Raw genomic sequence first — 230,111 nt, 5'->3', positions numbered from 1 at the left:
GCTCACGCGGGCCACCCGGATGCAGGATTCCGTCCCCCCGACGGCCGGTTCAGCCGACGGGCAGGGTGGGCCGGATCCGCCGCAGGAACGTGGCGTTGTCGGGGGTGGAGCGCAGCCGCTCAAGGAGGGTCTCCAGACCGGACGGGCCACCCTCGCGGGGACGCAGCACACGGCGCAGACCCTGCACGGCCGTCAGTTCGGCCGCGGTGAGCAGCAGTTCCTCGCGGCGGGTGCCGCTGGCGTCGAGGTCCACGGCCGGGAACAGGCGCCGGGCGGCGGCTTCCCGGTCCAGCCGCAGCTCCATGTTGCCGGTGCTCTTCAGCTCCTCGAAGTAGTAGCCGTCGGCGCGGGAGCCGGTGTCCACCAGGACGGTGGCGAGGATGGTCAGCGAGCCGCCCTCCTCCGCCTGGCGGGCGGCGCCGAAGAACCGCTTGGGGCCGACAAGCGCACCCGCGTCGACACCGCCGCTCAGGGTGCGCCCGCCGGCGGCGGAGGCGTTGTTGTGCGCCCGGCACAGCCGGGTCAGCGAGTCGAGCAGGATCACGACGTCCTCGCCGGCCTCCACCAGCCGCTTGGCCCGCTCGACGACCAGCTCGGCCAGGGCGATGTGCTCCTTGGGCGTCCGGTCGAAGGTGGAGGCGTACACCTCGCCGCGCACCGAACGGCGCATCTCGGTGACTTCCTCGGGGCGCTCGTCCAGCAGCAGCACCATCAGCCGGCAGTCGGGGTGGTTGCCGGCCACGGCCGCGGCGAACTGCTGCAGCAGGACCGTCTTGCCGCTCTTCGGCGGGGCCACGACGAGCCCGCGCTGGCCCTTGCCCACCGGTGCGAACAGGTCGGTGACGCGCCCGGCCGGTCCGGAGCCGTGGTGTTCCAGACGGATGCGCTCGTGTGGGTGGACCGGGGTGAGATCGCGGAAGTGACGCCGGGATCGCAAGGAAGCCGGGTCGCGTCCGTCGACGCGGGTGACCTCGGTCAGGGCGCGCCGTTCACCCTGGACGCCTTCGAGGAGGTCGCCCCTGCGCAGCCCGTGGCGCCGGATCAGGGCCGGCGGGACCTGCGGGTCGACGGGGGAGGACAGCAGGCGCGCGGCGCGCAGATGCCCCTTGCCCTGCGCGTCGATGTCGAGGACACCGGTGACGAGCCGGGCGGCCGCGGCCTGCTGTTGCGCGGGAGGGTGTTCGAGTGTGGTGGTCATCGAGGGAGGTCCTTTCGGTGGACGGGACAAGCGAAGGGGGAAGGGGGAGAGGCCGCGAGCGGGAGGCCTTGACGGCTGCCTCCGGGCGGCGGGAACGGCACCTCGGGTACGGCGGAGACGCCCTGGTCACGAGGTGGTGCATCAGAAGAGGCCCGAACCGGCCAAAAACCCCGGCCGACGGCCGAGGGAGACGAGCGGCGCCGGTGTCCGTACGACGGGACACGCACACGCGCTGATCGCACTATACCCGTGCGTCCGCTTCGGTCAACATGATGCCGTCCGTGTCCATTCCCGCCCCGCCCCGTACCTTCTCTTCCCGTCCGACCGTCAGGAGAAGCATCCGTGGAGACCTCCGCCGTCCGGCCCCCGCACCGTCTCGACCCCTCCGGCGGGTGCCCGCACTCCGTCAACGCACGGCTGCTGGCCGACGGCGCCGTGGCCCGGGTGGAACTGCCCGGCGGCATCGAGGGGATGGCCGTACTCGGGCACGAGGCACTGAAGGAGTTCCTCCAGCACCCCGAAGTCGCCAAGAACGCATGCCACTTCACCGATCTGAGGAAGGGCCGGATTCCCGCCGGCTGGCCACTGCTCACCTTCGCCACCGTGCGAGGCATGACGACCGCCGACGGGGAGGACCACCGGCGGCTGCGGTCCCTGGCCGGCCGCGCCTTCACCCCACGCCGCGTGGAACGACTGCGGCCGTGGATCGAGGAGCTGACCGACACACTGCTGGACGACCTGGCCCGCGCCGCTGCTGCCGCGGACGGGGTGGCCGATCTGCGGCGGCACTTCGCCCTGCCCCTCCCGATGGGGGTCATCTGCGAACTCCTGGGCGTGGCAGCCGAGTTCCGCGACCGGCTGCATCACCTCAGCAGCCGAGTCGTGGCCACCGACACCGAGCCCGCCGAGGCCGTCGCCGCCAACCGGGAACTCGTCGCCGTCCTGGGCGGGATTGCGGCGGCGAAGGCGGCGGCGCCCGCCGACGACCTCACCAGCGCCCTGGTCGCCGCCCGTGACGAGGGCGGCGACCGGCTCGGCGACCAGGAGCTGATCGGCACCCTCCTCCTGATGATCGTCGCCGGGCACGAGACCACGCTGAACCTGATCACCAACGCCGTCCGCGCGCTGTGCGCCCACCGTGACCAGCTCGCCCTGGTGCGCGCCGGCCGGGCCGGCTGGGCCGACGTGGTGGAGGAGACCCTGCGCTGGGACGCGCCGGTCAGCTTTTTCCCGTTCCGCTACCCGGTGCGCGACCTGTCCGTCGACGGCACGCTCATACCGGCCGGCACCCCCGTGCTCGCCGGCTACTCCGCCGCAGGCCGCGACCCGGCCGCACACGGCCCGGACGCCGACCGCTTCGACGTCACCCGTCCCGCCCGGCCCGACGCCGTACGCCATCTCTCGCTCGGCCACGGCGCGCACTACTGCCTCGGCGCGCCGCTCGCCCGGATGGAGGCCGGTATCGCGCTGGAACGACTGTTCTCCCGGTTCCCGGCCCTCGAACTTGCCGTCCCGGACGCCGCGTTGGTACCCAACGCCGGATTCGTCGGCAACAGCGTGCGCACGCTGCCGGTGCGGCTCGACGCCGACGGCACGTCCGCGGCCTGAGCGGCCGTCATGCCAGGGCACCGCCCAGACGTCCCCGGACCGCGACGATTCCGGACGTCCGGGGACTTGCCCTCCGCCATGGACCGTCTTCTCCGTCCTGGTGGACGAGTGGCCGGGCCCGCGCTGCAGAAACTCTCGTCCAGCACCACGTTCCGAGAGAGGTCCTGGTGGGCGGTACCCTGCCCGGCCCCGCAGTCTCCGCCCCGCGCTCTCCACGCCCGGCCCCAGGCCACGAGGCCCGTCTCGTCAGCCGGGACAGGGCGTACCTCTCGACCAGGACACGAACCCGCCCGCGCCGAGCGACGTGGACGACCGGCTGTAGAAGGACGCCGGGGCCACGCCGGGGCGGCTCGGGGGCCGAGCCTCGGGCCCGGGGCGGCCGTGACGTCCGCGGAGCGGGGCGCGCTCACGCGGGCCGCGCCTGCGCCTCCTTCGCGATCTCCTCGAACCGTGCCCCCATGGCCTCGGCCAGGGCGTGCGCGCCGGACAGCGGGCGGACCATGACCATGAGCTGGTCGATCAGCCCTTCCTCGTTCACGTGCAGGAAGTCGCAGCCGGTCAGCTCGCGGTCGCCCACCCGGGCCGTGAAGACCAGCGCGTGGTCGGGGGCGGCCGGATCGCCGATCTCCCGGACGTACCGGAAGTCCTCGAAGACCCGGGAGACCGCGCGCAGGATCGCCGCCGTGATTGCCTTGCCCGGATACGGCTTGAAGACGACCGGGCTGGTGAAGACGACGTCCTCCGCCAGCAGCGCCTCGACGGCGTCGATGTCCCCGGCCTCGACCGCGGCACGGAACGCGTGCACAGGCCGCCCCCTTAGTCAACTAATTGAATAGGTGCGGATGAGATTAATCAACGGCTGCTAGTCTGTCCACATGTCGCTTAAGTACGCCGTGCTGGCCGCCCTGCTGGAGGGCGAGGCCTCGGGCTACGAGCTGTCGAAGTCCTTCGACGTCTCGCTCGCGAACTTCTGGCCCGCCACCCCGCAGCAGCTCTACCGGGAGCTGGAGCGCCTGGCCCGGGACGGGCTCGTGCGGGCCCGCACCGTGCAGCAGGAGCGGCGGCCGAACAAGCGGATGTTCACGCTCACCGAGGCGGGGCGGGCCGAACTGGAGGCGTTCGCCGTCGAGCCCCCGAAGCGGCCCACCGCGATCCGCGACGAACTCCTCGTCAAGATCCAGGCGATGGACGGCGGCGACCCCGATGCCACGCGGGCGCTGATCGAGGAGCGCATGGGCTGGGCGCGCGGCAAGCTCGACCGCTACCGGCGGGTCCGCGACCGTCTCCTCGACGGTCGTACCGAGGACGAGTACCTGCGCGACGCCGACCGCGTCGGTCCGTACCTCACCCTCATGGCCGGGATCGCGTTCGAGGAGGAGAACCTGCGCTGGTGCGAGCGGGTTCTCGCGGTCCTCGCGCAGCGGGTGGCCTCAGGGCCTGTCTGACGGTTCCCGTCTGCCGCGCGACGCCCTGCACGCTCCCCACTCCTCAGGTGCGTGGAAGGTGCCCCCACTCGCCGCACCGGCCCAGGCCCAAGTACGTCCGGTACGAGGGCTGGGCCGGCACGCCGAGAGCACGCACGTGACGCCGCGCGGCCGCCCTTCGGGCAACGACGCGTATGGTCGGACAAGCCCTGGGGCGTGTTTCGAAAGTCCCGTCCGGTCCGCGACGCCTGGCACGGCACCTCGCCGCGTTGTCGGGATCGTCCACGTACGCCCGGTACGAGGACGACCCTCCGCCTTGCGATGCACCGCACCAGACGCCGCGGACCCCGCCCTCCGGGCGGACGACGCCACTTTCGAAACACGCCCTAGGGTGAGGGGATGTTCGGTCCCGAAGGTCCCTCCCTGCGTGAACTCGCGGTGCAGGCGCTGTCGTCTGTCGAGCGCGGCTACGACCTGCTCGCCCCGAAGTTCGACCACACGCCCTTCCGGCGTCCGACGACGTCCTGGAGTCCGTGGCCGAGGCGCTCACCCCGCTCGGCCCGTTCCAGGACGGGCTCGACCTGTGCTGCGGCACGGGCGCGGGCGCCGAGGTGCTCACCGGGTTGTGCCGCCGCAGTGTCACCGGCGTCGACTTCAGTGCCGGCATGCTCGACGTGGCCCGGCACCGGGTACGGCCCGCGGGCGGGCCCGGGGTGGCCTGGGTGCGCGGTGACGCCCGGGCCCTGCCGTTCACGGCCGCGTTCGATCTCGTCGTCTCCTTCGGGGCGTTCGGGCACTTCCTGCCGCGGGAACTGCCGGGGCTGTTCGCCCGGGTCCACTCCGTCCTGCGGCCGGCCGGCCGCTTCGCCTTCCCCGTGCTCGCCCCGCCGAAGCCGACGCGGACCGGCTTCTGGATGCTGCTCGGCTTCGACGCGGTGATGCGGGTGCGCAACGCGCTGTGGCGACCGCCGTTCGTGATGTACTACCGGGCCTTCCGTCTCGGCCGTGTACTGGAGGAGTTGGAGCGCGCCGGGTTCGCCGTCGACCTGTACGACCTGCCCGCGTTCGGGCGGCGCGGGGACGGCAGCCCGCGGGCCCGGCTGGTGGTGGCGCGGCGGGCTCAGCCGGCGGCGGGCAGCGTGAACTCGTAGACCAGGGCCTCCTGTTCGGAGTTCACCACCAGATCGGTGATCTCCAGCGGCCGGGCGTACTGGTCGTGCACCCGCCGGGTCACCCGTACCGAACGGGCGCCGTCGGCCTGGGTGATGGCATCGTGGTGGTGCAGTGACAGGCCGGCCTTGCGCATCCAGTCGTAGGCCCGCCGCAGCTGCGCGGGCGTGATGCCGTCGGCCCGGTCCCGGTAGCGGGCCAGCTCCGCCACCTCGGCCAGTGCCACCGCCGAGAACGACGTCACCGCCGTGCGCAGCGACCGGCCGTCCGGCGTGGCCGACCGGTAGCGGTGCACGAGCGTCGGCCGGCGCGGGGCAAGTCCCAGCGCTCGTGCGTGCTCCTCCGGCGGCGCCTCCCAGGTCACCGTGGCCCGGTCGACCGAGGCCGGGTCCGCCGAGCGGGCGCCCAGCGGGAAGGCCGGCGTGCCCGGTGCCCCGACCGGCCGGGCGGGCAGCGTGGCATGGCTGCCCCGCCGGTCGGTGGCGACCAGGCCGTCGCGCCGCAGCACCTCCAGGGCCTGCCTGATCGTCTCCCGGCTGACCTGGAAGTGCGCGGCCAAGTGCCGTTCGCCCGGCAGCCGTTCGCCCGGCGGGACGGTGCCGGCGCGCAGCTCGTCGAGCAGCAGCGCCGCGATCCGCCCGTACAGGGGCCGGCCGTCGCTCTGCGTGGGATCGTGCGGGGTGGTGCGGGCCATGCCGCGCCCTCCTGTGGTGACAAGACGTAGTCGTGCGGGCTCGTTGCGCGACCACACTTAGCATTGGTCTAAACCACAAGGGAAGAGCGGTCTGCCGGTTCGGCCGAAACCCGCCCGCGCGACCGCTGGGTCACAAGGCGCTGTACAGCGCCTCGATCAGCGCCGCCTTCCGCGGGTCGTCGGCGATGTGCGGCCCCATCCGGTTCATGACGTACCCCATCGACACGCCCGCCTCCGGATCGGCGAGCCCGCACGAACCGCCGAACCCGTCATGACCGAAAGCCCGCGGGTTCGGGCCGTACGACCTCTGGGGGCCGCTCAGCCACAGACCGAGCCCGACCTCCGTCTCGCCCTCGAAGCCCGCGCCCAGCACGAGATCGCGGCAACTCCCCTGCCCCTCGCGCACCCGCTCGGCCGCCTCCGGCGACAGGACGCGCCGACCGCCGTGCGAGCCGCGCCCGGCGAAGACACCGTACAGCGCCGCGACCGCGCGCGCCGTGCCGTGCCCGTTGGCCGCGGGGATCTCCGCGGCCCGCCACTCGGGCGAGTTCGCCTCGGCCGCGCCGACCAGCGGATTGGCCAGCGCTGCCAGCGCCGCGGGCGCCAACCGGCCGAAGACCGCTGCCTGTTCGCCGCTCGACGCGGCCGGCGGACGCACCAGCTCGGCCACCCGGCCCGCCTCCCTCGCCGGCAGCCCGACCGTGAAATCGATCCCGAGCGGGCCGGTCACCTCCCGCTCCAGGAAGGCCCCCGGCCGCGAACCGGAGATCCGCCGCACGACCTCGCCGACCAGGAAGCCGTACGTCAGCGCGTGATATCCGGACCGGGTGCCCGGCTCCCACCACGGCTCGGTCGCCGCCAGCCGGGCGGTGGTCAGCTCCCAGTCGTACAGATCGTCCAGGGAGTGCGGCTCCCGCAGTCCGGACAGCCCGGCGCGGTGCGACAGCAGATGCCGGACGAGCACCTTCTCCTTGCCGGCGGCGGCGAACTCGGGCCAGTACGCGGCCACGGGCGCGTCGAAGTCGAGCAGCCCCCGGTCGGCGAGCAGATGCGCGCACAGCGCCACCGGGCCCTTGGTGGTCGACCACACGTTGACCAGCGTGTCCCGCTCCCACGGACGGGTTCCGGCCGCGTCCGCCCAGCCGCCCCACAGATCCACCACCGTGACCCCGTCGACGGTCACCGCCACGGCGGAGCCCAGCTCGTCCCGCTCCCGGAAGTTCTCCTCGAACGCCTCCCGCACCGCCGTGAAACGCGCGTCGCAGTGGCCGTGGACCTGGGTCTCGTGCGCGGACATGGGACCTCCGTCGTCGCCGGGAACCCGGGCCGCGACGCCGCGACCCGGGTTCCCCGAACGTACCGACTGGTCGGACTGGAGGGAAGTCCCCACACGTCCGACCGCGACTCAGGCGTACGACCGCAGCCAGCGCATCTTCTCCGCCTCGTGGAAGGGGCCGCCGCCCTCGTGGTCGTTGAAGTCGTAGACCTCGATCGCCTTGTCCTCGTGCGCCCAGGCGTTGAAAGCCGCGAACACGGTCGACGGCGGGCAGGTCTGGTCCTCCAGCGCCGCCGAGAACAGCGCGGGCGCCCGGCCACGGGCCGCGAAGTGCACCCCGTCGAAATAGGACAGCGTGCGCAGCGCCTCCGCCGTGCGGCCGCGGTGCGTCTTCAGGAACAGGCCGATCTCGCGGTACGGGTGCCGGTCCGTCAGCGTGGTCGCGCGCGGGAAGTCGCACAGGAACGGCACGTCCGGTGCCACCGCGACCAGGTCGGGGACCAGACCGCCGACGGCAAGGGTGATGCCGCCGCCCTGGCTGGCGCCGATCACCGCGGTCCGTGCCGTGTCGGTCAGCGGATGCGAGCGGGCCGCCTCGACGGCGCGCACGGCGTCCGTGAACACCCGCCGGTAGTAGTAGTTCTCCGGCGCGTCGATGCCCCGCGTCATGAACCCGGGGTACGCCGGCGCAGCGCCCACCGGGTCCGCGGTGCCTCCCCCGGCACCCCAGGCGCTGCCCTGGCCACGGGTGTCCATCACGAAATGCGCCCGGCCCGTGGACGCCCACAGCAGGTCCTCGTGCGGCAGCCCGCGCCCGCCGCCGTAGCCGATGAACTCCACGACCAGCGGCAGCGGCTCGGTCGCGCCGGCCGGCAGCCGCAGCCAGCCCCGGACCTGGTGGCCGCCGAACCCGGCGAACGTCACGTCGTACACCTGGACCGTCGACAGCCCGGTGTCCACCGGTTCGAAGCGGGCTTCCAGATCGTGCTCACGGGCCTCCTCGAGGGTCTTGTCCCAGAAGGCGTCGAAGTCCTCGGGTTCCGTGGACTCACTGCGGTGCTCGCGAAGTTCGTCGAGGGGAAGGTCGAACAGGGCCATCAACAACCGCCTGGCGTAGGGAGAAAAGCGTCAGCCCACCGTACGTGGGGTGCGGGAGGACTGACCAGTAAGCGTTTGCCCCCCTGGGCGGTCCGGGCCGCCGGGCCGGTCATGCCCGTGGCTGGGTCCACTTCGGTCCCGTCCGGGCCCACTCCCGTTCCCACTCCGCGAGCCGGTGCCGCAGAGCGATCCGGCGCTCGACGGCGTGTCCCAGGAGCACGACGGCCGCCGCACCGCCCGCCGCGAACAGGCCGACGGTCACCGTGTGCTGCCAGACCGCGGCGGCGTTCGGCGGCGGCGCGACACTGCGGCCCCGGGCGTCGAACCACACGGAGACGGTCTCCCCGGTCGTGGTCCCCGCCGGCACCCGGGTCCATGCCGTGCGGGCACCCTTGCCGGGCTCGGTCCAGCGGACCCGGGCCCGGTACGGGTAGGCGCGGTCGGTCTGCCTGCCGGACAGCCGCTGCGGCGGGTCCCCGATCACCCGCGCGCGCACCTGGTGGCGCTCGGCCCGCTGGGCGGCCGCGAGGCCCTGGGCCGCGTCATGGGCCCGCAGGCCCGCGGCCACTCCGACCAGGGGCGTGACGACGAACAACAGGACGGCGGTGATCAGCACCGTCCACGCCTCGACGACGTCGGAGCGGCGCCGCAGCGGATTGCGCCGCCAGCGCCAGCCACGCACTCCGGTACGCATGTCCACCTCCTCGCACCGCCGGAGCCGGAGAGCGGGCGGGCCGGGCCTTCGGGGTCCGCCACCCCCACCGCTCGAGCACACGAGCGTCCACACCCGTCTCGTACCCCGTACGGAGCACCTCGCTCGTGCCGCGAACCGCGAGTTCCAGCCCACCTGGAGCACGGAACGCGCCACGCGCCCACGGTCGCGCGACCGGCGCCGGTCGCGCGACCCGAGGGTGCTGACGAGCGGCTCAGCCGAAGCGCTCGATACGGATCCGGTCGACCGGCTGGCCCGCAGCGACCAGCAGCCGGGAGGCGTGCTCGGCGAACCCGTTGGATCCGCACACATAGGCCTCCCAACCACTGGCAGGCGGCTCGGCCAGGAGCGACGCCACATGTGCGGCAGTCATACGTCCCACCGGCACCCCCTGAGGGGCACTGCGGGTGAAGACGGGCGTCGTCTCCGCTCCCAGCTCCGCGGCGTAGATCAGCTCCTCGGGGCTGCGCGCGGACACCAGCATGCGCAGCGGCACGCCGAGGCCGAGCCTGCGGTGGTGCCGCACCATCGACATCAGCGGAACGATCCCCGAGCCGGCGCCGAGCAGCAGCGCGGGCCGGTCGCCCGGCCAGGCGAAGAAGCCGCTGAGCGGCCCGCGCACCTCGACGCTGTCACCCGGACGGGCGACCGTGTGGAACCAGCCCGACACCTCGCCGTCCGGCACCTGGTCCAGGGTCAGTTCGATGTGCCCGGAGTCGTCCGGTGCCGACGCGACGGAGTAGTGCCGTTGCGCCACATAGCCGTCCGGCGCGGTCAGCCGCAGCATCAGATGCTGGCCGGGCAGATGTCCCGCCCAGCGCGGCACCGCCAGCCGGAACGTCGCCGCGCGCGGCGTCTCACGCCGGATCTCCGTCACCGTGGCGGTCTGCCACACCGCCGCCGCCTGCTCGCTCACCGCGATCCGCTCGGGTACGGCGAAACGGGGGGTGAGGAGGCGGGGGCCGTTGGCGGCGGCCGTGTCCGGGGCCGGGCCGGGGGTGTTCGTGTGCGTCGTCGCCGGGTCAGTCACCGGAGTACCGCTGCTCCTCCCAGGGGTTGCCGCGCTCGTGATAGCCGTTGCGTTCCCAGAAGCCCGGCTCGTCGTGGTCGAGGAGGGTGAGGCCCGCGATCCACTTGGCGCTCTTCCAGAAGTAGAGGTGGGGCACCAGCAGCCGCGCCGGGCCGCCGTGCTCGGCCGGGAGGGGTTCGCCGCCGTACTCCCAGGCGATCCAGGCCCGCCCGCCGGTGAGGTCGGCGAGCGGCAGGTCGGCGGTGTATCCGGTGTGGGAGCGGGCGAGTACATGGGTGGCGGACGCCAGGGGCCGCGCCACCTCGAAGAACGCGTCCAGACAGACACCGCCGAAGCGCACGCCGAACTTCGACCAGCCGGTCACACAGTGGATGTCACCGTCGTACGCCGACGTCGGCAGCGCGTGCGCCGCGTCCCAGTCCCAGGTGTGTGCGCGCTCCACCAGGCCGTCGATGCGGAAGGACCAGTCGGCCGGTGCCAGAGCGGGGGTGACCTCGGCGGACAGGACGGGCCAGTCCTCGCCCGCGTCGTACTGCCCGGGCGGCAGCCCCGGGTTGTGCACGCGCGGGCGGCCCGTGAAGCCTCGCGTAACGTTCATTCTTCAACCGTACGCTGTCGTTCGGGGTGCTCCGTACCTGGTCACCGCCCGGATGACGGCAGCCGTACGAACTCTTTCGGGCCGTGGGAAGAGCCCCGCGGCGCTTCTCCTTTGCGCTCGGTGCCGCCACCGGTACACCGGTGGCGGCACCGAGAGAAGAGAGGGAAGAGCATGCCCAAGGCGTATGTCTACACGCGGCACGGAGGACCGGAGACCGAGGCACTGGTCGACCTGGACCGCCCGCGCCCGGGTCCCGGCGAGATCCTGGTCGCGGTCCGCGCGGCAGGCGTCAATCCGGTCGACTGGAAGCTGCGGGAGGGCTTCCGCCGCCCCGGCGACGGCGAGCCGGTCTTTCCGCGGGTCTTCGGCAGCGAGGCCGCGGGCGTCGTGCAGGAGGCCGGTCCCGGGGTCACCGGGTTCGCGCCCGGCGACGAGGTGTTCGGCGACACCGCCCACGGCGGCTACGCGCAGTACGCCCTGCTGTCCGCCGCCGTGACCGCGCACAAGCCCGCCGGGGTGTCCTTCCGTGACGCCGCCACCCTGCCGGTCGCCGCCGCCACCGCCTACGACGGCGTCCGCCAGCTCGACCTGTCCGGCGGCGCGACCCTGCTGGTGACGGGCGCGGGCGGCGGCGTCGGCAGCGCGGCCGTGCAGATCGCCCGCGCCTTCGGGCTGCACGTCGTGGGTGTGGCGAGCGAGGGCAAGCGGGCCTTCGTGGAGCTGCTCGGCGCCGTGCACGTGGCCTCGGGGCCGGATCTCGCCGACCGGGTGCGGGCCGCCGCACCGGACGGGATCGACGGGGTGTACGACCTGGTGGGCGGCGCGGTACTCGACGAGACCGCCGAGCTCCTGAAGGACCGGAGCAAGCTGGTGGCCGCGGGATCACCGCAGCAGACCGTCGCCGCGCTGGGCGGCTCCCCGGTCCGGCGGGCCCGTACCGTCGCGGTCCTGGAGGCGGTGGCCGATCTCGCCGTGCGCGGCGCCCTGAAGCCGCACGTCACCCGCGTCTTCCCGCTGGAGCAGGCCGGCCAGGCGCTGCGCACGGTCGAGGAGGGGCACGCCGCCGGCAAGATCGTGATCGAGATGGCCGAGTGAGCCTCATACCCGGTCCGGGCGCCCGTCCTCGGCAGCCCCGGTCGCGCACGGCACACGGGAGCGTGGCGGACCAGCGTTAACGACCCCGGTGAGCCGTTCGATCACCGGCGGTACGTCCCAGTCGTCCCTGCGCAGGGCGGCCAGGGTCGTCGCCGGGACCACCACGACGTCGGGCGCGCCCGTCTCCACGGCCCGCACCAGCAACGCCCAGGCCGCGTCCCAGCGGGCCCGCTCCGGGCGCCCCCGGACCGCGGCCACCACCCCGTCCAGCACGGCCTGCCACAGATCCCCGCGCTCGGGCAGTTCGGCACCCGCCGGGTCGGCGAGCAGCGTCTCGGGGTCGGGCAGGTCCATCCGGTCCAGACTCGCCAGCAGTTCGAGCCCGGGACCGTCCCCGACGGTGCCCCGCACCAGCAGCGACAGCACGCTCCGCGAGGACCCGGCGGCGGTCGCGAAGGCGATCAGCCGCAGGGTGGCCTCCCAGCTGCGGGGCGACGGCCACGCGCCGCCCCGGCGGCTCTCCCCGTTCGGCAGCCGGTGGACGAGCCCGGGCCGGGCGACGAGGAACCCGCACACCGCGCGCCGGGCGTAGGCGACGGCCTCGGACAGTCGCTCCGGGTCGAGCCGGGGCAGGGTCGCCCGCGGCACTTCCCGCCGAGCCCCCGTACGACGACGTCGTGGTCGTGGACCCACCGCAGGTGCACGAACCGGTTGGCCAGCGGCGGGCTCAGCTCCCAGCCGTCGGCCGCCGAGGAGCGGGGGTTGGCGGCGGTCACGATCCGCACCCCGGGCGGCAGCCGCAGCGCGCCGATCCGCCGCTCCAGCACGAGCCGGAGCAGCGCCGCCTGCACTGCCGGGGGAGCGGTGGACAGCTCGTCCGTCACCGCGCCACGCGTTTTCCCCGCGCGAAACCCCGGGTGCGCCCTGGGGTATGGTGGCCGTCCGGTCGCGCAGGTGCGCGGCCCGGAGTGCCGAGGAGGTGGGACCCATCACCGCTGTGCCATCGGGGATGCTCCCCCTTCGTGACGGCGCGGTGCACCAGCACCGGTGACCGCGGGAGCGCCCTCAAGTCCCGCGCTCCGAAAGGCTTTCGGCCTCCATGCCTGTTTCTGGTCCCCCCTCCTTCCCTGCCGCTGTCGTCGCCGCGTTGCGCGCAGCGGGGTGCGTCTTCGCCGAGGAGGAGGCGGAGTTGATCCTCGCCACCGCGCGCACCGAGGACGAGGTGTCCTCGATGGTGGACCGGCGTGCCGCCGGGTTCCCGCTCGAACAGGTCCTCGGCTGGGCCCGGTTCCACGGCCTGCGGGTCGTGCTGGAACCGGGGGTGTTCGTCCCCCGCCGCCGTACCGAGTTCCTGGTCGACCAGGCGTTGGCCCAGGCGCCGCACGCGCGGGTGGTCGTGGACCTGTGCTGCGGATCCGGGGCGCTCGGCGCGGCCCTCGCCGCCGCTCTGGGCGAGGCCGAGGTGCACGCCGCCGACATCGACCCGGCCGCCGTACGGTGTGCGCGCCGCAACCTCGCCGCCTTCACCGGCCGGGCCCATCAGGGCGACCTCTACGACGCCCTGCCCGCCGCACTGCGCGGTCGCGTCGGCATCCTCACCGCGAACGTGCCGTACGTCCCGACCGCCGAACTGCCCCTGCTGCCGGCCGAGGCCCGCGACCACGAACCGCGCGCCGCCCTGGACGGCGGCGCGGACGGCCTGGACGTCCTGCGCCGAGTGGCCGCGGGGGCGCCGGAGTGGCTCACGCCGGGCGGCTGCCTGCTGTCCGAGACCGGCGAACACCAGGCACGGGCCGCCCTGCAGGCCTTCAGGGCCGCCGGCCTGACGACCCGCCTGGCGGTGTCGGAGGAACTCTCCGCGCACGTGGTGATCGGCGTACGGCCCCAGGGGCCGCCGGTCGGCGGCCCCTGCCCCGCGGTGGAGAACACGCCCCGCTGAGCCGGACGAAGCCGGCTACGGCAGTTCCTGCGCGCGGGCGATCAGCAGGGCGACGTCGTCGTGGTTGTCGGGGTGGTGCAGGGTGCGCAGGAGGAAGTCGCAGGTCTCCTCCAGGGGCCGGGCCGGGTCGTCGAGCAGGGACAGCATGAACTCCAGGCGTTCGTCGAGGGAGTGGCAGCGGGTCTCCACCAGCCCGTCGGTGTAGAACACCAGCTCGTCGTCGGGGGCGAGGTCCACGGTGACGGTGGAGAACGGGATCCCGCCCACCCCCAGCGGCACCCCGGTGGGCAGATCGAGCAGTTCCGGCGGCCGGCCCGCACGGACCCGGGCCGGCGGCAGATGGCCCGCGTTGGCGATCCGGCACTGCCGCAGATGCGGGTCGTGGACGGCGTACACGCACGTCGCGATCGAGTGGTCCAGGGCCGAGGTCGTCTTGTCCAGGTGTTCCAGCAGCAGCGCCGGGTCGAGGTCCAGCGCGGCCAGCGTGGTGGTCGCCGTACGCAGCTGGCCCATGGTCGCGGCCGCGCTGAGCCCGCTGCCCATCACGTCGCCCACCACGAGCGCGGTCTTGCCGCCCTCCAGCGGGATGACGTCGAACCAGTCGCCGCCGACCTCGGTGGTGGCCCCGGCGGGCTGGTAGCGGGAGGCCACCTCCAGGCCGGTGGTCACCGGCGGACGGCTCGGCAGCAGACTGCGCTGCAGGGTGAGGGCGGTGTTGCGGGCGTTCTGGTACCAGCGCGCGTTGTCGATCTGCACGGCCGCGCGGGCTGCCAGTTCCCGGGCGAGCAGCACGTCGTCCTCGTCGAACGGCGCCGGATTGCGGGTGCGTTTGAGGTCCAGGGCGCCCAGCACCTCGCCGCGCGCGATCAGCGGCACCGCGAGGTAGGAGTGGAGCCCGGCGCGGCCCAGCAGTTCGGCCGCCTCGGGGGAGCGGGCGATGCGCGGCAGGTCCGCGTCCTTCACCTGCGGCACCAGCACCACCTCGCCCGAGCGTACGCACTCGGTGATCAGGCGGTCGGGGGCGTACCGGGCGACCCGGCCGGGCTGGTCCGCCGCCCGTACGGCGTCCGAGCCGTCCTGCGGGCGCACCGCGAGCGCCCGGATCACCGCCGCCTCCGACGGACCGAGCGTGCTGCGCCGGTCCCCCACCACCGAGTCCAACAGGTCCACCGCGGCCACGTCGGCGAGTTCGGGCACGGCCACCTCGGCCAGCTCGCAGGCGGTGCGGTCCAGCTCGAGCGTCGTACCGATGCGGGCGGAGGCGTCGGCGACGACGGCGAGCCGGCGCCGGGCGGTCTCGGCCTCCACCGAGGCCCGGTGCTGCTCGGTGACGTCGACCACCGTGACGGCGACGCCGAGCACGTTGCCCATGGCGTCCTCGAGCCGGTACAGCGAGTGGGCCCAGGTGCGGTCCTCGTCCGGGTTGGCCGGGGTACGGCCGACCGTCGTGTCGTCGATCACGGGTACGCCGGTCTCCAGCACCCGGCGGGCGGCGGCCTCGATGCCGCCGGATTCCAGCATCGGCAGCACCTCGCGCAGCGTCCGTCCGATGTGCTCGGCGGCCGGCAGGCCGTTGATCTTCTCCAGGGCCGGGTTGACCGAGACGAACCGCAGCCGGGTGTCCAGCACGGCGTAGCCGATCGGCGATTGCTTCACCATCCGCTCGGACAGTGCGACGTCCTGCTCCAGCCGCCGTACGGTCGACTGGTCGGCGGCGAGTCCGAGGGCGTACACCGCGCCGTGGTCGTCCAGCAGCCGCATGTTGCGGAACTCCACCACACGGGTGCTGCCGTCCTTGTGCCGGATGGGAAAGCCGCCGGCCCAGCTCTGCCCGGTGCGCATCACATCGGCGAAGAGTTTGCCGACCAGCTCGAAGTGCCGTTCGTGGACCATGAGCCGGGCCGCGTACTCGCCGAGCGCTTCGGCGGCGGTGTAGCCGAACAGCTCCTCGGCCTGCGGGCTCCACAGCACGATGCGCCCGGTGGAGTCCAGCACCACCGACGCCACGCGCAGCACGTCGAGCAGGCCGCCAGGCCGCACCGGTCCGCGCACGGGTTCGCCGCCCTCCGCCGCCGGAGCCTCGGCTGCACTCATGCCATGCACCGCCTTCGCCCGTCTGCACGGCACGACGTCCCCCGTGCCGACTCCCCTTGATCCACTGCGCTCACACCCGACTCTCCGGCGCCTTCGCCGGTTACCTCCACCATCTCTCACCACAGCGGTGCACGTCCGCCGAAGCCGGCACGCCGGGGGCGCCCTCCTGTCCCGGACATCCTGCACGCCTCGCGCGCGGACCGGGAGGGTTCGCGTTCATGTTGCTGCATTGGCCTGTACATGACCACCGCGCCACGCCAGACTGTCCGCCGACCGAGTGTTCCCACCCCCCACCCCGTCCGAGGAGTCGGCCATGCCCGCGTCCGCCCGGCCACGTCGTCACGCAGTACTCGCCGGACTCGTCACCCTCGCCACCGCCGCCGTCATGTCCCTGTCCGTGCCCGGGCCCGCCGCCGCGGCCGACACCTGGACGGAGATCGGCTCCGACCACGCCCGCGCGCTGGACGAGAGCCAGGGACTGACCTCCGTCGAGGTCCCGGCGGACAGCCCCAACCGGTACACCGGTATCGGCACCATTCCCATCAGCGTCTCCGGTCGCGGCTGGAATCACGTCGGGGACCCCGACGCCTCGTACAACGGCTACTACATCGAGCCCTACCAGCGGGACTCCGGCAACTCGAAGATGTACCGCGTGCAGGCGCCCGACGGCACCTGGTCGGAGTACGTTCACACGCTCGGCCCCGGCGAGGCCCTGAACAACTCCTGGGACGCGATCTCGCCCGACGGGCAGTGGATGCTGTCGGGCGAATGGGGCACGATGAACCGCCTGCTGGTCTTCCCGACCCCCGGCGTCAACCCGTCGACCTCGCCCTCCGCGAACCTCCCGCAGGTCTCCACGGTCGACCTCGACCACCCCGTCCGCGACGTCCAGGGCTGTGACTTCTCCGGTCCCACGACCCTGCTGTGCTCCTCGGACGACCCGGACGGGAGCCTTTTCGGCATCACCAAGCCGCTGCTCCAGATCGATCTGTCGGCCCAGCCGAGCGGTTCCTCGGACGTCACCGGCCATGTCACCGCCTTGCGTCAGCTGCCGCTGCGCAGTTCCTGCTCGGGAACCTTCGAGGTGGAGGGCATCGACTACGACCGCCGCACCGGGACCCTGCGCGTGATCGTGATGTCGCCCGGCTTCTGCGTCCTGACCGACAGCAAGACGTACCGGTTCGCCCGCGGCTGAGCCCGCCGGGGGTGTGCCGGCCGGCAGGTGGTGCTTTCCTGAGGATGGAAGCGGTTCGGCGGGGTACCCCGTTCCACCGCGGCGCGCCACGAAAGGAGCGATCAATGGCACACACGGAGCGGTCGCACCCGGAAACCGTCTCGGTGGAGATCAGCGGTTCCAAGGAGGACGCCCGCATCGTCTTCGACGCGCTGAGCCACTGCTTCGCGTCCGACCGGGGCGCGGACGAGATCCCTCAGCAGCTCCACGAGGTTCGGCCGATGGTGTGGCTCGGCACCTACGACGTGACGGACACCCGGGCGCCGTGCCCGCCGGTCCACCTCGACGCGGCTGTCCAGGCGGACGTCCAGGGCGGCTACTGGGCCGTGGACCGGTTCCGGCACACCCTGGACTCGATTTTCAGCGTCGAGGAGACCTGCACGGCCTCCGGCGACCAGGAACGGGATCTCCACCTGCGGCTGCGCAGCCGCTGACCCCGTTTCGGGATCACGTGTGCCGTCCCGGGACGTCGGTGACACGCGGGCTGGGTGCTTGAACAGCTGAGGGCCTTCTGGGTTCGGTGTGGATTGCGAAGTCTGCACCGACGTCCGGAAGGCCCTCGTGTCCCACCGGGAACGCCCCGCTGACTCCGACCGGCAGGCTGCGTCCTGCCCGGTGTGCCGTGGACGACGGCCGGCCCCTGCGGAGGGGCGCGGAACGCTTCCAGGTCGGCCACACCACCGCAGCCCGCTGGGCGAGCCGCTACCGCCAGCTGGGCGAGGCCGGATGGTCGCCGTGCCGTGCGGCGCCGGTGACGCCGTCGTGGCCGGTCGGCACCGGGAAGCGGTGATCGGGCGGGGCGCCCGGCGTCTGCACAAGGGCGTCGTGGACCGCCCGGCCGAGCACGTCGAGCCGGGGCGGGGCCGGTGCCGGGCGTGTCGATCCGGACCAGGGGCAGGGGAGGCGTGCATTCCGGGCGGTCCGTGTCGCGTTCCACGATGTACATACCAGTAAGTACAGAGTGGTAGGTGTCACCCTCCGCAATTCTGCAACTAGTTGCACAAAGGCTCGGGCGTCCTCTACAACAAGAGGCGACGACACCGCGCACGGAGGGCCCGATGAGCCGTTACCCGCATCTGATGACCCCGCTCGACCTGGGCTTCACCACGCTGCCCAACCGCGTGCTGATGGGCTCCATGCACGTCGGCCTGGAGGAGACCGAGGGCGGCTTCGAGCGGATGGCGGCGTTCTACGCGGCCCGCGCCCGCGGCGGCGTGGGCCTCATTGTCACCGGCGGCATCGCGCCCAACGACGAGGGGCGGCCGTACGAGGGCGGCGCCAGGCTCACCACCGAGGCGGAGGCCGAGCAGCACCGGGTCGTCACCGAGGCCGTGCACCGCGAAGGCGGCCGGATCGCGATGCAGGTCCTGCACTTCGGGCGGTACGCCTACCACCAGGACCTGGTCGCGCCCAGCCCGCTGCAGGCGCCGATCAGCCCCTTCGTGCCGCGCGAGCTGACCGACGCGGACGTCGAGCGGACCATCGACGACTACGCCCGCGCCGCCCGGCTCGCCCGGATCGCCGGCTACGACGGCGTGGAGATCATGGGCTCCGAGGGCTACCTCGTCAACGAGTTCATCGCCCGCCGGACCAACCGGCGCACGGACCGCTGGGGCGGTTCCTACGAGAACCGGACGCGGTTCCCCGTCGAGATCGTCAAGCGGGTCCGCGAGGCCGTCGGCGAGGACTTCATCGTCATCTACCGGCTCTCCATGCTGGACCTGGTCCCGGACGGCTCCTCCCTGGACGAGGTGATCACCCTCGCCAAGGCGGTCGAGGCCGCCGGAGCGACGATCATCAACACCGGCATCGGCTGGCACGAGGCCCGCATCCCGACCATCGCCACCTCCGTGCCGCGCGGCGCCTACACCTGGGTCACCAAGAAGCTCATGGGCGAGGTGTCCGTGCCGCTGGTGACCACCAACCGCATCAACACCCCCGACCTGGCAGAGGAGTTGCTGGCCGACGGCTGTGCGGACATGGTCTCCGTGGCCCGTCCGATGCTCGCCGACCCCGACTTCGTCGCCAAGGCCGCCGCCGGTACCCCCGAGGCCATCAACACCTGCATCGGCTGCAACCAGGCCTGCCTCGACCACACCTTCAGCGGGCAGATCACCTCCTGCCTGGTCAACCCTCGTGCCTGCCACGAGACCGAGCTGGTGCTCGCCCCGACCCGGCTGAAGAAGCGCGTCGCCGTCGTCGGCGCCGGCCCGGCCGGCCTCGCCTGCGCGGTCGGCGCCGCCGAACGCGGCCACGACGTCACCCTCTTCGACGCCGCCGGCGAGATCGGCGGCCAGCTCAACGTGGCCCGCAGGGTGCCGGGCAAGCAGGAGTTCGACGAGACCCTGCGCTACTTCCGCCACCAGCTCGACGCGCACGGCGTCGACGTACGCCTCGGCAGCTGGGTCACCGCCGAGACCGTGGAGGACTACGACGAGGTGGTCGTCGCCACCGGCGTCACCCCGCGCGTCCCGGACATCCCCGGCGTCGACCACCCACGTGTCCTCGGCTACCTGGACGTCCTTCGCGACGGCGCCCCCGTCGGCGAGCGGGTCGCCGTCCTCGGCGCCGGAGGCATCGGCTTCGACGTCGCGGAGTTCCTCACCGACGGCGGCGACAAGGCGAGCGAGGACCCCGCGACGTACTTCCGTGCCTGGGGCGTCGACATGGACTACCGGGCGCCGGGCGGCCTCGCCGCGCCGCAGCGTCCCGCCCCGCCCCGCCAGGTCCACCTGCTCCAGCGCAAGACCACCAAGGTCGGCGCCGGCCTCGGCAGGACCACCGGCTGGATCCACCGCACCGAGCTCAAGCACCGCGGCGTCACCATGGTCCCCGGCGTACGCTACGACCGGATCGACGACGCGGGCCTGCACATCACCGTGGGCGAGGAGAGCACGGTCCTGGAGGTCGACACCGTGGTGCTGTGCACCGGCCAGGAGCCGCGCCGAGAGCTGTACGAGGAGCTGGCCGCCGCCGGGCGCAGCGTCCATCTGATCGGCGGCGCCGACGTCGCGGCCGAACTGGACGCCAAGCGGGCCATCAAGCAGGGCACGGAGCTGGCGGCGGCGCTGTAGGACGCCTCCAGGCGATCTCTAGGATGAGGCCATGTCACTCCCGCACGCGATCCTCACCGCACTGCTGGAAAAGCCGTCGTCGGGACTGGAACTGACCCGCCGGTTCGACAAGTCGATCGGCTACTTCTGGTCCGCGACGCACCAGCAGATCTATCGCGAGCTGGGCAGGCTGGAGGCCGACGGCCTCATCCGCGCCCTGCCGGCCGAGGCGCCGGCCCGCGGGCAGAAGAAGAGCTACGAGGTCCTGCCCGCGGGCCGTGCCGAACTCGCCCGCTGGACCGCCGCCGCGCAGGACCCCAAACCGATGCGGGACGCCCTGCTGCTCCGGCTGCGCGCCGCGGCGGTCGTCGGCACGGCCGGCCTGGAGGCGGACCTGTGCCGCCATCTGGAGCTGCACCGGCGGCAGTTGGCCGAGTACCAGGAGATCGAGAAGCGCGACTTCCCGCAGGACCGGGACGCCCCGCAGGACCGGCTGCGCCACCTCGTGCTGCGGGCCGGCATCGAGGTGGAGACCTTCTGGACCCAGTGGCTCACCCACGCGCTGGCGGAGTTGGCCGAACTGCCCGAGAGCGGCTGAGCCCGGTGCGGTGACTCACAGCCGGTACGGCTTGGCGCGCCGGCGCAGGTACCGGACCGTGGCGACGACCCCGGTGCCCACCAGGGCCGCGCCGACGCCCAGCGTCAGCCGGCCGTGGTCCCGCGCGGCTCCGGCCAGACCGCCCAGCATGCCCCGGGAGGGTGTCGGTGAGGGCTTCGGGGAGGCCGTCGGTCGCGAGCCGGACGAGACGGTCACCGGCTGGGCTCCCGCCGCGGCGCCGTTGGAGCAGACCACGACCACGGTGTACGTCCCCGGACCCACCCCCTTCCAGGTCGCGGACTGGCTGCCGGCCGTGCCCGTCAGGGCCGCCTGCCGGCCCTGGGCGAAGTTGGCCTGCTTGCCGGGGAGCAGGGCAGCTCGGCCCCAGCTGCCGTTGATCTCGGAGCATCCGCTGGTGACCACCGAGACGGTGGATCCGGTGGTGCGCACGGAGATGCCCGAGGCCGCGGCGGACGGCCCGGCGAGGGCGACCGGGAGCGCGGCGGCGGCCGCCAGGGCCTGACCGGAGCGGAGAAGGAGTCGCGAGGTGTGCATGGGCTGGCCTTTCGGGGGGCACGGTCGGCGGCACGTCCCATGCGCCGCCGGGGGCCGGGAGACGTCCGTGCTGTCTGGTCAGCAGCCAACGCGGGTCGGGGGGCGGGCGCACCCGGGGCGCGGCCGGGCGGGTGGCCGCGGCGCCTGTTCGTGTGCCGGGATTCTGCGCGTGGGCGGGTGCGGGTCGTCCTTGGCCGGTCGTGCCGTTCCCCGCGCCCGCTCGGGTGGCTGCCCCCAGGGTGTGGGAATGTGCGGCTCTCTCAGGTGCCCCTCGTCGTGCGTTCAGGGGAGCAGCCGCCCCATGTGCCGTCCGGGAGCCTTGCCCGCAGTCGTGCGCGGTGACGCACTTCGGCGGTGCGGCCGGCGTGGAGGCTGCGGCGCGAGCGGCCGCGCCGGGGTGCCCCCCGGACCAGTGAGACCGCCGTGCCGGCACGAGCGGCCACGGAACGCGTCGCGCGGGCCCGTGCCTCCCCCCGGGAAGCCGGCACGAGCCCGTCACGTAAAGGTCCGGACCAATATGGCGGGGCAGGTGCGACACGGGCAGGAGGGCGGCGGGGAGCCCCTCCTGGTTCCTGTGGGGGACACCCGCGGCGCCAGGCAGGTGACCGAGGACGGTCCAGGTGAGTGACCGCGGCGGGGCCCGCGTTGGTGGCCGGCCCCTGCGGTTACGTATGCTGAGACTCCCTACGGCTGAACTCCCGGCAGGAGCAGGGAAGTTCATGCCTGTGGCGCGGACATGCTGTCGTCGCCGATCCCGCGCCGACACGGGCGGCCCGGGGATCCGGACCCGCCTCGGCCCGGATCCCCCCGGCCCCTGTTGTCGCGGTCGCCGCCTTCTCTCGGCGATGTCCCTCACGGGGAGTCAGAAGCGTGCTCCATCCGGCCCCTCGGAGGTGCGGCCGGGGCGGCCGTGGGTGCGGACCCGCACCAAAGTGTGCTCGACGTGCGGGCTCCAGGGGCTCGACGTCCGCCCCGTCCCCGACGAGAGGGTCCCTCACCGTGCTTGTCCCGTTGCTGACGCCGGCCATGATCGGCGCCGCCCTGCTCACCCCGGCCACGCTGCCCGACCCGGCCGTCGCCGTCCCGCCGCGGGCACACCCCGCGGCCCACGGCGAGGGCGCCGTCGCCGCCGGCGACCTGCTGGCCCGGCTGGGCGAGTGCCGCCGGATCTCCCACGGCCGGTACCGCACCGACGCGGGCCGCCCCGCGACCGTGCCCGTCTGCGACACCAGGGACGCCGTCTACTGGCAGGCCGACCTGGACGTCGACTGCGACGGACGGCCCACCACCCGCTGCAACCGCCGCAGCGACCCGCAGTTCGCCCCCACGACCGCCTATCAGCAGTCCGACGGCCGCCAACTGAACGCCGCCGCCCTGCCCTACATCGTCGTCCCGGCCCCGAGCCGCATCTGGAACCCCGGCGAGCACGGCGTGCGGGGCGGTTCCGTCGCCGCCGTGATCTACCGGGACCGGGTGCAGTACGCCGTGGTGGGCGACACCGGTCCGCGCGACATCATCGGCGAGGCGTCCTACGCCACCGCCCGTGGTCTCGGCATCGGGGCAGACCCGCGCGTCGGCGGAACACCCTCCGGTGTCACCTACGTCGTCTTCAAGGACTCCCGGGTGGACCGCATCCAGGACCACGCGGCGGCGGTGGCCGCGGGAACGCGGCTGGCCAGGCTGTTCGTCGCGAACGGATGACAGTCCGGCCCCGCGGCCGCGTCACACCTTGCGGTATCCGTACGCCTCCTTCGCCGCGGCCTCCACCGCGTCCAGACCGGCGCCCGTGGCGGCGGTGACCACCGCCGCCACCGCGCCCTCCACGAACGGGGCGTCCACCAGCCTGGTCCCGTCCGGCAGTTCGTCGCCCTCGGCGATCAACGCCTTCACGGTGAGCACGGCACTGCCGAGATCGGTGAGCACCGCCACCCCGGCACCCCGGTCGACCGAGGCCGCCGCGGCGGAGATCAGCTCCGCGCTGGTGCCGAGCCCGCCGTCCTCGGTGCCGCCGGCCGGGGCCACCGGCACGGAGGGCGCCCCGCCCGCCAGGCCCCTCGCCAGTTCGGCGACCGAGGCGGCCACCTCCGCGCTGTGCGACACCAGCACGATCCCGACCACCTTCCCGTCGCTCACCGGCCCCCCTCCGCCGCCTGTTGCAGCGCGGCGACGAGCAGTGCCGAGGACGTCGCCCCCGGATCCTGGTGGCCGATGCTGCGTTCGCCGAGATAACTCGCCCGGCCCTTGCGGGCCTGCAGCGGAGTGGTGGCCACCGCACCCTCCTCGGCGGCGGCCCGCGCGGCCGCGAAGCCGTCGCCGAGCGCGTCCACGGCCGGTACCAGAGCGTCGATCATGGTCTTGTCGCCCGGGGCGGCGCCGCCGAGCGTCATCACCCCTTCCACGCCCGCGCGCAGCGCCTCGGCCAGCTGCTCCTCGCCGACCTCGGCGGCATCGCCCAGCGCCTTGCCGGTACGGCGCAGCAGAGTGCCGTACAGCGGCCCGGACGCGCCACCGACCGTGGAGATGAGCTGCCGCCCGGCCAGGACCAGGACGGCGCCCGGGGTGTCCGGCGCCTCCTTCTCCAGGGCGGTCCGTACGGCCGTGAAGCCGCGCTGCAGATTGCTGCCGTGGTCGGCGTCGCCGATGGCCGAGTCGAGGGCGGTGAGCCGATCCGCCTCGCGGTTCACGGACGCGGCGGCCGCCGCCATCCAGCGGCGGAAGAAGTCGGCGTCGAGCACTGGATCTCCTTGCGTGGTAGGGGTGTCGACCGGCGTGCTGGGGGTGATGGTCGCCTCGTCCGCCGCATCACATCCCCCACCGCAGCGCGGGAGTCCGCACCGGCGCGTCCCACAGGCGCAGCAGTTCCTCGTCGGCCTGGCAGAGCGTCACCGAGGCGCCCGCCATGTCCAGGGAGGTGACGTAGTTGCCGACGAGCGTGCGGGCCACCGCGATCCCGCGCTCGCGAAGCACCCGCTGCACCTCGGCGTTGAAGCCGTACAGTTCCAGCAGCGGGGTGGCGCCCATGCCGTTGACCAGCACCAGCACGGGGCTGCGCGGCGGCATGTCCTCCAGGATCGCGTTCACCGCGAAGTCGGCGATCTCCCCGGAGGTCATCATGGGGCGCCGCTCGCGGCCCGGCTCGCCGTGGATGCCGATGCCCAACTCCAGCTCACCCTCCGGCAGTTCGAAGGTCGGGGAACCCTTCGCGGGCGTCGTGCAGGCGCTGAGCGCGACACCGAAACTCCGGGAGTTCTCGTTCACCTGACGCCCGATGGACTCGACCCGCTCCAACGGCTGCCCCTCGGCCGCCGCGGCGCCCGCGATCTTCTCCACGAACAGCGTCGCACCGGTACCGCGCCGGCCGGCGGTGTAGAGGCTGTCGGTGACCGCCACGTCGTCGTTGACGAGCACCTTGGCGACCTGGATGCCCTCGTCCTCGGCCAGTTCGGCCGCCATGTCGAAGTTGAGCACGTCGCCGGTGTAGTTCTTCACGACGAACAGCACGCCGGTGCCGCTGTCCACGGCCGCCGCGGCACGCGCCATCTGGTCCGGTACCGGTGAGGTGAACACCTCTCCGGGGCAGGCGGCCGAGAGCATGCCCGGGCCGACGAACCCGCCGTGCAGCGGCTCGTGCCCCGACCCGCCACCGGACACCAGCGCGACCTGCCCGGCCACCGGAGCGTCCCGGCGGACGATCACCCGGTGCTCCACGTCGACGTTCAGGTCCGGATACGCCGCCGCCATCCCGCGCAGCGCGTCCGCCACGACGGTCTCCGGTACGTTGATCAGCATCCTCATGGGTGTCTCCTCGCGAGCTTAGCACTTGGGCTCAGTACCTGCGTCCTCGCAGGTCATCGATGGTGAGGGCGGTCTTTGATCCGGGTGTTCCGTTGCGGTCCGGGGCGGGTCGTGGCGGGTGTGTCGCCGGCTTCATCCTGACTCGGTGACGGGGTGTCAGGTGGTGCGGCCGTCCGAGGGAGGGGCCGCCTGTCCCGTCTATGGGCAGTATCGACCTTGCGGCAGCGAAGGTCACCTGCGACGGTGTGGCTTTACGGTTCGCGGCGGTCTGTCGGCCCGCCTGCGGGGTGCCGCCGCGGGGTGGCGGCGACCCCACCGCGCGGCACCCGGCGAGAGGCCCCGGAACCCTTCTCGGGGATGCTGTTGGTTAATCCGGGGCCTCGCGTGACGTCGGCCTTCAAGACCCGGTTGTGGTCCTGAAGGCCGACGTTGTCGTATGGGGTGGGTGTCGATGTCGTTGCAGCCGAAGGGGTCTGGGGAGATCCCGGCGGAGACGGTGCGGGTGGCGCGGGCCGCGTTCCCGAAGGGGAGCCCGGCGATCCGGGTGAGGGACGAGTTGGGTCCGCTGTTCACCGACGAGGAGTTCGCGGACCTTTCCCCGGTGCGAGGCAAGCCCGCCTGGTCACCGGGTCGTCTCGCGCTGGTACTGGTGTTGCAGTTCCTCGAAGGACTCACCGACCGGCAGGCCGCGGAGGCGGTCCGGGCCCGGATCGACTTCAAGTACGCCCTCGGCCTGTCGCTGGACGATCCGGGGTTCGACTTCTCGGTGCTGTCGGTGCTGTCGGTGCTGTCGGTGCTGTCGGTGCACCCAGCGGGCGTTCGGGTCGTCGGGCAGCTTCGTAGTCGGACGCGGTGCGGTCGACGTACTCCGAGTACCACACGCCGTACGCCCACGGGGCAGGAGCGCGGGAGGCCCTTCCATGGCCGCCGGTGGAAGCCGTCGGGGCCGCCGTGCAGCGCGTGGTCGCGGTCGGTGGCGGTACACGGTGGGTCACTCCGCCGAGGGTGAACTCGCCGTGGGCGATGCGGTTGCCGTGGCGCCCGATGAGCGCGCCTGCGGTGGACCGGCGTGGCCGGCGCCGGTCTGCTGCCCGGCCTCGCGCAGAGCGCGCAGGCCGCTTCCCCACCGGCGCAGGAGACGGCCACCCCGGCATCCTCCGACGGCAACGTCTCGACCATCGACGTGACCTATCCGGCGACGCCTGTGTTCCTCTACCTGGACCCGCAGTACCTCGGCCTGATCCTCGAACCGCTCTTCGACTGCCCGGAGAACGGCGGCCGGCCCGAGAAGTTCGCAGAACACGACCTCGGCTCCAGCTACCCCGACGCGAGCGGGCACAACGACGGCAACGAAGAGGACATGCCGGTCGAGGAGTCCGCCAACATGCTGCTGATGACCGCCGCCCACCTGGCGCGCAGCAGCGCCGCCACGGCCCACTCCTTCGCCGCCGCGTACTACACGATGCTCAAGCAGTGGGCCGACTACCTGGTCGACAACGCCCTCGACCCGGACTACCGGAACCAGACCGACGACTTCACCGGCTTCATCGCGCACAGCGCGAACCTCGCCCTGAAGGGCATCCTGGCCATCGGCGCCATGGGGAAGATCGCGACCGCGGCAGGAAACTCCTCCGACGCCGACCACTGCGCCGGCATCGCCCGCGACTACATCGGCCAGTGGGTGGACAAGGCCCAGGACACCGACAAGGACCACCTCAGGCTGGCCCACGACCGGCCCGGCACCTGGAGCCTGAAGTACAACGGCTACCCCGACGTGCTGCTCGGGCTCAACCTCGTACCGAGCGAGGTGGCCCGGAAGGAGGACGACTGGGAGATGTGGACGGCCGGGTGGCTGCACGACCACCCGGTCAGCGACCTGCTGATCTCCACGCTCTACCGGTTCGCGAACACCTCTCCCTCGCGGGCACCGTTCACCGGCTGGTACGACACCATGACGAACACCCAGAACGGCTTCCAGGCCCGCCCGGTGGTCGGCGGCGCCTTCGCCCTGCTGAGCCTGAGCCACTGACGGCCCCGCACGGAACGGTGCCGGCGGTGGTCCTTCCCTCTGCCGGCACCGGCGCCGCTACCGCGCCTCGGCTCAGGCCGGGAGGCCGGCCGACGCAACCGGAACCGAACCGTTCGGGCGGCGGCAGTGGTTGGGCGCGCCAGGCTCCCCCCATGGCCCAGCAGACAGGCCAGGAAGGTGAGACACCTGTCCTCGCGCTGCGGATCGAATCCCACCGGGCCATGAGTTCCTCGTCGGCGGAGGGCGTCCGCCGTGGTGCCGGATCCTGTGGCAGGCTCGGGCCGTCCGGGCGGGTCCGGTTCCGTATCGGGCGGGCCGCTCGGGGGAACTCGGCTCTGTGCGGGTGCAAGCCGCCGACCGCAAAGGAGGTGCCGTTGCCGTGGACGACTGGGACATGTGGGAGACGCACGACGAGGCACGGCTGTCGCCACGCGAACGGATCGCACTCGTGCAGATCGAGACGGAGCTCCGGCAGGACCGCCGGTTCGCGCGCCGGATGGGCGGCACGCGGCGGGAGGCGTGGCTGCCGGTGGCGGTGCTGCTGCTCGCCATCGCCTCGGCGTTCGTCGCCGTCATGGGCGTACGTACCTCGGACCCCGCACTGCTGTGGTGCTTCGCCCTGCTCTGGCCGCTGACGCTCGTCCAGACCTTCCGACTCCTGTGCCGAACCGTACGGCGCCGTGCCCACTGCGGAGACTCCACGCGGCCCTGGCTCTGACCGGCGGGGACCGTCGGTGTCGGGGCGCGAGTCGGCGCCTGCGCGGTGCTGGTCACCAGCGAGCGGCGTACCCGGGGCTCCTCGAGCGACGAGAGACGAGACCTCCCACGGCTCCCACGAGACCTCCCACGGCTCCATGGCAACGAGGCCTGCCACGGCTCCACGGCCGTGACAGGCGCGTGACCGGGCATCAGTGGGACGTCGCGGCGCCGGGACGAGGCCGGGCGAAGGCTGCACAGGGGCCGATCCCGGCGCGCTCCGCCGACCGGTCGAACCCGGACCGCTCCGCCCCGAACCAGGACCGCCCCGTCCGACACGGGCTTGACCAGGCCGCCCGGACGCTCCGGTGTCCAGCCCCGCACCCCGCCGCCTCGGCTCTCAGCTGTGCTTCCCGCGTCCGGTCAGCGCGTCGCGCATGCGGTCGACCAGGCCGGCTCCGGGCGCCAGCAGCTTGTTGGCCGGGGGAGTGTCCGGTGCCGACGGGTGCGGCCGGGTCGGGGCCGTCTTCTTCGCGCGGCGCACCTTGTCGCCCAGGTCCATCAGCGCCTCGGCGGGGCAGGCGGCCTCCAGCTGAGGGAAGAGGTTCTGCTCCTCGTCCACGATGTGCGACCGAATCTCGCCCATCAGCTGGGCCATGAGGGAGTCGAACTGCGGATCGTCAGCCTCGCAGCTCTCCAGATCCTTCATGATCTGCTCGGCCTTGGCGTGGTCCTCGAGCTCCTTGTCGGCCAGGGCGTCCCCGCCCGTCAGGTGCCGGCGCACCGCCGGGTACAGATAGGCCTCTTCCGCGACCGAGTGCCGTACCAGCTCGATCGTGGCCTCGTCGGCGAGATTCTTGCGGTCCTTGGAACCGGGCGGCAGCGCCTCGACACGCCCGAAGATCTCCTCGACCTCGCGGTGATCGGTGGTCAGCTCCTGGATGACATTTCCGCCGTGACCCATGTCGTACCTCCTGCGAGACATCGCGGCGGCCCCTGGCGGCCTGCCGTCGTCGCCGCGTCGAGTGCCCCGAGCAGGCGGCGGTACACCGCCCGCCGGCGCCGGTCAGCCCATCGAGTGGCGGGCCGCGGCCGTCCCGCCCGGCGCGGACAGCGCCCCCGCCGCCCGGAGCGCCGCACGGCGCCCGGCAGGCGGCCGTGACCTCGCCGTGCACGTGCCTCTCCCGCCCTGCCCAGGCCGCATCTCAGGCCTGCGACCTGCGGGCGAGCGCACGGAGTCGCGCGAGCACCCGGGCTTTCGGAGAATGAGAATCCAACGTGTGAAGCCAACTGGCAGGGGCACTCTGCTGCCAGTGCCGTCCAGCCAGCGGCGGCCGCACAGGGCGGTCCTCCGGACCAGTGGGACCCGAGCCCTGTCCCTGATTCCCGAGTACTTCCTCAACGGGCCGATGACGCCTGGCCCGGCGACGCGGTACGCGCCGAACCTCCAGGCAGGAGCGTTCCCCGGCGCGGCGACGTGGACGAAGGAACAGCCCCATGACTGGTGACACACCGTTTTCCTGGCGGCGCGCCCTCGTGACCGGCGGCGCCGGCTTCCTCGGCTCCCATCTGTGCGAAAGGCTGCTGGATTCGGGGGTCGAAGTCGACTGCGCCGACAACCTCGTCTGCGGGCGGCACGAGAACGTCGCCCACCTCGAGGACCGGCCCGGTTTCCGGTTCGCGCACCTGGACGTCTCCGCGTCCGACTGCGTGGAGCGGCTGCGGGGACCGTACGACCTGGTGCTGCACTTCGCCTGCCCGGCGTCGCCCGCCGACTACCTGCGCCTGCCCCTGGAGACCCTGGACGTCGGCAGTCTCGGCACCCGCAACGCGCTCACGATCGCCGCCCGCGACCAGGCGCGCTTCCTGCTCGCCTCCACCTCCGAGGTCTACGGCGATCCGCAGGTGCACCCGCAGCACGAGGGGTACTGGGGCAACGTGAACCCGGTCGGGCCGCGCAGCGTGTACGACGAGTCCAAACGGTTCGCCGAGGCACTCGTCACCGCGCACGCCGGCACCCGGGGCACCGACGCCGGGATCGTGCGGCTGTTCAACACGTACGGACCGCGGATGCGGGCCTACGACGGCCGCGCGGTGCCCACCTTCATCTGCCAGGCACTCAACGGGGAACCGCTCACGGTGACCGGCGACGGCAGCCAGACCCGCTCGCTGTGCTACGTGGACGACACCGTCGACGGCATCCTCCGGGTGGCCGTGAGCCAGTCCGTGCGGCCGGTGAACATCGGCGGCAGCGACGAGATCACCGTCGCCGACCTGGCCCGCCGGGTGGTCGCCCTCACCGGGTCCCGCTCGCCCATCGCGTTCGTCGACCGGCCCGCGGACGACCCGGGCCGGCGCCGCCCCGACACCGCCCTCGCACGCGAACTGCTCGGCTGGTCGCCGCAGATCCCGTGGGAGGAAGGCCTGAAGCAGACCATCGCGCACTTCGCCGCGCAGTTCCCGCAGCGCGAGCCGGCCCCGGCACCGGCGCAGCAGCCGCCCGCGCGGCCCACGGGAGGCACACCCGCGTCGCAGTCCTGACCCCCGACCGCCCGCCGCCCAGGAGACACCGTATGCACGTCCTCGGTATCAACGCACTGTTCCACGACCCCGCGGCCGCCCTGATCACCGACGGCAAGGTCGTGGCGGCGGCGGAGGAGGAGCGGTTCTCGCGCCGCAAGCACGGCAAACGGCCCGTGCCCTTCTCCGCGTGGGAACTGCCGGAAGAGTCGGCCCGCTGGTGTCTGGAAGAGGCCGGCCTGACCCCCTGCGACCTGGACGCCGTCGCCTACTCCTACGACCCCGCGCTCGCCCGTCCGGCCGACCGGATGGGCCTCGACGACCCCTGGGACCATCTCCGTCAGGAATACGCCCGCCAGGCCCCCGGATTCCTCGCCGAAGCCCTGCCCGGCCTCGACCCGGCCAAGGTGCGGTTCGTTCCCCACCACGTGGCGCACGCCGCCTCCGCCGGTCCCGTCTCGCCGTACCCGGACTGCGCGGTGCTCGTCCTGGACGGCCGAGGCGAATGCGGCTCCCACCTGGCAGGCCGTTACTCCAACCGCGAGCTGACCGTCCTCGGCACCCAGCGCCTGCCCGACTCCCTCGGCCTGTTCTACGAGGACCTCACCCAGCACCTCGGGTTCCTGCGCAGCAGCGACGAGTTCAAGGTGATGGCGCTCGCCTCCTACGGCACCCCGCGCTTCGCCGAGCGGCTGCGGGAGTACGTCCGCCCGGACGACGCGGGCGGTTTCCGGGCCCGGCCCGTACCCTGGGCCGACCTCGTCCCGGCGCGCCCGGCGGGCGGGGAGTGGAGCCAGGACCACGCCGACCTCGCGGCCAGTGCCCAGCTGTGCCTGGAGGAGGCCATGCTGGCCCTGGCCCGGTGGCTGCGCGGGCACACCGGCGACGACGCCCTCACCATGGCCGGGGGCGTCGCGCTGAACTGCGTCGCCAACACCCGGCTGTGGCGGGAGAGCGGCTTCCGGCACGTGTGGGTCCAGCCCGCCGCGGGGGACGCCGGTACGGCCCTGGGCGCGGCCGCACATGTGGCGAGCCAGAAGGACACCGTGGAGCCGATGCCGACCGCCGCGCTCGGCCGGGGCTGGAACGACGCCGAGCTGCGGCAGTGGCTGGAGCGGGCCGCCGTACCGTACGAGGAGCCCGCCGACATCGCCGAGACCGCCGCCGAGGCGCTGGCCGCCGACGGGATCGTGGCCTGGTTCCAGGGCCGCAGCGAGTACGGGCCGCGCGCCCTCGGCCACCGCTCCCTGCTCGCCCACCCCGGCCGGGCGGAGAACCTGGAACGCCTCAATGCCGTCAAGGGACGAGAGGAGTTCCGGCCTGTCGCGCCCATGGTGCTCGCCGAGCGTGCGGCCGAGATCTTCGACGGGCCGCTGCCCAGCCCCCACATGCTGTTCGTGCACGATGTGGCCGCCGACTGGAGGGCCCGCATCCCGGCCGTCGTCCACGTCGACGGCACCGCGCGCATCCAGACCGTCGACCGAGCCCAGGAGCCCCTGGTGGCGCGGATGATCGACGGGTTCGAGCGGCGTGCCGGGCTTCCGGTGGTCGTCAACACCAGCCTGAACACCGCCGGAAGGCCCATGGTCGACGATCCGCGCGACGCCCTGGATTGCTTCGGCTCCGCGCCCGTGGACCTGCTGGTGCTGGGCCCGTTCGCGGTCCGCCGCGGGAAGGCGTTCGCATGACGGGCGCCCCCGCCTACACCGTCGTCGTCCCGACGATCGGCCGTCCCTGCCTCGCCGAGTGCCTGCGCGCGCTCGCCGAGGCCGAAGGGCATCCGCCGCACGAGGTGATCGTCGTCGACGACCGGCCCGAGCCCGGCGGCGAGCTGCCGCTGACGGCGGCCGGACCGCTGCGCGACCGGATACGGACCCTGCACGTCGGCGGCAGGGGACCGGCCGCCGCCCGCAACGCCGGCTGGCGTACCGTCGGGACACCCTGGACGGTCTTCCTCGACGACGACGTCCAGGTGCTCCCGGGCTGGTCCCGGCTGCTCGCCGAGGACCTGCGGGAGGCCGGGGAGGACGTCGGCGGCATCCAGGGGCAGCTGCATGTCCCCCTGCCCCTGGACCGCCGGCCCACCGACTGGGAACGCAACACCAAGGGCCTGGAGAACGCCGCCTGGGCCACCGCCGACATGGCCTACCGCACCGACGCGCTCACCCGGGCCGGCGGCTTCGACGAGCGCTTCCCACGCGCCTTCCGCGAGGACGCCGACCTCGCCCTGCGGATGCAGCGGGCCGGCTGGACGCTGCGGCGCGGCCGTCGCATCACCCGCCACCCGGTCCGCCCGGCCCACTGGTGGGCCTCGCTGCCCGCGCAGCGGGGCAACGCCGACGACGTCCTCATGAACCGCCTGCACGGCCACGACTGGTGGAGCCGCGCCCAGGCGCCCCGCGGCCGGCTGCCCCGCCATGCGGCGGTCACCGGCGCCGCGCTGGCCGCCGCCGGCTGCGCCCTCGCCGGACGTCGCCGCGCCGCGGCCGTCTGCGCGGCCCTGTGGACGCTCGGCACGGTCGAGTTCGCCCTCGCCCGCATCCTGCCCGGCCCCCGTACGGCTCGCGAGATCACCGGAATGGTCGGCACCAGCGTGCTCATCCCGCCCCTCGCCGTCCGGCACTGGCTGCGCGGAGTGGTCCGCCACCGGCACGCCCGGCCCCTGGGAGGTGCCGGATGACCATCCTGAGTGCCGTCCTGTTCGACCGCGACGGCACCCTTGTCGCGGACGTGCCCTACAACAAGGACCCCGACCGCGTCCGGCTTCTGCCCGGTGCCGCCGAGGCCGTCGGCCTCGCCCGGGCCCACGGCCTGGCCACCGGGGTGATCAGCAACCAGTCCGGCATCGGACGCGGACTGCTCACCGCGGACCAGGTGCGCCGGGTCAACGAACGCGCCGACGCCCTGCTGGGCGGCCTGGACACCTGGGTGTTCTGCCCGCACGCCCCGGACGCCGGCTGCGACTGCCGCAAACCCCGCCCCGGGCTGGTGCGCAGGGCCGCCGCGCGCCTCGGCGTCCCGCCCGCCCGGTGCCTGGTGATCGGCGACATCGCCGCCGACGTGCTTGCGGCCCGCGCGGCGGGCGCCCGGGGGGTGCTCGTCCCGAACGAGGCCACGGCACCGGCGGAGGTGGCACGCTTCGCCGAGCACAGCGCCCCCGACCTGCTCACCGCCGTACGCGGGGCGCTCGCGGCGGCGGTCCCGGAGGGGAGGCCGTCACCATGAGGTCCCTCGTCGTCCGGCTCGACAGCTTCGGCGATGTCCTGCTCGCCGGCCCGGCCGTGCGCGCCGTCGCCGCCCACAACACGCACGTCACCCTGCTGTGCGGTCCGCGCGGCGCCGACGCCGCCGAACTGTTGCCGGGTGTGGACGAGTTGGTGGTGTGGGAGGCGCCCTGGGAGGGCTTCGACCCGCCCGACGTAAACCCGGGGGACATCGACGCCCTGCTCGCCCGGCTGCGCGCCGGCGCCTTCGACTCCGCGCTCGTCCTCACCTCCTTCCACCAGAGCCCGCTGCCGACCGCGCTGCTGCTGCGCCTCGCGGGCGTGCGCCGGATCGGCGCCGACAGCGTCGACCACCCCGGGCGGCTGCTCGACGTACGGCACCGAAGGCGGCCGGGCCGGCACGAGGTGGAGGCGGCCCTGGACACCGCGGCCGCCATGGGCTTCAGGCTGCCCGCCGGGGACGGCGGCCGGCTGCGCGTCCTGCCGCCACCCGACACCAGTACCCTGACCGGCTACGGCCCGTACGTCGTCCTGCACCCCGGGGCCAGCGCCCCCGCCCGGGCCTGGAGCCCGCGGCGCTGCGCGGACGCGGTCGCCCTGCTCACCGACGCCGGGCACCGCGTGGTCGTCACCGGCGGCCCGCACGAGCGGGTGCTCACCCGCTGTGCGAGCGGCGACCTGGCCGTCGACCTCGGCGGCCGCACCTCCCCGCGCACTCTGGCCGGGGTGCTGCGTCTGGCCGACGTCGTGATCAGCGCCAACACCGGGCCCGCCCACCTCGCCGCCGCCGTCGGCACCCCGGTCGTGTCCCTGTTCGCGCCGGTGGTTCCGGCCGAACGCTGGGCGCCGTACGGCGTCCCCACCATCCTGCTCGGCGACCAGTCGGCGCCGTGCGCCGGCACCCGGGCGCTGACCTGCCCGGTGCCCGGGCACCCCTGCCTGGACGAGGTCACCGGGCAGGACGTGCTGCGCGCGGTGCACAAGCTCATCCAGGAGCGGCACTCATGAACATCCTCGTCTGGCACGTGCACGGATCGTGGCTCACCGCCTTCGTGCAGGGCTCGCACACCTGTCTGGTCCCGGTCACCGACGACCGCGGACCCGACGGGCTCGGCCGCGCCGAGACCTGGGACTGGCCGAAGACCGTCGAGGAACGCACCCCCGAGGAACTGTGGGACGCCGACATCGACCTGATGGTGCTGCAACGGCCGCACGAACTCGACGTGGCCCTGCGCTGGACCGGCCGCCGGCCCGGAGTCGACGTGCCCGCGGTGTACGTCGAACACAACAGCCCCGACGAGTCACCCGAACGCCAACTCCATCCGCTGGCCGCCCAGTCCGCGATCCCGATCGTGCACGTCACCCACTTCAACCGGCTCATGTGGGACAGTGGCCGGGCCCCGACCGAGGTCGTCGAGCACGGCATCATCGACCCCGGCCACCGCTGGACCGGCACCGAGCGGCGCGCGGCCGTCGTCGTCAACGAACCCGTGCGCAGGGGTCGTACGACCGGCACCGACCTGTTGCCCCGGTTCGCCCGGACGGCGCCCCTGGACGTCTTCGGCATGCGTACCGAAGGGCTCGCCGAACACCTCGGCCTGGAGCCCGGACGCTGCCGCACCCGCGATCTGCCCCAGCACGAGCTGCACCGGGAGATGGCCCGCTGCCGGCTCTATCTGCACCCCGTGCGCTGGACCTCGCTCGGGCTGTCGCTGCTGGAGGCGATGTTCCTGGGCATGCCGGTGGTCGCCCTGGACACCACCGAGGTGCGGGAGGCGATCCCCGACGGCGCCGGAGTGGTCTCGAACCGCCTCGACGTACTGGAGGACGCCGTACGCGCCCTTCTCGCCGACCCCGTGCTCGCCCGCCGAACCGGTGCGGCCGCCCGGGCGGCGGCACAGGCCCGCTACGGAGAGCGGCGCTTTCTCGACGACTGGGAGCGCCTGATCAAGGAGGTCACCCGATGAGCCGTACCCGCCATCCGGCCCGGCGCGTGGCCATGGTGTCCGAGCACGCCGGCCCGCTGGCCGCGCTCGGCGGACCGGACGCCGGCGGCCAGAACGTGTACGTCGCCCAGGTCGCCCGGCAACTCGCCGGAAAGGGACACCGGGTCACGGTGTACACCCGGCGGGACTCGGCGGACCTGCCGGACCTGGTGACCCTCGACGACGGGGTGCAGGTGGTGCACGTGCCCGCCGGGCCGCCCACACCCGTCCCCAAGGACGAACTGCTACCGCACATGGGCGAGTTCGGTGCCTTCCTGGCCCGGCAGTGGTCGCTGGGCCCACCGGACGTGGTGCACGCCAACTTCTGGATGTCCGGCCTGGCCGCCCTGGCCGGTGCCCGGGAGCTCGGCATACCCGTCGTACAGACCTACCACGCGCTGGGCACGGTGAAGAAGCGCTACCAGGGCGCCTCGGACACCAGCCCGCCGCAGCGCCTCGCCATCGAGGAGGCTGTCGGCCACGACTGCGCCCGCATCATCGCCACCTGCAGCGACGAGGTCGCCGAGCTGAAGGCCATGGGCCTGGACGAGGACCGGATCAGCATCGTGCCCTGCGGGGTCGACCCCGACCTGTTCCGGCCCGGCGCCCGGCTCCGGCCCGCCGGGGCCCGCAAACGGCTGCTGTCCGTCGGCCGGCTGGTGCCCCGCAAGGGCTTCGACCGCGCCATCCGCGCCCTGGCCCGCATACCCGACGCCGAACTGGTCGTCGCGGGCGGCCCCGAGGCCGGCCTGCTCGGCACCGACCCCGAGGCCCGCCGCCTGGCCGCGATCGCCGCCGAGTACGGCGTGAGCGACCGCGTCACCCTGCTCGGCGGGGTCGGCCGGGACCGGATGCCCGGCCTGATGGCCGACGCGGACCTCGTGCTGTCACTGCCCCGCTACGAGCCGTTCGGCATCGTCCCGCTGGAGGCCATGGCCTGCGCCACCCCGGTCGTCGCCACCGCCGTCGGCGGCCAGCTCGACACGGTCGTGGACGGCACCACGGGCGTCCTGGTACCGGCCGACGAGGACTACGACCTCGGGCCGGCCGTGCGCGCGCTCCTCGCCGACTCCGACCGTCTCGCCCGGTACGGGAGCGCGGGCCGGCGGCGCGTGCTGAGCCACTACACATGGGACCGGGTGGCCGACGGCGTGGCCGCGGTGTACGGAGCCGCGTCCTCGGTCCCCTCGCTCTCGGGGGTGGTGCGATGAAGACCGCCGACGACACCGGGACCGCCGTGGACACCACGCACTGCGACGACCTCGCGAAGGCCCTGGACGCCTTCCGCCACCACGGCTGCCTCATCGAACGGTGGGGCGGCGAACTCGCCCGCCGCCTGGGTGACGGAGCCCGGCTGCTCGTCGCAGGCAACGGTGGCAGCGCCGCCCAGGCGCAGCACCTGACCGCCGAACTCGTCGGCCGCTACCGCGACGACCGGCCGCCGTTCTCCGCGGTCGCCCTGCACGCCGACACCTCCTCCACGACCGCGATCGCCAACGACTACGGCGTCGAGGAGGTGTTCGCCCGGCAGACCGCCGCCCACGGCCGCCGCGGGGACGTGCTCATGCTGCTGTCCACCAGCGGCGCGAGCGCCAACCTGTTGGCCGCCGCCGATCGCGCCCACCGCCTGGGCATGACGGTGTGGGCGCTGACCGGCCGCGCACCCAACCCGCTCCAGCTCGGCGCCGACGAGGCACTCTGCGTGGACGCGCCGGTGGCCGCCACCGTGCAGGAACTCCACCTGGTCGCCGTGCACATGCTGTGCGAGGCCTTCGACCAGGCCGTCGAACGCGGGGAGGCCGGCCGGGCCGGCTGCGACGGGGTGGACGGCAGGCCGGGCGTCGTCGGTCGGCTCGTCGGCCGGGCCCGTACCGTCGCGCCCGCGGCGTACCGGAAGGGACACGCATGACAAGTCCGCGTACCCCCCTGGTCGTCGTCGGCGACGCGCTGCTCGACCACGACCTGTGCGGCCGGGCCGAGCGCCTGGCCCCGGACGCCCCCGTGCCGGTGGTGCACGGCACCCGGCGCAGCTCCCGCCCCGGCGGCGCGGCCCTCGCCGCCTGTCTCGCCGCCGCGGACGGCCGTCCGGTCACCCTCGTCACCGCGCTCGGCGACGACGCCGCCAGCGACACCCTGCGTGGGCTGCTGGCGGGCCGGGTCGGCCTGGTGGAGGTGCCCCTGGAGGGCACGCTGAGCAGCAAGACCCGCGTTCTGGCCGGGGACCGGCCACTGCTCCGCCTGGACGACGGCGAGGGACGCGCCCGCGCGGCGACGGAGGCCGCCGAGGACGCGATCACAGGTGCCCACGGCGTCCTGGTCGCCGACTACGGACGCGGTACGGCCGACGTTCTGCGGGACGCCCTCGGCCGGACGGCGGCCCCCCTGGTCTGGGACCCCCACGAACGCGGCCTGCCCCCGGTCCCCGGCGTCCGCCTGGCCACCCCCTCCGCGCAGGAGGCCGGCGCCTTCGCCGGACACGTGGACGGCACGGACGGCACGGACGGCACCGGCGGGTCCGGCGGCCGTGACGAGTCCCACGGGTCCAAAGACTCGGGCAGGTACGAGCCCGGAAGGTTCGCCGACGAGGCCGGACTGCGCACCGCCGCCCGGGACGCCCGCACCCTGGTTCGGGCCTGGCGGGCACGGGCCGTCGCCGTCACCCTCGGCGAGCGCGGCGCGCTGCTCTCCCACGGCGAGACCCCGCTGCTGGTCCCGACACCCGCCGCCGTGGCGGGCGACCCGTGCGGCGCAGGCGACCGGTTCGCCGCGGCCGCCGCCGGCCTGCTCGCCGACGGCGCGCTCACCGAGGCAGCCGTACAGGCCGCCGTGCACGCCGCGACCCGCTATGTCGCCGAGGGGGGTGCCCGCGCGCTCGCCACCGCGGCGCGGCCGGACCCGCCCGAGGCCGCGCCGGGCGACGGCGACAGCACCACGGGCGACGCCGTGCGCACGGCCGCCCGGGTGCGGAACGCGGGCGGCACCGTGGTCGCCGCGGGCGGCTGCTTCGACCTGCTGCACGCCGGGCACGTGGCCCTCCTCCAGGCCGCGCGCCGGGCGGGTGACTGCCTGATCGTCTGCGTGAACTCCGACGGCTCCGTGCGCCGCCGCAAGGGGGCCGGCCGGCCCCTGGTGCCCGTCGCCGACCGGATCCGGGTGCTGCGCGCCCTGGAGTGCGTCGACGCGGTCGCCGTGTTCGACGAGGACACGCCCGAGCGCATCCTCGGCGAACTCCGGCCGCACGTCTGGGCCAAGGGCGGCGACTACGCCCGCACCGAACTGCCGGAACAGCCCCTGGTGGAGAGCTGGGGCGGCCAGGTCCTGCTGCTGCCCTACCTCGACGGCCGCTCCACCACGGGCCTGGCCCGCCGCGCCGCCCGGAACCCGGCTCCGACCGCGGGCCGCACCAGGTGACCGCCGCCTGTCCGACCGGAGATTCGCACGTCAGGCGCGGCGTCCGGCCGCCGCCCCGGAGACCGCATCCGGCGGCCGTCCGCCATGGACCAGGCCACACTCCCACCGGGTGCGCGTGGCCGGTCCGCCGCGCGGTACCCGCCGGTGGTGCCGGGGTCGGGCGCCGGCCGGGTGGGGTGGAGGGGGCGACGGTGTGCCGTGGGTACGGTGGGAGTTCCTCCGGGTGTGTGTGCCGTCCGGTGTCCTGGGACGGCCGTGGCAGCGGGGCGCTCCGGTTGACCGTTCGTCGCCGTCCGGGCGCAGTTCCGGCGGGGTGCGCGTGGCCGGTCCGCCGCGCGGTACCCGCCGGTCGTGCCGGGGTCGGGCGCCGGCCGGGGCGCATGCAGCGACAGCGCCCCGCCCGTCCGGCAGGAGGCTCACCGGCGAAGCGTCGTCCGCTCGCCGGGTCGCCCGCCCGTTCGTCCCGTTCCGGCTCCCGCACCCTTCGGAGGACCCACCGGTGACCCGCACCCCGCACCGCCCCCCGACCGTTCTCGTGCTGCGCGCGCTGGGTCTCGGTGACCTGCTCGCCGGTGTGCCCGCGTTGCGCGCCGTGCGCCGGAGTTTTCCCGCGCACCGGCTCGTGCTCGCCCTGCCGCCGGCCCTGACCGAGGCGGCCCTCGCCACCGGGGCGGTCGACGCCGTGTTCCCGGCCGAGGCACCGGGACGGGCGGTGCCGTCCCTCACGCACTGGGCCGGCCCGCCGCCCGAGCTGGCGATCGACCTGCATGGCAACGGCCCCGAGAGCCGCGACGCCCTCGCCGTACTGCGCCCGCACCGTCTGCTCGCCCACGCCGGTCCGGACGGCCCGCCCTGGCAGGCCCACGTCCACGAACGGGACCGCTGGTGCGCCTTCCTGCGCGCCTACGGCATCCCGTCCGACCCCCTGGACCTGCGTCTGCGCCGACCGGGCACGCCGTCCCCGGCGCCGGGCGCGGTGGTCGTCCATCCGGGCGCGGCCTCGGGCTCCCGCCGCTGGCCGGGCGAGCGGTTCGCCGCCGTCGTACGGTGTCTGCGCGCGGCCGGCCACCACGTGGTGCTCACCGGCGGCCCCGGAGAGGAGGCCCTCGTGCGTTCGGTCGCCGAGCACAGCGGACAGCCCGCACGCGACGTGCTCGCCGGCGGCCTGCCGTACGCGGAGCTGTCCGCGCTGGTGGCCGAGGCGTCCCTCGTCCTCAGCGGCGACACCGGCCTGGCGCATCTCGCGGTCGCCCACGGCACCCGCTCGGTCACCCTGTTCGGCCCCGTGTCCCCGCGCCTGTGGGGACCGCCCCCGAGCACCCACCACCTGGCCCTGTGGAAGCCGGGCCCGCCCGGCGACCCGCACGGCCGCACCCCCGACGCCCGGCTGCTGCGCATCCGCTCCGGCGAGGTCGCCGTGGCCTGCCTGACCCTGCTCCGGCCGGTGCGCGGCGGGGAGCCCGAGGGCCGGCCGGAGGTGGCGCATGTCCACTGAGCCCGCTCCCGGCACCACCCGCGGCGGCACCGCCGTGGGCGACCGCGGACGACCGTCGCCGTGATCACCCGCGACCTGCCGCCCGGGGAACGGGCCCGCCGCGCCTCACCCGCCCGGCGGTACGTGGGCTGAACCGGCGAGGGCGCGACACGCCCGAGCCGAATCGTTGCATCACGTGTGGGCCGGAGGCACAGTGAACTCCCGGTCAAGACACGGCCGGCTGATCCTTCCCGCACCTTCCCACCCAGGAAGCCCGACGCCCATGGAAAAAGATCAGCTGTCCCGTTCCCGGGCGCGTCCCGGCGGCCCCGCCCCGCTGCTCCTGCAGACCGCGCACGAGCACCGGCCGGAGACCGGCACGGTCAGCGTCCTGAAGGCGCGGGGCACGGTCGACTCCTCCAACGCCATGGAGTTCTCCGAGGCGCTCGCCGAGCACATCGCCCGGGCCGACCGGGCCGACGAACACGCCGTACTCGACATGACCGAGGTGTACCTCGCCTGCGCCGCCGCCGTGCGGTCCGTGGACCGGGCCACCGGGGCCCTCGCCTTCTCCGGCCGTGCCCTGCCCGTCGTACAGCCCCGGCCGCACGTGCGCGAGGCGCTGCGCGCCGCGGGGCTGCCCGGCGTCCGGGTGCACGCCACCCTGGCGTCGGCGCTGAACTCTCTGGGAGCCAGAAGCCGCCCGGCCCCCGCACCCGGCGGCACCGATTGGTGAGCGCACGGCCGGCCGGCGAGCGCGCGTACGGCCCCGTCCGGCGCGGCGAACGACGCGGCCGGCCGCCGGGCCCCTGTTCTGCCCGGTGGTCAGGAAGAGGCCGCCCCGGTCCGTCGCGACGTCCTGCCCGGGTGATGCCATGAAGCCCTCTTCCGACCCGCCCGCCGCCCCGGCACCGCTGGTCATCGAGTCGTCCGTCGTCGAGGGCCTGCCCGCCGAGGGGGCGCTGCTGCTGCGCATGTCCGGCAGCCTCGACCCGGCGGGCGCCCAGGCCTGGGCGGCGGAGCTGCGCGGCCACCTGGAGCAGGCCGACCGCGCGGGGCTCAGGCCGGTGCTGGACATGGCCCACGTGCAGCTCGGCGGCGCCGCCGTCCTGCACACGCTCAGCGCGACGACCCGGGCGCGCACCGGACGCCCGGACCTGATCATCGTCCGCGCCCGCCCCGGCGTGCGCGAGGCGGTGCACCTGGCCCGCCTGGACGGCGTACGGCTCTACGCCACCCTCGACGAGGCGCTGCGCGAGTTGGCCCGCGCGGCCTCACCGGTGGAGGACCTGCCCGCCTGGCGGTCGCACATGGCGGATCAGCTGCGGCCCAGTTACGAGGACCTGCGCACGGAGGTCCGCGCGCTGCGCGCCCGGGTGCGCACCGCCCCGGTCATCGGCATGGCACAGGGCGTGCTCATGGTCCGCTACGGCCTGCCGGACTCCGGCAGCGCCTTCCGGGCGCTGCGCGAAGCCTCGCAGCGCTTCAACGTGCCGTTGCGCGTCCTCGTCTCCGCCGTCGTCGTGGCCCGTCCCCCGGACGGCGAGGTGTGGTTCCCGGGCCGCTGTTCGCTGCCCGTGCCGCAGTTGCGGACCCTCGCGCGTGACGGCCGTGACCCCCGCTACCGGCGGCAGATGATCGACGCCGTCCTGCACCGGGCGCTGGCCATCGGGCGGGCGCCGGCCGGGTACGTGCGGTTCGTCGACCCGGCCGTGAACGCGCTGGTACCGGAGACGCACCACGGCTGTCCGGACACGTTTCTCGATCATCTCGTGCGCGGCTGGGAGGAGGGTACGGCGGACGCGCTGGCCCGGCTGCGCGGGTGCCGGGTGAGCGTGCCCGACGTGGCCGCCGACGCGCTGCTCTCCGAGGAGTCGCGGCGCGTGCTGCTCAGCACCGGCACCGCCGCCCTGCAGAGCCTCCCCGTGCTGTCCTCGGCCGGCTCCTGCACCGGCGTGATCACCCTGCACTGGCCCGACGCCGGGCACCGGCCGACCGCGGACCAGGCGGAGTCCCTCGGGCTGCTGGCCGGCGACACGGCGGCCTGGCTGGGCTGGTACCACCGCTCGGTGCTGCTCGACGCCCTCGAACACCTCCACCGGGCGCTGGCCGGCGCCGCCCCGTCCGCCGTGGCCGGGACGGGTGACCCGCGCCGGCCCGGGAACCCGGACCTCGCACGCACCACGCACCACCCGGAGGAAGTCCGGCGCATGTCCGATCCGCAGCAGCCCGAACAGCGGCGCAGCGACAAGGGGGGCGCCACCCCGCAGGACAACGGGCAGCTCAAGGCCCGTCAGGAAGCCGGCCGTGGCGAGGGCGCGCGCCCGCACGGCACGGACAAGGGACGCAAGGGCGGCGGCGAGGGGGGCGGCACCCCTCCCGCACAGCGCCCCGACCACCCTGAGTGAGCGCACCCGCGAGCGGCGCGCTCCGCAGCGGCCACGACCCACGGACACGACGACCGTGGGTCGTGCCGTGGGCCGACTACGCTCGCCGCATGCGCATCTCCGTCTCCTCCGACATGGACGAACCCGTGGCCCGCCTCCTCCTCGAGGAGCTGAGGAGACGCGGCCACGGGGTGCGGCCGCACGGCGCGCTGCGGCCCGGGGCCGACGCCCGGTGGGCGGCCTGCTCGGAGGCGGCCGCCCGGGAGGTGGCCGAGGGTACCGCCGACCAGGCGGTGGTGTGCTGCTGGACCGGCACGGGCGCGTCCATCGCGGCCAACAAGGTGCCCGGCGTCCGCGCGGCGCTGTGCACGGACGCCGGCACCGCGGACGGGGCGCGCCGCTGGAACGACGCCAACGTGCTCGCGCTGAGCCTGCGCCTGACCTCCGGACCGCTGCTGACGGAGATCCTCGACGCCTGGTTCGCCGCCGAACCCAGCGACGACCCGGAGGACCGGCAGAACGTGGCCCGCGTCGGCCGCCTGGACGCCGCCCGGGAGCGTTCCTAGGCCTGTCTGACCATTCGCGTCCTTGCCCGAAGAGTGGCCGCGCGGCGTCAGGTCCCGCGTGCCGGCCGAGGCCCTCGTACCGGCCCTCGTGGACGCACTCGGGTCTGGGGCCGTGCGGCGAGTGGGGGCACCTCCCACGCCCTTGAGGCAGTGGGGGAGCGTGCATGACGCCGCGCGGCACACCGGAATTGCCGGACAGGCCCTGCCCGGCTGCTCAGTGGGCGCCGAGTCCGCCCCCGCCGAACGAGCCGCTGGACCCCTTGCTCCACCGCGGGCGCTCCTTCGACGCGCTCGGCCTGGAGTCCATGTTGCTCAGTTCGTACGGAGTGAGCGGACGGCCGCCCTTGGGGACCTGGGGGACCTCCTGGGACTCCCGGTTCTCCCGGAGCTCGCCCACCGGGCCCTCCGGTGGCAGCTTGGGCTGCTCCTCGGGCCGCGGCCGGGGGGACTCACGGTACTTGACGCGGGAGGTCAGCCAGAAGCCCCCGGCGAGCATCACCACCAGGCCCAGGCCGATCACGACGAACAGCACGAGGACTATGAGGCCGCTCGTCGCGGCCAGCTGCATCGACGCAGTACTCATATGACAGGGATACCCCGCCCAGAACCGGACGAACCGGACATCGTCGGTGACGACGGCGGACGCCGCCGGCCCGTTGCGGACGGCGGTGTGCCCAGGAGGGCAGGTGCTTTCGCCCCTGACGGCGGGTTTGCGGCTCCGCGCCCCGGCTACCCGCACGGTGTGACATCGCCGACTTCGCAGCAGCTCTACCGCTTCCTGGAGGACCGCTTCGCGTGCGCCCAGGCGTGTACGGAGTGCGCCCGTGCCTGTGCCGTGCGCGCGAGCCTGGTCGACCCCGACGGTGCCGAGTCCAACGAGCGGGTGCGCAGGCTGGGCATCATGTGCGCCGAGGTGTGCGACGCCACCTGCCACGTCCTGGGCGAGGAGAGCCTGAAGGACGAGGCGGAGATCAGGGTCAGGCTGGAATGGTGCCGCTCGGTCTGCCTGGAGTGCGCCCGCGCCTTCGACTCGCGGCCCGGCGCGGAGTCGACCGCGGCCGCCTGCCGCTCCTGCGCCGACGCGTGCTCCGATTTCCTGCGCAGCCTCAGCTGACCGTCGGCTGCGCGCACGATCGGGTCCGCAACCGCGCGGCGGAATTCCAGGGCGGGTCATTCCCAATTTCTGAAACACGTTCTACGGTGTGCGCCGTCAGGACCGCCCTTGGGGAGCCTGGAGGCGCCGTGCACCTCGACCACACGCCCGAGCAGCAGCGACTGCGCACCGAACTGCGTGCCTACTTCGCCGAGCTGGTGCCGGACAACGTCTACGCCCGGTACGCCGACCCGGCCGCGCAGAAGCGGTTCTACCGCGAAACCATCCGCCGCCTCGGCGCCGACGGGTGGCTCGGCGTCGGCTGGCCCAAGGAGTACGGCGGACGCGGCATGACGGCGATGGAACAGTTCGTCTTCTTCGACGAGGCCGCGCAGGCCGGCGTACCCCTGCCGCTGATGGCGCTGAACACGGTCGGCCCGACACTCATGCGGTACGGCTCCGAGGAGCAGAAGGTGTACTTCCTGCCGCGCATCCTCTCCGGCGAGATCGACTTCGCGATCGGCTACAGCGAGCCCGGCGCGGGCACGGACCTCGCCGCACTGAGGACCAGGGCCGTACGGGAGGGCGACGAGTACGTCGTCAACGGGCAGAAGATCTGGACGACGAACGGCGACACCGCGGACTGGGTGTGGCTGGCCGTGCGCACCGACCCCGCCGCTCCGCCGCACAAGGGCATCACCATGCTGCTGGTGCCGACCACCGATCCCGGCTACTCCTGCACCCTCATCACCACGCTCGCCTCCCACGACACCACCGCGAGCCACTACGAGAACATCCGCGTCCCGGTCTCGCACCGGGTCGGCGAGGAGAACCAGGGCTGGCGGCTGATCACCAACCAGCTCAACCACGAACGTGTCACCCTCGCCGCGCACGGCACCATGGCCGTCCGAGCCCTGCACGACGTACAGCGCTGGGCCATGGGGACCGGGCTCGCCGACGGCCGCAGGGTGGCGGACCTCGCCTGGGTGCGCAGACTGCTCGCCCGCACCCACACCCGGCTCGAGGCGCTGAAGCTGCTCAACTGGCAGATGGTCGGCGCCGTCGAGGACGGCACGCTCACCCCGCAGGACGCGTCCGCCGTCAAGGTCTACGGCTCCGAGGCCCGACGTGACGCCTACGCCTGGCTCATGGAGATCGTCGCGGCCGCGGGACCGCTCAAGGAGGGATCGGCGGGCTCCGTCCTGCACGGCGAGCTGGAGCGCGGTTACCGCTCGGCGGTCATCTTCACCTTCGGCGGCGGCAACAACGAGATCCAGCGCGAGATCATCTCCTGGATCGGACTGGGGATGCCGAGAGTGCGGCGCTAGCCTGCTTGTGACGAGGATTTTTAGTTGGCACAAAAGAGGGATAGTTGGCACCAAGATCACGGGGCTTTCAGAGGTGCCGACGCAACACCTCGATGCGGGTGGCTCGGGCCGCGTTCGATCGGTCCCGGGGGTAGGGGATTCCGAGGTTCATGCCGCTGTCGGTGGTTGCTGACAGGCGAGGCTTCGAGTTCCACGGCGCGGAGGATCCGCTCGGAGCAGGACACTTGCGGTGTGCGGCAGGCCATCGCCTTCGAACCGCTGCCGGTGGTCTGCGTGATGCCTGACGAGCCATTTCGGCGGAGCGCATCCTGCTCCGCACGGTGATGGGGACAGCGGAGCCGGCCCCGCGGCGCGTGGGCGCCTCAACCGTGTCCGCCCAGCACGATCTTCCACACTCGGGTCGCCACCTGGAGGTTGAGCCGGTCCTCGACGTTCGCGAGGTCGTTGCCGCTGATGTCGCGGATGCGCTGGAGCCGGTAGCGCAGCGTGCTGCGGTGGATCGCGAGGGATTCGGCGGTCTCGTCGTAGTTGCCGCCGCAGTCGAAGTACCGGGACAGGGTCTCCACCATGGCCGTGTGGTGCTGAGAGTCGTAATCGATGAGCTGCCCGAGCCACTCGTGGACGAACGTCTCCAGTTCCCGGTAATCGTTGCCAGGTCCCAGGATGCGGTAGAGGCCGAGCTCGTCGAAGAACGTCGTGCCGTAGCGCTCGCGGGAGTGGCGGCGCACTTCCAGAGCGCGCTGCGCCTCCTGGTAGCGGTGGGGGATGTCGTCCAGGGAGTCGCAAGGGGCGCTCACCCCGATCGTCCCGGACCGTGTTCCGGTCTCCCGGGCGAGCGCCTCGTACAGCGCGCGGGCGTGCGGCCTGTCGTCGGCGACCAGGACCACGTGGTCGGAACGTCGGGTCAGCAGCGAGCGCATGCCCACGGCAGAGGCCGCCCGGCCCACGGTCTGCGCGAAGGAGTCGTCCGCAGTCCGGTTCGACCACTGCACCACGACGACGTAGTGGCTGCGGTGCAGGTCGTGTCCGACTGCCTCGGACCGGGCGTAGGCGCTCGCCTCGTCCGTGCCTGCCAGGAGGTCGTCGACCAGCTCGCGGTGCAGCCTCAGCTCCACTTCGGCCAGATTGCGCAGGTGCGTCAGCTCCGGGGCGAGTGACGCGGCAGCGTGCTCCAGCGCGAGCACGGTGTGCTCGTCCGCCTCGTCCCGGGCATCGACCAGGGCCAGCACGCCCAGGATCTCGCCGTGCGGGCGGATCAAGGTGATCAGCCGGTCCCTTATCCGCACCGGCCCGGCCTGACGGGCGACGGCGTGCAGCATTTCGTCCTGGCGCACGGGGTCCGGTTCGGGATAGGGGACGGGGCGGCTGGGGCCGGTCCAGGACCTCAGCCGACCGAAGCGGTCCTCGACCAGCGCGGGAAGTCCAGTGAGCCTGTGCAGTGCGCGGGTGACAGCTTCCTCGCCGTCACCCGAGGCAGCTACACCGGCCATGAACGCGTGCACGGCTCGCTCGTAGCCCAGCTCAGCCACCACAGAGATCAGCTGCCGTTGGAGGGCTGTCCGTTCCTGCCTCAGTCGGTGCAGCTCCAGCGCGTCCTCGCATCGGCGGCGATGTGCGAAAGCGACTGACAGCGCAGCAGCGGTGTGCCGGACGAGCGTGGCGAGCAGAGATCGCTCGGCCTCGGTGGGCCGGGAGCGGGACGTCACCACGAGGTAGCCGTGGAGTCCCTCAAGTCCGCGTAGCCCCAGGGCCCGGCCCCAGGGCCTGCCGGGTACGGTCACAGGGCCGTCCTGCTCGGTCAGCTCCCGCACCCTCCGGTCCATGGCCAAGGCATGGATCCGCCCGTTCCTCGGGCTGGGGATCAGATCGCCGTCCACCTTGAGGTATCCGGCCTCGGCGCTGTACGGCCCTGCGGCGGCTATGTGGTCCATGGCCAGGCGCAGGATCTCGCCTTCGTCCCAGGTGCCGAACAGGGCGCGGGAGAGCGCCATCAGTTCGTGGAGGGCATGGTCAGCCGGGGCTGGAGCGGGTGGGCGACGCTCTTTCCGCGCGGTCCTGGGGTGCCGCCCAGCGCTGCCCTGCGGAAGGCTGCCCTCCCGGTCGGAGCGCCGGCGGTACAGGTTGTGCGCCCGGCTGTCGACCATGGGATCACTCCGTTCTCTCCAACCCTACAGGGAGGCGAGTGGTGTTTCGCGTACCCGCCCACGGGTCGACTTATCCGATATACGCAGATAGTCCCTTTCGTACTCGTGGGGGGACCGGACCCGTGCATTTCTGACTCGCCAGGCGCAGGCGTGGAGCCACTCGGCTCGCCACCCTGGGGAGTGTTCGAAGACCGCCGTGCGCGCCGGCAGGAAGGGCTGAGCGATGACCGAGCAGCATCGCAGGCCGGTTGCCTCGTACAAGACGTACCGGGAAGCCGAACACAGCGTTCACCACCTCTCCGACCAGGGGTTTCCCGTGAAGGCGGTGGCGATCACCGGCCAGGACGTGCGCGTGGCCGAGCAGGTGATCGGCCGGGTGGACTACGGCAGGGCCGCGGACGAGCGGTGCGCTCTCCGGTGTCCCGATCGGCTGGCGGTTCGGCCTTGTGAACTGGCTCGACCTGGTCGTCTCCGCCCGGCTCCTCACCCTGTACGGGCTGATCTTCGGAGTGATCGGCGGTGCGCTGTTCGGCATGCTGCTGCAGGCCCTGCAGGGCGGTCGCCGGGATTTCGCCTCGCTCCGCTCGATGCAGCCGAGCCGGTACGAGGTCGTGGTGGACGAGGCGGTCGCCGACGAGGCTGTACGGCTGATCGGCGGGCTGCAGACCACCGGCGAAGGTTCCCCCCGTACCTGCCGGCGGAGGTTCCAGTCGTACCTGAACGAACGTGATCCGGGGAGTCGGCGCAGGCGCCGGACCGGGAGGAGTTCCTCATGGCGAAGGCAGTGGGCATCGACCTGGGCACCACCAACTCGGTGATCGCCGTGTGGGAGGGCGGCGAGCCGTCCGTCGTGCCCAACAGCGAGGGCAACCGCACGACACCGTCCGTGGTGGCCTTCACCGATACTGGCGAGCGCCTGGTGGGCCAGCTGGCCCGGCGCCAGGCGATCCTCAACCCGAAGGGCACCATCTACTCGGCCAAGCGGTTCATCGGCCGGCACTTCGACGAGATCTCCGACGAGGCCAGGGCGGTGGCGTACGACGTCGTCGAGGGCGACGGCGGGGCGGCCCGCTTCAAGGTGCGCGACAAGCTGTACGCGCCTGAGGAGATCAGCGCCCAGGTGCTGCGGAAACTCGCCGACGACGCTTCCAAGCAGCTGGGGGAGCGGGTCACGGAGGCGGTCATCACGGTGCCCGCCTACTTCAATGACGCTCAGCGCACCGCCACCAAGGACGCCGGACGGATCGCGGGACTGGAGGTGCTGCGGATCATCAACGAGCCGACGGCGGCGGCCCTCGCGTACGGCATGGACAAGAAGCAGCACGAGACCGTCCTCGTCTTCGACCTGGGCGGCGGCACCTTCGACGTGAGCATCCTCGACGTCGGCGACGGCGTGGTGGAGGTGCGCTCCACCGCCGGCGACAGCCACCTGGGCGGCGACGACTTCGACCGGCGTCTCGTGGATTACCTCGCGGACGACTTCCAGAAGGAGAACGGCATCGACCTGCGCAAGGACCCGCAGGCGCTGCAACGCCTCTTCGAGGCGGCGGAGAAGGCCAAGACCGAGCTCAGTTCGGTGACGCAGACGCAGGTGAGCCTGCCGTTCATCACCGCCGACGCGTCGGGCCCCAAGCATCTCACCGACTCGATCATGCGGTCCACGTTCGAGCAGATCACCAGCGACCTGGTGGAGCGGTGCCTGGGACCGGTCCAGCAGGCCATGGCCGACGCCAAGGTCGGCGAGAGCGACATCGACGAGGTCATCCTCGTCGGCGGTTCCACACGTATCCCGGCGGTCCAAGCCCTCGTGCGTCGGCTGACCGGCGGCAAGGAACCCAACATGAGCGTCAACCCCGATGAGGTCGTCGCCCTGGGCGCCGCGATCCAGGCCGGGGTGCTCAAGGGCGAGGTCAAGGACGTCCTGCTGCTGGACGTCACACCCCTGTCGCTGGGTGTCGAGACGCGCGGTGGCGTGATGACGAAGATCATCGAGCGGAACACCACCATCCCCGTGCGCCGCGCCGAGACCTTCTCCACCGCCGAGGACAACCAGCCCGCCGTCGACATCGTCGTCCTCCAGGGCGAGCGCGAACGAGCCGCCGACAACCGGGTGCTCGGCCGGTTCCAGCTCACCGACATCCGCCCGGCGCCGCGGGGCGAACCACAGATCGAGGTCACCTTCGACATCGACGCCAACGGCATCCTCAACGTCAAGGCCCGCGACCGGGACACCGGCAAGGAACAGGGCATCACCATCAGCGAGAGCTCCAACCTCGACCGCAGTGAGGTTGAACGCATGGTCCAGGAGGCCGAGCGCAACCGGGGCCAGGACCAGGCACTCCGTGAGGCCGTCGACGCCCGCAACGAGCTCGACGCCGTCGCCTACCAGGTCGAGAAGCGCCTCTCCGAACTGGGCGACGCAGCGCCCGCGCACGAGAAGGCACGCGCCGAGATGCTCGTGTCCGACGCCCGGGCGGCGGTCAAGGAAGAGGCGGGTGCGGAGCGCGTGCGGCCCCTGACCTCCGAACTCCAGCAGGTGCTCGCCGGGCTGGCGGCCCATCAGGGCGCCGCTGCCACGGGCGGTCCCGGCCAGGACACCACCGGGGGCGGCGCGACCGGTGGCCCGGGCGGCGCTGGCGGTGACGAAGACGTCATCGATGCCGAGTTCGACAAGGACTGAGGCGCGCCATGCCCAGCCGCCCCCAGGAACCCGACCGGGCCGCGTCGGAGCCGGTCGAACCGGTCCCGGAAGGCGCCGTACGCCCTCCGCGCGGGGATTTGCCGCAACCGGGCCCGTCGCCCCGGCCGGAAGCGGCGAACGACGAACCGGGACCCGACGCCGCCCGCCCCACGCCTGCCGAGGACGAGTACACGACCGCGATCCAGGAACTGGAGGACCGCTGGCGGCGCGCGCTCGCCGACCTCGACAACCTTCGCAAGCGCCACGCCAGGGAACTGGAGCGGGAGCGGACGGTCGAGCGTTCCCGCACGGCGGCCGCCTTCCTGCCCGTCCTCGACAACCTCGAGCTCGCCCTGACCCATGCCGGCGCCGATCCGGGTGCGATCGTGGAGGGCGTCCGGGCCGTACGCGACCAGGCGGTGAACGTCCTCGAACTGCTCGGCTACCCGCGGCACGCGGAGACCGGTGTCGCCTTCGACCCGGCCCGGCACGAGGTGGTCGGCGTCGTCCAGGACCCCGACGCCCCGCCGGGCACCGTCGTCGAGGTGCTGCGCCCCGGCTACGGGGACGGCGAGCGGCAGCTCAGGCCCGCCGCGGTGACGGTCGCGAAGCGGGAGTGACCGGTCATGGCACGGGACTTCTACGAGGTGCTGGGCGTGTCGCGGACCGCGAGCCAGGACGAGATCCAGCAGGCATATCGCAAGCTCGCCCGCAAGTACCACCCCGACGTCAACAAGGACCCCGGGGCGGAGGAGCGTTTCAAGGACCTCAACGAGGCATACAGCGTCCTGTCGGACCCGAAGACCCGGGCCCGTTACGACCGCTTCGGCGAGGACTTCCGCAAGATCCCCGAGGACTTCGACGAACGGGTCGCGGCCGGAGCGGGCGGCGGCTTCCGCGCGCGGAGGACCGCGGGCGCGGGCGGCCCCCGTGTCCGGTACACCACCGGCTTCGGCGACGACTTCGGAGCGGAGGGCATCGACATCGAGGACCTGCTCGGCTCCATGTTCGGAGCCGGCGCCGCCCGAGGTGGCGTCCCCGGAGCGGACCAGGAGGCCGAACTGCCGCTCACCGTCGAGGAGGCGTACCGAGGCGGCCGTCGCACCGTCACGCTCGCCGGTCCCACGGGGCAGCCGCGGCGGTACGAGGTCGACGTGCCACCAGGTGTCACCGACGGGCAGCGCATCCGGCTGTCGGGCGAGGGCGGCCGGGGCAGTGGTGACGCCGCCGCGGGCGACCTGTACCTGCGGGTACATATCCAGCCCCACCCCCGGTTCCGGCTGGACGGCCGCGACGTGCACGTACAGGTCCCGGTCGCCCCGTGGGAGGCGGCCCTGGGTGCGACCGTGCCGGTGCCCACCCCCGGCGGCGGCACGGCCAAGGTCACGGTGCCCGCCGGCTCGTCCAGCGGCCGGCGGCTGCGGCTGCGCGGCGAGGGCATGCCGAACCCGCGAGGCGCGAACGGCGACCTGTACGCCGAACTCCGTGTCATGGTGCCTCCCGCCCTCGGCGACCGGGAGCGCGAACTGTTCGAGGAGCTCGCCGCCACCTCCTCGTTCGACCCCAGGAGGACGCGATGAACGACCGACCCGCGGGAGCGGCAGGCATCGGCCGGGCCGGCGTGGGCGACCGTCCGGTACGAACGGGCGCCGACATCACCGCCTCAACGGCGGTCCGGTACGCGCTCGTGCCTGTCCCCAGGCTCTCGCTGGACACCGTGGCCCGTCGCTCGGGCCTCCACCCCGATCTGATCCGCCGGTTCGTCGCCCTCGGCCTGGTCGACGCCGAACGCGACTCCGCGGGGCGACTGGTGTTCGACCCCACGGCCCCGGCGGTCCTCGCCCGTATCCAGCGACTGCGCACCGGACTCTGCCTCAACTACGCATCCATCGGCCTGGTGCTCGACCTGCTCGACCGCATCAGCCTGCTCGAAGCCGCCCTGCGCGGCCGCGGCACGAGGAGTGAAACACCCCCATGGACATGAACCGTCTCACCCAGAAGTCCCAGGAAGCCCTGCAGGAGGCCCAGAGCGCGGCCGTCCGCATGGGGCAGACCGAGGTCGACGGGGAACACCTGCTGCTCGCGCTTCTCGATCAGGAGGACGGTCTGATCCCGCGGTTGCTGCAACAGGCCGGCACCGAGCCGAAGGAGCTGCGCGCTGCCGTGCGCGAGGAACTCTCCCGCCGTCCGAAGGTCACCGGCCCCGGCGCGGCACCCGGCCAGGTCTTCGTCACCCAACGCCTCGCCCGCCTGCTCGATGACGCCGAACGGGAGGCCAAACGCCTCAAGGACGAGTACGTGTCCGTGGAGCACCTACTGCTCGCCCTGGTCGAGGAGGGCTCTTCAACCGCCGCCGGGCGACTGCTCAAAGAGGCCGGCATCACCAGGGACTCGTTCCTGAGCGCGCTCACCCAGGTCCGCGGCAACCAGCGCGTCACCTCCGCCAACCCCGAAGTGGCCTACGAGGCTCTGGAGAAGTACGGCCGCGATCTCGTCGCCGAGGCCAGGGCCGGCAGGCTCGACCCGGTCATCGGGCGGGACGCCGAGATCCGCCGCGTCACCCAGATCCTCAGCCGCAAGACCAAGAACAACCCCGTCCTCATCGGCGACCCCGGCGTCGGCAAGACCGCCATCGTCGAGGGCCTGGCCCAGCGCATCGTTCGCGGCGACGTCCCCGAAGGACTCCGCGACAAGACGGTGTTCGCCCTCGACATGGGCTCCCTGGTCGCCGGCGCCAAGTACCGCGGTGAGTTCGAGGAACGCCTCAAGGCCGTGCTCAGCGAGGTCAAGGCCGCCCAAGGGCGCATCCTGCTCTTCGTCGACGAACTGCACACCGTCGTCGGCGCGGGCGCCGCCGAAGGGGCCATGGACGCGGGCAACATGCTCAAGCCGATGCTCGCCCGCGGCGAACTCCACATGATCGGCGCCACCACCCTCGACGAGTACCGCAAGCACATCGAGAAGGACGCCGCTCTCGAACGCCGCTTCCAGCAGGTCCTGGTCGACGAGCCGAGCGTGGAGGACACCATCTCCATCCTGCGCGGACTGCGCGAACGCCTCGAGGTCTTCCACGGCGTGAAGATCCAGGACACCGCGCTGGTCTCCGCGGCCACCCTCAGCCACCGCTACATCACCGACCGGTTCCTGCCCGACAAGGCCATCGACCTCGTCGACGAGGCGTGCGCCCGGCTGCGCACCGAGATCGACTCGATGCCCGCCGAACTCGACGAGATCACCCGCCGCGTCACCCGCCTGGAGATCGAGGAGGCGGCCCTGTCCAAGGAGACCGACCCCGCCAGCAAAGCCCGACTGGAGGAACTGCGCAGGGAACTGGCCGACCTGCGCGGCGAGGCCGACGCCAAACACGCCCAGTGGGAGGCCGAACGGCAGGCCATCCGCCGCGTGCAGGAACTGCGCCAGGAACTGGAGCAGGTCCGCCACGAAGCCGAGGAGGCCGAACGCGCCTACGACCTCAACCGAGCCGCAGAACTGCGCTACGGCCGCCTTCAGGACCTGGAGCGCCGGCTCACCGCAGAGGAGGAGCAACTGGCCGCCAAACAAGGACAGAACCGGCTGCTGCGGGAGGTCGTCACCGAGGAGGAGATCGCCGAGATCGTCGCCGCCTGGACCGGCATCCCCGTCGCCCGTCTCCAGGAGGGCGAACGCGAGAAACTGCTGCGCCTCGACGAGATCCTGCGCGAGCGGGTCATCGGCCAGGACGAGGCCGTCAAGCTCGTCGCCGACGCCATCATCCGCGCCCGCTCCGGCATCCGCGACCCACGCCGCCCCATCGGCTCGTTCATCTTCCTCGGCCCCACCGGCGTCGGGAAGACCGAGCTGGCCAAGACCCTCGCCCGGGCCCTGTTCGACTCCGAGGAGAACATGGTCCGCCTCGACATGAGCGAGTACCAGGAACGTCACACCGTCAGCCGGCTCATGGGCGCACCGCCCGGATACGTCGGCTACGAGGAAGGCGGCCAGCTCACCGAGGCCGTACGCCGCAAGCCGTACTCGGTCGTGCTGTTCGACGAGATCGAGAAGGCGCACACCGATGTCTTCAACACCCTGCTGCAGATCCTCGACGACGGCCGCATCACCGACGCTCAGGGCCGCACGGTCGACTTCCGCAACACCGTGATCATCATGACGTCCAACATCGGCTCCGAGCACCTCCTCGACGGCGCCACCGCCGAGGGCGAGATCAAGCCCGACGCCCGCGCCCTGGTGATGGGCGAGCTGCGCGGGCACTTCCGCCCGGAGTTCCTCAACCGCGTCGACGACATCGTGCTGTTCAAGCCGCTCGGTGAGCGGCAGATCGAGCGCATCGTGGAACTGCAGTTCGACGAACTGCGCCGCCGCCTCGCCGAACGCCGCATCACGGTCGAACTCACCGATGCTGCCCGGGAAGTGATCGCCCACCAGGGCTACGACCCGGTGTACGGGGCCCGCCCGTTGCGCCGCTATATCTCCCACGAGGTCGAGACGCTGGTCGGGCGGTCCCTGCTACGCGGCGACGTCCAGGACGGCGCGACGGTCCGCGTCGACGCCGAACACGGAGAGCTGGTGGTCACCTACGACCAGCCCGAGGACGTGAAGGGAGCGAGGGCGGCATGAGCACGATGCAGGCGACGACCGTCAGTTGTCCGAACTGCGGGCGGACCAACCGGGTGCCCGTGTCCGCGGAGGGCCGCCCCAAGTGCGGCCACTGCAAGCAGCCCCTACCGTGGATGGTGGACGCGGGCGACGACGACTTCACCGAGGTCGCCGAGCGGGCCGACGTCCCCGTCGTGGTCGACCTGTGGGCCACCTGGTGCGGCCCCTGCCGCATGGTGAGCCCCGCGCTGGAGAAGGTCGCCGCCGATCTCGCGGGAACGATCAAGCTGGTCAAGGTCGACATCGACAAGAACCCGCGCCTGGCGCGGCGGTTCGAGGTCCAGGCGGTACCGACGCTGCTGGTCCTCGACAAAGGACAGGCCATCGCCCGGCAGTCGGGTGCCGCGCCTGCCCCTGCCCTACGGCGGTGGGTGGAGCAGTCGATCGCGGGCCGCGCACCGGCCGGGAAAGGGTGATCGGCCATGACCGTACGAACGGACCCCCACCTCGCCCTCGTACGCCCCGTCGCCCCGCGTGCCCCGGGGTGCGAGGAGTGCCTGGCCATGCGTTCCCCCTGGGTCCACCTCAGGCTCTGCCTGACCTGCGGGCACGTCGGCTGCTGTGATTCCTCGCCGAACCGGCACGCCCGCCGTCACGCCGCCGCCGACGGCCATCCGATCGTGGCGTCGCTGGAGCCCGGCGAGGACTGGCGGTGGTGCTTCGTCCATGAGGCGTTCGTGTGATGCCCGGCGACGAGACGCGGCCCGGCGCAGCGCCTGTGCCGGACGGGGCGGAGGAGAGCGTCCCCTTCGAGACGCCCGACATCTACGGCGCCTATCCCCGCCTGTCGGACGACCAGATGGCCCGCCTGGCGCAGCACGGCTGGCGGCACGTGGTCGACGCCGGTGACGTGCTGATCCGGGAGGGGGAGCGGTGCGAGACGTTTTACGTCGTCCTCAGTGGTTCGGTCGCCATCGTCGAGGGCTACGGCACGCCCGATGAACACCTGCTACGCGTGCACGGTCCCGGCCGCTTCATCGGCGAACTCGGCCTCCTGAACGGACAGGTGGCCTTCTACACCGCCGTGGTCAGGGAGCCCGGCGAGATTCTCGCCCTGTCCATGGACCAGCTGCGTGACCTGGTGACCCGTGACTCCATCCTTGGTGATGTGGTGCTGCGCGCCTGCCTGGGCCGCCGTGCTCTGCTTGTCGGGCAGGGCGCCGGTTTCCGCATCATCGGCTCGCGCTATTCGCCCGACACCCGGCGGCTGCGCGAGTTCGCCGCCCGCAACCGGCTGCCGCACCGCTGGATCGATCTGGAGACGGACGAGGAGGCCGAGGCGCTGCTGCGCCGCTTTGCGGTCGGTCCGGAGCAGACGCCGCTGGTGATCTGGCGGGACACGACCTTGCTGCGCAATCCGAGCAACGCCGAACTGGCCCGGTTCATCGGCCTGCCATCCCTGCCGTCGAGCAACGGCCACGGCGATCTCCTGATCGTCGGCTCCGGTCCGGCCGGTCTCGCCGCCGCGGTGAACGCCGCCTCGGAGGGCCTCGGCACGACCGTGGTCGAGGCGATGGCCACCGGCGGCCAGGCCGGGACGTCCTCCCGCATCGACAACTGCTTCGGTTTCCCCTCCGGCGTCTCCGGCGCCGAACTCACCGAGCGCGCTGTGCTCCAGGCGGGCAAGTTCGGCGCCCGGATCAGCGTCCCGGCGGAGGCGGCCCGGCTAGAACCGCGGGGCGGCCACTACGCCGTCAGGTTCGCCGACGGCAGCGAGATCACCGCCCGTACCGTCGTCCTGGCAACCGGCGCCCGCTACCGCCGCCTCCATGTGCCCGGCATCGAACCGTTGGAGGGCGCGAGCGTCCACTACTCGGCGACCCTCTACGAGGCCCAGCAGTGCCGTACCGACCCGGTGGCGGTGGTCGGCGGCGGCAACTCCGCAGGTCAGGCCGTGCTCTTCCTGGCCGGGTACGCACCGCAGGTCTATCTGCTCGTCCGTGGGCCGAGCCTCGAGGCGCACATGTCCCGCTACCTGATCGATCAGATCGAGCGCCACGCGCGTGTGCGCGTACTGCTGCACACCGAGATGACCGAGGCACTCGGCGGCAAGGCGCTGGAGGCGGTCACCGTGGTCGACCACCGTACGGGAGAGCACCGCCACCTCGCGGTGCGGGCCCTGTTCGTCTTCACCGGCGCAGACCCTCACACCGAGTGGCTGTCCGGCGCGCTCGCCCTCGACGCGCGTGGCTACGTGCTCACCGGCGCGGAGGCGCAGGCGTGCTCCGTTCCCGAACTGTGGCAGAGCCAGGGCCGCGACTGTCTGACGTTGGAGACCAGCCTGCCTGGCGTCTTCGCTGCCGGCGACGTCCGCAGTGGCTCGGTGAAGCGTGTGGCCTCCGCGGTCGGCGAAGGCGCGATGAGCATCCACTTCGTGCACCGCTACCTGGGTCACACGGCCGCGCACGGCGGCACCGACAGCTCCCCGTACACCCGTCCGAAGGAGTCCGCTTGGCTCGCGTGACGCCCAGCGGGCGAGGAGATCACGAGAAGGAGGCGATGGTGATGACCATGCCCGTCCGGCGCCCCCGCGGTGGCGCAGTGCAGGACAGGCCCCTTGGCTGGGCACGCGATCCGCTGACGCAGTTCGACCAACTGCTCGGCGAGATGAGCGGACTGATCGAATCCACGGTGGGAGGCGTGGCGCCCGCAATCGCGTGGACACCCCTGGCGGATGTCACGGAGTCCGACGACGCCTTCCACGTCGAGATCGAACTCCCCGGCGTCAAGAGCAAGGACATCGACGTCGAAGCCAACGGCCAGGAGTTGGTGGTCACCGGAGAGATCAAGGAGAAGGAACGCAAAGGCGTCCTGCGCCGGAGCACCCGCCGCACCGGAGCCTTCGAGTACCGGCTGCGGCTGCCCGGAGAGGTCGACACCGAAAAGATCAATGCGCAGATGTCGGACGGGGTGCTCGCCATCACCGTCCCTAAGGCCGAGGTCGCAAAGCCCCGGCACATCGAGATCAGCGAGACGAGTGAAAGCACCGAGAGCAGCGGCTGAGACGCGAACGCCGCGGTTCCGGGCCCATCCGGCACTGCGGCCGGGTCGGCGGGCCTCGACACCCGGGGCGGCTCATGGATGACGTCCCGCGTCACAACCCCTCACGGCGGCGGAGACTCGGCACGCGGCTCCCCACCGGCTCCCCACCGGCTTCCTTCCGGCGCCGCAGACGCCAGGCGCACAGCAGCCGAAGGGGGAGCCAGTCCCAACGGCGCTCGTCGGCCCATGTCCGCCTGGTCCTCGCGGCCGAATGCCCGTGCCTAACGCTCGGCGGCCCGGGGGTTGCGTCCATGGAGATGGTGTACGGGTTCGACCTGATCCGGGGGTTCGCTCCGGCATCGGGATGAGGCCTGCATAGACGAACGGCCACCGGCTGATCTTCGAAGTGTCGAAGCCAGCATCGGCCGGTCCGCCGAGCACGCCTGCGACGGCGGGCAGCTCAGGAGCTGTCGTTGTCCTTCGGACAGCCGGCCCAGCAGTCCGGCCCCCATGGCTGGCCTCTCCCTGGTTCGTGCCCATCACAGAAGTCAGCTCTCGGGTTCTCCCTCCGCTGCCTGGAACGACTTGGTCCAGGTTCGCGCCGCATTGGCAGTAGGACTGCTCGACCAGCTCATCATCCTCGGGCACCGCCATGCCCCGGCTAAACGACGGAGTGACCGGCCTGATCCGCCAGGCGCCCGACGAACTGCCGGAGGCACTGGAGGCCGTGGGGACTCAACCCTGCGCAATGCCGCGAGAGCGTCGTGGACCGGTTCCAGCCGGACGCCATGGCGGCCGGCTAGGAGGCGGTGTATCTGCGGCTGGCCATCACAGACCCAAAGCCTCCGGCAGTATCCGCCGATGAACAGGGCGCCGCTGCGGCCAAGGACCTGCAGCCCGTGGCCTGAGGCCCCTGCCTGCGCGGGTATGGCGTTGCAGATGTGCGGCGCCATACCCGCCGCTTGTCGGAGACTGAGCTACGCTCGGCATCCACCGACGTCAGCGTCTGGTCCTTGGAGTACCGGTGCCACGGCTGCGCTCTCCGGCTCTTGCGGTCACGGATCAGGGGGCTGCCACTCGAACATCAAGATCGTGGCGTCGTCGCTGAGTTTGTTGTGCCGATGCTCGAGGATGGCGTGGATGAGCAGGCGCAGCGCTTCCGGGGCGCTCTGCCCTGCTGCGGTCGACCGGATGATGTAGTCGGTGAAGCGTTCCAGGCCGAACTCTTCGCCCGCCTCGTCGCGTGACTCTACGACGCCGTCTGAGTAGAGCAGTATTCGGTCACCGGGTTCGAGGCTGACCTCGTGCACCTGACGGACGGTCCCGGCGAGACTGATGGGCAGACCCAAAGGAGGCTCAGGTGGCCGCTCCAAGGCATTGTGGAGCAGGCGGTGGCGACGGATGAGCAACGGAGGCGGGTGGCCGCAGTTGCACCAGCGCAGCACACCGGTGGGCATGCGCAACTGGGTGAAGACACCCGTGCAGAACTGCTCCGGAAGCCACTTGGCCAGCGCCTCGTCCACGGTGCCCGCGAGTTCGTTCAGGTCTGCCCCGCTGCGCCGGGCGTTACGGCAGCCTGCCATGGCGACAGAGGTGGCAAGTCCGGACGCCAGGTCGTGCCCCATGCCGTCAAGGATTGTGGCGTGCAGAACGTCCTCGGTGAACGCATGGTCGAAAGCATCGCCGCCCAGTTCGTACGCAGGCTCCAGAACCGCCGTCGAAACGACCCGCCCGGTGCCGATCGATCGGGGAGGGAGAAAAGCCCTCACCATCTCTGAGGTGAAAACCTTCCGCAGTTGATCGTCAGGCTGCGGGAGGTTCGGCGGTGACCTGGTAGCCGAGGTCGCGGAGTCTGGCCAGGTGGTGGGCGGCCTGGCGGTCGGGGGAATGGCGCCGGGTGAAGTAGTCGGCGCCCAGGTCCTGGTAGGGCTGGCCGCGGTCGAGCATGTGGTAGATCGCGACGATGATGGAGTGCTCCACCGCCTTGAGGGCGCGGGCGTGTCCGCGGCGGGGTTTGATCCGCTGGTACTGGGCGTGCAGATAGCTGCCCTTGGAGCGGATCGCGGCCATGGCGCACTCGTGCAGGGCGGCCCCGAGCCATTTGGGTCCTTTGCGGGAGCGGCCGGTGCGGGACTTGCCGGCCGATTCCCAGTTGCCGGGGCAGACCCCGGCCCAGGAGGCGAGGGCCTTGGCCGAGCCGAAGCGGCTCATGTCCGTGCCGATCTCGCCGGTCAGCATCTGGGCGGTGCGCAGGCCGATGCCGGGGATGGTGACCAGCAGCTGGAGCTGGGCCAGGTGCGGGGCCAGGACGGCTTCGATCTCCTCGCCGAGGCGGGTGATCGCCTCGTCCAGGTACTCCAGTTTGGCCAGGATCTCCGCGACGAGCACCCCGTGGACGTGGCCGAACCGGCCGTCCAGGGCCCTGCGCAGGAGCGGGATCTTGGAGCGGAGCCTGCCTTTGGCCAGGTCGGAAAGGACCTGTGGGTCACGGGTGCCCTCGGTCAGGGCGGCCATCATGGCCCGCCCGGAGACGCCGAGGATGTCGGTGGCGACCGAGGACAGTTTCACCCCGGCGTCCTGCAGGACCTTGTCCAGGCGCTGGGCCTCGCGGCCGCGTTCGTCGATCTGAGCCTTGCGGTAGCGGGTGAACATCCGCGTTTCGCGGATGTCCCTGGGCGGCACGAAACTCGGTTTGACCAGCCCGTGCTGGATGAGCTGGGCGATCCAGGCCGCGTCGGCGACGTCGGTCTTGCGCCCGGGGACGTTGTGCATGTGCCGGGCGTTCAGGAGCCAGCACTCGGCCGCGTCCTCCAGCGCGTAATACACGGGCTTCCAGTAGACGCCGGTCGATTCCATCCCGATCAGGGTGACCTGATAGGCCGTCAGCCAGTCGCGCAGCGCGAGCAGGTCCGGCCAGGTGGTGCCGAACGTCTGGGTGACTCCCTCGGGCGGTTCCTCGGGGACGCGGACGTTGGCCACCACGGTGTCGCGGTGGACATCCAGCCCGGCACAGCGTTCGACGATCTCCTCCATGACTCCTCCCCTGTGGTGCCTCGGACGGCGTCGCCCGCCCCGTGGGAGGCCCCCTTCTCGAAGAGTCTGAGGTTCGTGCTCGCAGCAACCACATCACGTGCCCCGGACCACCCGCGCCACACTGTTGATCGGGCTCCAGGGCACCACAGAGTCCCGGCGTCAGCGGGGCGTGCACCACCCAGTTTTCATCCACCGCAGGAGGCACGACAAGGCCCGGGATCACTGTGGGCAAGTGCATCGGCCTGGTGCGCATGCGCTGTGCGATGGTGTCGCTGTAGGTGCGCTTGGATGTGATGATCAGTGCGAGGAGCAGCGCCGTCGTTCGACACCGCCGTAGCTTGAGCCCGTCCAGGGTGCTCATGTTCAGCTCTACGACACCCAGCCGCTCCGCCCCGTCGGCCAGGGGCAGCCATACCTGCAGACCGCCGGAGGGGCCTTCTTCCACCCGGAGAGAGTCGGTGCGGTAGGCCCATCCGGCCAGCGAGGTGTCGAGCTCCAGTTCCGGCTCGCTTTCGACAAGCGGCACCAGCAATCTTTGCTGGATGTCGACCAGATAGATAACGGCCCTGCCCAGACCCACGGCCTCGGCATACCGGTTCAGGACCACGGGCAGTTCCGCAGGTGATGCCAGCTGGGCTGCTCTGACCAGTTCCTCCAGCAGCCGCTCCCCGGACCCGACGGACATGTTCCTGTCCATGCCTTCGATGATCCCTGCGAGGTCGAGCCGCCACAATCTGAGCTCTGGGACACCCGGGATGCGGACCGATCAGCCTGGGGTGCTGGGGCTTGCCCTTGCGGATCGGTCGGGCTTCGGGACCGACTTACGACACCAGCCGGTAGGGGATCGTGCGGATCCCCGCAAGCCTCACAGCGGTCAGCTCCAGCAGCCGGCGGGTGCCCGCCGCGGTCTCGGCCAGCTCACCGACCAGGACCGCTTTCGGGAGCACCTTGGACGTGGACGAGGGCCTGCGGCGAGCCAGCAGATGGTTGCGGCAGCCGAGGAAGCAGAGCGCGCTGACGCTGTTTGGCCGTGGTCTGCACCGCCTGGTCCGGTCGCCACTCACAACAGGAGGTCGAAGACGGCTCGGGTCTCGTCCCAGTGCTGGGTCTGGGGGTTCTTCAGGTCGGGGTGGAGGATCTTGAAGCACTGAGCAAGGGCCAGGCTGAGTCCGCCGATGATGTCCGGATAGGCCGCCTCGGTCTCCTCGTCGGGCGTGCGGTCCAGAGCAGGGTGGGTGGCGAGCTGTTCCAGGATCGGTTTGAGTTCTACATCCTGGTCGATCTTCCGGAAGTGGTGAATGCTCTCCTGCAGGCCTTTCGTGATCGGTAGGTCACAGGTCCGGATGATGTCGCGCCCGTTGGCCTTGGCAGTGGCCTGGGCGACGGTCAGCAGGTCATAGAGCTTGGCGTCGACGAAGTCGCTGTAGCGCTTCAGATCGTTCTTGTCGACGTCCAGCCCCGCGGCCGCGCGGAAGAACCTTTCGAACCTGGCGATGGACATCACGGTCATGACGGCAACCTCCGGCTGCGGGGCCGGGGTGGCTCCCGGCCCCTGGGCTTCCCATTCAGCCTGGCCGACAGGGCGCGCGAACGCATGCGCATGTCGGGCTCAATTAGCCTCCCTGTATTGCCCTGCCAGGCCCAGGTGTCCGGCTGCCCGGGGTGTCGGACGGGCGTGCGGATCGACAGCACGGCGAACACCGTGTCGCGGAGCGGCCCCACGTAAAGGGTGACCCCAGATGTCACTGCACACGAGGCCGAACGCCGCGGTGGCGAACACGCCAGCGATCGCTCGGGAGCGGCCGGTGAACAGCACAGCCACGGCCGGTTGACGCGGACCATCCCACCTAGCAGCCGCAACCGCCCGTAGACATGCGGTGCCTCGCTGGTGTACTGGATCTCCCGGGTGGCAGGGTGTTGCCGGACTCCGGGAATCGCGCTCCGAACACGCCGAGGGCCGCTCCCCTCAGCCGGTGGGCGGCGCGCATCAGGCCGAGCATGGGCAGCGACAGCAGCGCGATGTGCTCCGGTGGGCCGATCATGGCGATGACGGGGCGGATGCTGTCCAGGTAGGGCCGGGTCCGTGACCCTCTCTTCAGTCGCTTCGCGACCTCCGTTGGCCATCACGGATCGGCCACGAGGACGACGTCGAGCCGCGGCCGCTGGGGCTGACAGCCGGCGCTGGGGGGTGTGGTCATCGATCGCCCTGTACACGAGGGTGCCGGTTTGTGAGTGTAGGTCGGCCCGGGATCGCGCGTCCGCCGAGCGCGGCGCCTCCAGGAGGCGGCGGCGCGGCCGACGCGACCCGGCAGAACGTTCCGGCTAGGCTCACATTCGTGACGTGGCTGCGGGCCTTCGGGGAGGTCGTGCGATCCGGACTCACGATCGAGGAGACGCGGCTGGAACCTCTACTCGCGCTGCGTACGGCCGCTGGGGTGGCCATCGTCATCGGGCCGGCGCTGTGGCTGGTCTCCCCTGCGTATGCCGCATCCGCCGCCCTCGGTGCCTACTCCGCGGGTGGGGCCACCTTCCAGCGCACCTGGCGTCCACGCAAGGTGATCGCGCTCGGCGCGGGCGCGGGTCTGGCGCTCAGCACCTTCGTGGGCTACCTGGCGGCGGGGCGACTCGTGACGTTCTTGCCGCTGCTGGCCGTATGGGCCTTTGCCGCGGGAATGGCGTGGGCCGTCGGATCGACCGCTGGGATCGTCGCAGCGACGACCGTGGGCAGCATGCTGGTGACCATCACCCTGCCCACGAGCGTGGGGCGAGCCCTGGAGCACGCCGGGGTCATCGCGCTCGGGGGCGTGACGCAGGCCGTGCTGATCCTGCTGTTCCCGATCCGCCGTTGGGGGGCGCATCGTGACGCGCTCGCCGACGCCCTGGCCGCCGTGGCGGACTACGCCCGCCGGCTGCGGCACGACCCGACGGCCGCGTTTGACCCGGAGCCGTTGATGACGGCCCGGGACGCGGCCGCCGTGACGCCGTCACAGGCCCGAACCCGTCCCCCCGTCCTGCACGGCCCCCGGGGACTCGCCGAGCGCATTCGGCCGGTCGTCGCCGCGCTCGCCGACCCGGATGTGGGCGCCCCAGCGGAGGGACCCGGGCGGGACCGCGCGCGGGAGTTGCTCGACGCGGCCGCCGACGTCCTGGATGCGGTCGCCCGTTCGATCCGCCGCGGCACTCCCGCCGAGGTGCGGCCCGGGAGCGTGGACGTCCTGCGCGTCGACGAGGAGCACGAGGTGCTGGAGGGCCCCGCGAGGCAGGCCGCCGAGCAGCTCGTGGAACTGCTCGGCGAGGCGTTGGAGGTCGCCGGGAGTGGAGGCGCGCGCGGGAGGGCGCCCACGCTGCCCGGCCCCGCGGGCGCCGAGTTCCTGGTGCGCCCGACGATGTTCCGGCTGGTCCCGGTCGTCGTCCGGGCGGTCCGCCGTGAGCTCCGCCGGGACTCGCCCGTGTTCCGGCACGCCGTCCGCCTGGCGGCGGTGGCCACACTCGGCTATCTGATCGCCGCCCGGCTCCCCCTGGGCCACGGCTACTGGGCGCCCATCGCCTCGGTGATGGTGATGCGGCCGGATTTCCACCGGACGTACGCGCGTGCGGTGGCCCGTCTCGCCGGGACCCTGGCGGGGGTCGCGCTCGCCACCGTGATGGTGCAGGCCCTGGGACCGGATGCCCATGTGTTCGGCGCGCTGGCAGTCGTCTCGGCGGGCCTGTCGTACACGCTGAACCGTACCGGCTACGCCTACTCCCAGTGCTTCACCGCCGCGTACGTCGTCTTCCTGCTCGGCATGGGCGGCCAGGCGTGGGAGCAGACGGTCCCGGAGCGGGTGGTGCTCACCCTGCTCGGCGGGGCCCTGGCAATGCTGGCGTACGTGGTGTTCCCCGCATGGGAGACACCCCGGCTGCCGAGCCGGCTTGCGGACTGGCTCGCCGCCAACGGCCGCTATGCGGCCGCGGTGCTCCGCAACTACGCCGAACCGACCCGGGAGCATCACGCCGACATGCGCAGGGCACTGCTGGCCAGCAGGGAGGCACGTGCCGCCTGGCAAGAGGCATACGACCGGGCAAGGCAGGAACCGGTTCGCCCCAGGGGGCTGACGTCGCGCGAGGCACAGGAGGCGCAGGAGGCGCTCAAGGGGTTCGGCCGCGCGGCGATGCTCATGGAGAGCCACGTCCCGCGGGCCGACAGCCGTGTCGTCCCCGAGGCGGAGCGGTTCGCCGACGCCCTGGAGACGGACACCGCGAAGGCGGCAGTCGCCGTGCGCGAGCACAGGAATCCGGACTGGGGACGCGTGGAGGAGGCGCTCCACGCGTGGGAGGACGCCGCCAGCAATGGGAGCCCGGTCGTGCGGCGCGAGGCGGAACTGCAAAAGCAAGCCTTGGAGGACCTCGCGACGGCCGTGAGCCGCACCCCCCTGGAACGGGACGTCGGCTCTGCTCGCGAGGAGCAGCGAGTGCGGGCGGCCGCGGCGGCGGAGGGCGACGGATCAGGAGCCGCGCACCGGAGTGGGTGACGAAGTCGGCGACGGAGAGCGCCGCGCCTCCTGGAGCGGGAAGTAGTCTCCCGGCCGCGTCGAGCGCCGCCACACGTACACCGCTGTCGCCATCACGATGATCAGCCCCGCCAGGATGAGCAGTTCGATCCCCTCGACGTTCCACCGGAAGGACTTCTCCGCCTCGGCTGTCACGATGAGCACCCTGCGGATGCCGGCGATCAGGCCGACGACTAGGAAAGGCTCCGCGTCGAGGGTCTGGTTCCTGATGGTGAGGCGGACGGTGTGGAGCAGCTCGGCCACGATGAACAGCACCAGGCTGCTGTCCAGGGCGGAGAGAACGACCGTCTCCTCGTGGTACGGCCCCTGGAGCAACCGGATGACGTCATGGACGACCCCGACGGTCAGGATCCCCGCGAGCAGTACGAGGAGCGCCGCGACGACGAGGTGGATGCCGTCCTCGATGAGCTGCAGGAGGCCCTGCACCCGGCCGCCCTCGAGCTTCGGCAGAATGGGTCGCACAGTCAGCATGCTAGGGGTGCCCCGTCCCGCAGGCGCGGCGTGCTGCCGAACGGGTGGACGAGCGGATCCCTCCCTGTGTTGGCAGCCTGGGGGAAGCGGCGAGGCGCGACATCACCGAGGCCTACCAGGCGGCAGGGCAAGGGTTGTGAGGTAGCCCGACGCGGACACGAACGGCAGGAACTTGCGGCCCATCCTGGCGCCGACCCGGGGTCTGCCCTCCGATGCGGCCCGGGACCTTGCCTCCGGCCTGCGGGAGGAACCGCGCCACCGCACCGCCAGGGGCATCCGCTGGCAGACGGACACCGACGGCGCCCCTGGCGGCGAACGAGCAGGTCGGCGTGGCCGACGTGGCCGAAACGTCGGCACCCGCCTGGAGGACGGCGACTGGGCCACCAGCGTCTTCTTCACCGAACTGCCGAGCCGGGCGGAGCACAACCCGGTCCGCACCGAGGCCGACCCTGAGCACAGGGTCGCACTCCGTGGCGGGCGCACCGTGCCGGGGGACGCGAGTGCACTGGAGGTGTGTGATGAGTGCTGACCGCTCCCACGAGAGCCGTGATGGTCACGTACTGGTCCTCGATGCTGGCTCTTCGAGCCTTCACATCGCTCTGTTCGCGGCGGACGGTGAACGGGTGGCGGATCGAGACGCCTCGGAGCCCCCGGGGCCTGCTGTGGCGGCGGAACTGCGGAACTTCCTCAGCGAGGTGCCCGTTCCTGCGGCGGTTGGTCACCGCATCGTCCACAGCGGCCCGCACCTGACTGGACATGCGCTGATCGACGCACGCGTACGGGCTCTGCTGGCGGACGTCGCCGATCTCGCGCCGTTGCACGTGACCCCTGCCTTGCATGTGGTCGATGCCGCACGAGAACTCCTGCCCGACGTTCCTCATATCGCCTGCTTCGACACCGTCTTTCACAAGGATTTGCCGGCACAGGCGCGCACGTACGCCGTGCCGGAGCGATGGCGAGCCGAATACGAGCTGCGCCGGTACGGCTTCCACGGGCTTTCCTACTCGTGGGCACTGCAGAGGACGGCGCAGGCCCTGGGCCGACCCGTCGACAACCTCCAGGTCGTGCTCGTGCACATGGGCGGCGGCTGCTCGGCCTGCGCCGTGCGGAACGGACGCAGCGTGGACACCACCATGGGCCTCACTCCGCTGGAAGGCCTGGTGATGAGTCGGCGCAGCGGCAGTCTCGACCCCGGCGCGCTGCTGTGGCTGCAGCGGCGGCACGGTCTGAGCACGGACGAATTGGATGACACACTCCACCGGCATTCCGGTCTGCTCGGCCTCTCCGGTACCTCGGGAGACACCCGGGACCTGGTGCGCGCCCGCGCGGAGGGTGATGCCGCGGCCGCGTTGGCGCTGGCGACGTTCACACTCAGCTGCCGCAGGGGCATCGGCGCGATGGCCGCCTCGCTGGACCGGCTGGACGCCCTGGTCTTCACCGGGGAGATCGGCGAAGACCAACCTGAGGTACGCGAGGAGATCTGCTCGGCCCTGACTGTTCTCGGTGTTCGAGGCGGGCTGCTCGTCCCCGAACTGGCAGATTTGATGCGGGAAGGCCACCGACGCATCGATCAGGCGGTGAGAGGTGTCCCGGTCCTCGTGGTCGCAACCGGCGAGACGCAGCAGATCGCCGCCGAGACCCGACGAGTGCTCGGCGGCATGTGACTGGCCAATGCAACTGCCAGCACGTCCACACTTACCTGGCCCGCGCCAAGAACCGGCCTCCTGTACCTGGACAGCACAGAGGAGCGGCGACGTCTGGTCCTGCACGCCGCCCCCCGTCAGGGGCACGGGGCTCGAGGGCCACTGGCCCCCATCAGAGCCCCATACCTCCCCTTCGACGCCAATGAGGACATCCTGAGCCGCATGTTCACCGACTGGCTCGCCGCCCTCAGCATCCCGGTGCTGGTCTCACACGAGGCTTCCACTCGTAGCCCTACGTCGACATCGTTCGGGCGCGCACCGCCCGCGATCGGCGCCCCGGAGAAACACCGGAGACTTCGACTGCTCCGGCGACGACATCCAACGCGACTGGGCGCACCAACTGCTGGGCTGACGTCAAGCGGTGGCCCGGGAGGGCCGGAAGGGATCAGGCCGACGCTCGACGATCCGGACCCGTGCCCCGTTGTTCATGGGCCTCCAGCGCCAGGGCGAGGCCGAGAAGTACCCACCGCCGTCGTGAAGGAAGAGCTCCACGAGGGGTGGCTGGCGCACGTCCTCGTCCGGGCCGCGGCCGGTGCGGGGCCGCTCGTCGTGGGCAGCCGCAGGCGCTGTGCCGTGGTCGGCCCGCACACGGGGCCGGTCGGGCACGCTCTGATCCACCACGTGCACTGCCCGGTCGCGCTTGTGCCGTACGACTGAGTGCTGTTCGACATGTTCGTCGTCGACAGTGGGAACAGGAGACGCCCGAGCCACAGAGGCCGCGTGTCAGCAGGTCAGCGTTCCCTCGTTCGCGCAGACAACGGTCCACCGGTGGGTGCGCGTTGTACAGCCACGACCGCGGGCCCATACCGCCCCCATGACGCCCGTTCGGACCGCAGCGACTGCTACTCCAGCGGTAGGTCGATGCCGTCGAGCGTGAGGTGGCCGTGTTTCCTTTGCTCTCCGGGTTAACCCAGGCGCCACATCGACCGCCTGTCTGCTGATACCGACGCATCCGGCAGCAGTTCCCAGTGCAGATCTCCTGAGCTGTGTCGCCGTTCCGATGAGCATGTGGCCAACCGATCCAGCGCAGCGATGAGCTCCGCGGGAACGAGTCCGCAATCGCGCGATCCGCTCCAACTCGGGCACATCCTGGACCAGCGGAGGCAGCTGTGTGTGGCCCGTGAGCCTTCTCCGGCGTCCTCAGTCCGGGATGGCCAAACCGCCTGATGGTGTGCAGCCGAGCCGGGCGCCGACCTACCCCTTCGATGCGAGTCAGGCGCGATTGGAAACCAGCTCCCAGCGCAAGTCTCCCGCTTCCCCAGTCCCCGTCCAAGAGACGAGGACCTCCTCGGCCACCAAGTGCTTGAGAATCACGGGCAGTGCTGTAATACGGCAGCCGCATTCGCGCGCCATCTGCTCCGCTGATACCGCTCCTTGGTTCTCTCCGGCTACGGTGTGCGCTGCCAGTGCGAGAGCGGCCAGCCGTGGAAGCGGCGCGGAATCTGTTTGGATGCTGGAGGCGGAGCGCACTGCCCAGTCGGCGGCCTGAAGCCGGTCGGGGCGAGCCGGGTGCTGTGTGAGCAGGGCTGCGTCGAGCATCTGAGCCGTGATCACGCCGCCGTCGGACATGAATGGCCGCAGCCATCCCGCTTCGCTCAGCTCGCGCCACGCTTCTGAGGCAGATCCCAGGCGGAGGCTTCGGAGCAGCCCTAGGGGCAAGCGGACGCGCGCCACGTTGTTCATGCGCAGCGCGCACTGCAAGGCGATCAACCGGGCGTCGGCCCCCGTGGCGGTCGGCAGGGCGACGGCAAGGTAGTTGAGCATCTCTTGTACCCGGGTTCGGCTGTCGGGTCCTTGGGGGTGGCGTTTTCGGCGCGTGTTCGCCCGTCCTCGCGACGAGACCGCAGCGGCCAGGATCGTTTCGGGCACGACGGCGGCCTGTGACGTGGCGGCCGCACACGCAGTGCATGCATCGGTGAGGCGCCACGCCCGTCCGCCGTGGTCACGGGCCAGGAGAAGGCGGATCGGGCCGTGGCAGCCACGGTGACGGGGATGCCAGCCGCAGCCCCGTTCGTGGCACTGGCACGTCCGCAGATGCGCAGGAAGCAGGTCTCGGCGCGCGTGTGACGCCAGATGCGCCAGGACCTCTGATCGAGCAGCTGGGCCGGTGAGCCGCTGCCCACCCTGCGCACATTGCTGACAGACGAGTACCGGCCCGCCGGGCTGGGGGAGGAGCTCAACCGTCCATGTACGCCGGACATCTGACTGTGGGAAGCAGAGCCTCATGGCGCGCGAGTTCCTCCTGCCGTTTCCGCGCCGGCCTCTGGCGGGCTGGGGTCGGCCGCACACGGTAGTGCAGACCTCTGCCCCTCGGAGCGAACCTGAAAGGCGGAAATAGGGCAGAGGTATGCACTGACAGGGCAGGCGTCTGCACCGTCGGATGGTCGGGTGACGATCTTTCCGCCCGACCCGGACTTCGAGGCCCTGCGCCTGGAACTCGCCCGGCTGCGTGCGGCGCGGGGATGGAGTTACGACGAGCTCGCCTCTCGAAGCGGCCTGGCCAGAAGGACTCTGATCGAGATCGAGCAGGGGCGCACTATCGGCACTCTCAAGACGTGGCACGCTCTGGCCCACGCATTGAGCACTCCCCTCGACGAACTCTTCGGCACTCTCTGCCAGGGGCACGAGCCACCTCGTCAAGCGGGCGGCTGACTGGTCGGCCCGGCCGGCCGGGCAATCACCCGATTGGGTAGGCGGACACGAATGTCTGAGCGATGATCCGAATAGGCGTTGCCATGGATTCGGCCGTTCGACGGACGTCACCAGCCAGGGCAGTGCTTCGACAGCGTGTTGGCTGGCACCTTCTCGCGCATGCACCCCTCATCCGCATCCCGGCACTGGGACGGCAGCCCCGCATCCTCCCAACAGCGACGGTCCCTGCGCGTCCACCCCGACAGCCCAACCCGCCTTCTGCGCTGCGCACAGCGTGCTCGTTGCCGTGAGTGCGGAAACCCGGTCGAGTGGTACCACCGGGGCCGTGACCGGCCCGTGCCACTGCACCCGCAAGAACTGCCCGCAGCCGAGATGCCCGCCGCATACCGCTGGCACGTCAGCTCAGGCCTCGCCCATCCCGCCGGGGACGGCAGCACCTGGTGTCGGCTGACCCACGCCGTCGTCTGCCCCGCTCGCGACGCCCCGTGTGACATCACCCCCGCTCTGACCTGGCTACGCCGGTCGCTGGCTGTGAACACGCGCCGCCTGACTGACGCCGGTGTTTTCGTCCCGCCCACGGACGTCGACCGCCGCTCGCGGTCCAACGGCACGTGCCGACCCGCCAGGCCCGTCGTCCAGATCCTGTATGTCCGCTACCTCGCCGCCCGCCCCCTGGACGAGATCCAGTGCGTCGCGCAGACGCGGCATCGCACCCGATGCTCCACGAAAATGCTCGCCCCGGACAGCCTTCAAGGCATCTGGATCCTGGCCCCCGCAACGGCCGCCAAAGGTCAGCTGGCCCTTCCCACTGAGGTAATGGCTCTCTACGACCTTTCCTCGCTGCTGTACGCGGAACAGCTGCGCTGGCGTACACAGCGATGCCCTCACCATGCCGCCGTCCCGACGTCGGCGGATCTCGCACTGACCGATTGGGAGCCGTTCGACCCGGCGGTCCATCACCCCTACGTGCACCCACGTCTCCCGACTCACGTGCGTCAACCGCGCCGCGGAAACGGTGAGTCGGAGGCGGCCTGGCGATGAAGCACCAGTACGCAGTGGAGATCCTCCTGACGAGATCCGTCATTCTCGCAGAGCTTCGCCGAGCCTGCCGCGCCTTTCCCCTGGCGGCGAACGCCGAACCCACACGGCTCACGACGGTTCGGTGCGCCAAGTCGCCCGGGCGGGCCGTCCGGTCGCTTCCTCATAACCGCGACCGCCTGCTACCCATTGACACGCTGACGACCCACTACCTCGACCCAAGCGGCCAGGTCCTGCTCTATGTCGCCCTCTCCTGGGATGTGTGCTCAACGGTTCGTCGAACCGCGGCAAACTGCGGTCGCAAGCCCGCAGACCTCCTCGGCCGCACCATTGTGGCGGCCTTGGAACAGGACAGAAACCATCGAGCTCGCCAACTCGCAGCACAGATAGAGGGCCTTCCTGCCCATCACGGCCTTGAGGGCGTACTGGCCTGTGCAGCGCGCGCCTTGCTCCGCAGTCGTCCTCCTAGCTTTCGCACCCCATAGCCCACCTCCGCGGAGTTCCCGTTGCACACCCCCACCGACGAACAGGCCCATGCCGTCGACGCCTTCCGTAGCGGCGATCACCTGGTGCTGCAGGCAGGTGCCGGCACAGGCAAGACCAGCACACTCGGCATGCTCGCCACGAGCACAAAGCGCCGAGGCCGCTACCTTGCCTTCAACAAGGACATCGCACGCGATGCCAGTAGCCGTTTTCCGAACTCTGTGCAGTGCAAGACGGCCCACGCCACGGCCTTCGCTGCCCTCGGGCACCGCTTCGTCCTCCGCCTCAACAGCCCGCGACAGCCCGCATGGAGGATCGGAAAGTCGCTCGGCGTCAACTCCTCCGTCCGTATCGGTGATCACGAGATCAGCCACCGGACGCTGTCTCAGGCTGTACTGCGTACCGTGACCCGGTTCTGCCACTCGGCAGACCGGGCGCTGGCGCCTCACCACGTGCCGGTTCTGCGCCGCCTTGAAGCACCGGAAGACCATACGCAACTCTCCGATGCTGTTCTGCCGTTCGCTGCGCGGGCCTGGCACGACCTGCAGAATCCCGAGCGCGGCGTAGTCCGCTTCGAACACGACCACTACCTGAAGATGTGGGCGCTGACCGACCCCAAGATCGAGGCCGACTTCCTCTTCCTCGACGAGGCGCAGGACACCAACCCGGTTCTGGAGCAGGTCTTCACCGCACAACGTGCTCACGCTCAGTTGGTCATGGTCGGGGACTCGGCTCAGGCCATCTACGGCTGGCGCGGCGCCCGCGACGTGATGACCGGCTTCGACGCCAACCATCTCACCTTGACCCGTTCCTTCCGTTTCGGCCCGGCGCTGGCGGAGGAGGCAAACCGATGGCTGTCGTTCGCGAACGCCTCCATCCGGCTGACGGGCACCGAAGAGATCTCGACTGAGGTCGGCGTGGTCACCAGCCCCGATGCCGTGCTGTGCCGGACCAACATCGGCGCGGTGACCGAGGTGATGCGTCTGCTCGCCGCCGGCCAACGAGTCGCTCTGACCCGTGGTGGACAGACACTGACGGCACTGGCTCTTGCCGCGCAGGACCTCAAGGAAGGCCGCTGCACATCCCACCCGGAACTGGCACTCTTCTCCTCCTGGGGCGAGTTGCAGGACTACGCGACCTACGATCTCGCTGGCCGTGACCTTCAGCCTTTCGTGGAAGTCGTGGATGCCCACGGCCCGCAGGCCATCATTGCCGCGGTCGACGCCCTGACCGACGAGACTACGGCCGACGTCACGGTCTCCACCGCCCACAAGGCGAAGGGTCGAGAGTGGTTGCAGGTGAGGATCGCCGATGACTTTCCTCAACCTGCGGAAACGGATCAGAACGACGACTGTGGTCGGCCGCCCCCGCCATCCGTGAGCGAGAAGGACGCCCAACTTGCCTACGTCGCCGTGACGCGCGCGCGTCGTCGACTCGATCTCGGAGGCCTCTCGTGGATCCAGAGCCACCCGGGCGTCTGAAAGTCCTCGCGCAGATCACCTGAGTTCCGCAGTCGGCGGGCACACGAAGGCACGCCAGATAGGCCATGGCCTGCAGTTTCATGGCGACGGCAGCTTTCGGGCATGTGCCCACGCAATCCGTCCGATTTGAATGCTTTCGCCCGGGATAATGCGGGCATCTCACTCAAACAAAGCGACAGCTCGCCGCATCACTCAACCGGCCCGGCCAAGGATCGCGAGATCTCCACGGTACCGCCGCCATCCACCATTCGAGGCAGGTTTCCCGAACTCCCAAACAGCCTCCGACCTGCGCGTACCATCAAAGCTCGAGAGCAAACGCCCCGTCAGGGATCCCCCGGCGAAGGAAAGTTCATCCCGATCGCCCCAGTTGCTCCACATGCCCCGCCTGATATGTCAGGAATGCCGTGGGCACACACTTCACGACCGCACAATCAGTGCCTGACCAGGTCAGATTCATGATCTGACCACGCGCGTGCCTACCAACTGCGGAAGCCAGGGATCAACGTCGTGCGCAATGACGCCTGTGATCGACGGAACCACGCGCCTGCGCGCCGCCTGCGGCTCGCCCGTGCCTGTCCTGCCGCAGCCGTGCTGTGGGCTATGACTGGTGCCGTGAGGTGCCTGATTGCCGTCGGAGCGGCCGCCTCACGAAGGGTGGGTCGCTAGTGCTTCTCCCGCATCGATACGGCTGCCCAGTTCGCGAGCGAATCTCTCCAGACGCAGGCGGAGTGTGAGATGACCTGCGCGCTGATTGGCGGGTGTGAAAACTGAGAGATCTCATCGATCGCGGGTCTGTGGTCGGTGCGAGACCCCCGCAGGTCCTGGAGGAGCGGGCAGAGCAGATGGTTGGCCTGAATGACCTCCGCCCAGACCAGCGGGGCGCCGATAACTGTTCCGTGGCGCTGCGTGGCACTCGTCGCCGGACAGAGTCAGATCGTCGCCCTGGAAGCCTCCGTCGATCGGCTCTTCTACATCATGGCCGACTGGCGGCACGGTATCGAAGCCGGAGACGTCACCATCATGGCTGGTCTGTGCAGCGCTGACATCGCCTGCAGCGCCACGGTCACGACTCCGGCACTGGCCGAGGGGATCGACACCGGCTCCGGTTGCTTGATGGGGCCGCCGCAGCCCAGTCTGACGCGAGATCGTGCGAGGACGTGATCGCCGTTCGCCTCCGGGGCGTTGGCGGATGACCTGGGTCCGAACCTCGGCGTGGGTGCCCCGCTTCTATGTGGACTTGACCCCGCGCCGGTTCGCCGCAAGTGCCCCGATCTCGAGGCTGCCAGTCTGCAGTGAGGCAACGGGCCGGTCGCAGGCAGTGGCGAGGAGGTCGGAGTACGTTTCGAGACGGCGCAGGAGCTCGCGTTTGCCGCCCTTGCGGTTGGTTGGGGTGCGGAGCTGGTTGATCGATGCGACCAGGCGCTGGGTGCTGCAGCCCGATTCCCGCAGGGCGCCTAGCGCGGGGCTGTGAAGGTGATCGCCCTGGGTGACATGAGTCCAGATCAGCACGGTCGCGGTGTCGCGGGTGGGGGAGGTGACACCCTGGCCGAACTGCTTGAGATCGCGGCACAGTTCGGCCCAGTCACCAGCCGGAACTTGCCAGGACGAGAGAAGTTCCCGGCGTCGCCCGTAGTGAACACGATCCGTGCCCCGGTCCAATTGGCTAGCCACACTTTCGACGGAGCGCTCAAATTCCGACCACAGATCCCGTGAATTCAACTCCTGCCGGGTGACTTTGAGGGACTGCTGCGCGGTGTTCCACGGGATGCGGAGAGTCTTCGCGCAATCGGGCCAGGTGCCACCGCCACACATCTCCGCGAGCTTGAGCGCTGAAACGCGCCGCAGGTGCCGCACCTTCCAATCGGTGTGGTGCGCCCAGTGGGACAACAGGTCGTCGAAGTGGGCGGAGAGCCACTCTTGCGGCAGGAGAGCAGGCACATGCTCGATTTGAAAACGGCTCTGGCGTGAGGGAAGGCGCTGCCGCGCGTGCCAGTGGCCACCGGCACGGTAGAACCCCTGGGCCTGGCATAGCAGGGCACGCGCCATCGCTGGGGAGACGTCCATGCGTCGCAAAGCGGCGCCGATGTTGGCCGGATTACGGCTGAAGGCGGACGCAGCGAGGGGCCGGACGTGATCGGTCATCCCGGCGTCATCACGTTCCTCGTGACCGAGGAGGCTGTCAGCGGCAACGAGCACTGCCGCGCACTCGGCTGGGTCCTCGGGGGCATCCCAGGCGATGGGCATGCGGCCGTCGGGCTCAGGGGTGTGGCGGCGAGCGGCAGCGGAGGAAACGTGGCGGTCGATCAGGTTAGCCAGCGATGTTGAGGAAGCGTGTCGCGCACCGTCTGGCCAGCTGAGCCGGATCAGATGTGCGGCGACGATGAGATCGGGAAAGAAGTAGCGATCCGAGGCCGACTGGTCTGCATCAGCAATAGATTTATCATTCGTCAGGTATTGGTCAATGCGGTGCTGCAGGGCAAGCAGAATGGATAGATCGGTTTCGGGCACGTGCGCGGCCCGGCGGTCATGGTCCAGTCGGGCAGCGCAGGGAGCGGCCGGGGCGCCGTGAACATCAGGCACAAGGCGCCGGCATTGGGCCGGGTGTAACCCGCTCGTGGTGCGTTGCGTGATCATTCCTTGGCGCTCTGTATTCGTCGGTCGATTCGCCGTGCCCCCGCAGCGCGGGCACGTATGGGAGAGCAAGGTACGGTGCGTGACGCATGCGTATGAGACGGGAAGATGCCAGCGCAGTTTCCAGGGACCGCCATAGAGAGTTTGGACTCGACTGCCCTCCCCGGAAAGACAGGCGGCACAGTATCGACTGGAAATGCTGGCAGCCCACGACTTCCGCGCGGCCGTGGTGTTGCGGCTGCCGTCGATCCGAACGGATGCCAGGGGCGGGTAGACGGCAGCGAAGGACGATAGAGTCAGTGCGTTGGCCTCCTGCACGCTCAAGCGGGCGGCCGCGGTGAATTGCCCGATCCGTTCGGCGGGCAGGGAGATCAGGTACGCGCCTGGAAGCCGATTTTGACGATGGATCAATCCGCACAGGCGTGCGACTCTGGCGGGAGAGCGCTGCATGCGGTAGGCCAGCCGCAGAAGCAGGCCGGGCAGTGACTCCTCGGGGAGCGGACTGAGGGCGCGGGCCAGCGGGCGGAGGGTCATCGAGCCGTGGCCAACTGGTGCGTGATGCATGGCCCGATATGAGTTTTACACGGGACGGGGATATCGGCATCATGGCCCTCATCACAGTCCCGTGCCATCAAGTCCGCATAGCGCTTTAGCCGTTGGGGCAGTGCCGAGTACGAGGTTCTCCGGCGGCGGGTGACTGGTCCGGCGGTGCAGGTGATCCCGGCAGGCGCCGTGCTGGCGGAGCGGTACACGGTGACGGCCGGGATGCGCTGCCCACGGCTGATGAGCCCGCCCAGTTCAGCGCCCCTGTCCGGTGAGCCGTTCAGACGGAGGAGATAACCGGGGAGCGACTGCTCGGGCAGGGGGGCGGGGCTGCGGGGCAGCGGCTGGGGTGTCACCTCCGTCAGCCCGTCTCGCCAGCCGCGGCGGGGCCGTTGTCGTCGAAGACGGTGTTGCGGCCTCTCCGCTTCTTCTTCTGCGGAGTGGGCTTGTGGGGCGGGATCTTGGGCTGCTCGCCGGATGCCGTGTCCAGGTCGGGCATGTCACCAGGGGTGACGGTGAACTGGTTGAACAGCTCCTTCGTCAGCCGTTCGCTCTGGTCCTCGATGGCCCGGCGGCATCCGTGCTGGATGAGCTTCTCCAGTACGCCGACCACGCCGCCGGTGCGGTTGAACAGGTACTCGGGCATGTCGCCACCGGTCAGCATGCCGGTGGTGTCGTTCAGTAGGCGCAAGTGTCCTTCCAAACGGACGAGATGCGCCATCCAGGCGGATGTGTCTTTCCCGGTGGTGTAGCGGAACGGGTCGAGGTCGACGATCTGGAAGCGGCGTTCGTGCTGGCTTGCGGCGTGGTTGTTGGGGCTGCGGCCGCGGTCCTTGATCGGCTGGTAGATCCACTCCAGGGTCTTGGGGTCGCGGCAGCCCTCACGCAGCAGGCCGGAGGTGGGGATACCGACGCCGACGAGGATGAGCGTGACGGGCATGCTCATCATTTCGCGGATCAGGTCGAGGACGTCCTGGTCGGCTTCCCGGTGGAGCTTGAGACGGGTGATGTCGTCGATCACGAGTGCCCTGGTGGCGTGCTCGACGGTGGCGGTCTTGACTGTGCGGACCAGGTCCTCCAGGCGCATGCCCTTGTAGTCCTCGCCGTAGAAGTCGAGGATGCGCTGGCATGTGGAGATGGGGGTGGCCTTGACGGGGCAGCGTACGTAGGCGACTGGCGCGACCAGGTCGCGGGTACCGGGCACGGCGTCCGGGTTCATGTAGTTGTTCAGGGCCATCCATGTCTCTTCGAAGACAGCCAGGGCCTCGCACACCGTCTCGGTCTTGCCCTGGGCGCCATCACCGTTGACCATGATGCCGCCGCGCGTGCAGGCCTTGTGGCTGAAGGCGCCGTCCTCGACTCGGGCCAGCACGGCGTGTGCGACGCGCTCACTCATCGGTGTCACGTCGATGGGCAGACTGCTGTGGGTGGCGAGCCGGTGCAGGTTGTACAGGTATTTCTGGCGCTTTGTCTTGGGCGCGTACTCCTCGGCCGTCAGTACGGGGGCCGGGACGAACGTCTTGCGGCTCGCGCACCAGCGCCGCCAGCCCTCCCAGGTGGTGCGGTCGATCGGCGGACCGGGGAGGAACGACGGACTGTTGTAGGGGGGATTCACCGGTTGACCTCTTCCTCGGCTGCGTCCGTTGTACCCGCGCCTGTCTCGTCGTCTTCGTCGTCGGGCAGGGCGAGCAGGCTGGTGGCGCGCAGCCGTTCCGACAGATCCTGTGGCAGTGGGGTGGGGCGTTCGGGGACGGCGGCTTCACGGCGCCGTCGGCGTTCATTGGTGACCGAGTCCTGTCCCTGCTGGGCGCGTTCGCGCCAGCGCAGCGGGACAACCTTGCCGTCGTCCGAGCCGGTGCGTGCCGCGGGCACGTCGGCGGGCGGCGGTGGCGGGGTGGATGTCGGCTTGGTTTCGATGGCGTCGGTGGGACGGTCGGCTGCGGCGGCTGCGGCCTGGGCCACTTCGCGTGCGTGCTCGGTGCGCTGCTTCTTCGTCAGCTGTGTCGGCCACTGCTCGACCGGGATCTTCCCGCCGATCACTTCGAGGAGCACCGGCAGGAGTTCCTTGTCCGACTTCGGCGCCAGCCCGCGCTTGCGCAGTTCGCGCATGGCCTCGCGGACGCGGGCGTCGCTGAAAGCGGGGAACTGCCCTTCCTCGGGCAGGCCCACCCAGCGCAGGGTGTGCCAGTCGTGCGTCAGTGGATCCTGGAAGAACACGAAACACGGATCGCGCGGGTCCCGGTGGATGACGTAGCGATTCTTGTCTTTGCCGCCGCGCCGGGAGAGCTCCCCACGGTACGCGTCCAAGGCCTCGCCGTCGTACCACAGGTTCTTGATTTTCACGCCACGTTTGCCGTGGATCATAACCTGGTGGCGGGGCAGCAGCTGGTAGTACAGCTCTGGCGAGGGGATACGCAGGGCGAAGCCGCCTTGCGTCATAGACGCGGCGAACAGGCTGTTAGGGCTGTGGTCGCCGCCCGGGTCCCAGCTCGGTGCGTAGGAGTCGAAGCGGCGGTTCTGCCAGATCCCCACGATCCAGGTGGCGATGATGTGCTCCATCTCCGCCACGGTCAGGCAGGCGTCGGCCTCCGGGTCGACGCCGCGGTCGGCGGTGTCCACGCCCTGGTAGCCGAGCAGGAGAGCGAACAGCAGCGACCGGATGGCACCGAAGGCGCGTTCCACGGCCATCTTGTCCGTGGGGCGCAACACCCGGCTCGGTTTGATGTTCGCGCCAAGGACCCGCTGGACCTCGACCAGGTGGTGGTTGCGGTAGACGGAGCCGTGGTCGGTGGTGACGGTCTCCGGGGCGAAGAACGGCAATCCGGCCACCTCGTACCCGGCGAAGTCGGCCACCACCGTGCCCGGGATGCCGGGATAGGCCCACTGCATGTCCTCACCCCAGTCCGGGCGCATGGGCAGCGGCATCGTCATGTCCCGCAGCACCATCGCCACGTCGATCGAGGAGTCGGAGACCAGGTTGAGCCGGAACGCCACGATCGAATGCGTGTACACGTCGAGTGCCAGCGTGAGATGCACAGAGACGGGATCGCCGAACACGTCTTCCAAGACCTTCACCGGTAGCACGGTGGTGTCCAGGGCCACCACCTGCCCGGGCCAGTGCACCACCACGTGCCGGCCCGTCGCGTACTTCTGCGCCATCGCCGCCGAGCGTGCGTAGCGCTGCCGCCCGCCGCTGGAGCCGAACCAGTCCCGCCACACTTGGCGCAGCACGTCGTAGCTGGGGACCTTGGTCTTCTCTCCGAAGGTCTCCCGTACGTACTGGTGGATGAGGCGCTCGCGGTCGCGCGCTGTCAGCTTCGCTCGCCGCAGGCTCTCATCACGTACGGCGAATAGCGCCTCGCGCACCTCCGGGGTGATCCGGTGCCCGGTCGCCTCCCGCAGCCACCGGTCGTCCGAGAGACCGATCGGCCCGAGCTTGCGCCGTGCCGTGTCCCAGCGCCCCAGCGTCCGCGCGCTCACCTTGTGCAGGGCCAGCGACTTCGCCAGCGCAGGATCCATGGCCTTCGCCTTGCGCAGCTCGGCCTCCTTCGCCTTTCGGCGCTGCGTCAGCGTCGTGGTCTCCGGGTCGTACTGCGGGAGAGGCTCGTGCGGCAGCGCGGCGTCCGAATGGCCGCTGCGGTAGCCGGTCTCGACCTCCCGGATGTGCTCCAACCGCCGCAGCACGTGCTCTTGTTGAATCGGAATGAGGTCAGCCATCGACTTCGGCTGGCGGCCCCGGCTGGCGGCCGGGAGATCCGTGCGGGTCCGAGTCGACGGCCGGCAACCGGGGCGGTGGATCAGCCCGCTCAGCTGCACCTTCCAGGGCGCGCCCTCGTCCCCGATCAGGGTCACGAGGCCCAGATGCGGCAGACACGTCTCGACCCGCCACGCCTCACCGTCAATGATCAGCTCGGTGCCTGGCTCCAGCGCCCATGTAGATGCCGTCTCAGTAGTCATGACCGCTCCCCGCGAGGCTTTACGGGTGCGAGCCGGATCAGGCTCGCGTCCCCATACGGTTCCGAGAGGTCCGCACCCAGCTCCCTGCACCACAGCAAGTGCAGGGCATGGGCTCGGGCCACTGCAGGGATAGAGCACCGCTCGGCCAAGTCCCTGAGCGGCAGCGGTCCTTGGGAGGCAGCTATGCGTAGCTGGCTGTGAATGTCGAGCACATTGGTCAACGGCCGGCGCTCGGCGGAGAACGCGTCCACCGTTTCCCACACGTGCCGACGCCAGCCGGTCACCACGCCGTAGCGCCATCCGGCGGCCAGTGCGGCCTCGAATGTCGCGGCGAACTTCAGCTCGTCCTCGGGGTGAATCCGACCGGCCGGCCTCACGTCGATAACGAGCGGACCGGTATCGGTCAGCAGCAGGTAGTCCGGCGTGTGATCCACCCGCTTACCGCCCGCATAGAAGCGAAGCCGGAACGGCTGCGAGAGCGCCTCACGCAGCCCGGCTGCGAAGTCGGCGACCAGGAGCAGACACTCCTCCTCGAAGCTCTCATAACCGTGATGCCGACGCGTGGACACCATGTACTCGAGCCCGGGCCGGTGGTACTGGTCGGTCCGCCAAGTGAACCGACGCACCGGCACCGAGCGTGGGACGTCCACCTCGTTGAGGTCGCGCACCGAGTACGTGGCGGCAGCGTCCCGCCCGAACTTCCACCTCGTCGTCCAGCGCCGGGCCCATCGTTCGTCGAGGTCCAGCTGGTGCGCGTACTCGGTGAATCCCCGATGCAGGAACGCCAGATCCTCCAGGCGACAGGAGTCGGACCACGTATCCCTCTGTAGTCCTGCCGGCACCCTGCGGACGGAACTCGCCCCGGAATCCTTCATATGCACGTCCACCGCTCCTCAGCAGATCGAACACGGCCGCCAAGATCAACCACGACGCTACGGTGAGCAGCGCCCATGGCCCGACCACATCAGCGACCATCACACGCACGAGTGATTCCGTATCAATGACACCAACGCGGACTGCACGACGGCTGATTGACTACCCCCACGGGGAGGTGGCCGTTGACGGCCAAGATGGAGAGGGAGTAGATGACGGCAAAGCGCCCCTTGTCACGTGTTCTGGATCCGCTCCCCGGAGAGCCCCTGCCGGGATTGCTCCTTCGCGTGGCATTCCGTGTGGGACTGTCTCCCGACCGTATTGCCGAGCTGTGCGGACTTCGTGAGACAGGAGGGGCCATCCCGCACTTCTACCTTCGCTATCTCCCTGGACCGCAAGCCACGGCGCTGAGCTGCTCGGCAGGCTTGACAGCTGCGGAGGCCAACAACCTTTGGACGCGATGCGCAAGGCGAGCGTGTTCTGGATGACCGGGACCGGCTGAGCGAGGGGCCGAGCCGCTCGGCGACGCGCACGCATCGGACCACACAAGTTCCCCTGATGGCGAAGATGCCGAATACGGCTGAAGGTTCCCCTGATTCCCACGGAATACAGCGCGTGCTGCTCCCTCGCGCGTCGACCTGAACCGCTCAGAGCAATACGACGACAGGGATGATCAACCTGACACCGGAGAGCCTTCCTCGCACAGTTCCCTCGTATGAGTGAAGGTCGGTTTGATGGAGAGACACGTTGGAAGCTGGCCCGTTTGACTGCGGCACTAGCAGACCCGTTGTCCAAGCCAGAAGGGAGAGACTAGCAGCGTGGCGCCCCAACAGCTCCCGCGTAGTCTGACGCCCCTGAAAGGGGAGTCGCTGCCCGGATTTTTGCTTCGCACCGCATACCGGCTTGAGCGCTCTCCTGCCCGGGTCGCTGAGTTGGTCGGACTGGCGTCGCGACATCGCCGGATCGCCCACGCTTACCTTCGGGTCATGCCTGAAGGAGTCATGCGGGAGTTCGCCTTAACCGCGCGCCTGACAGAGCGCGAAGCCGATGCTCTGACCTTGAGGAGATTCGCTCAGACGTATCCGCCGCTGAACAGGATCCGGGCGCACGGCAGAGGTATCGGCAACAGTGCCGCAGTCAATTGGGCTGTCGCTGACTCCGGCCGATACTGCCCTGAATGCCTGCGAGGCGACGGCACCGCTGTTGAAGAAGCCTTGGGGGGAGCCTGGCAGTCAGTGTGGCATCTGCCGGTCATCTTCGCCTGCGTACAACATCGGCGTCTGCTGGAACACCTCTGCCCGGCGTGCTGTCAACCGCTTGAGGTTGCGGGCGGCACGCGGAACAGCTTGATTATGAATTCTAGAATGGCCGGATTGCACCCCTTGCAGTGCCGTAACACTCTTCCTCGTAGGAGGGGGGATCTGCTCCACTGCGCCGAGCGGACCCAAAGTGTGCTGTGCGGGACGCGACTTGACCGCGCTAGCCAAAATTCTGAACCCGCTCTGGCAGCCAGTGATCTGGATCATCTCCTTGCCCTGCAGCAGCGCATCTTGGAGTACCTCTCGCCACAAGACCAAGCCCGGAATGCGAGCGCCGCGCCTGACGGGTACTATTTCTCGGATCTGATCGCAACCGCTCAGCTGATCAAGTTGACGTGGCCTCTGGGTGCCGAATTCCTTCCATCCGCCCGTCTGGAAGGCCTCGTGCAAGGGTATGTGGAACCTTTGCTTGCTCAGATCACCGCTAAGCAACAGAACAAGCAGCAAAAAGCGGCTAATAATCGCGGAGCGAAAATCGCCCCTAGTGAATCCGCACTGTGTGGAGCTCTCCTCGCGGCCGCAGATGTGGCGCTGGGAAATCGTGAACTCCTTACGCTACGGCCCCGCGTACAGCCCTTAGCTCGGGAGGCGTACCGCCGGGCAAGGAGCTACGCCGGTGGTATCTGTAGAAGCACCGACATCTCACCGACTCTGGCCCGGGCCACCACGTGGCGCATCCATAGGCTGCCTGTTCGAGCCGATTTGAGAGCCGCCCTCTCGCGTCAACACCACTTCCGAGTCGAAGAGGTCCCGTCGTTCCTGCCTCGGACGTGGTTCGATCAGCACTTTGCCGAATTCATTGAGTGCCTGCCGCGCCTTAGCACCACGATCGAACGGCACCTCCGGCGGGCCGCCTCGCTGCGGCTTGCCGAATTGAAATCAGGCGCCACTTGGGACGACTGCGCACCAGTGGTGGGCATGCAACCGGATCTTGCTCGAAGTACCCTTAAACACCTCGGGCGCCACCTGGAGTCGCTCTGCCTTTGGCCAGCTTTCGAAGAGGCTGTCGGACAGATCGCGAAATACCTGGACACAACTTCTCAACGTATCGACTATGCCAACAGGCGCAGATGCTTGGCTTTCTGGCGTCTGCCGCTGGACGACTGGCTCACCATGAGCGACGGGCTTCCTGGACTGGAGAGACTAAGAGAGCTGGCGAGCCCGACAATGGGATCGGCCCTAGTCTGGGCTGAAGTGACTGAAGGAGAGCGCATGCACAGTCCGGCAGTGCTCGACCTTCGGGAGTCTGGCGAGGATACGCGGGCGCTCTGTGCACTCCTGTACCGGATGGGCAACGGAGCGAGAGGACCAAGCCTGAGGCTGCGTCGGCGACTTCACTTGTATGCCGAACGCCTCGCGACTTCTTGTGACCAGAACCATGAACCGGTGGTCTCAGTGCGTGAGGTCATCCGTGACGAAGAGGCTGTAGCCGCTGGTGACATCCAGGAGGAGGGGGCACAGGCGAATTTCGATTGGACGTCACGTCTTGCAACACTGAACCGTACGGTTTGTGAGTTGGCGGACCCCGTAGGGCAGATGGCGCCGGACCATCTGTGGGAGCTGTTCCAACGCGTGGTCCCGTCGGCATCCGACCAGGCACGCAAGGCGACATCCCGACGCATCGGCAATCGAGAGGCTCTGGCCGCGATTGTGTTCGCTTCGACTTCAGGCTGCGCGTGGTTACTACTCCCATCCGGATTCGGGCTCTCGGGCCTAACCGCTCTCCAGAGGTTCATCGAGTGGTCCGAAGCTCATGTGTGGACGGAACTGCGTCAACTGCTCCGTGACGCGACTGGAAGCCAGGGTGACCTGGACTGGTCGCGACACGCCATCGATGCCGTGAGCGCGCGCGCAGGCAAGAGAGAGCGCAGACGGCGCTGATCTCCGGATTTCCGCCAAACTAATTTGGAAGCCGGCTCTCCATAGACGCTCGAAGCCTGCCACCGCGCTGGACTACCCCTGAGCGCGTCCCCGGAATCCGCCGCCACCTGCCCGGACGTCGACGCGCCCCATCCCATGCCACCCTCACCCGGTTCCTGGCCGCCCTCGACGGCATGCCCTGGACGCCGTGATCGGCGCCTACCTGGCCGAACGCGACCACACCGACGTTGGCACCACCGGCTCGGTGCCGCGGCCGCCGATCGTGGTGGACGGCAAGGCGCTGTCCGGCTCCGCGCACCGAACTCAGCGCCACCGACACCTGCTGTCTGCCGTCACCCACGCCCCCACCATCACACTGGCCCAGCGGGAGGTGGGGGCCAAGACCAACGAGACGGCCGCCTTCCGCCCGCTGCTGAAACCCTCGATCTGGCCGGCGCCGTGGCCACCTTCGACGCCCTGCGTAGTGTCAAGGAGCAGGTGGCTGGTGCAGGAGAAGAAGGCCCACTACTTCGTGGTGATCAAGGGAAATCAGCGGACCGCGTCGGCCCATGTCAAAGCCCTGCCGTGGGAGCAGGCGCCCGTGGCGCACACCGTCTCCGGGACCGGACACGGTCGGAGGGAATCCCGCTCGGTCAAGGCCATGTCCATCGCGGCCAACCTGGGCGGGATCGCCTTCCCGGAAGCACGGCTGGCCTTGCGCACCCACCGGCGCCGCCAGGAGAGCGGCAAGCGGCAGACCCGGGAGACGGTCTATGCCGGCACCAGCCTCGACACCCACCAGGCGAGCCCTGCTGACTTGGGCGGATACGTCCATGGGTACTGGGGAATCGAAAATTCTAGCCATCATGTCAGAGATGTGGTGTTTGCCGGGTATGCCTCCACCGTTCACACCGGCAGCGCGCCGCGGGCGATGGCCGCTTTGCGGAACCTGGCCATCCTGGGAGCAGACAACATCGCCAAGGCCACTGCCCGCACTGATCCTCGCCATGCGTGGACCGATGGAGGTCCTGACGCCACGCGTGGAGACGCGCATCCTTAGCCCTGGCAAACCAACACGAAAACCGAACTCCATGACCCACCCCCTGGGGGGTGTGAGCGCAACATCCACTCGTGAAAGGTTTCATCAATCGTTGCTGGCGTGACACGCTCCTGCCTTCAACAAACCTCGCAGGAACGGCCCCGCAGAAGTTCGGGCCGGATGGCTGTGTGGGACCCAGTGGGACCTCCGGGTAATTGATCAAATATTCGACAAGCCCAGGGGCTTAACTCTGTCGGATGAAGATGTCATAAATGGTGCCGGAGGCATGTGCCTTGGCCCCCTGGGGAGGGGGCGGGCTTCTGGTGGGCGCACTGGCAGAGCGCCCGTCAGGAGTGCAGCAGGGGAGGGTTGTTCATGGGTGGGGCCCAAGAGATCTCCGGCGCGGCGCGGCGGATCGCGGAACTCGTGCGGGACCTACCGTCCGGGATCTTGGAACGAGACCTCGTCACGGAGGCGACCCGTCGGTTTCGGGGGCTGCCTGAGCAGCGGCTGGCCAAGCTGATAGCCGAGGCCGTCGCTGGAGGCTTGCTGCGCGTGGATAGCCGCCGCCTCATTTCGGTCGTCCAGCAGGAGGATTCGCTGGGCGTGCGGCCGTCAACGAGTGGCACGAAGCCTTCGGACGGTGTGCGGCCCCTCAACCGTTCGCAGCCCTCAGACTCCATGGACTGCGGTGATGTACTGCCCCCCAGGACGCCCGTTCTCCGGGCCATCGCGCTGGACATCGAGAGCGTCGTGCGCACTACCGCCACAGCGCCGTACGTGCAACGTCATGTGTACGACGCGGCGGCCGTGAGGTTCGGCGCGGATCGGGACTGGGTCGCGGCCGGTCCCCGCTGGCAGCGATACCTCCGGTTCCCGGGTGACAGCGATGAACTGCGGGACGGCGATGCTCGGGACGCCGTGCTGGACCGGGGCATTTCAGCGCGCCAGGCGTGGACGGAGCTGCGTGCCTTCCTCACAGACGCAGATGTCGTCGTGGCTCACAACGGCACAGCGCTGGACTTCCCGGTCGTCAGCCAGGCGGCAACGGAGGCAGGCGCGGAGGACCCACTCGCCGCCGTACGGTGCGTTGACACGTTGTACCTTGCCCACGCGATGTGGCCGACGGCTTCCTCTCACCGGCTTCAGGACCTGGCCTCGATGCTTGGTCATTCTGAGGCTGGACTGCGGGCACACACCGCAGACGGTGACGCGATTCTGCTCGTCCGTCTCCTTGAGCGGGCCGCCGCCGAGCTCTCGGAAAAGGCACCTGAGCTGCGCGCCCTTGTCGCCGACGTGTGCCCCGAATCCGACGCTTGGCGGCTGTTGCGGGAACTCACCGAAGGAGAGCGGGCCGCCGCACGGGAACCCCTCGTCTGGGAGCAGGCGCACGTGGCCCGCTTGCTCAGCGCGGAGATCGCGCAGCACCCACCGCGCCGAAACCCTGACGGTCGGATGCCGGGCCATGGGGCCGTCGTCGTCCCAGACGTGCTCCGGGGGACCGACGGTAGGGTCGACCCGACCGCTCTGGCTCGTGTCGTGCACGGTCCTCACGTCGAACCGCGGCCTGTCCAACAGCGCATGACGGCGACGCTGCACCAGTGGACCGACGACGGAGTCAGCGGGCTGCTGGAAGCGCCCACCGGCACCGGCAAGAGTTACGCGGTGCTCGCCGCCGCTCTTGACTGGCTCGCTGGTGAGGCAGGCCGTACGGCGGTCATCGCCACCTACACCAAGCAGCTCCAGACCCAGATGGCGAAGGACATCCAGGACCTGGAACGGGCGCTGCCCGGTCTCCTAGAAGTCACCGACCTGGTCAAAGGGCAGTCCAACCGGCTCTCCCTCGCTGCCCTCACCAAGGCCCTTGCGGAGGCCACGCGAGGGCGCGCGCCCCGCGGCCGAGCCCGTCAGACGCGGGATCTCCGCTTCCGCGAGCTCGTTGTCCTCCTCGCCTTGCGCTTGATCGCCTCCAAGGAACCCCCGCGGTCCTGGACGGCGAGGTCCGTCGACCCGGTGGACCTGCCCGCCTTCTGCAGCGACTACATGGGCCGTGCGCTCCCCTTCTGGCTGGAGTCGTTGTCTCAGCGTGACGGCGATTACGGCCCCGCCATGGGCAACCCCCTCACCGCGCACACGAACACAGTTCGGGAGGCCATCGGTAGCCACCGTCTCATCCTTGCCAATCACGCCTTGGTTCTCTCTCACCTGGACGACCTGCGCGCCGCTGGCCCGGGCGTACTCCTCTTCCTCGACGAGGCGCACGAGCTTGAGAACGCTGCCACCACCGCGCTGACCGTCGCGGTTGACTACCAGGACCTCGAAGAGGTGCTGGCTGAGCACCACACATGGGTCACGGAGGCACGTCACGGCCCGGAGCGGGACCAGGCCGTGGCTGCAACCTCGGAACTGGAACGGTTGCTGGACGACGAACGGCTACCCAGGCTTGCGGCCCAGGCCTTCGACGTGCAGGCCAAGGGAGTGGGCGTACGGATCGGCAACCGGGCGACCACGCTCGCCGGGCCCCACACGGGTACCTCCGGCACCCGGGACACCCGGCGGCTGTCACTCCTGCTGGAGCGCATCGCCAAGACGTTGGTGACCTGCCGCATCACCCTGGAGCGGTACGTTGCCCAGCACACCGCCCACCTCGACCCACTGGTCAGCGAGCGACTGAACGCGCTCGCCCTGCACACCGACAGCCTCAGCACGTCCCTCGGCCGGATCACAGCCGACCTTGGCGACTTCCTCGACCCCGTTGGCACGCTGGACGAGGAGCTTCCCTCCCGCGTCGTCCACCTGGAGGAGCTGGCCGAACCGAAGTCGGAGCTGCGCTCCTACCGGTTCCGCATTGCCACCAGCCCCATCGACTTGCCCGCTGACCCGGAGTGGCGGCGCTACCTGGACTCGTTCGATCGCGTCCACTACGTTTCGGCGACCCTCCGCGTCGAGGGGAAGTGGGACTTCGTCCTCAGCAGGCTGGGGTTGTCAGGCGACATGCCGGCCCTCACCCTGCCCTCCCCGTTCGACCTGAGCACCCAGGCCGAAGTGGTGTGCTTCACCGACTTCCCGTCCTGGGCAGAACAGGAGGAGGGCGCACTGCGCACTGTGGCCCATCAGGTGGCCGGATTCGCCGCCGAGATGACCCGGGCACGACCGGACGGCAACGGCTTCGACGGCGGAGGGATGATCCTCACCACGGCCCGTTCGACCGCCGCCGGCATCGGCTGCCATCTCGTGGAGGAAGTGCGCTCCCGTGGCCTGAACATCCCGGTCGTCGAAGCGCTCACCCTAGGCAACGGCCGTGCCTATCAGGCGTTCACCGACCGGCGGGACGGTGGCGGTTTCCTCGTCGGGACCAAGGGGCTATGGCAGGGCGTCGATGTCTCCGACGCTGCACGCCTGAACCTCGTCTGGATCAACAAACTCCCCTTCGCACCGTTCGCCGCACCGATCATCGAAGCTCGCCGCGCGGCCGTGGCCGAACGGGCCGCACAGGCCGGCCACCCCGACCCGGAGGGCGCAGCTACTGAGCACTACTACCTGCCACTCGCCGCTCTTCAGCTCCGGCAGGCGGTCGGCCGACTCATCCGGTCCGACCGACACCGTGGAGTCGTGATCATCAGCGACCGCAAACTCGGAGGACACAGCAGCTTGCGCCGCTCTTACCGGCGCGCCTTCCTCGGCAGCCTCGACGAGGGGCTGCAGCGCCCCGACGTGGATAACGGCGAGATTGGCGGTGGCAACGTCACCACCATGGCCGAAGGTTGGCGCCGAATCTGGGAGTTCATGGCCGCACAGGGGCTCCTGGACCCGGCGCGGGCCGCCGAGCTGTGCACCGAGAAGGCACTCGACCAACACACCCTCCTCCCGTACACCCGCCGCATCCGGGAACTGGAGCTGACTCCCGAAGAGGCCCACCGGCTGCGCGAAAAGGACCTGCTTGCCGAGGAGGTGCTGGAACGCTGCGCGCGGATCGGTGGTTTGCTCGGCTTCTCCGATGAACCAGTGCCCCTCAAGCCCGCCCAGCAGACTGTCATCACCGCGGTGGCCGAGGGCCGCAACGTCCTTGGGCTGCTCCCTACCGGGTTCGGCAAGAGCTTCACGTTCCAGCTCCCCGCCCTGGTCCTTCCTGGTGTCACCGTGATCGTGAGCCCGCTTGTAGCTCTTATGCACGATCAGGCCCTCGAACTCAACCGGACCATCGGCGGAGCAGTCCGTGCGTTGATTTCCCCGTTGCGGGAGTCCAGTAGCAGAGCCGGCAAGACCGAGGTCGCGGACCAGTTCCTCGGCCGCGCCGAGCACGGGATCCGCCTCGTGTACGTCAGCCCGGAACGCCTGTGCCAGCGGCGCTTTCGCGAGATCGTGCGGGCCGCCGCCGCAGCCGGCAGGGTGACCCGGATCGCCGTCGACGAGGCGCACACACTGGCACAGTGGGAGGACTTCCGCCCCAGCATGCGCCGGGTCAGCCGGTTCCTGGACGAGTTGCGCCGGGACCACGGGGTGGCTGTCACGGCGGTGACGGCCACCGCCAACAGGGCTGTTCACGAGGCACTCCGCGAAGGACTGTTCGCCTTGCCTGCGGAGGTTCCCGCACAGAACTCGGCCCAGGCAGCCGCTGAGGCAGATCACCTCGGAGTCGTCGGCGGACTTCTGACCGTACGTGAGAACCCGATTCGGCCCGAACTCGCGGTCTTCCGCCGTTCCCTGGACCGACCGGGACAGGGTGGCGTGGCGGCCCTGGCCGAGCGCGTCATCGACGCCCTGGAAGGCCACGCCATCCTGTACTGCCTCACCGTCAAGGAGGTCAACACCCTCTACACGCACCTGCGCGAGTACGTCGGTGACGCCGGAGTGCGCATCCTGCGGTTCCACGGTCGTCTCACCGAGGCGGAAAAGGCGGCCGTCATGAACGAGTTCCGGGAGGCCCCGCGCGAGGGAGACGAGGGGTTCGTACTCCTGGTCATCGTGGCCACCTCCGCGTTCGGACTCGGGGTCAACAGGCCCGACGTGCGGACTGTGATGTGCGCGTCCCCGCCCACCGACCTGGCAGCTCTGTACCAGCAGATCGGCCGGGCAGGGCGGGACGCCGCACGCCCGGGGACGGCTGCCCCCACCCCGGTCAACAGCGGTCTCGCCCTAGTCACGAGCCGGGGGATACGCATGGTCCGCTTCATGACCGGCCAGGAACTGCCCTCCTCCCTGCTGAGGCGCATGGGCACGCTCGTCCTTGCGCAGCACGGCGGGACATTCGACCCGGTGCGGCTGGCCGAGATTCTCATGGCTGAGGACGCTGTCACCGGCCACCTGAGCGAGTCCGAACTGCAGGACCGGTACACCCAGGACCGGTACCGCAGCGGCGTGATGCGGGCTTTCGGGGCTCTCGCCGACCTCGGAGCCGTCGGGGACCTCGGCGACCACCCGCCGCACTGTGCGATCAAGCCCGGCGACCTGCGCCCTGTGCGACCCGAAGTGCGACCGACCGACGCCCCGGCAGGCCAGCCCGACGGGCGTGAAGCCGAGCCGGTACGGATCGAGCAGGCCGTCGTCGACATCGCCCTGTCGTGGGGCACGCCGCGAAGGGTCGACGTCCAGGCTCTCGATCGGGAACTCGCCGTCCGCTGCCCCGGCTACCGGTCTGTCGTCGACGGACCCGCGGCGACCTGGGAGCTCCTCGCCGACCTCCATGACCGCGGTCTCCTGGACGTTTCGGCAGCACCAAGCCGCCGCTTGGTCACCGGCCTCACGGTGCACAGGCGCACCCTGCCCGACGGCTACCTTCCGCTACTCCACCGGCGCGGCAGCCGAGCCGCAGAGGAACTAACGGAGTTGAGGCGTTTCTTCGACGCGACCACCGTTTGCGCCTCGCGGCTCTTCGCCGACTACTTCGGCGTCAGCGACCTCCCCGAGGGCTGCTGTGCCACTGCCGCCTGCCGATGCTCCGCTTGCTGGGACACGGGCAACCAGCCCGTGGACGAACGGCGCCCCGCCGTGGCAGAGGCCTTCTACAGTCCGGCCCTCCGTGGCGGCGGCCGCACCGACACGGCCCACCGCGACCAGCGCGTCGACATCCAGATCCACCGGTTGCTGCAGCTCCAGCCGCAGGGCATGCACCCCCGACGCCTGTGGCACGCGCTACGCGGTGACGAATCCTCTTACCATCCGAGGAGCCGAAAGATGGTCTCTCTGCCCAAGGCCATACGGGACAGCCGTCACTTCGGAGGCCGCGCGGACCTCCCCTACGCTGCGGTTGACGACAGTCTGGCGCGCCTGGCCGAGGGCGGAGCCGTCACAGGGGGACCGGACGGCCTCTGGCGTGTGATCCGTCCGGCACGACACGCACTGCCCTCTATCGCGCGGAGGGAGGGCGAGGCGTGACCGCGATCATCAGCGGCGGGGTCGGCGTCTGGCGCCCGTACGACGACCACCCCGTGCTCACCCCGGCCATGACCGGCGGGCACCAGACCACACCTCCCGATGAGTTGGCCCGGCTGCGCCGCTACCTGGAGGCGGTCATCGCCGACCGCTGCTGTCCAGTACACACGACGGTCGCCTTCAACGCTGCGTACTTCGGTTACGAACTCGGCGGTGAGGGCTATGGCAACGGCCCCTTCGAGCTCGACGACTTCCCCACCCTGACCCTGGGGAACGAGGTGGCGGCACGCCCCGTCGGAGCCCTCGTCCGCATCGAAACGGGCTCCGACCCGCTGTACGCAGAGATTGTCTACAAGGAGGGCCACCATCCCGTCATCGGGGAAGGCGGTGAGGTGCCGTCCTGGGTATCTGGAGCCCCGGCCGGTGCACAGGGCCCCCAGGAGCAGGAGGCAGAGACAGTCGTCCGTAGAGAACTCCTCGTCCCCGATCTCACGGCCTTCGGACCCGCGCTCCAGCTCGACGACACGAAGCTCAAGAGGTTGCGTGCCCGCGGGAAGTGGCTCGACGAGGACGGCCACGTCCTGGTCGACTCCCGCTACGCCACCCCGTACGATGCAGCACTTGACGACACGGCGGCCTTTGTCGACTACCTCCTCAAACACCAGCTGGAATCGCTCCTGAGCCCACTCGTCCCCGTATCCGTCGCCCACCTGGCGGACGGCAGCGACGAGGAGCGTCTGCGGTCCGCCCTCACGGGATTGATGGACGTGATCGCTCACGCTCTGCACACCACCGACGGTGTGCGTGGTTGGGGCCACTACGCGCTGACTCGCGAACGCATTGGGTCCGGTCTCCGCCAGGACGGACCGCTGGGAGGATCGGATCTGTACGACCTTGTGGGCTCCCTGGAACGTGCGGTCACCCCAAGCACTCGTCGCCGTCGCGGTTTGAGCGGCTCGCGGACCGTGTACACGGCGATCGCCCCCTGGCTGCGCAGGGTGGCAGGCGCCGAACCGCTGCTGACCGGAACGGAGTACGCGGTCTCGGTCTGCCGGGCCAACCTCGCCGTGAAGGACTTTCTCCGCGGCGACACCGACAATGGCCTGCGCGGCGGCAGCGACGTAAGAATCACCCTGGACGACAGCTTCGAGAACGGCGGAATCTGGCGCTCCCACTACCCGGGTTCGGAGGAGATGGACGGGGGCGACCCCCTGGTCCCGGCAGGGCGCGGTTGGCGCGAGGCGGTGAACCCGCCGGTGAACCGGACCGCCAGCCTCCCTCCGCACAGCATCCCGCAAGATGAGCAATCTGCCGACATTCCGCCGGTCGATGCTCCCCTCGCCGACACCCCCCTCACCGATGAGGAGGAGATCGGTCTCCGGAACTTCCTTCGGATCGACGACAGCGAACTCTGCTGGCAGCAGCCGTTGCGCCTTGCCCATCTCATGGAGGACAGGATTCCGCTGAACCGGATGGTCCGGGGCGCACTCGCTTACCTCGGTCCGGACGCCGTCCGCGTACGGCTGGAGATACACCACCCCGGCGGCATGATCGATCCCTTCGAGGAAGTGCAGGAGGTCACTTTGGACCTCGTCGGAGAGGTCGGCATGCTCCGCGACGTTCAGTGGCCCATCGACTTCTTCCCGGGACTCCGCCTACGGCTCCAATGGCCCCGTGGGAGCACAGTCTTCAGGCTTTTCACACTCGAACTGGAGGAGCCTGTCGACATCGACGGACAGCTCGTCACCCACCAGTACGACCCACAGGTGCTAACCCGAGACAGTGCTCCGGGAAGCACCCGGGACGTTGATTCGTCCGCCGGCTTGGACGACAGGCAACTGGTGCTGCGCGCCGTACGCCGCTTCGGCCGGCTCACACCCGACGGACATGCCCTGCTCGACCGCGACGCACTGCCCCGTGGAATCTATGACGCCTCACCCTCACCCCACCAGGTCACCGCGGTGGAGCGGGCCGTGGAGGAACTGCTCGCCGAACGGCACCTGTATGCGGCGGCCGGGAGCCGCGGCGCAGACGGTGAACCCCACCACCCCGCCCGCGACGGCGAGCACCGGATCCCTCTGGTGGGCTATGCGCCCCGACCTGTGGTCGCACCGCGGCCGGGGGGAGGAGGCGGTGGAATTCCTCAGAGCACAGGCGTCGAGTACGTCGTTCACGGCTTCCTGCGAAGACTGCCCGCAGGCCGGGAACCGAGCGACGTCCAGCGCGCTGCCTACCGAGAGCACTGCCGTCACGTCGGAAAGGCCGACGGGTGGGAGCTGCCCCGCGGCTACACCTTCGTCACACCGCACTCCCGACGGCGCTGACGGGCCACACATTGCCGGAGCCGCCCACGCAGCACTGGCCGCGTCATGCTCGCGCCGTTGCCGCACTGGCCTTCACACACCACCCAGTACATTGACGAAGAAGTCGGACACAGAATGAGCCTCAGCTATGCGGTGGTCACAGAAGCCCCGTTGTCGCCCCCAGGCGTACCCATCGATCTCCTCAAAGAGTTGGCCTCGAGCCTCGACAGGCTCGGTCCGGTCGTGGACAAAGCCCTAATGCAACTCACCGTCGAAGAGACGGGCCTCGCGCTCAACTCCCTCGACACAAGGGACCGGCAGGCGATCATGCGAACCCTCGGGTTCCGCAGGGTCGTACCACGTCGTTTCGGTCAGGCGCTGAGTGAACAGGTTCTCAGGCGGATGCAGCGGCGGGAACCGGCCGTGGAGCGGTGCCATGCCGCATCGCACCTCACCAACCGCATTGTGGCCGACATCGTTCGCGAGGCCATGGGACACATCCCAGACCGCCGCAGTGGTAACCCTGTCGATCGGTGGGGTGCCCGGCTGATCCGCCTTGCGCTCTTCTCCCGGACCCAGGCGTCGGTCTTCGACGCACACCTCCTCGTACGGGCCGCTGAACAGGACTGGTATGGGACGGAGGCGGACGACGACGCCCGAGAGGCAGTGCGCGCGGCGGCGCAGCGGATCGTCGATGCGGCTCCGGACTACCATCCCGGCACCGCGTTCGACGAGGACGGCGACGGCGACGACGTGAAGGGGAAGACCGAGGTCGAGCTCGCGGGAGGGAGTCCGGAGACCGCTGTCGCACCGACGCCTCGTCAACCTCACAATGTGGTCGAAGAGGACCAGGCGCAGAACCCGCCCGTGGATCGGATCACGCTCCAGAACCTCGGTTTCCTTAGGGAAGAATTAGTGAGCGCGGTCGGCCAGGCGCAAGACGCCGCCGATCGCGTGCGGCTCTCGCTACAGGACGGACGTCCGCCGGCCGCTCCCGATCTGGAAACCCTTGCCGCGGTCGAGCAGGCTTTCGCCTGCGCCCGAACGAGGCTCGCTGAAACCGGCCTCACTGACGTCCCCGATCGTCTCGATGATGTCCTCGCGGTTGTCGACGCCTTCCACGCGACTGTGGAGCGAAACGAGAAAAAGGACGGGACCCGCAGAGCCCTCGCCACAGTTCTCACCCTCGGCTGCCAGCCGGACAGCGCAGTGGCGGGCGTGATCGCGGATGCCAGGCAGCGTGCCGAAGGCCTCCTTGCCAAGCTGCAATGGGACGAGCAGGACGATGCCTGCGCCGACTTCCTCACCCTGTTGGTGCGCCTCGTCGAAGTGAAGGACGAACAAGCCTCCCAGCAGACGCTCGTCGAGATTCAGCAGCAGTTGTCCCTGGCCCACCCCCCGTACGCCGTGGCTGCCGTGCTGCACGACCAGATCACGATGATGCCCTCCCAGGAGCTGGCAACCACGCAACAGACGGTGGCCGAAGGGCCTACCGATAGCGCGGAGAGGCGGGACCGGCGGGGCACGGTAGTGCCGGAGACGGGTCCAGCGAACGAGTCTGGCACCGCAGACGCCGACCGGCCCGCGGCAGAGAGGGACGGGGGCTTGGCCATCACCTCGCGTGATTCCGGCTCCGCCACGGCCGAGGAGCCCGTACCGTCGGCTTCACGGTCTGAGTGGCACGTGGCCGACCTCATGAAGAAGGCATCCTCCACCGAGACGGTCCTCCGCCCCGACGTCGACTTGCCGCCGGCCGTTGCCGGTGCGGACGCCGCGTCCAGCCCGGAGATTGGTTTGGCCGGTCACCTGGAGGACGTCGAGCTGATCCTTGCTCGCCTCATCACCGAGAGGCGCTTCGGGCTCGCCGCTCAGCTGTCCAGCGCGGCAGGCCGACCGCGGGCAGAATCCGCGGTGCTGCGCCTGTCCGCCGCATCGGCGTTGCTGAACCCGCGCTCCGAAGGGACCGCACGGTTCGTCGAGGACTCGCTGCGCGAATGGGACGCGCAGGAGGGCGTCGCGGCAGGCGGACTGGAACTGCTCCTGCTGCCAGTCATCGTGAAGGCGGCGTTGGTGACCGGGGCACCGGTCATCGGCGCTCAGCTCAGAGCACTCTCCCCGCATCTGCCTGGCACCCTCCAGAAGGTGGCCGCTGAGGTGGCCGAACGCACCCTGAACAGTGCGCTGGTCCTGGCGCCGCTGCACACCGTCGTCGCCGACGTGTCGCAGACCGAGAACCGACTCCAGGACGCGGTCGAGTCATGCCGGAACCTGCTGGTAGCACCTCGGATGCGGTTTCAGCGGGCCTCCCAGATGGTGAAGCAGTGGCTGCTGCCGAGCGGCTTGTTGGGCAGCGTCCTGACGTCCATCGTCAACGGCTCCGCCGACGCTTCGGACCGTGCCGACGCCCTGCTGCAGCGGCTCGAGCGGACAGCGCACCTCGAGGACGAGATCGACCGGATGGACGGCGAGCTACGCGGCACAGGCGGACGCGTCATCCACGGGTCCGGGCGCAACAATGTGCGTCAGTTCCTGGAACGTGTGCGCGCCGCCGTGTGGGAATGGAACATGATCCAGCGGGAGCTGGGGAGCGCGCGATCCGAGGAGACGGCATGGGCCGCGGACTCGGTGGCTGGCCTGAGACTGTCCCTCCTGGGACTGCGCAAGGGCGCCATGAGCGACCTGGCGTCCGCCGGTCAGCGGTCCCGTCCTGTAGCGAGAGCTGCTGCCGCTGCCTCCGAGGAGATGTTCACAGAAGTCTTCGACGAACTCGACTCGGGTATGTCCCCGGCGCTTCACGCGATCGAGACTGACGTCTCGGAGTTGTTGGACGTCGAGCTGTACAAGCTGCCGGACTGGCCTGGCACGGTTCCCACCGTGCCCGCCCTGATCGCGGCCGTGGACCGGACGTGGGAGGAGGCGATCGGCTTTCAGACCGCGCGGGACGGCTTCACTGCCGTACGTACGCTCCTGAATCTCGCGGAGCGGGGGGTCCTGCCCGCGGGCCACGCCCTGGAATCATCCGGTGACCGCCTCGCCCGCCTCGTGCAGACGGAGAAGGAGCGGCACCGCGTGCTCGCTGAAAAGGCACGGGCACTCGGGGCGGAACTTCGCCGAGCCCAGGCGGACGGTGCCCTGACCGACGAGCAGGACGTCAACCTCCAGGAACTTCTTGCCGACTCCGCACCCCAAACGGAGAGCGGTTCACCGCGTGAGCTGTCGGTGATCCGGCGCAACCTGGACCGGCTGGCCGAGCTGATTCCGCACCACCGCAAGGAGGCCGCGGACCGGCTCCGGGCGCGGCTCACTGCCCTGCCGGCAGTCAGCCAAGACGATCGCAGGCGCGTTCTGCACAATCTGGACACAGACAGTCTGGCCACCGCCGCGGAACTGGTCTACTTCCTCGAACTGGGCGAGTCGGTCCCGGAGATCAGGGCCGAGGACTCGCACCTGGAGATGTTCTTCCCCGCCGTGCCCGACGCCCTGCCCGGAGGTGTCACCCCCGACATGATTGAGGCTGTCCGGTCCCGCAGACAACTGTACGAGTCGGCGGTGCTGGACTACTCGGTCCTGTCCGAGGGCGCAGCCGAGCGAGCCGCCGACGCCCTCGAACGCTGGGCGAAACTGGCCTCGACCCGTGACCGAGCCAACATCAATCCGCGGGTGGACTTGATCCCGGCTTTGTCCCTGCTCGGCTTCGAGGCGAGGAAAGCCCTGCCTTTGCGTGAGCTGCGGTACGGCAACGACTATCGCTTCTTCGAGCTCGCCGAGACGGAAGTCACCGGCAGGGCCTGGGCGCCTGCCTTCGGCTCGCAGATCAAGGACCGCGGCAACAAGCTGCGCGCCCTGCTCATCTGGGGACGTCCGGCGGCGAAACTGCTAATCAGCCGCATCTCCCAGGATCCCGACGAAAGCAGCCTACTCGTCGTGCACTTCGGCACCATCGACAGCAGGACGCGCACCGAACTAGCCTGCGCCTCGCAGGGCGGCAAGCCCATTCTCGTGGTCGACGACGCGGCACTGGCCTACCTCACCGCGCACGGCAATAGGCGGGTCGACGCCGCCACCGAGATGCTTCTGCCCTTCTCCGGAGTGAACCCGTACATCAAGGAGAAGCGGGGACAGATCGGCCGTGAGATGTTCTACGGACGTGATCGCGAACGCAAGAGCATTCTCGACCCGGCCGGGACGCAGATCATCTACGGCGGCCGCGGGCTAGGAAAGTCGGCGCTGCTCGCCGACGCGGGCGACCGGTTCGTGGAGCAGCGCCCCGGATCGCACCGCAAGCTCTACTTGAACCTCGACAAGATCGGCATCGGCAAGGGCACCGCTCTTGGCGCCGCGGTCATCTGGAACACGCTGGACCAGGAGCTGACCAAGGAAGGCGTCCTCGAGGAGCCCCGTCGCAGAGGCCCGAAGTCGGAGCCGTGGCAACGGGTCACGGAGGGCATCGCCACTTGGCTGGATCAGGACTCCGATCGGCGGCTGCTCATCCTCCTCGACGAGTGCGACCGGTTCTTTGAGGCCGACGTACCCGAGTGCACGGAGACCCGCCGGCTGCGCGGCCTGGGTGACGACTCACGTGGCCGAGCGAAGGTCGTTTTCGCCGGTTTGCACTCCGTGCAGCGCTTCACCCGCCTTGCCAGGAACGGACCATTCAGCCACCTCGCCCAGACACCGACCGTCGTCGGACCGCTCACGCCGCAGTTCGCCGCCGATCTGATCGTCCACCCGATGCGGGCCCTGGGATTCGAGTTCGAGGACGTCGACCTCGTCAACAGGGTCCTGGGATTCTGCTCGTACCAGCCCTTCTTGCTGCAGATCTTCGGCAGCCGGATGGTGCAGGTCATGCAGGACAAGCGGGCACGGCAGCCGCTGCTTCCCCCGCCCTACACGATCGAGGCGGCCGACGTGGATGCAGTGGAGCAGGATGCATCTCTGCGCTCCGACATCACGGCGGCCTTCAAGGACACTCTGGCCCTCGACGACCGCTACAACGTCGTGGCCAACGTCCTTGCCCAGCACGCTCGCGACAACGGCCTGGAGACCAGGCTCAGCGACCGGGAACTGCGCGACGAGTGCGCCGGTTGGTGGCCGCAGGGCTTCGACAAACTGGACAGCGAGGGTTTCCGGGCCTATCTGCAGGAGATGGTGGGCCTCGGCGTCCTCGCACCGAACCACGATGGACAGGGCTGGCACCTGCGCGGACCGAATGCCCTGCGCATGATCGGCACCGCTCAGGAGATCGAGGCACGCCTCCTGGGTGCCGAGCGGGAGTACCGTCTGGAGGAGGCCGTCGTCTTGGAGAGCCGCCCTGGCCTCGACGACGGGCGCCGGTCCGCACCGCTGACGATCAACCAGGTCGACTACCTGCTCGGTGAGCGGAGGAACCAGGTTCGTGTCGTCCTCGGCACTCGCGCGACGGGCATTGGGGACGTGGAGCGCACTCTGCGGGACGCGACGGGCCGGGTGGCCGGCTGGATCCTGCCACCGATCGGCAATGCCAACACCTATCGCAAGCAACTCGCAGCGGGCCAAGCCAGAGAACGACGCCTGCTCATCAGCGACCTCGCGCTGGGCAGTGACAAGTCTTGTCGGCAGTCGCTCGAACAGGCCAGGACGATACTGCCCACCGTCGCGGAGGCGACCCGATCGGTGGTCCTGGTGTCGAGCCCCGAACAGCTCGGCTTCTGGCGCGACCTGCTCACCGCCCCTGAGACGGCCGGAGGGGACGACGACACCGTGGTGGTGCTGCGTCGCTACGACCGGCGTGGCCTGAGGGACTGGACGCAGCAACACAGCGCCTACGAGACGGAGGAGCGGCTGACCAAGCTAGCTGCGATCACCGGAGGCTGGCCGTTCCTGCTGGACAAGGTCCTGGACCTGCGCGACCAGCACAGGGATCAGGACAACGCCCTGGAAGAGCTGGAGAAGTGGCTGACCCGCAAGGAGAACGCACGAGAGTTCGTCGATGCTGTGGGCCTTGCGCAGGACACCCTGACCGACACGGACGGTGAGGACGACCTGGTCAGGCGTGGCTACGAAGCTGTGGTCGAAGAACTCGGCGCCGGATGGAACCCCGAAGGCGACTGTGTGACCGCGGCTGAGCTCGCCGGTCTCACTGAGGAAGACGCACGGTGGGCCCTCACCTGCCTGGAAACCCTCCAGGCCTTCGACAGGGACGACACCCGCCTGCGCGTCGAGCGGGTGCTCCACGCGGCGCTCGGCACCCTAGGCTCCTAGGAATGATCAAGGCGTGGGGGCCGTGACACGGATCCGGCCCCCATGGCCCTGATGGCCTGCGCTGCTCTCACCGGCCGGCTTTCCGAGTGCGAGGCTCATCGCGACGTCGCCCACTCGGGGGCGGCCACAACCGCCGGATGACAGAGATCCGCGTCAGTCGGCGATGGGCTCCCAGATCACCACGCGTCGTGTATCCAAATGGCCTTATGCCGCTCGATCGAGCCTCGCTCACGGCAGCACGGGACAACCCATGCACCATGGGCCAGGTCGGGGGCTCCGTTGCCGAGATCGCTGCGCGTCTTGGACGACCAACTACGGCGACACCCCTGGTGACCTGCGCTGTACCATTGTGCCAACTATCTCTCTGATGCCGATACTCCAGTGGCAGAATCTAGTTGGCATTACTGCAGGTCAGGATCGTCAGCTAGTGCCAACTAGCAATCCTGGTCACACCTGCGGGCATGGGCGACCCCGGGCTGTTCACGCCGAACTCCGTGACCTGGCAGATGCATGGCGACCCCATGATGTGGGTCGCCGGCATCCGCGCGCTCTACCTGCAGGCCCTGCACCCGCGCGCGGTGCGCGGCGTCATGCAGAACTCGGACTTCCGCAGCGACGCCTGGGGCCGTCTGATGCGCACCGCGAACTTCGTCGGCACGACGACGTACGGCACGACCGAGGCCGCCGAGCGGGCCGGCGCGCGGGTGCGGAAGATCCACAGCATGCTGAAGGCGACCGACCCGGACACCGGTGAGCGCTACGGCGTCGACGAACCCGAGCTGCTGCTGTGGGTGCACTGCGCGGAGATCGACTCCTACCTGCACGTCCTGCGCCGCTCCGGCTTCCCGCTCACCGACGCCCAGGCCGACCGGTACACAGCCGAACACCGGGTCAGCGCGCGCCTGGTGGGCCTCGACCCCAAGGCCGTACCCGCGAGCCGGGCCGAACTCGCCGCGTACTTCGACGCGGTGCGGCCGCACCTGGCGGCGGGACCCGAGGCACGCGCGGTGGACGACTTTCTGCTCCGTCCTCCGACGCATCCCCTCCTCGTCCCCGCGCGCGAGGTGCTGTGGCGGCGCGTGGCGCACCTGGCGTACGCCGCTCTGCCGCCGTACGCCCACGCGTTGTACGGAAGACCGGCCCCCGCACCGGCGGCCGTCACCCGCCGACTGCGGGCCGCGGGCGCCCTCCTGCGGTGCGTTCCCGCACGTGTGCGCTGGCAACTGCCGCCCAAACACATTCTGCGAGCCACGGCGAGGCTGGGACCGCAGGCGCGTCCGGCACCGTACAAAGTCGGGCGATAGGCCGCCATACTGGACGAGCAGGGGGGTGTGGTGCGGATCCGGCCGACGCGGTGCGGCCGGGCGCGGTGCCGCGGTGGCCACCCGGCGGCGGGGCGGACGGCGACGGGGGCGGCGGATCGCTATGGGGGAGAACAGGCTGGTTCAGGGCCGGTACCGGCTGCTCGACCTGATCGGGCGTGGCGGGATGGGCGAGGTGTGGCGGGCCAGCGACGAGTCCCTTGGCCGGCAGGTCGCGGTGAAGTGTCTCAAGCCGCTCGGCCCGTACCACGACCCGTCGCTCGCCCCCGTCCTGCGGGAGCGGTTCCGCCGTGAGGCCCGAGTGGCCGCCGCCCTGTCCCACCGCGGGGTGACGGTCGTCCACGACTTCGGCGAGTTCGACGGGATGCCGTACCTGGTCATGGAGTTGCTGGACGGCCGTGACCTGAGCCGGCTGCTGGCGGACAACAAGGGGCATCCGCTGCCGGTGGACGAGGTGGAGGACATCGCCGACCAGGTCGCCGTCGCCCTCGAATACACCCATCGGCGAGGCGTCGTGCACCGCGACCTGAAGCCGGGCAACATCGTGCGGCTGACGGACGGAACGGTGAAGATCTGCGACTTCGGCATCGCTCGGCTCGGCCACGGCATCGGCTTCACCGCCCGGCTGACCGGCACCGGCGTTGCCCTGGGCACCCCGCACTACATGTCCCCGGAACAGATCGTCGGCGACGGTCTGGACCAGCGCAGCGACCTGTACTCGCTGGGCTGCGTGCTGTACGAGATCGCCACCGGCGCACCACCGTTCGACCTTGAGGACGCCTGGGCGATCCTCATCGGCCACCGCGACACCCCGCCCCGGCCCCCGCGCGCACTGCGTCCGGACCTGCCCCGCCGCCTCGAGGGGATCATCCTCGGCCTCCTCGCCAAGCGACCCGAGGAACGGCCTTGCGATGCAGCAGAGTTGGTCAGTCGGCTCCGGGCCGATCGGCCGAACGGCACCCGGGTCAGGGGCGTTGAGGTCCAGGAGGGCAGAGGCGCAGCCCGCCTGCCGTCCTGGACCTGCGGCCTGACCACCGGCCACAAGGCACTGGGCACGGGACCCGGCGCCCTGCCCCCGGACGCGGGGGCGGCACTGTCGGGCCGATGGAGCGCACCCCGACGGGAGGCGGAGCCGTATCCGGCAGGAGACCTCGGTCACGTGGCCGCGTCCGGCCACCGGGGGTCGGCGGCCGCTCGACGGGCCATGCCGGTACGGCGCGCGGAGCGCCCAGGCGCCGAAGGCCCCAAGGCCCTGGCCGGCCGACACGAGTCCGCCTGCGCGTTGCTCCGCGCCGGCCGCGTCACCGAGGCGCTGGCCGCCTACACGGACCTCGCCGAGACCGGTGCCCGGTTGCTCGGCGCCGACCACCCCGACACCCTCGCCGCCCGGCAGGACACCGCCTATGCGCTGGGTCGGCTGGGCCGGCACTTCGAGGCCCACCAGGTGTACACGGAGGTGCTGGCCGCCCGGGTGCGCGTCCAGGGGACCGACCATCCCGACACCCTGCGCTGCCGGCACAACCTCGCCTGCGCGCTCGGCCGGCTCGGCCGCCTGGACGACGCCTGCCGCACGGCCCGGGAGGTGGCCGCCGTCCGGGCCCGGGTGCTCGGCCCCGACCACCCCGACACCCTGGTCTCGCGCTGCGAACTCGCCTACGTCCGGGGCCAGTCGGGTTGTTGGGAGGAGTCGCTGGACATCTACCGCGAGGTCGCGGGGGCCCGGGCCCGGGTCCTGGGCGCCGACCACCCCGACACCCTCGCCGCCCGCTACGAGACCGCCCTCAGCCTCGGTCGCCTCGGCCGCGGCGCGGACGCCCTGCGCGAGTACCGTGCGCTGATCACGGACCGCACCCGCGTGCAGGGCCCCACCCACCCCGAGACCCTGCGCGCCCGGCACGGCCTCGGGGTCAACCTCGGCCGGCTCGGACGCTGGGAGGACGCCCTCGCCGAGGCGCGGGACGTCTGTCTGCTCCGCGAGCAGACGCTGGGGCCCGCCCACCCCGACACGCTGGTCAGCCGCCGTGAGGTCGCGGTCGCGCTCGGCTGGCTGGGGTGCTGGGCGGAGGCCCTCACCGAGTACCGCCGCCTCGCCGTCACCCGTGAGCAGAACCTCGGCCCGGACCACCCCGACACTCTCGCCGCCCGCGGCGACGAGGCGCACTGCCTGGAACGGCTCGGCCGGAGCACCGAGGCGGGGGAGCTCTACCGCAGGGTCGCGGTGGTCCGCCGCCGGCTCGCACCGGGCGGAGCCTGACCACCCGGGTCGCCGACCGCCCGAGTCGTCCGGCCCGAGGAGGACGCCGGGAGCCGCGCCCGGGTACGTCGCCCGGCACCGGCCGCGGTGTGCGACCTCGGGCCGTCCGGGTGAGGCGTGTGAGGGGCAGGCCCTCTCCGTGGCCGTCCGTTCGGGGCCCAGCGACCCGGTCTCCCCGCCCCCCACCGCCCGGCCCGGCCGCCCCCCACCGCCCGGCCCGGCCGCCCCCCACCGCCCGGCCCGGCCGGCTCAGGCCGCCGGCGCGGTCACCCGGCCGAGACCGCTCCGTCCCCGGGCGGGGCATGCCTCTGGCCGTCGTGGATCATCGCGTGTTACGAAGAACCATGCCTGCCAACGCACACACCCGCACCTACGACGCCGTCATCGTCGGCGGCGGACACAACGGCCTGGTGGCCGCCGCCTACCTGGCCCGCGCCGGCCGTTCGGTCCTGGTGCTGGAACGGCTGGACCACACCGGCGGCGCCGCGATCTCCACCCGCCCCTTCGCCGGCGTCGACGCCCGGCTTTCGCGCTACTCGTACCTGGTCAGCCTGCTGCCGCAGAAGATCGTCCGGGACCTCGGACTCGGCTTCCAGGTGCGCGCCCGCACCATCTCCTCCTACACCCCGGCGGAGCGCGACGGCCGGCCCACCGGACTTCTCGTCGGCGGCGGCGAGCAGCGCACCCGGGAGGCCTTCGCCCGGCTGACCGGCGGCGAAAGCGAGTACGAGGCCTGGCAGCGCTTCTACGGCATGACCGCGCGCGTCGCCGAGCGCGTCTTCCCCACCCTCACCGAGCCCCTGCCCTCCCGTGACGAACTGCGCCACCGCATCGACGACGAGACCGCCTGGCGAAGCCTGTTCGAGGAGCCGATCGGCGTCGCCGTCGAGGAGAACTTCACGGACGACCTGGTGCGCGGCGTGGTCCTCACCGATGCCCTGATCGGCACCTTCGCCGACGCCCATGACCCCTCCCTCACCCAGAACCGCTGCTTCCTCTACCACGTCATCGGCGGTGGCACCGGCGCCTGGGACGTGCCCGTCGGCGGCATGGGCGCCCTCACCGACGCCCTGGCCGCGGCGGCGCGATCCGCGGGCGCGGTCATCGCGACCGGGCACGAGGCGGTCCGGATCGCCACCGACGGAAACCATGCCGAGGTCACCTACCGCACGGCCGACGGCGAGGGCGTCGCCGCCGCCCGGCACGTCCTGGTGAACGCCTCCCCGCAGGAGCTGGCCACCCTGACGGGCGACCCGGCACCCGAGCCCGCCGAGGGCGCCCAGCTCAAGGTCAACATGCTGCTCACCCGGCTGCCGAGGCTGCGCGATGCGGCCGTCGATCCACGCGAGGCGTTCGCCGGCACCTTCCACATCGCCGAGGGATACCAGCAGCTCGCCACCGCACACGCCCAGGCCGCCGCCGGTGAACTCCCCGCCGTCCCGCCCTCGGAGATCTACTGCCACTCCCTGACCGACCCCACCATCCTCGGCCCCGACCTCGCCGAGCGCGGTTACCAGACGCTCACCCTGTTCGGCCTGCACGCCCCGGCCCGGCTCTTCGACCGGGACAACGACGCCGTACGCGAGGAGCTGCTGAAGTCGACCCTGGCCCAGCTCGACGCCCATCTCGCCGAACCTCTCGCCGACTGCCTGGCCACCGACGCCGACGGTCGCCCCTGCATCGAGGCGAAGACCCCGCTGGACCTCGAACGGGACCTCAGGCTGCCCGGCGGCAACATCTTCCACCGCGCCCTGTCCTGGCCCTGCGCCGAGGAGGCTTCGGGCCGTTGGGGAGTGGAGACCCGGCACGCGAACGTCCTGCTGTGCGGCGCGGGCGCCGTGCGCGGGGGAGGAGTGAGCGGCGTACCGGGACACAACGCGGCGATGGCGGTACTGGAGACCACCTCGTGACCCGGGGCCGCCGGCCATAGATCTGACGGATCGTCAGCTATCTCTTCCCTCCTCCGACAGGCTGCGGCATCCTGCGCGCATGCAGACGGAGCTGAGCAGGAAACTGGGAATCGAGCACGCCGTCTTCGGCTTCACACCGTTCCCCGCCGTCGCCGCGGCCATCAGCCGGGCCGGCGGCTTCGGCGTGCTCGGCGCGGTCCGCTACACCGATCCCGACGAGCTCACACGCGATCTCGACTGGCTCGACGCGCACGCCGGCGGCCGGCCCTACGGGCTGGACGTCGTCATGCCCGCGAAGACGGTCGGGGGCGTGACCGAGGCCGACATCGAGGCGATGATCCCCGAGGGGCACCGGCGGTTCGTGCGCGAGACGCTCGCCGAGTACGGCGTTCCCGAGTTGGCCGAGGACGAGGCCTCCGGGTGGCGGATCACCGGCTGGATGGAGCAGGTCGCCCGCACCCAGCTCGACGTCGCCTTCGACCACCCCATCAAGCTGCTCGCCAACGCGCTCGGTTCCCCGCCCGCCGATGTCGTCGCCCGCGCCCAGGACCGCGGCGTGCTCGTCGCCGCCCTCGCGGGCAGCGCCCGGCACGCCCGCAAGCACCAGGAGGCGGGCATCGACGTCGTCGTCGCCCAGGGCTACGAGGCCGGCGGCCACACCGGGGAGATCGCCACCATGGTGCTCACACCCGAGATCGTGGACGCCGTCGACCCGCTGCCCGTCCTGGCGGCCGGCGGCATCGGCAGCGGCCAACAGGTGGCCGCCGCGCTCGCGCTGGGCGCGCAGGGTGTGTGGCTGGGCTCCGTGTGGCTGGCCACCACAGAAGCGGATCTGCACTCACCTGCCCTGACCCGCAAGCTCCTCGCGGCCACCTCCGACGACACCGTCCGCTCCCGCGCCCTCACCGGCAAACCCGCACGTCAGCTCCGTACGGAGTGGACCGACGCCTGGGACGACCCGGCCGGACCCGGCACCCTGCCCATGCCGTTGCAGGGACTGCTGGTGGCCGAGGCGGTGTCCCGGATCCAGAAGTACGAGGTGGAACCGCTGCTCGGCACGCCGGTCGGGCAGATCGTCGGCCGGATGACCGGCGAACGCAGCGTGCAGGCCGTCTTCGACGACCTCACCCGCGGCTTCGAGAGGGCCGTGGACCGCATCAACAGCATCGCCGGAAGGAGCGGCCGATCGTGAGCACACCCCCCGCCGGATTCTGGGCACAAGCCGCACAGCACCCCGACCGCACGGTCCTCATCGCCCCCGACGGCGAGGCATGGACCGCCGGACGCCTGAACGCGGCCGCCAACCGGCTCGTCCACGGCCTGCGCGCGGCCGGCCTGGGACGCGGCGACGCCTTCGCCGTCGTCCTGCCCAACGGCGCGGAGTTCATCGCGGCCTACCTGGCCGCCACCCAGGCCGGGTTCTATCTGGTCCCGGTCAACCACCACCTCGTCGGCCCCGAGATCGCCTGGATCGTCGCCGACTCCGGGGCCAAGGTGGTCATCGCCCACGAGCGGTTCGCCGACCAGGCACGCGCCGCCGCTGACGAGGCGGGACTGCCCGCCACCCGCCGGTACGCGGTCGGCGAGGCAGGCGGCTTCCGGCCGTACGCCCAACTCCTGGACGGACAACCGGAGTCACCACCCGCCGACCGGGAGCTGGGCTGGGTCATGAACTACACCTCCGGTACGACGGGACGGCCGCGCGGCATCCGCCGCCCCCTGCCCGGCACGGCGCCCGAGGAGTCCCATCTGGGCGGCTTCCTCGGGATCTTCGGCATCAAGCCGTTCGACGACAACGTCCACCTGGTCTGTTCGCCGCTGTACCACACGGCCGTCCTGCAGTTCGCGGGCGCCTCCCTGCACATCGGCCACCACCTGGTCCTCATGGACAAGTGGACCCCGAAGGAGATGCTCCGCCTCATCGACACCCACCGGTGCACGCACACCCACATGGTCCCGACCCAGTTCCATCGCCTGCTGGCCCTCCCCGACGCGGTGAAGGCCCGCTACGACGTCTCGTCGATGCGGCACGCCATCCATGGCGCCGCCCCCTGCCCCGACCACGTCAAGCGGGCCATGATCGACTGGTGGGGCCACTGCGTGGAGGAGTACTACGCGGCCAGCGAAGGCGGCGGCGCCTTCGCCACCGCGGAGGACTGGCTGAAGAAACCCGGCACCGTGGGCAAGGCCTGGCCGATCAGCGAACTCGCCGTCTTCGACGACGACGGCAACCGGCTCCCGCCCGGCCGACTGGGCACGGTCTACATGAAGATGAGCACCGGCGGCTTCTCCTACCACAAGGACGAGGCCAAGACCCGCAGGAACCGCATCGGCGACTTCTTCACCGTCGGCGACCTCGGATACGTGGACGAGGACGGCTACCTGTTCCTGCGCGACCGCAAGATCGACATGATCATCTCCGGTGGGGTCAACGTCTACCCGGCCGAGATCGAGGCCGTGCTGCTGTCCCACCCGGCCGTCGCCGACGCCGCCGCCTTCGGTGTCCCGCACGACGACTGGGGCGAGGAGGTCAAGGCGGTCGTCGAACCGGCCCCCGGGCACGAGCCGGGCCCGTCCCTCGCCGCCGCCCTGCTCGATCACTGCACGCAGCGGCTCGCCGGCTACAAACGGCCGAGAAGCGTCGACTTCGTCGCCGAGATGCCCCGCGATCCCAATGGCAAGCTGTACAAACGGCGGTTGCGGGACCCGTACTGGGCGGGACGCAGCAGGCCCGTGTGAGCAGCGGGCGTCACTCGGCCCGGGCCCATCACGGCTTCAGGAGCGAGACGGAGAGCAGCCCTCCAGGCAACCGGCGAGGCCCGAGGAGTCGGTGCCCATTTTGCGGTACACGCTGGACAGCAACTGCCGCACGCCCTGCTCGGTCAGGCGCAGCTCCTTGGCGACCACCGCCGCCGGATGCCCCTGGACGACCAGTTCGGCGGCGCGGCGTTCCTGGGCGGACAGGGTGTCCGCCTGCACGTAGCGCAGCGGAAGCGGGCGCAGACCGGCTGTCGAGAGCTCCGTCCTGGCCCGGGCCGCCAGCGCCTCAGCCCCGCAGTGGACGGCGCCCTCCAGCCCTTGGTAGAGCCGGTCGGCGGCCTCCTGCAACCGTCCGTTGCGGGACAGCGCGGCGCCGTGCCCGATCTGGGCGCGGGCGAGTTCACAGGCGGCGGGCGACTGTTCCAGGTGCTCGACGGCCTGCGCGTACAGATCGAGTGCCGCCGGACCGCCGGTCACCTCGGCCAGGGTGTGCAGGGCCTGGCCGACGGCGGAGGCGGAGCCGAAGCGCCGGGCGCGCCTCACTGCGTCCCGGGCATGGCCGGCCGCCTCCTCCGGCGCGGTGGGGGCGAGCGCGGCCGCGAGCCGCGACTGCCACGGACACCACGCCGGATTGCGCCAGCCCCGCCCGTCCAGCCACTCCCCGACCGAGTACAGCAGCGGTACGGCTTCGGCGTGCCGTCCCTCGGCCAGGAGCAGTTCCGCGTAGACGGTGCGGGGGTCGGGATAGACGACCGCGTTGAGCGTCGTCTCACCGAAGTGGTGTTCGTCCGCGACGGCGCGCGCCTCGGCGACGCGGCCGCGGGCCAGCAGCGTCTGGATCAGGATGCCGAGGGCGAACCACTGGGCGGGGACCGCCCCTTCCACCTCGCCGGCGATGCGCAGACCCTCCCGGACCAGATCGTCGGCCTCGGCCAGGCATCCGCGGCGGTACCGGATGTAGCCGGCGAGTGTCTGGCCGAGGGCCAGGTGGGACCCGCGCCACCCCTTGGCCTCGCACTCCGCGATGCCCTTGCCGAACAGTTCTTCGGCTCGTCGCGGCCGGTCGCCGTACATGAAGACCAGTGCCACCGAAGCGGGTACCTCGAACCCCCGGTTCTCGTCGGTCCAGCTCATGCCGCCGTGCAGGGCCCTCTCGGCATACGCGAGCGCGGTCTGCCGCGGTTCGCCCCGCAGGACGGCGTCCCAGGCCCGCAGTCCCAGGATGGAGCGCTCCTCGAGGCTGCGGCCGGGCAACTGCTCGGCCAGACGTGCGAGGGTCCGCGAACGCGCGGGTGAGTCGCGGTCGTCGGCGCTGAACATGCCCCAGACGAACTGGTCGGCCTGCATACGCAGTTTGACACGCGGGTTCCTGGCCTGTCCGGCTTCCTCGGTGGCCACGCTCACGGCCTCGGCCAGCTGATCGGTGTGGGCCAGAGCCTGCGTCAGCCGGAACACGATGGAGGCGCGTAGCTCGGGGTCGACATCGGGCTCGGCCAGGGCCTGGCGCAGGTGCCTCACCGTGGCCGTGGGTTCGATCAGGAACGTGGCGCACGCGAGTTCGTGCAGGACGGCGGGACGGTCCTCGGGAAGGGGCGGTTCCCGCAGTGCGCGGCTCAGCAGACGCCGGGCGGCCTCGGTCGCTCCGGCGCGCAGATACTCGCGAGCGGCCTCGCGGAAACAGGTGACCGCCTCGCGCCTGCCCTCGCAGGGGACCTCCAGCAGATGGCGGGCGGCTGCGGTGGGGCCGAGTCCCATGGCCAGCACGGTTTCCCCGGCGGCGTTGTGCAGGCCGGCCCGGAAGGCCGGGCGGATGGACTGGTAGATCGTCGTGGCGATCAGGGGGTGGACGAACTCGATCTCGCCGTCGGTGCCGTGGCCGTCGGCCAGGATCCTGGCCGCGCGCAGCCTCCGGATCGTCCCGGCCGTTTGCTCCTCGCCGAGCGCCGCGATGGTGGCGGCGAGCTGCGGGGAGAAGGGTGAGCCCAGTACGGCCGCGATGTGCGCGAAGCGGACCGTCCCGGTGTCGAGCCGCTCCAGCCGCTCGATCAGTCCCGGACCCTTGATCGCCGCGGCGAGCTCGCGCATCGCGGGCAGGTCGTCCTCGGTGCCCCGGAGGTGGCGCTCACCGAGTCCGATGGCGAGCTCCACCGCTTCGAAGGGGCTCCCGCCGGTGGCTGACCAGCATTCCTCGCAGAACCGTTCCTCGGCCGTCGCGCCGAGTTCCTTCCTGACGATCCGGGCCACGCCGTCGGGGGTGAGCAGCGACAGGTCGTGGGGCCGCTCCCCGTGGTGTCCCGCGAGCGTGCGCAGTTCGCCCGCCTCCGGCGGCAGTTCGTCGGACCGGTAGGTGGCCACGATCAGCAGGGGGAGGTCATCCACCCGTGGGGCGAAGGAGGCGAGCCACTTCAGGGACTCGGGGTCCGCCCAGTGCAGGTCGTCCAGGAGCAGGACGACGGGGGCCTTGTTCACCGTCAGGCGTGTCATGACCCAGTCGAGACCTTCGCGGACCCCGGTCGGGTCGGGGGCGGGGACGGGCCCCTTCGCCTCGAGGCCGAGCACGGCGGCCACGATGTCGTACCAGCTTCCCAGGAGGTCACGGAGCTGGGCCGCGTCCATGGTGGCCAGGGAGGGCTGCAGCAACTGGCGCACCACGCGGAACGCAGACCCCTGTTCCGCCTCCCCGCCCCTGCCCGACAGCACCGTGCATCCGTACTTCGCGGCCCGTTCCCGGGCCTGTGCGATCAGTGCCGTCTTGCCCAGTCCGGCCGGCCCGGTGAAGGCGAGCAGTCCCCTGCGCCGCGCCCGCGGCCGGCCGTCCCTGGTGCCTCGCAGCTCGCGGAACGCGGCGTCGAGGGCCTGAAGCTCCCGGGTGCGCTCGATCAGCGTCTGTTGCTCCGGGACCGGTTGGCGCGGCTCCATCGCCATGTGCCGTACCGCCTTCATGGGGTCGTTCGGCCGTGGAACCCGAGGGTACGCCCGATCCAGATCCGGCAGGCCCGACGGGACACCATGGGATGAATCCTGGAGCCGCGAGGTGGGAAAATGCCCGCCCGCTGGGTATGAGACACGGATGCGCTCCGCTCGCCCGGCGCCTTCGCCGAGTGCGCCGGGCCTGTTCACGGCACGGCGGGCACCGACGCCACATCGGCGTAGCGGGGCACCGTGCGGGACCAGTGGTAGCACCCGCCGATCCAGCCGGTCATGCCCTCCACGTAGCCGACGCCCGCGGGGCTCAACTGCGGTTCGACCTCGGCGCGGAGCTCTTGGACCTCCTCGATCGTGCCGTTGATCTGCCGGATGGCCAGAAGGACGGCGGCCTGCAGCGAGCACCGGTGTTCGCGCTGCCGGGCCAGGGCCAAGTTGATCATGTCGCCCGCCCGCTGCTCCTTCACCGCGGAGAACAGGTCCGGAATCCACACCGCCGCGTCGGCCGACAGCCGGCCGATCCGCTGCACGAGGGGGTGGTGGAGTTCGCGCGGGGACAGTTCCCGCGGCTGGGCGGCCTCGCACAGCGGGTAGAACGGCTCGACGCCCGCGGTCAACGACCGTACGGCGGTGCAGACTTCGGTCCGCAGGAGGGCGGGCCTGGTCTGGGCCACCGCTTCGTACAGCAGGCCGTGCACGTATTCGCGGCTCTTCCAGGCCCAGCGCGCGGCCTGCCCGGGCGTGCACCGCTCACGTACCCGTCGGAGGAGATCGGCCAGAGCCGCTCCGAGACGGGTGCTGGGTGGTCGGCCGTCCCGCAGGATCGCGACGCTCTCGCACAGCATCGGCAGGAGCCGGTCCGGAGAGCGCCGACCGAGGTCCTCGGCGCGGTCGTCGAAGACGAACTGATAGGCGATCTGGTCGGCCGTGATCTGCAGGAGCCCGGAATCCACGGCGGGGCTGTTGCAGGACGCGAGTTCGGCGGGGCGGGTCCGGGTGATCATCGCCGTCACGCCTGGTTCGTCACTCAGCCCCCACGTGCTCAGCCATGTGTCGACGCCGGCGGCGGCCTCGGCCTCATGGGGATTGCGCAGGAACGGGAAAGGCATGTGGAGGTGGGTGTCTATCAGGTCCCTGAGAGTGGGAAGCGCAGTCCGGTCCGGCACGCCGGCCGTGGTGTCCTCATGCGTTGCCGACAACGTGGTCACCTGCCGTTCGGGGCTCCGATGCGCGCTGGGCGGCCGCTGCCTGTGCACGGTCCTCGCAGGCCATGACCAAGGAACGCGGCCCCATGGTGATGCCGGGGCGCGGGGGCCGTTCGACGAACCCCGGCAGATGGCGCAACCGTCGGCGGCCCGCGATGGTCGCGAGCGCCGCAGTGGCCTCCACCACGGCGAACTCGTCGCCGAGGCATTTACGGCTGCCCGTGGAGAACGGCATCATCGCGCGGCGCTGTTCGGCGGTGGGCCGTCCCGGCAGCCAGCGGTCCGGGTCGAAGCGCTCGGGGTCGGGGAACGAGGCGGGATCGTGGTGCAGGAGGTAGGGGCTGTACAGAACGGTGGCTCCCTCGGGCAGACGGCACCCGGCCAGTTCCGTCTCCCTGGTGGTGACGCGGGTGAAGAGCCAGCCGGGGGAGGAGTGGCGCAGCGTCTCCCGGACGACGCACCGGGTGTGGACGAGCTGCGGCAGGTCGTCGGCGCCGGGGCGCCGGCCTCCGGCGAGGACGGAGTCGACCTCGGCGTGCAGGCGGCGCTCCGCCTCCGGGTGGCGGGCCAGCAGGCTGAAGGCGGCGGCCAGACACAGCGCCTGGGTCTCGGTGCCGGTGAGCAGCAGTGTGATCAGGTGGTCGTGGACCTCCTGGTCGGTGATCGGTCTCGCCGCGCCGGCGCCGTGCGCGGCCGCGAGCAGGGTGCCCAGCACGTCGTCGCGCTCGGCCCCCCGGTGCCGTTCCTCGATCGCCGCGTCGATGATCGCGTGCAGGCGGGAGAGCGCGCGCCGGTAGCGGCGGTTGGCGGGCGTCGGGAGGCGGAAGAGGGCGTCGATCGGCACGACGGTGCGGACGAACAGGCCACGGACGACGTCGGTGAGACAGTCCCGTACCTCGGCGGCCGTCGCGTCGTCCAGCGAGTCGGAGAGCAGGACCCGGCTGATCACGCGGGTCGTCAGGGCCGTCATCGCCTCGGTGACGGGCACCGTCCGGCCCGGCTGCCAGGCGCGGCACACCGCCTCGGCCTCCTCGGCGACGAGGTCGGTGTAGGCGGTCACGTGGGAGGGCCGGAAGGCGGGTTGCAGCAGCCTGCGCTTGTCCCGGTGCGCCGACTGCCGGCAGGTGACCAGGCCGTCGCCCATCAGCCTGCCGAGCCTGTCGTAGAGCGGGCCCCCCTTGTCGAAGGCGTGCGGGTCCATGAGCACGTCGTGGGTCAGTTCGGGGTGGCACACCATCCACGCGCGCTGCGGGCCCAGCCGTATCTCGACCAGATCGCCGTGCGCGGGCAGGGAATTCAGAAACGCCAGCGGCCGGCGGTAGAAGGCGATACCGTGGCCGAGGAGCGGGAATATGCCGGGAGCAGTACCTGTCGTCCACGTCCGTTTCCGTTCGGGCTCAGCACGGCTCATGCGTACCTCCTGTCCGACGTGACACGCGAAGTGTGTGGCGCCGTTCCGGTCTTGACCTGCCACCTGTCCTGCCCAGGTTCATCGGCGCGCGGTTTCCGGAAACCTTTCTGCACAGGGGCGCACGGGAGCACGCGGAAGCAAAGAGCTGAATCCGGCGCACGCTTGACCTGTCTGCGCCCCGGCTCCAGGATCATGAGCCATGACCCAGGGACACGGCAGCACGGTCGACGGGGTGCTGCGGCGCAGCGCCCGGCGCACCCCGGCCCGCCTCGCGGTGGAGTACGGCGAGCGTCGCTGGACGTACGAGGAACTCGACGACGCCGTCTCCCGGGCGGCCTCGGTGCTGCTCGCGGAAGGTCTCACGCCCGGCGACCGGGTCGGCGCCTACGGCCACAACTCGGACGCCTACCTGATCGGTTTCCTCGCCTGTGCCCGCGCGGGCCTGGTCCACGTGCCGGTGAACCAGAACCTCACCGGTGACGACCTGGCGTACCTCGTCGGCCAGTCCGGCAGCACCCTCGCCCTCGCCGACCCGGACCTCGCCGGCCGGCTCCCGCACGGCGTGCGGGCATTGCCGCTGCGGGACACCGACGGCTCGCTCCTCGCGCGGCTTGCGGACGCGCCGCCGTACGACGGTCCCGGACCCCGCGCGGAGGACCTGGCGCAGCTGCTGTACACCTCCGGTACGACCGCCCTGCCCAAGGGCGCCATGATGACCCACCGGGCCCTGGTGCACGAGTACCTGAGCGCGATCACCGCCCTGGACCTGAGCGCCGGCGACCGACCGGTGCACGCGCTGCCGCTCTACCACTCGGCCCAGATGCACGTGTTCCTGCTGCCCTACCTCGCGGTCGGCGCGACGAACATCATCCTGGACGCGCCCGACGGGGAGCGGCTGTTCGAGCTGATCGAGACGGGGCGTGTGGACAGCCTGTTCGCGCCGCCCACCGTGTGGATCGGCCTGGCCAACCGGCCCGACTTCGCCACCCGTGACCTCGACGGGCTGCGCAAGGCCTACTACGGTGCCTCGATCATGCCCGTGCCGGTGCTGGAGCGGCTGCGCGAGCGGTTGCCGCGGCTTGCCTTCTACAACTGCTTCGGGCAGAGCGAGATCGGCCCGCTGGCCACGGTGCTCGGACCCGACGAGCACGAGGGCCGGCTCGACTCCTGCGGGCGGACCGTGCTGTTCGTGGACGCCCGTGTCGTGGACGACAGGGGCGAGGACGTGCCCGACGGCACACCCGGGGAGATCGTCTACCGCTCACCGCAGTTGTGCGAGGGCTACTGGGACAAGCCCGAGGAGACCGCCGATGCCTTCCGGGACGGCTGGTTCCACTCCGGGGACCTCGCGGTGCGCGACGCCGACGGCTACTTCACGATCGTGGACCGGGTGAAGGACGTCATCAACTCCGGTGGTGTCCTGGTGGCCTCACGCCAGGTCGAGGACGCCCTCTACACGCACGAGGCGGTCGCCGAGGCCGCCGTGATCGGCCTGCCCGACGAGCGGTGGATCGAGGCCGTCACCGCGGTCGTCGTCCCGCGCGGCGAGGTGACGCAGGAGCAGCTGATCGCGCACGTGAAGGAGAAGCTCGCCCCCTTCAAGGCGCCCAAGCGAGTACTGTTCGTCGCTGAGTTGCCGCGCAACGCCAGCGGGAAGATCCTCAAGCGCGCCTTGCGGGACCGCTTCGGTGGTTAGCCGAGTTCCCGGCCGGCCGGTGTCGCGTGGAGGCGAGCAGACACCCGGCGTTCGTGAACGCGTCCCGCCCGAGCGCCTCCGGGATCCAGACCGTCCGTCGGCCCAGGTCCTCCGGTTCCTGGACCGAGTCCCGGATCAGCGCGGCCGCCCGGTGCTCGAAGTCGACGGTGTAGATCCCGAAGGTTCCGAGGTCCATGGGGTGCTCCCGCGCGAGACGGATCGATCGCTGTGCCTGCTCGATTCGAGATGTCGCAGAATCTCGATGTGAGCCGCAAGGGGGCCGGGTGCGACCGGGGGCAGCGGGGGAGTGGACGCGGCCGGGGACGACGGCGGGGGGAAGGACGACGCGAGGTCTGGAGTGTCTGCCCGAGCTCCGCGACCAGGTCGGCGATGCGCTGCTCGTCCCGCTTGTAGTGGGTCCACTTGCCCACGCGGGTGGCACGGACCAGACCCGCGCGCTGGAGTTCGGCCATATAGGCCTGCACGGTCGACTGGGCCAGGCCCGCCCTGGCCTGGATGTGGCTCACGCACACACCCACCTCGGCCGGATCGGCGATCGGGAAGTGCCGCTCGGGCTCGCGCAGCCAGCGCAGCATCTGCAGCCGTATCGGATTGGACAGCGCCCGCAGCGCGTTGACGAGAGCCGGATCCGGGGCGGGGGCGCTGTCCGTCATGGGTTGGGAGTACAGGGCGGCCACGACGTTTCGCGGTACGTCGATATGACCGCCCCGGCACCTGGTGGCCGGTGCGGCTCCGGCCGTCCCGGCCCGGCTCACCCGGTAGCCCGTGACCGCAGGTCCACGATTCGGCGGATCTTGCCGACCGACCGCTCCAGCGACTCCGGCTCCACGATCTCCACGTCGACGGACACCCCGATCCCGTCCTTCACGGCCGCGGCGATCCTTCGGGCCGCCAGGTCCCGGACCTCCGGGCCCGCGTCCGGGCGCGCCTCGGCCCGGACCGTCAGGCGGTCCAGGCGGCTCTCCCGGGTCAGCCGGAGCTGGAAGTGGGGTGCCACACCGGGCGTGCGCAGCACGATCTCCTCGATCTGGGTCGGGAACAGGTTGACCCCGCGCAGGATCACCATGTCGTCGCTGCGCCCGGTGATCTTCTCCATGCGCCGGAACACCCGTGCCGTGCCGGGCAGCAGCCGGGTCAGGTCACGGGTGCGGTACCGGACGATCGGCATGGCCTCCTTGGTCAGGGAGGTGAAGACCAGCTCGCCCCGCTCGCCCTCCGGCAGCACCTCGCCCGTGATCGGGTCGATCACCTCCGGGTAGAAGTGGTCCTCCCAGACGGTCAGCCCGTCCTTCGTCTCCAGGCACTCCTGCGCCACACCCGGGCCGATCACCTCGGAGAGTCCGTAGATGTCGACCGCGTCGATCGCGAACCGCTCCTCGATCTCGCGCCGCATCTGCTCGGTCCAGGGCTCCGCCCCGAAGACACCCACGCGCAGCGAGGTGCCGCGCGGGTCCACGCCCTGCCGCTCGAACTCGTCCAACAGCGTGAGCATGTAGGAGGGGGTGACCATGATGACGGTCGGCCGGAGATCCTGGAGCAGCTGCACCTGCCGGGCCGTCATGCCCCCGGAGGCCGGGACGACCGTACACCCCAGGCGTTCGGCGCCGTAGTGGGCGCCCAGGCCGCCGGTGAAGAGCCCATAGCCGTACGCCACGTGCACGATGTCGCCGGGCCGCCCGCCGGCCGCGCGGATCGACCGTGCCACCATGTCGGCCCACATGGAAAGATCGTTGTCCGTGTATCCGACCACCGTGGGGCGTCCGGTGGTGCCGCTGGAGGCGTGCAGCCGGCGGATCTGCTCGCGCGGCACGGCGAACATGCCGTAGGGGTAGTTCTCCCTGAGGTCGGCCTTGGTGGTGAAGGGGAACTGGGCCAGATCGGCGAGGGAACGGCAGTCCTCGGGGCGGATGCCGGCCTTGTCGAAGGACTCCCGGTAGAACGGCACGTTGTCGTAGGCGTGCCGCAGTGAGGCGCGCAGCCGCTCCAGCTGAAGCTCGCGCAGCTCCTCGTGCCCGAGCCGTTCGCCCGCGTCCAGCAGGTCTGTCGCATCCGCCATCGAGTCGTCTCCTCCCACACTCCCCTTCCGGGCGACCGATCATTCGGTCGAGTCCGTTCGGCGTCAGTAATTCAGGCCGAGCGGCCCCGGGCAAGAGGGCGACGAAGATTTTTTCCGCGCCGGGCGTGACGGGGAACGGGAGCGTGGGGGCACGGCGGGAAGACGCCGTCACCCGGTCCGTCCGGCCCGGCACCGCCAACCGTTGCGCCGGTCCGGTGCGGAGCGTCATGATCACGGCCATGCCGACCTTCACCACGCTCGACGGCACCCGGCTCGCCTATCACCTGCGCGGCGACGGCGACCCCCTCGTCGTCCTGCCCGGCGGGCCCATGCGCGCCTCCGCCTACCTCAATGACCTCGGCGGGCTGACCGCTCACCGTCGCCTGGCCCTGCTGGACCTGCGGGGCACCGGTGACTCCGGGCGGCCGACGGACCCGGCGGCGTACCGCTGCGACCGCATGGTCGCCGACGTGGAGCTGTGGCGTGCGCACATGGGTCTGGAGCACATGGATCTGCTCGCCCACTCGGCGGGCGCGGCCCTCGCCGTGCTCTACGCGGCCCGCCACCCACAGCGGATCCGGCGGCTGCTGCTGGTCACGCCCAACCCCGCCCCCCTGGGCCTGCGGGCGACCCCCGAGGACCGGCTGGCCGCGGCCCGGCTGCGTGGCGACGAGCCGTGGTTCGCGGAGGCGTTCCCCGCCTTCCGGGCCTGGCTGGCGGGCGAGTCCGACTTCGACGACGTGTTCCTGCCGTTCTTCTACGGCCGCTGGGACGACACCGCCGAGGCGCACGCGGCCGCCGACGCGGAGCAGACCAACGAGGAGGCGGGGGAGCGGTACTTCGCCGACGGCGCCTTCGCACCGGACGCGACCCGGGCCGCACTCGCCGGGCTGACGGCGCCGGTGCTCGTCCACGCCGGGGAACTCGACGGCGGACCCCGCCCGGCCCTCGCCCGCCGAGCCGCCGAGGCCTTCCCGAACGCCGAGGTCACCGTCCAGCCCGGAGCCGCCCACTACCCCTGGCTGGACGACCCCGAGTGGTTCGTGAGGCGCGTCCTCGCCTTCCTCGGCCGACCGGTGGGCGCCGCTCTGCCCTCGGCATAGCAGATGGCCCCGGAGAGACCGCCCGGCCAGGGCTCACCAGTCCCGTCCCGCAGGACCAGGTGGCGCAGCTCGCGGGTCTGATCCCGGGTGCCTCGCCGGTGACCGTGGACGCGGGGCACCTGGTGCGCGAACCCGTCCGGAGGAGTTCCTCGCGGTGGTGCGGGAGTTCCTCGACCGCTGAGCGACCGAGGGTTACGGCCGCGGCCCGAACGCCGCCAGGAACCTGTCGCGGAAGCGGTCCATCGCCCAGATGGGTGCGTTCGGCGCGGGCTTCAGGCCCTCCGTCCAGCCCCAACCGGAGATCCGGTCGAGCACCTCGGGATCACGGGCGACGAGGGTGACGGGCACGTCCTTGCGCGGGCTGTTCCCGGTGACGGTCGGCACGGGCTGATGGTCGCCCAGGAAGACCAGCACGGTGTTCCGGTTGCCGTAGCGGTGCAGGAATCCGACCAAGCTGCTGAGCGAGTACTCGATGGACGTGCAGTATGCGCTGCGCACGCTCTCGGTGCTCTTCCAGACCTCCTCCTGGGACGTGCCCTCGCTCCTGATCCGCCGGAACACCGAGCCGTCGCCCAGCGTCGCCCAGTCGACCATGCGGGGCACGGGCGCCCAGGGATAGTGGCTGGAGGTGAGGATGATCTCCGCCATGAGCGGACCCCGGCCCGCCTTCCCGAACTCCCGCCGCTGGAAGGTCTGCAAGGTGAACTGGTCCGGCACCTGCGACCAGCCGAAGCCCGGGCCGCGATAGTCGAGGTGATGGCCGTCGTAGACGTGGTCCAGGCCGAAGAACCGGCCCTCCGGCCACGCCACCAGCACCCCCGGCACGACGCCGACCGTGCGCCAGGCACCGGTTCTGCGGAAGGCGCCCGTGAGGGTGGTCCGGTCGCTGGAGGTCAGGGTGCGGAACCGCTGCTGGTTGCTGATCCACAGGCCGGACAGGAAGGTCGAGTGGGCGAGCCAGCTGCCGCCACCGGTCACCGGCGAGCGCAGCCAGCCGCTGCGCGCCCGGAACCCGGCGGACTTGAGGGCGTCGCCGCTCTCCTTGAGGACCTTCTGGATCCGCGGGCCCGTCGCCGGGTCCTCGATCGCCGAACGGCCGTAGCTCTCGACGAACGTGAACAGCACGTCCTTGCCGCGCAGGGCGGTCAGCAACCGGGCGGGCGGCGTGTGGGCGAACGCGTCGTGGGAGGCCTGACGCCGGAAGAGCCGGGCGTCCGCGAGGGAGACGCGGACCTGTGTGGCGCGCCGGCCGAGGAGCCCGGCGTCGAGCGTCGAGGCGACGGGACCGGCGCCCGTCCGCAGACCGAACACGACGCAGGTGACCCAGGCGGTGCCCAGCAGCAGGACGACGCGGACGGACCGCGCGCGGTGCCGGTCGAGAACCGTGCTCAGCCGGACGGTGGCGGCCACGGTGAGGGCGAGGACGGCGGCCGCGAGACACACGGCACCGACGACGGCGGTCAGCTCGCCCGTGCGGCCCGAGGTGTCCCGCACGTAGTCCGCGGCGTTGCCCAGCAGGCCCCAGTCCAGCACCAGGTCGAAGGGGCGGTACAGCACCGAATAGAAGCCGATGTCCAGGCACTTGACGAGCGTGACCAGCCCGATCGGCACGCCGATGGCCACCGCCCCGGACCGCCTCGCCCGCCGCGGCACCACCAGCAGTACGGCGGCGAGCAGGATGCCCTCGGCCGGCAGCCGCAGGAACGCGGCCGGCCCGAGACGGTCGGGCTGGTCCGGCAGCAGCAGCGCGGCGAGCAGCAGCGCGACGGCGACGACGGCCGACCCCACCGCCACCCCCCGTGCCAAGCGTGCCCGCCGGCCGGGCGGGCGGACCTTGGCAGCCACTTCCCGCACGACACGGGCGGCCCAGCCGACCGAGCCGGACGCGCCGGCCGGCCCCCGCGCGCCGCTCGGCCCGGCGCCGCTCCCCGGTCCCGTCGACCCGGTGTTCGCCCGGTCGTCCGTGTTCCCCCGCAGATGACTAGGCGTGTGGTGAGACACCCGGATTCCTTCCCTGCGTGACCCGGTGCCGGTGCGGAGGGTCGGGACCGGCACCACTCGTCCGACCGACGGTCACCCACCGTAGTCGACTGATGTCGATCGTGCGCAGGGAGTAGTCCTACGGAGTGGTGAGGGCGAGGCGTCCGGGGACTACCGCCGGTCGGCCGCCACCGCCACCTCCCGTGCCCACCGGTAGTCGGCCTTGCCGCTCGGGGAGCGCCGGATGGAGTCGGTGATCACCAGCTGGCGGGGGATCTTGTAGCCGGCCAGCCGGGTGCGGCAGTGGTTCTGGATGTCGGCCAGCGAAGGGTGCGGCGCCCCGGCGCGCACCTGCACCACGGCCGCCACATGACTGCCCCAGGTGGCGTCCGGGACCCCGGCGACCAGGGCGTCGTACACGTCCGGGTGCGCCTTGAGCGCCTGCTCGACCTCCTCGGGATAGACCTTCTCGCCCCCGGTGTTGATGCACTGCGAGCCCCGGCCGAGCACCGTGACCACGCCGTCCTCGTCGACCGTGGCCATGTCGCCGAGCAGGACCCAGCGCTGCCCGTCCTTCTCGAAGAACGTCTCGGCGGTTTTCCGCGGGTCGTTGTAGTAGCCGAGCGGGACGTGCCCGCACTGGGCGAGCCGGCCGGTCCCGCCCGTGGCGACCGGCTCGTGTGTCGCCGGATCCACCACGCGGGTACGGGAGTTGACCCGCAGACGGAAGCCACGCTCCGGTCCCGAGTCCTCGGTCGCCGTGCCGTTGAATCCGGACTCGGAGGACCCGAAGTTGTTCAGCAGCAGAGCGTGCGGGACCAGCTCGCCGAACTGCCGGCGCACCGTCTCGGACATGATCGCGCCGGACGAGGACACGCTGAACAGGGCCGAGCAGTCGGTGCCCTTGAGCGGTCCGCTCAACGCGTCGATCAGCGGCCGGAGCATGGCGTCGCCGACCAGCGAGATGCTGGTGACCCGCTCCTTCTCGACGGTGCGGAGCACCTCTTCCGGCACGAACCTGCGGTGCAGTACGACGCGTTGGCCGAAGTTGAAGCCGATGAACGCGGTGAGCGTCGAGGTGCCGTGCATCAACGGGGGGGTGGGGAAGAAGGTGATGCCGTCGCCACCGGCCGCCACCCGCTCCGCCAGCTCCTGCGGCGTCCTCACCGGCTCCCCGGTCGGCGCTCCGCCGCCCAGCCCCGCGAAGAACAGGTCCTCCTGGCGCCACATCACGCCCTTGGGCATCCCGGTCGTACCGCCGGTGAAGATGATGAACCGGTCGTCTCCGGACCGGGCCGGGAAACCGCGCGCCGGTGAGCCGGAGGCCTCCGCCTCGGGGAAGGGCGCCGCCCCTGGCACCTCTGCCGCCTCGGGCCCCACCCGCAGCAGATGGCGCAGCTTCGGCGCCCTCGGCAGCGCCGCGGCCACCCGGCCGGCGAACTCCGTGTCGAAGACCAGTGCGACCAGATCGGCGTCCCGGTAGAGGTACACCAACTCCTCGGCCACGTACCGGTAATTGACGTTCACCGGGACGATGCGCGCCTTCAGGCAGGCCAGCACCGTCTGCAGGTACTCGACACCGTTGTACAGGTGGAGGCCGAGGTGTTCGCCGGGCCGTATCCCGCTGTCGAGGAGATGGTGGGCGACGCGGTTGGCGGCCGCGTCCAGCTCCGCATAGGTCAGGCGCCGCTCCGCACCGGTGCCGGGGTGGTCGACGTAGACGAGCGCCTCGCGGTCCGGGACCACGTCGACGACCGACTCGAACAGGTCGGCAAGGTTGTACTCCACCGCTCCTCCTGACCCCGGCAGTCCTGGCGAACAACGGCGCACCGGTTCGCTCGCCGGTCATCAGAGCAAAGCCCACCGCAACTGTGAAGGGGCCCCGCCGGACCAATCTGACTGATTGTCAGAAAACCTTGGAAGCTCCCTTGAAGTGCCTTCCCGCCTCCTGCAACCTGTTCTCGTTCTCACCGAGGGGAGATGGCCCATGGGCGGGACGGAACACCTCACCGTGCGGCGCGAGGGTGCCACTGTGGTGCTCACGCTCAACCGGCCCGATGTCAGGAACGCGCTCTCGCTTCCCATGCTCGTCGGCCTGTACGACGGCTGGCTGGAGGCCGACGCCGCCGACGACGTCCGCTCGATCGTGCTCACCGGGGCGGGCGGCTCCTTCTGCGCCGGAATGGACCTCAAGGCGCTGGCCGGCGACGGCATGCAGGGCGAGCAGTACCGCCACCGGCTCACGGCCGACCCCGACCTGCACTGGAAGGCGATGCTGCGCCACCACCGCCCCCGCAAACCGGTCATCGCCGCGGTCGAGGGGTACTGCGTGGCGGGCGGCACCGAGATCCTCCAGGGCACCGACATCCGGGTCGCGGGCCGGTCCGCGACGTTCGGCCTGTTCGAGGTCAGGCGCGGGCTGTTCCCGATCGGCGGCTCCACCGTCCGGCTGCAACGCCAGATCCCGCGCACCCATGCCCTGGAGATGCTGCTCACCGGTCGGCCCTACAGCGCCCGGGAGGCCGCGGACATCGGACTCGTCGGTCATGTCGTCCCCGACGGCACCGCCCTCGGCAAGGCCCTGGAGATCGCCGAGCGGATCAACGGCTGCGGTCCGCTCGCCGTCGAGGCCGTCAAGGCGTCGGTGTACGAGACCGCCGAGATGACCGAGACCGACGGCCTCGCCGCCGAACTCGCCCGCGGACGGCCGCTCTTCGACACCGCCGACGCCAAGGAGGGTGCCCGCGCCTTTGCGGAGAAACGGCCCCCCGTCTACAAGCGAGCCTGAACCGCCGAAGGAGTCCCCAGGATGCCCGAAGTCCTCAAAGCCCCCCTCGTCGTCGAGTTCCCCTTCACCCGCTCCCTCGGCCCCGTCCAGAGCGCCTTCCTCACCGGCCTGCGCGAACGCGTCGTCCTCGGCGTGCGAACCGTCGACGGGCGCACCCTCGTGCCGCCCGTCGAGTACGACCCCGGCACCGCCGAGGAACTCCGCGAACTGGTGGAGGTCGCCCCCACGGGCACGGTCACCACCTGGGCGTGGAACGCCGAGCCGCGCCGCGGTCAGCCGCTCGCCACCCCCTTCGCCTGGGTGCTGGTCCGGCTCGACGGCGCCGACACCGCGCTGCTGCACGTCCTCGACGTCCCCGGACCCGACGCCGTGCACACCGGCATGCGGGTCCGCGTCCGCTGGGCCGCGGAACGCACCGGTGCCGTCACCGACATCGCCTGCTTCGAGCCGTACGACGGAGAACCGGTTGCACCGGGCGGCCACCCGGGAGAGTTCGAGAACCCGCTCACCGGGATCGTCACCCCGGCCCGCCTCGACTACACCTACTCACCCGGCCGCGCCCAGTCCGCCTACATCCACGCCCTCTCCCGGCAGCGGACCGTCGGCGAACGCTGCCCGTCCTGCCGCAAGGTCTACGTCCCGCCGAGGGGCGCGTGCCCCACCTGTGGCGTGGCCACGGCGGAACAGGTCGAAGCAGGCCCGCGCGGCACGGTCACCACCTTCTGCATCGTCAACATCAAGGCGAAGAACCTCGACATCGAGGTGCCCTACGTCTACGCGCACATCGCCCTCGACGGCGCCGACCTCGCCCTGCACGCCCGGATCGGCGGCATCCCCTACGACCAGGTGCGCATGGGCCTGCGTGTGGAGCCGGTGTGGACCGAGGGCGCGCGCTACCCCGACCACTACCGGCCCACCGGCGAACCCGACGCCGACTACGACACCTACAAGGAGCTGCTGTGATGCGGGAGATCGCGGTCGTCGCCTTCGCCCAGACCGACCACCGGCGCTCCACCGAGGAGTCCTCCGAGGTCGAGATGCTCATGCCGGTCCTGCACGAGGTGCTGACGCAGACCGGGCTGAAGACCGCCGACATCGGCTTCACCTGCTCCGGCTCCAGCGACTACCTCGCCGGCCGCGCCTTCTCGTTCACCCTCGCCCTCGACGGCGTCGGCGCCTGGCCGCCGATCTCCGAGTCGCACGTCGAGACCGACGGCGCCTGGGCCCTGTACGAGGCCTGGGCCAAGCTGCTCACCGGCGACGCCGACACCGCGCTCGTGTACTCCTACGGCAAGTGCTCGCCCGGCTCGGTGCGGGACGTGCTCACCCGCCAGCTCGACCCGTACTACGTCGCCCCCCTGTGGCCCGACTCCATCGCCCTCGCCGCCCTCCAGGCCCAGGCCCTCATCGACGCCGGTCACGCCGACGAACCGGCGCTCGCCGCCGTCGGCACCCGCAGCCGGGCCGATGCGGAAGCCAACCCGCACGCCCAGCTCAAGGGGCGGATCCCGCACGGCGACCACGTCGTACGGCCGCTGCGCACCGGCGACTGCCCGCCCGTGTCCGACGGCGCCGCCGCCGTGATCCTCGCGGCGGGCGAGCGGGCCCGTGAGCTGTGCGCACGGCCCGCCTGGATCCGCGGCATCGACCACCGCATCGAGGCGCACGGCCTGGGCGTGCGCGATCTCACCGACTCGCCGTCCGCCCGGCTCGCCGCCGAGAAGGCCGGGGCCTTCGAACGGCCTGTCGACACCGCGGAGTTGCACGCGCCGTTCACCTCGCAGGAGATCATCCTGCGCAGGGCACTCCGCCTCGGTGACGACGTCCGGGTCAACCCGTCCGGCGGGGCGCTGGCCGCCAACCCCGTCATGGCCGCGGGCCTCATCCGCATCGGCGAGGCCGCCGCGCGCATCCACCGGGGGTCGTCCGACCGCGCCCTCGCCCACGCCACATCCGGCCCCTGCCTGCAGCAGAACCTGGTCGCCGTACTCGAAGGGGATCCACGATGAGCAAGGAGCCCGTGGCCGTCACCGGCATCGGCCAGACCGAGCACGCGGCCGCCCGCCGGGACGTCTCGATCGCCGGACTCGTCCGCGAAGCCGCCCTGCGGGCCCTGGAGGACGCCGAGCTGACCTGGGCGGACATCGACGCCGTCGTCATGGGCAAGGCGCCCGACTTCTTCGAGGGCGTCATGATGCCCGAGCTGTACCTGGCCGACGCCCTCGGCGCCGTCGGCAAGCCCATGCTGCGAGTGCACACCGCCGGCTCCGTCGGCGGCTCCACCGCCCTGGTGGCCGCCTGCCTGATCGCCGCCCGCGTCCACGGCACGGTCCTCACCCTCGCCTTCGAGAAGCAGTCCGAGTCGAACGCCATGTGGGGCCTGTCCCTGCCGATCCCCTTCCAGCAGCCGCTCCTCGCCGGGGCCGGCGGCTTCTTCGCCCCGCACGTGCGGGCCTACATGCGGCGCAGCGGAGCCCCCGACACCATCGGAGCGCTCGTCGCGTACAAGGACCGGCGCAACGCCCTGAAGAACCCCTGCGCGCACCTCCACGAGCACGACGTCACCCTGGAGAAGGTGATGGCCTCCCCCATGCTGTGGGACCCCATCCGCTACTCCGAGACCTGCCCCTCCTCCGACGGCGCCTGTGCCATGGTCCTCACCGACCGGGCCGGAGCTGCCCGCGCGCCGCGCCCGCCGGCCTGGATGCTGGGTGGCGCCATGCGCAGCGAGCCCACGCTGTTCGCGGGCAAGGACTTCGTCTCCCCGCGGGCCGGCCGGGACTGCGCCGCCGACGTCTACCGGCAGGCCGGGATCACCGACCCGCGCCGGGACATCGACGCGGCCGAGATCTATGTGCCGTTCTCCTGGTACGAACCCATGTGGCTGGAGAACCTCGGCTTCGCCGACGAGGGCGAGGGCTGGAAGCTCACCGAGTCCGGGGCGACCGGACTCGACGGCGACCTGCCCGTCAACATGTCCGGCGGTGTGCTGTCCACCAACCCCATCGGCGCCTCCGGCATGATCCGCTTCGCCGAGGCCGCTCTCCAGGTGCGCGGCCAGGCAGGAGAACACCAGGTGGACGGCGCCCGGAAGGTCCTCGGGCACGCGTACGGCGGCGGCTCGCAGTTCTTCTCCATGTGGCTCGTGGGGGCGGAGCCGCCGCAGTCCTGAAAGTCCTTCCGACGTGGCCTGTCGGGCATCGTGAGCGGTCGCTAGGCTGGCCCGCGGACGACGAACCGGGAGGAGCACGGACGTGGCCGAGAGCACCATCCAGCAGCACCCGCTCGCGGGCTGGGACAAGCCGGAGCTGGATCTCAGCAAGGCCGAGTGGCAGTCCGGCAGCCGAGGACTGGGCGATGTCCAGATCGCCTTCGTCGAGGGCTTCATCGCGATGCGCAACAGCGGCCGTCCGGAGAGCCCATCCCTGATCTTCACGCCCGCTGAATGGGGAGCCTTCGTCTCCGGAGCCCGGGAGGGGGAGTTCGACCTCACGTGAGCCGCACCGGCGGCTGAGCGGCGTCACCGGCGCCGAACACGAGCCGCGCGGACACCGGTAGCCGGACCGGGGGTGTTCCGCGCGGATTTGCGGACACGCGACCGGCAGGGACCCACTGGGGCAGACGCCTGCGTCAGGCTGACCCCAGCAAGGACAAGTCGTGTTCCGGAAGGTGAGGGACGATGAGCACTGCGCCGGTCATCGCCGCGGTCGACGGTTCGGACGACAGTCTGCGTGCGCTGGAGTGGGCGTTCGACTCCGCCCGCCGCCGCGCCGCACCCCTGCGCGTGGTGCACGTGCGGCAGTACGCCGCCTGGGGCCAGGCCGATGTGCTGGTCGCCGCGCCGCCCGAGGCGGAGGGCGACCCCGTCCTGGACGACGTGCGGGCCCGGCTCGCGAACCGTGGCGCCGGGCCCGCGGTCGAGTACGTCGCCGTGGAGGGCGTACCGGGTGCCGTGCTGCCCGAACTGGGTGCGGACGCCCAGCTGTTGGTCCTCGGCTCCCGGGGCCGCGGCGGCTTCGCCAGCCTGCTGCTCGGCTCCAACGGCTTCGCCGCCGCCCGGGACGCGGAGTGCCCGGTGGTCATCGTTCCCCCGCCGGGCCGCGAGGTACATGGCGAAGGACCTGCCGAGCCCGGCCCCCGGGTGGTCGTCGGTCTGCACGCGGACAGCCCCGACGACGCCACCCTCGCCTTCGCCTTCACCGAGGCCGCCCTGCGCGACGCCCGTCTCCAGGTGATCGCCGCATACCCCTGGCCGGTACAGACCTGGACCGCGCCCGGCCAGGTCATGCCGCCCGTGATCGACCAGGCGGCCGTCGAGGACGAGACCCGCGCCCTCGCCGAGGGCTTCCTCGCCTCGCACCGCAAGCGGCACCCCGACGTCCGGGCCGACGCGGAGGCGCTGCCCGGCGACGCGGCCGGCCGGCTCGTCGCCGCCTCCAAGGACGCCGAACTGGTCGTCGTCGGCCGGCACCGGCGCCGCCTGCTCGCACCGGCCCGCATGATGGGCTCGGTCACCCAGGCCGTCCTGCTGCACGCCGCCTGTCCGGTCGCGGTGGTGCCCCCGCTGCCGGCGGAGGAGTGAGCGGCCGGACACGCCCGCGGTGGCCCGGACACGCCCGCGGTGGCCCGGACCCGCCAGAGCGCACGGTGCGCCGCCATCCGTCCGGTGCCGACCGGCACGAACACGACCGCGGACCCGGGGACCCCGTCCAGCGCATTGGCCCCGGCCACGACGGCGCCACCGAGGCCGGCGCCCCCTTCTGCACCCCGGTCCGTCCGGTGAGGGTGACCCGTTCGACGGCGCGGTGGACGGCCGGGGCCGGGCCGCGCAGAGGTGGCCGGCGTCGCAGGCGGCCGTCGATCAGCCGCGACTCCGACGTCTGCGCCCGCCGTCCACGCGGCCTGCGCGCCTGGAGCACCGGACCAGGGGGGACGCCCTCCCGCCGGCCGGCCCCACGGAACCGTGCCGCCCGACGCGACGTCGGTCACGCACCCGGCCGCCTGCCGCTCGAACCCACCGGCAGCCCCGGCCCGGCCCTTGCGGCGGAGCCGCTCCGCACATCCCGCGCAGCCCACGTACCATGGCCGCATGTCGTTCCTCCGCCGCCGCAGCGCAACCCCTGCCGGACCAGACTTCGACGTGCTGGCCATGGACCCGGGTGACTGGCCGGGCAACCTCGGCGCGGGCCTCCTGCCCGCCCCCGACGGCACCTGCCAGGGGGTCTTCCTGCGCTACGACCTCTTCGGCGGCCGCGGACCTGCCATGATCATCGGCAATCTCCCCGAGGGCTCCCCGGCCCGCGAGGTCGCCGAGGGCGAGATCCCCTTCGAGGTCGGCCAGCTGCTGCTCGCGCTGGAGAACGAGGAGGAGGTCACCGTCGTGGGCGTCGAGGACACCCCGGTCCTGCAGGGCGACAACCTCCTCATCGTGCGGCGGCTGAAGCTGTCCGAGTCCCGGATCTCCTGCGTCCAGTTCGACCGCAGCGACGGCGTCCTCGTCACCATCGCCGCTTGGGACCGCCCCATCACCGACGACCTGTACGCCCTGCTGAAGCCGCTCCCGGCGGAGCTTTTCCAGCAGGGCTGAGGCGCCCGCCGGCTATCCGGCCGAGCCCTCCAGGGTCACGTCCGCCGCCCGGACGAAGGCCACCCGGTGGCCGTACTGGATCTCGTAGTACAGGTCCTTGCCCACCACGACCCGGTGCGAGTCGGTGGTGAAGGTGACCGAGTAGTAGTACTCGCCTGGCACCTCGTCACCGACCACGTACTTCTGTCCGGCCGGGATGGTGTAGGGCAGCGGGACGACCGACTGCGCGGGCACGCCCGCCGGGTACGCCTCCTTCTCCGGGTAGGCCCTTCCGTACACCGGGATGCTCGCCAGGCCGTCCTTCGGCGTGATCACGAGTCCCTCGGCGGGCACCGCCGCCGGAGCAGAGCGCGGGTTCTGGAACCAGGCCTTCTGGCCCAGGTACCAGATCGCCGTCCAGTCGCCCCAGTGGTCCGCCACCGCGTACTGCTGGCCGGTGGAGACCCGGGAGGACAGGTCGTTCACGTCCGTGGTCGGGTCCTTCTTCAGCCCGACGTCCTTGATCAGCGGCGCGTTCACGTCGTGGTCCGAGTACAGCCGCACCTCGCTGGAACCGTGCGCCGTGCACGGCTCGCCCGCCGTCGTGCAGCCCGTGTAAGTGGGCTGGTTCGCGGCGTAGTCCGGCAGGATCGTCACCAGCCCGCCCCACCTGCCCGCGGTGCGCCGGAAGGGGTGGCCCAGCAGTTGGAAGTAGTGCCGCCAGTCCCAGTAGGGGCCCGGGTCCGTGTGCATGCCGGGGATCGTGGACGCGGTCGGGCCGGGCACGTTGTCGTGACCGAGGATGTGCTGCCGGTCCAGCGGGATGCCGTACTTGGCGGCCAGATACCGCACCAGCCGGGCGGAGGAACGGTACATCGCCTCCGTGTACCAGGCGTCCGGGTCGGCGAGGAAACCTTCATGCTCGATGCCGATGGACCGGGCGTTGACGTCCCAGTTGCCGGCGTGCCAGGCCACGTCCTTCGCCTTCACATGCTGGGCGATCAGACCGTCCGTGGAGCGCACGGTGTAGTTCCACGACACATAGGTGGGGTCCTGGATCAGGTTCATCACCCCGTCCCAGGCGCCCTCGGTGTCATGGACGACGATGTACTTGATCGCCTGCGACACCGGACGGTCGCCGAGGTCGTGGTTGCCGTAGTCGCCGTCGCCGAACTCCGCGTACGGCGCCCAGAGCGCCTCGCAGGACACCGATCTCGGGCACTCCACGCCGTCCGTGGGCAGCGTGCCCAGCCCGGCCTTCTGCAACTGGGCGGTGTCGGCGGTCAGCCCCGGCTGTGCGGCCAGCGCGACCAGCTCACCGTCGTCCGTGACGCGCTCCTCGCCGGTGCGCAGGACGTCGTACACGTCGTCGGCGTACGCGGCCGCGGTCGCCCTGTCGTCGGCGCCGGAGAAGCGGGCCACCGCTCCGTACCAGTCGGCCGGGTCGGCGCTCAGCGGCTCGCCCAGCCGCTTCTGCTCGGCGGCGAGCAGGGCGGCGCCGCCGGCCACGTTCGCGCCCGGGTCGGTGCGCAGCTGTTCGTCCGTCAGGCCGGTCAGCTCCGCCGCCTTCGGCAGCGTCTTCAGACGGGCGGGGAGCGCGGACTCGGCGGGCACCTTGATGTCGGGGTGCACAGCGGCGCGTTCGCCGTCGCCGCGGGCGTCCTCGGTGCCCCCGGCGTAGTGCTCGGTGGCGGCGATCGCGGTGCGGGCGTCCGTGAGGTGCATCGGACCGTAGCCGCCGGTCACGCTCGGCGCGCCGGCGTGCCAGTCCCAGCGGGACTGTAGGTAGGAGACGGCGAGCAGGACGCTCTGCGGCACGTGGTACTCGGCCGCCGCCGCGGCGAACGCGTGCTGGAGCCGGTCGGCGGAGGAGTCGCCGGCGCTCTGCGCGGGGGCCGCACCGAGCAGCGGCAGCAGCAGGGCCGCCGAGGCCAGCGGGACGGCGGCTCGCCGGAGGTGTCTGTGGCCGGGCGTGGACGGGGAATCGGTGGCGGAACCTCGCAATGCGGCCTCCTGTGACCGGTGGGCGGGGCGGGGCGTCTGGCGCCGAGCTGGGTCAGTGGTACCCGCTTGCCGACGATCCGTCAATGATGCCTCGGGACAGGTGATTTCCCACGTCACGGAGGGTTTTCGGCGAGTTTCGCGACGGCGGTGCGCGGGCCTGCGCGGCGTCACTGGCATACACCAGTGACCACGGCCGGTCCGGACGTACGAAGGTCCGCGGTGCGCCGCCGCTCCGGCGCACCGCGGACCTTCGTCCCCGTCAGCGAGTGCCGACCGCCGCTCGGACGGCCCTGCGGGCCATCTGGCAGTCGTCGTGCAGCCGCCTGAGGAGCAGCCGCTGTTGCTCGCCGGACGGCGCAGCACCCGGGTGGGCCGTGCCCGGTGCCGCCGGGGTCACCTCGTGCATCGAACGCTGCACCGCCGTCTCGTAGGTGCGGATCTCCCGAGTCAGCAGCAGCATCAGGTTCACCAGGAAGGCGTCCCGGGAAGCGGGGCCCGCCGACTGGGCGATCTGGCTGATCTGCCGCCGGGCCACGGGCGCGTCCCCGAGGATCAGCCACAGCGTCGCCAGGTCGTACCCCGGCAGATACCACCCCGCGTGCTCCCAGTCCACCAGCACTGGACCGGCCGGTGACAGCAGGACGTTCGACAGCAGGGCGTCGCCGTGACAGAACTGGAGCATGCCGTGCCGGCCCACCTCGTGGGCGATGCCGTGCAGCAGCTTCTGAAGGTCGCCGAGGTCCCGGTCGGTGAGCAGGCCCAGCTCGTGGTACCGGGAGATCCGGGCGCCGTAGTCCAGCGGCATGTCGAAGGTGCCCGCCGGGGGCCGCCAGGCGTTCACCCGGCAGATCGCGCCGAGGGCGGCCCGGATGTCCGCGCGGGGCGGCGCCTCCAGGGGGTGGCGCTGCAGCGCCGCAACGCGGCCCGGTGCCCGCTCGATGACCAGAGTGCCGTTGTCCGGGTCCGCCGCGATCAGCCGGGGCACACGGACCGGGGGCCGGTGCCGGACGAACGAGCGGTATGCGGCTATTTCGTGACGGATCCGCTCGGCCCATGCGGGCGAGTGGTCCAGCAGACACTTGGCCACGGCCGTGCCCCGCCCCGCCGTCCCGACCAGGAGGACGGACCGTCCGCTGCGTCGCAGCACCTGCGCCGGAGTGAACTCCGGGCAGATCCGGTGCACCGCGGCGATCGCGGTGCGCAACTGCGCACCCTGGGGACCGGACAGGTCCAGTCGCCCGCTGAGCGGCTGGGTGCCGGGCTGGCCCGGGACCCGCCGGAGCCGGCCGGCGACCGGCACGGGTCCGCCCGGACGCGCCGCCGGGTCCAGGTACGGTCCGCCGCCCGCAGGGCGGGAGCGAAGCGGCCGGGGCGGGGCGGACACGGAGGACGATGCTGCGTACATGGGAGGTACAGATCCCTTCGTGTGCCTGCGGTGCCTGCCTGTGCTGCGTGCTCGGCGCACATGCCCGGGGCGAGGGCTCGAGGGAGCCCGTACTCCGTTCGCAATGCACTGCGAGCATCCGCCGGCCCGGCCCGGTCGCCCGGGTGCACCCTGGGGAATGCACCCGCGGGGCTCGGTGAGGCCGAGCGGCGACCGGGTCGGGACGGCGCGTTCCTACTCGACACCCGATGCCCAGTGGCACACCATCTGGCGGACCCTGGCGAACCCTGGCGAATAGTCGCCCGGCAACCTTCACCGGGCTAGTGTCAACTCAGCCGAGAACCTGGGGGCTTGCGTGAGCGGACAACCCAACACCCGTCTGGCGGACCTGTTCGGCCTGGCCGGCTGGTCCAAGGGTGAACTCGCGAGGCTGGTCAACAAGCAGGCGGCGGCCATGGGCCACCCCCAGCTGTCGACCGACACCTCCCGGGTCCGCCGCTGGATCGACATGGGAGAGATCCCGCGCGATCCCGTGCCACGGGTGCTGGCGGCCCTGTTCACCGAGCGTCTCGGCCGTGTCGTGACCATCGAGGACCTCGGTCTGGTGCGGCACGGGCGTACGGGGAAACGGCAGGGCGACGGGATCGAGGAACATCCCGACGGCGTGCCGTGGGCGCCCGAACGGACCGCCGCGGTCCTCACCGAATTCACGGGAATGGACCTCATGCTCAACCGACGCGGCTTGGTGGGCGCGGGCGCCGCGCTCGCCGCGGGATCCACGCTCAGCAGTGCCATGTACGACTGGTTGCACACCGACCCGGCCCTGAAGGCCGACGCCCCTGTCCAGGACGATCCCCTGCACGCCGACCCCGCTGGGTTCGACCGCTACGAGGCCGCCCCCATCGGGTCGCAGGAGATCGAGGAACTGGAGCGCTCGGTCGAGGTGTTCCGCGCCTGGGACGCGGCCCGTGGCGGCGGGCTTCAGCGCAAGGCGGTCGTGGGCCAGCTCAACGAGGTGGGCGGCATGCTCGCCTACCACCACCCACCCCATCTCCAGCGGCGCCTGTGGGGCGTCGCCGCCAACCTCGCCGTCCTCGCGGGCTGGATGTCGCACGACGTCGGCCTCGAGCCCACGGCACAGAAGTACTTCGTCATCGCCGCCCATGCCGCCCGTGAGGGCGGTGACCGGCCGCGTGCCGGTGAGGCCCTCTCACGGGCGGCCCGGCAGATGGTGCACCTCGGTCGCCCCGGCGACGCGTTGGACCTGATGAAGCTCGCCCGCTCCGGCGCCGGCGACCGGCTGCAGCCGCGGACGAAGGCGATGTTCCACACCATCGAGGCCTGGGCGCAGGCGTCGATGGGCCAGGGCCAGGCGATGCGCCGCACACTCGGGCAGGCGGAGGACATGTTCGTCGCCGACCGGGGCGACGGGGAACCGCTGGCCTGGATGCAGACCTTCAAGGACGAGGATCTGTACGGCATGCAGGCGCTCGCCTACCGCACGCTGGCTGAGTTCGATCCGAGCGCGGCCACGCACGCCCAGTACTACGCCGAGAAGGCGCTCTCGCTGCGGGTCGACGGGCGGGAGCGGTCGAAGATCTTCGACCATCTGTCCATGGCCTCGGCCTGTTTCATCGCCGACGACCCCGAACAGGCCGACCGCTACGCACGGCTGGCCCTGATGTCGATGGGCTCGAACTCCTCCCGTCGCACCTGGGACCGGCTCCGGCAGATGTACCGGCTGACCGCGGAGTACGCCGGCTATCCGAAGATCCACGAACTGCGGGAGGAGATCCGGCTCGCCCTGCCCAAGCCGAGGAAGGGCGGCGACAGCGCACAGGCGTGAGCGTACAGGCATGGGTCATGTCCGCCGGATCACCACAAGGGCCGCGCAGTTTCACTTCATGCGGTGACCTTGGCGACGAGCACACAGGCGTCGTCCTCGCGACCGGTTCCGCCGAACTCCTCGACCACCGTCCGCACGCAGTCCTGTGCGGTGCGCGCCGCGCCGAACCGCGGGGCCAGGCCGAGCAGGCGGTCCACGGCCGCGCCCGGGCTGTGCCCCGGCACCAGACCGTCGGTGTGCAGCAGCAGGAGGTCGCCCGGCCGGAGGGGTTCCTCGGCCTGCCCGTAGACGGCGCCCGCGGTGGCGCCGAGCAGGACACCGGCCGGTGCGTCGAGCACGCGCCCCGTCCCGTCGCGGTACAGCAGCGGGGCGGGGTGTCCTGCCTGCGCCCAGACCAGGGTGCGGGTGTCCGGCCGGTAGCGGCAGCAGATTGCGCTGCCGAGGGCGGGCTGCACGGTGGCGTTCAGTAACTGGTTCAGCACGCCGAGCAGTTCGCCGGGCCGGCTGCCGGCCAGCGCCATGCCGCGTACGGCGCCGAGCACCATCGCCATGCCGGTGGCGACGGCCACCCCGTGCCCGGTGAGGTCGCCGACGCCGAGCAGGGTCTCGCCGTCGGACAGTTCCAGCGCGTCGTACCAGTCGCCGCCGAGCGGTGCGTTCGTCGCCGCGGCGAGGCGGCGGGCGGCGAGGTCGAGCGTGCGCGGCCCCTGGTGCGGGAGCCGCACGGAGCCGCGCCGTGGTGGCAGCACGGCTTCCTGCAACTCGGCCGCGATCCGGTGCTCGGTCTGCTCCTGCCGGCGATGACGCTGCAACGAGTCACGGGTCTCGCGCACGGCCGTCCGGCAGCGGCGCAGTTCGCCGACGTCGCGGAGCACGGCCCACATCGAGGCCGTGCCGCCGTCGGCGCCGAGCACCGGTTCGCCCATCATGTGCACCGCCCGCACCGAGCCGTCGGGCCGTACGACGTGGAACTCGCCGTCGATGGGTTTGCCGTCGACCAGACAGTCCGTCACCATCGCGGTCAGCCGCGGCCGGTCCTCCTCCAGGACCAGGGAGGGCAGTTCGTCCAGGGTGAGGGCGGGAGCGCCGGGGTCCAGGCCGAGGATCCGGTACAGCTCACCGGACCAGGTCGCCTCGTCCGTCAGCAGGTTCCACTCCGCGGTGCCGACGCGGCTGAGCAGCGAGCCGCGCGGGGCGCCGGCGGGTGCGGGCCTGGCGGCGGGCGCCTCGGCCGGGCCGTCCCTCAGCTGGGCCAGGTGGGCGTCCAGGTCGTCGAGGTGGTGCAGCGCGAGGTCGTACAGGGCGCGCTGCCAGCGTTCCTCCGGGTCCGTACCGTCGCTCGGGGTGTCCCGCCGTACGGCGTCCACGTCGCCCTTGAGCCGCCGCGTCTGCGTTATCAACGCCTCGACCGAGCCGCGCCCGGGTGGCTGGGCGGCTGGGCGGTCCGTGGAGACCGGTGACGGCATGACGCACTCCGTTGGGGAACGAGACGGCCGGGGGGACGGGGACCGTTATGACTCTCGCACAGCCCGCGATGCCCCGTAAGGGATTTGGCAACACACGATACGGTGGTGCTTTCGGCATATGCCAGAGTCTTCCGGGAGCGGTTTCCGCGCACGAACGCCGTACGCGCCCCGCAGGTCAAGTCTTAGATGAACTACGGCGGTTGACTTGTCCGGGACCCTTTTTCGCCGACGCTCACGCGTATGTTCGTCGCTCCTGTGTTCCCGTGTACGGGATCCGTCTTGTACCCGTCGAACTCTGACCGGATTTCGCGGCATGCGAGGCGTCCGTGCGGACTCCATTAAGGCATGGATGCCATCACCGTCGCACAACTCGCCCAGGCCCGGCTCATCACCGCCGAGGACCAGGAGATCCCCGTGTCGGCCACGCTGCGCTACACCACCGACGACCCTCTGGCCGTCTTCGTGGACTTCCCCGCCGAGGCCGCCCTGGACGGCGAGGGGGTCACCTGGATCTTCGCGCGGTCCCTGCTCGACCAGGGGCTGCGGGCCCCGGCCGGCCACGGGGACGTGCAGATCTGGCCCTACGGCCGCACCCGGACGGTCGTGGAGTTCCACTCGCCCCACGGCCTGGCCCTGCTGCAGTTCCCCTCGTCGGCGCTGCGCCGTTTCCTGCTGTGCAGCTACGGGGTCGTGGCGGCCGGTCAGGAGGACCTGGCCGGGGTGGTGGAACGGGGGCTGAGCACCCTGTTCGGCGGGGTCTGACAGGACGCCGGGCGGCTTCGGCTCCTGTTCACCTCCGGGGCGCCCCACTGTCCCGCGCGGCCCGCTTCTCCCTCCACCCGAACGCCTGCCCAACCGCTCCTGCGCCGCTTGAAGGGCGACGCCACCCGGGCGGCAAGGCGGCCGAGGTGAGTAGGTGTCACGCGGTCGAGCGGGCACGGGCAAGCCCGCCGTCCGTCAACCTCGTCGCCCATCAGAACGGCTGGTACGACTTCACGGCGACCGTCGGCTCCGACGCGGCCCGGTCGCGCCGGTTCCCCGGGCATCCCGGCGCCGCGAGCGTCAGCGGCCGACCCCGGCGCGAGTGCCGTGCAGGCCCGGGCGCGGGGCGAGGTCGACAGCCACCCGGCCGCCGGTCTCCAGCGCCCGGACCCCCGCCTCGGCGACGACGGAGGCGGCGTAGCCGTCCCAGACGCCCGGGCCGGTGACCTCGCCGCGCCTGGTGGCGTCCACCCAGGCCTGTACCTCGCGGTCGTAGGCGTCGGCGAAGCGGACGAGGTAGTCCTGCGCCACCTCCTCGCGGGCGCTGCCCGCCGTGGTGACCACCAGGGTGTGCTCCTCGCCGATCCGCGCGCTGCCCTTCTCGCACACGGCCTCGCAGCGCACCTGGTACCCGAAGCCGCAGTTGACGAAGACCTCGACGTCGACGAGGGCGCCCCCGTCGGTCTCGAACAGGACGAGTTGCGGATCGAGCAGGCCCTCGGGGGCGCCCGCGGACGGTGTGGGCCGCAGTACCGTCACGGCCGTCAGCTCCTGTCCGAACAGCCAGCGGGCCGCGTCGATCTCGTGCGAGACCGAGCTGTTGATCAGCATGGCGCTGGTGAAGCCGGCGGGGGAGGAGACGTTGCGGTGGGTGCAGTGCAGCATCAGGGGCCGGCCCAGAGTGCCGCCGTCCAGCAGCGCCTTGAGTCGGCGGTACTCGGCGTCGTAGCGGCGCATGAAGCCGATCTGCGCCAGCCGGCGGCCGAGCCGTGCCTCGGCCTCCACCACCCGCAGCGCTCCGGTGGAGTCCGGCACCATGGGCTTCTCGCACAGCACCGGCAGCCCCCGCGCGAACGCGGCGAGCAGCGCCTCCTCGTGGGCGGGGCCGGGGGAGGCGATCAGTACGGCGTCGACACCGGGCGCGTCGAGCGCGGCCACGGGGTCCGGGTGCACGGTGACGCCGTCGAGGCCGGACACGGCCTGCTCGGCGCGCTCGGCGTCGGGGTCGGCCACCGCCGCGACCCTGGCTCCACTGACCACTTGGTCGAGGCGTCGTATGTGGTCGGCCCCCATGTGCCCGGCACCCAGCACCGCCACTCCCAGCAGGTCACCCATGTGTGCGCTCCCTTACGCCGACGATCACGCCGTAGCGTACGCCGGGCAGGGAGCGCCGCCGGGCGGTGCCGGGGAGGGCCGGGGCCGGGCGCGTGCGCCAGGTCCTCAGTACCTCAGGACCCCGGCGATCCCGTTCGCGTCGCCGAGCGTGCCGTCGGGCACGAAGCGCACCTCGGCGCCGGTCTCCAGACACTGCTCGACGATCTCGTCCACGATGTCCTCGCGGGCGTCCAGGTCGCCGGACAGGGCGGGGACCAGGTGGTCGCCCAGGTCGCTGACGGTCGCCCGGTAGTTCTCCTCCACGGCGAGCAGCCGCAACCGGCCCTCCCGGGCGCTCTGCCACAGCTCGTCGAGGCCGGCCGCGTAGGTCCGGTGTCCGCGCGCCGAGGTCAGCTCCTCGACCACGGCTGTGGCGCCCTTGCGGGCCTCCTCCTCCAGCACCGGGCGCAGCGCCTGCCACACCGCCTCGGGACCGGCGTGCGCCAGTCCGCCGCGCGGGACCTGGACGGCGCACTTGGCGACGCTGCCGGCCTCGTCCAGCAGGGACAGCGCCGCCTGTTCGCCGGTGACGTACAGCGGCCGGGGCTGCTCGCGCAGGACGGTGCTCATGACGGTGTCCGCCTCGCGCAGGAATTGCCGGGTGCCTTCGTCGCGGAAGGTGCTGGGCAGGTCGCCGATCCGCATCTGCCGCTCGGCGTCGAAGTTCTCCTGCCGGCGCTCCAGCGGGAAGCCGCCCGCGTGGTCCTCCACCACCCGGTCCACGCCGCCGCTCCACAGGGTGACGCGGTCCGCGGAGACCGACAGCACCCAGAAGGGCCGCTCGGCGACCTGGGCGGCGACCAGGTTGCGGGTGAGGAAGGTGTCCGAGAGCACCACCCGCTCGGGCACGGAACGGGCCAGGGACCACACCTGGTGCTCGCCCGGTGCGGCGAAGATCACCAGGCCGTCCTCGGCGTGCGCCAGATCCACCTCCGTCAGTGCCCGGTCGAGTTGCGCCACCACCTCGTTGCGTCGATCACGGGTGACGGCGGGATCGGACTCCAGGCGCCTGCGGGCCTCGGTGACGACATTGCGCAGCCGGACGGGATCCTGGCCGTTGTCTGGTTCACGGCGGTGCGTGGGGGTCAGCACGGACACCGCCGGATACGGACGGGGCCGACGCAGCTCGGCGAGGGTCGCGGGACTCAGTGCGTGCTCCATGACAGCACGATAGGTCGGATTCGCAGGTACGGCATTCGGGGTAATCCGGACCGGAATCGGCCGCGGACTCCGTGCGCGGACACCGGTGACGCGGCGGCCCGCGCACCGCTAACGTACCGGTCGGTAACCTGATCGTGGCGCCCCCAGGAGGCCTGACATGCCGCAGTTCGACGTCGACGGAGCGACCCTGACGTACGACGACGAGGGCCCTCGGGAGGCGCCCGGGGCGCCCCTGGTCCTCGTGCACGGCTGGACCGCGAACCGGCACCGCTGGGACCACCAGATGGCGCACTTCTCCGAGGGGCGCCGGGTGATCCGGCTGGACCTGCGCGGGCACGGGGAGAGCACCGGCGCCGGGGTGCGCACGATCGCGGAACTGGCGCGGGACGTCCTGGCCCTCCTCGACCATCTGGAGGTCGAGCGGTGCGTGCTGGTCGGCCACTCGATGGGCGGGATGATCGCGCAGACCATCGCGCTGGCCCATCCCGAGCGCGTGGAGCGGATGGCGCTGGTCGGCTCCATCGGCCGGATGACGTACAGCCGTGGCCGGGGCCTGCTCATGGCGGTCTCCACCGTGGTGCCGTACCGGCTGTTCGTGGCCGCCAACATTCAGCGGGCCTTCGCGCCCGGCCACCCCCGCGAGGAGATCCGCGCGCACATCCGCGCCTCCGCCGCCACCCCGCGCGAGGTCGTGATGACGCTGTACGGCGCGATGCGCGCCTTCGACGTCCTGGACCGGGCCGCCGAGATCCGTACGCCCACGCTGATGGTGCACGGCTATCACGACGTCCAGCTGCCGGTGCGGCAGATGCTGCGGATGGCGAAGGCCTACCCGGACGCGGTCGTGCGGATCCTCGACGCCGGTCATGAGCTGCCGCTGGAGAAGCCGGCCGAGCTGACCGCCGTCCTGGACAGGTTTGTGACCGAAAAGGTCTGACGCGGTCGGCGCTTGGGGAAGTTTTTGCCTGTGGCCGGTTCGTGACGGGGCCGGCCCGACGGCCTGGGCGGGGCGAGATTTCGCGCGAGCAAAACCCGTCCGAAATCATGGGGGTGCGGGTGTCGTCCGTGTTGCCCCCGCGTTGACCGCCCCGGGCGGCTGACGGAGGCTGGCAGGCATAGGTGCTGGATACAACTGGTTTGTCGGCCGACCCCGGTTCACCTGGGAAAGCCCAGGTGAGCGCCGGAGCCGGTGGCGAGCCGGAGGCAGGAGGCAGCGCATGTGCGGCATCACCGGATGGGTTTCCTTCGACCGTGACCTGACCGCCGAAGCCACCACGTTGCATGCGATGACCGAGACCATGGCCTGCCGCGGCCCGGACGACCGCGGCACCTGGGCCCACGGCCCGGCCGCCCTCGGCCACCGCCGGCTCGCGATCATCGACCTCCCCGGCGGCCGCCAGCCGATGTCCGTCGACACCCCGGAGGGAGCCGTCGCCCTGGTCTACTCGGGGGAGGCGTACAACTTCACCGAGCTGCGCCGCGAACTGGAACGCCGCGGCCACCGGTTCACCACCGACTCCGACACCGAGGTCGTCCTGCACGGCTACCTCGAATGGGGTGACGTCGTCGCCGAACGCCTCAACGGCATGTACGCGTTCGCCGTGTGGGACGGCCGCCACGACAAGCTCGTGATGATCCGCGACCGCATGGGCATCAAGCCGTTCTACTACCACCCCACTCCCGACGGCGTCCTGTTCGGCTCAGAGCCCAAGGCGATCCTCGCCAACCCGCTGGCCCGCCGTCGGGTGACCCCGGACGGGCTGCGCGAGCTGTTCGTCCTGGTCAAGACGCCCGGACACGCGATCTGGGACGGCATGCGCGAGGTCGAGCCCGGCACGGTCGTCACCGTCGACCACTCCGGCTTGTCCACCCGTGTCTACTGGCGGCTCCAGACCCGTGCGCACACCGACGACCGCGACACCACCATCGCGACCGTGCGCTCGCTCCTCGACGACATCGTGCGTCGCCAGCTGGTCGCCGACGTCCCGCGCTGCACCCTGCTCTCCGGCGGGCTCGACTCCTCCGCCATGACCGCGATCGCCGCCCGGCAACTCGCCGCGCACGGCGAGAAGGTGCGCAGCTTCGCCGTCGACTTCCTCGGCCAGACCGACAACTTCGTCGCCGACGAACTGCGCGGCACCCCCGACACGCCCTTCGTGCACGACGTGGCCGAACTCGCGGGCACCGACCACCAGGACATCGTGCTCGACGCCCAGTCCCTCGCCGACCCCGCCGTACGCGAGCAGGTGATCCGCGCCCGCGATCTGCCGGCCGGGTTCGGCGACATGGACGCCTCGTTGCTGCTGCTCTTCCGCGCCATCCGGGAGAAGTCCACGGTGGCCCTGTCGGGCGAGTCCGCCGACGAGGTCTTCGGCGGCTATCTGCAGTTCTTCGACGAGGAGGCGCGCCGTGCCGACACCTTTCCCTGGCTCACCAGCGTCAACCGGCACTTCGGCGAGGACGCCGACGTGCTGCGCGCCGACGTCACCAAGTCCCTGGACCTGGAGAGCTACATCGCCGACGGCTACCGCACCGCCGTCGCCGGCATCCAACGGCTCGACGGCGAAAGCGACTTCGAGTACCGGATGCGGCAGATGAGCCATCTGCACCTGACCCGGTTCGTGCGCGCCCTGCTCGACCGCAAGGACCGGATGAGCATGGCCGTCGGCCTGGAGGTCCGGGTGCCGTTCTGCGACCACCGGCTGGTCGAGTACGTCTACAACGCCCCCTGGGCGCTGAAGTCCTTCGACGGCCGGGAGAAGAGCCTGCTGCGGGAGGCGGCCGCGGACGTCCTGCCGCGCTCGGTGTACGAGCGGGTCAAGAGCCCGTACCCGTCCACCCAGGACCCGCAGTACGCCCGCGCTCTCCAGGAGCAGGCCAAGGAACTGCTCTCCAGGCCCTCGCACCCGGTCTTCGGCCTCGTCGACCGCGACCGGCTCCGCCGGGCCGCCGAACGCGAGGCGCCGGTCAGCACCCAGGCTGCCCGGCGCGGCCTGGAACGCGCCCTGGACCTGGCGCGGTGGCTGGAGCTGTACCGGCCCGAGGTGATCACCGGCTGACGCCGATGGCCCGGTCCGCCGCCCGCGTGGGCCGGCACCACGTCGTCACCAGCTCCCACACCGGCACCCGCCCGCCGGTGCCGAGTCGCGCCGCGGTGAAGGAGCGGCCCCGGCGGGTGGCCGAGGCGGCCACGGTCACGGCGTCCGCCAGGCGAACCTCGGGGTCCGCCGGGTCTTCAGCCGGGGTTCGTGGTGGCGCTCCAGTCGTTGCCGTCCGGCGGGCAGGAACTGCCACTGGGCGGCAGCGAGCCGTAGAGCAGGAAGTCGTCGATCTTCCGGTGCACGCACAGGGACGAGGAGTAGCCGGTGTGGCCGTCGCCCTTGTTGTCGAGCACCACCGCCGACGGGCCGAGCCGTGCGGCCGTCTCCTCCGTCCACTGGTACGGCGTCGCCGGGTCGCCGCGCGTGCCCACCAGCAGCATCTTCGGCGAGTCGACGTGCTTGACCCGGTCACGGATGAAATCGGTGCCCTTGGGGCGGCCGTAGCACATCAGCAACTGGATCAGCCGGTAACGGCCGAAGACCGGTGAGGCCTGCTCGTACCGGGCCCGCAGGCTCTTGAGCTCCTCGGCGACCTGCGCCGCGCCGGGCCGGTCGGGATCGTCGGCGCAGTCGATCGCCATCAGCGCGGCCTCGAGGTTGTCCGCGGGGACCTCCTGCGGATCGACCAGGCCGCCGTTGCTGTGGCGCCCGGTGCGGGGCAGGCCGGAGCCGCCACCGGCGAAGCTCACGATTTCCCGCGTGTCGCCCTCCTGCACCAACGACGCCAGGGCCCGCTCGAGGGAGGGCCAGAGCTGCTTGCTGTAGAGGCCCTGTCCGATGGCGCCCACCAGGTCCTGTCCGGAGAACGAGCCGCCGAAGTCCGCCGGCACCGGATCCGCGTCCAGCGAGCGCACCAGCCGGACCACCTGGTCCCCGGCCGCACGCCGGTCCCTGCCGAACGGACAGGCGACGTCCGTCGTACACCAGTCCAGGAAATCGTCCAGTGCGGTCTGCTGCCCCTCCGCGCCGGCCACCCCCTGCTCGGAGAGCGGCTCGGTCAGGGTGTCCACGCCGTCGAGGGCGAGCCGGCCGACCCTGTGCGGGAACTGCGCCGCGTACACCGCGCCGAGCCGCGAACCGTAGGAGAATCCCAGGTAGTTGAGCTTCTTGTCGCCGAGAGCCTGACGGATGACGTCCAGGTCGCGTGCGGCGTTCACGGTGCCTATGTGGGGCAGCACCGGGCCGGAGTTGCGGGCGCACTCGCCGGCGGCCTCGCGCAACCTCGCGAGCAGCGCCCGCGGATGGTCGAGATCGGCGTCGCCGCCCGTCGCGGACGAGGCCTCGTCGCTGCCCGCGCCGCAGCTGACGGGGGAGGAGCGGCCGACGCCGCGCGGGTCGAAGGTGACCACGTCGTAGCCGTTGGTGAGGTCCATGAACTGCGCGCCGTCGGTGGCGAGTCCGGCGACGCCCGCACCACCGGGACCGCCGAAGTTGAGCAGCACCGAGCCCAGCTTCTTCCCGGTGGCCCGGTAGCGGGCGAGGGCCACGTCCAGCGTGCCCGACCGGGGGTGGGCGTAGTCGAGGGGGACCGTGACCTTCCCGCACTGCATGTCCCGCGGCATGTCGGGGCCCTTGCAGGCGGCCCAGGTCACCTTCTGCCGGTAGAAGCGGGCCAGATCGGGCTGCGGCCGGTCGGCGGCAGCCGCGGGCAGGCCGGCTCCGAGCAGCGCCAGGGCGAGGACTCCGGTACCCGCGCAGCGCCGCACGGCGGGCCGTGTGGACAGCTTGGCCAGCATCATCGCCTCCCGGGACGCCTGTCGCGGACCGGGCACGGCGCCCTCGGATCACCATAAGCGGGCCCCGGACGGCCCGCCTCCCGGCGAGCGGGACGGCATCCGGTGCCGTACTCTGTGCCCCTTCTCGGTCTATTTTATGATCATTGATCTCCTTTGCATCAAGTTCGACAACACTGTCGCTCGACGGAGTGAAAGACCGATAAGCCATAACCCGTAGGGTTCACCGGCGTTTTACGGGGTGCGGGTGACTGCCCGCGACAAGTGTGGAAGGCAGGGAACCAATGAGACGGGCTACCCGTAACGGTGTGATCGCCGTCGCCGCCGCGTCCGGTGCGATGGTTGTGGCGCTTCCGGTGTCCGCCGCCTTCGCGGCCGACGGCGCCACCGCCGACGGCTTGGCAGCCGGCTCGCCCGGGCTGATCTCCGGCAACGCCATCCAGTTGCCGGTGGACGTACCGGTGAACGTGTGCGGCGACACCCTGAACGTGGTGGGGCTGCTCAACCCGGCCGCAGGCAACGCGTGCACGAACCGTGGCTCCGCAGAGGGAGGATCGTCGACGTCCGGCGGCGCCTCCGCCCGCGGCCAGGCGCAGGACTCGCCCGGTGTGCTCTCGGGCAACGGCGTCCAACTCCCCGTCGACCTGCCGGTGAACGCCACCGGCAACACCGTGAGCGTCGTCGGGGTGGGCAACCCGGCCCAGGGCGACCACTCGGTCAACGGCCCCGGCGACGGCCTCCCTCGCACCCCCCGCACCCCGGCCCCGAGGCCCCCGGCCTCTTCCAAGCCCCGCCCGCACGCTCCGCGTGCCGTCACACCGCCGACGACGTCCACGCTCGCCCACACCGGTACGGACGCCACCGCGCCCGCCGTCGCGGGCAGTGCCACGCTCCTCCTCACGGGCACGGTCCTCTACCGCCGCTTCCGCCCCGGCCGCAGGGGCTGACACGTACGGGCCCACCCCTCCCACGGCCACGGCCGCAGGCGGGGCCCGACCCCGTCCGAAGGCGGCTGAGTCGTCGGGAACCGAGGGGCGGGCAGGCCGGCCGGGTCGTGTTCGGGGTGTTCGTCCCCACTTGGGCGCCTGCGCCCCGGGGCCCGGGGAATCCGGGCGCGCCCGCGCAACGGCCGATCTCCCCGTGGCGCGGCCCCCGTTGATCCGGAAGGATACGGAACGGCAGTCCGGTCCCGACGGAAAATGGAGCGCATCGATGACCTCTTCGGTCCCCCACGACCTCGTCGTCACGCAGGCCACCCTCGACGACTGGCCGGTGATCGCAGAGTGGGCGGCGGCGGAGGGGTGGAATCCCGGGCTGTCCGACGGGCCCGCGTTCTTCGCGCAGGATCCCGACGGGTTCTTCCTCGGCCGCATCGACGGGGAGCCCGTGTCGGCCGTCTCGGTGGTGAACTACGGCCCGTCGTACGCCTTTCTGGGCTGCTATCTGGTTCGGCCCGACCTGCGCGGCCGCGGCCACGGCCTCACCACCTGGAAGACCGCCCTCGCCCACGCCGGCAACCGCACCGTCGGCCTGGACGGGGTCGTCGCGCAGCAGGACAACTACCGGCAGTCCGGATTCGAACTCGCCTACCGCACCGTCCGGTTCACCGGCATCGCACCGGCGGTGCAGCCGCCGACGGGCGTCCGTCCGGCCGGAGCGGAGGACCTCGCCGCCATCACCGCCTACGACAGCGCCTGCTACCCGGCCGACCGTCCGCGCTTCGTCACCGAGTGGCTCGCCGGCCCCGGACACCGGGCGTTCGTCCGCCTCGACGGCACGCGGCTCACCGGGTACGGCGTGCTCCGTCCCGGCCGCGACAGTCTGCGCGTCGGCCCTCTCTTCGCGGACACCGCGGACGACGCCCGCGCCCTGTTCGCCGCCCTCATGGCCGAATCCGCCGGACGCGAGGTCTGCGTCGACGTGCCCGAGCCGAGCACGGCCGGCGCCGCGCTCGCCGAAGAGGCCGGACTCGAGGCCTCGTTCGAGACGGCCCGCATGTACACCGGGCCCGTCCGGGAGCACGCCCGGCACCGCGTGTTCGGTGTCACCACGCTTGAACTCGGCTGACCCGGATCAATTCCGTTGCCCCGGCCGGTCCGGCATGGTCGAGTGCCGGGCATGGATCATTCGGCGGTGCTCGCCCTCTACGACCGGGACATGCGCGAGAACGCGGCTCCCGACGGCCCCGGCGCACGGATCGAGCGGGCCGGTGCGGTGGTGCGCCAGATCGCGGACCCCCAGGCCTGGAACGGTGTGCTCTGGTCCGCTCTGGACGGAGCGGGCGCGGATCGGGCGATCCAGGACCAGATCGCGTACTTCACCGGTCTCGGCCGTGACTTCGAGTGGAAGCTGTACGGCCACGACCGGCCGTACGACCTCGGCGCCCGGCTCCTCGCCGCCGGATTCCGGGCCGAGCCCGAGGAGACTTTGATGATCGGCGAGACCGACCGGCTCGGTCTTGACGCCGAACCGCCCGCGGGCGTCCGGCTCGTGCAGGTCGCCGACCCGGCCGGCGTCGCCCTCGTCGTGGACGTGCACGAGAGGTCTTTCGGCACCGACGGCACCCGCCTGCGGCACCGGCTGCTCGCCCGTCTGGCCGACGACCCGAGTACCGTCGTGGCCGTGGTCGCGCTCGCCGGGGACGAACCCGTCAGCGCCGCCCGCATGGAACTGGTGCCCGGCACCCGGTTCGCCGGGCTGTGGGGCGGCGGCACCGTCGAGGGCTGGCGGGGCCGGGGCGTCTACCGCGCGCTGGTGGCCCACCGCGCCCGCGTCGCCGCCGCCCACGGTTACCGCTACCTCCAGGTCGACGCCTCACCGATGAGCCGGCCCATCCTGAGGCGCCTCGGCTTCCACGCGCTGAGCACCACCACGCCGTATCCGTACGGCGGCTGAGAGCACGTCAGCGGTGCGCGCGGCCCCGGTCCAGCGCCGCGATCCCGACCGCTGCCAGCGCGATCTGGATGAACCACTCGATCCAGTCGGGCCCCTTGGTGTCCGCGACTCCGAACCCGGCGGCGATCGCCGAGCCCAGCAACGCGGCCACGATGCCGACCACGATGGTCCACAGGATGCCGATGTGCTGCCGGCCGGGGACGACCAGGCGCCCCAGCATACCGATGATGAGGCCGATGACGATGGCACTGATGATGCCCGAGATATGCATGTCCACCCCTTTTGATATTGCCTCCCGCTCATCGTCTGCCCGCTGTGGGCAAAGGCAGTCAGCTCCGGTTATTGCCGGGACTTTCTGTTCACCGGTCATTCATGCCATGTACCTTTCAACCGCTCGACGCGTGTAGAACCCTCAAGCAGGCTCTACGCGCGCAGACTTGGCGCCCCCAACGCCTCTCCCCACCCTCATGGAGGTTCGCCGGATGCCTGGATCCTTCAGATCCCGCCGCAGATTCACCACCGCCCTGGCCGGTTTCGGGCTGCTCCTCACCGGAGCCGCCGTCCAGGTCGGCAGCGGCACCGCCGCCCACGCGGCGACGACGCACCGCATCCTGTTCGACAACGCCCACGCCGAGACGGCCGGAAACGCAGACTGGATCATCTCCACCAGCCAGCCCGACCCGCTGGGCCAGAACTCCTCCCCGTCCGCCGAGACCGACTGGACCGGCGCCCTGTCCTCCTGGGGCGTGGCGTTGCAGAAGACCGGCGACTACAGCCTGAAGACGCTGCCGTCCGGCTCCAGTCTCAGCTACGGCGGCACGTCCTCGACGGACCTGTCGAACTTCGACACGCTGGTCCTGCCCGAGCCGAACACGCTGTTCACGAGCGCCGAGAAGACGGCGATCATGAACTTCGTGAAGAACGGCGGCGGTCTGTTCATGATCTCCGACCACAGCGGAGCCGACCGCAACAACGACGGCTACGACGCGGTCCAGATCCTCAACGACCTGATGACGAACAACAGCGTCGATTCCACCGACCCGTTCGGCTTCTCCATCGACTCGCTGAACATCGGCTCGGACCACCCGGCCGCGATCGGCGACAGCACCGATCCCGTGCTGCACGGTTCCTTCGGCACCGTCACCAAGAGTCTGATCGCCAACGGGACCACCGCCACCCTCAAGCCCTCCGACAACTCCTCCGTCAAGGGCCTGCTCTACCGCACCGGCTACTCCGGAAACACCGGCGCCTTCTTCCTCACCAGCACCTTCGGCAGCGGACGCGTCGCCTTCTGGGGTGACAGCTCCCCGATCGACGACGGCACCGGCCAGTCCGGCAACACCCTGTACGACGGTTGGAACGACTCCAGCGCCACCAACGCCGCCCTCGCGCTCAACGCCACCGAATGGCTCTCCGGCGCGAGCGGCACCAGCGGCGGTGGCACGGGTGGCGGTGGGACCGGCACCTGCACCGCCGGCCAGCTGCTCGGCAACCCGGGCTTCGAGTCGGGCAGCAGCCCCTGGAACGCCAGCAGCGGAGTCATCACCGACTCCTCCGGCGAGGCGGCCCATTCGGGCTCGTACTACGCATGGCTCGACGGGTACGGCACCGCCACCACGGACACCCTGTCCCAGTCGGTGACCATCCCGTCCGGCTGCACGTCGGCGACGCTCAGCTTCTATCTGCACATCGACACGGCCGAGACCTCGTCCAGCACCGCCTACGACACCCTCAAGGTCCAGGTGCTCAACAGCTCCGGCACGGTGCTCGGCACCCTGGCGACGTACTCGAACCTCAACGCCGCCTCCGGCTACACCCAGCGCAGCTTCGACCTCAGCGGCTACGCCGGACAGACCGTCACCCTGAAGTTCACCGGCACCGAGGGCTCCCGGTACCAGACGTCGTTCGTGGTGGACGACACCGCGCTCGACGTCGGCTGAATCCGGCCGGGGGTGGGCCGCACCGGCCCACCCCCGTTCCCTCGGGCCGCCGACACCGTCCGCTCCGGGGCCGGGCATCGGCCCTCGCGCCGCCGGCCGGCGAGCCGAGCAGGCCGAGGGCCGGCGCGGTGGCGAGGGACCTGCGGGTGAGGACGGGGCGAGGAGACATGACGGGGGCTCGTGACGGCGTAAAGTTGGGAAACTTTACTGACTCGCCTCAAGTCAGGGGGCCGTCAGGGGCGTGTCAATGGCTGTGCGGCCGGTGTCGCGTGAACGCCCTTGGCACGGTGTCCCGTTCGGGTGGCGGCACGGCCTCCCCGTCGGAGGAGCACGGCACGCCGTCGTGCCGGTCAGGCTCCGGCGCCGGCCCTGCGTTCCAAGACCAGATCCCGGGCCGTGTCCAGTGCCGTGGCCACCGCGCCGAGCAGCACCGCGTCCTCGCCGAGTCGGCTCGGCGCGATCCGCGGACGCAGCGGGGTGAGAGCGCGCACCCGGTCCTGGACCGGGCGCAGCAGCAGGTCGACGCTGTGGCCGACGCCGCCGCCGAGTACCACCAGGTCCGGGTCGAGCACGGCGGCCGCCGCCACGGTGTGCGCGATCCGCTAGCCCTCCAGCTCCACGGCCCGCCGGGCCGCCGGGTTGCCCTGCCGGGCCGCGTCGAAGGCCGCCTTCGCCGTGAGCTGCCCGCTCATCCCGAACTCCCGGGCGGCCTCCACCACCGCCACCCCGGACACCGCGTCCTCCAGTCGCTCCGGCTTCTGCCGGCCCGGCCAGGGCAGGAAGCCGATCCCGCCGGCCAGCCCGTGGGCCCCCGTGAACAGCCGCCCCTCGCTGACCACGCCCATGCCGAGTCCGGTGCCGATCAGGATGTACGCGAACAGTCGGCTGCCCGCGCCGACGCCGTACGTGTACTCGCCGAGGGCGGCCAGGTTTGCGTCGTTGTGCACCTCCAGCGGTACGCCCAGTTCCTCCCGCATCCGGTCGACGAGCCCCGCGCGCCCCCAGCCCGGCAGATGCATCGCGTACCGGACCCGGCGCTGCTTCTCGTCGTACACGCCGGGGGTGCCGACCACCCCGTGGACCACCTCGGCCGGGTCCACGCCCGAACCCGCGAACACCTGGCGGGCGGTGCCCACCACCAGGTCGGCCAGCGCGGCCGAGGAGCGGGCCCGGTTGCGTACGTCGGCGCGGGCGACGAGTGTGCCGTCGAGGTCTGCCACCGCCACCCGCAGCCAGCCCCGGCCAAGTGCCTGGTGGGCGTGGAGCCGGACGTGGCGCCCGCGGGCTGACCGTCCTTTCGTGCCGGCTGTCTGCCGTCGGCCTCCCCGGCCCGGATCCGAGCCCGGGCCGGGGAGGCTTTCGCCGTTCCTTGACATGCAAGTCATTGCCGGAGGCCGGTCCGCATGGGCGGACCGGCCTCCGGTACTGCCGGTTCCTCCTGTGCTTCCTTTCCTCGCGTCCCCGCCTACGGCCTGGGGGCGGGCGTGCTGCGCGCCGCCGTACCGGCACAGAGCAGTCCGAGGACGAGCGCCAGCCCTCCGACGACGACGTTGTTGATGATCACTCCCTGGTCCGGGCCGCGGCCCACGATCCAGGGCGCGATGATCATCCAGATGCCCATGGCGCACATGGCCCAGCTCAGGCCGTACATCCGCTCGGGAGCCCGGGTGAATCCGAGTGCCAGCAGACCTATCGCGATGCCCATGATCAGGTTGTGGGTCATGAGCGCGGGCTGACTCGTCGTGTAGTGCACGATCCACGGAGACGCCGCGCAGTAGAGCCCGAGCAGGAACACCGGGCCGTCCACGAGCGCCACATCACGACCGCCGAGCATGCGGGCGTACCGTGCCCGCATTTCGGAGACATCGGGGTGGGTCGACAAGTCACCCCTGTGCACATTGGCCATGTCTCGTCTCCTTTGACTTCCAGGCCAGACCGCGTCTGGTGCGATGTCCGGGTAGCACCGCATGGCCCAGTTTGCTCTTATTTCATCTTTATGTGTAGGTCTGTGACACTGTCGTGACCTTCGGTGGCGGCACGAGGGCCGGCCGGGCGCCGAGTGGCATGTTCGTACCGATACCGGGCAGGCGGACAAGTACAGGACGTACATTCCGACCGCTGTCGACTGCGGAGGTGACCGGCCGTCATGGAGGCGAAGGTGCTGGAGCGGTTCCCCGCCGGGGCCCCGCGAGGATCCTGGCCCGCGGAGGAGTACGCAGCCGCGCGCCGCGCCGAGGGGGAGCGGGTGACCGTGGTGATGGACCTGAAGTCCGACGCCTTCCTCGTGGTGGCCGAGACCCCGGACGACGACGGCTGAAGCCGGGGGCGCGGTCGTCCCGAGCCGACCGGTCGCCGTCGGTGGACTGTGGGTTCACGACGCCGGAACCGGACGGCGTGGCCGGGCCGGGGACGTGGGGCCTGCCGGCCGCACGGGCCGTGCGCGACGCCGGGGAGGTGGTGACGGTCCCGCGCCGGGTGCGGACGCATACGCCGGAACTGCGCGAGAGGTTCCCCCGGGTGCCGGAGTTCGTGTGGCGGCGGATGGAGCCCATGGACCGCGGGAGTTCGTACGGCGGTCGCCGCGACGGCCACCGGACCGGGGCCGGTGGCCGTCGTCCACCGGCCTGCGCTCGGCGCCTTCGCCCTGCACGGTCTCGTTCACCGGCCCAGGCGGCCGGGATGTCGCCCGGGCCCGGCCGACCACAGGGCCCCGGCCGGCCGGACCCGTGACCCGGCGCGGCGCCTACGGGGCGGCTGCCACAGCCGGCATGCACGAGGTGACTCGGACACCCGGCCAGGGGCACCGGCTCACGGGCATCTTCGGAGCGCACCACGCCGCGCGGGCCTTCGGCCCAGGCACCTCCCGCCGTCATGGCCCCGGACTCAGGAGGCACATCCCAGTGCCCGCAGATGCGCCGCCCGGTTCTCCGACGTCTGCCCCTGGACCAGCAGGAACATCGCCTCCCGAGCGAGGCGCTGGGCGCGGCTGGTCAGGGTCATCGAGCGGCCGCCTCCGGCCACCACCGCCGCCGTGGTGGCCGTACGCAGCATCTCGTGCGCCTCCGCGCGTACCGCCAGCCGGTCCGCGACCCGCTCCAGCGGTGCCGCATCGTCGGCCAGGGCGTACGCGCGTCGCCGGATGTCGGCGAGCCGGGCCGTGAGGGGAGCCGCCGTCCTCGGATCCAGCAGGGACAGGGCGGCCTCCGCGACGCCGAAGACCGCCGGGCTCGCGTTCAGCGTCCTGGCGCGGTCCCGGGGCGCCCATTGCTCGTAGGACATCCGCAGGGCCACGGCCTCCTCCGGCAGCCACAGCCCGGACAGCTCCAGCGACACCGTCCGCGCGGCGGTGAGCGCGGCGAGGCGCATCGGCTCGCCGGCCCGCAGCCCCGGCTGCGCGCGCGCCTCGGCGAACGCGAAGAGCACCTCGCCCGCCTCCGTCACCCCGGCGAGCAGCATCACGTCGTTCAGACCCCACCCGGTGTACCAGGGCACGGTTCCGTCGAACCGTCGGCCGCCGCCCTCCCGGCGCACGCGCACCGGGACGCGCGGATGTGCCCGCAGATGGGCGTACGCCACCCCGGACAGCAGCTCCCCGCGTGCCAGTGGCCCCAACAGCCTTTCGCGCGCGGTGACTTCACCCTGCACCAGGGTCTGCACCGGCGTGTGGTGCTGCGTCTGCACGAACCACGTCGAGCAACACGCCCCTGCCAGGATCTCCGCGGTCCGGCGCAGCACGTCCGGCGGTGCGTCCGAGCCGCCGTACGCGACCGGAGCGGCGGCCCCGAGCAGCCCCGACCGTTTCACCGCCTCGATGTGGCCCGCCGGCACTCCCTCCTGGTCGACCCGCTCGGCCTCGGGCGCGAGCAGGTCCGTGGCGAGCCGGTGGGCGCGGTCGACGAGCGGATGCGGGGTGGTGGCTGTCATACGGAGGATTCTTGCGGAGATCGGGGCCCGGACGGTGTCGGTCGGGACCTGCCGTGTGCGCAGGGGTGACGGAGCGGCCGAGGAACCCGAAGACCCCGAAAACCCTTCGCGTCCCCTCGACTCGGCCGGTACGGTCCCCACGTGTTCGCGCCGCGGGAAGCCCGAGCGATCCGCGCGCGGCCGGTCCGGCAGTTCCCCCATCGAGAGCAGGTTTCGCCCATGGCATGTCGTATCAGTGAACTCGTGCTCGGTTGCCGCGACCCCGAGGCGCTGGCGCGGTTCTGGTGCGAGGTCCTGGACTTCGTGATGCTCGATCGCGAAGGGAACGACTGCATCGAGATCGGGCCGCGCGAAGGGTTCGGCGGTCCGCAGCCGACGATCATCCTCAGCCGCAGGGACGAGCCGGAGTCGGGGAAGTCCCGGCTGCACATCGACGTCAACGCCACCGACCGCGATCAGGACGCCGAACTCGAACGCCTCCTGGAGCTCGGGGCGCGCCCGGCCGACATCGGCCAGACCGGCGAGGAGCAGTGGCACGTGCTCGCCGACCCCGAGGGCAACGAGTTCTGCCTGCTCAAGGCCCGCCTCAACCCGCTCTGACGGGCTCAACGGCGCGGCGCCGGGACCGGTCGGCAGACGATCACCTCGAGGGGCGGATCGTGATCGGGCCACGGGCCGGCACCCACCGAGGCGTTGGGCCACCCCGGGGCGGCCCGGGAGCAGCTCCACGGCCGAATTCCCTTGCGCGGCAAGGAGGATGTGCGAGACTCCGCCGAATGACCGCTGAAACGATCACTGCGGAATCCTCCGGCACCTTCAGGCTCGGCGACCTGCCCGTCCACCGCGTCGGCTTCGGAGCCATGCGACTGACGGGCAGTGCCGCGTTCCACCTCGGCATGCCCAGCGACCGCGCCCGCTCGATCGCCGTGCTGCGCCGGGCCGTGCAGCTCGGCGTGAACCACATCGACACCGCCGCTTTCTACTTCTCCGCCACACGCTCGGCCAACGAACTGATCAACAGCGCCCTCGCCCCTTACGCCGACGACCTCGTCGTCACCACCAAGGTCGGTCCCTTCCGCGACTACTACGGTGAGTGGGGCACCGCCGCCCGCCCCGACCAGTTGCGCGGTCATGTCGAGGAGAACCTGCGCCAACTCGGCCGCGACCATCTCGACGTGGTCAACTTCCGTCGCCAGGAGCAGGATTCGATCGCCGAGCACTTCGGCGCGCTCGCCGAGCTGCGTGCGGCCGGGCTGATCCGGCACCTGGGCATTTCCGGTGTCCAGCCCCGGCACCTGGCCGAGGCCCTGGAGATCGCCCCGGTGGTGTGCGTGCAGAACCGGTACGCCCTCGACCGTCCCGACCCCGTGGACGACGAGATGCTCCGCCTGTGCGGCGAGCACGGCATCGCGTTCGTCCCGTTCTTCGCCGTCGCGGGCAACGCGGGGGCGCGGGCGGCGGCCGACACCCATGGCGACACCGTGCGCGACATCGCCCGTGCGCACGGCGTGAGCCCGGCGCAGATACGCATCGCCTGGACGCTGCACCAGGGCCGGCACGTCCTCGCCATACCCGGTACCGGCAACCCGGACCACGTCGCGGAGAACGTCGCGGCCGGCGCCCTGCGCCTCACAGTGGACGACCTGACCCGCCTGAACGCACTCCACGCCTCCACGAGCTGACGCGCACCCGGCCGCCGTACCGCGGGCGCCTGCCGAGGTGGCGGCCCGTGGTGGTCACCCCTGGCCCGGGTCCGCGGGCGGCGGCCCAAGGCGGTCGCCCGTGGACCCGGGGCGGAGATCCGCAGCGGTGGTCGTGTCTGCGGGGCGGTGGACTGCGGCTGCCGGCTGCGAGGACCCGGTCATCCGGACGGCGGCCTGCGGCCGTCATCCCCGGGCCGGGTCTTCCATGAGGCGGCCCGCCGACCGCCGGCCCCGACGTCCCGGCCCGCTCGGTGGCGGCCCGCGCCGGTCGCCTCGGCCGTTCCGAGGCGGTGCCGGCGACTGTCGGCCCTGCGTGCACCTTCGGATCCGCGGGCTCCGGGGTCCGGCCTTCCGGGCGGCGGCCGCCGCCCGGTACCGCGGCCCTTGTCTCCCGGACGGGCCCGCAGCCATTCCTCCCATGACGGGTGCGGGGCACAGCCGTGCGAAGGCCGTGACCGGTGCGGGGGCACAGCCGTGCGAAGACCGGTTGACTACTATCGTGTAGACGGTCGCGCGGGCCGTAGACCAGGACGGGGTGAGGGACGTTCCATGACCGAGGCGAAGGACGAGCGCCGGCCGGCCGGTGAGCTCGAGGCGAGCGTCATGGCCGCACTCTGGGCCGCCGGCGGTCCGCAGACGTCGGGGCAGGTGCAGCGCAGCCTCGGCGCCGGCCTGGCCCGTACGACGGTGACCACGATCCTCACCCGCCTCCATGACAAGGGCGTCGTCGAGCGGCACCGCCAGGGCCGCGGGTACGCCTATGTCCCCGTCCGGGACGTCCAGGACGCCCACGGCCTCACCGCCCGCCGGATGCACACCGAGCTGGACCGGGACACCGACCGCGAGACCGTCCTCGCCCGTTTCGTCGCCCAGCTGAGTCCCGGCGACGAACGCATCCTGCGGGACCTGCTCGAAGCCGACGAACGATGACCGCGCTGCTCCTGCTTCCCCTGCTGCTGCCGTTCGTCCTGCCGGCGCTGGCCCGCCGCGCCCTGGTCCGGCTCGCCCCGGCCGCCGCGATGTGGGCCGTCACCGTCTGCGCGGTCGTCCTCGCCGGCTGCTCGCTGGCGGCGCTCGGCTCGTTCATGCTGATCGGGCTGCTCAAGGTCCCGCTCTTCGCGGCGGTCGGCGAGCTGATCCACCCGCTGCGCACCGCCTCGGACCTCGTCGTGCTGCCGGCCGCCGCGACCTCCGTCGGCGCCCTCGCCGTCTGCGGCTGGACCCTCGTGCGCTCGGTGCTGCGCCAGACCCGTGCCTTCCGTGCGGCCCGGACGGAGGCCCGGCGCGGACCCGCGGCCGGCGACCTGTGCGTGGTCGACTCGCCCCGCCCGGACGCCTACGCGCTGCCGGGCCGCCCGCACCGCATCGTCGTCACCACCGCCATGCTCCGCAGCCTGGACGGTCCCGAGCGGGAGGCGCTGTTCGCGCACGAGAGGGCCCACAACGACGGCCGTCACCACTACTTCCTCGCCGCCGCCGAACTGGCCGCGCACTGCCATCCGGCGCTGCGCCCGGTCCGGGAGGCGATCCGTCTCGCCGCCGAGCGCGTCGCCGACGAGGCCGCCGCCGCGAGCGTCGGCGACCGGCGGCTGACCGCCCGGGCCATCGCCCGCGCCGCCCTCGCCGGACAGGGCGCCCGTACCGAACGCCCGGACTTCGTGCCCGCCGCGACCACCGGTCCTGTCCCGCAGCGCGTCCAGGCCCTGCTGGGCGCCCCGCTCGTGCCCCGCGCAGGCCGGGCGACAGCCGCCCTGCTGATCGCCTGTACGGCCGTCTCCTGCGCGGCCTCGGTCGCCGGCACGGCCGACTTCCACCACCGGGTGGAGATTGCCCAGGGCGAGCAGAGCCACTGATCCGGTCCGCCCGGAGACGACCCGCAGCGCCCTTTGCGTACACGCAGGGCGACGCGCGTAGACCGGGACTGGCGCCGGTCAGGTTTTACGTATAACCTCACCCGCTAACCACCCCCCGTCGGAAGGTCCCGATGCGACGCGTCGCCCTGGTCACCCTCGTCGTCGACGACTACGACGAGGCCATCCGCTTCTACACCGAGGCCCTCGGCTTCCGGCTCGCCGAGGACGCCCCGCGCCCCGACGGCTCCCGCTGGGTCGTCGTGGAGCCCGGCGGCCCCGCCGCCGGCACCGGTCTGCTGCTGGCCCGCGCCAAGGACGAGGCCCAGCGGTCCCGGGTGGGCGACCAGACCGGCGGACGCGTCGGGTTCTTCCTGCACACCGACGACTTCGCCCGCGACCACGCCCGGATGACCGCGGCCGGCGTGACCTTCCTGGAGGAGCAGCGGCACGAGCCGTACGGCACCGTCGCGGTCTTCCAGGACCTGTACGGAAACCGCTGGGACCTGCTCCAGCCCGCCGCCTGATCACCGCGCCCCTGATCACACCGAAACACCTTCGAACCACCTGCCGAGGAACGCCAGCCATGACCGCGCCCCGCATCGACACCGAGACCCTCCGCCGGCTTCCCAAGGCCGTGCTGCACGACCACCTCGACGGCGGCCTGCGCCCCGCCACCGTCGTCGAACTCGCGGCGGAGATCGGCCACACCCTGCCCACCACCGACCCCGACGAACTGGCCGCCTGGTACTTCGAGGCCGCCAACTCCGGCGACCTGGTGCGCTACATAGCCACCTTCGAGCACACCCTCGCCGTGATGCAGAACCGCGAGGGCCTGCTGCGCACCGCCGAGGAGTACGTGCTGGACCTCGCCGCCGACGGTGTCGTCTACGCCGAGGTGCGCTACGCCCCCGAGCTGAACACCCGGGGCGGGCTGTCCATGCGCGAGGTCGTGGAGACCGTCCAGGAAGGCCTGGCCGCCGGCATGGCCAAGGCGGCCGCCGCCGGCACCCCGGTCCGGGTCGGCACCCTGCTGTGCGGCATGCGGATGTTCGACCGGGTCCGCGAGGCCGCCGACCTGGCCGTCGCCTACCGCGACGCCGGGGTCGTCGGCTTCGACATCGCCGGCGCCGAGGACGGCTTCCCACCCGCCGACCACCTCGAGGCCTTCGAGCACCTGCGCCGCGAGAGCGTACCCTTCACCATCCACGCCGGTGAGGCGCACGGCCTGCCCAGCATCCACCAGGCCCTTCAGGTGTGCGGCGCCCAGCGCATCGGCCACGGTGTGCGCCTGACCGAGGACATCGTGGACGGCAAGCTCGGCCGGCTGGCCTCCTGGGTACGCGACCGCAGGATCGCCCTGGAGATGTGCCCCACGTCCAATCTGCAGACCGGCTGCGCCACCTCGATCGCCGAGCACCCGATCACGGCCCTGAAGGACCTCGGCTTCCGGGTCACCCTCAACACCGACAACCGACTGGTGTCGGGTACGACGATGACCCGGGAGATGTCCCTGCTGGTCGAGGAGGCCGGCTGGAGCGTGGACGACCTGCGCGCGGTCACGGTGAACGCCGTCAAGAGCGCGTTCCTCCCGTTCGACGAACGCAAGGCACTCATCGAGGACGTGGTCCTGCCGGGCTACGCGGCCGCGCTCTGAACGAGGCCCCTGAGGTAGGCGGCCTGTCCGACGTGCTGGAGGTCGTCGGACAGGACGCTCACCAGCCGTACGCCCAGGCTCACGGGCGGGTCCCAGCGCTCGTCCACGATCCGTTCGAGATCCTTCGCGGCCAGTGAGCCCAGCGCGCCGAGTGTCTGCTGGTGCACGGCGTCGTAGTACCCGGTGAGCAGGTCGGCCGACTCGACCCGCACCTTCGCGACCTTCGCGGGACTGTGCCCGTACCCGGTGTCGTGCCGGGGCAGGTCGAGACCGAAGCGCTTGTCCCAGCCCTGGCTCAGCCACACCTGGTCGAGGTCGAAGGCGTCGGCGATGTGGTCGTCCTGCACCCGGGTGAGATGCCAGACGAGCCAGGCGATGGAGTTGGCGTCGGGCGCCGGACGGTGGTGCAGCGCGTCCGGGCCGAGGCCGTCGAGGGCGGCATGGACTTCTTCCTGGATGCGGCCGTAGCCGTCGATGAGGATGTCCTTGGCATGCATGTCGTCCACCATCCCAAACAGCGGTCGCTCACGCGTCCGGAATCCAGCTTCCGTGGCATCCGAGCGGCACCATGTGTTCCGCCCTGGCGTGTCCTCCTGACCGTCGTCGTCCTGGCCGAGGGTCCCGAGTCTCGGGCGGCGGGCGCCGTCAGCAGGAGGTCCGGGCCCCCTCCCGGGGTGGTGTCAGGTCCCCTGTTTCGCCGGCCGTCTCCAGCAGCGTGACGAGCGCGCGGGCAGCAGGGCTGGTGGCGCCGTCCGGGGGCAGCAGGGCCACGGTCTCGTACTCCGTCTCACCCGTGCCCTTCAGCGGCAGCGCCGTGAGCGACGGCCGCTTGTGCCGGAAGTGCCGGGGTACGACCGCGACCCCCAGGTTCTCGTCCACCAGGTCCAGCAGGCCGTGCACGTCGTTGACCTCCAGGGCGACCGTGCGCCGGACACCGGCCGCGGCGAACGCGGCGTCGGTGGTGCGGCGCGGGCCCCAGTCCGGATGGAAGTCCACGAAGACCTCACCGGCCAGATCCCCGGGGGTCAGTACCGCCCCGGAGGAGGCGAGCCGGTGGCCGGGATGGCACAGCACGGTCATCGGCTCGCTCGCCAGCGACACCGAACGCAGCTGGTCGCTGTCCGCCTGGGTGCGGTAGGCGAAGGCCAGGTCGAGCCGGCCGGCCCCGACCTCCTCGGCCAGCGCGCCCGAGCCGGCCTGCCGCAGCCGGATCTCCACGTCCGGGTGCCGCCCCCGGAACGCGGCCAGCAGCCGGGCGACGTGCACCCCGGCGATGCACTGCTCGGTGCCCAGGGCCAGCGTGCCGCGCAGCACGCCCTGCACCGCCGCCACCGCCTCGTGCGCGGAGCGCACCTGGGCCAGGATCCGCTCGGCCTCCACCAGCAGCGCCCGCCCCGCCTCGGTGAGCGTGACCCGGCGGGTGGTGCGCACGAACAACGGCGCCCGCAGCTCGCGCTCCAGCGCCCGAATGGACGCCGAGAGACCCGACTGGGACACCATGAGACGCTCGGCGGCCCGGGTGAAATGCTGGTCCTCGGCGACGGCGACGAAGTGCTGAAGATGACGCAGTTCCATGATTGAGAAGTTTATCCGCTGAATTCCATCGGATTCTTCTGTTGGACCACTGTTCGGCGTGCGGGGAAGAGTGGGACCGGTGACCAGGAGCCTCCCGCTCCCGGGAGCCGGGAAGACCGTGTGCCAACCCCTCTGGAGTCGCGTTGTACACCGCACACCCCGACCGTTACGCCGACATGCCCTACCGGCGCACCGGGCGCAGCGGGCTGAAGCTCCCCGCGCTGTCCCTCGGCCTGTGGCACAACTTCGGCCCGGACCGGCCCGCCGAGACCCAGCGGGCGATCCTGCGCCGAGCCTTCGATCTGGGTGTCACCCACTTCGACCTCGCCAACAACTACGGCCCGCCGCCCGGCGCCGCCGAGTCCGCGCTCGGCGAGGCCCTGAAGGCCGACTTCGGGCCGTACCGCGACGAGCTGATCATCTCCACCAAGGCCGGCTACCTCATGTGGCCCGGCCCGTACGGCGAATGGGGCTCGCGCAAGTACCTGCTCTCCTCCCTGGACCAGAGCCTGACCCGCATGGGCCTGGACCACGTCGACATCTTCTACTCGCACCGCCCCGACCCGCAGACTCCACTGGAGGAGACGATGGGCGCCCTGCACACCGCGGTGCAGCAGGGCAAGGCGCTGTACGTCGGCGTCTCCAACTACTCGGCGGAGCAGACCCGCGAGGCCGCCCGCATCCTCGCCGACCTCGGCACCCCGCTCCTCATACACCAGCCGCGCTACTCGATGCTCGACCGGCGTCCCGAGGACGAGGGTTTGCTCGACGTCCTGGACGAACTGCGGGTCGGCTCGATCGTCTACTCCCCGCTGGAGCAGGGCCTGCTCACGGGGCGCTACCTGGACGGCGTCCCCGAGGACTCCCGCGCCGCGAGTGACAGCCCCTTCCTCAACACGGACGCGGTCACCGAGGAGCTGGTCGCCCGCCTGCGCGCCCTCGACGGGATCGCCAAGACCCGCGGCCAGACCCTGGCCCAGCTGGCCCTGGCCTGGGTGCTGCGCGGCGGCCGGGTCACCTCCGCGCTCGTCGGCGCGAGCAGCCCGCGGCAGCTCGAGGACAGCGTCGGCACCATCCGCAACCTGGACTTCGACCCCGAGGAACTGGCACGGATCGACGCGGTCGTGAAGGGCTGAGCCGCCGGATCACCACGCTGGGGGAGGTGAGCCGCTCGCTCACCTCCCCCAGCCGTTCGTCGCCGGGCCGGCGGTGTCAGGCGGCCGACGGCACCCGGTCGAGAAAGCCCAGCACCTGCCGGATCCGTCCCTCGTCGTCCAGCGTGACCACGTCGAACCCGGCCACCGGTGCGCTGCCGTCGGCCTCGTTCACCAGCTCCCAACCGAAGCGCGCGGTGTCGTGGTGGCCGTCCACCGCGCCGAGCGGGCGGAAGACGAACCCGGGGAACTGCTCGTGGGCCGCCGCGATCACGGCCGCGATGCCGTCGTGGCCGCGGACGTCGGCGAGAGGGTCGGTGTAGCCGCCGTCGGCGGTCCACGCGGCGGCGACCGCCTTCTTCAGCGCCTCCGGCTCGGTGGCGTTCCAGGCCTCGAAGTACCGGGCGGCGGCGTTCTCGTAACGGTCGGTGTTCACGGACATGCTGCATCAGCCTCCATCGAGGTCGTAACCGCTGTAGGGCCCGGATCCGGGGTGTCGCCGATCCGGTGTGACCACCATGCCGGAGCGTCGCGGAGCGGGTCGATTACCTCGCTGGTAATGACCGGGACCCGACCGCCGCAGCATTCCGGCCGGAACGGGTGGTGAATATGCCAACAGACTGGCCGGAAAGTCATGGTGACAGTGTTTCGGCAGTGGCGATACTCGAACATCAGGGGCACTTCACCGCACAGGGGCCGCACGGAGAGCGAGGGTCGGGCAGGCAGCAGCGAGGCGACGGGGGAGTGAGACGTGCACGACGAATTCCTGTGTCATGTCACGGCGTACGGCATGTGCGACGGCCGGCGCATCGGGGTACCGCTCGGCACCTATCGCGCGCCGACGCTGGCCCTGGCCCTGTGGTGGCTGCGCGACCGCGCCTCCTGGATCGCCGAGCGCCTGGACCCGAGCCCGGAGGACCCCGCCTTCCCTGCGGGCTCGCTGGTTCCGGTGGCCGGCACGGCGGCCGACGTGCCCGCCCTGCTGCGCGCCTGGTGCGCCGACGACGCCGGGCAGGAGCGGGTGGCCGACGAGCTGGCCGGCGGGCGGCTGGTGCGGATCGCCGCCAGCGACGACACCACCGAGTACGAACTGCTCGCCGAGTCGGTCGACGCGCTGCGCATGCAGCGCACCCTGCCGGCACTCGTCGTACCCGTCGCCTGACACGTGTCCGTCCCCGGTGCCCCGTACTCCGGGCGCATATCCGAGTGAATCGGTAGAATTCTGGCCATGGCGGAGCGGCCGGTCGCCCCGACGGCGCCCGAAATCGTCGTGAAGACCGACACGGGCTCCACGGTGATGAGCCCGGGCCACGACTACCACGTCGGACGCGACCCGTTGAGCGACATCGTCCTCGACGATGCCCGGGTCTCGTGGCACCACGCCGTGCTGCGCTGCGACCGGGACCGCTGGACCCTGAAGGACCAGCACAGCACCAACGGCACCTACGCCGACGGCCACCGGATCGACGAGTGGGGCGTGCACCCCGGCAGCGTCATCCGCTTCGGCAACCCCACCGACGGCCCCCGCGTGGTCCTCACCGGCACCCCTCCGCCCGCCCCCGGCCGTCCCTCCGCGGTGTCGCAGCCCCTGCTGACCGGTACCTTCCGCCGGCCCAGCAGCGTCCGCCCGCTGCCCGCACGCTCGGTCCGCATCGGCCGGGCCCCCGAGAACGACCTCGTCGTGGACGACCTGATCGTCTCCCGCCGGCACGCGGAACTGCGCGCCCACCCCGACGGCACGTACGAGATCGTCGACCTCGGCAGCCACAACGGCACCTATCTCAACGGCCGGCCCGTCACCCGCGCCCCCGTCGGCCCCGGCGACGTGATCGGCATCGGCCACTTCGCCTTCAGCCTGGTCGGCGACGAACTCCAGGAGTACGTCGACACCGGAGAGATCTCCCTCGACGTCCAGGACCTCACCGTCACCGTCGACGGCGGCCGCAAGGTGATCCTCGACCATGTGTCCTTCCCGGTGGAGGAGAAGTGCCTGCTCGCCGTGGTCGGCCCGAGCGGTTGCGGCAAGTCCACCCTGCTGAACGCCCTGACCGGCCAGCGGCCCGCCGACCGGGGCACCGTCCTGTACGACGGCCGCGACCTCTACCGCCACTACGCCGAACTGCGCCAGCGCATCGGCCTGGTCCCGCAGGACGACATCCTGCACCCCCAGCTCACCGTGCACGCCGCCCTCTCCTACGCCGCCGAACTGCGCTTCCCCGAGGACACCGCCCGAACCGAGCGGCACGCACGGGTGGACGAGGTCGTCCGGGAACTCGGCCTCGAACAGCGCGCCGGCCAGCCCGTGCACAGCCTCTCCGGCGGCCAGCGCAAGCGGGTCAGCGTCGCGCTGGAACTGCTCACCAAACCGTCCCTCCTCTTCCTGGACGAGCCGACCTCCGGCCTCGACCCCGGTATGGACCGTTCGGTGATGCACATGCTGCGCGGCCTCGCCGACGACGGCCGCACCGTCATCGTGGTCACCCACAGCGTCCTCAGCCTCGCCGTCTGCGACCGCCTGCTGGTGCTCGCCCCCGGCGGCAAGGTGGCCTACTACGGCCCGCCCGACGACGCCCTCGCCTTCTTCGGCTTCGAACAGTGGCCGGAGGCCTTCGAGGCCTTCGACCGTGACCCGGAACGCGACTGGGCGCGCGAGTACCGCGAGTCGCCGTTCCGCCGGCACTACGTCACCGAGGCCACCACCCAGCCCCACCACCCGGGCCCGGCCCCCGTCTCCCCGGCGCCGCCGCCCCACCCCCGCGGCTGGGGCGCCCAGCTCGGCACCCTGATCCGGCGGTACGCGGCCGTACTCGGCGCCGACCGCACCTTCCTGGCCGTCATGATCGCGCTGCCGTTCGTCATGGGCGCCATGGCCCGAGCCCTCGCGGGCGGTCGGCTCGGCCGGGACACCGCGATGAACGCCCTGCTCATCCTGTGTGTCGGCGCGGTGCTGACCGGCGCCGCCAACGCGGTGCGCGAACTCGTCAAGGAACGCGTGGTCTACCGGCGCGAACGCGCCGTCGGACTGCCCCGTTCGGCCTATCTGGTGTCCAAGGTGGTGGTGCTCGGCACGGTGAGCGTCGTCCAGGCCGTCGTCCTCACCCTGGTCGCCCTCCTCGGTGTCGACCTCAACACCCCCGGCGGCACGGGTGTCCTGCTGCCGCCGCTCGCCGAGATCGCCCTGGCCGTCGCCCTGCTCGCGTTCACCGCGATGATGCTCGGCCTGCTCGTCTCCGCGCTGGTGCGCAAGGAGGAGGTGACGATGCCGCTGCTGGTGCTGCTCGCCATCGTCCAGGTCGTGTTCTGCGGGGCCCTGCTCAAACTGCACGGTGTGCCGGGCCTGGAGCAGCTGTCCTGGCTGGTGCCCTCCCGCTGGGCCCTCGGCGCCATGGCCGGCACGGTCGGGCTGTCCAGGACCGTCCCCGGCAAGCTGACCGCCGACCCCCTCTTCCGTCACTCGGCGGGCGTCTGGCTGCTCGATCTGGCCATGCTGGTGGTGCTCTCCGTCCTCTACGGGCTCGTGGTCGTCCGGCTGCTGCGCCGGCAGGAGCCCGCCGTGATGCGGAAGTAGGCGAACGCGATGGCCCACACGCGGAAGCAGGCGCCCCGATGAGCAAGGCGACCGGTCCTGGATTCCGGCCCACGCACGTGGTGCCGCGGCACGGCATGCCGGCCTGGGAGGCCCCCGATCCGGGCCGGCCCACCGTGCCGCTCGACCCGCTGCTGCCGGTCGAGCTGGTGGAGCGGCGCGGCGACTGGGGACACGTCCGCTGTTCCAACGGCTGGGGCGCGTGGGTCGACGGCCGAAGGCTGGTCGCCGTACCCGAGGACCCGCCCGCCGCCGACCGCCCGCCCGGCACCGCCGATCCCCGCCCCCTGCTCGTCCGCGCCGAACAGGCCGTGGCCGACTACCGGTCCGCCGTGGAAGAGCTGGCCGCCGGCACCCTGGACGGCGAGGACTTCGCCGACCGCACCGGTGGCCTGCGCATCGGCCTGGTCGTCGACGGGGAGTCGATGTGGCTGTACGACTCCGAGGAGGGCCGCTGGGTCTACGCCGACGGACGGCGGCTGACCACCTACGCCACCGACCGGGAGGTCACCGGCGCGGGCACCGGCACGGAGGACGCCGGCACCGAGGACACCGGACACGCCCGGACCCGGATGGTCGCGCCCGAGGGCGAGCGCTGATGGCTCGTGAGACCAGCCTGTCCTCCGGCCGGCCCGCCGAGCCGATCGGGCGACGGATCGCGGGCTACCAGATCGAGGGCGAGATCGGACGCGGAGGCATGGCCGTCGTCTACCGCGCCCGCGACCTCCGTCTCGACCGCACGGTCGCCCTGAAGCTGCTGGCCCCCGAACTCGCCCGCAACGACACCTTCCGCAAGCGGTTCACCCATGAGTCCCAGGTGGCCGCCGCCATCGACCATCCGCACATCGTGCCGGTCTTCGAGGCGGGCGAGACGGACGGGGTGCTCTACATCGCCATGCGCTACGTCTCCGGCAGCGACCTGCGCCATCTCCTCGACCTGCGCGGACCGCTGCCCGCGCCGGACGCCGTGCGGATCGCCGCCCAGGTGGCCTCCGCCCTCGACGCCGCCCACGAGCACGGCCTGGTGCACCGGGACGTCAAGCCCGGCAACATCCTGATCGCCGAGGGCATCGACAGCGACCACCCCGAGCACGTCTACCTCACCGACTTCGGGCTCACCAAGAAGTCGCTGTCACTGACCGGCTTCACGAGCGTCGGGCAGTTCGTCGGCACCCTCGACTACGTCGCCCCCGAGCAGATCTCCGGCCGCCCGGTCGACGGCCGCTGCGACGTCTACGGCCTGGCCTGTGTCGTGTACGAGAGCCTCGTCGGCCGCCCCCCGTTCCTGCGCGACGACGACATGGCCCTGCTCTGGGCCCACCAGTACGACGAACCGCCCCCGCCGAGCGAGGGCCGCCCCGGTCTCGCTCACGCGGTCGACGCGGTCTTCGCCAAGGCCCTCGCCAAGTGCCCCGACGCCCGCTACGCCACCTGCCTCGACTTCGTCGCCGCCCTTCGGGCCGCGACGGGCGTCGCCGGCCCGGCCGGAGCTCACCCGGCAAAGGAGCCCGACACGGAGACGGACCGTCCGGTGGCCGGGTCGCCTCAGCACCACCCGGAGGCCGGGACCCCGAACCCACCGCACTGGGCCGAACCGGTGTTCCACACCTGAGGACGGTGCACCTCGCCTACGGTCCGTCCACCTCGCCGGGCCGCCGCACCGCCTTGGCCAGCAGGCCACCCAGGAACCCGGCGACCAGCCCCCACAGCGCGCCCAGGCCCACCGCCTGCCACAACCGGGGCCTGAGGAACAGCTCCCCGGACAGTCCGCCACCCAGGTTGCCGATGCCGAGCAGGGAGAGGCCGTAGTGGGCCGCGATGCGGCCGGTCAGGCCGATCATCAGCACCGTCAGCGCCAGCGCCACGGCCAGATGGACGGCGTGCTGCCACAGCCGTGTCCGAGCCGGGGAGCGGACCGCCATCAGGAAGGCCACGGCCAGCAGCAGGACCGCGTCCACGACGACCAGCCACCACCACCGGCCGTCGTGCTCGGTGAGCGAGCGCAGATTCAGTTCGGAGACGTCCGGGGTGCGCAGGATCGTGTCCAGGACGTGCGGCATCGGCAGGCCGAACGGGCCTTCCACCCGGCCGTTCCAGGTGGCTCCCAGGCCGATGGTGAGGGCCAGCCAGGCCACGTTGGGCAGGCCCAGCAGGATCACGGCGAAGGTCGCCGCTGCGTGTCCGCGCGTGGCCGCCGTGATCAGCGCGGCGACGAGGCCCACGGCGACGTAGGCGAGCAGCAGGACGACCATCGCGTGCGCCGCCGGACGCACCGACTCCTGAAAGTGCAGCAGCCGCCCCGGCAGCGGCGCCCCGCGCGCCACCAGCAGCGCCAGCAGCAGCACCCCGGCCAGCCACAGCAGGCCGAACAGCACCGTCAGTGGCACGTTCGTGGTGAACCCGACGCGGGGCGCCGAGTCGAACAGCCCGGTGAGATCGCTGAGGGCGCCGTTGCCCACGTCGACGGCGAAGGTCTGTCGGGCGCCGAGGGCCAGTCCGATCAGCACGAGCAGCCACAGGGCCGCGATCCGGGCGGCCCAGCCGGCCAGTTCCCCGGCCGAGGCGACCGCCCGGTGCCGCAGCGGGCGCAGGAAACCGGCGCCGATCACCAGGGCGCCGACCAGGGTCACCGACAGCGGGATCACGGTCACCCCGGCCCGGGTCTGCGCGAGCACGCCCGCGTTGCCCGAGAGTTCCACACTGCCGCCGACCGACGTGACCAGGGTCGCGGCCACCACACGCGGGAAGGCCGCGTCCGGCAGGTCGCCCGCCCCGGCCGCCCACAGCCCGAGCGCCGCCGCCACCACCATGACGGCCAGCCCGGTCAGCACCGCGGCCAGGGCCTGCACCCAGCCGTGACGGGCGGCGGGCCGCGCGGAGACGGTCGGAACGCTCACGAGAGACACGCTAAGCACCCGCTGGGCCACCCGCCCGCCAGGTGGTCCGTCCGCGTCGGCTTGCGAGCCGCATCCCGCGACACACAATGGGATCAACGTGCACCCGGATGCACCAAAAGGGACCTGACCGAGCAAAGTCGCGTGTTGCACTGCGTGTCGCGACGACCGCGACGGGAAGAAGTGCCCGTGAGCGCCGAACCTCCGTCTTCCGGCCGCCCGACCGGGCCGCCCTCCGGCCCGCTGTCGGGCTCCTCCCGGCCCCCGTCCGGGCCACCGCCGGCCGGGCCACCTCCCTCCGGGCCCACGGGCGGCGCCAAGGGGCCGCACGGGCCGTGGTGGAAGTCCGTACCGCGCGTCGCGAGCCTCACGGCCGTGATCGTGGCCGCCGTGGTCCTCGCGGTGATCTTCACCCGTCCGGGTGGCTCCGCCAAGAGCGGCGAGGTCTTCCTGCAGTCCGCGAACAGCAGCGGCGAGGACCCGTTCACGGAGTCGACGGCCAGGCAGAGTTCCGCCCCGCCCCCGCCGTCGGCCACCGGCGCGCCCTCCGGTGCCGCCAACGCCGTGCAGGGCGTGGACGGCGGGGCGCCCGGCCTGTACGGCGGCACCAGGCGCACGCCCGCCTGCGACGTCGGGAAGCAGGTCAAGTACCTGCAGGGCGACCCCGCCAAGGAGAGGGCCTTCGCCTCCGTGGCCGGCGTACAGCCGTCCGGCGTGCCCGCCTACCTGCGCTCGCTGACGCCGGTGCAACTGCGCGTGGACACCAGGGTCACCAACCACGGCTACCGCAACGGTGCCCCCACCTCCTACCAGTCGGTGCTCCAGGCGGGCACCGCCGTGCTGGTGGACAGCCACGGTGTGCCCCGCGTGCGCTGTGCCTGCGGCAACCCGCTGACCTCGCCGGTCGCCCAGAAGACGGCGCCGAAGCTGGTGGGCCCGCGCTGGCCGGCGTACCGGCCCTCGAACGTGGTCGTGGTGACGCCCGCGCCGAGGCCCGTCAACGTCTTCGTGCTCTACGACATCCGCCACGACGACTGGATCCACCGGCAGCGCGGCGACCAGGACGGTCGGCACGACCAGAACGCCAAGCCGCCGAGGGTCAAGCACCCCTGGAGCCCGCCACGGTCGCCGTCGCCGTCGCCGCCGTCGTGCCCGCCGGGGTCGAAGCACTGCCCGTCCCCGTCGCCGTCGTGCCCGCCGGGGTCGAAGCACTGCCCGTCCCCGTCGCCGTCGTGCCCGCCGGGCTCGAAGCACTGCCCGTCCCCGTCCGGCAAGCCGAGCCCGTCGGCATCGAAGTCTCCGTCGCCTGCCACGTCCTCGCCGTCGTCCTCGCCGTCCCCGTCGCCGTCCAAGCCCTCGCGGTCGCCGAGCTCGTCGCCCTCGTCCTCCCCGGCCTCGTCGTCGGCGTCGAAGCCGGCGCCGTCCCCTTCCCCGTCCTCGGCCTCCTCGGCCCCTTCGCCCCCGCCGTCGAAGTCCGCCGAGTCGAAGCCGGCGTCGTCGGAGACGTCCTCCGCCGTGCCCGCGTCACCGTCCGCGGGGTCTGCGTCGGCCGTGCCCTCGGGGGAGCGGACCCGGTCGGCCTCGACCGAGCGGCAGACGGCCGCCTCCGTGTCGCCGTCCTCGGTGACCTCCGCTCCGGCCCCGGTGAGCAGCGGGCCGGCCGGCGAGCCGGCGCTCACTCCCACTCGGCAGCAGTCGTGGAGCACGCCCACGGTGTGAGCGGTGGTGGCCGCCGGACGGAGTGAGCATCGCCACTGTGCGCGGTGGGCGAACGCCTCGGGGGACTGACGGGCCCGGCCCGGGGTACGAGGACAGGTGCACCAGCGACGGGCCGGACCCGGCTTTCCGAGAGAGACAGCATGATCAAAGACCTGGGCGGGGATGTGATACCGACTGGCTTCGACGTACCCGTGGAGCCGTTGCGCCGTACCGCGCACTACACGGGCGAGCCCGGCTGCATCGCGCAGGCGCGCGACTTCGCCGCCCGGTTCCTGGAGCAGCTGCGCACCGAGTGGTGCGCGGACGCCGACCGCCGCGCCGGAGGCGAGCTGCTCCTGCTGGTGAGCGAGCTCGTCACCAACGCGGACCGGCACAGCAACGGGCCGTACATCCTGGAACTGGAAGGCACGGACAGCGCGGTCACCGTGTGCGTCTACGACAGCAGTTCCGCCCTGCCCCGCCGCTTCCCCAAGGACCCGGAGCGGGTCGGGCGGCACGGTCTGGAGATCGTGCACGCCCTCGCCTCGGAGCTCACCGCGGAGCGTGTGCCGGTGGGCAAGCGGGTACGCGCCCGCTTCGAACTGGATCGCCGAGGCGGCGACCGCTGAACTCACGACTGTGGCAGCGGCCGCCGAGGCGACGGTCGCGCCGCCGCCTCCGGTTCGTCGGCGCCTTCGCCCCTTCGGGGCCGGGCGGCTCAGGAGCAGCCGAGTTCGCCGAGCATGCCCTCGCGCAGCCGGATGATGATCCGCTTGATCAGCCGGGACACATGCATCTGGGAGCAGCCGAGCCGTTCCCCGATCTCCGCCTGGGTGGCCTCCTCCACGAACCGCAGATGGATGATCTGTCGGTCCCGCTCGCTGAGTTCGGCCATCAGCGGGGCGAGCGCGTGGAAGTCCTCGACGAGCCGCAGTCCCTCCTCCTCCACGCCGATGAAGTCGGCGAGCACCGCCTCGCCGTCCTCCGGCCCGTCACCGGTGAGCGCCGCGTCCAGGGAGGAGGAGTTGTAGCCGTTGGAGGCGAGCTGTGCCTCGACCACCTCTTTCTCGGTGAGGTTCATGAGGGTCGCCAGCTCGGCCACCGTCGGGTCCCGGTCCAGCCGGCTGGACAGCTCCTCGCGTGCCTTGGCCAGCTCCACCCGCAGCTCCTGGAGCCGGCGCGGCACGTGCACCGCCCATGTGGTGTCCCGGAAGAACCGCTTGATCTCACCGACGATGTACGGCAGCGCGAAGGACGTGAACTCCACCTCGCGGGCCAGGTCGAACCGGTCGATGGCCTTGATCAGGCCGATCATGCCGGTCTGGACGATGTCCTCCATGTCGTCACCGCGGCCGCGGAACCGTCCGGCGGCGAACCGCACCAGCGACATGTTCATCTCGATGAGGGTGTTGCGGGCGTACTGGTACTCGTGCGTGCCCTCCTCCAGCTCGGTGAGCCGGTGGAAGAAGTGGCGGGACAGTTCCCGGGCGTCACGTGGTGCGACGGATGCGGGGTCCGCGATTCCAGGCAGTGATCCCTCGCCCGTCCCGTCCTGCTCGGCCCTCTCGATGACCTCTGCCTGCGACCGGATCCCGGCGGTGTTCATTACCTCTCCCACGGTAGTCACGGAATTGCGTCTGCCTAGGCGGTCTCTGTTCTCGTCCGCTCACTGCCGTCCCCCGCCTACCCCCGGCCCGGCGTTTCATGTGCGGCCGTGCGGGGCTTCACGTAGCGGGTACCCGTGGTCACGGATCGCATGCACGCCTCCGTCCCTCTCTGGCGGAAAACGCTCGGTGGCCCGGGCGGCGGGGCCGTTTGGGCCGTTTCCCTCAGGGCGCAATGTCGCCCCCTTGTCCCACGGCCTTCCGCTCCTAGGCTGGCTTGGGTGAGCAACCAGGTGAGCGACGAAGCCCGAGTGATTCCCCTGCGGCCGGGGCCCGCCCGTCTGCCGGCACCCGCGTCCGAGCCCCCGGAGGCCAAGGAGCCGCTGTGGCGGGATCTGGTCGGTGAGGTGCTGCGCCGTGAGCGCCGGGCACAGGGGCGCACCCTCAAGGACGTGGCCGACGCGGCCCGGATCTCGCTGCCCTATCTGTCCGAGGTCGAACGCGGGCGCAAGGAGGCCTCCTCGGAGGTGCTCGCGGCCGCCGCGCACGCCCTCGGCCTGGGCCTCGGCGACCTGCTGTCCCTGACCCACGGCGAGCTGACCCGCCGTACGGCCACGCCCCGCCGCCCGGCGGCCGCACCCCACCGCCCGTACAACGGCCTCTGCCTGGCCGCCTGAGCCCCACGAGGCCGGGTGCCCGGCATTTCGGCCGCCCGGCCCGGCGGCGGAAGTCGTCGGCGTCCCGGCCGATGAGTTTCGCCGCGAGGACCGGTCGACACGGATGACCGTGTTCCCTCGCCCAGGAGGTACTCATGACCACCGACGGTTTCACCACATGTCTCTGGTTCGACGGCCAGGCCGAGGAGGCCGCCGAGTTCTACGTCTCGGTCTTCGAGAACTCCGGCATCGGCCGCGTCGGCCGCTACAACGAGGCCGGGCCCGGTCCGGCCGGGTCCGTGATGGCCGTGGAGTTCACGGCCAACGGCCAGAAGTTCGTCGCGCTCAACGGCGGCCCCCAGTTCAAGTTCAACGAGGCCGTCTCGTTCCAGATCTTCTGCGCCGACCAGGCCGAGATCGACCACTACTGGACCGGGCTCACCGAGGACGGCGGTGAGCCCGGCCCGTGCGGCTGGCTCAAGGACAGGTACGGCGTCTCCTGGCAGGTCGTCTACGACCGGCTGATCGACCTGATCGGCGACCCCGACCCGGAGAAGGCGTCGCGCACCACGAAGGCGATGATGGGCATGGGCAAGCTGGACGTAGCGGCGCTGGAGAAGGCGTACGCGGGGGAGTAGCGACCGCCGGGGCTCCCCGCCCGTCCCCCCTCCCGTCACCCGGCCTCGCTCAGGGTCTCGGCGATCACATGCCCCGCGTACCGTGCCAGGGCCCGGTTGGCGTCCCAGGAGTACGGCAGCTGGATCAGCGCGATCGACAGCGCCCGGCCCCGCCCCCGCGCCACAGCGCGCCGTCGGCGACGGGGCCGGGCGGAAGGCGTCCCGGGCGGAGGCGGGCAGCAGGTTCCAGGCCGCGATCAGGTCCACCGCCGGGTCACCGGCCCCCGCGCAGGCGAAGTCATGTTGGGCGTCGCCGGCGCGGACCGGCTGTCATGGGCGTTCGTCACGGCCCGTGACAGCGCCTCGGCGTCCCCGCTGTCGACGCGATTTTCCGCGGACCAGGGGCTCAGACCCGGTCGGCCGCGATCAGCAGGTACTGGAAGCTGCCGTTGCGATAGGCGTCCAGGAACGTGTCCTCGATGCCGGTGACCAGGTGCTCCGCCTCCCGGCGCAGCTCCCAGTAGGGAATGGTCGCCTCGGTCAGGTCCTCGACGTGGACCGGCACCAGGCGGTGGCGGGCCATCGCCTTGAAGTACTCCGAGCGCGGATGGATGTCGCAGATGTAGTGGGCGTTGATCAGTGACACCTCGCGCGACGCCTGCCCGTAGGTGTCGTTGTAGCAGCCGGTGATCACCACGTAGCGTCCGCCGCGGCGCAGCAGCCGGGCGTGCTCGGCGAACAGCAGGTCCAGCTCGACGTACATGGTGGACTCGTTGTTCCACGACGCCGCGTACGCGCCGGTCTCCAGCCCGGTGTCGAGCATGTTGCGGTGGTGGTGGCGCACCTTGTCGTCGATGCCCCGTGCGCGGGCCTGCTCGTTGGCGAAGGCGGCCTGCTTGGCGGAGATGGTGACGCCGTCGGCGTGGCAGCCGTAGAGCAGATGCGCCACGACGCTGCCGCCGCCCCGGCCGCATCCTGCGTCGAAGACTCGGTCGGCGGGGGAGAGGGGGCCGAGATGCGCGGCGAGCAACTCGGCCTGGGCGTGCTCGAGGCGGTGCAGTTCGGCGGTGATGCGGTCGCGGCGCGCGTGCGGATCGGGATCGTCGAGCACCGACAGGTCGGCCGCGCCGATGCCGTAGTGGTGGTGGTACAGGTCGTCGATCTTGCCGAGTTCGAGGTTGACCGGGTTCTCCTCGGCGTTCCAGTAGTCCGCGACCCGGTTCTGGTAGACGGACTGGGCCGGGACCGGCACGGGCGTGGTCCGGGCGACGGGGGCGGAGGTCAAAGGGGGCTCCTCGTGGCGCAGGTGACGGTGTTCCGGGGGACGGCGGTCACCAGTAGTCGGGCAGGTGGTAGCGGTGGGTGTTGGTGGCGTGCCACTCGTGGTTGCCGGACACCCAGGCGGCGAGCCCCCGGGCGTAGCGCTCCACCAGCGGCGAGGTCGCCGACAGCAGGGCCGACTCCTCCTCGAAGGCCCCCATGATCCGGTTGTGGATCTCGACGGACTTCAGATAGGCGGCCTTCAGCCCGCGCCGTTCCCCGGCGGCGACGACCTGCGGCAGATTGAGGTGCGTGGGGTCGCCGGCCAGCTCCTTGGTGAAGGAGTACAGGTCGTTGACGATCGTGGTGGCGTTGCAGGCGAGCGCGGTGATCCGCTGGATCTCCGGCCGGGCGTAGATCTGCTCGGGCAGCTCGTAGCCGTCCACGGCGTCCACGACGGACAGACAGGGGCGGAAGTTGTTGAACTGCCGCATCACCAGGTACTCCCAGACCTGGGGCATGTACCGCGTCTCCGCCCACGCGGCCTCCGCGAGGTACCCGAGGTGCAGCCGCGCGATGTCGTGGACGAACCGGTCGGTCTGGCTGGGGGTGGCGAAGCCGGCGAAGTCCTGCAGCGCGAAGTGGTACGAGCGCAGCGGCCCGTCGGCCCGCATGCCCCGACGCCACTCCTCCTCCAGCTCCGGGACGCCGTGGTACGGGTCGATCGCCGACTGGGCCATGAGCAGCCGGCCGCCGAGGCCGCGGCGCGCGGCGCCCCGGCCCTCGTCCTCCTCGCAGTAGCAGGAGTCGACGATGTTCTCGGCGAGCAGCAGCTTCCCGGCCGCCGTCAGCCGGTCCAGGTCGAGCGCCCCCGGATGCTGCAGTACGACGGCCCGGCCGAACTGGAAGCCGGAGAAGTCCCCCTTCCAGGCCTCCGGGAACAGGTCCAGGCCGCGGGCCCAGGTCTCGAGCCGGCGGTCCACCTCGGCGGCCTTCACCGGGTCGGCGGGCGCGGCCGGCCGGTGGTGCAGTCCGGGGACGGCGCCGGTGCGCCGGGGTCCGCGCAGGCGCGCGGCGATGTCGGGCGGCCCGGGCAGCGCGTACGACACGGGGGCCGTGTCCAGGGAGCTCTCGGACGTCATCCGGGGAACCGGCCGATCTGCACGTTCTCCAGGATCCCTGCCGCGTCGGGCACCAGGATGGCCAGCGAGTAGTAGGCGGTGACGAGATAGCTGATGATCGCGGCGGAGTCGATGCCCATGAACCGGACGTTCAGCCCCGGCTGGAACTCCTCGGGGATGCCGGTCTGGTACAGGCCGACCACGCCCTGGTCGGCCTCACCGGTGCGCAACGCGACGATGCTCGTGGTGTGGTCGTCGCCGACCGGGATCTTGCCGCACGGGAGGATCGGCACCCCCCGCCAGGCCGGCACGTCATGGCCGTCGACGCTCGCGGTGCCGGGCACCAGGCCGCGCCGGTTGCACTGCCGGAAGAACGCCGCGATCGCCTTGGGATGGGCCAGGAACACCTTGGTCCTGCGCCGCATGGACAGCAGCTCGTCCATGTCGTCCGGCGTCGGAGGCCCCGTGAAGGTGCTGATCCGCTGCCCGTGGTCGACGTTGTGCAGCAGCCCGAACTCCCGGTTGTTGACCAGCTCCCACTCCTGGCGCTCGCGGATCTCCTCGACCGTGAGCCGCAGTTGCTGCTGGGTCTGGTCCATCGGGTCGTTGTAGAGGTCGGCGACCCGGGTGTGCACCCGCAGCACGGCCTGGGTCAGGGACAACTCGTACTCGCGCGGGGCGAGTTCGTAGTCCACGAAGCCACCCGGCAGCGTCGGCTCGCCGACATGGCCGGCCTGCACCGGCACCTGCGCCTCGCCCTTGCGGTTCATCGGCCGCCGCTGCCGCTCGACGTACGCCCGCAGGTGCGCGGCGAGGGACGGCACCCGCTCGGTGAGCTCCCGCACCACCGCCCAGGACAGCGCGAGCACCACGCCCGCCGTCTCCGCCCGCACCGAGGTCAGCCACAGCGGGTCGGACTGGCCCACCGCCTCGTCGCCCATCTGGCCGCCGTCGGTGACGACTCCGATGACCTCCTCGTCACCGTACTTGCCGGCGGTGTAGCGGGTGAACCGGCCGTGCACCACCAGGTAGGCCTCGGTGACCGGCTGGCCGGCCTCGACCAGCACCTGCCCGGCGCGCACCTCCCGGGGCTGGAAACGGCCGGCGATCTCCCGCAGCACGTCCGTGTCCGGGAATCCGCGCAGGACCGGCAGTTCGCAGAGCGTCTCCGGGATGACCCGGACGTCGTCGGCGCCGTTCTGCTCGAAGTGCACCCGGCCGCGCCCCGTGCGCAGCGTCAGACGGCGGTTGACCCGGTAGGCACCGCCCTTGACGTCCACCCACGGCAGGGTCTTCAGCAGCCATCGCGAGGTGATGGCCTGCATCTGCGGTGCGGACTTGTGGGTCGTGGTGAGCCGGCGCGCAGCCCGGGTGCTCAGGCTGGTGAGCCGCCCGTCGGCCGCGGGCCCCGGAGCTGGTTCGTCGACGGCGGAACCGGTTTCGGTGTCCGGAGTGGTCACATTCCCTCCAGCGGAGCTGCGTGCGAACAGGGGTGGCCGGGTCGAGGGGTGGTGAGCCCGATGGTCCTGCACCCGGGCCAAGCCAAACAGTCCTCGTGGGGCACCCGGTACAGCGCGAAGGGGGCGGATCACTCCACGTGGGGGCATAAACCAGTCAAGCGGGGCATCACCGGCGAACCGTGTGCCATCGCGCCGGTGTACTGCGCCGCCCATCAGGTGTTCGCGCGCGCCGGCGTGGTGCGCCCGGGCGCTCAGACCAGGTCGCCGACCAGTACGGCCGCTCCGTCGAACCGGCCCGCCTTGAGGTCGCCGAGCGCCCGTGGGGCCCGCGACAGCGAATAGGGGTGCGTGGTCGCGCGCACCCCGTGCCGGGCGGCGAGTGCGAGGAACTCCCGTGCGTCCGTCCGGGTGTTGGAGGTGACGCTGCGCAGCTCCTTCTCGTAGAACAGCTCGGTCTCGTAGTGCAGCGCCGGTACGTCGGTCAGATGGATGCCGGCCAGGGCCAGCACTCCGCCCCGGTCCAGGGCGCGCAGCGCCACCGGGACCAGGTCGCCGACCGGGGCGAACAGGATCGCGCCGTCCAGCGGCTCCGGCGGCGGCTCGGTCACGTCGTGCGCCGAGGCCGCGCCCAGCTCCAGGGCCAGCCGCCGGCCCGCCGCACTGCGGGTGACCACATGCACCCGGGCGCCCTCGGCGAGCGCCACCTGCGCGCACAGATGGGCGCTGCCGCCGAAGCCGTACAGCCCGAGCCGGCCGCCTTCGGGCAGCGACGTCCGGCGCAGGGCCCGGTGGCCGATGATCCCCGCGCACAGCAGCGGCGCCGCCGCCACGTCGTCCAGGGCGTCCGGCAGCCGGTGGGCGAAGGCGGCCGGCACGGTGGTGTACTCGGCGTATCCGCCGTCGGCGTCCCAGCCGGTGTACTGCGAGCGGGGGCAGAGGTTCTCGGCGCCCCGCGCGCAGTACGCGCACACCCCGCAGGTGCGCCGCAGCCAGGCCACGCCCACCCGGTCGCCGGGCGCGAAGTCCGGCACCGCGGCCCCGGCTCCCACCACCTCGCCGACCACCTCGTGGCCGGGGGTGACCCCGGCACGGTGCACCGGCAGGTCCCCCTCGGCGACATGCAGATCGGTCCGGCACACCCCGCAGGCCCGCACCCGCACCAGCAGTTCGTCCGCGCAGGGTACCGGCACGGGCCGCTCCAGCAGCCGCAAGGGCTGCTCCTCGACCGGTCCCGGCCGCACCACCGACCACGCCCGCATCGTGCCCGTCCTCATCGCAGCGTCGCCTCCCCTCCCAGTGTCCGGCGGGCGCCCGCCTCGGCGCGCGGGCCGACGGCGGGATGGCTAGCGTGAGGTGCGGGAGGCAAGCCTCAGAGGGCGGGGAACCAGCCGTACGGGAGACACACCAGGAGGGCCGCAGCATGGCCGTGCAACCCGAGGGAACGCCCTGTTGGACCGATGCGATGTTCAGCGACGTCGAGGGAGCCGAGCGGTTCTACGGCGACGTCCTCGGCTGGACCTTCGGCGAGTCGTCGGCGGAGTACGGCCACTACACGCAGGCCTACGCACAGGGCAAGGCGGTGGCCGCCGTCGTCCCGCCCATGCCCGGGCAGGAGGGCCCGTCGCAGTGGTGCCTGTACTTCGCCTCCCCGGACGCCGCGGCCACCGCGGAGAGGATCCGGGAGAACGGCGGCGAGGTGCTGATGGAGCCGATGCAGATCGGGGATCTCGGCACGATGTGCCTGGCCCGTGAGCCCAGCGGGGCCGTCTTCGGTGTGTGGCAGGCAGGCGTACACGAGGGCTTCGAAGCGACCGCGACCCCAGGGGCCTACTGCTGGGCCGAGATCTTCACCCGCGAGCCCGAGAAGGCCGACGCCTTCTTCTCCGCCGTCTTCCCGTACCGGATGAAGGACATCGTGGACGACGCGGTGGACTTCCGGATGTTCGACGTCGGCGAGGAGACCGTGCTCGGCCGGATGCGGATGACCGACGACTTCCCGCCCGAGGTGCCCTCCTACATCAACGTCTACTTCACCGTCGACGACTGCGACGAGGCCGTCTCCCGGGCCACCAAGCTCGGCGGCATCCTCCGCTTCGGGCCGATGAGCAGCCCCTTCGGCCGGTTCGCGGCGCTCAGCGACCCGCAGGGGGCGAACTTCTCCGTGATCGACATCGCGACCACCGAGGGCGAGATGCCCGCGGTCGAGGAGGTCTGACCGGTACGGGACGGCGTCCGCCGCGGCCATGGCATGATCGGGCGTATGCGTGAACGTGTGGTGGCCGCGTGCGACGGGGCTTCGAAGGGAAACCCCGGACCGGCCGGATGGGCATGGGTGGTCTCGGACGGCGACGAGCGGACCCCCGCCCGCTGGGAGGCCGGTCCGCTCGGCCGGGCCACCAACAACGTCGCGGAACTCACCGCCCTCGAGCGGCTGCTCACGGCCGTCGAGCCGGACGTGCCGCTGGAGATCCGTATGGACTCCCAGTACGCGATGAAGGCCGTCACGACCTGGCTGCCCGGCTGGAAGCGCAACGGCTGGAAGACCGCGGCCGGCAAGCCCGTCGCCAACCAGGACCTCGTCGTCCGCATCGACGCGCTCCTCGACGGCCGGACGGTCGACTTCCGCTATGTGCCGGCCCACCAGGTCGACGGCGACCCGCTGAACGACTTCGCCGACCGTGCCGCCAGCCATGCCGCATCCGTCCAGGAAGCGGCGGGCAGCGCGCTCGGTTCCCCGGAGCCGCCGCCCTCGCCCGACACCCCGAAGGCGGCGCCCACGCGCAGGAAGGCGCCCCGCCGCACCGGCAGCGCGGCCTCCGCCCGCACCGTCAAGGCGAAGTTCCCCGGCCGCTGCCTGTGCGGCCGCTCCTACGCGGCGGGCGAGTCCATCGCCAAGAACGCACAGGGCTGGGGTCACCTGGAGTGCCGTTCCGCCGGGGCGTGATCCGCCGCTCTCACCCGTCGAAGGTGTAGAACCTGGTGTGGTCCAGCAGATCCGCCGGCCGGACGTCGTTCCACGGCTTCATCGTCTCGCCGAGGTCGACGACGTCGGGCGTGCCGCCCGTGGGCACATAGCTCGCGTCCGGGTGCCGCCGCTGCCACTCGGCCCACAGCTTGTCGACGAAGGCGTGGTGCAGCCAGAAGACCGGGTCGTTGGGGGAGACCCCGGTGGCCATCTGCCCGCCGATCCAGACGTGGACCCGGTTGTGCAGATTGACCCCGCGCCACCCCTCCAGGTGGTTGCGGAAGCCGTCCGAGGCGCTGTTGTACGGCGTCATGTCGTACACCGGTATGGACAGCACCGACTCCACCTCGGCGGGCGTCGGCAGGTCACGCACGGCCGTGCCGAGCGAGCGGCGCAGAAAGGTGCGGCCGTCGACGCGTACGGTGATCGGCCAGTTGCCGGTCGAGGCGGCGAACGGGCCGTCCGTCACCCTGCCGTCCGCGGCGCGCCCGGTGCCGCCGAGGAAGTCCGGCGCCCACAGCGCGGCGCGCACCGTGCGCTCGGTGCTCCAGTCCCAGTACGGCAGCGCGACCGAGGGGTCCACCGACTGCAGCGCCCGCTCGAAGTCGAGCAGGAATCTGCGGTGCCAGGGCAGGAAGGACGGTGAGCGGTGGCCGGTCCGTTCGCCGGTGTCGGTGTCCGACATGATGAAGGCGTTGTGCGTGCGGACGAAGTCGTCGTAGCGTCCGCTGCGCTTGAGCTCGAGGACGGCGGCGACGAAACGGCGCTTCTCGTCGGCGGTCAGGGCGGCCTGGTTCTTGCGTACGGTCATGGTGCGCGATGCTCCGGAAAGTCCTTGCGGCGGCGGTCAGTTGGCGGGGAGGGGCAGCAGCGGTGCGCCCTGCAGCTCGTCCACCGCGGCCCGGGCGACGGCGCGCGGGGTGGGCACCGGGGCGTAGTGGCTGACGACGCTGATCCAGGTGCCGTCGGCGTTGCGCATCACATGCAGCCGGACGCCGTCGACCAACACCTCGTACCCGCCGCCGTGTTCGTGGTGGTGGCCCACGCCGCTCGCCGGACGGCCCTGTATCCGGCGGCCCTTGTAGACCTCGTCGAAGGTCCGCGGCATCGGCGTGGGGTGGTCGTGACCGGCGGCCGTCGCGGCGGGTGCCGCGAGGACGGTGACGCCGGCCGTCGCGGCCAGGGCGGCCGTCGCGGTGAGCGCGCGGCGCCGGGTGATGTCGGGCATACGGGTCCTCCTGGAGGGCGTTTTCCGGTGGTGACGACGCATGCCTATCGGGGGCTTCCGGACGGGGGGAAATCGCCCGTGGCCGGTTGGCCGTGATCAGGACAAGTGGACACATGTCATACAGAGTTGAACCAAGATGATCTTGCCGTGGCCGGCGGGCGACCGATCCCGGAACGGGGAATTCCTTGCCGCGGCGGACCCGTTTCCGGTGATGCTTCCCGTGCGCCGTCCGTCCGGGTGGCCCGCCTCACCACGCCAACCTGACGCGTTCGGACGACCCGGCCGTCCTACTACCCTGCGATTCCATTCATAACGCTGAGTGACCAACAGGGTGTGGGTGAAGGTCGTCCGTGTCGGGGGCGGGCTCGTGCGCAACCGGCGGAACCCCCCGTTCGGGCGCCGGCCCGCCCCTGGGACGGCGACCACCCTGCACGCGCGGTCGTCGGCCCACCGCGGCCGACCGCCGGCCCGTCCCCTCGCCCACCCACACCGAGGGGAACCGTCCATGGCCGTGCCCGCCCCCTTCGATCAGACCTCGTCCGGCTACAGCCTGCGACGCGCCTACTGGCTGGCCCGTGCGGCCGACCTCGCCTACCGGGTGCGCATCGCCGACAGCCGGGACCTGTGGATGATCATTGTCGGGGCGACCGTCGTGTCGACCGGGACCACGCTCGCCTACTCGGCGCTGCCACTCTGATCCTGGGCGCCGTGCCGGCCGGGCAGACCGCATCCGCCAACGGCGCCAACGCCCTGATGCGCACCACCGGCCAGGCCGCCTCCAGCGCCGCCGTCGCCGCCGTCCTGGTGCACCACAGCAGCGTCGTCGGCGGCGCCCCGGTCCCCACCCTGCACGGCTACCTGCTCGCCTTCGCGACGGCGGGCGCCGTTGCCCTGGCCGCCTGCGCCGCCGCCCTGTCCATCCCCGGCGACGGCCCCGCGGACGGCCTCCGGCGCGGTGGGAGGGCCACCCGGGGCACCCGCGACGAGGCGATGGAGGGAGCATGAGGGGGTGAGCACCCCACCCGCACCGGGCGTGTCCGCCCGTCGTGACGCCGAGGCCACCAAGGCGGCCATCCTCAAGGCGGCCCGCCATCTCCTCGCCCGGCAGGCGCACGCCGACATCACGCTCAGGGCGGTCGCCGAACGCGCCGGTGTCAGCCCGCCGCTGATCGTGAAGTACTTCGGCAACAGGGACGCCCTGTTCGCGCGCGTGATGTCCTTCGACACCGACACCGACGCCGACGCCCTGCTGGGCGCCCCGCTGCCCGGCCTCGGCCGGCACATGGTCCGACACGTCCTCGCCAGCCAGCGCGAGCGCGGCGCCGACCCGCTGCTGCGCATCGCCTTCGCCCCGCTGCACGGCGACCACGGCGACATCCTGCGCGCCAACTTCCGCGCCCAGGTGACCGAACGCCTCGCCGCCCGGCTCACCGGTCCCGAGCCGGGCCTGCGCGCCGAACTCGCCGTCGCCGCGCTCGTCGGCCTCGGCGTGATGTACGGCATCGCACGCGGCCCGCATCTGCGCGACACCGACCTCGACACCATCGCCGACCGGTACGGACCGCTCGTGCATGCCCAGTTGACGCCCGGCGCCTGAATCGGGGGCGGCGCCCACACCGGCCGGGCGCGGTCCAGCGGGGAAACCGTCCGGCGGGCGGTCGATCACACGCGCGGCGCCAGGGGGCGGCTTCGCGTCCCCGCTGCTTCGCCCGCCCTGCCTCACCCCGGCGAATGAGCAACACCCGGCCACGGACTTCGGAGCGGTCCGTTCCGCGTGCTCCCGTGCCGGATGACACACTGGCGCCATGGACGAACGCGTAATCGGCAGGTCCGGGCAGTGGGCGTCGGTGATCGGCCTCGGCACATGGCAGCTGGGCGCCGACTGGGGCGACGTGGACGACAAGGAGGCGGAGGCCGTCCTGGAGGCGGCGGCCGAGGCGGGCGTCACCTTCCTCGACACGGCCGACGTCTACGGCGACGGGCGCAGCGAGGAGACCATCGCCACCTTCCTGCGCTCCCGCCCCGACCTGCATGTGCTGGTGGCGACCAAGATGGGCCGCCGGGTCGAGCAGATCCCCGAGAACTACGTCCTGGACAACTTCCGCGCCTGGAACGACCGCTCGCGGCGCAACCTCGGCGTCGACCGGATCGACCTGGTCCAGCTGCACTGCCCGCCCACACCCGTCTACTCCTCCGACGCGGTGTTCGACGCCCTGGACACCCTGGTGGAGGAGGAGCGCATCGCGGCGTACGGGGTGAGCGTGGAGACCTGCGCCGAGGCGCTGACCGCGATCGCCAGGCCGCACGTGGCGAGTGTGCAGATCATCCTCAACCCGTTCCGCATGAAGCCCCTGTACGAGGTGCTCCCCGCCGCCCGGGAAGCCGGCGTCGGCATCATCGCACGCGTGCCGCTGGCCTCCGGGCTGCTCTCCGGCAAGTACACCAAGGACACGGTGTTCGCCGCCAACGACCACCGCACCTACAACCGGCACGGCGAGGCCTTCGACCAGGGCGAGACCTTCTCCGGCGTCGACTACGACACCGGGGTCGAGGCCGCCGCCGAGTTCGCCGCGCTCGCCCCCGAGGGCTACACCCCGGCCCAGCTCGCCCTGCGCTGGATCATCGAGCAGGACGGCGTGACCACGGTGATCCCCGGCGCCCGCAACCCGGAGCAGGCCCGCGCGAACGCGGCCGCCGCCAAGCTGCCGCCGCTGCCGCGAGAGACCGTCACCGCGATCCGCGAGCTGTACGAGCGGCGGATCAAGGACCAGGTCGAACACCGCTGGTAGTCACGGCGGCACCCGTCGTTTGAAGGAACGGCCGCGCGGTTACACGACACCGCATGACGCAGGACGGACGGCGCCGAGGGCGGCACGAGACCGAGGAGGAGCGGGCCGACCGGATGTGGGGTGAACTCATCCAGGAGGTCCGCGTCGCCCAGACGGGCGTGCAGATCCTGTTCGGCTTCCTGCTCACCGTCGTCTTCTATCCGAAGTACGCCACGCTCTCGCACACCAACCAGGTCATCTACATCGTGACGGTCGTCCTGGGCGCCTGCTCGACCGGCGCCCTCATCGGGCCCGTCTCCCTGCACCGCCTGGTCTCCGGCCGCATGGTCAAGCCGCAGGCGGTGCGGCTGGCGTCCCGGATGACCTTGGTCGGCCTGGTGCTGCTGTTCGGCACGATGACGTCGGCGCAGTTGCTGATCCTGCGGGTGGCCACGCGCAACCCGTACGTGCCGTGGCTGGTGACGGCCGTCGTGGCGTGGTACCTGCTGTGCTGGTTCGGCCTGCCCATGTGGGCCCGCCGCAGGTACGCGCCCCACTTTGCGGACCGGGCGGGGCGCCCGCCCGCCGCCTCCGACGGGGGCGGGCGCACGGACGGTCCGTGAGTCCCGGCTTCCCGTCCGACCGATGAGCGGCTCCTGCGGGCGGCCGTTCGGCCCACCCGTACTGCCGGCCGCTCAGCCCGCCGAGAGGATCTCGGCCAACAGCGCGTCCACCGGGACCCGTTCCCGGCCCGGCGGGACGATCCGGTGGGTCTCCCGCAGGAACGCGGCCACCGCGGGCGCCCAGGCGAACACCACCGCGTGGTGCCGTCCGCCGTCCGGCCGGACCTCCCCGAGGAACTCCATGCGCAGCTCCCGCCACGCGCCCGTCGCGACCGGCCGCAGCCGTACGTCGCCGACTCCGACGGGCCGCTCCAGCCCGGCGCCGAGCATCTCCCGGTCCAGCCGCCAGCAGGCCAGCACCCGGCCGTCGTGGCCGAAGGCGGCGGTGACGGCGAACGGGTCGTCGGCGTCGTAACCGAGGTGGGCCAGCACGGGACACCGGCCGGTGCCTTCCGCGCGGAGCTGTACCACCAGCGTCTTGTGCACGAACGTGTTCACGGGCGGGCCTCCGGGCGACGAACAGCTCAGGGCCCCCTGGTACCCCGTGCCGCCGGAGTTGTTCCCCTGTGCGGCCGATTCCCGCCGGTTCCGCGCGGATTCCGGTCTGCGGTGTCTCCCCGGCGACCTGGACCCCCGTTCGGGCGCCGGGTCCCGTGGTCAGCGGAAGGCCTCCCGGAGCGCCGGCAGCAGCGTCTTCGCGGACCAGTCCAGGAACTCCGGCTGTGCGTCGCCGCCGATCTGCACCAGCGCGACCTCCCCGAACCCGGCCTCGGCGTAGGGCCGTACGGCCTCGACGAAGGCGTCCGGGTCGTCGCCGCACGGAATCGAGGCGGCGATGTCGTCCTCGTCCACGAACTGCGTCGCGGCCTCGAAGGCGTCGGGGTGCGGGAGTTCGGCGTTCACCTTCCAGCCGAGCCCGAACCAGCGGAACTGGGAGTGGGCGCGCTTGACCGCTGTGTCCCGGTCGGGGTCGTAGCACACCGGCAGCTGGCCGACCCGGGGCTTGCCGCTGCCGCCGTGCCGGTCGAACGCCTCCAGCAGACCCTGTTTCGGCTCGGTGGCGATGACCAGGTCGGCGAGGTGCCCGGCGAGCTTGCAGGACTGTTCGCCGGAGACGGCGACCCCGATCGGCGGCGGCTGCTCCGGCAGGTCCCACAGCCGGGCCGAGTCCACGTCGTAGTGCTGCCCGTGGTGGGTGACATGACCACCCTCGAACAGCGCGCGGATGATGTCCACGGCCTCCTCGAGCATCTCGTGCCGCACGTCGACCGGAGGCCAGCCGCCGCCCACCACATGCTCGTTCAGGTTCTCACCGGCGCCCAGCCCGAGCCGGAACCTGCCCTCCGAAAGCAGCTGCACGGTGGCCGCCTTCTGCGCCACGATCGCCGGGTGGTAGCGCAGGATCGGGCAGGTCACGTAGGTCATCAGCGGAATCCGCGACGTGGCCTGGGCGGCGGCGCCCAGCACGCTCCACGCGTAGGGGGAGTGGCCCTGCGGGCGCAGCCACGGAAAGTAGTGGTCGGAGATCACCGAGAAGTCGAATCCGGCGTCCTCGGCCCGCACGACATGGTCCACGAGTTCCCGCGGGCCTGCCTGCTCGGTCATCATCGTGTATCCGATTTGCACCATAGGGGGCGAGTCCCCGGGCCGACCGTGCGGAAACGGGCCGTGGGCGCCGTCAGTCCTCCGGCGTGCGAAACGTCCGCAGGAAGGTCGTCAGCGCCAGCCGGTTGGCGGCGTCGCCCCAGGCCGCGGCCGGGGTGGTGAAGCGCAGGGAGAAGCCGGCGCCACCGCCGAGGAGAAAGCCACGCCCGAACGTGTGCACCCGTGCGGCCCCGGTCCCCGCGAGCCACTCCAGGTCGGCGGCCGGGTGGCCCTGGTACGTGGTGGCGCGGACACAGCCGACGCGGTCGTAGCCGGGAAGCCGCCGCAGTCCCGGTTCCACGTCGTCCCGCCAGACGGCGACGGGGTCCGGGCCGACGTGCTCGCTGTGGGTGACGGCGAGGGTGGGGGAGGCACCGTCCCGGCCGAAGGTGACGCGGTAGGCGCCGGCGACGCGGGTGGTGGCCAGCAGCTTCCAGCCGTCGGGCAGGGCCACGGAGAAGCCTTCCGGGGCGGTGTAGGGGCGGTATCCGGCCGGCAGGGCGGACGAGGCGCTCGGCGTGGAGGAAGGCGTGGGAGACGTCGTGCCGGTGCCGGCCGGCGGGGCCGAGACGCTGGGGCGGGACGGGGCCTTGGCGGTGCCGGGACCAGGCAGCTGGTGGGTGGCGGCCAGGACGGCGGCGGCGACGGCGAGCACTGCCAGCGCGGTGCCGACCGCCAGGGCCGTTCTGCCCCGCTCGCGCCCGGCGAGCCGCACCCCCGCGTACGCGCCGCGCAGCCGGGCCACGGGAGCCGGCTGCCGGTCGGCGTCGGCGTCCTCGTCCAGGGCCCGGATCAGCGCCTCCCGGACCACCGGCCGGGTCAGCCGCTCCCGAGAGTTCTTCCGCAGGAGGCCCTGCACGGCCTGGGTCAGCGGGCCCGCGCGCAGCGGGGTGCGCAGCGGCAGCCGGTCCACGGCCTTCAGGGTGGCGTCGGGCCGGCCACGGTCCCGGAACGGCGGCCGACCCTCCACCATCGTGTACAGCAGCGCACCCAGCGCCCACAGATCGGCGGCCGGCCCGATCCGCTCGTCACGGGCCTGTTCCGGCGAGGCGTACGACGGCGCCGTGAGCCGCGGCACCAGGGTCGCGCCGGCCAGCCCGAAGCCGGTGACGACGACCGGTCCGCTGTCCCGGACGAAGACCTGCCCGGGGCTCAGCTCGCCGTGCGTGACGCCCTCGTCGTGTGCGGCCTGCAGCACATCGAGCAGCTCCAGACCGGTACGGGCCGCCCGCACCGGGTTGAACGCACCCTCCCTGTCGAGGAGTTCGCCGAGCGGAGTGCCGTCGATCCACTCGATGACCGTCCACAGGGTGCCCGCCTCCACCACGGCGTCGACGACCTGGGCGATCTGCCCCGGGCAGAGCAGCCGCATCGTCTCGCAGGTCCGGATGACACGGGCCGTGACCCGGCGCGCGGAGTCGTCGTCGGCGGGCTCCGGCAGGACGGTCTGCGCCACCAGGCGGGGCTGCTCCGCCGCCACGTCCTCGGCGTACCACCACAGCCGGTTCGTCTCGCGGGCGAAGACCTCGAGGAGCCGGTACCGTCCGGCGACCAGTTCGTGTGCGGAGACGTGCGCCTTGGTCATGGTCATCCCTCGCTGAGACCCCTGTTTTGTGTCTTACAGAGGTACGTGGAGCGTGCGGGGGTGCGTTCAAAGAATGCGTGACTCGGCGCCGTTCCTGCCTTTCATTCAATTCTTCGAAAGGGCTTGCGACTTTGGGAGGGTCGTGCCCGGTGGTGGTTCGACCTGCGGGTAACCGAGGGTACATTCCCGGCTGCGGCCCCGGCTCACAGCAGCCCGAACCGCTCGGCCCAGCCGGTCAGTTCGCGCGGTGTCGTATTGCCGCCGCAGACCACGAGTCCGATCCGGGCGCCGTCACCGACCCGTGCCACGACCTGCCGGGCCGCCGGCAGCAGACAGCCCGCGGCCGGCTCGGCCCACACCTTGGCGTGCTCGGCGAGGTCCAGCGAGCCCTGTGTCGCCTCCCGGTCGGGGACCACCAGCACCTCTTCGACCAGCGTGGACACATGGTCGTACGTCAGCTGGGACACCGAAGGCGCGCTGAGGGTGGTGACCAGGGACGAAAGGGGCACCGGCACGGGCCCGCCCGCCTCCAGCGCGGCCGACATGGCCTCGGCACCCGCGGTTTCCACACCCCACACGCGCACGCCGGGCCGCCTGGCGGCGAGGGCCGCCGCGATGCCGGAGACCAGCCCGCCGCCGCCGATGCTGACGACGACGTCCGTCAGCTCGTCGTCCGCGTCCTCGGCCAGTTCCAGCCCGACCGTGCCCTGTCCGGCGATCACGACCGGGTCGTCGAACGGGTGGACCAGGGTCAGCCCCTCGTCCCTGAGCCGCGTCACCAGCTGAAACGCGCTGTCCATGCCGTCGGTCAGCCGCACCTGCGCGCCGGCCCGCTCGGCGAGCGCGATGGAGCGCTCGGGCGCGCTCCGGGGCATGACGACGGTCGCCTTCACATCGAGGGCCGCGGCCATCGCCGCGAGGGCGATCCCGTGGTTGCCGCCGCTGACCGCGACCACGCCCGCAGCCCGTTCGGCCTCGCTCAGCGACACCAGCTTCGCGGTCGCCCCGCGCGCCTTGAACGAGCCGGTGCGCTGGAGCAGTTCGAGCTTGGCCGTGACCGGGACGCCGAGCAGCTCGGTCAGGCCCGGACTCGGCACGGTCGGCGTCCGCACGACCTGTCCGGTGATCCGCTCCGCCGCGGCTTCGATCTCCTTGATGCCGATCAACGTGCTCCACCCTTCCGGCGCGGGGGGTGAGAGCCGCGCCGAGGGCACCCTGGCCCGCGGGGACGGCGGCGGTCAACACGGTTTCGACAAGGTGCCTACAGCGCGCGGCCCACCAGGAACTCCAGCAGCCGGAGCAGGTCGCCCGCCGCGCCGGCGGCCGCCGGCGTCCGCGTGAGCAGCGCCCGGGCGGCGGCCGTGTGCGCGCGGGCCTCGGTCAGCGCCGCGGTACGGCCGCCCGCCGCCTCGATCAGCGCGGCGGCCTCGTCCGCCCGGCCCGGCGTGCCCAGCAGCTCCGGCAGCCCGCGCGCCGCCGGTGAGCCGAGCGCGGCCAGCACCGGATACGTCTTCTTGCCCTCCCGCAGATCGCCGCCCACGGGCTTGCCGGTGAGATCCGGATCGCCCCAGATGCCCAGTACGTCGTCGACCAGCTGGAAGGCGACACCGAGCCGCCGTCCGGCCCGGTCCAGCGCGCCGACCGTGGCCTCGTCCGCGCCGCCGAGCAGGGCGCCCAGCGCGACGGCGCAGCCCAGCAGCGCCCCGGTCTTGCCCTCCGCCATCGTCCGGTACTCGTGCGGCATGACCCGCGCCGGGCCGGTGCACGGCCGGGTGGCGAACAGCAGGTCGTCCGCCTGTCCGCGCACGAGGTCGGCGAGGGCCGCCGACAGCAGCCGTACGGCGCCGGCACCCCGCGGCGCGGCCGCCAGGGTCTCCACCGCCAGCGCGAACAGGGCGTCACCGGCGAGCACCGCCGGGCCGGTGCCGTAGGCCTTCCACACGGCGGGGCGGCGGCGCCGGGTCGCGTCGCCGTCCATGATGTCGTCGTGCAGCAGCGAGAAGGCGTGCACCAGCTCCACCGCGACCGCGGCCGGGACGCCGATCCGCCCGTCGGCCCCCGCCGCCTCGGCGCCGAGCACCGCGAGCGCCTGCCGTACGCCCTTGCCCCCGGGCGCGGCGGCGGGTGCCCCGCCCACCTCGCACCAGCCGAAGGAGTACGCGGCCATCTCCGCCACCCACGGATGCAGCCGCCCGACCGCCTCGCGCAGCGCCGGCCGCACCCATTGCCGGCAGCGTTCCAGTACGTCGGGTGTGGATGGCGCGGTTCGTACGGTGGTCACCGGGCGCCCTCCGCGTCGAGGCCGAACTCCTCCTGGGCCCGGGCCACCATCTGCCGGGCGTGCTTCAGGCCGCTCAGCTCCACCGTCCGTGCCAGTTCCCCGAGTTCGGCAGCCGTCTCGGCGCGGTCCCGGCCGAGCCGTGCCCGCGACTTGGCCAGCCCCAGCCGGGCCAGTGCCTCGCCGCGCGGCTCGCTCATCGCGCGGAACTCCGCCAGCGCCAGCTCGTACATCTCCCGGGCCTCGGTGTAACGCCCTGCCCGGTACAGGACGTTGCCGCGCATCTTGTGGTTGTAGGCGAGCGCGCTGGAGAGGTTCATCGCCCGGCAGTCGGCCTCCGCGCGGGACAGCAGTTCCAGCGCCCGCTCGGTGTCCTTGTCGCGCACCGAGAGGATGTCGGCGAGTCCGCGCAGCGCCCAGGCGTGCCCGCGCCGGTCCTCGGCCCGCTCGGCTATCCGCGCCGCCTCCTCGAACAGCGCGTACGCCCGGTCGTGGTCGCCGGTGTTGCGGTGCATCTGCGCGATGCCCTCCAGTGCCCACACCGTGTGCCGGGCCTCGCCCCGCCTGCGCGCCTCGGCCAGCAGCTGCTCGTGCAGCCGTCCCACCGCCGCGTAGTCGCCCTGGATCCGGCCGGTCTCCGCCAGGCCGGCCAGCGAGTAGCCGCGGACCACGACGTCCCCGCCGCGCTCGCCGAGCTCGGCCGCGAGCCCCAGCAGCCGCCAGGCCAGCGGGAAGGCACCGCGCTGCCGGGCGAGGGTGCCGCCGCTCCACAGTGCCCACGCCATCGCGGCGGTGTCGCCGGCCGCGCGGGCGGCGCGGTAGCTGGCCTTCCACGCCCGGTCGGCCTCCTCGACGTGGCCGAGCCGCCGGTGCGCCTCGGCCACGGCGAGCCCGCAGCGGGCCGCCTCGGCGCGGCGCCCGGACCGCTCGGCCTCGCGCAGCTTCTCGGTGCCCTCCGTCAGCACATCGACCAGCGAGGAGTTCACGGACAGGGTGGTCAGGGCGCCCTGGTACTCCGGGGCGAAAGCCTTGCCGTACATGCGTGCCTTCTATACACCCCATGTATACAAGCTATGTATACATGGGGTGTATAGGTGTGTCGGAATACGCCCCGGCCCAAGAGGCCGGGGCGTGTCGGGTCTGTCGCCGATCAAGACGCGGGTACGGCGACGCGGGTTGCCCGTGCGACCCGGATCACGTGTGAAGGTTCAGTGCTGCCGGGCCTTCTGCGGGGTCAGCTCGCTCGGGCGCACCACGACGAAGCCCTCACCCTGGAGCATCAGTTGCACGGCTTCCCCGGAGCCGCCGCGCAGCATCGAGCCGATGGACTGGGAGCGGTGCAGCGAGGTCCGCAGATGCGCGGTCCAGCCGACCACCGCGTCCGTGTCGACATACACCGGTGCCTGCGCCGAGACCGGGATGACCAGCGGGTTGCCGTCGCAGACCAGGCCGAGCCGGCCGTGCCCGCTGAACACGCTGTTGAACAGGCCGCCGCCGGCGATGCCCGAGCCCTTCACGGTGGTGATGTCGTACGACAGCGAGGCGTCGAAGCACAGCACGTTGCGGCCGCCCACCGTGAACCGGTCGCCGGGCTCGACCTCGACGACGAAACAGTTGTGTGCCTCGTGCGCGAACCAGGCCTCGCCCTGGCCGCGCACCGCCATGAGGGGCAGCCCCTCACCGGTGACCGCACGTTTCAGCGTGCCGCCGACGCCCTGCCCCTTGCGCTCGAATGCGAGGCTGCCCCGGTAGGCGACCATCGCGCCCTGGCGGGCGTACATCTCGCCGTCCACCGCGTACTTGATGCACTTGGCGTTCTCGATGGACATGCCCGGCTCCACGGCCGGCTGCACCACGTGGTCACTGGAAAAGAGATCACCCTTCATGCGGGGAATGGTGTCCCGGAGGGTCTCATTCCGCCAAGGCCGCGCAAAGTGGCCGGCCGGTGACCGCGCAGCAGCGTCCGGCAGGTGGCCGCCCTGTCGCCGCACCGCGAAGCCGGCGCCCAGGTGACCGAACGCCGGCCCGAGGTGCCGGCGCGGTGCCCGGGACCGTTCCTCGAGCCGTCCACCACCCGGCGGTGCGGCACCGCCGCGCAGGCGGCCGGAGGGTTCCGGCCGTGAACGTCCCCGGCGGCTACCACCGGGCGGTCTTCGCCCCCTTCCCGCAGAACGCCGGCGTCAGGGCCCCGGCCAGCGCGTCCGACACCTTCCCGTTGTTGGACGTGGTGGCCATCGCCGTGAGACTGCGCGTCCCGTCCTTCGACGCGAAGGCGTACGTGGAGTACCCCTGCACCACCCCCGTGTGCCCGTACACCGAGATTCCGCACGCCAGACGGAGCCGCCGCAGCCCCAGCCCGTAGGCGGCCGGGCCGGTCACCCGTGTGAAGTGCTCCATCTCCTCCAGCCGGGCCCTGGACAGCAGCCTGCCCCCGAGCAGCGCGGAACAGAACGTGTCCAGGTCCCGCGCGCTGGAGACGATCGCCCCCGCGCTCTGCGCCCACGACATGGTCTGGTCGGTGGCGTCGACCAACGGGTCACCCGCCCTGTCCGGGGTGAGGTAGCCATGGGCGTACCTGCCCGGGATCGCCTTCGCGGGAGACACGTAGAACGTGTCCCGCAGCTTCAGCGGCTTGAGGACGCGGTCCTCGTACTCGGTCCGTACGGAGTGCCCGGTGAGCTTCTCGATGAGCATGCCCGCGATCACGAAATCGGTGGCGGAGTGGGAGTACGCGGTGCCGGGCGCGCTGGTGCGGGGCTTCTTCAGGGAGAGGGCGACCAGCTGACGGTAGGTGAAGACCTTGTTCCGCACCGCCTCGAACCCGGGCACGCTGTCGGCGAACATGTCGCCGGCGTAGTCGTGCAGACCGCTGCGCTGACCGAGCACCTGGCGGACGGTGATGCGGTCGTCCGGCAGCAGCCGGGGCAGATAGCGGTTGACCGGCGCGTCCAGCGCCAGCCGGTGCTCGTCGACGAGCTGCAGCAGGACGACGGCCGAGAAGGTCTTGGTGACGCTGCCGGCGCGAAAGCGGTCCCTCGTGCCGACGGCCCGTCCGGTGCCCCGGTCGGCGACGCCGCGGGCCGCCTCGTACGTCCGGCCGTGGTCGTCGAGCCGCGCGGGCGCCCCCGGAGCACCCCGGTCCACCGCGGACCGCAGCGCCGCGGCGAGGCCCGCGGTGTCGGGTGCGGGCGCCGCCGCCGTGGTGCCGGGCGTGGCCCGCGCCGGGACCGCGAGGAGCGACAGCGCGAGCGCACCGAGGGCCGCGCTCCGTCCCGCCGTTGCTGAGACCATCCGGCACCCGCTTTCCGTGAGACGAACCCGTGCGTACCGGCGGCAGCTGATGCGCCGTCTGATGCGACGTCGGTCACATTCCGGCCCTGCAACCTAGGGGATGGCGGCAACGTCTCCACAGTCGACACACAGTTGGTCAGCCAGTGATCACTCTGTGGCGTGCATTCGTAAAGGATTGCCATAGAAGGTTGCGAAATCGATCATTCCGCCTTTACGTGCACATGACTGATCCGTAAGGGTTACGCCCTGGGGCCCGACCAGCCCCCGTGGCGAGCAACCACGCCACGTCTCAAGGCGGTTGGTGATCCCCGCTGCCTCAGAAACGAAGGAACCCTGATCCTTGCGTAGACCGCACATACGCAGCGTCGCCGTCGCCATCGCGGTGACGACCGCTGCCACGGGCCTTGCCGGTACGGCATTCGCGGGTCCCTCGACGGGGGTGGAGCGGTCCTCGGCGTCCACCGGCACGAACGCCACCACGGTGGTCGAGGCGGCACGCACCGCGGCCTTCGCCCACTCCTCGGCGACCGGCGTATCGAAGGGCGACGAACTGCACGCCCAGGACGTCATGCTCGATCCCGAAGGCGCCCGGCACGTCCGCTTCGTCCGCACGCACGACGGCATGCCCGTCCTCGGCGGCGACCTCGTCGTCCACCTCGACCACAAGCTGGCCTACACCGGCGTGACCCGCGCCGCCGGTCACACCGTCGACCCGGCCACCACGCAGGCCAGGCTGACCGCGGGTCAGGCCGCCGCGAAGGCCGCCCGGGCCGCCAAGGGCGAGGCGGGCACCGCCCAGCTCGTCGTCGACGCGCGCGGCGGCTCCTCCGCCCTCGCCTACCAGGTGACCGTGACCGACGACCAGGGCGGCACCCACACCGTCGTCGTCGACGCGGTCACCGGGAAGGTGCGCAGCAACACGCCCGACAGCGACGAGTTCCTGTCGCCGAAGCTGCTCGACAGCCTGCGCAGGCACGGCGAGACCATCGACCCGGCCACCGGCATCGGCTCCGCCTCCCCCGAGGCCGGACTGCTCGGCTCAGGCGTCTCCGGCGCCAGGGCGGGCTACCCGTCGGCCGCCAAGGGCACCGGCAAGACCCTTTTCGTGGGCACCGTCGGCCTGACCACCACACAGACCTCGCGCGGCCACTACCAGCTCAAGGACCCGAGCCGGTACGGCACCGAGACGCGCGACGCCAAGGGCTCGTACACCGAGAAGTTCAGCGCGGGCACCAAGTTCACCAGCACGAGCGACGTGTGGGGCAACGGTAAGACGAGCAACCGTGCCAGCGCCGCGGCCGACGCCCAGTACGGCGTCACCAAGACCCTGGACTTCTACAAGAGCACCTTCGGCCGCAAGGGCATAGCCAACAACAGCAAGGCCGCCCAGGCGATGGTGCACTGGGGCAAGAAGGTCGCCAACGCCTTCTGGGACCCGACCTGCAACTGCATGCTGTACGGCGACGGCGACGGCCAGATGTTCAAGAAGCCGCTCGTCGTCCTCGACGTCACCGGCCACGAGCTGACCCACGGCGTGGTGGACGCGACCGCGAAGCTGGAGCCGACCTACGTCGACTCCGACGGCAACCAGTACGGTGAGCCGGGCGCGCTGAACGAGTCGCTCGCCGACATCTTCGGCTCCAACGTCGAGTTCTACGCCAGGAACGCGAAGGACCCCGGGGACTACCTGATCGGCGAGAAGCTGGGCCTGTCGCAGAAGTTCCTGCGCCGTCTCGACCACCCGTCGCTCGACAAGCTCGAGGGCACCATCGACTACTGGTCGCCGGACACCTACTACACCGAGGTGCACGCCGGTTCCGGTGTCTCCTCGCACGCCTACTACCTCCTCGCGGAGGGCAGTGGCAAGAAGACGATCAACGGGGTGAGCTACAACTCGCCGACGTACGACCACTCCACGGTCAAGGGCATCGGCCGCACCAGGGCCACCGCCATCTTCTACCGTGCTCTCACCCGCTACATGGTCTCCACGACCGACTTCCACGACGCGCGGATCGCGACGCTGAAGGCGGCCAAGGACCTGTACGGCGCGAACAGCACCGAGTACAAGACGGTGGACAAGGCGTGGGCCGCGGTCAACGTCACCGCCGCCAACACGCCGGCCGGCCGTCACTGACGCACGCCGCCGCACCACCGGATGCCCCGCCTCGCGCGGGGCATCCGCATGTCCGGGCCGCCGGAACGCACCGGTACCCTGCGCAAGCGTCCGTACCCGTGTGTCGCCGGCTGGAGGAGCGGATGGCCCCCGACAACCCCGGCGGGACCCGCCGCCCGGAACGGGACACCCGTCGAGGTGCGCGGCGGAGGCAACGGCGCGACCATGACCTGCGTGGGGTGCGCACCTGTGTCCCGGAGGACCCGCAGGCGGCCCGGCGGGTCCCGCCCGCTCCCGGACGCCGCGCCGACCGGCCGGTTCGGGCGCGGCTGCCGCGTCGCCGCCGCCCTGCTCGTTGTCGCCGCGTGCCAGTCCGCGCCCGCCCGGGTGGCCGCCCTCCCCCCGTCCACCGAGCGGGCCTCAGGCGTCGTCACCTGGACGGCGAGTGCCGACCGCCTGGGCGAGGGCACCGCCGGCCAGGACTACCGTCTGATCGTGCACACCAGCGTCGGCGGCGACGATCTGCGCGTCCGCCTGAGCAACGCCTTCGGCGACCGGCCGCTGACGGTGGACGACGTCCACGCCGGTGTGCGCGCCGGAGGCCCCGCCCTGCGGCCCGGCAGCAACCGGCGGCTGACCTTCGGCGGCGCCCGCACGGTCACCGTCCCGGCAGGCGGCACCGCCTGGAGCGACCCCGCGCCCGGCCGGGTGTCCGCCGGCACCGATCTGGCCGTGAGCCTGCACACCCCGGACGCGGCGGGACCGGCGACCGGCCACTGGCTGGCGATGCAGACGTCGTACACCGGCCGGGGCGACCACACCGCCGAGGAGAGCGGCACCGGCTGGACCCGGACGACCAGCGCCTGGTGGTACCTCGATGCCGTGTCCGTACGGCCCTCGCGCCACACCATCGGAGCCGTGGCCGCGCTCGGCGACTCCCTCACCGACGGCTGGCACTCCACCCCGGACACCAACCGCCGCTGGCCCGACTACCTGGCCCGCCGCCTGCACCGGGCCCACGCGGCCCTCCAGGGCGTCGCCGACGAGGGCGTCTCCGGCAACCGGGTGCTCGCGGACGGCGACGGGCAGAGCGCCCTGAACCGGCTGGACCGGGACGTGCTGTCCCTGCCCGGGGTGCGCACCGTGTTCCTCTTCGAAGGGGTCAACGACCTCAAGGCGCACACCGGGGTCCGTGCGCGGGACCTGATCGCCGGCTACCGGAAGATCGTCGGACGGGTGCACGCGGCGGGGAAGTGCGTGGTCGCCGCCACCATCGGCCCGTTCGAGGGCCGGGCCGAACGGGACCCGGGCGCCGACGCCGTACGCCGGCAGGTGAACCGATTCATCCGCACCGGAGGGGAGTTCGACGCCGTGACCGACTTCGACCGCGTCCTGCGCCGCCCGCACGCTCCCGCCCTGTTGCGGCCGGCCTTCGACGACGGTGACCATCTGCACCTCGACGACAGGGGCATGCGGGCGCTGGCCGGCGCCGTCCGACCGGGCAGCCTCGACTGTGCCCGCCGACCGCACCGGCGGACGGTTCACCCCGGGGCCGGTCGGCCCCGGCGCGATCAGCCCCCGGCGATGGGCGAGCGCCACCGCCGCCGTACGGCTCGCGGCACCCAGCTTGGCCAAGCGGCGCACTGAACGCGATCTCTGACACGCCCCCCCGTCGTGACACGCAGGACCGACAGTACGCCTTCAGCACAAAAGGACCGCAACGCCGTCAGGGGGCGCCGGGAACCGCGCGGCGAATCACCCGCAGCCGCCGACGCGGAGAACCACTCGTCCCGGTGGGCACTCAACCCCCCAGCGTGTCCGCCCAGTCGACCGGCACCCGCCCAGCCGGGCCCGGCACGGGCTGGTCCGTGGGATGACTGACGGGCGGCGCGAGTTCGGGCCCCGCCGCGTACAGCTCGTCCGTCGTGTAGTTCCAGAACCACTCCTCACCCGGCTCGAAGCTCCGGATCACCGGATGCCCCGTGGCGTGGTAGTGCGCGGTCGCGTGCCTGGCAGGGGAGTCGTCGCAACACCCGATGTGCCCGCACTGCGCGCACCGGCGCAGGTGGAACCACCAGCCGCCGGCCTCCTCGCACTCCACACATCCCGGACCGCTGGGCGGGACGCCCGGGTCGATTCCGTCGACGGTGCTCATACGGTTTCCTCCACTACCTCCGGCACCTCCGCGGTCAGCGGCAGCAGCACCTGGAAGCGGGTGTCACCGGGCACCGAGTCGACGCGCAGGCTGCCGTGGTGCTTGTTGACGACGATCCGCCAGGAGATGTCCAGGCCGAGCCCGGTGCCCTCGCCGACCGGTTTGGTGGTGAAGAACGGGTCGAAGATCCGGTCCTTGATCTCCGGCGGGACACCGGGCCCGGTGTCCCGGAACTCGACGAGCAGCCGCTCGTGGTCGAGCGCGGTCCGCACCGTCAACGTGCCTGCGCCGCCCGCTCCGTTGACGGCGGACACCGCGTTGTCGATCAGGTTGGTCCACACCTGGTTCAGCTCGGCCGGGTAGGCGGGCACCGGCGGGAGCGTGCGGTCGTACTCCTTCACGACCTTGATGCCGGCACCGATCTTGCCGGACAGCATCAGCAGCGTGCTGTCGAGCAGTTCGTGCACGTCCACCACCCGGTAGGGGGCCCGGTCCAGCTGGGAGTACTGCTTGGCTGCGTCGACGAGATGCGAGATCCGGGTGGTGGAGTCCTCGATCTCGTTCATCAACAACTCTGTCTCGACGGTGTAGTTGAGCCAGCCGACGGCTCCCGGCAGGATCTCGGGGTCCACGGCCGCCGCGACCTGCTCCAGCCAGTCGACGTCGAGCCCGGCCTGCACGAACGTCGGTGCCAGCTGCCAGGCCTGGCCGATGCCGCGGTCCTCCAGCCAGTCGGTGAGCAGGTCCTCCCGGTCGGCGGCCTCCAGCGGAGTGAGCACGGGCGCCTTGGCGACCCGTTCGGCGGTGCGCTCCTGGATCTCGATCAGGCTCGCCAACGCGTCACGGGAGAAGGGCCCTTCGGCGATCACGGCGAGCTTGCGCCGCATCTTGGCCACCCGTTCGCGCAGGGTCGCGGTGGCGCGGACCGCTGCCGCCGCCGGGTTGTTCAGCTCGTGCGTGAGCCCGGCCGACAGCGAGCCGAGCGCCAGCAGCCGCTCCCGCTGACCGATCGCCGCCTGGGTGTTCTTCGAGCCGAAGAACAGGCCCTCCAGCAGGTGCACGGCCATCGGGAACCACTCGGTCATGACGTCGGCGAAGATGTCCGCCGGCAGCACGAAGAACCGCGTCGGCCCGGTCACCCGCATCGAGTTGTTGTAGACCTGCCGCACCCGGTCGCCGAGGTAGGCCTGCATCGCGCCCGCGTACACTCCGCGCTGCGAGGTGCGGGCGACCTCCACGTCGTCGCCGCCGACCCGGCGGGAGAGCACGACCGTGCCCTCGATCATCACGAAGAAGCAGGTCGCCGGGTCGCCCTCGGTGTACACCGGGCCCGGCTCGAACAGCTCCACCCGGCCCTCGCTGCACAGGCGCCCGAGCTGTTCCGGGCTCAGCTTCTCGAAGAGGAACAGCGAGCTGATCTCCTTCGGGCTGCACGGCATGATTCGCCCACTCATGGCTGCTCCTGATCGTTCATGACTGTTCCAGATACCGGTGGACGAGCATCACGGCCATGGCTCCCTCGCCGACGGCGGACGCGACGCGCTTTGCGGACTCGGCGCGGGCGTCACCGGCCACGAACACACCGGGGACGCTGGTCTCCAGGTGGTACGGCGGCCGGTCCAGCTCCCAGCCGGGCGGTGGGTGCCCGTCGGCGGTCAGATCGGGCCCGGCCAGGATGAACCCGCGCTCGTCGCGCAGCACCGCGTCGCCCAGCCAGTCCGTCAGCGGAGCGGCGCCGATGAACACGAACATCCACTGCGCGTCGACCCGTTCGGTCTCCCCGGTCACCGTGTGACGCAGTGTCAGCTGCTCCAGATGGTCCGAGCCGTGCGCCGCGTCCACGACGGTGTGCGGCCGCACCGAGATGTTCGGTGCCTCGTCGATCTGCTGGATCAGGTAGTGCGACATCGAGGCCGACAGGTCGGGGCCGCGTACCAGCAGTGTCACCGACTTGGCGCCCCGGGACAGGTACATCGCCGCCTGCCCCGCCGAGTTGGCGCCGCCCACGATGTACACGTCCTGCCCCTGGCAGGAGGCGGCCTCGGTCAGCGCGGAGCCGTAGAACACCCCGCAGCCGGTGAGGTCGGTGCAGCCGGCGGCCTCCAGCTGCCGGTACTGCACGCCCGTCGCGAGGATCACGCTGTGCGCGGCGATCGCCGTACCGTCCGCGAACCGTACGATCCGGGCCGCGCCGCTGACCTCCAGTGCCGTCACCTCGCGTGCGGTCAGGATCTCCGCGCCGAACTTGGCGGCCTGCCGGCGTGCCCGGTCGGTGAGCTGGGCGCCGGAGATGCCGTCGGGGAAGCCGAGGTAGTTCTCGATCCGGGAGCTCTGCCCGGCCTGCCCCCCGGTGGCCGACCGCTCCACCAGCACGGTCCTGAGCCCCTCGGAAGCCCCGTACACGGCGGCTCCGAGCCCGGCGGGGCCGCCGCCGATCACGATCAGGTCGTAGAAGTCGGCCGTCGGGGTCGTCGCCAGGCCCACCCGTGCCGCAAGCTCGGGCGCGTCGGGCTCGACCAGGGTGCCGCCGTCCGGCGTGATCACCAGCGGCAGCCTCCGGCCGTCCGCTCCGGCGGCCGCCAGCAGCCGCCGGCCCTCCGGCTCCTCGACGGAGTACCAGCGGTAGGGCACCTGGTTGCGGGCCAGGAACTCGCGCACGTTCGACGACCGGGCGGACCAGCGGTGCCCGACGACCTTGGTGCTGGGCACGGGCCGGTAGGCGCTGCTGCGCCAGGCGTCCAGCAGGTCGTCCAGGACCGGATAGAGCTTCTCCTCGGGCGGGTCCCAGGGCTTGAGCAGATAGTGGTCCAGGTCGACGACGTTGATCGCGTCGATCGCCGCGTTGGTGTCCGCGTACGCGGTGAGCAGCACCCGCCGCGCGCCCGGATAGACGTCCAGCGCCAGCTCCAGGAACTCGATGCCGTTCATCTGCGGCATCCGGTAGTCGGCCAGGATCACCGCCACCAGGTCGCCGCGCAGCTTCAGCTCCCGCAGTGCCTCCAGGGCGGACTCCCCGGACTCGGCACGCACGATCCGGTACGACTCGCCGTAGCGTCGCCGCAGATCGCGGGCGACGGCACGGGAGACACCCGGGTCGTCGTCCACGGTCAGGATGACGGTCCGCGCTGTGTCGGCGGCCTGTGCCATACGTCTCCCACCCCGAGCTTCGGTACCACGGAACGGTGTCGTGGCGACCACCGCACCGGTTCCCTGCCATCGTATGTTCGATCGCCCCGGTTCGCCCCGGGACAAGGAGGAGAGCCCGCCCGGCCCCCTCGCCGCTCCCCGGGCACGCGGAACTCGTCGCCCTCGGGACCGAAAGAGACCACCCGTGCGCGCCCGTGCCCGATAGTGGGCATCAGCGGCACGACAGCGGCGACGACGAGGGGATCACGCATGACACGCCCGATCACGGCAGGGGTGGACGGCACCGAGGAGAGTCTGGCCGCGCTGGACTGGGCCTGCCGGGAGGCCGTACGCCGTGGGCTGGGCCTGCGCGTGGTGCACGCCTGGCGCTACGCCGAGTCGCTCGCCACCGCCGACCGGGACACCCAGCACGGATGGGTGTCGCAGGGCATCGCCGAGGCGGGGCGGGCCGCCTGCGAGCGGCATCCGGAGCTCGCGGTGAGCGTCGACGTCGTCGAGGGCGACCCCGTGCACGCGCTGGCCCGTGCGGCCAAGGAGGCCGAGATGCTGGTGCTGGGCTCGCGCGGGCACGGGCCCGTCCTCGGGTTCCTGCTGGGCTCGGTCGGCCAGCAGGTGATCGCCGAGGTCACCCGGCCGGTGGTCCTGGTGCGCGCCGGGGACCGGCCGGCGGCGGAGGCCGCCGGCCGGGACGTCGTGGTCGGCCAGCACGGCGGCCCCGAGGACAGCGCGGCCGTGCTGCGGTTCGCGTTCGAGACGGCGGCGGCCCGTGGTGCGGCCGTCCGGGCCGTACGCGCGTGGACCCTGCCGCCGGTGTTCGCCTACAGCCCCGGCTCGCTCAAGCTCCTCGACGAAGCGGGCGGCCTCGAACCGTACGAGAGGCAGGCGCTCACGGAGGCGCTGCGGCCGTGGCGGGAGCGGTTCCCCGAAGTGCCCGTCGCCGAGCAGGTCGAGATGGGCAGCGCGGGCCAGGTGCTGCTGTCGGTGGCCGGCCGGGCCCAGCTGATGGTCGTCGGGCGCCGCGCGCACCGCAGTGCCGTGGGCGCGCGGGTCGGCTCGGTCGCGCACGGGGTGCTGCACCACGCCGAGTGCCCGGTCGCCGTGGTCCCGCACGACTGAGCTATTCGGCGTCGGCCGGCTCCAGACCGGCCCGCGCCTTGGGCAGGACGTTCTCGATGTAGTCCTTCACAGCGGTGTCGAGGCCCATGTCGTGCTGGGCGCGCTCGCACAGGTACCAGCGGTGCTCGAGGAGTTCGTGGTAGATCTCGGCCGGGTCCATCGAGCCGCGCAGCTCGGGCGGTACGGCCCGCACGGTGGGCCGGAACACGTCCCGCACCCAGCGGTGGGCCAGCACCTCGGGACGGGCGGCAAGGGGGTCCCCCGGGGCGTAGTCGTCCTGCGTGGCCATCCAGCTCTCCAGGTCGTTCAGGAGCCTGCGCGCCTGGTTCTCCTCGGCGTCCAGACCGGTCAGCCTGAGCAGCTGGCGCTGGTGGTGGCCGGCGTCGACCACCTTCGGCACGAAGGTGACGCTGTCGCCGTTGGAGGAGTGCTCGATCTGCATCTCGGCCACGTCGAAACCGAGGTCGTTCAGGCGGCGGATCCGGCGTTCGATGTAGTGGTACTTGCCCGCCGGGTACACCGAGGTGCGGGTCAGCTCCTGCCACAGGCCCTGGTACCGGGTGCAGATCTCGTGCCCGAACTCCACCGGGTCGACGGAGGGGTGCAGCGCGCCGGACGCCTCCAGGTCCAGCAGCTCGCCGCTGATGTTCACCCGGGCCAGGTCGAGGTCGTACTCCCGCTGTCCCGGGCTCAGCCGGGGGTGCAGGTCGCCGGTCTCGGCGTCGACCAGATAGGCGGCGTAGGCACCCGCGTCCCGCCGGAACAGCGTGTTCGACAGGGAGCAGTCGCCCCACGCGAAACCGGCCAGGTGCAGGCGGACCAGCAGCACGGCGAGGGCGTCCATCAGCCGGTGCATGGTCGCCGGACGCATGGTCGTCTCGAACATCGAGCGGTACGGCATCGAGCCGCGCAGATGCCGGGTGACCAGGACCGGTTCCAGTGGTTCGCCCGCGCGGTCGGTGCGGCCCGTGACCACGGCGAGCGGGTCGACGGCCGGGATGCCGAGCCGGTCGAGGTCGCGCAGCAGCTCGTACTCGCGCAGCGCGGGCCGCTCGGCCAGCTCCTTGACGGCGATCACCTCGTCCCCGGCGTGCGCGTATCGCACGACGTGCCGGGAGATGCCCCTCGGCAGTGGCACGAGGTACTCCTCGGGCCACTCCTCCAGGGGCACGTCCCAGGGAAGGGCGAGCAGGAGCGCGGGGTGCTCCGGGTTCGTGGCGCTGATGTGCAAGGCCATGGCAGGAACCCTACGGCCCCGCGCGGCTGTTCTAGGAGGCCCGGTCCAGCGCTTGCTCGGCCGCCGCGCGCACCGGGCCCCGGTGGACCGGCCCGTGGCCGGGCAGCAGGGTGTCGCCGTCGAGCGCGCCGATCAGCCGCAGTGAGGCCACGGCGCGGGCGCGCTCGTGGTGGAAGAAGTCCAGGAGCATCTGGGGGCCCTTGATCCGCGAGGTCGCGTGTCCGGTGGCCAGGGCGTCGCCGGAGATCACGATGCCCGCCTGAGGCAGGTGGTAGACGCAGTGGCCGTCGGTGTGGCCCGGCGTGTGCACGGGCACGGGGCGGCCGGGCAGGTCGAGCGGGCCCTCGGCCGGGAACGGCTCGGGCGCGGTGACCGGGTTGTGCCGGGTGCCGCCGACCTTGATCACGTGCCGTGCCCACGGGACGACACCGGGCCGCCAGGCGTTGCGCACCACGTCCCCGATGGTGGCCTGCTGGAGGAAGTCCCGTCGCGCGTGCGGCACTTCGGCGGGGTGCAGATAGACGGGGATGTCGTGGGCGGCGCGCAGGTACTCGGCCGAGCCCAGATGGTCGTTGTGGGCGTGGGTGATCAGCACGGCGGCCACCGCCTCCGGTGAACTGCCCACCTCGGCGAGCGAGTCCAAAAGCCCCTGGCGGTCCCCCGGATACCCGGTGTCCACCAGCGTGACGGCGTCCCCGTCCTTCAGGATCACCCAGTTGACGTGGTTGCCGTGCACCAGAAAGGTGCCGTCGGCGACCTGGTGTACCTCTGTCCGCATGATCTCCCCGAGCCCTGTGCGGCCGATCGTCGGGGACAGCCAACCAGATGTGCCGGCACTCCGCAGCACCCCGCACCCGCCGGCCCGCGTCACCGCACGCCCTGCGGCCGGAACTGGATGCTGATGCGAGGCCCCGCGGCCCGGGTGGTCTTCGGTACGCAGTGCTCCCAGGTCCGCTGGCAGGAGCCGCCCATCACGATCAGGTCGCCGTGCCCGAGCGGTCGGCGCACCGTCGCACCGCCCCCGCCGGCCGGACGCAGCAGCAGGTCCCGGGGCGCGCCGACCGAGAGGATCGCGACCATCGTGTCCTCGCGGGCGCCCCGCCCGAGCCGGTCCCCGTGCCAGGCCACGCTGTCCCGGCCGTCACGGTACAAGCACAGTCCGGCCGTGGTGAACGGCTCGCCCAGCTCCTCGGCGTAGTGCCGGGACAACGCGTCGCGCGCCTCGTCCAGCACCGGATCGGGCAGCGGGTCGCGCGAGCCGTAGAAGGCCAGCAGGCGCGGTACGGCGACCATGTTGTCGTACATCTTGCGGCGCTCCGCGCGCCAGGGGACGTCCGCCGCGAGCTTCTCGAACAGCGCGTCGGCGCCGCTCAGCCACCCCGGAAGCACGTCGATCCAGGCGCCGGCGCCCAGTTCGGTCCGGCGCAGCCCGTCCAGTGGGCCGAGCCGCAGCTCGTCGGTCTGGTCGAACAGGGAGCCCTGAAGGTGCGTGGACATGAGCCCAGCGTACTCCCGAATCGAAAATGTGTTCCCTTGATTGACAGGCCCTTTCGATACATCGGTGTATCGGATACATTCACGTATCGAACGGAGGCGAGCCCCGATGGACGAGACAGGCCCACGTGTCACCCGGCGCCGGGTGCGGACCCGCGCGCGACTGCTCGACGCCGCGTTCCGGGTGTTCGCCGCCAAGGGGTTCGGCCGGGTCTCGATCGAGGAGGTCTGCGAGGCGGCCGGCTTCAGCCGCGGCGCCTTCTACTCGAACTTCGCGACGCTGGACGAGCTGTTCTTCGCCCTGTACCAGGAGCGCGCGGACCTCATCGCCTCCCAGGTGGCCGAGGCCCTCGCCCAGGACGGACCCGGACTCGACGTGCCGGCCGCCGTGGACAGGGTCACCGAGGTGCTCCTGCTGGACGTCGACTGGCTGCTGGTGAAGACCGACTTCCTGGTGCACGCGGCTCGTGACCCCGAGGTCGCCCGGGCCCTCCTCGACCACCGGGCCCGGCTCCGGGAGGCGATCGCCGACCGGCTGTTCCGGGCCCGCGGCGACACCGGTCCGCGCGCCGTGCCGGGAGACGCGGACGGCGCCGCGCACGCCGTGGTCGCCGCCTACGACGGCGTCACCGTCCAGCTGCTGCTGGACAAGGACGTGGATGCCGCCAGGGTCTGGCTCAAACAGCTGCTCACCGCCCTCCTCACGGAAGGACACAGTCACGATGGACGCTGACGTCATCGTCGTCGGAGCGGGCCTCGCCGGCCTGGTCGCGGCGCACGAGCTCACCAGCCGGGGCCGCCGGGTCGCCCTGGTCGACCAGGAGAACGCGGCCAACCTCGGCGGACAGGCGTTCTGGTCCTTCGGCGGGCTCTTCCTGGTCGGCTCCCCGGAGCAGCGCCGCCTCGGCATCAAGGACTCCTTCGAGCTGGCCTGGAACGACTGGCAGGGCAGCGCCCGGTTCGACCGGCTGGACGACGAGGACTCCTGGGCGGTGCGCTGGGCCCGCTCCTACGTCGAGTTCGCGGCCGGCGAGAAGCGGTCCTGGCTCCGGGGCCACGGCATCGAGCTGCTGCCGACCGTCGGCTGGGCCGAGCGCGGCGACCTCAGGGCGGACGGCCACGGCAACTCCGTACCCCGCTTCCACATCGCGTGGGGCACGGGCACCGGCGTGGTCGAACCCTTCGTGGAGTACGCCCGCCGGGCCGCCCGGGACGGGCTGCTCACCTTCCACCACCGCCACCGGGTCGACGAACTGGTCATCGAGAACGGCACCGCACGCGGGGTGCGCGGCACCGTCCTCGCCGAGGACCGCTCGCCGCGCGGCGTCGCCTCCAACCGCGACCGCGTCGGCGACTTCGAACTCACCGCCCAGGCCGTCGTCGTCACCACCGGCGGCATCGGCGCCGACCACGACCTCGTGCGCCGCTACTGGCCCGCCCGGCTCGGCACCCCGCCCGCCGGGATGGTCACCGGGGTCCCGGCCTACGTCGACGGCCGCATGCTCGACATCAGCGCCGAGGCCGGCGTCCGGCTGGTCAACCGGGACCGCATGTGGCACTACACCGAGGGCCTGCAGAACTGGGACCCGATCTGGCCCGGCCACGGCATCCGCATCCTGCCCGGCCCGTCCTCCATCTGGCTCGACGCCCTCGGCCGCCGACTGCCCGACCCCTGCCTGCCGGGCTACGACACCCTCAACACCCTCAAATACCTGCGGACCACCGAGGACATAGCGGGCTACGACCACTCGTGGTTCATCCTCACCCGGAAGATCATCGAGAAGGAGTTCGCGCTCTCCGGCTCCGAGCAGAATCCCGACATCACCGCCAAGGACCGCAAGGCCGTGCTGCTCGACCGGCTGCTCGGCAGCGGCGCGCCCGCACCGGTGCAGGCCTTCGTCGACAGGGGCGCCGACTTCGTGACCGCGCGCAGCCTGGAGGAGCTGGTCGGCAGGATGAACGCGCTGACCGACGAACCGCTGCTGGACGCCGCCGAGGTGCGCCGCCAGATCGAGGCCCGCGACCTGCAGATGGCCAACCCGTACAGCAAGGACGCCCAGGTCCAGGGCATCCGCAACGCCCGCCGCTACATCGGGGACCGCCTCGGCCGCGTCGCCACGCCGCACCGCATCCTCGACCCCGCCGCGGGCCCCCTCATCGGCGTCCGGCTGCACATGCTGACCCGCAAGACCCTCGGCGGCATCCAGACCGACCTCGACTCCCGCGCCCTCGGCGCCGACGGCACGCCGATCGAGGGGCTCTACGCGGCCGGCGAGGTGGCCGGCTTCGGTGGCGGCGGTGTGCACGGCTACAACGCGCTGGAGGGCACCTTCCTCGGCGGCTGCCTGTTCTCCGGGCGGGCCGCGGGCCGGCACGCGGCCGCGCACACGGGCTGACGTCTCACTCCGCCGGCAACTCCGCGAGGACCCGGGCACGACTCTCCTCGGGCGTCTTCGACGCCGTGAGCAGGTTCACCGGGCCCTCGCGGGCCGCCCTGAGCCCGTCGAGCAGCTCGACGGCATCGGGAGCGGCCGGTTCGGCCTCGTAGCGGCGGCGGAACTCCTCGTACGATCCGCCGCCGTGGAACCATTTGCGCAGCTCGGTGGGGGGTGTGAGGCCCCTGGGCCAGGCGTCGACGTCCGCCTCCTGCGTGGCCGGGCCGCTGGCCACAGCCGGTCGACCAGCACGCGCAGGCCGTCGCCGGGCTCCGGCGGCTCGTAGATCCGGCGCACCCGCACGCTCACGGTCGTCACTCCCTTCCGGCCGGCGGACGGTGCCGCGAGCCTGACGCGCCGGAGCACCGGGCCGCCCGGCGGCGAGACTTGACCAGAATGAAAGGGAGCCCGGTACACCCGCGCGTCTAGTCTGTCGGTCCAGCCGATCACCGCCACCCCCCCGAGGAGCGCTCGTGACGCCACCCCCCGGACAGCCTGCCCGCCGCCGCACCGCCGTCCTGCGCCGCGAGGCGGTCCTCGCCGCGGTCCCGGTCGCCGTGGCGGCGCTGATCGGCGCCGCCGGACCCACGGCGCCGGTGGCCGGCGCGCCCGGCGCGGGCGACCCCTACTTCCCGCTCAGCGGCAACGGCGGCTACCACGTCCGGCACTACGACCTGACGATCCGTTACGACACCTCCTCCAGGCACCTCGACGGCACGGCCGTGCTCGCCGCCCGCGCTGCCCAGAACCTCGGCCGCTTCGACCTCGACCTGACAGGCCTGAAGGTCACCCGCGTCGCCGTCGACGGCGCCCCTGCGGCCTTCCGGCGCACCGGCCAGGAACTCGTCGTCACCCCGCGCCGTACCCTGCGCACCGGCCGGGACTTCCGGGTCGCCGTCGCCTACAACGGCACCCCGGAACCGGTCACCGACCCCGACGGCAGCCCCGACGGCTGGATACCCACCGACGACGGCGCGTTCGTCGCCGGCGAGCCGCAGGGTGCGATGACCTGGTTCCCGGCGAACGCACACCCGAAGGACAAGTCGTCGTACGACATGACCATCACCGTCCCCCGGGGACGCACGGCCGTCGCCAACGGCGTCCTGCTCGGACAGCGCACCGCGCACGGCCGTACGACCTTCCGCTGGCGCGAGACCCAGCCGATGGCCGCCTACCTGGCCACCGCCACCGTCGGCACGTTCAAGGTCGAGCAGTTCACCACCCACGACGGCATCCGCGTCTACAACGCCGTCGACCCGCGCGAGGCGGCCGCAGCCGCACCGGTGCTGAAGAAGCTGCCGTCCGTACTCGCCTGGGAGAGCAGGCTGTTCGGGCCGTACCCCTTCCGCTCGGCCGGGTCGGTCGTCGACCACGCCCCGGACGTCGGCTACGCCCTGGAGACCCAGACCCGGCCGCTGTACGACTCCGCACCCGACATCGGCACCCTCGTCCACGAGAGCGCCCACCAGTGGTTCGGCGACTCCGTCTCCCTGACGGCCTGGAAGGACATCTGGCTCAACGAGGGCTTCGCCACCTACGCCGAGTGGCTGTACGCCGAGCAGCACGGCGGCGACAGCGCCCAGAAGACCTTCGACGCCCTCTACGCCCGCCCGGCGAGCGACCACCTGTGGGCCTTCCCACCCGGCGACCCGGGCAGCGGCCGGTACATCTTCGACGCGCCCGTCTACGCCCGCGGCGCCATGGCCCTGCACGAACTGCGCCGCGCCGTCGGCGACCGGGACTTCTTCCGGATCCTGCGCGCCTGGGCGGCCGGACACCGCCACGGCCACGGTACGACGGCACAGTTCGAGCGGCTGGCCGAGCACGTCTCGGGCAAACGGCTCGCCGGACTGTTCCACACCTGGCTGTTCACGAAGGGCAAGCCGAACAGCGCCTGAAACCTGACCGGTTCCACACAAGTGCCGGCCAGGATCGGCGCCATGGTCCGTCGCGCAGCCGCCGTCACGCTCCGCCGAGACACGCCGGCCGACGCGTCCACCGAGCGTCCCGGGCGCCTAGGATCCGAACTCGTGTGCGCACATGTGCTGGTCGCCGAGGACGACGAGAAGCAGGCCGAACTGATCCGCCGCTCCCTGCTGGCCGAGGGACACACGGCCACGGTGGTGCACGACGGCGCCGCCGCGCTGGACGCCGCCCGGAGCATCCGGCCCGACCTCGTCGTCCTGGACCTGATGCTGCCGGTCGTCGACGGCTTCGAGGTGTGCCGGGCGCTGCGCCGCGGCACGGACCCCGAGACACCGGTCGTCATGCTCACCGCCCGCTCCGCCGAGGACGACGTGCTGCTCGGCCTCGAACTCGGCGCCGACGACTACATGACCAAGCCGTACAGCCCGCGCGAGCTGATGGCCCGCATCCGCACGGTGCTCCGGCGCAGCGGGCGCGGCACGGGCGCCCGGGAGGGCGACCCCGCCGTCCGGGCCGCCGGGATCAGCGTCGACCCGGTACGGCACGAGGTGCGCTGCGCGGGGGCCCCGGTGGACTGCACGCCCGCCGAGTTCCAGATCCTGCTGGCCATGGCGGCGGAGCCGGAACGAGTGTTCACCCGGCGGCAGTTGCTGCAGTGCACCCGCGGCTTCGACCGGTCCTCCACCGAGCGGGCCGTCGACGTGCACATCATGAACCTGCGCCGCAAGATCGAGGCCGACCCGCGCCGTCCGACCAGGCTGCTGACGGTGTTCGGCGTCGGCTACAAGCTGAGCGGCTCCCGCCCGTGAGACGCCGACGGCCCGCGCAGGCCCACCCGGACCGCCGGACGGTGCCCGTGAAGCGGCGGATCCCGGTGCGCAAGCGGCTGCTCGTACGGCTGCTGTCCGTCTCCGCCCTGATCGCCGTCTGCTCGGTGGCCGCCACCGCCTGGCTCGCGGTGACCACCACGACCAGCGCCCTGAAGGAGGAGCAGGGCCAGGACCTCGCCGCCGACAACAGCATCCTGGCCCGGCTCAGCGGGTACGCGGCGACCCACTCCGACTGGACGGACGTCCGGCGCACCGTCCGGCAGTTGGCCGCCGGAACCGGCCGCCGGATCGCCCTCACCACCGCCGACCGCACCCTCGTCGCCGACTCCGCGCCCCGCGGCACCCCGCTGCCGCCCCGGCCCGCCGCCACGATCGACCCGCTGCGCACCGACACCTACAGCGAGACGGGCGCCCAGCTCAGCGGCATCGACCCGCGCGTGGTCGGCCCCTACCGGCTCCCGGCGGGGGAACGCGCCGAACTGGACGCGCTGGCCACCAAGCGCAAACAGTGCTACGAGCACTACGGCCTGCAGCCCACCGTCACCCACGCGGAGAGCGGGCGGCCCGTCGTCACCGTGGGCGACGGCCCCGACGCCGCCGCCTACGGCGCGAAGATGTGCGAGGACGGCCGGCTCGACACGCCCACCCCGACGGAACGCAGGGCCCTTGCCGACCTCACCGGCCTCGCCCGGCCCTGTCTGGGACGGGCCGGGATCGATCTCGGCGGGCAGTTCCTCCTCAGCCCCGACCCGAGCGGCAAGGACCCCTTCGACGCCGGGTATCTCGTCGCGAAGTACGCCGACACGGGCAGGAGGGCGACGGCGCGGGCCATCCAGCAGTGTGTCCTGACCGCCCGGCGCGTCCAACTGGAGCCCTACGTCGCCCCTGTCGCCGACCTGTTCCTCGGCATCGGAGACCAGAACACCTCCCGCTTCGACATGTCCCCGGCCAACAAGGCCAAGGTGATCGGCGCGGCCGGACTGGTCCTCGCCGTCACCGTCGCGGTGACCGCGCTCGTCGCCACCCGCCTGGTCCGGCCGCTGCGCGCCCTGACCGATGCCGCCGGGGCGCCCCCCGACCTGCATGTACGGGTCCCGGTGACCACCCGGGACGAGACCGGCATCCTCGCCGAGGCCTTCAACGACCTGACCGAGCGCCGCGCCCGCCTGGAGGCCCAGCGCAGGGCGATGGTCAGCGACATCGCGCACGAGCTGCGCAGTCCGCTCACCAACATCCGCGGCTGGCTGGAGGTCGTACGCGACGGAGTCGTCGAGCCCGATCCGGCCCTGCTGGACTCGTTGCACGAGGAGGCGCTCGTGCTGCAGCGGATCATCGACGACCTCCAGGACCTCGCCGCCGCCGATGCCGGCACCCTGCGGTTGCACCGCGAGCCCCTCAGGGCCGGAGATCTGCTGGACCAGGTCGCCGCCGCCCACCGGATCGCCGCCGACGGCGCCGGGGTCGCCCTGCGCACCGAGGCCGACGCCGGCGCCTGGCTGGACGCCGACCCGGTGCGGATGCGGCAGGCTCTCGGCAACCTCGTCTCCAACGCCCTGCGGCACACCCCGGCCGACGGGACGGTCACGCTCGCCGCACGCCGGGACGGCACCGACGTCGTCCTGACCGTCACGGACACCGGCACGGGCATCGCGCCCGAGGACCTGCCGCACGTCTTCGACCGGTTCTGGCGCGCCGAGAAGTCCCGCAGCCGGCGCACCGGAGGCAGCGGCCTGGGCCTGCCGATCGTGCGCCACCTGGTCGCCGCCCACGGCGGCTCGGCCGAGGCCGCGAGCGAGCCCGGCAGCGGCGCGGTCTTCACCCTGCGGCTGCCCGCGGCCCGGCCACCGGACGAGGGCGCCTGACCGGCTCCGATTCCTCTCGCGCGCCAGGGGTACTCCGGGCGCGCGGCGCAGTCGAGGGAGGTCAGGCCATGAGTGCAGCGGACAACATGCCGGTCGTGTCCACGCTCGCCGAGGTGGCCCGCCTGCTGGACGGGCGGCAAGGCCTGTACGTGCGCTGGTCCCAGGGGCCCGGCACCGACCTCGCCGACGTCTCCAGCACCGACGACCTCACGGGTGTGTCCATGCCCGGGCTGTCGGCCAACCCGCTCGACGTCGAGGACTGGTGGGCGGACCGGTCGGTGGAGCTCTGGGTGGCCCGCAGGCTGTACGACTACGCGCACCTCCCGCACGACAAGGGCCCCGGCGTACGACCGTGGGTCCTGCGGGGCCGGGAGACCGCCCGGGGCCCGGACAACGAGCCGCTGGTGACGGATGTCGAGCCGCTGTGCTGGATCGCGGACGAGGCGATCGCCGCGGCCGAGGCCGAGGTGACCCGCCAGGAACGGGCCTGGGGCACCCTGCGCCGCAGCGGGCGCTGACGCCGTCGCGAGGGCCGGCTGCCGCGGGGACCTGGGCGGTGGACCTGGAGGGCAGGAGCCGCGCCGCCGAGGGATCGGCGCAACCCTGGGGGAGGTCTGACCGCACCGGGCGGGGACCACTCGGGCCGGCGCCCGGCCGGGGTGGAACCGCCCGAGCACGGCCGAGGGCGTCGTGGCGGTGACGGGTGGGGCCGTGAGCCGGGGTGGGCGGCCGGAGGGCTCCTGGGACCGGTGGGGTACGAGTCTGCGGGGGCATGACCGGAGCCGGTGGGGGTGGAGCTGCCGGACGGTCCGGAGCACGGCCGGGGGCGGGCGGGAGGACGGCGGTGGTTCGTCTTGGCCGTGGCGGGGGTGGCCGTGGCGGTGACGGGTGGGGCCGTCAGCCGGAGTGCGGGCGGGAGCGGGCGCGGGCCCGGCGGTGCAGTGCCCTGCGTTCCAGTTCGGTCGTTCCGCCCCAGATGCCGATGGCCTGGCCCGTGTCCAACGCCCAGTCCAGGCACGGCTCGCGGACGGGGCACTGCCCGCAGACCGCCTTGGCCCGCTGGGTCTGCACCTGCGCCGGTCCGGTGGTGCCGATGGGGAAGAACAGGTCGGGGTCCTCGTGACGGCACGCGGCATGGTCGCGCCAGTTGTCCATGGCTGTCTCCTGGATCGGATCGAAGTCGTCCGTGCCTGTCGTACGCACTGCGGGTTCGGGTGACCGGTCGGGGCGGTGTGAAACGGGCGCGTCCCAGGGGGAATCGCGCGACGACCTCGATCCGGTCACGGGCGCGCTCGGCCCGAAGCGGACCGTACGCGCTCAACAGGCCGGGTAACGGGGCGAGGACGCCGCACAATCGAGGACGCCCGTACCCGACCGGGCACCGGCGGCGCGGAGTTGGGGGCGGGAACCGGCCGGGACCGCCGTCCGCCGCGCCACCGCCCGACCACCGTACTGCGCGGGGCGCTGGGGGCGGTGCGAAACGGACAAAAACACGTCGTGTGCGTCAGCGGCGCAGTGCCGAGGCCGCCGTCGCCGTCACCGCCTCGGCCAGCGCGGCCAGCGCGGGGGAGTCGAGCCTCCACTGCTGCCAGTACAGCATGGCGTCCATCCACTCCCGGGCCAGCAGGACCAGCCGGCCCTCCGCCAGCAGCGGCGCCGCCTGGACCTCGGGCACCATGCCCCAGCCGAGCCCGGCGGCGACCGCGTCCAGGAACCCCTCCGAGGTGGGCACGAGGTGCCTGAGCGGACCGGCGGAACCGCGGCCGAGCCGGCGTACGAAGGCGTCCTGGAAGTCGTCCTTGCGGTCGAAGACGACGACGGGTGCCTCGGGCAGGGCATCGGCCAGCGGCCGGCCGTCCAGCTGGGCCGCGCTGAACTCCGATGCGGCGACCGGGAGATACCGCATCCGGCCGAGCGGCCGGACCGTGCAGCCCGGCACCGCGTCGACGGCGGTGGTCACCGCCGCCATCACCAGGCCCTCGCGCAGCAGGGCCGCGGTGTGGTCCTCGTCCTCCCGGTGCAGCTCGAAGCAGAGCCCCGGCAGCCGGGCCAGCGCCGGCAGGAACCAGGTCGCCAGCGAGTCCGCGTTCACTGCCACCGACACCCGCGTCGGCTCCCCGGCGCCGCTCAGACCCAGTTCGCCCCAGGCGTCCCGCTCCAGCCGCGCGAGCTGCCGGGCGTACCGGACCAGCACCGCTCCCGACTCCGTGGGCCGCGCCGGTTTGGTGCGCTGCAGCAGCACCCGTCCGGTGCGCTGTTCGAGCGCCTTGACCCGCTGGCTGACCGCCGACGGCGTCACGTGCAGGGCGGCGGCCGCGGCGTCGAAGGTGCCCTCGTCCACCACGGCGAGCAGTGTCCGGATCTGGTCCAGCGGCAGGTCGGGCATCATGGGGACTAAAGATACCTAAGAATCTTTAGCTGTACTTCGGATCGCCCTCTTCGTAGCGTCGAGCGCATGAACCACGCCCTGACCGCCGCTGCCGCAGGATTCGGCACCGGCCTCTCGCTGATCGTCGCCATCGGCGCCCAGAACGCCTTCGTCCTGCGACAAGGGGTCCGCCGGGACGCCGTTCTCGCGGTGGTCGGCATCTGCGCCCTGTCGGACGCGGTGCTCATCGCCCTCGGCGTCGGCGGGGTGGGGGCGGTCGTGGTGGCGTGGCCGGGCGCGGTCCGGGCGGTCGGGGTCGTCGGCGGTCTCTTCCTGCTCTGTTACGGCGTCCTCGCCGCGCGCCGGGTGCTCAGGCGGGCCGCGGCGGCGCTGAGCACCGAGGGGGAGGCCGCCGGCTCACGGCGTCGCGCGGTGCTCACCTGTCTGGCGATGACATGGCTGAACCCGCACGTCTACCTGGACACCGTGTTCCTGCTCGGCTCCCTCGCCGCCGACCGCGGCGCGCTGCGCTGGACCTTCGGACTCGGTGCCGCGTTCGCCAGCCTGTGCTGGTTCGCCGCGCTCGGCTTCGGAGCCCGGCTGCTCGGGCGGCTCCTGGCCCGGCCGGCGGCCTGGCGGGTCCTGGACGGCCTGGTCGCCGCCACCATGCTGGCACTGGGGGCCACGCTGATGGCCGGATCCTGAGGCCACGGCCTCCGGCGTGCACCGGGGTTGCTGAGATAGTTAGGCTCTCGAATCGAAAAGATGTAGTCGGCAACCTCTATGCGCACCAGGACACCCGTGGACACGAGCGAGAGCAGCACCACCGAACGCGACACCGCGCCGGACCGGGCGGCCCCGCCCCGGCGCGGCTGGCGCCGCTGGGCGATGGACACCCGCCCGCTGTGCGTCCCCGCCTACCGGCGCCTGTGGACGTCGACGATCGTCACCGCCGTCGGCAGCCAGCTCACCGCCGTGGCCGTGCCCAAGCAGATCTACGACATCACGCACTCCTCGGCGTGGGTCGGCTACGCGAGCCTGGCCGGACTCGTGCCGATGGTGGCGTTCGCGCTGTGGGGCGGCGCGGTCGCCGACACCGTGGACCGCCGCAAGCTGCTGCTGGTCACCAACACCGGCATCGCGGTCACCTCGCTGCTGTTCTGGGCGCAGGCCGTCACCGGGCTCCGGTCCGTCGTCGTGCTCATGGTGCTGCTCGCCTTCCAGCAGGCGTTCTTCGGCCTGAACTCCCCGGCCCGCAACGCCTCCATCGCCCGCCTCGTCCCCGCCGAGCAGTTGCCCGCCGCCAACGCGCTCGGTTCCACGGTGATGCAGTCCGGCCTGGTGGCGGGCCCGCTGCTGGCCGGTGTGCTGATCCCGGTCATCGGGCTGCCCGAGCTGTATCTCATCGACGCCGTGGCGCTGTGCGTGACCGTGTGGGCCGTCGTCCGGCTGCCCCCGCTGCCGCCGCTCGGCGAGGTCACCGCCCGCCGGGCCGGGGTGCGCGAGATCGCCGCGGGGTTCCGGTACATGTCCCGGCACGAGGTGCTGCTGCTGTCCTTCCTCGCCGACATCGTCGCCATGGTGTTCGGCATGCCGCGCGCCCTGTTCCCGCAGCTCGCGGCCCAGACCTACGACTCCTGGAGCGAGGGGCTCGCGCTCGGTGTGCTGTTCGCCGGCATCCCGGTCGGCGCGGTGCTGGGCGGACTGTTCTCCGGGGTGTTCTCGCGGGCCCGCCGGCACGGCTGGATGGTCGTCGGGGCGGTCGTCGGCTGGGGCGCGGCCATCGCCGGCTTCGGGCTGAGCGGCAACCTCTGGGTGGCCCTCGCCTTCCTCGCCGCGGCCGGGGTCGCCGACATGGTCTCGATGGTGTTCCGCGGCGCGATCCTGCTGTCGGCCGCCACCGACGAGATGCGCGGCCGGATGCAGGGCGTGTTCACGGTGGTCGTCGCGGGCGGCCCGCGCCTGGCCGACGTGCTGCACGGCACGGCCGGCTCCGCGTTCGGCACCCGCGTCGCGGTGGCGGGCGGCGGCGCCCTGGTCGTCGTGGTGATGCTGGCCCTGACGGCCGCCGTACCGGCGCTGCGCCGGTACCGGATCTGAGCTACATCAGACCGGTACGGCGCTGGATGGCGTACTGGTCCATCAGCTTGCCCCGGGTGGTCTCCAGGCGGTGGGCGAGGATCTCGGCCACCGTCCGCACCAGCGAGAGGCCGAGCAGCGGGTCCTCCACGCACAGCGCGAGCACGGAGGGCCCGTCGAACTCGTAGGCGCGTACGTCGGTGAAGGCCACCGCCCCGAAGTCCCACTGGTACGGCGGGAACAGCCAGGACCAGCCGAGCATGTCGCCCGCGCCGAGGGAGGCCACCGTCACCCGCTGCCGGGAGGTGACCTGGGTGTCGAGATGGACCGCTCCCGAACGGATCACCCAGAACCGGTCGGCGGTACCGCCCGCCTCGAAGATGCGGGTGTCCTCCCGGAACGCGACCTCCTTGGCCAGTTCCATCAGGCGCTCGCGTTGTGCCTGGGGGAGGGCGGTGAGCAGTTTGATGGCTTTGGTCATGGCCCGGGGCTCCTCGCCGGCGGCGGTTCGGGTGTTTTCCCTAAGCCCATTTCAGCCGCTGCAGCCCCACCGGGCACCTCGAAGGGCACGGTCGTTCTCGGTGCGTCCCCGGTCCGGCACCGGTTCGGGGCAGTAAAAAGCCCTGGCTGGACGGGGGAAACCAGCCAGGGCCGCATGCGGTGGTACGCGTGGAGGGAGGAAGGACGGCTTCCGTCACCTCCGGCACCACGTATGTATGAACGATAAACCATCTGACGGTCTTTCCACCAATCGGCAGGTGATCACGTGACCTGTTTCACGCCTCCGGCCGCGGGTGGCTGCCGGCCCGGACAGGTGATCTCCGTCAGCACCCGCGCCACGGCCTCGAAGGCCCACGCCCGGACCGCCGCCTCCCGTGCGGCGTCCGGGTCGGTCGCCGTCAGGCTCTGCGCGCGCTCCCGCCAGGATTTCTCCTCCTCGGCCGCGTGGTCCCGGCCCCGCTGGATGCGCCGCAACAACTCGTCCGCGTCCACGACATCGGTCATACCGGTCTCATACCCGGCAGTTCCGTGGTGATGACACGGGCACGGCATGTGTTTGAGGGCAGCGACAGGGGTCAGCCGAAAAGAAGACATGGTAACGATCCGGGCACCGCTCAGGGAGGAAGGGATGCGCGACACGCACCGGAACAGTGCCTCCGCGACACGGCGGGAACCGTGCCGCCGACTGCCGTCCCGGCCGGCCGACGCCCGCAGAACCGTTCAGTGCGTGGTGGCCGAGCGGTGCAGGGCCCGCGCCATCCCCTGTGGTGCCGAGGCCATGGCGGACGCCCTGCTGGTCGCCTCGGAACTCACCACCAACGCCATCCTGCACGGCGGCGGCATCACCGGCTTCGACGTCGACGTCGACTCCGGCGGCGTACGGGTCTCGGTGAGCGACAACAGCGACGAACTGCCCATGTCCGCCCCGCCCGTCGAGGAGCGGAGTCTGCTCGGCGGGCGGGGCTGGCCCATCGTCTGCCGCCTGGCCCGGGACGTCCGGGTGGCCCAGCTGCCCTGGGGGGGCAAACGCATCACGGCCGTCGTACCGCTGCACTGAGTCCGCGCGGAAGTTCCGCTCCACGGCGTTTGCTCCCCGAACCGGGGGGCAGGTGGAATCTCGTGCTTCGGACCGGAGGCGCGCACCCCGGCGGGACCGTATGACCGCCCGGGTCCGCCTCCCGGCGGCCCGGGCGACGATCCCGCGGCGACCTGACACCACCGTTCGGGCCACGCTCCGGAACCTCGCGTCCGGCGGTGTGCCCTGAAACCACGTTCAGGAGCGATTCCGCATGCTGACCGATATGTCGACAAGCCGTTCCGGCACGCCCTCCACGGATTCCGCCGCCGCCACGTCCACGCGGCGGCACCATGACGACGCTCCCGACACCGCGGAGCTGTTCGCCCGGCTCGCGGAACTGGACGACGGCCCCGAACGGGACGCCGTACGCGACGAACTCGTCGCCGCCTGGCTGCCCATGGCCCACCGGATCGCGAGCCGGTTCCGCGACCGGGGCGAGTCCGTCGAGGACCTGCGGCAGGTGGCCGCGCTCGGACTGGTCAAGGCCGTCGACCGCTTCGACCCGTCCCGCGGGGCCTTCGAGAGCTACGCCGTGCCGACCATCACCGGCGAGGTCAAGCGGCACTTCAGGGACCGCATGTGGGCCCTCAGGGTGCCGCGCCGGGTGCAGGAACTGCGCAACCGGGTGCGGGTGGCCCGCCGCGAACTCACCCAGCACCCCGGCAGCCCCGAACCCACCGTCGCCGCCATCGCGGCCCACACGGGCCTGAGCGAGGAGGAGGTCACGGCGGGCCTGGAGGCGCTGGAGAGCTTCAGCACCCTGTCCCTGGACGCCGAACTGTCCACCGGCGACGACGGCTACAGCCTCGCCGACACCCTCGGCGCGGCCGACTCCTCGTACGACGTCGTGGTCGACCGCGAGGCCGCCAAGGAGGGCCTGCGCCGGCTCCCCGAGCGCGAGCGGGCCATCCTCTACATGAGGTTCTTCGAGGACATGACGCAGAGCCGCATCGCCGACCGGCTGGGCATCTCCCAGATGCACGTCTCCCGGCTGATCAGCCGCAGCTGCGCCCGGGTCCGCGACGAGGCCATGGGCAGGCGCGCGGGCGGGCACGGGCCGGCCTGAGCGCCCGGCCGGCCGGGCGTCACCGCTTCGGCCGCGCCGGCGCGGTGGCCAGGCCCAGTGGCCGGGCGAGACCCACGACCGCCTCGTCCAGCCGCTGCAGATGGCGCAGCACCCGGTCGGTCACCCGGCCGTAGCGGGGGGTGCGCAGGGTTCCCGGCTCCAGCATCGAGGCGATGCTGGGGCCGGACTCGATCTGCGCCCCGGTATGCGGGTCGGCGACCTGCGCGGCGATCGCCTCGATGTTGCGCACGATCCGCGCGCACGCCCCGCGCAGCCGGGGATCCGCCGCGATCGACGGATGCGTCGGGAGCAACTCGGCGGTGGCCGCGAGCGAGCGCCCGTGGTAGGCGCAGGTCTCCAGCAGCGCCATCACGTACCGGGCGGTGTCCCGGCGGGAGCGCAGCGGTGTGACCGGATGCGTCAGCGGCTGCGTGGCCGCGCGCAGATCGGCCAGCGCCTGGTCCAGACCGCGCGCCTGCTCCACCAGATCGGCGCCCGTCCCGCCGCTCAACTGGTCGACGGCGGACCGGGTGACCCCGGCGAGCCGCTCCAGGACCGTGACGAGGAGTTCGTTCGTACGGCGGTCGGTGCGGACCGGCAGCACCACCGCCGCGGCGATCACCCCGCAGGCCGCGCCGAGCGCCGTCTCCTCCACGCGCAGCACCAGCACCGCCATGCTGTAGGTGTTCAGCAGCGTGTAGAGCAGCCCGAGCATCGCGGTGACGAAGAAGGACATCAGCGTGTACGACAGGGGTGCCGTGTAGAACATCGCGAAGACGAACGCCAGTACCAGCGCGAACGCCGTCCAGGTGTGGTGCCCGACCAGCCCGGCGAGCCCGATACCGGCCACCACCCCGAGTACCGTGCCCAGCAGCCGCCGATAGCCCTTGACCAGGATCTCACCGGTCGAGGCGGTGTTGAGGAACACGATCCAGCAGGTCAGCACGGCCCAGTACCAGCGCTGACTGGACAGCATCTCGCCGCCCGCGATGGCCAGCGCGGAACCCACCGCCACCTGGACCGCGGCCCGTGTGGTGGGCCGCTGCAGACCGGCCGGCGCCGGCTCCGCTGCCTCGGCCTCCCCGCCCGCCTCGATCGCGGCGTGCTCCGCGTCCAGTTCCTCGCGCGAGCGGGTCGTCGCCGGGGTGTCGTCGGACTCGTCCTGCGGCCCGTCGAGCGCCATCCGCAGACCCAGTGAGGCCCGGGCCGCCTCACCCAGCCCTCGGAAGACGTCCTGCACGGCCGGCGACGCCTTCGGCAGGTTCTCCTCCTCGCGGTAGCCGAGGAGCCGGTTGCGCACATGGGCGAGCGCGGTGCCCCGGGCCTCGCCGACCGGACGCAGCATCAGCAGCCGCAGCGCCTGCAGATCCCGGCGCAGCGCCTTCGACGCCTCGTCACGCACCGGCAGCTCACCGCCGGACGGCAAAGGGGCGCCCGGCAGATGGAGGGTCAGGGTGTCGGTCCGCTCGGCGCTGCGTGCGGTGAGCAGCAGCAGCCCGAGCCGCTCCGAGGCGATCTCGGCGTCCGCGACCCGCCGCTGCAGCAGCCGGGCCACCGCCGGGTCGGAGGTGCCGTCCTCCAGCCGCCCCTGGATCATCAGCGCCGTCTCGTGCAGCCGCGCGGTGGCGGTGCGCAGGTCGTCCAGCACCTTGTCCACGTCGTCCGGGCCGGCGTCCAGCAACTCGACCTGGACGGCGATCAGCTGGGCGAGCCGGGCCCGGAACGCCCGCCGCAGCCGGTCCAGGGTGCCCGCAGGGGTCTGCGGCAGCAGCACGAAGCGCGCGGCGGCGCTGCACGCGAACGCACCGCAGATCACGCCGTACAGCGCGGGCAGCGCCGAGACGGTCGCGCGCACGAACAGGGACAGGAAGTAGACCTGAAAGCCGATCAGGCCGAGTGCCGTGCCGCGGTCGCCGAACCGGCGGCCGTAGACCGCGCAGAAGATCAGGGCGATGAAGAACAGGTCGCCCGCGACGACCCGTTGGTTCAGCAGCGCGCCCAGCGACACCGACGCCAGGGCCACCGGCAGGCCGAGCGCGAGGGTCATCGCCTGCTTCGAGCGCTGCTTCTCGCGGACGGCGAAGGTCGACACCATCGCCGCCATGGCACCGGCGACCAGATGGGGCACCGGCACCCGCAGGACGGCCAGGACGGCGAGGGCGAGCGCGATCGCGGTGACCGTGCGCGCCCCCGCCGTCAGCCGGAGCAGGCCGGGATCGGACGCCGCGAGCCGGTCCAGCATCCGTACCCGCCCGGCTCGCCCCGCTGTGCTCACTGCGCCGCGCTCTCTCCCGTGCCGGACAACGATCTCTGCCCCAGCATCGCACGACCGTCCGGGTCGGATCATGGAGGATTCCGGCGCACTGCCTCTCCTCCGTCGGCGAGAGGACGGACCGCCCGCCGCTGACCTCGGCGGCCGCCGCTGCGACGGCAGGCGATCGGCGGCACCGGTGAATCCGCTCCCCTCACGGACTCTGCGCGCCCCGGCCCTCCACCCGGGCCCTCACCTGTTCCGGTGTCAGATACGCATCGGTGAACTCGAAGTCCTTCAGCCGGGCCGGCTTGCGGGCCTGGAAGCCGGTGCGGACGAAATCGTCGCCGGCCACCGCGTTCAGCAGCCAGTTGGTCATCACCCGGGCCTTGGCGACGTTGGTGCGCAGCGCCGACCAGTGGTAGCCGCGGGCGACCGCCTGGGCCGGCACCCCGCGCAGCTCGATGCCGAGCGGCTTGGACACCGCGTCCTTGCCGCCGAGGTCGACCACGAGCCCCAGGTCGTGGTGCACATACGGCTGCATCGGCTGACCCCGCAGCGTCGCGATGACGTTGTCGGCGACCTGCCTGCCCTGGCGCATGGCGTGCTGGGCGGTGGGCGGGCAGACCGCGCCGTCGCCCTTGGCCAGATCCGGTACGGCGGCCGAGTCGCCGAGCGCGAACACCCCGTCGTAGCCCGGCAGGCACATCTCGGGTGTGACCGCCAGCCGGCCCCGCACCGTCTCCGCCCCGAGCGTGGCCATCAGCGGGCTCGCCACCACGCCGGCCGTCCAGATCAGCGTGTGCGTCGGCACCACCCGGCCGTCGGTGAAGGTGACCTCCTCCGCACCGGCCTTCTCGATCGACACGCCCAGCGACACCTCGATGCCGCGCCGCCCGAGGATCTCCTGCGCGCTGCGGCCGAGCTTCTCGCCCAGCTCCGGCATCAGTTTGGGCGCGATGTCGATCAGGTGCCACCTGATCAGGCCGGGGTCCAGCCGCGGGTAGCGCTGGACGGCGGCGTGCGTGAGCCGTTGCAGACAGGCGGCGGTCTCGGTGCCGGCGTATCCGCCGCCGACCACCACGAACTGCAGCCGCGCGGCCCGCTCGGCGGGGTCGTCGCTGGCGTCCGCGAGGTCGAGCTGCGTGATGACGTGGTCGCGGATGTAGGCGGCCTCGGCGAGGGTCTTCATGCCGAAGGCGTGCTCGGTCAGCCCGGGGATGTCGAAGGTGCGGGTCACGCTGCCGGGCGCCATGACGATGTAGTCGTAGGGCTCGTTGACGACCTTGTCGGTGATGGTGCGGACGACACACGCCTTCGCCTTCAGGTCCACGCCGATCGCGCCGCCGGGGATGATCCGGGTGCGGTACTTCTTGCTGCGGCGCAGGCTCAGGGCGATCGACTGGGGCGTGAGCACGCCGGAGGCGACCTGGGGCAGCAGCGGCAGATACAGCTGGTAGGAGTTCGGCGTCACCAGGGTGACGTCGGCCTCGACGGGAGCGAGTTTCCGCTCCAGGCGGCGGACGCACCCGACTCCGGCGAAGCCGGCGCCAACCACCAGGATCCTGGGTCGTGTCACGGTGTTCATCCCTTTCTGCGGCTCCAGGCGGTCCGACTCGACGCGGTTCGCTCGCCCTGGATCGGTGCGCACCACCCCGATCCCACCGTGACCCGAGCCGTCCCGCCAGCTGGGTACGGCAGGCAGACGAACGCGTGGACACCAACCTGCCCCCCGTGGGGCCGGAGTAACCGGATGTCGTCCGCCTACACGTCGTGGGCGGGCGTTCACCAGGGCAGGAACACGTGGATGTCCTTGCCCTCGTCGTGCACGACGACGCTGACCTGCGTGCACAGCGTGTGCACCAGGTGCCAGCCGATACCGCCGCCGCCCGTGCGGGGATGGAAGGGCCGTGGCTCCGGCTTGGTCGTGCTGGTGTCGCGCATCGTCACGTGCACCCCGTCGAAGGTACGGCGCATCCGCAGACCGAACGGCCCGGGCGCGTACTGGATCACGTTCGCGGCCAGTTCGGTCACGACCAGCAGGATGTCGTCCCAGTACTCGGGCGCGGCCGGTGGTGCCTGTGTGGCGAGCGCACCGAGGAAGTCCTCCGCGGCGAGCCGGGCCTCTGTGACATTGCGCAGTTCGCCGTCGAAGGAGAAGGTGCGCTCGTACCAGTCCTCCGAAGGCGGTGTGTCGTCCCCGCGCGGCTCCGTCGCCATCTCGCAATCCCCGGTCCGGGCGGACGAGGCCTGCGGGGCCCCTGCGGCCCGGACGGTCGTAGGTGCTGATCTCATTCTGCGCTAGCGGGTTCCCCGGGCGGGGGCGGGCTACCCGTCCGCCCCGCTCCCTCCTCACGGTGTGGCCGCCCGGCGAGTGAAGTCAGCGGAAGACATCGTCCGGTTCGTCCCAGTCCGCCGGTTCCTCCGGGGCCCGCGACCTGCGGGACCGCGCGTCGTACATCGCCTCGATCTCCGCGGCGTAGTGTCGCACGATCGCGTCCCGGCGCAGCTTCAGCGACGGGGTGAGCAGCCCGTTGTCCGTGGCGAAAGGCTCCTGGAACACCCGGTAGACCCTGATCGACTCCGCGCGGGACACGGCGCTGTTGGCCGAGGCGACGGCCCGCGCGATCTCCTCCCGCAGCGCGTTCTCCTCGCGGCTCTCCCGGCCCGGACTGTCGCCCTGCAGCGCGAGCGCGGTCCGCCAGTGCGCGAGGAAGTCCGGTTCCAGGGTGATCAGGGCGCCGACGCAGGGCCGGTCGTCGCCGATCACCACCGCCTGGTGGATCAGCGGGTGCATCCGCAGCCGCTCCTCCAGCGGGGCCGGGGCGACGCTCTTGCCGCCGCTGGTGACGATGATGTCCTTCTTGCGCCCGGTGATGGTCAGATAACCCTCAAAGTCCAGCCGCCCGATGTCCCCGGTGGCCAGCCAGCCGCCGCGCAGCGCGGCCCGCGTCGCCCACTCGTCGCCGACGTAGCCCTGGAACACCGACGGACCGCGCACCAGGATCTCCCCGTCGTCGGCCACCTGGACCTCCGTGCCCGGCAGCGGCCGGCCCACCGTTCCGGACTTCTCGCGGCCGAGCGGCTGCATGGTGATCCCGCCGGAGGCCTCGGTCAGGCCGTACCCGTCGTGGAGGAACACGCCGATGCCCTCGTAGAACAGGGTCAGCTCGCGGCTGAGCGAGGAACCGCCCGAGGTGCCGCGCACCACCCGCCCGCCGAACGCCGAGCGCAGCCTGCGGTACACCGTCCGCTCGAACAGGGCGTGCTGCACCCTGAGGTCGAACCCGGGACCCGGCCCGGTGCCCAGCCGGCGGCGCTCCTCGGCCGCCGCGAAGTCCCGGGCGGTCTGCGCGGCCCGCTCGAACAGGCCGCCGCGGCCCGCCTGCTGCGCGGTCCGCAGGAAGTTCTTGTAGAGCCTTTCGAACACCGACGGCACTCCGTACAGGTACGTCGGCCGGAACGTGCTCAGCGCCGATGCCAGCGACTCCTCGGTCAGCTCGGGCTCGTGCGCCATCAGAACGCCGCCGCGCACACAGGTCAGCATGATCATGAGACCGTACACGTGGGAGAACGGCAGGAACGCCAGGACCGACGGCTGCTCGCCCGGCGGGGCCGCGGTGTGCAGCCAGCCGGCCAGCAGCGTGTCGCAGGGGTAGGCGAGGTTGCGGTGGCTCAGCGCGCAGCCCTGGGGGCGGCCGGAGGTGCCGGAGGTGTAGACGACCGCCGCGGTGGCGTCCGGCAGCACGATCCGGCGCAGCGACTCAACGGTGGTGTACGGCACGACCGCGCCCTGCTCGACGAGGCCGGACAGCGCGCCCGCGTCCAGCTGCCAGACGTGCTGCAGCCGCGGCAGGCCCGCGCACGCCGTGCCGACGGTCATCACGCCCTGCTCGTCCTCCACGGCCACGGCCACACAGCCGGCGTCCCGCAGGATCCACTCGACCTGGTCCCGCGAGGACGCCGGATGGATCGGCACGATCTCCGCGCCCACCACCCACAGCGCGTGCGCAAGCACGGTCCACTCGTAGCGGGTGCGGGACATCACGGCCACCCGGTGGCCGGGGGACATCCCCGCGGCGATCAGCCCCTTGGCCAGGTCGACCACCTCGTCCCGCAGCTCCACGGCCGTCACCTCCTGCCACGCGGTGGCGGTGGAGTCCAGGCGGTACGCGAGTACCGGCAGGGTGGGACGCAGGTCCGCGGTGTCGAAGACACTGTCGGCGAGGCCGCCGGTGAGCGGCGGGGCAACGGCGGGAGCGAGGGCGTCGTCACGCATGCACTGCTCCTGGATGTACGGAGGGTCACACCGCCGATCGGCTCAGTGTCGGCGGTGCTCGAATCTAGCCCAGCGGACAGCGTTCGGAGCCGGTAACGGAGAAGTCGTGATCGGCTGATGATCTGGCCGTGTCCTGGGGACTCGGCAGACATGAGTCATGTGAACCCCGATCCGGAACCCGAGCGCAGCACCGGTCTGGAGCCCGGCGGTTCGGTACCGCCCGGCGAGACCCCGCCCGCCGAGAGCAGTATGCCCGAGGCTGGGCCCCGGGAGACGCACAATCCACCGCGGGGCTGGGCCAAGGCCCCGCTGACGCTCATCCTGCTCGTCGTCGTCCTGGTCGCGGCAGGCTTCCTGGCGTACGCACTGGCGCTGATCTTCTGACCGCAGCGCTCAGCCCTGGGTGTGCCGTACGCACTCGGTGACGACGCCCCGCAGGCCGCCGGTCCGCTCCAGCAGTCGGCGCTGTTCGCGTGCGCCATTGCCCCGGCGCAGCAGCTCGGCGATTCCGTGCTCGGCGCGCGCCGCGTCACCGGCGGCGGTGAGCGCGTCCGCGGTGTGCTCCAGCAGGGAGCGCAGCACGTGCGCGACGGGACCCGGCCGCATGGTCGCCGGGTCGAGCAGCTCCGTCTCCAGGCCGAACCGGGCGGCCTGCCAGTCGGCGAGCCGCAGCAGGCTCACGCTGTGGCCGGGCGCCGGCCGGCCCGCCCGCCAGTCCCGCGCCGCCGTCTCCACGAGCGCGCGGGTCAGCGTCGCGATCAGCGCCGCGGTGTCCGCGCTGAGGCACACGTCGGCCACCCGGACCTCCACCGTCGGATAGCGGACGGCGAGCCGTGCGTCGAAGTAGACCATCCCCTTGTCCAGCAGGGTTCCGGTGGCCACCATGTCCGCCACCCGCCGGTGGTACCGCTCGGCCGACCCGAACGGCTCCGTCGGCCCGGCCGACGGCCACCGGTTCCACACCCGGCTGCGGTAGCTGGCGTAGCTGGTGTCCTTTCCCTGCCAGAACGGCGAGTTCGCGCTGATCGCGCGCAGCACGGGCAGCCAGGGCCGGATCCGGTCGAGGACGGCGACGCCCTCCTCGTCCGACTCCACGCACACATGCACATGGCAGCCGCACACCAGCTGCTCCCAGGTCGGTATGCCGTAGCGGTCGGCCAGCCACTCGTAGCGGTCGTTCACGCTCAGGTCGGGGCTGACCGGCAGGGGCGAGGTGGCCAGGGCCACGACCGCGCAGCCGAGTTCCCCGGCGTGCCGGGCCGCCTCCTTGCGGCAGCGCACGATCTCCTCGCCGAGGGCTGCCATGTCCTCCTGGGGATGGGTGGCGAACTCCAGCATCTGCCGGAACAGCTCCTTCTCGAACACGTGCTGCCCGGGAGCGTCATGGGCGACCCGGGCGAGGACGGCCGCCGCCAGCGCCTTCGGGTCGCCGCTCTCGGGATCGACCAGGAGGAGTTCCTCCTCCACTCCGACGGTGCGCACCTGGTGCCACCCCTCCGTGTCCGTGCCATGAGGGCAGTCGTGGGCCTTCACGACCCCGACTGCCCCTGGGCGAGCCGCCGACACCTGTGCCTCAGCGTTCCGCCCCGAACCATGTGGTGGCGAGCGGAGGCAGCGTGAGCCGCAGGAACCCGTCCTCGGGCCTGAGCGTTCCCTCGTTGCCGACCCCGCTGCCGCCGTAGCGGACGTCGTCGGTGTTCAGCTCCTCCTGCCAGGCCGGGATCCCGTCCGGAACCCACAGCCGGTAGTCCTGCCGGACGACAGGGGAGAAGTTCGACACCGCGAGCAGGGGGGAGCCGTCGGCGGCGAAGCGCAGGAACGCGAAGACGTTGTCGTCCGCCGCGTCGCACAGCACCCACTGGAAGCCCGCCGGGTCGGTGTCCCGCTGCCACAGCGCCGGCGTCGCCCGGTACACGGTGTTCAGGTCCCGTACGAGATCCTTCACGCCCCGGTGGTCGCCCGCCGAGTGGTAGTCGTCGCCGAGGAGCCACCACTCGGGTCCGTGCGCCTCCGACCACTCGGCCCCCTGCGCGAACTCCTGCCCCATGAACAGCAGCTGTTTGCCGGGGTGGGCCCACATGAAGCCCAGATAGGCCCGGTGGTTGGCGCGCCGCTGCCACCAGTCGCCGGGCATCTTCGACACCAGAGCCTGCTTGCCGTGCACGACCTCGTCGTGGGAGATCGGCAGCACGTAGTTCTCGCTGTAGGCGTACACCATCGAGAAGGTCATCTCGTTGTGGTGGTACTTGCGGTGCACCGGCTCCTTCTGGATGTACTGCAGCGAGTCGTGCATCCAGCCCATGTTCCACTTCAGCCCGAAGCCGAGGCCGCCGCTGTCCGTGGGCCGGGTCACCCCGTCCCAGGCCGTGGACTCCTCGGCGATGGTCACCACGCCCGGGCAGCGTCGGTAGACGGTGGCGTTCATCTCCTGCAGGAAGGCGACCGCGTCCAGGTCCTCCCGCCCGCCGAAGACGTTCGGCTCCCACTGGCCGGAGTCCCGCGAGTAGTCCAGATAGAGCATCGAGGCGACGGCGTCCACCCGCAGCCCGTCGACGTGGAACTCCTCGCACCAGTAGACCGCGTTGGCGACGAGGAAGTTGCGCACCTCGGTGCGGCCGTAGTCGAACTCGTACGTCCCCCAGTCCGGGTGCTCGGCGCGCGTGGCGTTCCCGGGTTCGTACAGCGGATCCCCGTCGAACCGGGCCAGCGCCCAGTCGTCCTTGGGGAAGTGCGCCGGCACCCAGTCCATGATCACCCCGATGCCGGCCCGGTGCAGCGCGTCCACCAGGTACCGGAAGTCGTCCGGGGAGCCGAGACGGGGCGTCGGCGCGTAGTAGGAGGTGACCTGGTAGCCCCAGGAGCCGCTGAACGGATGCCCGGCGACCGGCATCAGCTCGACATGGGTGAAGCCCATCTCCTTGACGTAGGCGGGCAGTTCAGCAGCGAGTCGGCGATACGTCAGCCCAGCCTTCCAGGACGGCAGATGTACCTCGTACACCGAGAACGGTGCCTGGTGCACGGGGGTGTCGCCCCGGTGGGCCATCCACTCCGCGTCGCCCCACGCGTACCGCGAGGCCGTGACGACCGACGCCGTGTCCGGCGGCACCTCCGTGCACCGCGCCATCGGATCGGCCTTGAGGAACCGGTGGCCGTAGCGCGAGGTGATCTCGAACTTGTACCGGGCACCCTCGCCGATCCCGGGCAGGAACAGTTCCCACACCCCGGACGCGCCGAGTGAGCGCATCGGGTACTGCGTCCCGTCCCAGTACGTGAAGTCACCGGCCACCCGCACCCCCTGGGCGTTGGGTGCCCAGACGGTGAAGCGGGTGCCGGCCACGCCCTGGTGCGTCATCGGCTCGGCGCCGAGCGCCTGCCACAACTGCTCGTGCCGGCCCTCCCGGATCAGGTGCAGGTCCAGCTCGCCGAGGGCGGGCAGGAAGCGGTAGGGGTCGTGCGCCTCCAGTTCCACGTCGTCGTACGCCACCAGCAGCGTGTACGACGGGATCTCCGGACACGGCAGGACGGCCGCGAAGAGGCCGTCGCCCTCGGAGTGCAGCGCGCTGCGTTTCCCGTCGACGACGACGCTCACCGCGCGCGCGTTCGGCCGCAGCGCCCGGAACAGCGTGCCGCCCGGGACCGGGCGGGCGCCCAGCAGGGCGTGCGGATCGTGGTGGGCGCCGTCGAGCAGCCGGCCGCGGTCGGCCGGGTCGAGCGGTGCGGCCCTGACCGGCGCGGGGCCGGCGGCCTCGGGGAGTGTGGTGTCGCGCAGGGCCATGACCTCAGCCTCCCCACACGGCGAGCCGCTTGATCGCCGCCATCGGTACCGGCAGCCAGTCCGGCCGGTGTCTCGCCTCGTACAGCACCTCGTAGACCGCCCTGTCCGTCTCGTGCGCGCGCAGCAGCGCGTGCTTCTTGCGTGGATCCCAGCCGGCGCGGGCCGCGTAGCCCGCGCAGAACGCCTCCCGGCAGCGGCGCGCCCATTCGGGTCGCCAGGGGCGGCGCTGCCGGGCCGCGTAGTCGAAGGAGCGCAGCATCCCCGCCACGTCCCGTACCGGGGACTGCGGGACACACCGCTCGGCGAGCGGCCGGGACGGCTCACCCTCGAAGTCGATGACGAACCAGTCGCGCCCGGCCCGGAGCACCTGCCCGAGGTGCAGGTCCCCGTGGATGCGCTGTGCCGGTGGCCCCGTGTCGCAGGTGGCGAGCGCCGCGAAGGCGGCCCTGAGCCCCGGCACGAAGGGCAGCAGCCCCGGCACGGCGTGCGCGGCCGCGTCCAGCCTGGCGCACATCGCCTCGGCCGTGCGGACGTTCTCGCCCGGCCCGGCCGGCCCGAACGCCTCGGCGAGCGCCAGATGTACCTCCGCCATCGCGCGGCCCAGCTCCCGGGCCTCGGCGGTGAAGTCGTCACCGGAGGCGAGCGCGCGCAGCGCCAGCGTCCAGCCGTCGGTCGCGTCCGGCAGGAACGGCTGCAACACGCCCAGCGTGGCCGGCTGCGGCGCGGTCGTGCCGAACCAGGCCACCGGCGCGGGCACCCGGGTGCAGCCCTGCGCGGCCAGCGCGGCCGTCACCTCCAGGTCCGGATTGACGCCCGGCTGGATCCGGCGGAACAGCTTCAGGATGTAGGCGTCGCCGTACACGATCGAGGAGTTGGACTGCTCGGCGTCCAGCAGTCGCGGCGGCAGGCCGCCGGGCACGTCGGCGGTCGGGTCCGCCTCGAACCGCAGCGGCCCTGCCGCGCCGGGCTGCCGCAGCCGCTCCAGCAGCAGATGCGCCGAGCGGGGGTCCTGCAACGCGTCGTACACGGCGAGCCCGGCGAGGGGACCCCGCTCGGCCCGCCCGAGGTACGCCCGCTCCAGCCGTGGGGCGAGGTGCTCACGCAGGCCGAGCAGCAACTGGTAGCAGTCACCGGGCGGAGGAGTCCCGCCCGGGGCGGGCACGGGCGCGTGCCAGGTGTGCACCAGCAGATGCAGACACCCCGGGAACAGCTCGGTCACGGACAGCACGGAAAGATCGGTGACGGGCCGGTCCTTGCCCGCGAACCAGCGTTGCCTCGGCAGCCACTCGCGCAGCAGCCCGCCCAGAGAGGTGAGGGGGCCGTCGGGGCCCGCCACCGCTCTCGGTCGGACGGTGATGGTCTTCGGCATGGTGACGCGTCCTTTCCTCGGCGCCGGTCGTTCAGCGTCGGCGGCCGATGCGGGATGCGACTCGGGTGAGCCGGAACCAGTAGAAGCCGTGGCCCTGCAGGGTCAGCAGGTAGGGGAGTTCGCCGATCGCCGGGAAGCGGACGCCGCCGATCAGCTCGACCGGGTGCCGCCCGTCGTAGGCACGCAGGTCGAGTTCCGTGGGCTGTGCGAAGCGGGAGAAGTTGTGGACGCACAGCACAAGGTCGTCCTCGTACTCCCGTAGGAAGGCGAGCACCGCCGGGTTGGTGGACTGCAACTCGGTGTAGGAGCCCAGCCCGAAGGCGGGGTTCTGCTTG

Annotated in this window: 184 protein-coding genes and 11 pseudogenes; 111 read left to right on the top strand and 84 right to left on the bottom strand. The window is 71.8% G+C overall.

Features of this window, described 5'->3' with window-relative positions:
- Positions 1-49: 49 nt before the first annotated feature.
- Positions 50-1,198, bottom strand: coding sequence for a transcription termination factor Rho (rho, locus tag AC5WRT_RS12510; protein WP_496093112.1), 1,149 nt, complete (start codon positions 1,196-1,198; stop codon positions 50-52).
- A 342-nt stretch (positions 1,199-1,540) separates the two neighbouring features.
- Here rho and AC5WRT_RS12505 point away from each other — a divergent pair, with 342 nt between their 5' ends.
- On the top strand, positions 1,541-2,806 hold the full coding sequence (locus AC5WRT_RS12505; protein WP_496093113.1) for a cytochrome P450 family protein: 1,266 nt from the start codon (positions 1,541-1,543) through the stop codon (positions 2,804-2,806).
- A gap of 406 nt (positions 2,807-3,212) precedes the next feature.
- On the opposite strand, the gene AC5WRT_RS12500 is transcribed toward AC5WRT_RS12505, so the two are convergent.
- Positions 3,213-3,611 carry a nuclear transport factor 2 family protein gene (locus AC5WRT_RS12500; protein ID WP_496093114.1) on the bottom strand — a complete coding sequence of 133 codons (399 nt, stop codon included), beginning with the start codon at positions 3,609-3,611 and terminating at the stop codon, positions 3,213-3,215.
- Positions 3,612-3,681: 70 nt separating this feature from the next.
- Between AC5WRT_RS12500 and AC5WRT_RS12495 the strand changes: the two genes are divergently transcribed.
- Both AC5WRT_RS12495 and AC5WRT_RS12490 read left to right on the top strand, forming a co-directional pair.
- Positions 3,682-4,251 carry a PadR family transcriptional regulator gene (locus tag AC5WRT_RS12495; RefSeq protein WP_496093115.1) on the top strand — a complete coding sequence of 190 codons (570 nt, stop codon included), beginning with the start codon at positions 3,682-3,684 and terminating at the stop codon, positions 4,249-4,251.
- Positions 4,252-4,629: 378 nt separating this feature from the next.
- A pseudogene (locus tag AC5WRT_RS12490) lies at positions 4,630-5,381 on the top strand (class I SAM-dependent methyltransferase).
- Here the strand turns inward: AC5WRT_RS12490 and AC5WRT_RS12485 are convergent.
- From AC5WRT_RS12485 to AC5WRT_RS12460, 6 genes are all read right to left on the bottom strand, one after another.
- Entirely contained in the window at positions 5,351-6,094 is a 744-nt protein-coding gene (locus AC5WRT_RS12485; protein ID WP_496093116.1) for a GntR family transcriptional regulator, read from the bottom strand. The pseudogene AC5WRT_RS12490 and the gene AC5WRT_RS12485 sit on opposite strands and share 31 nt — an antisense overlap.
- Before the next feature lie 130 nt (positions 6,095-6,224).
- The gene (locus tag AC5WRT_RS12480) at positions 6,225-7,391 is read right to left on the bottom strand and encodes a serine hydrolase domain-containing protein (protein ID WP_496093117.1); all 1,167 of its coding nucleotides are present in this window, start codon (positions 7,389-7,391) and stop codon (positions 6,225-6,227) included.
- Between the two features lie 108 nt (positions 7,392-7,499).
- Positions 7,500-8,468 (bottom strand): acetylxylan esterase, encoded by a 969-nt coding sequence (locus AC5WRT_RS12475; RefSeq protein WP_496093118.1) that lies wholly within the window; start codon positions 8,466-8,468, stop codon positions 7,500-7,502.
- Between the two features lie 109 nt (positions 8,469-8,577).
- Positions 8,578-9,162, bottom strand: coding sequence for an Rv1733c family protein (locus AC5WRT_RS12470; protein WP_496093119.1), 585 nt, complete (start codon positions 9,160-9,162; stop codon positions 8,578-8,580).
- A gap of 232 nt (positions 9,163-9,394) precedes the next feature.
- Positions 9,395-10,102, bottom strand: a complete 708-nt coding sequence (locus tag AC5WRT_RS12465) for a ferredoxin reductase (protein ID WP_496093254.1) — start codon at positions 10,100-10,102, stop codon at positions 9,395-9,397.
- A 100-nt stretch (positions 10,103-10,202) separates the two neighbouring features.
- Positions 10,203-10,808 carry a sulfite oxidase-like oxidoreductase gene (locus AC5WRT_RS12460; protein WP_496093120.1) on the bottom strand — a complete coding sequence of 202 codons (606 nt, stop codon included), beginning with the start codon at positions 10,806-10,808 and terminating at the stop codon, positions 10,203-10,205.
- A 171-nt stretch (positions 10,809-10,979) separates the two neighbouring features.
- Between AC5WRT_RS12460 and AC5WRT_RS12455 the strand changes: the two genes are divergently transcribed.
- Positions 10,980-11,903 (top strand): NADP-dependent oxidoreductase, encoded by a 924-nt coding sequence (locus tag AC5WRT_RS12455; protein WP_496093121.1) that lies wholly within the window; start codon positions 10,980-10,982, stop codon positions 11,901-11,903.
- 3 nt (positions 11,904-11,906) lie between these two features.
- Here AC5WRT_RS12455 and AC5WRT_RS12450 read toward each other — a convergent pair.
- A pseudogene (locus AC5WRT_RS12450) lies at positions 11,907-12,781 on the bottom strand (MoxR family ATPase); the annotation flags it as partial.
- Positions 12,782-13,002: 221 nt separating this feature from the next.
- Here AC5WRT_RS12450 and AC5WRT_RS12445 point away from each other — a divergent pair.
- Positions 13,003-13,842 carry a putative protein N(5)-glutamine methyltransferase gene (locus AC5WRT_RS12445; protein ID WP_496093122.1) on the top strand — a complete coding sequence of 280 codons (840 nt, stop codon included), beginning with the start codon at positions 13,003-13,005 and terminating at the stop codon, positions 13,840-13,842.
- A 15-nt stretch (positions 13,843-13,857) separates the two neighbouring features.
- Here the strand turns inward: AC5WRT_RS12445 and AC5WRT_RS12440 are convergent, their stop codons facing one another.
- Positions 13,858-15,936: a SpoIIE family protein phosphatase gene (locus tag AC5WRT_RS12440; protein WP_496100227.1), complete on the bottom strand. Its 2,079-nt coding sequence runs from the start codon at positions 15,934-15,936 to the stop codon at positions 13,858-13,860.
- Positions 15,937-16,249: 313 nt separating this feature from the next.
- Between AC5WRT_RS12440 and AC5WRT_RS12435 the strand changes: the two genes are divergently transcribed.
- The 5 genes and pseudogenes from AC5WRT_RS12435 (at position 16,250) to AC5WRT_RS12415 (ending at position 20,821) form a co-directional block, all read left to right on the top strand.
- Positions 16,250-17,131 (top strand): hypothetical protein, encoded by an 882-nt coding sequence (locus AC5WRT_RS12435; RefSeq protein WP_496093124.1) that lies wholly within the window; start codon positions 16,250-16,252, stop codon positions 17,129-17,131.
- Positions 17,132-17,235: 104 nt separating this feature from the next.
- Complete coding sequence (locus AC5WRT_RS12430) at positions 17,236-17,604, top strand: hypothetical protein (RefSeq protein ID WP_496093125.1); 369 nt, start codon at positions 17,236-17,238, stop codon at positions 17,602-17,604.
- A 92-nt stretch (positions 17,605-17,696) separates the two neighbouring features.
- Positions 17,697-17,921, top strand: a pseudogene (locus AC5WRT_RS12425) (hypothetical protein); the annotation flags it as partial.
- A gap of 307 nt (positions 17,922-18,228) precedes the next feature.
- Positions 18,229-20,244: an oxidoreductase gene (locus AC5WRT_RS12420; RefSeq protein WP_496100226.1), complete on the top strand. Its 2,016-nt coding sequence runs from the start codon at positions 18,229-18,231 to the stop codon at positions 20,242-20,244.
- 31 nt (positions 20,245-20,275) lie between these two features.
- Positions 20,276-20,821 carry a PadR family transcriptional regulator gene (locus tag AC5WRT_RS12415; RefSeq protein ID WP_496093127.1) on the top strand — a complete coding sequence of 182 codons (546 nt, stop codon included), beginning with the start codon at positions 20,276-20,278 and terminating at the stop codon, positions 20,819-20,821.
- A 15-nt stretch (positions 20,822-20,836) separates the two neighbouring features.
- Here the strand turns inward: AC5WRT_RS12415 and AC5WRT_RS12410 are convergent, their stop codons facing one another.
- Complete coding sequence (locus tag AC5WRT_RS12410) at positions 20,837-21,376, bottom strand: hypothetical protein (RefSeq protein ID WP_496093128.1); 540 nt, start codon at positions 21,374-21,376, stop codon at positions 20,837-20,839.
- 999 nt (positions 21,377-22,375) lie between these two features.
- Between AC5WRT_RS12410 and AC5WRT_RS12405 the strand changes: the two genes are divergently transcribed.
- On the top strand, positions 22,376-23,077 hold the full coding sequence (locus tag AC5WRT_RS12405) for a glycoside hydrolase family 75 protein (RefSeq protein ID WP_496100225.1): 702 nt from the start codon (positions 22,376-22,378) through the stop codon (positions 23,075-23,077).
- 21 nt (positions 23,078-23,098) lie between these two features.
- Here the strand turns inward: AC5WRT_RS12405 and AC5WRT_RS12400 are convergent, their stop codons facing one another.
- The 3 genes from AC5WRT_RS12400 to dhaK form a co-directional block, all read right to left on the bottom strand.
- On the bottom strand, positions 23,099-23,509 hold the full coding sequence (locus tag AC5WRT_RS12400) for a PTS-dependent dihydroxyacetone kinase phosphotransferase subunit DhaM (protein WP_496100224.1): 411 nt from the start codon (positions 23,507-23,509) through the stop codon (positions 23,099-23,101).
- Positions 23,506-24,111, bottom strand: coding sequence for a dihydroxyacetone kinase subunit DhaL (dhaL, locus tag AC5WRT_RS12395; protein WP_496100223.1), 606 nt, complete (start codon positions 24,109-24,111; stop codon positions 23,506-23,508). Before dhaL ends, AC5WRT_RS12400 begins: the two co-directional genes overlap by 4 nt.
- Before the next feature lie 67 nt (positions 24,112-24,178).
- On the bottom strand, positions 24,179-25,171 hold the full coding sequence (dhaK, locus tag AC5WRT_RS12390; protein WP_496093132.1) for a dihydroxyacetone kinase subunit DhaK: 993 nt from the start codon (positions 25,169-25,171) through the stop codon (positions 24,179-24,181).
- Between the two features lie 451 nt (positions 25,172-25,622).
- Here dhaK and AC5WRT_RS12385 point away from each other — a divergent pair.
- The 3 genes and pseudogenes from AC5WRT_RS12385 to AC5WRT_RS12375 form a co-directional block, all read left to right on the top strand.
- Positions 25,623-25,946: pseudogene (locus AC5WRT_RS12385) on the top strand (transposase); the annotation flags it as partial.
- A 294-nt stretch (positions 25,947-26,240) separates the two neighbouring features.
- Positions 26,241-27,200: a glutaminase domain-containing protein gene (locus AC5WRT_RS12380; protein WP_496100222.1), complete on the top strand. Its 960-nt coding sequence runs from the start codon at positions 26,241-26,243 to the stop codon at positions 27,198-27,200.
- Between the two features lie 379 nt (positions 27,201-27,579).
- Entirely contained in the window at positions 27,580-27,918 is a 339-nt protein-coding gene (locus AC5WRT_RS12375; protein ID WP_496093134.1) for a DUF3040 domain-containing protein, read from the top strand.
- Between the two features lie 378 nt (positions 27,919-28,296).
- On the opposite strand, the gene AC5WRT_RS12370 is transcribed toward AC5WRT_RS12375, so the two are convergent.
- A complete protein-coding gene (locus AC5WRT_RS12370; protein ID WP_496093135.1) occupies positions 28,297-28,860 on the bottom strand; it encodes a hemerythrin domain-containing protein in 564 nt (187 codons plus the stop codon).
- Positions 28,861-29,393: 533 nt separating this feature from the next.
- On the opposite strand from AC5WRT_RS12370, the gene AC5WRT_RS12365 reads away from it, so the two are divergent.
- The 13 genes from AC5WRT_RS12365 to AC5WRT_RS12305 all read left to right on the top strand — a co-directional run bounded on the left by AC5WRT_RS12365 (position 29,394) and on the right by AC5WRT_RS12305 (position 43,463).
- Entirely contained in the window at positions 29,394-30,437 is a 1,044-nt protein-coding gene (locus AC5WRT_RS12365) for an NAD-dependent epimerase/dehydratase family protein (RefSeq protein ID WP_496093136.1), read from the top strand.
- Positions 30,438-30,469: 32 nt separating this feature from the next.
- The gene (locus AC5WRT_RS12360) at positions 30,470-32,104 is read left to right on the top strand and encodes a carbamoyltransferase family protein (protein WP_496100221.1); all 1,635 of its coding nucleotides are present in this window, start codon (positions 30,470-30,472) and stop codon (positions 32,102-32,104) included.
- The gene (locus AC5WRT_RS12355) at positions 32,101-33,096 is read left to right on the top strand and encodes a glycosyltransferase family 2 protein (protein ID WP_496093138.1); all 996 of its coding nucleotides are present in this window, start codon (positions 32,101-32,103) and stop codon (positions 33,094-33,096) included. Before AC5WRT_RS12360 ends, AC5WRT_RS12355 begins: the two co-directional genes overlap by 4 nt.
- On the top strand, positions 33,093-33,641 hold the full coding sequence (locus AC5WRT_RS12350) for a D-glycero-alpha-D-manno-heptose-1,7-bisphosphate 7-phosphatase (protein ID WP_496093139.1): 549 nt from the start codon (positions 33,093-33,095) through the stop codon (positions 33,639-33,641). The genes AC5WRT_RS12355 and AC5WRT_RS12350 overlap by 4 nt, the downstream gene beginning before the upstream one ends.
- On the top strand, positions 33,638-34,648 hold the full coding sequence (locus AC5WRT_RS12345) for a glycosyltransferase family 9 protein (protein WP_496100220.1): 1,011 nt from the start codon (positions 33,638-33,640) through the stop codon (positions 34,646-34,648). The genes AC5WRT_RS12350 and AC5WRT_RS12345 overlap by 4 nt, the downstream gene beginning before the upstream one ends.
- Positions 34,645-35,607 carry a glycosyltransferase gene (locus tag AC5WRT_RS12340; RefSeq protein ID WP_496093141.1) on the top strand — a complete coding sequence of 321 codons (963 nt, stop codon included), beginning with the start codon at positions 34,645-34,647 and terminating at the stop codon, positions 35,605-35,607. Before AC5WRT_RS12345 ends, AC5WRT_RS12340 begins: the two co-directional genes overlap by 4 nt.
- The gene (locus tag AC5WRT_RS12335; protein ID WP_496093142.1) at positions 35,604-36,836 is read left to right on the top strand and encodes a glycosyltransferase; all 1,233 of its coding nucleotides are present in this window, start codon (positions 35,604-35,606) and stop codon (positions 36,834-36,836) included. Before AC5WRT_RS12340 ends, AC5WRT_RS12335 begins: the two co-directional genes overlap by 4 nt.
- A complete protein-coding gene (locus AC5WRT_RS12330) occupies positions 36,833-37,534 on the top strand; it encodes a D-sedoheptulose-7-phosphate isomerase (RefSeq protein ID WP_496093143.1) in 702 nt (233 codons plus the stop codon). Before AC5WRT_RS12335 ends, AC5WRT_RS12330 begins: the two co-directional genes overlap by 4 nt.
- Positions 37,531-39,036: a PfkB family carbohydrate kinase gene (locus tag AC5WRT_RS12325; protein ID WP_496093144.1), complete on the top strand. Its 1,506-nt coding sequence runs from the start codon at positions 37,531-37,533 to the stop codon at positions 39,034-39,036. Before AC5WRT_RS12330 ends, AC5WRT_RS12325 begins: the two co-directional genes overlap by 4 nt.
- A 499-nt stretch (positions 39,037-39,535) precedes the next feature.
- Positions 39,536-40,531 (top strand): glycosyltransferase family 9 protein, encoded by a 996-nt coding sequence (locus AC5WRT_RS12320; RefSeq protein WP_496093145.1) that lies wholly within the window; start codon positions 39,536-39,538, stop codon positions 40,529-40,531.
- Positions 40,532-40,793: 262 nt separating this feature from the next.
- Positions 40,794-41,246 carry an STAS domain-containing protein gene (locus tag AC5WRT_RS12315; protein WP_496093146.1) on the top strand — a complete coding sequence of 151 codons (453 nt, stop codon included), beginning with the start codon at positions 40,794-40,796 and terminating at the stop codon, positions 41,244-41,246.
- 139 nt (positions 41,247-41,385) lie between these two features.
- Positions 41,386-42,918, top strand: a complete 1,533-nt coding sequence (locus tag AC5WRT_RS12310) for an ANTAR domain-containing protein (protein WP_496093147.1) — start codon at positions 41,386-41,388, stop codon at positions 42,916-42,918.
- A gap of 89 nt (positions 42,919-43,007) precedes the next feature.
- On the top strand, positions 43,008-43,463 hold the full coding sequence (locus AC5WRT_RS12305; protein ID WP_496093148.1) for an RpiB/LacA/LacB family sugar-phosphate isomerase: 456 nt from the start codon (positions 43,008-43,010) through the stop codon (positions 43,461-43,463).
- Positions 43,464-43,677: 214 nt separating this feature from the next.
- Here the strand turns inward: AC5WRT_RS12305 and AC5WRT_RS12300 are convergent, their stop codons facing one another.
- Positions 43,678-44,046 (bottom strand): DUF6479 family protein, encoded by a 369-nt coding sequence (locus tag AC5WRT_RS12300; protein WP_496093149.1) that lies wholly within the window; start codon positions 44,044-44,046, stop codon positions 43,678-43,680.
- 159 nt (positions 44,047-44,205) lie between these two features.
- On the opposite strand from AC5WRT_RS12300, the gene AC5WRT_RS12295 reads away from it, so the two are divergent.
- Together AC5WRT_RS12295 and AC5WRT_RS12290 are read left to right on the top strand one after the other, a co-directional pair.
- The gene (locus AC5WRT_RS12295; RefSeq protein ID WP_496093150.1) at positions 44,206-44,577 is read left to right on the top strand and encodes a four-helix bundle copper-binding protein; all 372 of its coding nucleotides are present in this window, start codon (positions 44,206-44,208) and stop codon (positions 44,575-44,577) included.
- Between the two features lie 128 nt (positions 44,578-44,705).
- Positions 44,706-45,884 (top strand): acyl-CoA dehydrogenase family protein, encoded by a 1,179-nt coding sequence (locus AC5WRT_RS12290; RefSeq protein WP_496093151.1) that lies wholly within the window; start codon positions 44,706-44,708, stop codon positions 45,882-45,884.
- 362 nt (positions 45,885-46,246) lie between these two features.
- Here the strand turns inward: AC5WRT_RS12290 and AC5WRT_RS12285 are convergent, their stop codons facing one another.
- Positions 46,247-47,875, bottom strand: coding sequence for a PucR family transcriptional regulator (locus AC5WRT_RS12285; protein ID WP_425443492.1), 1,629 nt, complete (start codon positions 47,873-47,875; stop codon positions 46,247-46,249).
- Between the two features lie 376 nt (positions 47,876-48,251).
- On the opposite strand from AC5WRT_RS12285, the pseudogene AC5WRT_RS12280 reads away from it, so the two are divergent.
- The 11 genes and pseudogenes from AC5WRT_RS12280 to AC5WRT_RS12230 form a co-directional block, all read left to right on the top strand.
- Positions 48,252-48,365, top strand: a pseudogene (locus AC5WRT_RS12280) (general stress protein); the annotation flags it as partial.
- A 109-nt stretch (positions 48,366-48,474) separates the two neighbouring features.
- Positions 48,475-48,846 (top strand): hypothetical protein, encoded by a 372-nt coding sequence (locus AC5WRT_RS12275; RefSeq protein ID WP_245790539.1) that lies wholly within the window; start codon positions 48,475-48,477, stop codon positions 48,844-48,846.
- Positions 48,801-50,708 carry a molecular chaperone DnaK gene (dnaK, locus tag AC5WRT_RS12270; RefSeq protein ID WP_496100219.1) on the top strand — a complete coding sequence of 636 codons (1,908 nt, stop codon included), beginning with the start codon at positions 48,801-48,803 and terminating at the stop codon, positions 50,706-50,708. Before AC5WRT_RS12275 ends, dnaK begins: the two co-directional genes overlap by 46 nt.
- An 8-nt stretch (positions 50,709-50,716) precedes the next feature.
- On the top strand, positions 50,717-51,328 hold the full coding sequence (locus tag AC5WRT_RS12265; RefSeq protein WP_496100218.1) for a nucleotide exchange factor GrpE: 612 nt from the start codon (positions 50,717-50,719) through the stop codon (positions 51,326-51,328).
- 6 nt (positions 51,329-51,334) lie between these two features.
- Positions 51,335-52,288: a DnaJ C-terminal domain-containing protein gene (locus tag AC5WRT_RS12260; RefSeq protein ID WP_071381402.1), complete on the top strand. Its 954-nt coding sequence runs from the start codon at positions 51,335-51,337 to the stop codon at positions 52,286-52,288.
- Positions 52,285-52,692 (top strand): chaperone modulator CbpM, encoded by a 408-nt coding sequence (locus AC5WRT_RS12255; RefSeq protein WP_071381401.1) that lies wholly within the window; start codon positions 52,285-52,287, stop codon positions 52,690-52,692. The genes AC5WRT_RS12260 and AC5WRT_RS12255 overlap by 4 nt, the downstream gene beginning before the upstream one ends.
- Positions 52,683-55,322 (top strand): ATP-dependent chaperone ClpB, encoded by a 2,640-nt coding sequence (gene clpB, locus AC5WRT_RS12250; protein ID WP_071381400.1) that lies wholly within the window; start codon positions 52,683-52,685, stop codon positions 55,320-55,322. The genes AC5WRT_RS12255 and clpB overlap by 10 nt, the downstream gene beginning before the upstream one ends.
- Positions 55,319-55,777 carry a thioredoxin gene (gene trxA / locus AC5WRT_RS12245; RefSeq protein ID WP_071381399.1) on the top strand — a complete coding sequence of 153 codons (459 nt, stop codon included), beginning with the start codon at positions 55,319-55,321 and terminating at the stop codon, positions 55,775-55,777. Before clpB ends, trxA begins: the two co-directional genes overlap by 4 nt.
- A 6-nt stretch (positions 55,778-55,783) precedes the next feature.
- On the top strand, positions 55,784-56,044 hold the full coding sequence (locus AC5WRT_RS12240) for a UBP-type zinc finger domain-containing protein (RefSeq protein ID WP_071381398.1): 261 nt from the start codon (positions 55,784-55,786) through the stop codon (positions 56,042-56,044).
- Positions 56,044-57,825, top strand: a complete 1,782-nt coding sequence (locus tag AC5WRT_RS12235) for an FAD-dependent oxidoreductase (protein WP_496100217.1) — start codon at positions 56,044-56,046, stop codon at positions 57,823-57,825. The genes AC5WRT_RS12240 and AC5WRT_RS12235 overlap by 1 nt, the downstream gene beginning before the upstream one ends.
- Before the next feature lie 41 nt (positions 57,826-57,866).
- A complete protein-coding gene (locus AC5WRT_RS12230) occupies positions 57,867-58,364 on the top strand; it encodes an Hsp20/alpha crystallin family protein (protein ID WP_071381512.1) in 498 nt (165 codons plus the stop codon).
- Between the two features lie 1,034 nt (positions 58,365-59,398).
- Here the strand turns inward: AC5WRT_RS12230 and AC5WRT_RS12225 are convergent.
- From AC5WRT_RS12225 to AC5WRT_RS12210, 4 genes and pseudogenes are all read right to left on the bottom strand, one after another.
- Positions 59,399-60,121: pseudogene (locus tag AC5WRT_RS12225) on the bottom strand (PP2C family protein-serine/threonine phosphatase); the annotation flags it as partial.
- A gap of 25 nt (positions 60,122-60,146) precedes the next feature.
- On the bottom strand, positions 60,147-61,376 hold the full coding sequence (locus tag AC5WRT_RS12220; RefSeq protein WP_496093160.1) for an IS110 family RNA-guided transposase: 1,230 nt from the start codon (positions 61,374-61,376) through the stop codon (positions 60,147-60,149).
- A gap of 761 nt (positions 61,377-62,137) precedes the next feature.
- Positions 62,138-62,311: pseudogene (locus AC5WRT_RS12215) on the bottom strand (ISNCY family transposase); the annotation flags it as partial.
- Between the two features lie 125 nt (positions 62,312-62,436).
- The gene (locus AC5WRT_RS12210) at positions 62,437-62,886 is read right to left on the bottom strand and encodes a DUF1931 family protein (RefSeq protein WP_071381394.1); all 450 of its coding nucleotides are present in this window, start codon (positions 62,884-62,886) and stop codon (positions 62,437-62,439) included.
- A gap of 826 nt (positions 62,887-63,712) precedes the next feature.
- On the opposite strand from AC5WRT_RS12210, the gene AC5WRT_RS12205 reads away from it, so the two are divergent.
- Positions 63,713-65,887, top strand: coding sequence for an FUSC family protein (locus AC5WRT_RS12205; RefSeq protein ID WP_071381393.1), 2,175 nt, complete (start codon positions 63,713-63,715; stop codon positions 65,885-65,887).
- Here the strand turns inward: AC5WRT_RS12205 and AC5WRT_RS12200 are convergent.
- A complete protein-coding gene (locus AC5WRT_RS12200) occupies positions 65,861-66,397 on the bottom strand; it encodes a phosphate-starvation-inducible PsiE family protein (protein ID WP_071381392.1) in 537 nt (178 codons plus the stop codon). The genes AC5WRT_RS12205 and AC5WRT_RS12200 overlap by 27 nt on opposite strands.
- Before the next feature lie 172 nt (positions 66,398-66,569).
- Between AC5WRT_RS12200 and AC5WRT_RS12195 the strand changes: the two genes are divergently transcribed.
- From AC5WRT_RS12195 to AC5WRT_RS12185, 3 genes are all read left to right on the top strand, one after another.
- Entirely contained in the window at positions 66,570-66,926 is a 357-nt protein-coding gene (locus AC5WRT_RS12195) for a hypothetical protein (protein WP_071381391.1), read from the top strand.
- Positions 66,927-67,020: 94 nt separating this feature from the next.
- On the top strand, positions 67,021-68,061 hold the full coding sequence (locus AC5WRT_RS12190) for an acetate/propionate family kinase (RefSeq protein WP_496093161.1): 1,041 nt from the start codon (positions 67,021-67,023) through the stop codon (positions 68,059-68,061).
- 513 nt (positions 68,062-68,574) lie between these two features.
- Complete coding sequence (locus AC5WRT_RS12185) at positions 68,575-68,757, top strand: universal stress protein (protein WP_071381389.1); 183 nt, start codon at positions 68,575-68,577, stop codon at positions 68,755-68,757.
- Between the two features lie 555 nt (positions 68,758-69,312).
- On the opposite strand, the gene AC5WRT_RS12180 is transcribed toward AC5WRT_RS12185, so the two are convergent.
- Entirely contained in the window at positions 69,313-69,864 is a 552-nt protein-coding gene (locus AC5WRT_RS12180) for a hypothetical protein (RefSeq protein ID WP_245790538.1), read from the bottom strand.
- Between the two features lie 624 nt (positions 69,865-70,488).
- Here AC5WRT_RS12180 and AC5WRT_RS12175 point away from each other — a divergent pair.
- The 4 genes from AC5WRT_RS12175 to AC5WRT_RS12160 all read left to right on the top strand — a co-directional run bounded on the left by AC5WRT_RS12175 (position 70,489) and on the right by AC5WRT_RS12160 (position 74,915).
- Positions 70,489-70,752: a helix-turn-helix transcriptional regulator gene (locus tag AC5WRT_RS12175; protein ID WP_071381387.1), complete on the top strand. Its 264-nt coding sequence runs from the start codon at positions 70,489-70,491 to the stop codon at positions 70,750-70,752.
- Between the two features lie 159 nt (positions 70,753-70,911).
- Positions 70,912-71,793 carry a DUF6083 domain-containing protein gene (locus AC5WRT_RS12170; protein ID WP_079173190.1) on the top strand — a complete coding sequence of 294 codons (882 nt, stop codon included), beginning with the start codon at positions 70,912-70,914 and terminating at the stop codon, positions 71,791-71,793.
- 503 nt (positions 71,794-72,296) lie between these two features.
- Positions 72,297-73,754 (top strand): UvrD-helicase domain-containing protein, encoded by a 1,458-nt coding sequence (locus AC5WRT_RS12165; RefSeq protein ID WP_496093162.1) that lies wholly within the window; start codon positions 72,297-72,299, stop codon positions 73,752-73,754.
- 906 nt (positions 73,755-74,660) lie between these two features.
- Positions 74,661-74,915, top strand: a complete 255-nt coding sequence (locus tag AC5WRT_RS12160; protein WP_496093163.1) for a hypothetical protein — start codon at positions 74,661-74,663, stop codon at positions 74,913-74,915.
- A gap of 66 nt (positions 74,916-74,981) precedes the next feature.
- Here AC5WRT_RS12160 and AC5WRT_RS12155 read toward each other — a convergent pair whose 3' ends face one another.
- From AC5WRT_RS12155 to AC5WRT_RS12140, 4 genes are all read right to left on the bottom strand, one after another.
- Complete coding sequence (locus AC5WRT_RS12155) at positions 74,982-76,949, bottom strand: TniQ family protein (RefSeq protein WP_496093164.1); 1,968 nt, start codon at positions 76,947-76,949, stop codon at positions 74,982-74,984.
- Positions 76,950-77,289: 340 nt separating this feature from the next.
- Positions 77,290-78,543 carry an AAA family ATPase gene (locus tag AC5WRT_RS12150; protein ID WP_496093165.1) on the bottom strand — a complete coding sequence of 418 codons (1,254 nt, stop codon included), beginning with the start codon at positions 78,541-78,543 and terminating at the stop codon, positions 77,290-77,292.
- Positions 78,540-80,885 (bottom strand): transposase, encoded by a 2,346-nt coding sequence (locus tag AC5WRT_RS12145; RefSeq protein ID WP_496100216.1) that lies wholly within the window; start codon positions 80,883-80,885, stop codon positions 78,540-78,542. The genes AC5WRT_RS12150 and AC5WRT_RS12145 overlap by 4 nt, the downstream gene beginning before the upstream one ends.
- A complete protein-coding gene (locus tag AC5WRT_RS12140; RefSeq protein WP_496093256.1) occupies positions 80,882-81,760 on the bottom strand; it encodes a TnsA-like heteromeric transposase endonuclease subunit in 879 nt (292 codons plus the stop codon). The genes AC5WRT_RS12145 and AC5WRT_RS12140 overlap by 4 nt, the downstream gene beginning before the upstream one ends.
- 816 nt (positions 81,761-82,576) lie before the next feature.
- Here AC5WRT_RS12140 and AC5WRT_RS12135 point away from each other — a divergent pair.
- From AC5WRT_RS12135 to AC5WRT_RS12090, 10 genes are all read left to right on the top strand, one after another.
- Positions 82,577-84,958: a TniQ family protein gene (locus AC5WRT_RS12135; protein WP_496093167.1), complete on the top strand. Its 2,382-nt coding sequence runs from the start codon at positions 82,577-82,579 to the stop codon at positions 84,956-84,958.
- A 187-nt stretch (positions 84,959-85,145) separates the two neighbouring features.
- Complete coding sequence (locus tag AC5WRT_RS12130; protein WP_496093168.1) at positions 85,146-85,997, top strand: ISAs1 family transposase; 852 nt, start codon at positions 85,146-85,148, stop codon at positions 85,995-85,997.
- Positions 85,998-86,426: 429 nt separating this feature from the next.
- Positions 86,427-92,351 (top strand): DEAD/DEAH box helicase, encoded by a 5,925-nt coding sequence (locus AC5WRT_RS12125; RefSeq protein ID WP_496100215.1) that lies wholly within the window; start codon positions 86,427-86,429, stop codon positions 92,349-92,351.
- The gene (locus AC5WRT_RS12120) at positions 92,348-94,672 is read left to right on the top strand and encodes a hypothetical protein (RefSeq protein WP_496093169.1); all 2,325 of its coding nucleotides are present in this window, start codon (positions 92,348-92,350) and stop codon (positions 94,670-94,672) included. The genes AC5WRT_RS12125 and AC5WRT_RS12120 overlap by 4 nt, the downstream gene beginning before the upstream one ends.
- Positions 94,673-94,786: 114 nt before the next feature.
- A complete protein-coding gene (locus AC5WRT_RS12115; RefSeq protein WP_496100214.1) occupies positions 94,787-100,891 on the top strand; it encodes a hypothetical protein in 6,105 nt (2,034 codons plus the stop codon).
- A 461-nt stretch (positions 100,892-101,352) separates the two neighbouring features.
- The gene (locus AC5WRT_RS12110) at positions 101,353-102,195 is read left to right on the top strand and encodes an oxygenase MpaB family protein (protein ID WP_496093171.1); all 843 of its coding nucleotides are present in this window, start codon (positions 101,353-101,355) and stop codon (positions 102,193-102,195) included.
- A 121-nt stretch (positions 102,196-102,316) separates the two neighbouring features.
- Entirely contained in the window at positions 102,317-104,467 is a 2,151-nt protein-coding gene (locus AC5WRT_RS12105) for a serine/threonine-protein kinase (protein WP_496093172.1), read from the top strand.
- A gap of 344 nt (positions 104,468-104,811) precedes the next feature.
- Positions 104,812-106,377, top strand: a complete 1,566-nt coding sequence (locus AC5WRT_RS12100) for a phytoene desaturase family protein (protein WP_496093173.1) — start codon at positions 104,812-104,814, stop codon at positions 106,375-106,377.
- Positions 106,378-106,456: 79 nt separating this feature from the next.
- Positions 106,457-107,569 carry an NAD(P)H-dependent flavin oxidoreductase gene (locus tag AC5WRT_RS12095; protein WP_496093174.1) on the top strand — a complete coding sequence of 371 codons (1,113 nt, stop codon included), beginning with the start codon at positions 106,457-106,459 and terminating at the stop codon, positions 107,567-107,569.
- The gene (locus tag AC5WRT_RS12090; protein WP_496093258.1) at positions 107,563-109,116 is read left to right on the top strand and encodes an acyl-CoA synthetase; all 1,554 of its coding nucleotides are present in this window, start codon (positions 107,563-107,565) and stop codon (positions 109,114-109,116) included. The genes AC5WRT_RS12095 and AC5WRT_RS12090 overlap by 7 nt, the downstream gene beginning before the upstream one ends.
- Before the next feature lie 36 nt (positions 109,117-109,152).
- Here the strand turns inward: AC5WRT_RS12090 and AC5WRT_RS12085 are convergent, their stop codons facing one another.
- The 3 genes from AC5WRT_RS12085 to AC5WRT_RS12075 all read right to left on the bottom strand — a co-directional run bounded on the left by AC5WRT_RS12085 (position 109,153) and on the right by AC5WRT_RS12075 (position 114,678).
- The gene (locus tag AC5WRT_RS12085; protein ID WP_496093175.1) at positions 109,153-112,062 is read right to left on the bottom strand and encodes an ATP-binding protein; all 2,910 of its coding nucleotides are present in this window, start codon (positions 112,060-112,062) and stop codon (positions 109,153-109,155) included.
- A 191-nt stretch (positions 112,063-112,253) separates the two neighbouring features.
- On the bottom strand, positions 112,254-113,171 hold the full coding sequence (locus tag AC5WRT_RS12080) for a (-)-alpha-amorphene synthase (RefSeq protein ID WP_496093176.1): 918 nt from the start codon (positions 113,169-113,171) through the stop codon (positions 112,254-112,256).
- A 73-nt stretch (positions 113,172-113,244) separates the two neighbouring features.
- Positions 113,245-114,678, bottom strand: coding sequence for a cytochrome P450 (locus AC5WRT_RS12075; RefSeq protein ID WP_496100213.1), 1,434 nt, complete (start codon positions 114,676-114,678; stop codon positions 113,245-113,247).
- Positions 114,679-114,877: 199 nt separating this feature from the next.
- Between AC5WRT_RS12075 and AC5WRT_RS12070 the strand changes: the two genes are divergently transcribed.
- Complete coding sequence (locus tag AC5WRT_RS12070; protein WP_496093178.1) at positions 114,878-116,374, top strand: acyl-CoA synthetase; 1,497 nt, start codon at positions 114,878-114,880, stop codon at positions 116,372-116,374.
- On the opposite strand, the gene AC5WRT_RS12065 is transcribed toward AC5WRT_RS12070, so the two are convergent.
- Both AC5WRT_RS12065 and paaK read right to left on the bottom strand, forming a co-directional pair.
- Positions 116,340-116,570: a hypothetical protein gene (locus AC5WRT_RS12065; RefSeq protein ID WP_496100212.1), complete on the bottom strand. Its 231-nt coding sequence runs from the start codon at positions 116,568-116,570 to the stop codon at positions 116,340-116,342. The two genes, AC5WRT_RS12070 and AC5WRT_RS12065, sit on opposite strands and share 35 nt — an antisense overlap.
- Positions 116,571-117,146: 576 nt before the next feature.
- Complete coding sequence (gene paaK, locus AC5WRT_RS12060) at positions 117,147-118,451, bottom strand: phenylacetate--CoA ligase PaaK (protein ID WP_496093180.1); 1,305 nt, start codon at positions 118,449-118,451, stop codon at positions 117,147-117,149.
- Between the two features lie 239 nt (positions 118,452-118,690).
- On the opposite strand from paaK, the gene AC5WRT_RS12055 reads away from it, so the two are divergent.
- A complete protein-coding gene (locus tag AC5WRT_RS12055) occupies positions 118,691-119,554 on the top strand; it encodes an alpha/beta fold hydrolase (protein WP_496093181.1) in 864 nt (287 codons plus the stop codon).
- 192 nt (positions 119,555-119,746) lie between these two features.
- Here the strand turns inward: AC5WRT_RS12055 and AC5WRT_RS12050 are convergent, their stop codons facing one another.
- Entirely contained in the window at positions 119,747-121,399 is a 1,653-nt protein-coding gene (locus AC5WRT_RS12050; protein ID WP_496093182.1) for an alkaline phosphatase family protein, read from the bottom strand.
- A 306-nt stretch (positions 121,400-121,705) separates the two neighbouring features.
- Positions 121,706-123,322 carry an acyl-CoA synthetase gene (locus AC5WRT_RS12045; protein WP_496093183.1) on the bottom strand — a complete coding sequence of 539 codons (1,617 nt, stop codon included), beginning with the start codon at positions 123,320-123,322 and terminating at the stop codon, positions 121,706-121,708.
- A gap of 199 nt (positions 123,323-123,521) precedes the next feature.
- Between AC5WRT_RS12045 and AC5WRT_RS12040 the strand changes: the two genes are divergently transcribed.
- The 7 genes from AC5WRT_RS12040 to AC5WRT_RS12010 all read left to right on the top strand — a co-directional run bounded on the left by AC5WRT_RS12040 (position 123,522) and on the right by AC5WRT_RS12010 (position 129,909).
- Entirely contained in the window at positions 123,522-124,322 is an 801-nt protein-coding gene (locus AC5WRT_RS12040; protein ID WP_496100211.1) for a crotonase/enoyl-CoA hydratase family protein, read from the top strand.
- A gap of 21 nt (positions 124,323-124,343) precedes the next feature.
- Positions 124,344-125,285 (top strand): Zn-ribbon domain-containing OB-fold protein, encoded by a 942-nt coding sequence (locus tag AC5WRT_RS12035; RefSeq protein WP_496093185.1) that lies wholly within the window; start codon positions 124,344-124,346, stop codon positions 125,283-125,285.
- Positions 125,285-126,331 carry a thiolase family protein gene (locus AC5WRT_RS12030; protein ID WP_496093186.1) on the top strand — a complete coding sequence of 349 codons (1,047 nt, stop codon included), beginning with the start codon at positions 125,285-125,287 and terminating at the stop codon, positions 126,329-126,331. The genes AC5WRT_RS12035 and AC5WRT_RS12030 overlap by 1 nt, the downstream gene beginning before the upstream one ends.
- Positions 126,328-127,494, top strand: a complete 1,167-nt coding sequence (locus AC5WRT_RS12025; protein ID WP_496100210.1) for a thiolase family protein — start codon at positions 126,328-126,330, stop codon at positions 127,492-127,494. Before AC5WRT_RS12030 ends, AC5WRT_RS12025 begins: the two co-directional genes overlap by 4 nt.
- Positions 127,495-127,576: 82 nt before the next feature.
- Positions 127,577-127,819 carry a DUF397 domain-containing protein gene (locus tag AC5WRT_RS12020; RefSeq protein WP_496093188.1) on the top strand — a complete coding sequence of 81 codons (243 nt, stop codon included), beginning with the start codon at positions 127,577-127,579 and terminating at the stop codon, positions 127,817-127,819.
- A gap of 182 nt (positions 127,820-128,001) precedes the next feature.
- The gene (locus AC5WRT_RS12015) at positions 128,002-128,904 is read left to right on the top strand and encodes a universal stress protein (protein ID WP_496093189.1); all 903 of its coding nucleotides are present in this window, start codon (positions 128,002-128,004) and stop codon (positions 128,902-128,904) included.
- Between the two features lie 507 nt (positions 128,905-129,411).
- Positions 129,412-129,909: a hypothetical protein gene (locus tag AC5WRT_RS12010; RefSeq protein ID WP_496093190.1), complete on the top strand. Its 498-nt coding sequence runs from the start codon at positions 129,412-129,414 to the stop codon at positions 129,907-129,909.
- 12 nt (positions 129,910-129,921) lie between these two features.
- Here AC5WRT_RS12010 and AC5WRT_RS12005 read toward each other — a convergent pair whose 3' ends face one another.
- Together AC5WRT_RS12005 and AC5WRT_RS12000 are read right to left on the bottom strand one after the other, a co-directional pair.
- Complete coding sequence (locus tag AC5WRT_RS12005) at positions 129,922-131,892, bottom strand: N-acetylmuramoyl-L-alanine amidase (protein ID WP_496093191.1); 1,971 nt, start codon at positions 131,890-131,892, stop codon at positions 129,922-129,924.
- A gap of 259 nt (positions 131,893-132,151) precedes the next feature.
- Positions 132,152-133,297, bottom strand: coding sequence for an aminoglycoside phosphotransferase family protein (locus AC5WRT_RS12000; RefSeq protein ID WP_496093192.1), 1,146 nt, complete (start codon positions 133,295-133,297; stop codon positions 132,152-132,154).
- A gap of 334 nt (positions 133,298-133,631) precedes the next feature.
- Here AC5WRT_RS12000 and AC5WRT_RS11995 point away from each other — a divergent pair, with 334 nt between their 5' ends.
- Positions 133,632-135,122, top strand: coding sequence for a DNA-binding protein NsdB (locus AC5WRT_RS11995; RefSeq protein ID WP_496093193.1), 1,491 nt, complete (start codon positions 133,632-133,634; stop codon positions 135,120-135,122).
- A 56-nt stretch (positions 135,123-135,178) separates the two neighbouring features.
- Here AC5WRT_RS11995 and AC5WRT_RS11990 read toward each other — a convergent pair whose 3' ends face one another.
- Positions 135,179-136,588 carry a PP2C family protein-serine/threonine phosphatase gene (locus tag AC5WRT_RS11990; protein WP_496100209.1) on the bottom strand — a complete coding sequence of 470 codons (1,410 nt, stop codon included), beginning with the start codon at positions 136,586-136,588 and terminating at the stop codon, positions 135,179-135,181.
- 345 nt (positions 136,589-136,933) lie between these two features.
- Here AC5WRT_RS11990 and AC5WRT_RS11985 point away from each other — a divergent pair, with 345 nt between their 5' ends.
- A complete protein-coding gene (locus tag AC5WRT_RS11985) occupies positions 136,934-137,350 on the top strand; it encodes an SsgA family sporulation/cell division regulator (protein WP_496093195.1) in 417 nt (138 codons plus the stop codon).
- A 300-nt stretch (positions 137,351-137,650) separates the two neighbouring features.
- On the opposite strand, the gene AC5WRT_RS11980 is transcribed toward AC5WRT_RS11985, so the two are convergent.
- Positions 137,651-138,685: a Gfo/Idh/MocA family protein gene (locus tag AC5WRT_RS11980; protein WP_496100208.1), complete on the bottom strand. Its 1,035-nt coding sequence runs from the start codon at positions 138,683-138,685 to the stop codon at positions 137,651-137,653.
- A gap of 105 nt (positions 138,686-138,790) precedes the next feature.
- Complete coding sequence (locus AC5WRT_RS11975; protein ID WP_496093197.1) at positions 138,791-139,885, bottom strand: baeRF3 domain-containing protein; 1,095 nt, start codon at positions 139,883-139,885, stop codon at positions 138,791-138,793.
- Positions 139,886-140,042: 157 nt separating this feature from the next.
- Here AC5WRT_RS11975 and AC5WRT_RS11970 point away from each other — a divergent pair, with 157 nt between their 5' ends.
- Both AC5WRT_RS11970 and asnB read left to right on the top strand, forming a co-directional pair.
- Positions 140,043-140,822, top strand: coding sequence for an alpha/beta fold hydrolase (locus AC5WRT_RS11970; protein WP_496093198.1), 780 nt, complete (start codon positions 140,043-140,045; stop codon positions 140,820-140,822).
- A 280-nt stretch (positions 140,823-141,102) separates the two neighbouring features.
- The gene (gene asnB, locus AC5WRT_RS11965; protein ID WP_496093199.1) at positions 141,103-142,944 is read left to right on the top strand and encodes an asparagine synthase (glutamine-hydrolyzing); all 1,842 of its coding nucleotides are present in this window, start codon (positions 141,103-141,105) and stop codon (positions 142,942-142,944) included.
- Here asnB and AC5WRT_RS11960 read toward each other — a convergent pair.
- Positions 142,934-143,083, bottom strand: coding sequence for a hypothetical protein (locus tag AC5WRT_RS11960; protein ID WP_496093200.1), 150 nt, complete (start codon positions 143,081-143,083; stop codon positions 142,934-142,936). The two genes, asnB and AC5WRT_RS11960, sit on opposite strands and share 11 nt — an antisense overlap.
- Positions 143,084-143,120: 37 nt before the next feature.
- A complete protein-coding gene (locus AC5WRT_RS11955; RefSeq protein ID WP_496093259.1) occupies positions 143,121-144,722 on the bottom strand; it encodes an alpha/beta hydrolase in 1,602 nt (533 codons plus the stop codon).
- A gap of 281 nt (positions 144,723-145,003) precedes the next feature.
- Between AC5WRT_RS11955 and AC5WRT_RS11950 the strand changes: the two genes are divergently transcribed.
- From AC5WRT_RS11950 to AC5WRT_RS11940, 3 genes are all read left to right on the top strand, one after another.
- Complete coding sequence (locus AC5WRT_RS11950) at positions 145,004-145,666, top strand: chaplin (protein ID WP_496093201.1); 663 nt, start codon at positions 145,004-145,006, stop codon at positions 145,664-145,666.
- Between the two features lie 265 nt (positions 145,667-145,931).
- A complete protein-coding gene (locus AC5WRT_RS11945; RefSeq protein ID WP_496093202.1) occupies positions 145,932-146,786 on the top strand; it encodes a GNAT family N-acetyltransferase in 855 nt (284 codons plus the stop codon).
- 51 nt (positions 146,787-146,837) lie between these two features.
- Complete coding sequence (locus AC5WRT_RS11940) at positions 146,838-147,614, top strand: GNAT family N-acetyltransferase (RefSeq protein WP_496093203.1); 777 nt, start codon at positions 146,838-146,840, stop codon at positions 147,612-147,614.
- A 7-nt stretch (positions 147,615-147,621) separates the two neighbouring features.
- Here the strand turns inward: AC5WRT_RS11940 and AC5WRT_RS11935 are convergent, their stop codons facing one another.
- Entirely contained in the window at positions 147,622-147,885 is a 264-nt protein-coding gene (locus AC5WRT_RS11935; protein WP_496093204.1) for a GlsB/YeaQ/YmgE family stress response membrane protein, read from the bottom strand.
- A 211-nt stretch (positions 147,886-148,096) separates the two neighbouring features.
- Between AC5WRT_RS11935 and AC5WRT_RS11930 the strand changes: the two genes are divergently transcribed.
- Complete coding sequence (locus AC5WRT_RS11930) at positions 148,097-149,554, top strand: hydrolase (protein WP_496093205.1); 1,458 nt, start codon at positions 148,097-148,099, stop codon at positions 149,552-149,554.
- Positions 149,555-149,904: 350 nt separating this feature from the next.
- On the opposite strand, the pseudogene AC5WRT_RS11925 reads toward AC5WRT_RS11930, so the two are convergent.
- Positions 149,905-150,801 (bottom strand): annotated as a pseudogene (locus tag AC5WRT_RS11925) (ROK family protein); the annotation flags it as partial.
- 218 nt (positions 150,802-151,019) lie between these two features.
- A complete protein-coding gene (locus AC5WRT_RS11920) occupies positions 151,020-151,460 on the bottom strand; it encodes an SPW repeat protein (RefSeq protein ID WP_496093206.1) in 441 nt (146 codons plus the stop codon).
- A 240-nt stretch (positions 151,461-151,700) separates the two neighbouring features.
- Here AC5WRT_RS11920 and AC5WRT_RS11915 point away from each other — a divergent pair, with 240 nt between their 5' ends.
- Positions 151,701-151,871, top strand: a complete 171-nt coding sequence (locus AC5WRT_RS11915) for a DUF8839 family protein (RefSeq protein WP_496093207.1) — start codon at positions 151,701-151,703, stop codon at positions 151,869-151,871.
- A gap of 566 nt (positions 151,872-152,437) precedes the next feature.
- Here the strand turns inward: AC5WRT_RS11915 and AC5WRT_RS11910 are convergent.
- Positions 152,438-153,478, bottom strand: a complete 1,041-nt coding sequence (locus AC5WRT_RS11910; protein WP_496093208.1) for an acyl-CoA dehydrogenase family protein — start codon at positions 153,476-153,478, stop codon at positions 152,438-152,440.
- A gap of 219 nt (positions 153,479-153,697) precedes the next feature.
- Here AC5WRT_RS11910 and AC5WRT_RS11905 point away from each other — a divergent pair, with 219 nt between their 5' ends.
- From AC5WRT_RS11905 to AC5WRT_RS11880, 6 genes are all read left to right on the top strand, one after another.
- The gene (locus AC5WRT_RS11905) at positions 153,698-154,078 is read left to right on the top strand and encodes a VOC family protein (protein ID WP_496093209.1); all 381 of its coding nucleotides are present in this window, start codon (positions 153,698-153,700) and stop codon (positions 154,076-154,078) included.
- A gap of 176 nt (positions 154,079-154,254) precedes the next feature.
- Complete coding sequence (locus AC5WRT_RS11900; protein WP_496093210.1) at positions 154,255-155,160, top strand: aldo/keto reductase; 906 nt, start codon at positions 154,255-154,257, stop codon at positions 155,158-155,160.
- A gap of 570 nt (positions 155,161-155,730) precedes the next feature.
- A complete protein-coding gene (locus AC5WRT_RS11895; protein WP_496093211.1) occupies positions 155,731-156,111 on the top strand; it encodes a BlaI/MecI/CopY family transcriptional regulator in 381 nt (126 codons plus the stop codon).
- The gene (locus AC5WRT_RS11890) at positions 156,108-157,034 is read left to right on the top strand and encodes a M56 family metallopeptidase (protein WP_496093212.1); all 927 of its coding nucleotides are present in this window, start codon (positions 156,108-156,110) and stop codon (positions 157,032-157,034) included. The genes AC5WRT_RS11895 and AC5WRT_RS11890 overlap by 4 nt, the downstream gene beginning before the upstream one ends.
- Before the next feature lie 131 nt (positions 157,035-157,165).
- Positions 157,166-157,558, top strand: coding sequence for a VOC family protein (locus tag AC5WRT_RS11885; protein WP_496093213.1), 393 nt, complete (start codon positions 157,166-157,168; stop codon positions 157,556-157,558).
- Between the two features lie 59 nt (positions 157,559-157,617).
- On the top strand, positions 157,618-158,688 hold the full coding sequence (locus AC5WRT_RS11880) for an adenosine deaminase (protein WP_496100207.1): 1,071 nt from the start codon (positions 157,618-157,620) through the stop codon (positions 158,686-158,688).
- Here the strand turns inward: AC5WRT_RS11880 and AC5WRT_RS11875 are convergent.
- Both AC5WRT_RS11875 and AC5WRT_RS11870 read right to left on the bottom strand, forming a co-directional pair.
- Positions 158,670-159,185 (bottom strand): mycothiol transferase, encoded by a 516-nt coding sequence (locus AC5WRT_RS11875; protein WP_496093215.1) that lies wholly within the window; start codon positions 159,183-159,185, stop codon positions 158,670-158,672. The genes AC5WRT_RS11880 and AC5WRT_RS11875 overlap by 19 nt on opposite strands.
- 148 nt (positions 159,186-159,333) lie before the next feature.
- Entirely contained in the window at positions 159,334-160,263 is a 930-nt protein-coding gene (locus tag AC5WRT_RS11870; RefSeq protein ID WP_496093216.1) for a LysR family transcriptional regulator, read from the bottom strand.
- A 143-nt stretch (positions 160,264-160,406) separates the two neighbouring features.
- On the opposite strand from AC5WRT_RS11870, the gene mgrA reads away from it, so the two are divergent.
- Positions 160,407-161,399 (top strand): L-glyceraldehyde 3-phosphate reductase, encoded by a 993-nt coding sequence (gene mgrA, locus AC5WRT_RS11865; protein WP_496093217.1) that lies wholly within the window; start codon positions 160,407-160,409, stop codon positions 161,397-161,399.
- Positions 161,400-161,475: 76 nt separating this feature from the next.
- Here the strand turns inward: mgrA and AC5WRT_RS11860 are convergent, their stop codons facing one another.
- On the bottom strand, positions 161,476-161,859 hold the full coding sequence (locus AC5WRT_RS11860) for a nuclear transport factor 2 family protein (protein ID WP_496093218.1): 384 nt from the start codon (positions 161,857-161,859) through the stop codon (positions 161,476-161,478).
- 309 nt (positions 161,860-162,168) lie between these two features.
- On the opposite strand from AC5WRT_RS11860, the gene AC5WRT_RS11855 reads away from it, so the two are divergent.
- From AC5WRT_RS11855 to AC5WRT_RS11840, 4 genes are all read left to right on the top strand, one after another.
- Complete coding sequence (locus AC5WRT_RS11855) at positions 162,169-162,579, top strand: hypothetical protein (RefSeq protein WP_496093219.1); 411 nt, start codon at positions 162,169-162,171, stop codon at positions 162,577-162,579.
- A gap of 66 nt (positions 162,580-162,645) precedes the next feature.
- Entirely contained in the window at positions 162,646-164,985 is a 2,340-nt protein-coding gene (locus AC5WRT_RS11850) for an ABC transporter ATP-binding protein/permease (RefSeq protein ID WP_496093220.1), read from the top strand.
- A 38-nt stretch (positions 164,986-165,023) separates the two neighbouring features.
- Positions 165,024-165,602 (top strand): hypothetical protein, encoded by a 579-nt coding sequence (locus tag AC5WRT_RS11845; RefSeq protein WP_496093221.1) that lies wholly within the window; start codon positions 165,024-165,026, stop codon positions 165,600-165,602.
- The gene (locus tag AC5WRT_RS11840; protein WP_496093222.1) at positions 165,602-166,615 is read left to right on the top strand and encodes a serine/threonine-protein kinase; all 1,014 of its coding nucleotides are present in this window, start codon (positions 165,602-165,604) and stop codon (positions 166,613-166,615) included. Before AC5WRT_RS11845 ends, AC5WRT_RS11840 begins: the two co-directional genes overlap by 1 nt.
- Positions 166,616-166,631: 16 nt before the next feature.
- Here AC5WRT_RS11840 and AC5WRT_RS11835 read toward each other — a convergent pair whose 3' ends face one another.
- Positions 166,632-167,900, bottom strand: a complete 1,269-nt coding sequence (locus tag AC5WRT_RS11835) for a streptophobe family protein (RefSeq protein WP_496093223.1) — start codon at positions 167,898-167,900, stop codon at positions 166,632-166,634.
- 186 nt (positions 167,901-168,086) lie between these two features.
- On the opposite strand from AC5WRT_RS11835, the pseudogene AC5WRT_RS11830 reads away from it, so the two are divergent.
- Positions 168,087-169,349, top strand: a pseudogene (locus AC5WRT_RS11830) (DUF6777 domain-containing protein); the annotation flags it as partial.
- Between the two features lie 407 nt (positions 169,350-169,756).
- Positions 169,757-170,224, top strand: a complete 468-nt coding sequence (locus AC5WRT_RS11825; RefSeq protein WP_496100206.1) for an ATP-binding protein — start codon at positions 169,757-169,759, stop codon at positions 170,222-170,224.
- Between the two features lie 89 nt (positions 170,225-170,313).
- Here AC5WRT_RS11825 and AC5WRT_RS11820 read toward each other — a convergent pair whose 3' ends face one another.
- Positions 170,314-171,201, bottom strand: coding sequence for an RNA polymerase sigma factor SigF (locus AC5WRT_RS11820; protein WP_496093224.1), 888 nt, complete (start codon positions 171,199-171,201; stop codon positions 170,314-170,316).
- A 279-nt stretch (positions 171,202-171,480) separates the two neighbouring features.
- Here AC5WRT_RS11820 and AC5WRT_RS11815 point away from each other — a divergent pair, with 279 nt between their 5' ends.
- Both AC5WRT_RS11815 and AC5WRT_RS11810 read left to right on the top strand, forming a co-directional pair.
- Entirely contained in the window at positions 171,481-171,876 is a 396-nt protein-coding gene (locus AC5WRT_RS11815) for a helix-turn-helix domain-containing protein (RefSeq protein ID WP_496093225.1), read from the top strand.
- A 134-nt stretch (positions 171,877-172,010) separates the two neighbouring features.
- Positions 172,011-172,493 (top strand): VOC family protein, encoded by a 483-nt coding sequence (locus AC5WRT_RS11810; RefSeq protein ID WP_496093226.1) that lies wholly within the window; start codon positions 172,011-172,013, stop codon positions 172,491-172,493.
- Positions 172,494-172,528: 35 nt separating this feature from the next.
- On the opposite strand, the gene AC5WRT_RS11805 is transcribed toward AC5WRT_RS11810, so the two are convergent.
- From AC5WRT_RS11805 to AC5WRT_RS11785, 5 genes are all read right to left on the bottom strand, one after another.
- Positions 172,529-172,657 (bottom strand): hypothetical protein, encoded by a 129-nt coding sequence (locus tag AC5WRT_RS11805; protein WP_496093227.1) that lies wholly within the window; start codon positions 172,655-172,657, stop codon positions 172,529-172,531.
- 221 nt (positions 172,658-172,878) lie between these two features.
- Entirely contained in the window at positions 172,879-173,757 is an 879-nt protein-coding gene (locus tag AC5WRT_RS11800) for a geranyl diphosphate 2-C-methyltransferase (RefSeq protein ID WP_496100205.1), read from the bottom strand.
- A 46-nt stretch (positions 173,758-173,803) separates the two neighbouring features.
- The gene (locus AC5WRT_RS11795; RefSeq protein ID WP_496100204.1) at positions 173,804-174,874 is read right to left on the bottom strand and encodes a family 2 encapsulin nanocompartment cargo protein terpene cyclase; all 1,071 of its coding nucleotides are present in this window, start codon (positions 174,872-174,874) and stop codon (positions 173,804-173,806) included.
- On the bottom strand, positions 174,871-176,313 hold the full coding sequence (locus AC5WRT_RS11790) for a family 2B encapsulin nanocompartment shell protein (RefSeq protein ID WP_496100203.1): 1,443 nt from the start codon (positions 176,311-176,313) through the stop codon (positions 174,871-174,873). The genes AC5WRT_RS11795 and AC5WRT_RS11790 overlap by 4 nt, the downstream gene beginning before the upstream one ends.
- A 251-nt stretch (positions 176,314-176,564) precedes the next feature.
- Positions 176,565-177,572 carry a zinc-binding alcohol dehydrogenase family protein gene (locus AC5WRT_RS11785; protein ID WP_496093260.1) on the bottom strand — a complete coding sequence of 336 codons (1,008 nt, stop codon included), beginning with the start codon at positions 177,570-177,572 and terminating at the stop codon, positions 176,565-176,567.
- 161 nt (positions 177,573-177,733) lie between these two features.
- Here AC5WRT_RS11785 and AC5WRT_RS11780 point away from each other — a divergent pair, with 161 nt between their 5' ends.
- Both AC5WRT_RS11780 and AC5WRT_RS11775 read left to right on the top strand, forming a co-directional pair.
- Positions 177,734-178,528, top strand: coding sequence for a VOC family protein (locus AC5WRT_RS11780; RefSeq protein ID WP_496100202.1), 795 nt, complete (start codon positions 177,734-177,736; stop codon positions 178,526-178,528).
- 33 nt (positions 178,529-178,561) lie between these two features.
- Positions 178,562-179,257, top strand: a complete 696-nt coding sequence (locus tag AC5WRT_RS11775; RefSeq protein WP_496100201.1) for a ribonuclease H family protein — start codon at positions 178,562-178,564, stop codon at positions 179,255-179,257.
- A 10-nt stretch (positions 179,258-179,267) separates the two neighbouring features.
- Here AC5WRT_RS11775 and melC2 read toward each other — a convergent pair whose 3' ends face one another.
- Both melC2 and melC1 read right to left on the bottom strand, forming a co-directional pair.
- Positions 179,268-180,089: a tyrosinase MelC2 gene (melC2, locus tag AC5WRT_RS11770; RefSeq protein ID WP_496093233.1), complete on the bottom strand. Its 822-nt coding sequence runs from the start codon at positions 180,087-180,089 to the stop codon at positions 179,268-179,270.
- Between the two features lie 36 nt (positions 180,090-180,125).
- The gene (melC1, locus tag AC5WRT_RS11765; RefSeq protein ID WP_496093234.1) at positions 180,126-180,506 is read right to left on the bottom strand and encodes an apotyrosinase chaperone MelC1; all 381 of its coding nucleotides are present in this window, start codon (positions 180,504-180,506) and stop codon (positions 180,126-180,128) included.
- Positions 180,507-181,098: 592 nt separating this feature from the next.
- Here melC1 and AC5WRT_RS11760 point away from each other — a divergent pair.
- The 4 genes and pseudogenes from AC5WRT_RS11760 to AC5WRT_RS11745 all read left to right on the top strand — a co-directional run.
- Positions 181,099-181,511, top strand: a pseudogene (locus tag AC5WRT_RS11760) (MFS transporter); the annotation flags it as partial.
- 4 nt (positions 181,512-181,515) lie between these two features.
- Positions 181,516-182,103 carry a TetR/AcrR family transcriptional regulator gene (locus tag AC5WRT_RS11755; protein ID WP_496100200.1) on the top strand — a complete coding sequence of 196 codons (588 nt, stop codon included), beginning with the start codon at positions 181,516-181,518 and terminating at the stop codon, positions 182,101-182,103.
- A 208-nt stretch (positions 182,104-182,311) separates the two neighbouring features.
- Complete coding sequence (locus tag AC5WRT_RS11750) at positions 182,312-183,295, top strand: aldo/keto reductase (RefSeq protein WP_496093236.1); 984 nt, start codon at positions 182,312-182,314, stop codon at positions 183,293-183,295.
- A 53-nt stretch (positions 183,296-183,348) separates the two neighbouring features.
- Positions 183,349-183,897 carry a DUF6328 family protein gene (locus AC5WRT_RS11745; RefSeq protein ID WP_496093237.1) on the top strand — a complete coding sequence of 183 codons (549 nt, stop codon included), beginning with the start codon at positions 183,349-183,351 and terminating at the stop codon, positions 183,895-183,897.
- 72 nt (positions 183,898-183,969) lie between these two features.
- Here AC5WRT_RS11745 and AC5WRT_RS11740 read toward each other — a convergent pair whose 3' ends face one another.
- The 8 genes from AC5WRT_RS11740 to AC5WRT_RS11705 all read right to left on the bottom strand — a co-directional run bounded on the left by AC5WRT_RS11740 (position 183,970) and on the right by AC5WRT_RS11705 (position 192,695).
- A complete protein-coding gene (locus AC5WRT_RS11740) occupies positions 183,970-184,395 on the bottom strand; it encodes an SsgA family sporulation/cell division regulator (RefSeq protein WP_496093238.1) in 426 nt (141 codons plus the stop codon).
- 159 nt (positions 184,396-184,554) lie between these two features.
- The gene (locus tag AC5WRT_RS11735) at positions 184,555-185,526 is read right to left on the bottom strand and encodes an LLM class F420-dependent oxidoreductase (protein ID WP_496093239.1); all 972 of its coding nucleotides are present in this window, start codon (positions 185,524-185,526) and stop codon (positions 184,555-184,557) included.
- 49 nt (positions 185,527-185,575) lie between these two features.
- Positions 185,576-187,132, bottom strand: a complete 1,557-nt coding sequence (locus AC5WRT_RS11730; protein ID WP_496093240.1) for a serine/threonine-protein kinase — start codon at positions 187,130-187,132, stop codon at positions 185,576-185,578.
- A 197-nt stretch (positions 187,133-187,329) separates the two neighbouring features.
- Positions 187,330-188,292, bottom strand: coding sequence for a threonine/serine dehydratase family protein (locus AC5WRT_RS11725; RefSeq protein WP_496093241.1), 963 nt, complete (start codon positions 188,290-188,292; stop codon positions 187,330-187,332).
- 95 nt (positions 188,293-188,387) lie between these two features.
- Positions 188,388-189,407, bottom strand: a complete 1,020-nt coding sequence (locus tag AC5WRT_RS11720; RefSeq protein ID WP_496093242.1) for a polyprenyl synthetase family protein — start codon at positions 189,405-189,407, stop codon at positions 188,388-188,390.
- Positions 189,404-190,444 (bottom strand): tetratricopeptide repeat protein, encoded by a 1,041-nt coding sequence (locus tag AC5WRT_RS11715; RefSeq protein ID WP_496093243.1) that lies wholly within the window; start codon positions 190,442-190,444, stop codon positions 189,404-189,406. Before AC5WRT_RS11715 ends, AC5WRT_RS11720 begins: the two co-directional genes overlap by 4 nt.
- A gap of 168 nt (positions 190,445-190,612) precedes the next feature.
- Positions 190,613-191,290, bottom strand: a complete 678-nt coding sequence (locus AC5WRT_RS11710; protein ID WP_496093244.1) for an AIM24 family protein — start codon at positions 191,288-191,290, stop codon at positions 190,613-190,615.
- Between the two features lie 250 nt (positions 191,291-191,540).
- The gene (locus tag AC5WRT_RS11705; RefSeq protein ID WP_496100199.1) at positions 191,541-192,695 is read right to left on the bottom strand and encodes a serine hydrolase domain-containing protein; all 1,155 of its coding nucleotides are present in this window, start codon (positions 192,693-192,695) and stop codon (positions 191,541-191,543) included.
- A gap of 340 nt (positions 192,696-193,035) precedes the next feature.
- Between AC5WRT_RS11705 and AC5WRT_RS11700 the strand changes: the two genes are divergently transcribed.
- Positions 193,036-194,829 carry a M4 family metallopeptidase gene (locus tag AC5WRT_RS11700; protein WP_496093246.1) on the top strand — a complete coding sequence of 598 codons (1,794 nt, stop codon included), beginning with the start codon at positions 193,036-193,038 and terminating at the stop codon, positions 194,827-194,829.
- 327 nt (positions 194,830-195,156) lie between these two features.
- Positions 195,157-196,455, top strand: a complete 1,299-nt coding sequence (locus AC5WRT_RS11695) for a GDSL-type esterase/lipase family protein (protein WP_496100232.1) — start codon at positions 195,157-195,159, stop codon at positions 196,453-196,455.
- A 154-nt stretch (positions 196,456-196,609) separates the two neighbouring features.
- Here AC5WRT_RS11695 and AC5WRT_RS11690 read toward each other — a convergent pair whose 3' ends face one another.
- From AC5WRT_RS11690 to AC5WRT_RS11680, 3 genes are read right to left on the bottom strand one after another with little or no spacing between them, the layout of a single operon-like run.
- On the bottom strand, positions 196,610-196,963 hold the full coding sequence (locus AC5WRT_RS11690) for a UBP-type zinc finger domain-containing protein (RefSeq protein ID WP_496093247.1): 354 nt from the start codon (positions 196,961-196,963) through the stop codon (positions 196,610-196,612).
- Positions 196,960-198,417, bottom strand: coding sequence for an ATP-binding protein (locus AC5WRT_RS11685; RefSeq protein WP_496093248.1), 1,458 nt, complete (start codon positions 198,415-198,417; stop codon positions 196,960-196,962). The genes AC5WRT_RS11690 and AC5WRT_RS11685 overlap by 4 nt, the downstream gene beginning before the upstream one ends.
- Positions 198,418-198,433: 16 nt before the next feature.
- A complete protein-coding gene (locus AC5WRT_RS11680) occupies positions 198,434-200,110 on the bottom strand; it encodes an NAD(P)/FAD-dependent oxidoreductase (RefSeq protein WP_496093249.1) in 1,677 nt (558 codons plus the stop codon).
- 249 nt (positions 200,111-200,359) lie between these two features.
- On the opposite strand from AC5WRT_RS11680, the gene AC5WRT_RS11675 reads away from it, so the two are divergent.
- The gene (locus AC5WRT_RS11675) at positions 200,360-201,226 is read left to right on the top strand and encodes a universal stress protein (RefSeq protein ID WP_496093250.1); all 867 of its coding nucleotides are present in this window, start codon (positions 200,360-200,362) and stop codon (positions 201,224-201,226) included.
- A gap of 1 nt (position 201,227) precedes the next feature.
- Here AC5WRT_RS11675 and AC5WRT_RS11670 read toward each other — a convergent pair whose 3' ends face one another.
- From AC5WRT_RS11670 to AC5WRT_RS11660, 3 genes are all read right to left on the bottom strand, one after another.
- Entirely contained in the window at positions 201,228-202,463 is a 1,236-nt protein-coding gene (locus AC5WRT_RS11670; protein WP_496100198.1) for a DUF4032 domain-containing protein, read from the bottom strand.
- A 31-nt stretch (positions 202,464-202,494) separates the two neighbouring features.
- Entirely contained in the window at positions 202,495-203,241 is a 747-nt protein-coding gene (locus AC5WRT_RS11665; protein ID WP_496093252.1) for an MBL fold metallo-hydrolase, read from the bottom strand.
- A gap of 89 nt (positions 203,242-203,330) precedes the next feature.
- Positions 203,331-203,960, bottom strand: coding sequence for an alpha-ketoglutarate-dependent dioxygenase AlkB (locus AC5WRT_RS11660; protein ID WP_496100197.1), 630 nt, complete (start codon positions 203,958-203,960; stop codon positions 203,331-203,333).
- 106 nt (positions 203,961-204,066) lie between these two features.
- On the opposite strand from AC5WRT_RS11660, the gene AC5WRT_RS11655 reads away from it, so the two are divergent.
- Together AC5WRT_RS11655 and AC5WRT_RS11650 are read left to right on the top strand one after the other, a co-directional pair.
- Entirely contained in the window at positions 204,067-204,690 is a 624-nt protein-coding gene (locus AC5WRT_RS11655) for a TetR/AcrR family transcriptional regulator (protein ID WP_496096152.1), read from the top strand.
- Positions 204,680-206,353, top strand: coding sequence for an FAD-binding dehydrogenase (locus AC5WRT_RS11650; protein ID WP_496100196.1), 1,674 nt, complete (start codon positions 204,680-204,682; stop codon positions 206,351-206,353). Before AC5WRT_RS11655 ends, AC5WRT_RS11650 begins: the two co-directional genes overlap by 11 nt.
- 4 nt (positions 206,354-206,357) lie before the next feature.
- Here the strand turns inward: AC5WRT_RS11650 and AC5WRT_RS11645 are convergent.
- Positions 206,358-206,701: pseudogene (locus tag AC5WRT_RS11645) on the bottom strand (DUF488 domain-containing protein).
- A gap of 164 nt (positions 206,702-206,865) precedes the next feature.
- Here AC5WRT_RS11645 and AC5WRT_RS11640 point away from each other — a divergent pair.
- The 4 genes from AC5WRT_RS11640 (at position 206,866) to AC5WRT_RS11625 (ending at position 211,528) form a co-directional block, all read left to right on the top strand.
- Positions 206,866-208,290, top strand: a complete 1,425-nt coding sequence (locus AC5WRT_RS11640; protein WP_496100195.1) for a M1 family metallopeptidase — start codon at positions 206,866-206,868, stop codon at positions 208,288-208,290.
- 132 nt (positions 208,291-208,422) lie between these two features.
- Entirely contained in the window at positions 208,423-209,127 is a 705-nt protein-coding gene (locus AC5WRT_RS11635) for a response regulator transcription factor (RefSeq protein ID WP_496100194.1), read from the top strand.
- Positions 209,128-209,174: 47 nt separating this feature from the next.
- Positions 209,175-211,010 (top strand): sensor histidine kinase, encoded by a 1,836-nt coding sequence (locus tag AC5WRT_RS11630; RefSeq protein ID WP_496096149.1) that lies wholly within the window; start codon positions 209,175-209,177, stop codon positions 211,008-211,010.
- A 68-nt stretch (positions 211,011-211,078) separates the two neighbouring features.
- Positions 211,079-211,528, top strand: coding sequence for a DUF6098 family protein (locus AC5WRT_RS11625; RefSeq protein ID WP_496096148.1), 450 nt, complete (start codon positions 211,079-211,081; stop codon positions 211,526-211,528).
- Between the two features lie 379 nt (positions 211,529-211,907).
- On the opposite strand, the gene AC5WRT_RS11620 is transcribed toward AC5WRT_RS11625, so the two are convergent.
- Both AC5WRT_RS11620 and AC5WRT_RS11615 read right to left on the bottom strand, forming a co-directional pair.
- Positions 211,908-212,165, bottom strand: coding sequence for a WhiB family transcriptional regulator (locus tag AC5WRT_RS11620; RefSeq protein WP_496096147.1), 258 nt, complete (start codon positions 212,163-212,165; stop codon positions 211,908-211,910).
- 349 nt (positions 212,166-212,514) lie between these two features.
- Positions 212,515-213,399 (bottom strand): LysR family transcriptional regulator ArgP, encoded by an 885-nt coding sequence (locus AC5WRT_RS11615; RefSeq protein WP_496100193.1) that lies wholly within the window; start codon positions 213,397-213,399, stop codon positions 212,515-212,517.
- A 66-nt stretch (positions 213,400-213,465) separates the two neighbouring features.
- On the opposite strand from AC5WRT_RS11615, the gene AC5WRT_RS11610 reads away from it, so the two are divergent.
- The gene (locus AC5WRT_RS11610; protein ID WP_496096145.1) at positions 213,466-214,083 is read left to right on the top strand and encodes a LysE/ArgO family amino acid transporter; all 618 of its coding nucleotides are present in this window, start codon (positions 213,466-213,468) and stop codon (positions 214,081-214,083) included.
- Positions 214,084-214,179: 96 nt separating this feature from the next.
- Positions 214,180-215,478 carry an MFS transporter gene (locus AC5WRT_RS11605; RefSeq protein WP_496096144.1) on the top strand — a complete coding sequence of 433 codons (1,299 nt, stop codon included), beginning with the start codon at positions 214,180-214,182 and terminating at the stop codon, positions 215,476-215,478.
- A 1-nt stretch (position 215,479) separates the two neighbouring features.
- Here AC5WRT_RS11605 and AC5WRT_RS11600 read toward each other — a convergent pair whose 3' ends face one another.
- A complete protein-coding gene (locus tag AC5WRT_RS11600) occupies positions 215,480-215,938 on the bottom strand; it encodes a cyclic nucleotide-binding domain-containing protein (protein ID WP_496096143.1) in 459 nt (152 codons plus the stop codon).
- Positions 215,939-216,219: 281 nt separating this feature from the next.
- Entirely contained in the window at positions 216,220-216,462 is a 243-nt protein-coding gene (locus AC5WRT_RS11595; RefSeq protein ID WP_496096142.1) for a hypothetical protein, read from the bottom strand.
- 124 nt (positions 216,463-216,586) lie between these two features.
- Between AC5WRT_RS11595 and AC5WRT_RS11590 the strand changes: the two genes are divergently transcribed.
- Positions 216,587-217,015, top strand: a complete 429-nt coding sequence (locus AC5WRT_RS11590) for an ATP-binding protein (protein ID WP_496100192.1) — start codon at positions 216,587-216,589, stop codon at positions 217,013-217,015.
- A gap of 232 nt (positions 217,016-217,247) precedes the next feature.
- Positions 217,248-218,102 carry an RNA polymerase sigma factor SigF gene (locus tag AC5WRT_RS11585; RefSeq protein ID WP_496096140.1) on the top strand — a complete coding sequence of 285 codons (855 nt, stop codon included), beginning with the start codon at positions 217,248-217,250 and terminating at the stop codon, positions 218,100-218,102.
- A gap of 19 nt (positions 218,103-218,121) precedes the next feature.
- Here the strand turns inward: AC5WRT_RS11585 and AC5WRT_RS11580 are convergent, their stop codons facing one another.
- From AC5WRT_RS11580 to AC5WRT_RS11565, 4 genes are all read right to left on the bottom strand, one after another.
- On the bottom strand, positions 218,122-220,344 hold the full coding sequence (locus tag AC5WRT_RS11580) for an FUSC family protein (RefSeq protein WP_496096242.1): 2,223 nt from the start codon (positions 220,342-220,344) through the stop codon (positions 218,122-218,124).
- A gap of 223 nt (positions 220,345-220,567) precedes the next feature.
- Positions 220,568-221,941 carry an NAD(P)/FAD-dependent oxidoreductase gene (locus AC5WRT_RS11575; protein WP_496096139.1) on the bottom strand — a complete coding sequence of 458 codons (1,374 nt, stop codon included), beginning with the start codon at positions 221,939-221,941 and terminating at the stop codon, positions 220,568-220,570.
- 197 nt (positions 221,942-222,138) lie between these two features.
- Complete coding sequence (locus tag AC5WRT_RS11570; protein WP_496096138.1) at positions 222,139-222,573, bottom strand: ATP-binding protein; 435 nt, start codon at positions 222,571-222,573, stop codon at positions 222,139-222,141.
- Positions 222,574-222,733: 160 nt separating this feature from the next.
- Positions 222,734-224,632 (bottom strand): AMP-dependent synthetase/ligase, encoded by a 1,899-nt coding sequence (locus AC5WRT_RS11565; RefSeq protein WP_496096137.1) that lies wholly within the window; start codon positions 224,630-224,632, stop codon positions 222,734-222,736.
- 150 nt (positions 224,633-224,782) lie between these two features.
- On the opposite strand from AC5WRT_RS11565, the gene AC5WRT_RS11560 reads away from it, so the two are divergent.
- On the top strand, positions 224,783-225,016 hold the full coding sequence (locus AC5WRT_RS11560) for a DUF6480 family protein (protein ID WP_496096136.1): 234 nt from the start codon (positions 224,783-224,785) through the stop codon (positions 225,014-225,016).
- Between the two features lie 9 nt (positions 225,017-225,025).
- On the opposite strand, the gene AC5WRT_RS11555 is transcribed toward AC5WRT_RS11560, so the two are convergent.
- From AC5WRT_RS11555 to AC5WRT_RS11540, 4 genes are all read right to left on the bottom strand, one after another.
- On the bottom strand, positions 225,026-226,114 hold the full coding sequence (locus AC5WRT_RS11555) for a glutamate--cysteine ligase 2 (RefSeq protein ID WP_496096135.1): 1,089 nt from the start codon (positions 226,112-226,114) through the stop codon (positions 225,026-225,028).
- Positions 226,115-226,205: 91 nt separating this feature from the next.
- Positions 226,206-228,407 (bottom strand): 1,4-alpha-glucan branching enzyme, encoded by a 2,202-nt coding sequence (glgB, locus tag AC5WRT_RS11550; protein WP_496096134.1) that lies wholly within the window; start codon positions 228,405-228,407, stop codon positions 226,206-226,208.
- Positions 228,408-228,411: 4 nt separating this feature from the next.
- On the bottom strand, positions 228,412-229,776 hold the full coding sequence (locus AC5WRT_RS11545) for a maltokinase N-terminal cap-like domain-containing protein (protein ID WP_496096133.1): 1,365 nt from the start codon (positions 229,774-229,776) through the stop codon (positions 228,412-228,414).
- Positions 229,777-229,807: 31 nt separating this feature from the next.
- Positions 229,808-230,111, bottom strand: a 304-nt coding sequence (locus tag AC5WRT_RS11540; protein ID WP_496096132.1) for an alpha-glucosidase C-terminal domain-containing protein, incomplete at its 5' end; no start/stop codon positions are given.

The organism is Streptomyces sp. NTD91 (assembly GCF_059510455.1).
Note: the sequence above shows the minus strand (reverse complement) of the source record. Positions and strands in the feature narration are given on the sequence as shown.

What these genes read in the sequence shown, in the direction of transcription:
- AC5WRT_RS11990 (WP_496100209.1), bottom strand. Translation starts at nt 136,588, where the DNA reads ATGCCGTCACCGGTCTCCACGGACCGCCCAGCCGCCCAGCCACCCGGG.
- AC5WRT_RS11900 (WP_496093210.1), top strand. Translation starts at nt 154,255, where the DNA reads ATGACCGCTGAAACGATCACTGCGGAATCCTCCGGCACCTTCAGGCTC.
- AC5WRT_RS11970 (WP_496093198.1), top strand. Translation starts at nt 140,043, where the DNA reads ATGCCGCAGTTCGACGTCGACGGAGCGACCCTGACGTACGACGACGAG.
- AC5WRT_RS12440 (WP_496100227.1), bottom strand. Translation starts at nt 15,936, where the DNA reads ATGAGTGCAGCCGAGGCTCCGGCGGCGGAGGGCGGCGAACCCGTGCGC.
- AC5WRT_RS11775 (WP_496100201.1), top strand. Translation starts at nt 178,562, where the DNA reads ATGATCGGGCGTATGCGTGAACGTGTGGTGGCCGCGTGCGACGGGGCT.
- AC5WRT_RS11795 (WP_496100204.1), bottom strand. Translation starts at nt 174,874, where the DNA reads ATGACGTCCGAGAGCTCCCTGGACACGGCCCCCGTGTCGTACGCGCTG.
- melC1 (WP_496093234.1), bottom strand. Translation starts at nt 180,506, where the DNA reads ATGCCCGACATCACCCGGCGCCGCGCGCTCACCGCGACGGCCGCCCTG.
- AC5WRT_RS12105 (WP_496093172.1), top strand. Translation starts at nt 102,317, where the DNA reads ATGGGGGAGAACAGGCTGGTTCAGGGCCGGTACCGGCTGCTCGACCTG.
- AC5WRT_RS11780 (WP_496100202.1), top strand. Translation starts at nt 177,734, where the DNA reads ATGGCCGTGCAACCCGAGGGAACGCCCTGTTGGACCGATGCGATGTTC.
- AC5WRT_RS12435 (WP_496093124.1), top strand. Translation starts at nt 16,250, where the DNA reads ATGCCCGCGTCCGCCCGGCCACGTCGTCACGCAGTACTCGCCGGACTC.
- AC5WRT_RS11570 (WP_496096138.1), bottom strand. Translation starts at nt 222,573, where the DNA reads ATGGCGACGGAGCCGCGCGGGGACGACACACCGCCTTCGGAGGACTGG.
- AC5WRT_RS11850 (WP_496093220.1), top strand. Translation starts at nt 162,646, where the DNA reads ATGGCGGAGCGGCCGGTCGCCCCGACGGCGCCCGAAATCGTCGTGAAG.
- AC5WRT_RS11690 (WP_496093247.1), bottom strand. Translation starts at nt 196,963, where the DNA reads ATGAGCACCGTCGACGGAATCGACCCGGGCGTCCCGCCCAGCGGTCCG.
- AC5WRT_RS12095 (WP_496093174.1), top strand. Translation starts at nt 106,457, where the DNA reads ATGCAGACGGAGCTGAGCAGGAAACTGGGAATCGAGCACGCCGTCTTC.
- AC5WRT_RS11945 (WP_496093202.1), top strand. Translation starts at nt 145,932, where the DNA reads ATGACCTCTTCGGTCCCCCACGACCTCGTCGTCACGCAGGCCACCCTC.
- melC2 (WP_496093233.1), bottom strand. Translation starts at nt 180,089, where the DNA reads ATGACCGTACGCAAGAACCAGGCCGCCCTGACCGCCGACGAGAAGCGC.
- AC5WRT_RS12000 (WP_496093192.1), bottom strand. Translation starts at nt 133,297, where the DNA reads ATGTACGCAGCATCGTCCTCCGTGTCCGCCCCGCCCCGGCCGCTTCGC.
- AC5WRT_RS12345 (WP_496100220.1), top strand. Translation starts at nt 33,638, where the DNA reads ATGAGGTCCCTCGTCGTCCGGCTCGACAGCTTCGGCGATGTCCTGCTC.
- AC5WRT_RS12335 (WP_496093142.1), top strand. Translation starts at nt 35,604, where the DNA reads ATGAGCCGTACCCGCCATCCGGCCCGGCGCGTGGCCATGGTGTCCGAG.
- AC5WRT_RS12100 (WP_496093173.1), top strand. Translation starts at nt 104,812, where the DNA reads ATGCCTGCCAACGCACACACCCGCACCTACGACGCCGTCATCGTCGGC.
- AC5WRT_RS11905 (WP_496093209.1), top strand. Translation starts at nt 153,698, where the DNA reads ATGGCATGTCGTATCAGTGAACTCGTGCTCGGTTGCCGCGACCCCGAG.
- AC5WRT_RS12255 (WP_071381401.1), top strand. Translation starts at nt 52,285, where the DNA reads ATGAACGACCGACCCGCGGGAGCGGCAGGCATCGGCCGGGCCGGCGTG.
- AC5WRT_RS12365 (WP_496093136.1), top strand. Translation starts at nt 29,394, where the DNA reads ATGACTGGTGACACACCGTTTTCCTGGCGGCGCGCCCTCGTGACCGGC.
- dhaK (WP_496093132.1), bottom strand. Translation starts at nt 25,171, where the DNA reads ATGAGGATGCTGATCAACGTACCGGAGACCGTCGTGGCGGACGCGCTG.
- AC5WRT_RS12035 (WP_496093185.1), top strand. Translation starts at nt 124,344, where the DNA reads ATGCCCGAAGTCCTCAAAGCCCCCCTCGTCGTCGAGTTCCCCTTCACC.
- AC5WRT_RS11575 (WP_496096139.1), bottom strand. Translation starts at nt 221,941, where the DNA reads ATGAACACCGTGACACGACCCAGGATCCTGGTGGTTGGCGCCGGCTTC.
- AC5WRT_RS12065 (WP_496100212.1), bottom strand. Translation starts at nt 116,570, where the DNA reads ATGGACCTCGGAACCTTCGGGATCTACACCGTCGACTTCGAGCACCGG.
- AC5WRT_RS12410 (WP_496093128.1), bottom strand. Translation starts at nt 21,376, where the DNA reads ATGCACACCTCGCGACTCCTTCTCCGCTCCGGTCAGGCCCTGGCGGCC.
- AC5WRT_RS12040 (WP_496100211.1), top strand. Translation starts at nt 123,522, where the DNA reads ATGGGCGGGACGGAACACCTCACCGTGCGGCGCGAGGGTGCCACTGTG.
- AC5WRT_RS11785 (WP_496093260.1), bottom strand. Translation starts at nt 177,572, where the DNA reads ATGCGGGCGTGGTCGGTGGTGCGGCCGGGACCGGTCGAGGAGCAGCCC.
- AC5WRT_RS11955 (WP_496093259.1), bottom strand. Translation starts at nt 144,722, where the DNA reads ATGCTGGCCAAGCTGTCCACACGGCCCGCCGTGCGGCGCTGCGCGGGT.
- AC5WRT_RS11860 (WP_496093218.1), bottom strand. Translation starts at nt 161,859, where the DNA reads ATGTCCGTGAACACCGACCGTTACGAGAACGCCGCCGCCCGGTACTTC.
- AC5WRT_RS12170 (WP_079173190.1), top strand. Translation starts at nt 70,912, where the DNA reads ATGCACCCCTCATCCGCATCCCGGCACTGGGACGGCAGCCCCGCATCC.
- dnaK (WP_496100219.1), top strand. Translation starts at nt 48,801, where the DNA reads ATGGCGAAGGCAGTGGGCATCGACCTGGGCACCACCAACTCGGTGATC.
- AC5WRT_RS12420 (WP_496100226.1), top strand. Translation starts at nt 18,229, where the DNA reads ATGAGCCGTTACCCGCATCTGATGACCCCGCTCGACCTGGGCTTCACC.
- AC5WRT_RS12210 (WP_071381394.1), bottom strand. Translation starts at nt 62,886, where the DNA reads ATGACCGTGATGTCCATCGCCAGGTTCGAAAGGTTCTTCCGCGCGGCC.
- AC5WRT_RS11890 (WP_496093212.1), top strand. Translation starts at nt 156,108, where the DNA reads ATGACCGCGCTGCTCCTGCTTCCCCTGCTGCTGCCGTTCGTCCTGCCG.
- AC5WRT_RS12350 (WP_496093139.1), top strand. Translation starts at nt 33,093, where the DNA reads ATGACCATCCTGAGTGCCGTCCTGTTCGACCGCGACGGCACCCTTGTC.
- AC5WRT_RS11845 (WP_496093221.1), top strand. Translation starts at nt 165,024, where the DNA reads ATGAGCAAGGCGACCGGTCCTGGATTCCGGCCCACGCACGTGGTGCCG.
- AC5WRT_RS11655 (WP_496096152.1), top strand. Translation starts at nt 204,067, where the DNA reads ATGGACGAGACAGGCCCACGTGTCACCCGGCGCCGGGTGCGGACCCGC.
- AC5WRT_RS11680 (WP_496093249.1), bottom strand. Translation starts at nt 200,110, where the DNA reads ATGGCACAGGCCGCCGACACAGCGCGGACCGTCATCCTGACCGTGGAC.
- AC5WRT_RS11910 (WP_496093208.1), bottom strand. Translation starts at nt 153,478, where the DNA reads ATGACAGCCACCACCCCGCATCCGCTCGTCGACCGCGCCCACCGGCTC.
- AC5WRT_RS11675 (WP_496093250.1), top strand. Translation starts at nt 200,360, where the DNA reads ATGACACGCCCGATCACGGCAGGGGTGGACGGCACCGAGGAGAGTCTG.
- AC5WRT_RS12010 (WP_496093190.1), top strand. Translation starts at nt 129,412, where the DNA reads ATGTCGTTCCTCCGCCGCCGCAGCGCAACCCCTGCCGGACCAGACTTC.
- glgB (WP_496096134.1), bottom strand. Translation starts at nt 228,407, where the DNA reads ATGGCCCTGCGCGACACCACACTCCCCGAGGCCGCCGGCCCCGCGCCG.
- AC5WRT_RS11880 (WP_496100207.1), top strand. Translation starts at nt 157,618, where the DNA reads ATGACCGCGCCCCGCATCGACACCGAGACCCTCCGCCGGCTTCCCAAG.
- AC5WRT_RS11580 (WP_496096242.1), bottom strand. Translation starts at nt 220,344, where the DNA reads ATGCTGGACCGGCTCGCGGCGTCCGATCCCGGCCTGCTCCGGCTGACG.
- AC5WRT_RS12305 (WP_496093148.1), top strand. Translation starts at nt 43,008, where the DNA reads ATGCGCATCTCCGTCTCCTCCGACATGGACGAACCCGTGGCCCGCCTC.
- AC5WRT_RS11935 (WP_496093204.1), bottom strand. Translation starts at nt 147,885, where the DNA reads ATGCATATCTCGGGCATCATCAGTGCCATCGTCATCGGCCTCATCATC.
- AC5WRT_RS12340 (WP_496093141.1), top strand. Translation starts at nt 34,645, where the DNA reads ATGAACATCCTCGTCTGGCACGTGCACGGATCGTGGCTCACCGCCTTC.
- AC5WRT_RS12115 (WP_496100214.1), top strand. Translation starts at nt 94,787, where the DNA reads ATGAGCCTCAGCTATGCGGTGGTCACAGAAGCCCCGTTGTCGCCCCCA.
- AC5WRT_RS11940 (WP_496093203.1), top strand. Translation starts at nt 146,838, where the DNA reads ATGGATCATTCGGCGGTGCTCGCCCTCTACGACCGGGACATGCGCGAG.
- AC5WRT_RS12155 (WP_496093164.1), bottom strand. Translation starts at nt 76,949, where the DNA reads ATGCATCACGCACCAGTTGGCCACGGCTCGATGACCCTCCGCCCGCTG.
- AC5WRT_RS12470 (WP_496093119.1), bottom strand. Translation starts at nt 9,162, where the DNA reads ATGCGTACCGGAGTGCGTGGCTGGCGCTGGCGGCGCAATCCGCTGCGG.
- AC5WRT_RS12015 (WP_496093189.1), top strand. Translation starts at nt 128,002, where the DNA reads ATGAGCACTGCGCCGGTCATCGCCGCGGTCGACGGTTCGGACGACAGT.
- AC5WRT_RS12455 (WP_496093121.1), top strand. Translation starts at nt 10,980, where the DNA reads ATGCCCAAGGCGTATGTCTACACGCGGCACGGAGGACCGGAGACCGAG.
- AC5WRT_RS11595 (WP_496096142.1), bottom strand. Translation starts at nt 216,462, where the DNA reads ATGACCGATGTCGTGGACGCGGACGAGTTGTTGCGGCGCATCCAGCGG.
- AC5WRT_RS12235 (WP_496100217.1), top strand. Translation starts at nt 56,044, where the DNA reads ATGCCCGGCGACGAGACGCGGCCCGGCGCAGCGCCTGTGCCGGACGGG.
- AC5WRT_RS12480 (WP_496093117.1), bottom strand. Translation starts at nt 7,391, where the DNA reads ATGTCCGCGCACGAGACCCAGGTCCACGGCCACTGCGACGCGCGTTTC.
- AC5WRT_RS11820 (WP_496093224.1), bottom strand. Translation starts at nt 171,201, where the DNA reads ATGAACACCGCCGGGATCCGGTCGCAGGCAGAGGTCATCGAGAGGGCC.
- AC5WRT_RS12485 (WP_496093116.1), bottom strand. Translation starts at nt 6,094, where the DNA reads ATGGCCCGCACCACCCCGCACGATCCCACGCAGAGCGACGGCCGGCCC.
- AC5WRT_RS12265 (WP_496100218.1), top strand. Translation starts at nt 50,717, where the DNA reads ATGCCCAGCCGCCCCCAGGAACCCGACCGGGCCGCGTCGGAGCCGGTC.
- AC5WRT_RS11930 (WP_496093205.1), top strand. Translation starts at nt 148,097, where the DNA reads ATGCCTGGATCCTTCAGATCCCGCCGCAGATTCACCACCGCCCTGGCC.
- AC5WRT_RS11980 (WP_496100208.1), bottom strand. Translation starts at nt 138,685, where the DNA reads ATGGGTGACCTGCTGGGAGTGGCGGTGCTGGGTGCCGGGCACATGGGG.
- AC5WRT_RS11625 (WP_496096148.1), top strand. Translation starts at nt 211,079, where the DNA reads ATGAGTGCAGCGGACAACATGCCGGTCGTGTCCACGCTCGCCGAGGTG.
- AC5WRT_RS11875 (WP_496093215.1), bottom strand. Translation starts at nt 159,185, where the DNA reads ATGCATGCCAAGGACATCCTCATCGACGGCTACGGCCGCATCCAGGAA.
- AC5WRT_RS11895 (WP_496093211.1), top strand. Translation starts at nt 155,731, where the DNA reads ATGACCGAGGCGAAGGACGAGCGCCGGCCGGCCGGTGAGCTCGAGGCG.
- AC5WRT_RS12240 (WP_071381398.1), top strand. Translation starts at nt 55,784, where the DNA reads ATGACCGTACGAACGGACCCCCACCTCGCCCTCGTACGCCCCGTCGCC.
- rho (WP_496093112.1), bottom strand. Translation starts at nt 1,198, where the DNA reads ATGACCACCACACTCGAACACCCTCCCGCGCAACAGCAGGCCGCGGCC.
- AC5WRT_RS11750 (WP_496093236.1), top strand. Translation starts at nt 182,312, where the DNA reads ATGGACGAACGCGTAATCGGCAGGTCCGGGCAGTGGGCGTCGGTGATC.
- AC5WRT_RS12075 (WP_496100213.1), bottom strand. Translation starts at nt 114,678, where the DNA reads ATGAGCCGTGCTGAGCCCGAACGGAAACGGACGTGGACGACAGGTACT.
- AC5WRT_RS12230 (WP_071381512.1), top strand. Translation starts at nt 57,867, where the DNA reads ATGACCATGCCCGTCCGGCGCCCCCGCGGTGGCGCAGTGCAGGACAGG.
- AC5WRT_RS11715 (WP_496093243.1), bottom strand. Translation starts at nt 190,444, where the DNA reads ATGTACGGCAAGGCTTTCGCCCCGGAGTACCAGGGCGCCCTGACCACC.
- AC5WRT_RS12180 (WP_245790538.1), bottom strand. Translation starts at nt 69,864, where the DNA reads ATGCTCAACTACCTTGCCGTCGCCCTGCCGACCGCCACGGGGGCCGAC.
- AC5WRT_RS11950 (WP_496093201.1), top strand. Translation starts at nt 145,004, where the DNA reads ATGAGACGGGCTACCCGTAACGGTGTGATCGCCGTCGCCGCCGCGTCC.
- AC5WRT_RS11975 (WP_496093197.1), bottom strand. Translation starts at nt 139,885, where the DNA reads ATGGAGCACGCACTGAGTCCCGCGACCCTCGCCGAGCTGCGTCGGCCC.
- AC5WRT_RS11810 (WP_496093226.1), top strand. Translation starts at nt 172,011, where the DNA reads ATGACCACCGACGGTTTCACCACATGTCTCTGGTTCGACGGCCAGGCC.
- AC5WRT_RS11660 (WP_496100197.1), bottom strand. Translation starts at nt 203,960, where the DNA reads ATGTCCACGCACCTTCAGGGCTCCCTGTTCGACCAGACCGACGAGCTG.
- AC5WRT_RS12140 (WP_496093256.1), bottom strand. Translation starts at nt 81,760, where the DNA reads ATGAAGGATTCCGGGGCGAGTTCCGTCCGCAGGGTGCCGGCAGGACTA.
- AC5WRT_RS11685 (WP_496093248.1), bottom strand. Translation starts at nt 198,417, where the DNA reads ATGAGTGGGCGAATCATGCCGTGCAGCCCGAAGGAGATCAGCTCGCTG.
- trxA (WP_071381399.1), top strand. Translation starts at nt 55,319, where the DNA reads ATGAGCACGATGCAGGCGACGACCGTCAGTTGTCCGAACTGCGGGCGG.
- AC5WRT_RS12445 (WP_496093122.1), top strand. Translation starts at nt 13,003, where the DNA reads ATGCCTGTTTCTGGTCCCCCCTCCTTCCCTGCCGCTGTCGTCGCCGCG.
- AC5WRT_RS11560 (WP_496096136.1), top strand. Translation starts at nt 224,783, where the DNA reads ATGAGTCATGTGAACCCCGATCCGGAACCCGAGCGCAGCACCGGTCTG.
- AC5WRT_RS11600 (WP_496096143.1), bottom strand. Translation starts at nt 215,938, where the DNA reads ATGACCAAAGCCATCAAACTGCTCACCGCCCTCCCCCAGGCACAACGC.
- AC5WRT_RS12360 (WP_496100221.1), top strand. Translation starts at nt 30,470, where the DNA reads ATGCACGTCCTCGGTATCAACGCACTGTTCCACGACCCCGCGGCCGCC.
- AC5WRT_RS11920 (WP_496093206.1), bottom strand. Translation starts at nt 151,460, where the DNA reads ATGGCCAATGTGCACAGGGGTGACTTGTCGACCCACCCCGATGTCTCC.
- AC5WRT_RS12315 (WP_496093146.1), top strand. Translation starts at nt 40,794, where the DNA reads ATGGAAAAAGATCAGCTGTCCCGTTCCCGGGCGCGTCCCGGCGGCCCC.
- AC5WRT_RS12460 (WP_496093120.1), bottom strand. Translation starts at nt 10,808, where the DNA reads ATGAACGTTACGCGAGGCTTCACGGGCCGCCCGCGCGTGCACAACCCG.
- paaK (WP_496093180.1), bottom strand. Translation starts at nt 118,451, where the DNA reads ATGGCGGATGCGACAGACCTGCTGGACGCGGGCGAACGGCTCGGGCAC.
- AC5WRT_RS12355 (WP_496093138.1), top strand. Translation starts at nt 32,101, where the DNA reads ATGACGGGCGCCCCCGCCTACACCGTCGTCGTCCCGACGATCGGCCGT.
- AC5WRT_RS12220 (WP_496093160.1), bottom strand. Translation starts at nt 61,376, where the DNA reads ATGGAGGAGATCGTCGAACGCTGTGCCGGGCTGGATGTCCACCGCGAC.
- AC5WRT_RS12085 (WP_496093175.1), bottom strand. Translation starts at nt 112,062, where the DNA reads ATGGCGATGGAGCCGCGCCAACCGGTCCCGGAGCAACAGACGCTGATC.
- AC5WRT_RS11840 (WP_496093222.1), top strand. Translation starts at nt 165,602, where the DNA reads ATGGCTCGTGAGACCAGCCTGTCCTCCGGCCGGCCCGCCGAGCCGATC.
- AC5WRT_RS12025 (WP_496100210.1), top strand. Translation starts at nt 126,328, where the DNA reads ATGAGCAAGGAGCCCGTGGCCGTCACCGGCATCGGCCAGACCGAGCAC.
- AC5WRT_RS11620 (WP_496096147.1), bottom strand. Translation starts at nt 212,165, where the DNA reads ATGGACAACTGGCGCGACCATGCCGCGTGCCGTCACGAGGACCCCGAC.
- AC5WRT_RS11650 (WP_496100196.1), top strand. Translation starts at nt 204,680, where the DNA reads ATGGACGCTGACGTCATCGTCGTCGGAGCGGGCCTCGCCGGCCTGGTC.
- AC5WRT_RS11730 (WP_496093240.1), bottom strand. Translation starts at nt 187,132, where the DNA reads ATGACCATGACCAAGGCGCACGTCTCCGCACACGAACTGGTCGCCGGA.
- AC5WRT_RS12285 (WP_425443492.1), bottom strand. Translation starts at nt 47,875, where the DNA reads ATGGCGCTCTCCCGCGCCCTGTTCGGCACCTGGGACGAAGGCGAGATC.
- AC5WRT_RS12495 (WP_496093115.1), top strand. Translation starts at nt 3,682, where the DNA reads ATGTCGCTTAAGTACGCCGTGCTGGCCGCCCTGCTGGAGGGCGAGGCC.
- AC5WRT_RS11825 (WP_496100206.1), top strand. Translation starts at nt 169,757, where the DNA reads ATGATCAAAGACCTGGGCGGGGATGTGATACCGACTGGCTTCGACGTA.
- AC5WRT_RS11710 (WP_496093244.1), bottom strand. Translation starts at nt 191,290, where the DNA reads ATGAAGGGTGATCTCTTTTCCAGTGACCACGTGGTGCAGCCGGCCGTG.
- AC5WRT_RS12370 (WP_496093135.1), bottom strand. Translation starts at nt 28,860, where the DNA reads ATGGGTCACGGCGGAAATGTCATCCAGGAGCTGACCACCGATCACCGC.
- AC5WRT_RS12030 (WP_496093186.1), top strand. Translation starts at nt 125,285, where the DNA reads ATGCGGGAGATCGCGGTCGTCGCCTTCGCCCAGACCGACCACCGGCGC.
- AC5WRT_RS11590 (WP_496100192.1), top strand. Translation starts at nt 216,587, where the DNA reads ATGCGCGACACGCACCGGAACAGTGCCTCCGCGACACGGCGGGAACCG.
- AC5WRT_RS12260 (WP_071381402.1), top strand. Translation starts at nt 51,335, where the DNA reads ATGGCACGGGACTTCTACGAGGTGCTGGGCGTGTCGCGGACCGCGAGC.
- AC5WRT_RS11705 (WP_496100199.1), bottom strand. Translation starts at nt 192,695, where the DNA reads ATGGTCTCAGCAACGGCGGGACGGAGCGCGGCCCTCGGTGCGCTCGCG.
- AC5WRT_RS11610 (WP_496096145.1), top strand. Translation starts at nt 213,466, where the DNA reads ATGAACCACGCCCTGACCGCCGCTGCCGCAGGATTCGGCACCGGCCTC.
- AC5WRT_RS12475 (WP_496093118.1), bottom strand. Translation starts at nt 8,468, where the DNA reads ATGGCCCTGTTCGACCTTCCCCTCGACGAACTTCGCGAGCACCGCAGT.
- AC5WRT_RS12110 (WP_496093171.1), top strand. Translation starts at nt 101,353, where the DNA reads ATGGGCGACCCCGGGCTGTTCACGCCGAACTCCGTGACCTGGCAGATG.
- AC5WRT_RS11735 (WP_496093239.1), bottom strand. Translation starts at nt 185,526, where the DNA reads ATGGTGCAAATCGGATACACGATGATGACCGAGCAGGCAGGCCCGCGG.
- AC5WRT_RS11745 (WP_496093237.1), top strand. Translation starts at nt 183,349, where the DNA reads ATGACGCAGGACGGACGGCGCCGAGGGCGGCACGAGACCGAGGAGGAG.
- AC5WRT_RS11870 (WP_496093216.1), bottom strand. Translation starts at nt 160,263, where the DNA reads ATGGAACTGCGTCATCTTCAGCACTTCGTCGCCGTCGCCGAGGACCAG.
- AC5WRT_RS11545 (WP_496096133.1), bottom strand. Translation starts at nt 229,776, where the DNA reads ATGCCGAAGACCATCACCGTCCGACCGAGAGCGGTGGCGGGCCCCGAC.
- AC5WRT_RS12430 (WP_496093125.1), top strand. Translation starts at nt 17,236, where the DNA reads ATGGCACACACGGAGCGGTCGCACCCGGAAACCGTCTCGGTGGAGATC.
- AC5WRT_RS12330 (WP_496093143.1), top strand. Translation starts at nt 36,833, where the DNA reads ATGAAGACCGCCGACGACACCGGGACCGCCGTGGACACCACGCACTGC.
- AC5WRT_RS11565 (WP_496096137.1), bottom strand. Translation starts at nt 224,632, where the DNA reads ATGCGTGACGACGCCCTCGCTCCCGCCGTTGCCCCGCCGCTCACCGGC.
- AC5WRT_RS12415 (WP_496093127.1), top strand. Translation starts at nt 20,276, where the DNA reads ATGTCACTCCCGCACGCGATCCTCACCGCACTGCTGGAAAAGCCGTCG.
- clpB (WP_071381400.1), top strand. Translation starts at nt 52,683, where the DNA reads ATGGACATGAACCGTCTCACCCAGAAGTCCCAGGAAGCCCTGCAGGAG.
- AC5WRT_RS12070 (WP_496093178.1), top strand. Translation starts at nt 114,878, where the DNA reads ATGACCCAGGGACACGGCAGCACGGTCGACGGGGTGCTGCGGCGCAGC.
- AC5WRT_RS11915 (WP_496093207.1), top strand. Translation starts at nt 151,701, where the DNA reads ATGGAGGCGAAGGTGCTGGAGCGGTTCCCCGCCGGGGCCCCGCGAGGA.
- asnB (WP_496093199.1), top strand. Translation starts at nt 141,103, where the DNA reads ATGTGCGGCATCACCGGATGGGTTTCCTTCGACCGTGACCTGACCGCC.
- AC5WRT_RS11615 (WP_496100193.1), bottom strand. Translation starts at nt 213,399, where the DNA reads ATGATGCCCGACCTGCCGCTGGACCAGATCCGGACACTGCTCGCCGTG.
- AC5WRT_RS12080 (WP_496093176.1), bottom strand. Translation starts at nt 113,171, where the DNA reads ATGCCTTTCCCGTTCCTGCGCAATCCCCATGAGGCCGAGGCCGCCGCC.
- AC5WRT_RS11985 (WP_496093195.1), top strand. Translation starts at nt 136,934, where the DNA reads ATGGATGCCATCACCGTCGCACAACTCGCCCAGGCCCGGCTCATCACC.
- AC5WRT_RS12300 (WP_496093149.1), bottom strand. Translation starts at nt 44,046, where the DNA reads ATGAGTACTGCGTCGATGCAGCTGGCCGCGACGAGCGGCCTCATAGTC.
- AC5WRT_RS12325 (WP_496093144.1), top strand. Translation starts at nt 37,531, where the DNA reads ATGACAAGTCCGCGTACCCCCCTGGTCGTCGTCGGCGACGCGCTGCTC.
- AC5WRT_RS12200 (WP_071381392.1), bottom strand. Translation starts at nt 66,397, where the DNA reads ATGCTGACTGTGCGACCCATTCTGCCGAAGCTCGAGGGCGGCCGGGTG.
- AC5WRT_RS12310 (WP_496093147.1), top strand. Translation starts at nt 41,386, where the DNA reads ATGAAGCCCTCTTCCGACCCGCCCGCCGCCCCGGCACCGCTGGTCATC.
- AC5WRT_RS12145 (WP_496100216.1), bottom strand. Translation starts at nt 80,885, where the DNA reads ATGACTACTGAGACGGCATCTACATGGGCGCTGGAGCCAGGCACCGAG.
- AC5WRT_RS11665 (WP_496093252.1), bottom strand. Translation starts at nt 203,241, where the DNA reads ATGCGGACAGAGGTACACCAGGTCGCCGACGGCACCTTTCTGGTGCAC.
- AC5WRT_RS11885 (WP_496093213.1), top strand. Translation starts at nt 157,166, where the DNA reads ATGCGACGCGTCGCCCTGGTCACCCTCGTCGTCGACGACTACGACGAG.
- AC5WRT_RS11670 (WP_496100198.1), bottom strand. Translation starts at nt 202,463, where the DNA reads ATGGCCTTGCACATCAGCGCCACGAACCCGGAGCACCCCGCGCTCCTG.
- AC5WRT_RS12055 (WP_496093181.1), top strand. Translation starts at nt 118,691, where the DNA reads ATGCCGACCTTCACCACGCTCGACGGCACCCGGCTCGCCTATCACCTG.
- AC5WRT_RS11585 (WP_496096140.1), top strand. Translation starts at nt 217,248, where the DNA reads ATGCTGACCGATATGTCGACAAGCCGTTCCGGCACGCCCTCCACGGAT.